At 37.0% G+C, this 230,686-nt stretch carries 252 protein-coding genes, 6 tRNA genes, 3 rRNA genes, 1 pseudogene, 1 riboswitch and 1 other annotated feature (2 of these 264 cut by a window edge); of the genes and pseudogenes, 189 read left to right on the top strand and 73 right to left on the bottom strand.

What is annotated here, in order from left to right; translation table 11 throughout:
• From rpoC to KD050_RS09735, 49 genes are all read left to right on the top strand, one after another.
• Positions 1 to 587, top strand: the final stretch of a protein-coding gene (rpoC, locus tag KD050_RS09975; protein ID WP_211895980.1) for a DNA-directed RNA polymerase subunit beta'. Its footprint begins 3,016 nt before the window's first position; only the last 587 of its 3,603 coding nucleotides appear in the window; the start codon falls outside the window, past its left edge; its stop codon occupies positions 585 to 587.
• Positions 588 to 720: 133 nt separating this feature from the next.
• Positions 721 to 969, top strand: coding sequence for a ribosomal L7Ae/L30e/S12e/Gadd45 family protein (locus tag KD050_RS09970; RefSeq protein WP_211895979.1), 249 nt, complete (start codon positions 721 to 723; stop codon positions 967 to 969).
• 98 nt (positions 970 to 1,067) lie between these two features.
• The gene (gene rpsL, locus KD050_RS09965) at positions 1,068 to 1,487 is read left to right on the top strand and encodes a 30S ribosomal protein S12 (protein WP_211895978.1); all 420 of its coding nucleotides are present in this window, start codon (positions 1,068 to 1,070) and stop codon (positions 1,485 to 1,487) included.
• A 41-nt stretch (positions 1,488 to 1,528) separates the two neighbouring features.
• Positions 1,529 to 1,999: a 30S ribosomal protein S7 gene (rpsG, locus tag KD050_RS09960; RefSeq protein ID WP_090567783.1), complete on the top strand. Its 471-nt coding sequence runs from the start codon at positions 1,529 to 1,531 to the stop codon at positions 1,997 to 1,999.
• Between the two features lie 62 nt (positions 2,000 to 2,061).
• On the top strand, positions 2,062 to 4,140 hold the full coding sequence (fusA, locus tag KD050_RS09955) for an elongation factor G (RefSeq protein WP_211895977.1): 2,079 nt from the start codon (positions 2,062 to 2,064) through the stop codon (positions 4,138 to 4,140).
• A gap of 116 nt (positions 4,141 to 4,256) precedes the next feature.
• Positions 4,257 to 5,444 carry an elongation factor Tu gene (tuf, locus tag KD050_RS09950; protein WP_211895976.1) on the top strand — a complete coding sequence of 396 codons (1,188 nt, stop codon included), beginning with the start codon at positions 4,257 to 4,259 and terminating at the stop codon, positions 5,442 to 5,444.
• A 103-nt stretch (positions 5,445 to 5,547) separates the two neighbouring features.
• On the top strand, positions 5,548 to 6,231 hold the full coding sequence (locus KD050_RS09945; RefSeq protein WP_211896261.1) for a response regulator transcription factor: 684 nt from the start codon (positions 5,548 to 5,550) through the stop codon (positions 6,229 to 6,231).
• A gap of 104 nt (positions 6,232 to 6,335) precedes the next feature.
• Positions 6,336 to 7,262 carry a sensor histidine kinase gene (locus tag KD050_RS09940; protein WP_211895975.1) on the top strand — a complete coding sequence of 309 codons (927 nt, stop codon included), beginning with the start codon at positions 6,336 to 6,338 and terminating at the stop codon, positions 7,260 to 7,262.
• A gap of 99 nt (positions 7,263 to 7,361) precedes the next feature.
• Positions 7,362 to 8,123, top strand: a complete 762-nt coding sequence (locus tag KD050_RS09935; RefSeq protein ID WP_211895974.1) for an ABC transporter ATP-binding protein — start codon at positions 7,362 to 7,364, stop codon at positions 8,121 to 8,123.
• A complete protein-coding gene (locus KD050_RS09930) occupies positions 8,107 to 10,101 on the top strand; it encodes an FtsX-like permease family protein (RefSeq protein WP_370627227.1) in 1,995 nt (664 codons plus the stop codon). Before KD050_RS09935 ends, KD050_RS09930 begins: the two co-directional genes overlap by 17 nt.
• Before the next feature lie 111 nt (positions 10,102 to 10,212).
• Positions 10,213 to 11,529, top strand: coding sequence for a Na+/H+ antiporter family protein (locus KD050_RS09925; protein WP_211895972.1), 1,317 nt, complete (start codon positions 10,213 to 10,215; stop codon positions 11,527 to 11,529).
• A 393-nt stretch (positions 11,530 to 11,922) separates the two neighbouring features.
• On the top strand, positions 11,923 to 12,231 hold the full coding sequence (gene rpsJ, locus KD050_RS09920; protein ID WP_042478628.1) for a 30S ribosomal protein S10: 309 nt from the start codon (positions 11,923 to 11,925) through the stop codon (positions 12,229 to 12,231).
• A gap of 45 nt (positions 12,232 to 12,276) precedes the next feature.
• Positions 12,277 to 12,906 carry a 50S ribosomal protein L3 gene (gene rplC, locus KD050_RS09915; RefSeq protein WP_093062488.1) on the top strand — a complete coding sequence of 210 codons (630 nt, stop codon included), beginning with the start codon at positions 12,277 to 12,279 and terminating at the stop codon, positions 12,904 to 12,906.
• Positions 12,907 to 12,932: 26 nt separating this feature from the next.
• Positions 12,933 to 13,556, top strand: coding sequence for a 50S ribosomal protein L4 (gene rplD / locus KD050_RS09910; protein WP_211895971.1), 624 nt, complete (start codon positions 12,933 to 12,935; stop codon positions 13,554 to 13,556).
• Positions 13,556 to 13,840, top strand: a complete 285-nt coding sequence (gene rplW, locus KD050_RS09905; protein WP_090567820.1) for a 50S ribosomal protein L23 — start codon at positions 13,556 to 13,558, stop codon at positions 13,838 to 13,840. Before rplD ends, rplW begins: the two co-directional genes overlap by 1 nt.
• A gap of 42 nt (positions 13,841 to 13,882) precedes the next feature.
• Complete coding sequence (gene rplB / locus KD050_RS09900) at positions 13,883 to 14,713, top strand: 50S ribosomal protein L2 (RefSeq protein WP_090567824.1); 831 nt, start codon at positions 13,883 to 13,885, stop codon at positions 14,711 to 14,713.
• Between the two features lie 60 nt (positions 14,714 to 14,773).
• The gene (gene rpsS, locus KD050_RS09895; RefSeq protein ID WP_090567829.1) at positions 14,774 to 15,052 is read left to right on the top strand and encodes a 30S ribosomal protein S19; all 279 of its coding nucleotides are present in this window, start codon (positions 14,774 to 14,776) and stop codon (positions 15,050 to 15,052) included.
• 20 nt (positions 15,053 to 15,072) lie between these two features.
• Positions 15,073 to 15,417: a 50S ribosomal protein L22 gene (gene rplV / locus KD050_RS09890; RefSeq protein WP_093062492.1), complete on the top strand. Its 345-nt coding sequence runs from the start codon at positions 15,073 to 15,075 to the stop codon at positions 15,415 to 15,417.
• A gap of 3 nt (positions 15,418 to 15,420) precedes the next feature.
• Positions 15,421 to 16,077, top strand: a complete 657-nt coding sequence (rpsC, locus tag KD050_RS09885; RefSeq protein WP_090567835.1) for a 30S ribosomal protein S3 — start codon at positions 15,421 to 15,423, stop codon at positions 16,075 to 16,077.
• A 1-nt stretch (position 16,078) separates the two neighbouring features.
• Entirely contained in the window at positions 16,079 to 16,513 is a 435-nt protein-coding gene (rplP, locus tag KD050_RS09880) for a 50S ribosomal protein L16 (RefSeq protein WP_090567838.1), read from the top strand.
• Positions 16,503 to 16,703, top strand: coding sequence for a 50S ribosomal protein L29 (gene rpmC / locus KD050_RS09875; protein WP_090567840.1), 201 nt, complete (start codon positions 16,503 to 16,505; stop codon positions 16,701 to 16,703). The genes rplP and rpmC overlap by 11 nt, the downstream gene beginning before the upstream one ends.
• 18 nt (positions 16,704 to 16,721) lie before the next feature.
• On the top strand, positions 16,722 to 16,985 hold the full coding sequence (gene rpsQ, locus KD050_RS09870; protein WP_090567844.1) for a 30S ribosomal protein S17: 264 nt from the start codon (positions 16,722 to 16,724) through the stop codon (positions 16,983 to 16,985).
• Between the two features lie 43 nt (positions 16,986 to 17,028).
• Positions 17,029 to 17,397 (top strand): 50S ribosomal protein L14, encoded by a 369-nt coding sequence (rplN, locus tag KD050_RS09865; protein WP_053591327.1) that lies wholly within the window; start codon positions 17,029 to 17,031, stop codon positions 17,395 to 17,397.
• A gap of 36 nt (positions 17,398 to 17,433) precedes the next feature.
• Entirely contained in the window at positions 17,434 to 17,742 is a 309-nt protein-coding gene (gene rplX, locus KD050_RS09860; RefSeq protein ID WP_090567845.1) for a 50S ribosomal protein L24, read from the top strand.
• A 23-nt stretch (positions 17,743 to 17,765) separates the two neighbouring features.
• Positions 17,766 to 18,305, top strand: coding sequence for a 50S ribosomal protein L5 (rplE, locus tag KD050_RS09855; RefSeq protein ID WP_090567848.1), 540 nt, complete (start codon positions 17,766 to 17,768; stop codon positions 18,303 to 18,305).
• Between the two features lie 18 nt (positions 18,306 to 18,323).
• The gene (locus tag KD050_RS09850) at positions 18,324 to 18,509 is read left to right on the top strand and encodes a type Z 30S ribosomal protein S14 (RefSeq protein WP_093537852.1); all 186 of its coding nucleotides are present in this window, start codon (positions 18,324 to 18,326) and stop codon (positions 18,507 to 18,509) included.
• Between the two features lie 30 nt (positions 18,510 to 18,539).
• Complete coding sequence (rpsH, locus tag KD050_RS09845) at positions 18,540 to 18,938, top strand: 30S ribosomal protein S8 (protein ID WP_090567854.1); 399 nt, start codon at positions 18,540 to 18,542, stop codon at positions 18,936 to 18,938.
• A 30-nt stretch (positions 18,939 to 18,968) separates the two neighbouring features.
• Positions 18,969 to 19,508, top strand: a complete 540-nt coding sequence (gene rplF, locus KD050_RS09840) for a 50S ribosomal protein L6 (protein WP_211895970.1) — start codon at positions 18,969 to 18,971, stop codon at positions 19,506 to 19,508.
• 30 nt (positions 19,509 to 19,538) lie between these two features.
• Entirely contained in the window at positions 19,539 to 19,898 is a 360-nt protein-coding gene (gene rplR / locus KD050_RS09835) for a 50S ribosomal protein L18 (RefSeq protein WP_169359354.1), read from the top strand.
• A gap of 21 nt (positions 19,899 to 19,919) precedes the next feature.
• Entirely contained in the window at positions 19,920 to 20,420 is a 501-nt protein-coding gene (gene rpsE / locus KD050_RS09830) for a 30S ribosomal protein S5 (RefSeq protein WP_090567863.1), read from the top strand.
• Positions 20,421 to 20,435: 15 nt separating this feature from the next.
• The gene (gene rpmD, locus KD050_RS09825; RefSeq protein ID WP_090567866.1) at positions 20,436 to 20,618 is read left to right on the top strand and encodes a 50S ribosomal protein L30; all 183 of its coding nucleotides are present in this window, start codon (positions 20,436 to 20,438) and stop codon (positions 20,616 to 20,618) included.
• A gap of 32 nt (positions 20,619 to 20,650) precedes the next feature.
• Positions 20,651 to 21,091: a 50S ribosomal protein L15 gene (gene rplO / locus KD050_RS09820; RefSeq protein ID WP_093062500.1), complete on the top strand. Its 441-nt coding sequence runs from the start codon at positions 20,651 to 20,653 to the stop codon at positions 21,089 to 21,091.
• Positions 21,091 to 22,383, top strand: coding sequence for a preprotein translocase subunit SecY (secY, locus tag KD050_RS09815; RefSeq protein WP_211895969.1), 1,293 nt, complete (start codon positions 21,091 to 21,093; stop codon positions 22,381 to 22,383). The genes rplO and secY overlap by 1 nt, the downstream gene beginning before the upstream one ends.
• 65 nt (positions 22,384 to 22,448) lie before the next feature.
• The gene (locus KD050_RS09810) at positions 22,449 to 23,102 is read left to right on the top strand and encodes an adenylate kinase (RefSeq protein WP_211895968.1); all 654 of its coding nucleotides are present in this window, start codon (positions 22,449 to 22,451) and stop codon (positions 23,100 to 23,102) included.
• 437 nt (positions 23,103 to 23,539) lie between these two features.
• Positions 23,540 to 23,758, top strand: a complete 219-nt coding sequence (gene infA, locus KD050_RS09805; RefSeq protein WP_016429904.1) for a translation initiation factor IF-1 — start codon at positions 23,540 to 23,542, stop codon at positions 23,756 to 23,758.
• 40 nt (positions 23,759 to 23,798) lie between these two features.
• Positions 23,799 to 23,912, top strand: coding sequence for a 50S ribosomal protein L36 (rpmJ, locus tag KD050_RS09800; RefSeq protein WP_003247619.1), 114 nt, complete (start codon positions 23,799 to 23,801; stop codon positions 23,910 to 23,912).
• A 23-nt stretch (positions 23,913 to 23,935) separates the two neighbouring features.
• Complete coding sequence (gene rpsM / locus KD050_RS09795) at positions 23,936 to 24,301, top strand: 30S ribosomal protein S13 (protein WP_093537844.1); 366 nt, start codon at positions 23,936 to 23,938, stop codon at positions 24,299 to 24,301.
• A 25-nt stretch (positions 24,302 to 24,326) separates the two neighbouring features.
• On the top strand, positions 24,327 to 24,716 hold the full coding sequence (gene rpsK / locus KD050_RS09790) for a 30S ribosomal protein S11 (protein ID WP_090567882.1): 390 nt from the start codon (positions 24,327 to 24,329) through the stop codon (positions 24,714 to 24,716).
• Positions 24,717 to 24,850: 134 nt separating this feature from the next.
• Positions 24,851 to 25,795, top strand: a complete 945-nt coding sequence (locus KD050_RS09785) for a DNA-directed RNA polymerase subunit alpha (protein WP_211895967.1) — start codon at positions 24,851 to 24,853, stop codon at positions 25,793 to 25,795.
• Positions 25,796 to 25,848: 53 nt separating this feature from the next.
• Positions 25,849 to 26,229, top strand: a complete 381-nt coding sequence (gene rplQ, locus KD050_RS09780) for a 50S ribosomal protein L17 (RefSeq protein WP_090567888.1) — start codon at positions 25,849 to 25,851, stop codon at positions 26,227 to 26,229.
• A gap of 337 nt (positions 26,230 to 26,566) precedes the next feature.
• Complete coding sequence (locus KD050_RS09775) at positions 26,567 to 27,415, top strand: energy-coupling factor ABC transporter ATP-binding protein (protein WP_211895966.1); 849 nt, start codon at positions 26,567 to 26,569, stop codon at positions 27,413 to 27,415.
• Positions 27,391 to 28,260, top strand: a complete 870-nt coding sequence (locus KD050_RS09770; protein ID WP_211895965.1) for an energy-coupling factor ABC transporter ATP-binding protein — start codon at positions 27,391 to 27,393, stop codon at positions 28,258 to 28,260. Before KD050_RS09775 ends, KD050_RS09770 begins: the two co-directional genes overlap by 25 nt.
• The gene (locus KD050_RS09765) at positions 28,260 to 29,057 is read left to right on the top strand and encodes an energy-coupling factor transporter transmembrane component T family protein (protein ID WP_211895964.1); all 798 of its coding nucleotides are present in this window, start codon (positions 28,260 to 28,262) and stop codon (positions 29,055 to 29,057) included. The genes KD050_RS09770 and KD050_RS09765 overlap by 1 nt, the downstream gene beginning before the upstream one ends.
• Before the next feature lie 15 nt (positions 29,058 to 29,072).
• A complete protein-coding gene (gene truA, locus KD050_RS09760; protein WP_211895963.1) occupies positions 29,073 to 29,822 on the top strand; it encodes a tRNA pseudouridine(38-40) synthase TruA in 750 nt (249 codons plus the stop codon).
• Between the two features lie 166 nt (positions 29,823 to 29,988).
• Positions 29,989 to 30,426: a 50S ribosomal protein L13 gene (gene rplM / locus KD050_RS09755; protein ID WP_211895962.1), complete on the top strand. Its 438-nt coding sequence runs from the start codon at positions 29,989 to 29,991 to the stop codon at positions 30,424 to 30,426.
• A 22-nt stretch (positions 30,427 to 30,448) separates the two neighbouring features.
• On the top strand, positions 30,449 to 30,841 hold the full coding sequence (gene rpsI, locus KD050_RS09750; protein WP_144512714.1) for a 30S ribosomal protein S9: 393 nt from the start codon (positions 30,449 to 30,451) through the stop codon (positions 30,839 to 30,841).
• 175 nt (positions 30,842 to 31,016) lie between these two features.
• Complete coding sequence (locus KD050_RS09745; RefSeq protein WP_211895961.1) at positions 31,017 to 32,201, top strand: MFS transporter; 1,185 nt, start codon at positions 31,017 to 31,019, stop codon at positions 32,199 to 32,201.
• Positions 32,202 to 32,252: 51 nt separating this feature from the next.
• Positions 32,253 to 32,966 (top strand): N-acetylmuramoyl-L-alanine amidase, encoded by a 714-nt coding sequence (locus KD050_RS09740; protein ID WP_211896260.1) that lies wholly within the window; start codon positions 32,253 to 32,255, stop codon positions 32,964 to 32,966.
• A gap of 78 nt (positions 32,967 to 33,044) precedes the next feature.
• Positions 33,045 to 34,097, top strand: coding sequence for an Mrp/NBP35 family ATP-binding protein (locus KD050_RS09735; protein ID WP_211895960.1), 1,053 nt, complete (start codon positions 33,045 to 33,047; stop codon positions 34,095 to 34,097).
• Positions 34,098 to 34,127: 30 nt separating this feature from the next.
• On the opposite strand, the gene gerD is transcribed toward KD050_RS09735, so the two are convergent.
• Positions 34,128 to 34,721 carry a spore germination lipoprotein GerD gene (gerD, locus tag KD050_RS09730; protein ID WP_211895959.1) on the bottom strand — a complete coding sequence of 198 codons (594 nt, stop codon included), beginning with the start codon at positions 34,719 to 34,721 and terminating at the stop codon, positions 34,128 to 34,130.
• Between the two features lie 134 nt (positions 34,722 to 34,855).
• On the opposite strand from gerD, the gene KD050_RS09725 reads away from it, so the two are divergent.
• Positions 34,856 to 35,533, top strand: a complete 678-nt coding sequence (locus KD050_RS09725) for a KinB-signaling pathway activation protein (protein ID WP_211895958.1) — start codon at positions 34,856 to 34,858, stop codon at positions 35,531 to 35,533.
• Positions 35,534 to 35,582: 49 nt separating this feature from the next.
• On the opposite strand, the gene KD050_RS09720 is transcribed toward KD050_RS09725, so the two are convergent.
• Positions 35,583 to 36,242 (bottom strand): hypothetical protein, encoded by a 660-nt coding sequence (locus KD050_RS09720; protein WP_211895957.1) that lies wholly within the window; start codon positions 36,240 to 36,242, stop codon positions 35,583 to 35,585.
• 252 nt (positions 36,243 to 36,494) lie between these two features.
• On the opposite strand from KD050_RS09720, the gene KD050_RS09715 reads away from it, so the two are divergent.
• The 19 genes from KD050_RS09715 (at position 36,495) to glmS (ending at position 53,624) form a co-directional block, all read left to right on the top strand.
• Positions 36,495 to 38,048, top strand: a 16S ribosomal RNA gene (locus KD050_RS09715).
• Positions 38,049 to 38,245: 197 nt separating this feature from the next.
• A 23S ribosomal RNA gene (locus tag KD050_RS09710) occupies positions 38,246 to 41,174 on the top strand.
• Between the two features lie 186 nt (positions 41,175 to 41,360).
• Positions 41,361 to 41,476 (top strand): 5S ribosomal RNA (gene rrf / locus KD050_RS09705).
• The 16S, 23S and 5S rRNA genes sit together here with 2 tRNA genes alongside, the layout of an rRNA operon.
• A gap of 327 nt (positions 41,477 to 41,803) precedes the next feature.
• Positions 41,804 to 41,878, top strand: a tRNA-Asn gene (locus KD050_RS09700).
• A 13-nt stretch (positions 41,879 to 41,891) separates the two neighbouring features.
• Positions 41,892 to 41,964 (top strand) — tRNA-Thr (locus KD050_RS09695).
• Between the two features lie 591 nt (positions 41,965 to 42,555).
• On the top strand, positions 42,556 to 42,987 hold the full coding sequence (locus tag KD050_RS09690; protein ID WP_211895956.1) for a GNAT family N-acetyltransferase: 432 nt from the start codon (positions 42,556 to 42,558) through the stop codon (positions 42,985 to 42,987).
• A 523-nt stretch (positions 42,988 to 43,510) separates the two neighbouring features.
• Positions 43,511 to 43,586: transfer RNA gene (locus KD050_RS09685), tRNA-Val, on the top strand.
• A 20-nt stretch (positions 43,587 to 43,606) separates the two neighbouring features.
• A tRNA-Tyr gene (locus tag KD050_RS09680) sits at positions 43,607 to 43,690 on the top strand.
• Positions 43,691 to 43,696: 6 nt separating this feature from the next.
• Positions 43,697 to 43,771, top strand: a tRNA-Gln gene (locus tag KD050_RS09675).
• Positions 43,772 to 43,797: 26 nt separating this feature from the next.
• A tRNA-Ala gene (locus tag KD050_RS09670) sits at positions 43,798 to 43,870 on the top strand.
• Between the two features lie 120 nt (positions 43,871 to 43,990).
• Complete coding sequence (locus KD050_RS09665) at positions 43,991 to 44,572, top strand: GNAT family N-acetyltransferase (protein WP_211895955.1); 582 nt, start codon at positions 43,991 to 43,993, stop codon at positions 44,570 to 44,572.
• Between the two features lie 70 nt (positions 44,573 to 44,642).
• Entirely contained in the window at positions 44,643 to 45,542 is a 900-nt protein-coding gene (rocF, locus tag KD050_RS09660; protein ID WP_211895954.1) for an arginase, read from the top strand.
• 210 nt (positions 45,543 to 45,752) lie between these two features.
• On the top strand, positions 45,753 to 46,325 hold the full coding sequence (gene sigW / locus KD050_RS09655) for an RNA polymerase sigma factor SigW (protein ID WP_211895953.1): 573 nt from the start codon (positions 45,753 to 45,755) through the stop codon (positions 46,323 to 46,325).
• Positions 46,326 to 46,342: 17 nt separating this feature from the next.
• Positions 46,343 to 46,972 (top strand): zf-HC2 domain-containing protein, encoded by a 630-nt coding sequence (locus KD050_RS09650; protein ID WP_211895952.1) that lies wholly within the window; start codon positions 46,343 to 46,345, stop codon positions 46,970 to 46,972.
• A 119-nt stretch (positions 46,973 to 47,091) separates the two neighbouring features.
• Positions 47,092 to 47,925: a diadenylate cyclase CdaA gene (gene cdaA, locus KD050_RS09645; RefSeq protein WP_211895951.1), complete on the top strand. Its 834-nt coding sequence runs from the start codon at positions 47,092 to 47,094 to the stop codon at positions 47,923 to 47,925.
• On the top strand, positions 47,918 to 49,189 hold the full coding sequence (locus KD050_RS09640) for a CdaR family protein (RefSeq protein ID WP_211895950.1): 1,272 nt from the start codon (positions 47,918 to 47,920) through the stop codon (positions 49,187 to 49,189). Before cdaA ends, KD050_RS09640 begins: the two co-directional genes overlap by 8 nt.
• Before the next feature lie 37 nt (positions 49,190 to 49,226).
• On the top strand, positions 49,227 to 50,579 hold the full coding sequence (gene glmM, locus KD050_RS09635) for a phosphoglucosamine mutase (protein WP_211895949.1): 1,353 nt from the start codon (positions 49,227 to 49,229) through the stop codon (positions 50,577 to 50,579).
• Positions 50,580 to 50,811: 232 nt separating this feature from the next.
• On the top strand, positions 50,812 to 51,324 hold the full coding sequence (locus KD050_RS09630; RefSeq protein ID WP_211895948.1) for a type 1 glutamine amidotransferase domain-containing protein: 513 nt from the start codon (positions 50,812 to 50,814) through the stop codon (positions 51,322 to 51,324).
• Positions 51,325 to 51,821: 497 nt separating this feature from the next.
• A complete protein-coding gene (gene glmS, locus KD050_RS09625; RefSeq protein WP_211895947.1) occupies positions 51,822 to 53,624 on the top strand; it encodes a glutamine--fructose-6-phosphate transaminase (isomerizing) in 1,803 nt (600 codons plus the stop codon).
• A gap of 730 nt (positions 53,625 to 54,354) precedes the next feature.
• On the opposite strand, the gene KD050_RS09620 is transcribed toward glmS, so the two are convergent.
• From KD050_RS09620 to KD050_RS09600, 5 genes are all read right to left on the bottom strand, one after another.
• Complete coding sequence (locus tag KD050_RS09620) at positions 54,355 to 54,636, bottom strand: hypothetical protein (protein ID WP_211895946.1); 282 nt, start codon at positions 54,634 to 54,636, stop codon at positions 54,355 to 54,357.
• 256 nt (positions 54,637 to 54,892) lie between these two features.
• Positions 54,893 to 55,285, bottom strand: a complete 393-nt coding sequence (locus KD050_RS09615) for a hypothetical protein (RefSeq protein ID WP_211895945.1) — start codon at positions 55,283 to 55,285, stop codon at positions 54,893 to 54,895.
• A 1,304-nt stretch (positions 55,286 to 56,589) separates the two neighbouring features.
• Positions 56,590 to 58,389, bottom strand: coding sequence for an ABC transporter ATP-binding protein/permease (locus KD050_RS09610; RefSeq protein WP_211895944.1), 1,800 nt, complete (start codon positions 58,387 to 58,389; stop codon positions 56,590 to 56,592).
• Positions 58,389 to 60,332 carry an ABC transporter ATP-binding protein/permease gene (locus KD050_RS09605; RefSeq protein ID WP_211895943.1) on the bottom strand — a complete coding sequence of 648 codons (1,944 nt, stop codon included), beginning with the start codon at positions 60,330 to 60,332 and terminating at the stop codon, positions 58,389 to 58,391. The genes KD050_RS09610 and KD050_RS09605 overlap by 1 nt, the downstream gene beginning before the upstream one ends.
• 372 nt (positions 60,333 to 60,704) lie before the next feature.
• Positions 60,705 to 60,974 (bottom strand): hypothetical protein, encoded by a 270-nt coding sequence (locus KD050_RS09600; protein ID WP_211895942.1) that lies wholly within the window; start codon positions 60,972 to 60,974, stop codon positions 60,705 to 60,707.
• 143 nt (positions 60,975 to 61,117) lie between these two features.
• Between KD050_RS09600 and KD050_RS09595 the strand changes: the two genes are divergently transcribed.
• Both KD050_RS09595 and KD050_RS09590 read left to right on the top strand, forming a co-directional pair.
• Complete coding sequence (locus KD050_RS09595; RefSeq protein WP_211895941.1) at positions 61,118 to 61,795, top strand: response regulator transcription factor; 678 nt, start codon at positions 61,118 to 61,120, stop codon at positions 61,793 to 61,795.
• Positions 61,785 to 63,275 carry a HAMP domain-containing sensor histidine kinase gene (locus KD050_RS09590; protein WP_235753959.1) on the top strand — a complete coding sequence of 497 codons (1,491 nt, stop codon included), beginning with the start codon at positions 61,785 to 61,787 and terminating at the stop codon, positions 63,273 to 63,275. The genes KD050_RS09595 and KD050_RS09590 overlap by 11 nt, the downstream gene beginning before the upstream one ends.
• Positions 63,276 to 63,672: 397 nt before the next feature.
• Here the strand turns inward: KD050_RS09590 and KD050_RS09585 are convergent, their stop codons facing one another.
• From KD050_RS09585 to KD050_RS09570, 4 genes are read right to left on the bottom strand one after another with little or no spacing between them, the layout of a single operon-like run.
• The gene (locus tag KD050_RS09585) at positions 63,673 to 63,861 is read right to left on the bottom strand and encodes a twin-arginine translocase TatA/TatE family subunit (protein WP_211895940.1); all 189 of its coding nucleotides are present in this window, start codon (positions 63,859 to 63,861) and stop codon (positions 63,673 to 63,675) included.
• A gap of 54 nt (positions 63,862 to 63,915) precedes the next feature.
• Positions 63,916 to 64,146 carry a helix-turn-helix domain-containing protein gene (locus KD050_RS09580; RefSeq protein ID WP_211895939.1) on the bottom strand — a complete coding sequence of 77 codons (231 nt, stop codon included), beginning with the start codon at positions 64,144 to 64,146 and terminating at the stop codon, positions 63,916 to 63,918.
• A 21-nt stretch (positions 64,147 to 64,167) separates the two neighbouring features.
• Positions 64,168 to 65,337 (bottom strand): ZIP family metal transporter, encoded by a 1,170-nt coding sequence (locus KD050_RS09575; protein ID WP_211895938.1) that lies wholly within the window; start codon positions 65,335 to 65,337, stop codon positions 64,168 to 64,170.
• 13 nt (positions 65,338 to 65,350) lie between these two features.
• Complete coding sequence (locus tag KD050_RS09570) at positions 65,351 to 66,367, bottom strand: multicopper oxidase domain-containing protein (RefSeq protein ID WP_370627207.1); 1,017 nt, start codon at positions 66,365 to 66,367, stop codon at positions 65,351 to 65,353.
• 293 nt (positions 66,368 to 66,660) lie between these two features.
• Here KD050_RS09570 and KD050_RS09565 point away from each other — a divergent pair, with 293 nt between their 5' ends.
• The 10 genes from KD050_RS09565 (at position 66,661) to KD050_RS09520 (ending at position 72,199) form a co-directional block, all read left to right on the top strand.
• The gene (locus KD050_RS09565; protein WP_211895937.1) at positions 66,661 to 66,921 is read left to right on the top strand and encodes a metal-sensitive transcriptional regulator; all 261 of its coding nucleotides are present in this window, start codon (positions 66,661 to 66,663) and stop codon (positions 66,919 to 66,921) included.
• A 141-nt stretch (positions 66,922 to 67,062) separates the two neighbouring features.
• On the top strand, positions 67,063 to 67,542 hold the full coding sequence (locus KD050_RS09560) for a DsrE/DsrF/DrsH-like family protein (RefSeq protein ID WP_211895936.1): 480 nt from the start codon (positions 67,063 to 67,065) through the stop codon (positions 67,540 to 67,542).
• Between the two features lie 41 nt (positions 67,543 to 67,583).
• A complete protein-coding gene (locus KD050_RS09555) occupies positions 67,584 to 67,949 on the top strand; it encodes a rhodanese-like domain-containing protein (RefSeq protein ID WP_211895935.1) in 366 nt (121 codons plus the stop codon).
• 20 nt (positions 67,950 to 67,969) lie between these two features.
• The gene (locus KD050_RS09550) at positions 67,970 to 68,266 is read left to right on the top strand and encodes a rhodanese-like domain-containing protein (RefSeq protein ID WP_211895934.1); all 297 of its coding nucleotides are present in this window, start codon (positions 67,970 to 67,972) and stop codon (positions 68,264 to 68,266) included.
• A gap of 56 nt (positions 68,267 to 68,322) precedes the next feature.
• On the top strand, positions 68,323 to 68,892 hold the full coding sequence (locus tag KD050_RS09545) for a sulfurtransferase TusA family protein (protein ID WP_211895933.1): 570 nt from the start codon (positions 68,323 to 68,325) through the stop codon (positions 68,890 to 68,892).
• Positions 68,893 to 68,923: 31 nt separating this feature from the next.
• A complete protein-coding gene (locus KD050_RS09540) occupies positions 68,924 to 69,322 on the top strand; it encodes a DsrE/DsrF/DrsH-like family protein (protein ID WP_211895932.1) in 399 nt (132 codons plus the stop codon).
• 31 nt (positions 69,323 to 69,353) lie between these two features.
• Positions 69,354 to 70,481, top strand: a complete 1,128-nt coding sequence (locus KD050_RS09535; protein ID WP_211895931.1) for an MBL fold metallo-hydrolase — start codon at positions 69,354 to 69,356, stop codon at positions 70,479 to 70,481.
• 44 nt (positions 70,482 to 70,525) lie between these two features.
• Complete coding sequence (locus KD050_RS09530) at positions 70,526 to 70,753, top strand: sulfurtransferase TusA family protein (RefSeq protein WP_211895930.1); 228 nt, start codon at positions 70,526 to 70,528, stop codon at positions 70,751 to 70,753.
• Positions 70,754 to 70,805: 52 nt separating this feature from the next.
• Entirely contained in the window at positions 70,806 to 71,585 is a 780-nt protein-coding gene (locus KD050_RS09525) for a sulfite exporter TauE/SafE family protein (protein WP_211895929.1), read from the top strand.
• A 161-nt stretch (positions 71,586 to 71,746) separates the two neighbouring features.
• Positions 71,747 to 72,199, top strand: coding sequence for a GNAT family N-acetyltransferase (locus KD050_RS09520; RefSeq protein WP_211895928.1), 453 nt, complete (start codon positions 71,747 to 71,749; stop codon positions 72,197 to 72,199).
• Between the two features lie 202 nt (positions 72,200 to 72,401).
• On the opposite strand, the gene KD050_RS09515 is transcribed toward KD050_RS09520, so the two are convergent.
• Positions 72,402 to 73,358 carry a PLP-dependent cysteine synthase family protein gene (locus KD050_RS09515; RefSeq protein ID WP_211895927.1) on the bottom strand — a complete coding sequence of 319 codons (957 nt, stop codon included), beginning with the start codon at positions 73,356 to 73,358 and terminating at the stop codon, positions 72,402 to 72,404.
• Between the two features lie 124 nt (positions 73,359 to 73,482).
• Between KD050_RS09515 and KD050_RS09510 the strand changes: the two genes are divergently transcribed.
• The gene (locus tag KD050_RS09510; protein ID WP_211895926.1) at positions 73,483 to 74,037 is read left to right on the top strand and encodes a helix-turn-helix domain-containing protein; all 555 of its coding nucleotides are present in this window, start codon (positions 73,483 to 73,485) and stop codon (positions 74,035 to 74,037) included.
• Positions 74,038 to 74,426: 389 nt separating this feature from the next.
• Here the strand turns inward: KD050_RS09510 and KD050_RS21270 are convergent, their stop codons facing one another.
• From KD050_RS21270 to KD050_RS09500, 3 genes are read right to left on the bottom strand one after another with little or no spacing between them, the layout of a single operon-like run.
• Positions 74,427 to 74,708 carry a hypothetical protein gene (locus KD050_RS21270; protein WP_235753958.1) on the bottom strand — a complete coding sequence of 94 codons (282 nt, stop codon included), beginning with the start codon at positions 74,706 to 74,708 and terminating at the stop codon, positions 74,427 to 74,429.
• Between the two features lie 10 nt (positions 74,709 to 74,718).
• Positions 74,719 to 75,108, bottom strand: coding sequence for an SHOCT-like domain-containing protein (locus tag KD050_RS09505; RefSeq protein ID WP_211895925.1), 390 nt, complete (start codon positions 75,106 to 75,108; stop codon positions 74,719 to 74,721).
• A 13-nt stretch (positions 75,109 to 75,121) separates the two neighbouring features.
• On the bottom strand, positions 75,122 to 75,487 hold the full coding sequence (locus KD050_RS09500; protein WP_053485903.1) for a DUF2089 domain-containing protein: 366 nt from the start codon (positions 75,485 to 75,487) through the stop codon (positions 75,122 to 75,124).
• A 593-nt stretch (positions 75,488 to 76,080) separates the two neighbouring features.
• Here KD050_RS09500 and KD050_RS09495 point away from each other — a divergent pair.
• The 6 genes from KD050_RS09495 to KD050_RS09470 all read left to right on the top strand — a co-directional run bounded on the left by KD050_RS09495 (position 76,081) and on the right by KD050_RS09470 (position 81,355).
• Positions 76,081 to 77,028, top strand: coding sequence for a cation diffusion facilitator family transporter (locus KD050_RS09495; protein WP_211895924.1), 948 nt, complete (start codon positions 76,081 to 76,083; stop codon positions 77,026 to 77,028).
• A 52-nt stretch (positions 77,029 to 77,080) separates the two neighbouring features.
• The gene (locus KD050_RS09490) at positions 77,081 to 77,395 is read left to right on the top strand and encodes an ArsR/SmtB family transcription factor (RefSeq protein WP_211895923.1); all 315 of its coding nucleotides are present in this window, start codon (positions 77,081 to 77,083) and stop codon (positions 77,393 to 77,395) included.
• 321 nt (positions 77,396 to 77,716) lie between these two features.
• Complete coding sequence (locus tag KD050_RS09485; RefSeq protein WP_211896257.1) at positions 77,717 to 78,031, top strand: metal-sensing transcriptional repressor; 315 nt, start codon at positions 77,717 to 77,719, stop codon at positions 78,029 to 78,031.
• Between the two features lie 15 nt (positions 78,032 to 78,046).
• A complete protein-coding gene (gene copZ, locus KD050_RS09480) occupies positions 78,047 to 78,256 on the top strand; it encodes a copper chaperone CopZ (RefSeq protein ID WP_211895922.1) in 210 nt (69 codons plus the stop codon).
• 84 nt (positions 78,257 to 78,340) lie between these two features.
• Entirely contained in the window at positions 78,341 to 80,770 is a 2,430-nt protein-coding gene (locus KD050_RS09475; protein WP_211895921.1) for a heavy metal translocating P-type ATPase, read from the top strand.
• 27 nt (positions 80,771 to 80,797) lie between these two features.
• Positions 80,798 to 81,355 (top strand): YdhK family protein, encoded by a 558-nt coding sequence (locus KD050_RS09470; protein WP_211895920.1) that lies wholly within the window; start codon positions 80,798 to 80,800, stop codon positions 81,353 to 81,355.
• A 62-nt stretch (positions 81,356 to 81,417) separates the two neighbouring features.
• Here the strand turns inward: KD050_RS09470 and KD050_RS09465 are convergent, their stop codons facing one another.
• Positions 81,418 to 82,779, bottom strand: coding sequence for a sodium-dependent transporter (locus KD050_RS09465; protein WP_211895919.1), 1,362 nt, complete (start codon positions 82,777 to 82,779; stop codon positions 81,418 to 81,420).
• Between the two features lie 79 nt (positions 82,780 to 82,858).
• Positions 82,859 to 83,085 (bottom strand) — a binding site (T-box leader).
• 241 nt (positions 83,086 to 83,326) lie between these two features.
• Complete coding sequence (locus KD050_RS09460) at positions 83,327 to 84,280, bottom strand: D-alanyl-D-alanine carboxypeptidase family protein (RefSeq protein ID WP_211895918.1); 954 nt, start codon at positions 84,278 to 84,280, stop codon at positions 83,327 to 83,329.
• Between the two features lie 181 nt (positions 84,281 to 84,461).
• On the opposite strand from KD050_RS09460, the gene KD050_RS09455 reads away from it, so the two are divergent.
• The 5 genes from KD050_RS09455 to KD050_RS09435 all read left to right on the top strand — a co-directional run bounded on the left by KD050_RS09455 (position 84,462) and on the right by KD050_RS09435 (position 89,837).
• Entirely contained in the window at positions 84,462 to 85,157 is a 696-nt protein-coding gene (locus KD050_RS09455) for a response regulator transcription factor (RefSeq protein ID WP_211895917.1), read from the top strand.
• A complete protein-coding gene (locus tag KD050_RS09450) occupies positions 85,147 to 86,319 on the top strand; it encodes a sensor histidine kinase (protein WP_211895916.1) in 1,173 nt (390 codons plus the stop codon). Before KD050_RS09455 ends, KD050_RS09450 begins: the two co-directional genes overlap by 11 nt.
• Positions 86,320 to 86,804: 485 nt before the next feature.
• The gene (locus tag KD050_RS09445; RefSeq protein WP_211895915.1) at positions 86,805 to 87,572 is read left to right on the top strand and encodes an ABC transporter ATP-binding protein; all 768 of its coding nucleotides are present in this window, start codon (positions 86,805 to 86,807) and stop codon (positions 87,570 to 87,572) included.
• Positions 87,559 to 89,472 (top strand): ABC transporter permease, encoded by a 1,914-nt coding sequence (locus KD050_RS09440; protein ID WP_211895914.1) that lies wholly within the window; start codon positions 87,559 to 87,561, stop codon positions 89,470 to 89,472. Before KD050_RS09445 ends, KD050_RS09440 begins: the two co-directional genes overlap by 14 nt.
• Positions 89,473 to 89,477: 5 nt before the next feature.
• Positions 89,478 to 89,837 (top strand): YxeA family protein, encoded by a 360-nt coding sequence (locus KD050_RS09435; protein WP_211895913.1) that lies wholly within the window; start codon positions 89,478 to 89,480, stop codon positions 89,835 to 89,837.
• 44 nt (positions 89,838 to 89,881) lie between these two features.
• On the opposite strand, the gene KD050_RS09430 is transcribed toward KD050_RS09435, so the two are convergent.
• From KD050_RS09430 to KD050_RS09415, 4 genes are all read right to left on the bottom strand, one after another.
• Positions 89,882 to 91,324 (bottom strand): sensor histidine kinase, encoded by a 1,443-nt coding sequence (locus tag KD050_RS09430; RefSeq protein ID WP_211895912.1) that lies wholly within the window; start codon positions 91,322 to 91,324, stop codon positions 89,882 to 89,884.
• Positions 91,325 to 91,330: 6 nt separating this feature from the next.
• Positions 91,331 to 92,032, bottom strand: coding sequence for a response regulator transcription factor (locus tag KD050_RS09425; protein WP_211895911.1), 702 nt, complete (start codon positions 92,030 to 92,032; stop codon positions 91,331 to 91,333).
• Between the two features lie 101 nt (positions 92,033 to 92,133).
• A complete protein-coding gene (locus KD050_RS09420) occupies positions 92,134 to 92,241 on the bottom strand; it encodes an Ada metal-binding domain-containing protein (RefSeq protein WP_211895910.1) in 108 nt (35 codons plus the stop codon).
• A gap of 16 nt (positions 92,242 to 92,257) precedes the next feature.
• Complete coding sequence (locus KD050_RS09415) at positions 92,258 to 93,685, bottom strand: aminotransferase-like domain-containing protein (protein WP_211895909.1); 1,428 nt, start codon at positions 93,683 to 93,685, stop codon at positions 92,258 to 92,260.
• 100 nt (positions 93,686 to 93,785) lie between these two features.
• On the opposite strand from KD050_RS09415, the gene KD050_RS09410 reads away from it, so the two are divergent.
• On the top strand, positions 93,786 to 94,385 hold the full coding sequence (locus KD050_RS09410) for a LysE/ArgO family amino acid transporter (RefSeq protein ID WP_211895908.1): 600 nt from the start codon (positions 93,786 to 93,788) through the stop codon (positions 94,383 to 94,385).
• Positions 94,386 to 94,484: 99 nt separating this feature from the next.
• On the opposite strand, the gene KD050_RS09405 is transcribed toward KD050_RS09410, so the two are convergent.
• Positions 94,485 to 95,669 carry an MFS transporter gene (locus KD050_RS09405; RefSeq protein ID WP_211895907.1) on the bottom strand — a complete coding sequence of 395 codons (1,185 nt, stop codon included), beginning with the start codon at positions 95,667 to 95,669 and terminating at the stop codon, positions 94,485 to 94,487.
• A gap of 129 nt (positions 95,670 to 95,798) precedes the next feature.
• On the opposite strand from KD050_RS09405, the gene KD050_RS09400 reads away from it, so the two are divergent.
• From KD050_RS09400 to KD050_RS09385, 4 genes are read left to right on the top strand one after another with little or no spacing between them, the layout of a single operon-like run.
• Positions 95,799 to 96,254 carry a GNAT family N-acetyltransferase gene (locus KD050_RS09400; protein ID WP_211895906.1) on the top strand — a complete coding sequence of 152 codons (456 nt, stop codon included), beginning with the start codon at positions 95,799 to 95,801 and terminating at the stop codon, positions 96,252 to 96,254.
• 43 nt (positions 96,255 to 96,297) lie between these two features.
• Positions 96,298 to 96,966 (top strand): alpha/beta hydrolase, encoded by a 669-nt coding sequence (locus KD050_RS09395; RefSeq protein WP_211895905.1) that lies wholly within the window; start codon positions 96,298 to 96,300, stop codon positions 96,964 to 96,966.
• Positions 96,959 to 97,153 (top strand): hypothetical protein, encoded by a 195-nt coding sequence (locus KD050_RS09390; protein WP_211895904.1) that lies wholly within the window; start codon positions 96,959 to 96,961, stop codon positions 97,151 to 97,153. The genes KD050_RS09395 and KD050_RS09390 overlap by 8 nt, the downstream gene beginning before the upstream one ends.
• Before the next feature lie 27 nt (positions 97,154 to 97,180).
• Positions 97,181 to 97,624, top strand: a complete 444-nt coding sequence (locus KD050_RS09385) for a GNAT family N-acetyltransferase (RefSeq protein ID WP_211895903.1) — start codon at positions 97,181 to 97,183, stop codon at positions 97,622 to 97,624.
• Positions 97,625 to 97,733: 109 nt separating this feature from the next.
• On the opposite strand, the gene KD050_RS09380 is transcribed toward KD050_RS09385, so the two are convergent.
• The gene (locus tag KD050_RS09380) at positions 97,734 to 98,081 is read right to left on the bottom strand and encodes a winged helix-turn-helix transcriptional regulator (protein WP_211895902.1); all 348 of its coding nucleotides are present in this window, start codon (positions 98,079 to 98,081) and stop codon (positions 97,734 to 97,736) included.
• A 143-nt stretch (positions 98,082 to 98,224) separates the two neighbouring features.
• Here KD050_RS09380 and KD050_RS09375 point away from each other — a divergent pair, with 143 nt between their 5' ends.
• Complete coding sequence (locus tag KD050_RS09375) at positions 98,225 to 99,280, top strand: LLM class flavin-dependent oxidoreductase (RefSeq protein WP_211895901.1); 1,056 nt, start codon at positions 98,225 to 98,227, stop codon at positions 99,278 to 99,280.
• A gap of 327 nt (positions 99,281 to 99,607) precedes the next feature.
• Positions 99,608 to 100,858 (top strand): MFS transporter, encoded by a 1,251-nt coding sequence (locus KD050_RS09370; RefSeq protein WP_211895900.1) that lies wholly within the window; start codon positions 99,608 to 99,610, stop codon positions 100,856 to 100,858.
• Positions 100,859 to 101,200: 342 nt separating this feature from the next.
• Here the strand turns inward: KD050_RS09370 and yeiL are convergent, their stop codons facing one another.
• Positions 101,201 to 101,866 (bottom strand): transcriptional regulator YeiL, encoded by a 666-nt coding sequence (gene yeiL, locus KD050_RS09365; protein ID WP_211895899.1) that lies wholly within the window; start codon positions 101,864 to 101,866, stop codon positions 101,201 to 101,203.
• A gap of 99 nt (positions 101,867 to 101,965) precedes the next feature.
• On the opposite strand from yeiL, the gene KD050_RS09360 reads away from it, so the two are divergent.
• From KD050_RS09360 to KD050_RS09350, 3 genes are all read left to right on the top strand, one after another.
• Positions 101,966 to 103,117 (top strand): MFS transporter, encoded by a 1,152-nt coding sequence (locus KD050_RS09360; protein WP_211896256.1) that lies wholly within the window; start codon positions 101,966 to 101,968, stop codon positions 103,115 to 103,117.
• A gap of 129 nt (positions 103,118 to 103,246) precedes the next feature.
• Positions 103,247 to 103,879, top strand: a complete 633-nt coding sequence (locus KD050_RS09355) for an FMN-dependent NADH-azoreductase (RefSeq protein ID WP_211895898.1) — start codon at positions 103,247 to 103,249, stop codon at positions 103,877 to 103,879.
• Between the two features lie 430 nt (positions 103,880 to 104,309).
• The gene (locus KD050_RS09350; protein WP_211895897.1) at positions 104,310 to 105,917 is read left to right on the top strand and encodes a thiamine pyrophosphate-binding protein; all 1,608 of its coding nucleotides are present in this window, start codon (positions 104,310 to 104,312) and stop codon (positions 105,915 to 105,917) included.
• An 81-nt stretch (positions 105,918 to 105,998) separates the two neighbouring features.
• Here the strand turns inward: KD050_RS09350 and KD050_RS09345 are convergent, their stop codons facing one another.
• Entirely contained in the window at positions 105,999 to 106,148 is a 150-nt protein-coding gene (locus KD050_RS09345) for a hypothetical protein (RefSeq protein ID WP_175454042.1), read from the bottom strand.
• A gap of 151 nt (positions 106,149 to 106,299) precedes the next feature.
• On the opposite strand from KD050_RS09345, the gene KD050_RS09340 reads away from it, so the two are divergent.
• Both KD050_RS09340 and KD050_RS09335 read left to right on the top strand, forming a co-directional pair.
• Positions 106,300 to 106,641 carry a zinc ribbon domain-containing protein YjdM gene (locus KD050_RS09340; RefSeq protein ID WP_211895896.1) on the top strand — a complete coding sequence of 114 codons (342 nt, stop codon included), beginning with the start codon at positions 106,300 to 106,302 and terminating at the stop codon, positions 106,639 to 106,641.
• A 26-nt stretch (positions 106,642 to 106,667) separates the two neighbouring features.
• Positions 106,668 to 106,973, top strand: a complete 306-nt coding sequence (locus tag KD050_RS09335) for a DUF3817 domain-containing protein (protein ID WP_211895895.1) — start codon at positions 106,668 to 106,670, stop codon at positions 106,971 to 106,973.
• A 334-nt stretch (positions 106,974 to 107,307) separates the two neighbouring features.
• On the opposite strand, the gene KD050_RS09330 is transcribed toward KD050_RS09335, so the two are convergent.
• From KD050_RS09330 to KD050_RS09315, 4 genes are all read right to left on the bottom strand, one after another.
• Positions 107,308 to 107,934, bottom strand: coding sequence for a class I SAM-dependent methyltransferase (locus tag KD050_RS09330; protein WP_211895894.1), 627 nt, complete (start codon positions 107,932 to 107,934; stop codon positions 107,308 to 107,310).
• A 114-nt stretch (positions 107,935 to 108,048) separates the two neighbouring features.
• Entirely contained in the window at positions 108,049 to 108,831 is a 783-nt protein-coding gene (locus KD050_RS09325) for an ABC transporter substrate-binding protein (RefSeq protein ID WP_211895893.1), read from the bottom strand.
• Between the two features lie 108 nt (positions 108,832 to 108,939).
• On the bottom strand, positions 108,940 to 109,323 hold the full coding sequence (locus KD050_RS09320; protein ID WP_211895892.1) for a potassium channel family protein: 384 nt from the start codon (positions 109,321 to 109,323) through the stop codon (positions 108,940 to 108,942).
• 117 nt (positions 109,324 to 109,440) lie between these two features.
• Entirely contained in the window at positions 109,441 to 109,986 is a 546-nt protein-coding gene (locus KD050_RS09315; protein ID WP_211895891.1) for a GNAT family N-acetyltransferase, read from the bottom strand.
• A 218-nt stretch (positions 109,987 to 110,204) separates the two neighbouring features.
• On the opposite strand from KD050_RS09315, the gene KD050_RS09310 reads away from it, so the two are divergent.
• Positions 110,205 to 110,753, top strand: coding sequence for a histidine phosphatase family protein (locus KD050_RS09310; protein ID WP_211895890.1), 549 nt, complete (start codon positions 110,205 to 110,207; stop codon positions 110,751 to 110,753).
• A gap of 40 nt (positions 110,754 to 110,793) precedes the next feature.
• Here the strand turns inward: KD050_RS09310 and KD050_RS09305 are convergent, their stop codons facing one another.
• On the bottom strand, positions 110,794 to 111,081 hold the full coding sequence (locus KD050_RS09305) for a YiaA/YiaB family inner membrane protein (protein WP_211895889.1): 288 nt from the start codon (positions 111,079 to 111,081) through the stop codon (positions 110,794 to 110,796).
• 476 nt (positions 111,082 to 111,557) lie between these two features.
• Between KD050_RS09305 and KD050_RS09300 the strand changes: the two genes are divergently transcribed.
• The 7 genes from KD050_RS09300 (at position 111,558) to clpP (ending at position 116,256) form a co-directional block, all read left to right on the top strand.
• Entirely contained in the window at positions 111,558 to 112,064 is a 507-nt protein-coding gene (locus tag KD050_RS09300; protein WP_211895888.1) for a GNAT family N-acetyltransferase, read from the top strand.
• Positions 112,061 to 112,636, top strand: a complete 576-nt coding sequence (locus KD050_RS09295) for a tetratricopeptide repeat protein (RefSeq protein ID WP_211895887.1) — start codon at positions 112,061 to 112,063, stop codon at positions 112,634 to 112,636. Before KD050_RS09300 ends, KD050_RS09295 begins: the two co-directional genes overlap by 4 nt.
• Positions 112,633 to 113,421: a GNAT family N-acetyltransferase gene (locus KD050_RS09290; protein ID WP_211895886.1), complete on the top strand. Its 789-nt coding sequence runs from the start codon at positions 112,633 to 112,635 to the stop codon at positions 113,419 to 113,421. Before KD050_RS09295 ends, KD050_RS09290 begins: the two co-directional genes overlap by 4 nt.
• Before the next feature lie 17 nt (positions 113,422 to 113,438).
• A complete protein-coding gene (locus KD050_RS09285; protein ID WP_211895885.1) occupies positions 113,439 to 114,179 on the top strand; it encodes a hypothetical protein in 741 nt (246 codons plus the stop codon).
• A gap of 21 nt (positions 114,180 to 114,200) precedes the next feature.
• Positions 114,201 to 114,758 (top strand): isochorismatase family protein, encoded by a 558-nt coding sequence (locus KD050_RS09280; RefSeq protein ID WP_211895884.1) that lies wholly within the window; start codon positions 114,201 to 114,203, stop codon positions 114,756 to 114,758.
• Positions 114,759 to 114,850: 92 nt separating this feature from the next.
• A complete protein-coding gene (locus KD050_RS09275) occupies positions 114,851 to 115,666 on the top strand; it encodes an RNA polymerase sigma factor (protein WP_211895883.1) in 816 nt (271 codons plus the stop codon).
• Positions 115,667 to 115,680: 14 nt separating this feature from the next.
• Positions 115,681 to 116,256: an ATP-dependent Clp endopeptidase proteolytic subunit ClpP gene (clpP, locus tag KD050_RS09270; RefSeq protein ID WP_211895882.1), complete on the top strand. Its 576-nt coding sequence runs from the start codon at positions 115,681 to 115,683 to the stop codon at positions 116,254 to 116,256.
• A 127-nt stretch (positions 116,257 to 116,383) separates the two neighbouring features.
• On the opposite strand, the gene KD050_RS09265 is transcribed toward clpP, so the two are convergent.
• Positions 116,384 to 117,079: a CPBP family intramembrane glutamic endopeptidase gene (locus KD050_RS09265; RefSeq protein ID WP_211895881.1), complete on the bottom strand. Its 696-nt coding sequence runs from the start codon at positions 117,077 to 117,079 to the stop codon at positions 116,384 to 116,386.
• A gap of 91 nt (positions 117,080 to 117,170) precedes the next feature.
• Between KD050_RS09265 and KD050_RS09260 the strand changes: the two genes are divergently transcribed.
• From KD050_RS09260 to KD050_RS09175, 19 genes and pseudogenes are all read left to right on the top strand, one after another.
• Positions 117,171 to 117,917, top strand: coding sequence for a MerR family transcriptional regulator (locus KD050_RS09260; protein ID WP_370627205.1), 747 nt, complete (start codon positions 117,171 to 117,173; stop codon positions 117,915 to 117,917).
• 32 nt (positions 117,918 to 117,949) lie between these two features.
• The gene (locus KD050_RS09255; protein WP_211895879.1) at positions 117,950 to 118,465 is read left to right on the top strand and encodes a GNAT family N-acetyltransferase; all 516 of its coding nucleotides are present in this window, start codon (positions 117,950 to 117,952) and stop codon (positions 118,463 to 118,465) included.
• 417 nt (positions 118,466 to 118,882) lie between these two features.
• The gene (locus KD050_RS09250) at positions 118,883 to 119,929 is read left to right on the top strand and encodes a P-loop NTPase family protein (RefSeq protein WP_211895878.1); all 1,047 of its coding nucleotides are present in this window, start codon (positions 118,883 to 118,885) and stop codon (positions 119,927 to 119,929) included.
• A gap of 272 nt (positions 119,930 to 120,201) precedes the next feature.
• Complete coding sequence (locus KD050_RS09245; RefSeq protein WP_235753986.1) at positions 120,202 to 120,609, top strand: DUF2243 domain-containing protein; 408 nt, start codon at positions 120,202 to 120,204, stop codon at positions 120,607 to 120,609.
• On the top strand, positions 120,606 to 121,565 hold the full coding sequence (locus KD050_RS09240) for a cytochrome c oxidase assembly protein (protein ID WP_370627204.1): 960 nt from the start codon (positions 120,606 to 120,608) through the stop codon (positions 121,563 to 121,565). The genes KD050_RS09245 and KD050_RS09240 overlap by 4 nt, the downstream gene beginning before the upstream one ends.
• A gap of 32 nt (positions 121,566 to 121,597) precedes the next feature.
• Positions 121,598 to 122,065, top strand: a complete 468-nt coding sequence (locus KD050_RS09235; RefSeq protein ID WP_235753985.1) for a YndM family protein — start codon at positions 121,598 to 121,600, stop codon at positions 122,063 to 122,065.
• Between the two features lie 56 nt (positions 122,066 to 122,121).
• Entirely contained in the window at positions 122,122 to 122,313 is a 192-nt protein-coding gene (locus tag KD050_RS09230) for a histidinol-phosphatase (protein WP_211895875.1), read from the top strand.
• Between the two features lie 117 nt (positions 122,314 to 122,430).
• Positions 122,431 to 123,876 carry a magnesium transporter CorA family protein gene (locus tag KD050_RS09225; RefSeq protein ID WP_211895874.1) on the top strand — a complete coding sequence of 482 codons (1,446 nt, stop codon included), beginning with the start codon at positions 122,431 to 122,433 and terminating at the stop codon, positions 123,874 to 123,876.
• Positions 123,877 to 123,980: 104 nt separating this feature from the next.
• On the top strand, positions 123,981 to 124,892 hold the full coding sequence (locus tag KD050_RS09220; RefSeq protein WP_211895873.1) for a DMT family transporter: 912 nt from the start codon (positions 123,981 to 123,983) through the stop codon (positions 124,890 to 124,892).
• Positions 124,893 to 125,081: 189 nt separating this feature from the next.
• Positions 125,082 to 125,960 carry a DMT family transporter gene (locus KD050_RS09215; protein ID WP_211895872.1) on the top strand — a complete coding sequence of 293 codons (879 nt, stop codon included), beginning with the start codon at positions 125,082 to 125,084 and terminating at the stop codon, positions 125,958 to 125,960.
• 56 nt (positions 125,961 to 126,016) lie between these two features.
• Complete coding sequence (locus KD050_RS09210; protein WP_211895871.1) at positions 126,017 to 126,538, top strand: tubby C-terminal domain-like protein; 522 nt, start codon at positions 126,017 to 126,019, stop codon at positions 126,536 to 126,538.
• 133 nt (positions 126,539 to 126,671) lie between these two features.
• Complete coding sequence (locus KD050_RS09205) at positions 126,672 to 127,091, top strand: organic hydroperoxide resistance protein (protein WP_211895870.1); 420 nt, start codon at positions 126,672 to 126,674, stop codon at positions 127,089 to 127,091.
• A gap of 19 nt (positions 127,092 to 127,110) precedes the next feature.
• Positions 127,111 to 127,548: a MarR family winged helix-turn-helix transcriptional regulator gene (locus KD050_RS09200; protein ID WP_211895869.1), complete on the top strand. Its 438-nt coding sequence runs from the start codon at positions 127,111 to 127,113 to the stop codon at positions 127,546 to 127,548.
• A 5-nt stretch (positions 127,549 to 127,553) separates the two neighbouring features.
• Positions 127,554 to 128,030 carry a glutathione peroxidase gene (locus tag KD050_RS09195; RefSeq protein WP_211895868.1) on the top strand — a complete coding sequence of 159 codons (477 nt, stop codon included), beginning with the start codon at positions 127,554 to 127,556 and terminating at the stop codon, positions 128,028 to 128,030.
• Positions 128,031 to 128,178: 148 nt separating this feature from the next.
• On the top strand, positions 128,179 to 128,529 hold the full coding sequence (locus tag KD050_RS09190) for a hypothetical protein (RefSeq protein ID WP_211895867.1): 351 nt from the start codon (positions 128,179 to 128,181) through the stop codon (positions 128,527 to 128,529).
• Between the two features lie 275 nt (positions 128,530 to 128,804).
• A pseudogene (locus tag KD050_RS21515) lies at positions 128,805 to 128,909 on the top strand (IS1595 family transposase); the annotation flags it as partial.
• Positions 128,910 to 129,011: 102 nt separating this feature from the next.
• A complete protein-coding gene (locus tag KD050_RS21385) occupies positions 129,012 to 129,134 on the top strand; it encodes a hypothetical protein (protein WP_255553769.1) in 123 nt (40 codons plus the stop codon).
• 593 nt (positions 129,135 to 129,727) lie between these two features.
• A complete protein-coding gene (locus tag KD050_RS09180) occupies positions 129,728 to 131,113 on the top strand; it encodes an MATE family efflux transporter (RefSeq protein WP_235753957.1) in 1,386 nt (461 codons plus the stop codon).
• A 104-nt stretch (positions 131,114 to 131,217) separates the two neighbouring features.
• Positions 131,218 to 132,888: a diguanylate cyclase domain-containing protein gene (locus tag KD050_RS09175; protein WP_211895866.1), complete on the top strand. Its 1,671-nt coding sequence runs from the start codon at positions 131,218 to 131,220 to the stop codon at positions 132,886 to 132,888.
• A 97-nt stretch (positions 132,889 to 132,985) separates the two neighbouring features.
• Here KD050_RS09175 and KD050_RS09170 read toward each other — a convergent pair whose 3' ends face one another.
• The 4 genes from KD050_RS09170 to KD050_RS09155 form a co-directional block, all read right to left on the bottom strand.
• Positions 132,986 to 134,161, bottom strand: coding sequence for an aminotransferase class I/II-fold pyridoxal phosphate-dependent enzyme (locus tag KD050_RS09170; RefSeq protein WP_211895865.1), 1,176 nt, complete (start codon positions 134,159 to 134,161; stop codon positions 132,986 to 132,988).
• A gap of 160 nt (positions 134,162 to 134,321) precedes the next feature.
• Positions 134,322 to 134,999 carry an ABC transporter ATP-binding protein gene (locus KD050_RS09165; protein ID WP_211895864.1) on the bottom strand — a complete coding sequence of 226 codons (678 nt, stop codon included), beginning with the start codon at positions 134,997 to 134,999 and terminating at the stop codon, positions 134,322 to 134,324.
• A 4-nt stretch (positions 135,000 to 135,003) separates the two neighbouring features.
• Positions 135,004 to 136,074, bottom strand: coding sequence for an ABC transporter permease (locus tag KD050_RS09160; protein ID WP_211895863.1), 1,071 nt, complete (start codon positions 136,072 to 136,074; stop codon positions 135,004 to 135,006).
• Positions 136,075 to 136,204: 130 nt separating this feature from the next.
• Positions 136,205 to 136,660 carry a hypothetical protein gene (locus tag KD050_RS09155; protein ID WP_211895862.1) on the bottom strand — a complete coding sequence of 152 codons (456 nt, stop codon included), beginning with the start codon at positions 136,658 to 136,660 and terminating at the stop codon, positions 136,205 to 136,207.
• Between the two features lie 153 nt (positions 136,661 to 136,813).
• Between KD050_RS09155 and KD050_RS09150 the strand changes: the two genes are divergently transcribed.
• The 4 genes from KD050_RS09150 (at position 136,814) to fabI (ending at position 141,701) form a co-directional block, all read left to right on the top strand.
• On the top strand, positions 136,814 to 137,713 hold the full coding sequence (locus tag KD050_RS09150; RefSeq protein WP_211895861.1) for a MerR family transcriptional regulator: 900 nt from the start codon (positions 136,814 to 136,816) through the stop codon (positions 137,711 to 137,713).
• Positions 137,714 to 137,957: 244 nt separating this feature from the next.
• On the top strand, positions 137,958 to 138,695 hold the full coding sequence (locus KD050_RS09145; protein WP_211895860.1) for a gluconate 2-dehydrogenase subunit 3 family protein: 738 nt from the start codon (positions 137,958 to 137,960) through the stop codon (positions 138,693 to 138,695).
• Between the two features lie 23 nt (positions 138,696 to 138,718).
• On the top strand, positions 138,719 to 140,431 hold the full coding sequence (locus KD050_RS09140; RefSeq protein ID WP_211895859.1) for a GMC family oxidoreductase: 1,713 nt from the start codon (positions 138,719 to 138,721) through the stop codon (positions 140,429 to 140,431).
• Positions 140,432 to 140,921: 490 nt separating this feature from the next.
• The gene (gene fabI / locus KD050_RS09135; protein ID WP_211895858.1) at positions 140,922 to 141,701 is read left to right on the top strand and encodes an enoyl-ACP reductase FabI; all 780 of its coding nucleotides are present in this window, start codon (positions 140,922 to 140,924) and stop codon (positions 141,699 to 141,701) included.
• Between the two features lie 94 nt (positions 141,702 to 141,795).
• Here the strand turns inward: fabI and KD050_RS09130 are convergent, their stop codons facing one another.
• From KD050_RS09130 to KD050_RS09110, 5 genes are all read right to left on the bottom strand, one after another.
• Positions 141,796 to 142,551 (bottom strand): amino acid ABC transporter ATP-binding protein, encoded by a 756-nt coding sequence (locus tag KD050_RS09130; protein WP_211895857.1) that lies wholly within the window; start codon positions 142,549 to 142,551, stop codon positions 141,796 to 141,798.
• 12 nt (positions 142,552 to 142,563) lie between these two features.
• Positions 142,564 to 143,277, bottom strand: a complete 714-nt coding sequence (locus KD050_RS09125) for an amino acid ABC transporter permease (RefSeq protein ID WP_235753956.1) — start codon at positions 143,275 to 143,277, stop codon at positions 142,564 to 142,566.
• Between the two features lie 12 nt (positions 143,278 to 143,289).
• A complete protein-coding gene (locus tag KD050_RS09120; protein WP_211895856.1) occupies positions 143,290 to 143,997 on the bottom strand; it encodes an amino acid ABC transporter permease in 708 nt (235 codons plus the stop codon).
• 80 nt (positions 143,998 to 144,077) lie between these two features.
• Positions 144,078 to 144,929, bottom strand: coding sequence for a transporter substrate-binding domain-containing protein (locus KD050_RS09115; protein ID WP_235753955.1), 852 nt, complete (start codon positions 144,927 to 144,929; stop codon positions 144,078 to 144,080).
• Between the two features lie 11 nt (positions 144,930 to 144,940).
• Positions 144,941 to 146,116: an acyl-CoA dehydrogenase family protein gene (locus KD050_RS09110; protein WP_211895854.1), complete on the bottom strand. Its 1,176-nt coding sequence runs from the start codon at positions 146,114 to 146,116 to the stop codon at positions 144,941 to 144,943.
• A gap of 104 nt (positions 146,117 to 146,220) precedes the next feature.
• A riboswitch (SAM riboswitch) is annotated at positions 146,221 to 146,321 on the bottom strand.
• A 161-nt stretch (positions 146,322 to 146,482) separates the two neighbouring features.
• Here KD050_RS09110 and KD050_RS09105 point away from each other — a divergent pair.
• From KD050_RS09105 to KD050_RS09090, 4 genes are all read left to right on the top strand, one after another.
• Positions 146,483 to 148,519: a catalase gene (locus tag KD050_RS09105; protein ID WP_235753954.1), complete on the top strand. Its 2,037-nt coding sequence runs from the start codon at positions 146,483 to 146,485 to the stop codon at positions 148,517 to 148,519.
• A gap of 159 nt (positions 148,520 to 148,678) precedes the next feature.
• On the top strand, positions 148,679 to 150,016 hold the full coding sequence (locus KD050_RS09100) for an FAD-dependent oxidoreductase (RefSeq protein ID WP_211895853.1): 1,338 nt from the start codon (positions 148,679 to 148,681) through the stop codon (positions 150,014 to 150,016).
• A 774-nt stretch (positions 150,017 to 150,790) separates the two neighbouring features.
• The gene (gene thrS, locus KD050_RS09095) at positions 150,791 to 151,993 is read left to right on the top strand and encodes a threonine--tRNA ligase (protein WP_211895852.1); all 1,203 of its coding nucleotides are present in this window, start codon (positions 150,791 to 150,793) and stop codon (positions 151,991 to 151,993) included.
• A gap of 74 nt (positions 151,994 to 152,067) precedes the next feature.
• Positions 152,068 to 152,832, top strand: a complete 765-nt coding sequence (locus KD050_RS09090; RefSeq protein ID WP_235753953.1) for a GNAT family N-acetyltransferase — start codon at positions 152,068 to 152,070, stop codon at positions 152,830 to 152,832.
• Here the strand turns inward: KD050_RS09090 and KD050_RS09085 are convergent.
• Positions 152,829 to 153,677: a DegV family protein gene (locus tag KD050_RS09085; protein WP_211895851.1), complete on the bottom strand. Its 849-nt coding sequence runs from the start codon at positions 153,675 to 153,677 to the stop codon at positions 152,829 to 152,831. The two genes, KD050_RS09090 and KD050_RS09085, sit on opposite strands and share 4 nt — an antisense overlap.
• 139 nt (positions 153,678 to 153,816) lie before the next feature.
• On the opposite strand from KD050_RS09085, the gene KD050_RS09080 reads away from it, so the two are divergent.
• From KD050_RS09080 to KD050_RS09070, 3 genes are all read left to right on the top strand, one after another.
• On the top strand, positions 153,817 to 154,614 hold the full coding sequence (locus tag KD050_RS09080) for an aminoglycoside adenylyltransferase domain-containing protein (RefSeq protein ID WP_211895850.1): 798 nt from the start codon (positions 153,817 to 153,819) through the stop codon (positions 154,612 to 154,614).
• Between the two features lie 2 nt (positions 154,615 to 154,616).
• On the top strand, positions 154,617 to 155,123 hold the full coding sequence (locus tag KD050_RS09075; RefSeq protein ID WP_211895849.1) for a GNAT family N-acetyltransferase: 507 nt from the start codon (positions 154,617 to 154,619) through the stop codon (positions 155,121 to 155,123).
• 161 nt (positions 155,124 to 155,284) lie between these two features.
• Positions 155,285 to 155,587, top strand: a complete 303-nt coding sequence (locus KD050_RS09070; protein ID WP_211895848.1) for a nucleotide pyrophosphohydrolase — start codon at positions 155,285 to 155,287, stop codon at positions 155,585 to 155,587.
• Between the two features lie 164 nt (positions 155,588 to 155,751).
• On the opposite strand, the gene KD050_RS09065 is transcribed toward KD050_RS09070, so the two are convergent.
• The 3 genes from KD050_RS09065 to KD050_RS09055 all read right to left on the bottom strand — a co-directional run bounded on the left by KD050_RS09065 (position 155,752) and on the right by KD050_RS09055 (position 157,914).
• A complete protein-coding gene (locus tag KD050_RS09065; RefSeq protein WP_211895847.1) occupies positions 155,752 to 156,225 on the bottom strand; it encodes a VanZ family protein in 474 nt (157 codons plus the stop codon).
• Between the two features lie 360 nt (positions 156,226 to 156,585).
• On the bottom strand, positions 156,586 to 157,449 hold the full coding sequence (locus tag KD050_RS09060) for an AraC family transcriptional regulator (protein WP_211895846.1): 864 nt from the start codon (positions 157,447 to 157,449) through the stop codon (positions 156,586 to 156,588).
• Positions 157,450 to 157,524: 75 nt separating this feature from the next.
• Positions 157,525 to 157,914 carry an NUDIX hydrolase gene (locus KD050_RS09055; protein ID WP_211895845.1) on the bottom strand — a complete coding sequence of 130 codons (390 nt, stop codon included), beginning with the start codon at positions 157,912 to 157,914 and terminating at the stop codon, positions 157,525 to 157,527.
• Between the two features lie 84 nt (positions 157,915 to 157,998).
• On the opposite strand from KD050_RS09055, the gene KD050_RS09050 reads away from it, so the two are divergent.
• The 7 genes from KD050_RS09050 (at position 157,999) to KD050_RS09020 (ending at position 162,819) form a co-directional block, all read left to right on the top strand.
• Entirely contained in the window at positions 157,999 to 158,463 is a 465-nt protein-coding gene (locus tag KD050_RS09050; RefSeq protein WP_211895844.1) for a GNAT family N-acetyltransferase, read from the top strand.
• A 128-nt stretch (positions 158,464 to 158,591) separates the two neighbouring features.
• Positions 158,592 to 160,175 (top strand): DUF2339 domain-containing protein, encoded by a 1,584-nt coding sequence (locus KD050_RS09045; protein ID WP_211895843.1) that lies wholly within the window; start codon positions 158,592 to 158,594, stop codon positions 160,173 to 160,175.
• A gap of 23 nt (positions 160,176 to 160,198) precedes the next feature.
• Complete coding sequence (locus KD050_RS09040; RefSeq protein WP_211895842.1) at positions 160,199 to 160,627, top strand: DUF1801 domain-containing protein; 429 nt, start codon at positions 160,199 to 160,201, stop codon at positions 160,625 to 160,627.
• 100 nt (positions 160,628 to 160,727) lie between these two features.
• Positions 160,728 to 161,447, top strand: a complete 720-nt coding sequence (locus KD050_RS09035; RefSeq protein WP_211895841.1) for a YebC/PmpR family DNA-binding transcriptional regulator — start codon at positions 160,728 to 160,730, stop codon at positions 161,445 to 161,447.
• 119 nt (positions 161,448 to 161,566) lie between these two features.
• Positions 161,567 to 162,022 (top strand): hypothetical protein, encoded by a 456-nt coding sequence (locus KD050_RS09030; protein WP_211895840.1) that lies wholly within the window; start codon positions 161,567 to 161,569, stop codon positions 162,020 to 162,022.
• Positions 162,019 to 162,393: a DUF5412 domain-containing protein gene (locus KD050_RS09025; protein ID WP_211895839.1), complete on the top strand. Its 375-nt coding sequence runs from the start codon at positions 162,019 to 162,021 to the stop codon at positions 162,391 to 162,393. Before KD050_RS09030 ends, KD050_RS09025 begins: the two co-directional genes overlap by 4 nt.
• 12 nt (positions 162,394 to 162,405) lie before the next feature.
• On the top strand, positions 162,406 to 162,819 hold the full coding sequence (locus KD050_RS09020) for a hypothetical protein (protein ID WP_211895838.1): 414 nt from the start codon (positions 162,406 to 162,408) through the stop codon (positions 162,817 to 162,819).
• A gap of 38 nt (positions 162,820 to 162,857) precedes the next feature.
• Here the strand turns inward: KD050_RS09020 and KD050_RS09015 are convergent, their stop codons facing one another.
• A complete protein-coding gene (locus KD050_RS09015; RefSeq protein WP_211895837.1) occupies positions 162,858 to 163,277 on the bottom strand; it encodes a DUF4395 domain-containing protein in 420 nt (139 codons plus the stop codon).
• Positions 163,278 to 163,436: 159 nt separating this feature from the next.
• The gene (gene abc-f, locus KD050_RS09010; protein ID WP_211895836.1) at positions 163,437 to 165,092 is read right to left on the bottom strand and encodes a ribosomal protection-like ABC-F family protein; all 1,656 of its coding nucleotides are present in this window, start codon (positions 165,090 to 165,092) and stop codon (positions 163,437 to 163,439) included.
• A gap of 439 nt (positions 165,093 to 165,531) precedes the next feature.
• Between abc-f and dapD the strand changes: the two genes are divergently transcribed.
• Entirely contained in the window at positions 165,532 to 166,245 is a 714-nt protein-coding gene (dapD, locus tag KD050_RS09005; protein WP_211895835.1) for a 2,3,4,5-tetrahydropyridine-2,6-dicarboxylate N-acetyltransferase, read from the top strand.
• A gap of 11 nt (positions 166,246 to 166,256) precedes the next feature.
• Positions 166,257 to 167,381, top strand: a complete 1,125-nt coding sequence (locus tag KD050_RS09000; protein ID WP_211895834.1) for an N-acetyldiaminopimelate deacetylase — start codon at positions 166,257 to 166,259, stop codon at positions 167,379 to 167,381.
• A gap of 201 nt (positions 167,382 to 167,582) precedes the next feature.
• Here KD050_RS09000 and asnB read toward each other — a convergent pair whose 3' ends face one another.
• The 3 genes from asnB to KD050_RS08985 form a co-directional block, all read right to left on the bottom strand.
• Entirely contained in the window at positions 167,583 to 169,427 is a 1,845-nt protein-coding gene (asnB, locus tag KD050_RS08995; protein WP_211895833.1) for an asparagine synthase (glutamine-hydrolyzing), read from the bottom strand.
• Positions 169,428 to 169,531: 104 nt separating this feature from the next.
• Positions 169,532 to 170,770 (bottom strand): ABC transporter permease, encoded by a 1,239-nt coding sequence (locus KD050_RS08990; protein ID WP_211895832.1) that lies wholly within the window; start codon positions 170,768 to 170,770, stop codon positions 169,532 to 169,534.
• Complete coding sequence (locus KD050_RS08985) at positions 170,763 to 171,662, bottom strand: ABC transporter ATP-binding protein (protein ID WP_211895831.1); 900 nt, start codon at positions 171,660 to 171,662, stop codon at positions 170,763 to 170,765. Before KD050_RS08985 ends, KD050_RS08990 begins: the two co-directional genes overlap by 8 nt.
• A 129-nt stretch (positions 171,663 to 171,791) precedes the next feature.
• Between KD050_RS08985 and KD050_RS08980 the strand changes: the two genes are divergently transcribed.
• The gene (locus tag KD050_RS08980; protein ID WP_211895830.1) at positions 171,792 to 173,198 is read left to right on the top strand and encodes a stalk domain-containing protein; all 1,407 of its coding nucleotides are present in this window, start codon (positions 171,792 to 171,794) and stop codon (positions 173,196 to 173,198) included.
• Between the two features lie 612 nt (positions 173,199 to 173,810).
• On the opposite strand, the gene KD050_RS08975 is transcribed toward KD050_RS08980, so the two are convergent.
• The gene (locus KD050_RS08975) at positions 173,811 to 174,725 is read right to left on the bottom strand and encodes a DNA-3-methyladenine glycosylase family protein (RefSeq protein WP_211895829.1); all 915 of its coding nucleotides are present in this window, start codon (positions 174,723 to 174,725) and stop codon (positions 173,811 to 173,813) included.
• 126 nt (positions 174,726 to 174,851) lie between these two features.
• On the opposite strand from KD050_RS08975, the gene KD050_RS08970 reads away from it, so the two are divergent.
• On the top strand, positions 174,852 to 175,298 hold the full coding sequence (locus KD050_RS08970; protein ID WP_211895828.1) for a GNAT family N-acetyltransferase: 447 nt from the start codon (positions 174,852 to 174,854) through the stop codon (positions 175,296 to 175,298).
• 259 nt (positions 175,299 to 175,557) lie between these two features.
• Here KD050_RS08970 and aroD read toward each other — a convergent pair whose 3' ends face one another.
• A complete protein-coding gene (aroD, locus tag KD050_RS08965; RefSeq protein ID WP_211895827.1) occupies positions 175,558 to 176,310 on the bottom strand; it encodes a type I 3-dehydroquinate dehydratase in 753 nt (250 codons plus the stop codon).
• A 66-nt stretch (positions 176,311 to 176,376) separates the two neighbouring features.
• On the opposite strand from aroD, the gene KD050_RS08960 reads away from it, so the two are divergent.
• The gene (locus KD050_RS08960; protein WP_211895826.1) at positions 176,377 to 177,228 is read left to right on the top strand and encodes a GNAT family N-acetyltransferase; all 852 of its coding nucleotides are present in this window, start codon (positions 176,377 to 176,379) and stop codon (positions 177,226 to 177,228) included.
• 124 nt (positions 177,229 to 177,352) lie between these two features.
• Here KD050_RS08960 and KD050_RS08955 read toward each other — a convergent pair whose 3' ends face one another.
• Positions 177,353 to 177,925 (bottom strand): hypothetical protein, encoded by a 573-nt coding sequence (locus tag KD050_RS08955; protein WP_211895825.1) that lies wholly within the window; start codon positions 177,923 to 177,925, stop codon positions 177,353 to 177,355.
• Between the two features lie 272 nt (positions 177,926 to 178,197).
• Positions 178,198 to 179,049 (bottom strand): TetR/AcrR family transcriptional regulator, encoded by an 852-nt coding sequence (locus KD050_RS08950; RefSeq protein ID WP_211895824.1) that lies wholly within the window; start codon positions 179,047 to 179,049, stop codon positions 178,198 to 178,200.
• Between the two features lie 99 nt (positions 179,050 to 179,148).
• Here KD050_RS08950 and KD050_RS08945 point away from each other — a divergent pair, with 99 nt between their 5' ends.
• A complete protein-coding gene (locus KD050_RS08945; protein ID WP_211895823.1) occupies positions 179,149 to 182,238 on the top strand; it encodes an efflux RND transporter permease subunit in 3,090 nt (1,029 codons plus the stop codon).
• 597 nt (positions 182,239 to 182,835) lie between these two features.
• On the opposite strand, the gene KD050_RS08940 is transcribed toward KD050_RS08945, so the two are convergent.
• The gene (locus tag KD050_RS08940; protein WP_211895822.1) at positions 182,836 to 183,882 is read right to left on the bottom strand and encodes a DUF4097 family beta strand repeat-containing protein; all 1,047 of its coding nucleotides are present in this window, start codon (positions 183,880 to 183,882) and stop codon (positions 182,836 to 182,838) included.
• Positions 183,875 to 184,198, bottom strand: coding sequence for a PadR family transcriptional regulator (locus KD050_RS08935; protein ID WP_211895821.1), 324 nt, complete (start codon positions 184,196 to 184,198; stop codon positions 183,875 to 183,877). Before KD050_RS08935 ends, KD050_RS08940 begins: the two co-directional genes overlap by 8 nt.
• 152 nt (positions 184,199 to 184,350) lie before the next feature.
• Here KD050_RS08935 and KD050_RS08930 point away from each other — a divergent pair, with 152 nt between their 5' ends.
• Positions 184,351 to 184,680: an MGMT family protein gene (locus KD050_RS08930; RefSeq protein ID WP_211895820.1), complete on the top strand. Its 330-nt coding sequence runs from the start codon at positions 184,351 to 184,353 to the stop codon at positions 184,678 to 184,680.
• Positions 184,681 to 184,698: 18 nt separating this feature from the next.
• Entirely contained in the window at positions 184,699 to 185,106 is a 408-nt protein-coding gene (locus KD050_RS08925; RefSeq protein ID WP_211895819.1) for an NUDIX hydrolase, read from the top strand.
• A gap of 231 nt (positions 185,107 to 185,337) precedes the next feature.
• Here KD050_RS08925 and KD050_RS08920 read toward each other — a convergent pair whose 3' ends face one another.
• Positions 185,338 to 186,093, bottom strand: a complete 756-nt coding sequence (locus KD050_RS08920) for a MerR family transcriptional regulator (RefSeq protein WP_211895818.1) — start codon at positions 186,091 to 186,093, stop codon at positions 185,338 to 185,340.
• Between the two features lie 115 nt (positions 186,094 to 186,208).
• On the opposite strand from KD050_RS08920, the gene KD050_RS08915 reads away from it, so the two are divergent.
• The gene (locus tag KD050_RS08915; protein WP_211895817.1) at positions 186,209 to 186,799 is read left to right on the top strand and encodes a histidine phosphatase family protein; all 591 of its coding nucleotides are present in this window, start codon (positions 186,209 to 186,211) and stop codon (positions 186,797 to 186,799) included.
• Positions 186,796 to 187,290 carry a cupin domain-containing protein gene (locus KD050_RS08910; protein ID WP_211895816.1) on the top strand — a complete coding sequence of 165 codons (495 nt, stop codon included), beginning with the start codon at positions 186,796 to 186,798 and terminating at the stop codon, positions 187,288 to 187,290. The genes KD050_RS08915 and KD050_RS08910 overlap by 4 nt, the downstream gene beginning before the upstream one ends.
• Before the next feature lie 273 nt (positions 187,291 to 187,563).
• On the opposite strand, the gene KD050_RS08905 is transcribed toward KD050_RS08910, so the two are convergent.
• Positions 187,564 to 187,740: a hypothetical protein gene (locus KD050_RS08905; RefSeq protein ID WP_211895815.1), complete on the bottom strand. Its 177-nt coding sequence runs from the start codon at positions 187,738 to 187,740 to the stop codon at positions 187,564 to 187,566.
• Positions 187,741 to 187,909: 169 nt separating this feature from the next.
• Here KD050_RS08905 and nagZ point away from each other — a divergent pair, with 169 nt between their 5' ends.
• Together nagZ and KD050_RS08895 are read left to right on the top strand one after the other, a co-directional pair.
• Positions 187,910 to 189,544, top strand: coding sequence for a beta-N-acetylhexosaminidase (gene nagZ, locus KD050_RS08900; RefSeq protein ID WP_211895814.1), 1,635 nt, complete (start codon positions 187,910 to 187,912; stop codon positions 189,542 to 189,544).
• 4 nt (positions 189,545 to 189,548) lie between these two features.
• Positions 189,549 to 190,325, top strand: a complete 777-nt coding sequence (locus KD050_RS08895) for an alpha/beta fold hydrolase (RefSeq protein ID WP_211895813.1) — start codon at positions 189,549 to 189,551, stop codon at positions 190,323 to 190,325.
• Between the two features lie 67 nt (positions 190,326 to 190,392).
• On the opposite strand, the gene KD050_RS08890 is transcribed toward KD050_RS08895, so the two are convergent.
• On the bottom strand, positions 190,393 to 191,100 hold the full coding sequence (locus tag KD050_RS08890; RefSeq protein WP_211895812.1) for a YetF domain-containing protein: 708 nt from the start codon (positions 191,098 to 191,100) through the stop codon (positions 190,393 to 190,395).
• Between the two features lie 145 nt (positions 191,101 to 191,245).
• On the opposite strand from KD050_RS08890, the gene KD050_RS08885 reads away from it, so the two are divergent.
• Complete coding sequence (locus KD050_RS08885; RefSeq protein ID WP_211895811.1) at positions 191,246 to 192,460, top strand: MFS transporter; 1,215 nt, start codon at positions 191,246 to 191,248, stop codon at positions 192,458 to 192,460.
• Positions 192,461 to 192,601: 141 nt separating this feature from the next.
• On the top strand, positions 192,602 to 192,889 hold the full coding sequence (locus KD050_RS08880; RefSeq protein WP_211895810.1) for an AbrB/MazE/SpoVT family DNA-binding domain-containing protein: 288 nt from the start codon (positions 192,602 to 192,604) through the stop codon (positions 192,887 to 192,889).
• Between the two features lie 342 nt (positions 192,890 to 193,231).
• Here KD050_RS08880 and KD050_RS08875 read toward each other — a convergent pair whose 3' ends face one another.
• A complete protein-coding gene (locus tag KD050_RS08875) occupies positions 193,232 to 193,915 on the bottom strand; it encodes a universal stress protein (protein WP_211895809.1) in 684 nt (227 codons plus the stop codon).
• Between the two features lie 345 nt (positions 193,916 to 194,260).
• Here KD050_RS08875 and KD050_RS08870 point away from each other — a divergent pair, with 345 nt between their 5' ends.
• The 8 genes from KD050_RS08870 (at position 194,261) to brnQ (ending at position 202,123) form a co-directional block, all read left to right on the top strand.
• Positions 194,261 to 196,672 carry a Na+/H+ antiporter subunit A gene (locus KD050_RS08870; protein ID WP_211895808.1) on the top strand — a complete coding sequence of 804 codons (2,412 nt, stop codon included), beginning with the start codon at positions 194,261 to 194,263 and terminating at the stop codon, positions 196,670 to 196,672.
• Entirely contained in the window at positions 196,659 to 197,084 is a 426-nt protein-coding gene (locus KD050_RS08865; RefSeq protein ID WP_211895807.1) for a Na(+)/H(+) antiporter subunit B, read from the top strand. The genes KD050_RS08870 and KD050_RS08865 overlap by 14 nt, the downstream gene beginning before the upstream one ends.
• Positions 197,085 to 197,087: 3 nt before the next feature.
• The gene (locus tag KD050_RS08860; RefSeq protein ID WP_211895806.1) at positions 197,088 to 197,426 is read left to right on the top strand and encodes a Na(+)/H(+) antiporter subunit C; all 339 of its coding nucleotides are present in this window, start codon (positions 197,088 to 197,090) and stop codon (positions 197,424 to 197,426) included.
• Complete coding sequence (locus tag KD050_RS08855; RefSeq protein WP_211895805.1) at positions 197,419 to 198,903, top strand: Na+/H+ antiporter subunit D; 1,485 nt, start codon at positions 197,419 to 197,421, stop codon at positions 198,901 to 198,903. The genes KD050_RS08860 and KD050_RS08855 overlap by 8 nt, the downstream gene beginning before the upstream one ends.
• Before the next feature lie 16 nt (positions 198,904 to 198,919).
• Positions 198,920 to 199,402 (top strand): Na+/H+ antiporter subunit E, encoded by a 483-nt coding sequence (locus KD050_RS08850; RefSeq protein ID WP_211895804.1) that lies wholly within the window; start codon positions 198,920 to 198,922, stop codon positions 199,400 to 199,402.
• On the top strand, positions 199,402 to 199,686 hold the full coding sequence (locus tag KD050_RS08845; RefSeq protein WP_211895803.1) for a Na(+)/H(+) antiporter subunit F1: 285 nt from the start codon (positions 199,402 to 199,404) through the stop codon (positions 199,684 to 199,686). The genes KD050_RS08850 and KD050_RS08845 overlap by 1 nt, the downstream gene beginning before the upstream one ends.
• A complete protein-coding gene (locus KD050_RS08840) occupies positions 199,679 to 200,023 on the top strand; it encodes a Na+/H+ antiporter subunit G (RefSeq protein ID WP_370627226.1) in 345 nt (114 codons plus the stop codon). The genes KD050_RS08845 and KD050_RS08840 overlap by 8 nt, the downstream gene beginning before the upstream one ends.
• A 744-nt stretch (positions 200,024 to 200,767) precedes the next feature.
• Positions 200,768 to 202,123: a branched-chain amino acid transport system II carrier protein gene (gene brnQ / locus KD050_RS08835; RefSeq protein ID WP_211895801.1), complete on the top strand. Its 1,356-nt coding sequence runs from the start codon at positions 200,768 to 200,770 to the stop codon at positions 202,121 to 202,123.
• Between the two features lie 105 nt (positions 202,124 to 202,228).
• On the opposite strand, the gene KD050_RS08830 is transcribed toward brnQ, so the two are convergent.
• The 7 genes from KD050_RS08830 to KD050_RS08800 all read right to left on the bottom strand — a co-directional run bounded on the left by KD050_RS08830 (position 202,229) and on the right by KD050_RS08800 (position 208,420).
• The gene (locus KD050_RS08830; RefSeq protein ID WP_370627225.1) at positions 202,229 to 202,672 is read right to left on the bottom strand and encodes a GNAT family N-acetyltransferase; all 444 of its coding nucleotides are present in this window, start codon (positions 202,670 to 202,672) and stop codon (positions 202,229 to 202,231) included.
• Between the two features lie 305 nt (positions 202,673 to 202,977).
• On the bottom strand, positions 202,978 to 203,343 hold the full coding sequence (locus KD050_RS08825; RefSeq protein WP_211895799.1) for a hypothetical protein: 366 nt from the start codon (positions 203,341 to 203,343) through the stop codon (positions 202,978 to 202,980).
• A 672-nt stretch (positions 203,344 to 204,015) separates the two neighbouring features.
• On the bottom strand, positions 204,016 to 204,450 hold the full coding sequence (locus KD050_RS08820) for a universal stress protein (protein WP_211895798.1): 435 nt from the start codon (positions 204,448 to 204,450) through the stop codon (positions 204,016 to 204,018).
• Between the two features lie 33 nt (positions 204,451 to 204,483).
• Positions 204,484 to 205,725, bottom strand: a complete 1,242-nt coding sequence (locus KD050_RS08815) for a CynX/NimT family MFS transporter (RefSeq protein WP_211895797.1) — start codon at positions 205,723 to 205,725, stop codon at positions 204,484 to 204,486.
• Positions 205,726 to 206,005: 280 nt separating this feature from the next.
• Entirely contained in the window at positions 206,006 to 206,575 is a 570-nt protein-coding gene (locus KD050_RS08810; protein ID WP_211895796.1) for a helix-turn-helix domain-containing protein, read from the bottom strand.
• A gap of 486 nt (positions 206,576 to 207,061) precedes the next feature.
• A complete protein-coding gene (locus KD050_RS08805) occupies positions 207,062 to 207,706 on the bottom strand; it encodes a GntR family transcriptional regulator (RefSeq protein ID WP_211895795.1) in 645 nt (214 codons plus the stop codon).
• A gap of 87 nt (positions 207,707 to 207,793) precedes the next feature.
• Entirely contained in the window at positions 207,794 to 208,420 is a 627-nt protein-coding gene (locus KD050_RS08800) for a YfbR-like 5'-deoxynucleotidase (protein ID WP_211895794.1), read from the bottom strand.
• Positions 208,421 to 208,504: 84 nt separating this feature from the next.
• Between KD050_RS08800 and KD050_RS08795 the strand changes: the two genes are divergently transcribed.
• The 4 genes from KD050_RS08795 to KD050_RS08780 all read left to right on the top strand — a co-directional run bounded on the left by KD050_RS08795 (position 208,505) and on the right by KD050_RS08780 (position 211,094).
• Positions 208,505 to 208,963: a DinB family protein gene (locus KD050_RS08795; protein ID WP_211895793.1), complete on the top strand. Its 459-nt coding sequence runs from the start codon at positions 208,505 to 208,507 to the stop codon at positions 208,961 to 208,963.
• A 39-nt stretch (positions 208,964 to 209,002) separates the two neighbouring features.
• Entirely contained in the window at positions 209,003 to 209,488 is a 486-nt protein-coding gene (locus KD050_RS08790) for a TraR/DksA C4-type zinc finger protein (protein WP_211895792.1), read from the top strand.
• A gap of 160 nt (positions 209,489 to 209,648) precedes the next feature.
• Positions 209,649 to 210,038 (top strand): thiol-disulfide oxidoreductase DCC family protein, encoded by a 390-nt coding sequence (locus KD050_RS08785; protein ID WP_211895791.1) that lies wholly within the window; start codon positions 209,649 to 209,651, stop codon positions 210,036 to 210,038.
• A gap of 63 nt (positions 210,039 to 210,101) precedes the next feature.
• Complete coding sequence (locus KD050_RS08780; RefSeq protein ID WP_211895790.1) at positions 210,102 to 211,094, top strand: NAD(P)/FAD-dependent oxidoreductase; 993 nt, start codon at positions 210,102 to 210,104, stop codon at positions 211,092 to 211,094.
• A 42-nt stretch (positions 211,095 to 211,136) separates the two neighbouring features.
• Here the strand turns inward: KD050_RS08780 and KD050_RS08775 are convergent, their stop codons facing one another.
• The gene (locus KD050_RS08775; RefSeq protein WP_090566171.1) at positions 211,137 to 211,511 is read right to left on the bottom strand and encodes a nucleotide excision repair endonuclease; all 375 of its coding nucleotides are present in this window, start codon (positions 211,509 to 211,511) and stop codon (positions 211,137 to 211,139) included.
• A gap of 141 nt (positions 211,512 to 211,652) precedes the next feature.
• On the opposite strand from KD050_RS08775, the gene KD050_RS08770 reads away from it, so the two are divergent.
• From KD050_RS08770 to KD050_RS08750, 5 genes are all read left to right on the top strand, one after another.
• Positions 211,653 to 212,153: a DinB family protein gene (locus KD050_RS08770; RefSeq protein ID WP_211895789.1), complete on the top strand. Its 501-nt coding sequence runs from the start codon at positions 211,653 to 211,655 to the stop codon at positions 212,151 to 212,153.
• A gap of 33 nt (positions 212,154 to 212,186) precedes the next feature.
• Positions 212,187 to 213,131, top strand: a complete 945-nt coding sequence (locus KD050_RS08765) for a dipeptidase (protein WP_211895788.1) — start codon at positions 212,187 to 212,189, stop codon at positions 213,129 to 213,131.
• Between the two features lie 145 nt (positions 213,132 to 213,276).
• Positions 213,277 to 213,750 (top strand): hypothetical protein, encoded by a 474-nt coding sequence (locus KD050_RS08760; protein WP_211895787.1) that lies wholly within the window; start codon positions 213,277 to 213,279, stop codon positions 213,748 to 213,750.
• A 13-nt stretch (positions 213,751 to 213,763) separates the two neighbouring features.
• Entirely contained in the window at positions 213,764 to 214,141 is a 378-nt protein-coding gene (locus tag KD050_RS08755; RefSeq protein WP_211895786.1) for a DUF3221 domain-containing protein, read from the top strand.
• Positions 214,142 to 214,268: 127 nt separating this feature from the next.
• Entirely contained in the window at positions 214,269 to 215,441 is a 1,173-nt protein-coding gene (locus tag KD050_RS08750; protein ID WP_211895785.1) for an MFS transporter, read from the top strand.
• Positions 215,442 to 215,868: 427 nt separating this feature from the next.
• Here KD050_RS08750 and ade read toward each other — a convergent pair whose 3' ends face one another.
• Complete coding sequence (gene ade, locus KD050_RS08745) at positions 215,869 to 217,620, bottom strand: adenine deaminase (protein ID WP_211895784.1); 1,752 nt, start codon at positions 217,618 to 217,620, stop codon at positions 215,869 to 215,871.
• A gap of 100 nt (positions 217,621 to 217,720) precedes the next feature.
• Between ade and KD050_RS08740 the strand changes: the two genes are divergently transcribed.
• The gene (locus KD050_RS08740; protein WP_211895783.1) at positions 217,721 to 218,761 is read left to right on the top strand and encodes a beta-carotene 15,15'-monooxygenase; all 1,041 of its coding nucleotides are present in this window, start codon (positions 217,721 to 217,723) and stop codon (positions 218,759 to 218,761) included.
• Positions 218,762 to 218,818: 57 nt separating this feature from the next.
• Positions 218,819 to 219,424, top strand: coding sequence for an alpha/beta hydrolase (locus tag KD050_RS08735; RefSeq protein ID WP_211895782.1), 606 nt, complete (start codon positions 218,819 to 218,821; stop codon positions 219,422 to 219,424).
• A 160-nt stretch (positions 219,425 to 219,584) separates the two neighbouring features.
• On the opposite strand, the gene KD050_RS08730 is transcribed toward KD050_RS08735, so the two are convergent.
• Complete coding sequence (locus KD050_RS08730) at positions 219,585 to 221,714, bottom strand: MMPL family transporter (RefSeq protein ID WP_211895781.1); 2,130 nt, start codon at positions 221,712 to 221,714, stop codon at positions 219,585 to 219,587.
• 105 nt (positions 221,715 to 221,819) lie between these two features.
• Here KD050_RS08730 and KD050_RS08725 point away from each other — a divergent pair, with 105 nt between their 5' ends.
• Positions 221,820 to 222,452 carry a pentapeptide repeat-containing protein gene (locus tag KD050_RS08725; protein ID WP_211895780.1) on the top strand — a complete coding sequence of 211 codons (633 nt, stop codon included), beginning with the start codon at positions 221,820 to 221,822 and terminating at the stop codon, positions 222,450 to 222,452.
• Positions 222,453 to 222,565: 113 nt separating this feature from the next.
• On the opposite strand, the gene KD050_RS08720 is transcribed toward KD050_RS08725, so the two are convergent.
• Together KD050_RS08720 and KD050_RS08715 are read right to left on the bottom strand one after the other, a co-directional pair.
• A complete protein-coding gene (locus KD050_RS08720; RefSeq protein WP_211895779.1) occupies positions 222,566 to 223,564 on the bottom strand; it encodes an inorganic phosphate transporter in 999 nt (332 codons plus the stop codon).
• A gap of 12 nt (positions 223,565 to 223,576) precedes the next feature.
• A complete protein-coding gene (locus tag KD050_RS08715) occupies positions 223,577 to 224,197 on the bottom strand; it encodes a DUF47 domain-containing protein (protein ID WP_211895778.1) in 621 nt (206 codons plus the stop codon).
• Between the two features lie 242 nt (positions 224,198 to 224,439).
• Between KD050_RS08715 and KD050_RS08710 the strand changes: the two genes are divergently transcribed.
• From KD050_RS08710 to KD050_RS08690, 5 genes are all read left to right on the top strand, one after another.
• Positions 224,440 to 225,009, top strand: coding sequence for an NfeD family protein (locus KD050_RS08710; RefSeq protein WP_211895777.1), 570 nt, complete (start codon positions 224,440 to 224,442; stop codon positions 225,007 to 225,009).
• 19 nt (positions 225,010 to 225,028) lie between these two features.
• Positions 225,029 to 226,546: a flotillin lipid rafts scaffold protein FloT gene (locus KD050_RS08705; protein WP_211895776.1), complete on the top strand. Its 1,518-nt coding sequence runs from the start codon at positions 225,029 to 225,031 to the stop codon at positions 226,544 to 226,546.
• Positions 226,547 to 226,672: 126 nt separating this feature from the next.
• Positions 226,673 to 227,608 (top strand): HD-GYP domain-containing protein, encoded by a 936-nt coding sequence (locus KD050_RS08700; RefSeq protein WP_211895775.1) that lies wholly within the window; start codon positions 226,673 to 226,675, stop codon positions 227,606 to 227,608.
• Positions 227,609 to 227,622: 14 nt separating this feature from the next.
• Positions 227,623 to 228,999, top strand: coding sequence for a class II fumarate hydratase (gene fumC / locus KD050_RS08695; RefSeq protein ID WP_211895774.1), 1,377 nt, complete (start codon positions 227,623 to 227,625; stop codon positions 228,997 to 228,999).
• Between the two features lie 9 nt (positions 229,000 to 229,008).
• Positions 229,009 to 229,500: a PCYCGC motif-containing (lipo)protein gene (locus tag KD050_RS08690; RefSeq protein WP_211895773.1), complete on the top strand. Its 492-nt coding sequence runs from the start codon at positions 229,009 to 229,011 to the stop codon at positions 229,498 to 229,500.
• 148 nt (positions 229,501 to 229,648) lie between these two features.
• On the opposite strand, the gene KD050_RS08685 is transcribed toward KD050_RS08690, so the two are convergent.
• Positions 229,649 to 230,533 carry an anti-sigma-V factor RsiV gene (locus KD050_RS08685; protein WP_211895772.1) on the bottom strand — a complete coding sequence of 295 codons (885 nt, stop codon included), beginning with the start codon at positions 230,531 to 230,533 and terminating at the stop codon, positions 229,649 to 229,651.
• Positions 230,530 to 230,686, bottom strand: partial view of an RNA polymerase sigma factor SigV gene (locus KD050_RS08680; RefSeq protein ID WP_211895771.1) — the end only. It continues 341 nt past the right edge of the window; only the last 157 of its 498 coding nucleotides appear in the window; its start codon lies off the right edge, out of view; the stop codon is at positions 230,530 to 230,532. The genes KD050_RS08685 and KD050_RS08680 overlap by 4 nt, the downstream gene beginning before the upstream one ends.

The raw sequence follows: 230,686 nt of genomic DNA, 5'->3' as shown, positions 1-230,686 counted from the left end.
ACAATGCACGCTTAAAAGTTCAACTAAACGATTCAATGCAACGTGGTCAAGTATTAACAGAGGGTTCTGTGGATCCTAAGGAATTGTTGAGAGTTAAAGATGTTTCAACTGTACAAGAGTACTTATTAAAAGAAGTACAAAAAGTTTACCGTATGCAAGGGGTAGAAATTGGAGATAAACATATCGAAGTAATGGTACGCCAAATGCTTCGTAAAGTACGTGTGATTGAAGCTGGAGAAACAGACCTGCTTCCAGGATCACTACTAGATATCCATCAATTTGCTGAAGCGAACAAAGAAGCAGTTTTACAAAGTAAAATTCCTGCGACTTGTCGACCAGTTATCCTTGGTATTACAAAAGCTTCTCTTGAAACTGAATCATTCTTGTCTGCTGCATCGTTCCAAGAAACGACTCGTGTCTTAACAGACGCAGCGATTAAAGGAAAACGTGATGAATTATTAGGCTTGAAAGAAAACGTAATTATCGGTAAACTAGTTCCGGCAGGTACAGGTATGCAACGTTATCGCCAAATTAAAATCACAGACAACGAAGCAGATGCTGATAAAGAATTAGTAAACGCAGAGTAATAATTGAATATTAGGGAGGACTAATTTTATTTCTCCCTAATATTTTCATGATTATTGTTGACACCTTTTTCAATGAATGATAATATATTTAAGGTTGATAGTTATTTGACTTGTACCTTTGGAGGATATGAAAATGTCTTATGAAAAAGTGAAACAAGCGAAAGAAACAATCATAGGTACAAAGCAAGCAGTAAAAGCAATGAAAAAAGGGCTTGTCAACGAAGTTTATATTGCACTAGATGTAGAAGAGAGAATCATTGAACTAGCACGCCTAACAGCTGAAGAAAACAATGTTTCGATTAACTATGTTGAGTCTAAAGTAGATCTTGGTAAGGCTTGTGGACTGCGCTTAGCGGCGTCAGTTGTAGCTATTACTGTGTAACAGTTTTTGTGTAAAGCACAAAGACTTTGTTTTTACCCAAAAAATGAACCACCTGGATGTGTGGTATTAACAAGAACAAATGAAGGGAGGAATAATCGATGCCTACAATTAACCAATTGGTACGTAAGCCTCGTCAATCCAAAATTACGAAATCAAAGTCTCCTGCACTAGGAAAAGGTTATAACAGCTTCAAAAAGGCTGGTACTAATCTTAACTCTCCACAAAAACGTGGGGTTTGTACTCGTGTTGGTACTATGACGCCGAAAAAACCTAACTCAGCACTTCGTAAATATGCGCGTGTACGTTTAACTAATACGTTAGAGGTTACTGCTTATATTCCAGGAGAAGGACACAACCTACAAGAACATAGTGTTGTACTTATCCGCGGAGGAAAAGTAAAAGATTTACCAGGAGTACGTTACCATATCGTACGTGGTGCTCTTGATACAGCTGGTGTTACTGGTCGTATGCAAAGTCGTTCACTTTATGGTGCTAAACGCCCTAAAGAAAAGAAATAATCTAATTAATAATTTGACATTCGTCGAAAGGAGGAAAACACATGCCTCGTAAAGGTCCTGTTTCCAAACGTGACGTGTTACCAGATCCAATTTATAATTCAAAACTAGTAACTCGTTTAATCAATAAAATGATGGTTGACGGTAAAAGAGGTACTTCTCAAAAAATTCTATACGGAGCGTTTGAACTTGTAAAAGAACGTTCTGGTAAAGATGCATTAGAAGTATTTGAAGCTGCCCTAAACAATGTAATGCCAGTTCTAGAAGTTCGTGCTCGTCGTGTTGGTGGTGCTAACTACCAAGTACCGGTTGAAGTACGTCCTGACCGTCGTTCAACACTAGGTCTTCGTTACTTAGTAAACTATTCACGTCTTCGTGGAGAAAAAACGATGGAAGAGCGTTTAGCTAACGAAATTCTTGATGCATCTAACAACACTGGTGCTTCAGTTAAAAAACGTGAAGATATGCACAAAATGGCAGAAGCTAACAAAGCGTTCGCTCACTATCGTTGGTAAAATCTTTTTTAAAATTAATATAAAATCATACTCTAATCCGAATATGGAAGGAGAAATACAATATGGCTAGAGAGTTCTCCTTAGAAAAAACACGTAATATCGGGATCATGGCTCACATCGATGCTGGTAAAACGACTACTACGGAGCGTATTCTTTATTACACTGGTAAAATCCACAAAATCGGGGAAACTCATGAAGGTGCATCACAGATGGACTGGATGGAGCAAGAACAAGAACGTGGGATCACTATTACTTCAGCTGCAACAACAGCTGCTTGGGATAATCACCGTGTAAATATCATTGATACACCTGGACACGTAGACTTCACTGTTGAAGTTGAACGTTCACTTCGTGTACTTGATGGTGCGGTTACAGTACTAGATGCTCAATCTGGTGTTGAACCACAAACTGAAACAGTATGGCGTCAAGCTACAACTTATGGCGTACCACGTATTGTTTTTATTAACAAAATGGATAAAACGGGTGCAGACTTCTTATATTCTGTAGGAACTCTACACGATCGTTTACAAGCTAACGCTCATCCAATTCAATTACCAATCGGTGCAGAAGATCAGTTCACTGGAATCATTGACTTAGTAACAATGACTGCTACTATGTATGCAAATGATTTAGGAACTGATATGACTGAAGGAGAAATTCCTGAAGAGTATAAAGATCAAGCACAAGAATACCGTGAAAAATTAGTAGAAGCGGTTGCTGAACTTGACGAAGATTTAATGGACAAATATCTAAATGGTGAAGAAATCACGAACGAAGAATTAGTTAACGGTATCCGTAAAGGTACCCTAAACGTAGAATTCTATCCAGTAGTATGTGGTACTGCATTTAAAAACAAAGGTGTTCAAAAAGTTCTTGACGCAGTTGTTGCATACCTACCATCACCACTTGATATTCCAGCAATGAAAGGAATCGATCCTAATTCTGATGAAGAAATTGAACGTCATTCTGACGATTCAGAGCCATTCTCAGCATTAGCATTTAAAGTTATGACTGACCCTTACGTTGGTAAATTAACATTCTTCCGTGTATATTCTGGTACATTACAAGCTGGATCTTATGTTCAAAACTCAACTAAAGGTAAGCGTGAGCGCGTAGGACGTATCCTACAAATGCATGCTAACTCTCGTGAAGAGATTTCAGAAGTACATGCTGGAGATATCGCTGCAGCAGTAGGACTGAAAGATACAACAACTGGAGATACTCTGTGTGATGAAAAAGCTTTAGTAATTCTAGAGTCTATGGAATTCCCAGAACCAGTTATTTCTTTATCAGTTGAGCCAAAATCTAAAGCTGACCAAGATAAAATGGGTGCTGCTCTTGTAAAATTAGCAGAAGAAGATCCTACATTCCGCGTTCATACAGACCAAGAAACTGGTCAAGTTATTATCGCTGGTATGGGTGAACTTCACCTTGATATCTTAGTTGACCGTATGCGTCGCGAATTTAAAGTAGAAGCTAACGTAGGTGCTCCTCAAGTATCTTACCGTGAAACTTTCCGTTCTTCAGCAAAAGTTGAAGGTAAATTCGTACGTCAATCAGGTGGACGTGGTCAATTCGGACACGTTTGGATTGAATTCTCTCCAAACGAAGAAGGAAAAGGCTTTGAATTTGAAAATGCTGTTGTCGGTGGGGTAGTTCCACGTGAATACATTCCAGCTGTTGAGGCAGGTCTTCGTGACTCACTTAACAATGGTGTACTTGCTGGTTATCCGTTAATCGATATTAAAGCAAAATTATACGACGGATCATATCATGACGTTGACTCGAATGAGATGGCCTTCAAAGTTGCTGCTTCTATGGCATTGAAAAATGCTGTATCTAAAGTAAATCCAGTAATTCTTGAGCCAATCATGAAAGTTGAAGTTGTTATTCCTGAAGAATATTTAGGAGACATCATGGGTGATATCACTTCACGTCGTGGACGCGTTGAAGGTATGGACGCTCGCGGTAACGCACAAGTTGTACGTTCAATGGTTCCGCTTGCTGAAATGTTTGGATATGCAACGTCTTTACGTTCTAATACGCAAGGACGCGGAGTCTTCTCAATGACATTTGATCATTATGAAGATGTTCCAAAATCAATTTCTGAAGAAATTATCAAAAAAAATAAAGGTGAATAATTGAATTTTCACCAAAATTAAAGTATAACTAATTTGTAGTCTATGAAAGGCAGGGGGCTTTTAGTCCCTTACTTTTATAATAAAAAATCATACAATTACTGAGGAGGACTTCTCTAATGGCTAAAGAAAAATTTGATCGCTCCAAAACACATGCTAACATTGGTACAATCGGACACGTTGACCATGGTAAAACAACTCTAACTGCTGCTATCGCAACAGTTCTTTCTAAAAAAATGGGTGGTACAGCTAAATCATACGCTGACATCGATAACGCTCCTGAAGAAAAAGAACGTGGAATCACTATCAATACTTCACACGTTGAGTATGAAACTGAAACTCGTCACTACGCACACGTTGACTGCCCAGGACATGCTGACTATGTTAAAAACATGATCACAGGTGCAGCACAAATGGACGGTGGGATCCTAGTAGTATCTGCTGCTGATGGCCCGATGCCACAAACTCGTGAGCATATCCTTCTTTCACGTCAAGTAGGTGTTCCATACCTAGTTGTATTCATGAACAAATGTGATATGGTTGATGACGAAGAACTTCTTGAATTAGTTGAAATGGAAATTCGTGACCTTCTTTCTGAATACGACTTCCCAGGCGACGACATTCCTGTAATCAAAGGTTCTGCTCTTAAAGCTCTTGAAGGAGAAGCAGATTGGGAAGAAAAAATCGTTGAATTAATGGACGCTGTAGATAGCTATATCCCAACTCCAGAACGTCAAACTGACAAACCATTCATGATGCCAGTTGAGGATGTATTCTCAATCACTGGTCGTGGTACAGTTGCTACTGGACGTGTTGAGCGTGGCCAAGTTAAAATCGGTGACGTTGTAGACATTATCGGTATTACTGAAGAAGCAAAATCAACTACTGTAACTGGTGTTGAAATGTTCCGTAAACTTCTTGACTATGCTGAAGCTGGAGACAACATTGGTGCTCTTCTTCGTGGGGTTTCTCGTGAAGAGATCCAACGTGGTCAAGTATTAGCTAAACCAGGTTCAATTACACCACACACAGACTTCAAAGCTGAAGTTTATGTTCTTTCAAAAGAAGAGGGTGGACGTCATACTCCATTCTTCTCAAACTACCGTCCACAGTTCTACTTCCGTACAACTGATGTAACTGGTGTTTGTAACTTGCCTGAAGGTGTAGAAATGGTTATGCCTGGAGATAACATCGAAATGACTGTATCTCTAATCTCACCTATCGCTCTTGAAGAAGGTACTAAATTCTCTATCCGTGAGGGTGGACGTACTGTAGGCGCTGGTGTAGTTGCTACTATCACTAAGTAATCTATAATTCTTTAATATAAAACCATCTCGTGACGACGAGATGGTTTTTTTTGTATGAAGAAATAGTGTACACTAGTCAAAAGAGGTGAATTAGTCGATGACGATGAAAGTATTTGTAATAGAAGATGATAACGCCATATATGAAATGATTAAAGAAAGATTTGCGCAATGGTCATTTGACGTTAGTAGACCAGAAGATTTTCAAAAAGTAATGTCTACTTTTATCAATAAAAAACCACATTTTGTTCTTATAGATATTCAATTGCCAGCATATGATGGGTTTCATTGGTGTAGAGAAATACGTCGTATATCTAAGGTTCCAATTATTTTCTTATCATCGAGAGATCACCCAATGGATATGATCATGGCTATGCAGATGGGTGCGGATGATTTTGTGCAAAAACCATTTCATCTCGATGTATTGGTTGCCAAAGTCCAAGCACTTCTTAGAAGAACAAATGATTACCAAGAAGAGTCTATGGATATAAGTAATTGGAATGGGGCTATTATTGATTTTGCAAAAAGTGAGATTACATATATCGATAAAATGATAGATTTAACGAAAAATGAGTTATTTATATTGCGGATACTGCTGCAATCTGTAGAAAAAATAGTTTCAAGAGATGAATTAATGAGAAAACTTTGGGATGATGAACGTTTTGTTAATGATAATACATTGTCCGTAAACGTTAATCGCCTTCGCTCCAAACTAGAGGAAATTGGACTTGCAGATGTGATTATAACAAAAAAAGGTTTAGGATATATGGCGGTTACTAGGGAGGGATAAAAATTTTGTTCATTTTGTACATCAAAGAAAGAAAGTCATGGATTCTCTTTTTTTTCACTCTACAGATTTGGTTGAATTTCATACTTACTTTGGATGTAGCCTTTATGGAAATCTCCATACTATATATTAACTTTATCAATATCACTGCATTTGTATTCTTTTTTATATGGCGATATTTTCAAGAAACTAAGTATATTAAAGCGTTAGTAAGTACTTTGGCTAACGAAAAAGATTTAGATTTCATATTAGAATCTTTTCCAGATGGATATTCTAGCTTTGAGAAGACACTATCTACTACAATAGATGATCTTGTTTTAGTAGCAAAAGAAGAGCTTAATGGGTTAAAAGTAGAGCATTTAGAAGAAAATGATTATACACTTGCATGGATTCATGAGGTAAAAACTCCGCTTACTAGCATGAAACTGATGATAGATTCGTTAGATGATAGAAATGCTCAAAAAAAGCTAGAAGTAGAATGGCTCCGAATCCACCTATTATTAGATCAGCAATTACATAACACAAGACTTTCTACTATAGAAAAAGATTATATGATTGAAGAAGTAGACATTCAAAAGGTATTACACATGGAAATAAAAGAGTTTCAAGCTTGGTGTATACAGAAAAACATTGGATTTGACTTAGAAAATTTAGAAGTAAAAGTGTTATCCGATCCAAAATGGCTAGCCTTTATTGTGAGGCAAGTAATATCCAATGCGGTAAAGTATAGCCATGCAGACAGTGAAATTCATATTCGAACTGATAGAGATGACACAGGTCATATCATTTTAATGATTAGAGACTCCGGAACAGGGATTTCTCAAGCAGATTTACCTAGAATTTTTGAAAAAGCTTTCACGGGAACAAATGGTCGACAAACTACCGCATCTACTGGAATGGGGCTTTACTTGGCTAAAAACGTCGCTGAACAGATAGGTATCCACGTATTAGCCTCCTCTAATATTGGCGTAGGTTCGACATTTTCTCTTCGATTTCCTTTAAAAAATGAGATAGTGAAGATTTTAGGTAGGTGACAAAATTGTCATCTACTTTATTTGTTTGTAACGTAAATCAAACGATTAATGAAAAGAAAAGCCGTACAATTAGGTTACTAAGTTGTAGGAGGAACATACATGACTATTTTGAGCGGTCGCAAAATAAAGAAAATATATGGCAAGAAGGCAACATCGCAGGAAGTGTTGAAAGGGATTGACTTAGAGGTAGCTGAAGGAGAATTCGTAGGGATAATGGGTCCGTCTGGATCTGGAAAGACAACTCTATTGAATGTACTTGCTTCTATAGATAAAGCAACAGAAGGGGTTATCGAAATAAGTGGACATAACCTACGTACAATGAAGGAAAAAGCATTATCTAATTTTCGAAGAGAACAATTGGGGTTTATCTTTCAGGATTACAATTTGTTAGATACATTGACGGTAAAAGAAAATATCTTACTGCCGCTTTCTATTAGTAAAATCTCTAAACAGGAAGCTGAACAACGTTTTCAGGAAATAACACGAATATTAGACATTCAGGACCTGGCTAATAAATATCCGAATGAAATATCAGGCGGGCAAAAGCAAAGGACCTCTGCAGCGAGAGCATTAATAAGTAAACCTACTATTGTTTTTGCTGATGAACCGACGGGGGCGCTGGATTCTAAAGCTGCTACAACTCTATTGAGTAATTTAGAAAAAATTAATAAAGACAAACAAGTAACTATTATGATGGTAACGCATGATGCTGTGGCAGCTAGTTTCTGCTCTAGAGTATTATTTTTAAAAGATGGTCAGTTATATACCGAGTTATATAAAGGGGAGAAGAACCGTAAGCAGTTCTTCCAGGAAATAATAAATACACAAGGTGTGCTTGGCGGTGATGGTTATGACGCTTAGTCAATTAGTACTCCGAAGTATGAAGAAAAACATTAGGCATTACTATTTGTATTTCTTCGCATTAATCTTTAGTGTGTCACTGTATTTTTCCTTTGTGACACTACAGTATAATCCAAGTGTTCTCGAAATATCTTCAGGAGTGAAAGCTTCTGCAGGGTTAAAATCTGCTTCCTTTATTCTGCTGTTTGTAGTTGTATTTTTCGTATTATACGCTAATCATTTATTTATGAAGAGGAGAAGCAAGGAGATCGGATTGTACCAGCTAATTGGTATGTCTAAAGGATTAGTGACTAGATTATTAGCCTTGGAAAATATTATTTTATGGATTGGTGCGATTGGAATCGGTGTCGGAATTGGATTTTTGACATCTCGATTATTTGCGATGATTTTGCTACGTATTTTAGAAAAAGAAGCAAGTGTAGATTTGCTTTTTTCAGTAGATGCTTTGCAAATGACGATCGTAGTGTTTGTAGCTCTTCTTATTGTAGTACTGATACAGACGATGATTCAAATTCGCCGTGTGTCCTTGCTGACGCTTTTTACTGCGACGGCTATTGCGGATACGAAGGTCAAGAGATTTAGTGGTCTACAAATGGTTTTAGGATTAATCGGGCTTCTATTGATCAGTTATGGCTACTATTCTTCAACTAAATTATTCGATATAGAAACTGATAGTGTCAGTGCCTTGTTCCTTAGAATGATAATTATTTTAGTAAGTACTATTAGTGGAACGTATTTTGTATTTCGTTTTTCAGTATCTTTTGTTTTGAATGTAATACGTAAACAAAAAAGTGGTCACTTATCGATTGTAGACGTATTGTCCTTGTCCCCTATCATGCATCGGATGAAATCTAATGCAATGTCTCTGACGACAATAACTATTATATCAGCGACTGCATTAGGTATTCTGTGTTTGTCATACATCTCTTATTATTCTGCAGGATCAGTAGCAAAACAGAATATACCATTTGATTATGTAATACCGAACAATGGCAGTGAAGCATTTATAGCTGCATTAGACGATGGAAATATTCGATATACACAAACAACTATTGAATTGCTGAATTTGGAAGTTGAAACTGCGGAGTTATATACCAGTAAAATTCCTGAGGGTATAAATGTTATGACGAAGAGTCTTATGCCAGTTGCTAAGCTTAGTGATGCGCAACAGGTGATGACTGGACTTGAGTTAAAGGATGGTGAAGGTTATATAGTAGGATATAGTAATATAATGGCTGAACTAATAAAGCTGGAAGCAAATAATCCTGTTCAAATGACAACCTCTAGTGAAAAACTTGAAATCACAATAAAAGAAATAACAGAGGATTCTTTTCTTGCGTATTATCTAACAGGTGGAGGCATGACAATCGTTGTAACTGATGAATTATTTGAAACACTTTCTGAAGATAAGCTGATACAACAACAAACAGTTTGGAACAAACAAGTAGGTATTGACTTAGAGGATCGCTCTCAATTATCAGAAGCTCAGTCCATATTCGAAGAAACAACTAATAATGGAATGTTTGAGGTAATGACAAATAACGGTGGAAGAGAGATCGTGAAGCTAGAAAGCCGAGAGAATTATCGGCAAGATACGTTGGAGATGATGGGATTAGTAATCTTTATTACAGGATTTTTAGGATTAGCATTTTTAATCGCTACGGGTAGCATTTTGTACTTTAAACAAATGAGTGAAGCCGACGAAGAACGGTCGTCTTATACAAATCTACGCAAGATAGGATTTACGACAAATGAATTAATGAAAGGAATTTATATTAAGCAATTGTTTAACTTTGGAGTACCGTTAATAATAGGACTAGCGCATAGTTATTTTGCGGTTAAGTCCGGATGGATGTTCTTTGGTACCGAACTATTAGCCCCATTATTAATAACGATGGGCGTGTATGTGATTTTATATTCTACTTTTGCATTTTTATCTATCGGGTACTACCGTAAGGTAGTGAACGAATCATTGTAAAAAATGAGCCTCTTTGCGACTTTGCAAAGGGGTTTTTATATTGACACAAAACTTAATAAGAAGTAAACTTCTATGTGTTAGTAATCTAGTGTGTGAAAGTGAGTGTTTTATATGAATGCAGTATTGATAGCAGTAATAGTCATGTTAGTATTGAGTTTACTTCGCATCAACGTAGTGTTCTCATTAATTATAGGAGCTCTTGTAGGAGGGCTTACAGCTGGTCTGTCGGTCGCAGAAACGATTGATGCATTTACAGGTGGGTTAGGTGCTGGAGCGACGATAGCGTTAAGTTATGGGCTACTAGGGGGCTTTGCCGTTGCTATATCTAAGACTGGTATTCCTGAGTTATTAGTATTGGCAATTTTAAAGTTAGTAAAGAGTAAGGGAGATTCGGATAAAACAGGACTTGTGAAAGCTCTAGTCTTTTTATTACTTTTGGTAATGGCTGTGTTCTCGCAGAACTTAATCCCGATTCATATTGCTTTTATACCATTGTTGGTACCGCCAATCTTAAAAGTTTTGAACATGTTACAAGTGGACCGAAGATTGATAGCTTGCATTTTAGCATTCGGGCTAATTACACCATATATGTTTCTTCCGTACGGCTTCGGTGCAATCTATCAAGAGATCGTTGCTACTCAGATGGGTCTATCAGGTTTAGAAATAGCATTAAGTGATATTCCAAAGGCGATGGCTGTTCCAGCTTTGGGAATGGTATTTGGACTAATTATGGCATTTGTTTTATACCGGAAGCCGAGAAACTATAAACAGGAAGTAGTAGAAGTAAATGAATTAGATGTAGAAGTGAAGAAAAGTAGTATAATCTTTACTATTGTTTCTTTAATAGCTGCACTAGTTGTTCAGGTTGAAACAGATTCTATGATTGCAGGAGCACTAGCTGGTATCGTTGTACTTTATATTAGTGGTGCTTTAAAAAGGAAAGAGGCAGATGTGCTTCTAACAGAAGGTATGCGAATGATGGCATTCGTTGGTTTCGTGATGATTACAGCTAATGGATTTGCAGCGGTCATTAATGCTACAGGGCATGTGAAAAGCCTTGTGGAAGCATCCTCTGAGCTTTTAGCGGGTAACGTGAGTATGGCAGTGTTAATCATGCTGATCATCGGATTGGTCGTCACGATGGGAATAGGTTCGTCGTTTGCTACTATCCCTATTATCGCTGCTATCTTTGTACCGCTTGCTATCGAGTTAGGTTTAAGTCCTTTAGCGACAATTGCTTTAATAGGAACGGCAGGCGCTTTAGGAGACGCTGGTTCACCAGCATCTGACTCAACGCTTGGACCAACAGCAGGATTAAATGTAGATGGACAGCATAATCATATTTGGGATACTTGTGTCCCGACTTTTCTTTGTTATAATATTCCGCTCGTTCTTTTCGGATGGATAGCAGTAGTGTTTGTTCTATAGTATTAGAAAGAAAGGACATCTCTATTAAAGAGATGTCCTTTCTTTCTTGAAATAGTTTCATCGTAAAACATAGTCGCAAATGTAATAGAAGAAAATGAGTAATTCATAAAATTTCATTACCCTTATCAGTTGCTATTCTCATTGGAATTTTATATACTAGACAACGGCTTAGAAAAACATATGTATTATAAAAAGTAATGCGGTTATAACATTTAAAAAGAATTTCGTAAAAACACTTGCGAAATCTTTTTTTATTGTATATAATGTTGAATGTTGGTCTTTGACTGCGATGAAGCGAGAGGTTACCGACACACCCGGCCGCTTTGCCATGGCGAGTGTACGGAAAATTTTCGTGGAGAATGTCTAGAAAATAGGCGAAAAGGAGGGAAAGTAATGGCAAAACAAAAAATTCGTATCCGTTTAAAAGCGTATGATCACAGAATTCTTGATCAATCTGCTGAGAAAATTGTGGAAACTGCTAAACGTTCAGGTGCAAGTGTATCGGGTCCGATTCCACTTCCGACTGAAAGATCTGTTTATACGATTCTTCGTGCTGTTCATAAGTATAAAGATTCTCGTGAGCAATTCGAAATGCGTACGCATAAACGTCTTATCGATATCGTTAACCCAACACCACAAACTGTTGATGCGTTAATGAAGCTTGATTTACCATCTGGCGTTGATATTGAAATCAAACTTTAATGGTAAAAAAATAAAAAACACAAATTATTATAGGAGGTGTGACGGATGACCAAAGGAATCTTAGGTAGAAAAATCGGTATGACGCAAGTATTTGCTGAGAACGGTGACTTAATCCCTGTAACTGTTATTGAAGCTACTCCAAACGTAGTACTTCAAAAGAAAACAGCTGAAACAGACGGTTACGAAGCTATTCAGTTAGGTTTTGAAGACAAGCGCGAAAAGCTTTCTAATAAACCTGCGAAAGGGCACGTAGCTAAAGCAAGCACTGCTCCTAAGCGCTTCATCCGCGAATTCCGCGGCTTGGATACAGCTAATTACGAAGTTGGTCAAGAAGTCAAGGTAGAAAGTTTTGCAGAAGGCGATGTAATTGATGTAACAGGTACTACTAAAGGTAAAGGTTTCCAAGGTGTTATTAAACGCCACGGACAATCTCGTGGACCAATGGCCCATGGATCTCGTTACCACCGTCGTCCAGGTTCAATGGGGCCAGTTGCTCCGAACCGTGTATTCAAACAAAAGAAATTACCTGGTCAAATGGGTGGACATACAGTAACTATCCAAAACTTAGAAATCGTAAGAGTGGATGCTGAACGTAACCTATTATTAGTAAAAGGTAATGTTCCTGGTTCTCGTAAATCATTAGTAGTTGTTAAAGCTGCTATTAAATCGAAATAATTCTCTTAAGAAAGGAGGAAACAGGAATGGCAAAAGTATCATTATTCAATCAAGCAGGTTCTTCAGTTGGTGAAATCGAATTAAACGATAAAGTTTTCGGTATTGAACCAAATGAAGCTGTTTTATTTGAAGCTATCATTTCTCAACGTGCTTCACTTCGTCAAGGTAATCACAAAGTGAAAAACCGTTCTGAAGTTGCTGGTGGTGGACGTAAACCATGGAAACAAAAAGGAACTGGACGTGCTCGTCAAGGTTCTATCCGCTCTCCACAATGGCGTGGTGGTGGTGTTGTTTTCGGACCAACTCCGCGTAGTTACAGCTTTAAATTACCTAAAAAAGTACGTCGTTTAGCTCTTCTTTCAGCACTTTCAACAAAAGCTCGCGAAGAAAGCATTGTAGTACTTGAAGGTTTAGCATTTGATGCACCAAAAACAAAAGAATTCGTGAAAGTGTTATCTAACCTTTCAATCGATAAAAAAGCGTTATTCGTAACTGCTGATTTAGATGAAACAGTAGCATTAGCTGCTCGTAACATCCCTGGAATCACAGTTGTGTCTGCAACAGGCATTAACGTTTTAGATTTAATCGGTCATAACAAACTTGTAATGACTAAAGCTGCAGTAGAAAAAGTAGAGGAGGTGCTTGGATAATGGAAGCACGTGATATTATTAAACGTCCGGTCATTACTGAGCGTTCTTCTGAAGTAATGGCAGATAAAAAGTACACTTTCGAAGTGGACACTCGCGCCAACAAAACTCAAGTTAAATACGCTGTTGAAGAAATTTTCGGAGTAGATGTTGAAAAAGTTAACATCATGAACTACAAAGGGAAATACAAACGCGTAGGTAAATTTGGTGGGTATACGAACAAACGTCGTAAAGCGATTGTTACGTTAACTCTAGAAAGCAAAGAAATCGAGTTATTCGAAATCTAATCCTTTTAATAAGGAATTAATACTCAAGAAGGAGGGAATAACATGGCGATTAGAAAGTATAAACCAACGACAAACGGACGTCGTAACATGACTTCATTAGATTACGCTGAAATCACAACTGACAAGCCAGAGAAATCTCTACTTGCTCCTGTGAAACGTAAAGGCGGCCGTAACAATCAAGGTAAAATTACTGTTCGTCATCATGGTGGTGGACACAAACGTCAATACCGTATCATTGATTTCAAACGAAACAAAGATGGTATACCAGGACGCGTTGCTACTATTGAATATGATCCAAACCGATCTGCGAATATCGCATTAATTAATTATGCGGATGGGGAAAAACGTTACATCCTAGCTCCTAAAGGCTTAGAAGTGGGAATGACAATCGTGTCAGGACCTGAAGCTGATATTAAAGCAGGAAACGCTCTTCCATTACAAAACATCCCTATGGGTACTACTATCCATAATATCGAAATGAAACCTGGTAAAGGTGGTCAGTTAGTTCGCTCTGCTGGTACATCTGCTCAATTACTTGGTAAAGAAGGTAAATACGTAATCGTACGTTTACAATCTGGTGAAGTTCGTTTAATCCTAGGTGTTTGCCGTGCTACAATCGGTGAAGTAGGAAACGAACAACACGAACTTGTTAACATTGGTAAAGCTGGTCGTAATCGTTGGTTAGGCAAACGCCCAACTGTACGTGGATCTGTAATGAACCCTAACGATCACCCACACGGTGGTGGTGAAGGTAAAACACCAATCGGTCGTAAATCACCTATGTCTCCATGGGGTAAACCAACTCTTGGATACAAAACTCGTAACAAGAAAAACAAATCCGACAAACTTATCATTCGTCGTCGTAAAAAATAAAGTGGTTTTACTACGGTTCACAGAGAGAACCGTGGTGTCATCACGGAGGGAGGTTTCAGCATGGGTCGTAGCTTGAAAAAAGGACCTTTCGCAGACGATCATTTATTGAAAAAGGTCGATGCACAAAAGGACTCTGAGAAAAAACAAGTGATTAAGACTTGGTCACGCCGTTCAACAATTTTCCCTACTTTTATCGGATTAACTATCGCGGTATATGACGGACGTAAACATGTTCCTGTATACGTGACTGAGGATATGGTAGGTCATAAACTAGGCGAGTTTGCACCAACACGCGCTTATAAAAGTCATGGTGCAGATGATAAGAAAACTAGACGCTAATTTGAGAGGAGGTCATTCAAATGTCACAAGCAAAAGCTATTGCTAAAACAGTGCGCATTGCCCCTCGTAAGGTAAGATTAGTCGTTGATTTAATCAGAGGTAAGCAAATCGGTGAAGCAGTTGCAATTTTACAACTTACTCCAAAAGCAGCATCACCTGTTGTTGAGAAAGTATTGAAATCTGCAGTTGCAAACGCTGAGCACAATTATGATTTAGATGTTAATAACCTAGTTGTTTCTGAAGTCTTCGTTGATGAAGGTCCAACATTAAAACGTTTCCGCCCACGTGCTATGGGACGTGCAAGTGCTATTAACAAACGTACTAGCCACATCACAATCGTGGTATCAGAGAAGAAGGAGGGATAATTCGTGGGTCAAAAAGTACATCCTATAGGATTACGAGTAGGCATCATTCGTGACTGGGAGTCAAAATGGTACGCTGGTAAAGACTATGCAACTCTACTACACGAAGACTTGAAAATCCGTAAGTACATCGAAACTCGTTTAAAAGAAGCTTCTGTTTCTACTGTAGAAATCGAACGCGCTGCAAAACGTGTTAACGTTACAATTCACACTGCTAAACCAGGTATGGTAATCGGTAAAGGTGGTACGGAAGTGGAAGCACTTCGTAAGCACTTGAACGATTTAACTGGTAAACGTGTACACATAAATATTGTTGAAATTAAAAGAGCTGACTTAGATGCTAAATTAGTAGCAGAAAGTATTGCACGCCAATTAGAAGGCCGCGTATCTTTCCGTCGTGCTCAAAAACAAGCAATTCAACGCACAATGCGTTCTGGCGCTAAAGGTATTAAAACTCAAGTATCTGGACGCTTAGGCGGCGCTGACATTGCGCGTGCTGAACATTACAGTGAAGGAACTGTACCACTTCATACATTACGTGCTGACATCGATTATGCACATGCTGAAGCTGACACAACTTATGGTAAGCTAGGCGTTAAAGTATGGATCTATCGTGGTGAAGTCCTTCCAGTTAAGAAGAACTCTGAGGAAGGAGGCAAATAATATGTTAATGCCTAAACGCGTTAAATATCGTCGTGAACACCGTGGTAAAATGCGTGGTGAAGCAAAAGGCGGCAAAGAAATAGCATTCGGTGAATTCGGTTTACAAGCAACTGAAGCAAGCTGGATCACAAGTCGTCAAATTGAATCAGCTCGTATTGCAATGACACGTTACATGAAACGTGGCGGTAAAGTATGGATTAAAATATTCCCTCATAAACCATATACGAAAAAGCCTCTTGAGGTACGTATGGGTTCAGGTAAAGGTGCTCCTGAAGGATGGGTAGCAGTTGTAAAACCTGGAAAAATTATGTTTGAAATAGCTGGCGTTTCTGAAGAAGTTGCTCGTGAAGCATTACGTTTAGCATCACATAAGCTTCCGATTAAATGTAAAATAATCAAACGTCAAGAAATTGGTGGTGAATCTAATGAAAGCTAATGACATCCGTGAACTTACTACTGCAGAAATAGAACAAAAGGTAAAATCACTGAAAGAAGAGCTTTTCAACCTTCGCTTCCAATTGGCGACTGGTCAATTAGAAAACACAGCTCGTATTCGCGAAGTTCGTAAAGCTATCGCGCGTATGAAAACTGTGGTTCGTGAAAGAGAAATCAGTGCAAACAACTGATAAAGGAGGTTTTCTGGCATGACTGAGCGTAATCAACGCAAAGTATACACTGGCCGTGTAGTATCAGATAAAATGGATAAAACAATTTCTGTTTTAATTGAAACTCATAAAAAACACAAGTTATACGGTAAACGTGTTAAGTATTCTAAGAAATTTAAAGCTCATGATGAGCAAAACGAAGCCCAAATCGGAGATATCGTCCGTATCATGGAAACTCGTCCGCTATCAGCTACTAAACGCTTCCGCCTATTGGAAGTTGTAGAAAAAGCGGTTATTATCTAATAATAAGTTCGGAACTAATAAATTCCGAAGGGAGGTTACCTAAGTGATCCAACAAGAAACTCGTATGAAAGTTGCAGACAACTCAGGTGCACGTGAAGTTTTAACTATTAAAGTACTTGGTGGTACTGGTCGTAAAACTGCTAATATCGGCGATATCGTCGTATGTACAGTTAAGAAAGCAACACCAGGTGGCGTTGTCAAGAAGGGTGACGTCGTTAAAGCTGTAATCGTTCGCACTAAGAGCGGCGTACGCCGTAAAGACGGAACTTATATCAAGTTTGATGAAAATGCTTGCGTTATTATCAAAGACGATAAAGGACCGCGTGGAACTCGTATTTTCGGACCAGTTGCTCGTGAATTACGCGACAGCAACTTCATGAAAATCGTATCTTTAGCTCCAGAAGTTCTTTAATTTACATGAAAGTGCCAATCAAGGAGGTGCGACAGAATGCATGTTAAAAAAGGCGACAAAGTAATGGTAATCTCAGGTAAAGACAAAGGTAAAACAGGTGTTGTTCTTACTGCTTTTCCTAAGAAAGACCGTGTGTTAGTTGAAGGTGTAAACATCATCAAAAAACATATGAAGCCAAACCAAGCTAATCCGCAAGGAGGAATTGTAAGCCACGAGGCTGCAATCCACGTATCGAATGTTATGTTAATCGACCCAAAAACTGGCGAGCCGACTCGCGTAGGTTCTAAAGTGGAAGATGGCAAAAAAGTTCGTGTTGCGAAAAAATCCGGTGAAATTATTAAATAAGTAAAGAGAAGGGAGGTACACACATGAACCGCCTAAAAGAAAAGTATCTTAAGGAAGTTTCTCCTGCTCTAATGAGCAAGTTTGAATATAACTCAGTAATGCAAGTACCTAAAGTTGATAAAATCGTTATCAATATGGGTGTTGGTGATGCTGTATCTAATACAAAAGCGCTTGACGCTGCTGTAGAAGAATTACAAATCATTTCAGGTCAAAAACCTGTAGTTACGAAAGCTAAAAAATCGATCGCTGGTTTCCGTCTTCGTGAGGGTATGCCAATCGGTGCAAAAGTCACTCTACGTGGAGAGCGTATGTATGACTTCTTGGATAAATTGATCGCTATTTCTCTTCCGCGTGTACGTGACTTCCGTGGTGTTTCTAAAAAAGCATTCGACGGTCGCGGTAACTACACTCTTGGAGTTAAAGAGCAATTAATCTTCCCTGAAATCGATTATGATAAAGTTTCGAAAGTACGCGGTATGGACATCGTAATTGTAACAACTGCGAACTCTGACGAAGAAGCTCGTGAGTTATTAACACAATTCGGTATGCCATTCCAAAAGTAAAATAAGGGAGGCGAAAACGTGGCTAAAAAATCAATGATCGTTAAACAACAACGTACGCCAAAGTTCCAAGTGCAAGCATACACACGCTGTGAGCGTTGTGGACGTCCGCACTCTGTATATCGTAAATTCAAGCTTTGCCGTATTTGTTTCCGTGAACTTGCATACAAGGGACAAATTCCTGGCGTTAAAAAAGCAAGCTGGTAATCCCCTATAACTGGGAAGGAGGTAAATGTAATGACAATGTCAGATCCAATTGCAGATATGCTTACACGCATTCGTAATGCTAACATGGTTCGTCACGAGAAATTAGAAGTTCCTGCTTCAAACCTGAAAAAGGAAATCGCGGAGATTTTAAAACGCGAAGGTTTCATCCGTGATGTTGAATATGTAGAAGATAGCAAACAAGGTATTATCCGTATCTTCTTAAAATATGGTCAAAATGACGAGCGTGTTATCACTGGTTTGAAACGTATTTCAAAACCTGGTCTACGCGTTTACGCTAAAACAAACGAAGTACCTAAAGTATTGAACGGTTTAGGAATTGCTTTAGTTTCTACTTCAAATGGTTTATTAACAGATAAAGAAGCTCGCGCTAAACAAGTTGGCGGAGAAATCGTAGCTTACGTTTGGTAATAATCAACAAACGAATGGAGGTGCAACAAAATGTCTCGAGTAGGTAAAAAACCAATAGAGGTTCCTGCAGAAGTTACTGTAACAGTTAACGCTGAAAACACAGTAGTTGTAAAAGGACCAAAAGGTGAATTAACAAAATCTTTTAACCAAGATATTAAAATTGAGCAAGAAGGTACTGTAATAACATTAGTACGTCCTTCAGATTCAAAAGAACACCGTACGATTCATGGAACAACTCGCGCTTTGCTAGCTAACATGATCACGGGTGTATCTGCTGGATTCGAACGTGGACTTGAATTAGTTGGGGTAGGTTACCGTGCACAATTACAAGGTACTAAACTTGTACTTAATGTAGGGTACTCACATCCAGTTGAGTTCACTCCTGAAGATGGACTTGTAGTTGAAGTTCCTTCTAATACAAAAGTTATCGTTCGCGGTATTGATAAAGAACGCGTTGGTGCTTTAGCATCTAACATTCGTCAAGTTCGTCCACCAGAGCCGTATAAAGGTAAAGGTATTCGTTATGAAGGCGAAGTTGTACGCCGCAAAGAAGGTAAAACAGGTAAATAATGCATCTCGCATTAGAAAGGAGTGACCACTGTGATTACGAAACAAGACAAAAATCAAGTTCGTAAGAAACGTCATGCACGTGTTCGTACAAAAATCACGGGTACTACTGAACGTCCACGTTTAAATGTATTCCGTTCTAATAAACATTTATACGCACAACTGATTGATGATACTCAAGGTGTTACAATCGTAAGTGCATCCACTATGGATAAAGATTTCAATGGAACAGCTGGAAATGTTGAAGCTGCTAAATTGATCGGTGAAACAATCGCAAAACGCGCTACAGAAAAAAACATCAAATCTGTTGTATTTGACCGTGGCGGTTACTTATATCATGGACGTGTTAAAGCGTTAGCTGAAGCTGCACGTGAAAACGGCTTAGAATTTTAAGAAGAAGGAGGGACATATTTCATGCGTGGTATTGACCCAAACAAACTTGAACTTGAAGAACGCGTAGTAACGATCAACCGTGTTGCTAAAGTTGTAAAAGGTGGACGTCGTTTCCGTTTTACTGCATTAGTAGTTGTTGGTGACAAAGATGGTCATGTAGGATTTGGTACTGGAAAAGCACAAGAAGTTCCAGACGCTATCCGTAAAGCAGTTGAAGACGCGAAGAAAAACTTAATAGAAGTACCAAGAGTTAAAGGTACTACTCCTCACCTAGTTGTTGGACACTTTGGTGCTGGATCTATTCTAGTTAAACCTGCAGCACCTGGTACAGGAGTTATTGCTGGTGGACCGGTTCGTGCGGTACTTGAATTGGCTGGTATTACAGATATACTTTCTAAATCACTTGGATCTAACACACCAATCAACATGGTACGTGCTACAATAGAAGGTTTAACTCAATTAAAACGTGCTGAGGACGTTGCTAAATTACGTGGTAAATCAGTAGAAGAACTGTTAGGATAAGGGAGGGAAATTACAATGGCAACTAAATTAGAAATTACCCTTACTAGAAGCTTGATTGGTACTAAACCAGCTCAACGCAAAACAGTAGAAGCTCTTGGATTACGTAAAATGCATCAAACAGTTGAGCATCAAGACAATGCAGCTATCCGCGGGATGGTTGGCAAAGTAGCTCACTTAGTAACAACTAAAGAAATTTAAGGTTTATTTTAAGAATAAGGAGGTGCCACCATATGAAACTTCATGAGTTAAAACCATCAGAAGGTTCTCGTTCATCGCGTAAGCGTATCGGACGCGGAATCGGTTCTGGAACTGGTAAAACATCAGGTAAAGGTCATAAAGGTCAAAACGCTCGTTCAGGCGGAGGCGTTCGTCCAGGATTTGAGGGCGGTCAAAACCCGTTATTCCGTCGTTTACCAAAACGTGGATTTACGAATATTAATCGTAAAGAATTCGCAATTGTGAACCTTGACACATTAAATCGTTTCGAAGAAGGCACAGAAGTTACACCTGCTTTATTAATCGAAACAGGTGTTGTGAGCAGTGAGAAATCTGGTATCAAGATTCTAGGTAATGGAACACTTGACAAGAAGTTAACTGTAAGAGCTCATAAATTCTCTGCATCAGCAAAAGAAGCAATTGAGAACGCTGGCGGATCAACAGAGGTGGTTTAATGTTTCAAACAATCTCCAACTTTATGCGTGTGAGAGATATTCGAAATAAAATCATTTTTACTTTATTGATGTTAATCGTCTTCCGTATTGGGACATTTGTCCCGGTACCTTACGTCGATGCCGATGTTTTAAAACAAACTGACCAATTAGGTTTGATTGGTTTCCTTAATACATTTGGTGGTGGAGCCCTTGCTAATTTTTCTATTTTAGCGATGGGTATCATGCCTTACATCACTGCATCCATCATAGTACAATTACTGCAAATGGATGTTGTTCCGAAGTTTACTGAGTGGGCTAAACAAGGTGAAGTTGGAAGACGTAAACTTGCACAATTCACTCGTTACTTCACAATTGTGTTAGCTTTTATTCAAGCAATCGCTATGTCATACGGCTTCAACCGCATGTATGGTGGTTCTTTAATAAAAGAAGACGGTATATTGACATACTTAGTTATTGCTGTTGTTTTGACAGCCGGAACTGCATTTTTAATGTGGTTAGGAGAGCAAATTACCTCTAAAGGTGTTGGTAATGGTATTTCTATTATTATCTTCGCTGGTATTGCTGCTGCCATTCCAAACGCAGTTAACCAAGTGTACGCACAACAAATTGAAGGTGCAGGCGATGCACTGTTTATCAATATTGTAATAGTACTTTTACTTTTATTAGCAATTATTGCGGTAACAGTTGGAGTAATTTACGTTCAACAAGCGTTGCGTAAAATTCCAATTCAATACGCAAAGCGTGTTTCTGGAACTTCCCAAACAGGTGGTCAACAGACTCACTTGCCTTTAAAAGTTAATGCTGCGGGAGTAATTCCGGTAATCTTTGCATCAGCGTTTCTTATGGCGCCTCAGTCAATCGTATTATTCTTCGGTCAAAATAGTACTACCGATGCTATTACGAGAGCATTAGATTATACACAACCTATTGGTATGACAATTTATATTGCTTTAATCATTGCGTTTACTTACTTCTATGCGTTCATTCAAGTGAACCCAGAGAACGTAGCAGACAATTTGAAAAAACAAGGTGCGTATATTCCAGGGATTCGTCCAGGGATCAATACACAAAACTATTTAACTAGCGTTTTGTATCGTTTAACATTTGTTGGAGCTATATTCTTAGCTATCATTTCAATCATGCCGATGCTATTTGTGAAATATGCGGATCTTCCGCAGTCAGCACAAATTGGCGGAACAAGTTTGTTAATCGTAGTTGGGGTTGCACTCGAAACGATGAAACAGCTAGAATCCCAACTAGTTAAACGTCATTATAAAGGCTTTATGAAATAAGGTAGGTTTTTAGGAACGTTGATGTTCCTAAAAATCGACTATATAGTCCTGGGGGGCATTTTCGTATGAATATCGTTTTAATGGGTTTACCTGGTGCTGGTAAAGGTACTCAGGCAGATAAAATTGTTGAGAAGTACGCAATCCCTCATATTTCTACAGGCGATATGTTTCGTGCAGCAATTAAAGATGGTACGGAACTAGGTTTGAAAGCAAAATCGTTTATGGATCAAGGTGCCTTGGTACCAGATGAAGTAACGATTGGTATTGTCCGCGAAAGATTAAGTAAACCAGACTGTGAAAAAGGATTCCTACTTGATGGTTTCCCTCGTACAGTTCCTCAAGCAGAAGCACTTGATGCTTTACTTTCGGAACTTGATAAATCTATTGAGCATGTGCTTAATATTCAAGTAGAACAAGAAGAATTGATCAAACGTCTAACAGGTCGACGCATTTGTAAAGAATGTGGAACTGCTTATCATTTAGTCTTTAACCCACCTGCTAAAGATGGAGTATGTGACAAAGATGGTGGCGAGCTTTATCAACGTGCTGATGATAATCCGGAAACGGTAACTAACCGTCTGGAAGTAAATATGAAGCAAACACAACCTTTGCTTGATTTTTATGAAGACAAAGGTGTTTTATCTAATATAGATGGACAGCAGGATATTAAAATAGTATTCGCTGATCTTGATGCTCTGTTACAGGGCAACCGCATATAATTGCCCGGTGCCTGTCGCAGACGACTGAATACCCGGGTAGTATGCAAAGAACGAAAATGTTTTTTTCGAGAGCTGCAAAAGCATATTGCGCCCGGTATACGTTCGGAGGAAAAGAAATGCATCAAAAGCGGGGACTCCCTTGTCCACGTGCATTTAAACTACTTACGGGGTATAATGGGTTTCGTGGAAGCATCTGTGTAACGAACGGGTACTATGGAACTCATCCAACACATTCGTACGAACATGTTGACATGAGGGAGAGTCTACTCCGTGGATTGCTAAAAGCGAAACCTTACGAGTGTCTTTCGAACATCTCTCATGATTTCCAAACATATGCTTGAACGAATAGTTTCGTTCCTATTGAGGCTATACTAACAGCAAATTACGTTTGAGTATTGTTGAGAACCTGATTTGTATATAGAAGGGAGACAGGGTTGATGGCGAAAGATGATGTAATTGAAGTCGAAGGAACAGTTGTTGAGACTTTGCCAAACGCGATGTTTAAGGTAGAATTAGAAAACGGTCATACGATACTTGCGCATGTATCGGGTAAAATTCGTATGCATTTCATCCGTATTTTACCTGGAGATAAAGTCACAATTGAACTTTCTCCTTACGATTTAACTCGCGGTCGTATTACGTACCGTTTTAAATAATAATCTTTTGCACTCCGGACTACTAAGGAGGTTAGGTTAGATGAAAGTGAGACCATCTGTGAAACCGATCTGCGAAAAATGTAAGGTAATTCGCCGACGCGGTAAAGTAATGGTAATCTGTGAAAATCCTAAACACAAACAAAGACAAGGATAATAAGAAGGAGGTGCACGACACATATGGCACGTATTGCTGGTGTTGACATTCCACGCGACAAACGCGTTGTTATTGCATTAACATACATTTTCGGAATTGGTAAAACGACTTCTCAAAAAGTATTGGCAGGAGCTGGTATTTCAGAAGAGACACGTGTACGTGATCTTACAGAAGACGAACTAAACAAAATCCGTGAACAAATCGGTGTATATAAAGTAGAAGGTGACCTTCGTCGCGAAGTATCACTAAACATTAAACGATTGATGGAAATCGGTTCATTCCGTGGTATCCGTCACCGTAGAGGCTTACCAGTACGCGGACAAAATACGAAGAACAATGCACGTACTCGTAAAGGTCCACGTAAAACAGTAGCTAACAAGAAAAAATAATCGGTAAAGGAGGTTTCTTCTTAACATGGCACGTAAACAACAAACACGTAAGCGTCGTGTGAAAAAGAATATCGAATCCGGTATTGCTCACATTCGCTCAACATTTAATAACACTATTGTGACTATCACAGACATGCAAGGAAATGCACTTTCTTGGTCAAGTGCTGGAGCTCTTGGATTTAGAGGTTCTCGTAAATCTACTCCATTTGCTGCACAAATGGCTGCAGAAACTGCTGCAAAGACTTCAATGGAACATGGTATTAAAACTTTAGAAGTAACTGTTAAAGGACCAGGTGCTGGTCGTGAAGCGGCAATCCGCGCACTTCAAGCTGCAGGTCTAGAAGTTACAGCAATTAAAGACGTAACACCAGTACCACATAATGGTTGCCGTCCACCAAAACGTCGTCGCGTTTAATAGGTGATACTCAACTTGTTTGAGAACATCATTTATTGTACAGACTGAGGATGTATTAACAGCAATCAGTTAACGATCGAATTCATGATGGAAAGAACCTATACATTCGATGTTTTGAGGGAGGGTAAATTGGAATGATCGAAATCGAAAAACCAAAGATTGAAAGTGTAGAAATCAACGAAAGTACCAAGTTTGGTAAATTTGTTGTAGAACCGCTAGAACGTGGCTATGGAAATACTTTGGGAAATTCTTTACGACGCATCCTTCTGTCTTCTTTACCAGGAGCTGCAGTTACTTCTATTCAAATTGATGGCGTTTTACACGAGTTTTCAACTATTGAAGGCGTAGTGGAAGATGTAGCATCAATTATAATGAATGTGAAAAAACTAGCTTTGAAAATCTACTCTGACGAGGAAAAGGTCATTGAGATTGATGTTAAAGGTGAGGGAACGATTACTGCTGCTGACATTACACATGACAGTGACGTAGAAATTTTAAACCCGGAACTCTATATTGCTACAATCGGCAAAAATGGTCATTTCCGTATGCGTATGTACGCAGGTCGAGGCCGTGGCTACACTCCTGCTGTTCAAAACAAACGTGAGGATCTTCCTATCGGCGTAATCCCGATCGACTCTATTTATACTCCAGTTTCACGCGTGAATTTCCAAGTGGAAAATACTCGTGTTGGACAATTGTCCAACTTCGATAAACTTACACTTGATGTGTGGACAGATGGCAGCACAGGTCCTAAAGAGGCGATTTCTCTTGGAGCAAAAATTTTAACAGAGCACTTGAATATTTTTGTAGGGATGACTGATGAGGCTCAGACTGCTGAAATCATGGTCGAAAAAGAAGAAGATCAAAAAGAAAAAGTTTTAGAGATGACTATTGAAGAACTTGATCTTTCTGTTCGTTCTTATAATTGCTTAAAACGCGCAGGTATTAATACAGTACTTGAGCTTGCAAGCAAATCAGAAGACGATATGATGAAAGTACGAAACCTTGGACGTAAATCTTTAGAAGAAGTAAGAGCGAAGTTAGATGAGCTTGGTTTAGGATTACGTAAAGAAGACTAAACGGGTTTTGATATAGCAAGACTTGAATTATTCACCAAAGGAGGGAAACATCCATGGGTTACAGAAAACTTGGACGTACAAGTTCTCAACGTAAAGCGATGTTACGTGACTTAACAACGGACCTAATTATCAATGAGCGTATTCAAACTACTGAAGCACGTGCAAAAGAATTACGTTCGGTTGTTGAAAAAATGATCACTTTAGGTAAACGCGGAGATTTACACGCTCGTCGTCAAGCTGCGGCTTATATTCGTCGTGAGGTCGTTGCTTCTACTGATGAAGAAGGAAACGAATCAACAATCTATGCTTTACAAAAATTGTTTGATGATGTAGCACCACGCTATGCTGATCGTCAAGGCGGTTACACTCGTATTATGAAAGCTGGACCTCGTCGCGGAGACGGAGCACCGGTAGTAGTAATTGAGTTAGTTTAATTTCTATTTACAGGCGTTCATACGTCTGATGAATTATCTGAAAATCTGAAGAGGGTATTTGGTGGGATTCTACCGCCCTCTTCTTTTTTCAAACAGATTTATACGACAATTTAAAAGCAGAGTGTTATGATGAGCGGACTTCTCAAGTTCTTTGAATTTAAAGAAGTAGCGTCTCGTCTAGCTCTACGCACCTCATTTTTCGGATTGGTCTTGAGCAACCAATCTAGAAATAAGTTATAGAAGAGCGCATTTCTCAAAATGAGGTGCGCGCTTTTTTAATTTCCTGTAGAATGATGTAAAATATTAGCACAGCTGAGTTGAGCAGAGGAGGTAAAGGATGAAACGCGAAATTATTTCTTTACAGGAAGTTACATTTACATATGCCGAGGAAGATACAGGTATGCGAAAAGCGATTCAGAATGTGTCCTATACAATTAATGAAGGTGAATGGGTGGCGATTGTAGGCCATAATGGCTCTGGCAAATCGACATTAGCACGATTAATGAATGGTCTTCTATTTCCTCAGACGGGAACGGTACGAATTTTTGGAGAACCATTAAATGAACATAATTTATGGGACACTCGCTCTAAAATGGGGATGGTTTTTCAAAATCCAGATAACCAATTTGTAGGAGCAACCGTACAGGATGATGTTGCATTTGCATTAGAAAATAACGGAATCCCTTTTGAGGAAATGGTAGAACGAGTACAAGCCTCTTTAGCAAAAGTGAAAATGAGTGACTTTATGAATAGTGAGCCACATCATTTATCAGGTGGGCAGAAACAAAGGGTTGCCATAGCTGGAGCAATTGCACTTCAACCGAGGATTTTATTGTTAGATGAGGCAACTTCCATGTTAGATCCACAGGGGAGAGAAGAGGTACTGCAAACGGTGCGCCAGTTGAGAGCAGAAACTGACTTAACAGTTATCTCTATTACGCACGATTTAGAAGAAGCACTTCTTGCTGATCAAGTAATTGTTATGAATCAAGGGGAAAAGTATGCAGAGGGATCCCCACACGAGATATTCGAGCGAGGACAAGAGTTAATCGATTTAGGGTTAGATCTTCCTTTTGCGATGAATATGTCAAGACTACTGCGAGCGCAAGGTGTGCAGGTTGTAGCAGACCACATGACAGAAGAAGAGTTGGTGAATGATTTATGGACATCTCACTTCAACAAGTGAGTTACGCATATGCAAAGGATACACCATTTGAAAAAAGAGCTTTATATGATGTAGATTTACATATTCCTTCAGGTTCTTATCAAGCGATCATTGGTCATACAGGTTCAGGAAAGTCTACAGTACTTCAGCATCTAAATGCGTTGCTAAAGCCCACAGAAGGTGTTATTCGAATTGGTAGTACAGAGGTAGCAGCAGCAAAAAAGAACAAGAAGTTACGAGAGATTAGACAAAAAGTAGGAATCGTTTTTCAATTTCCAGAGCATCAATTGTTTGATGAAACAGTTCTAAAGGATATTATGTTTGGACCTATGAACTTTGGGGTGCCTGAAGCGGAAGCAAGGCAACGTGCTATAGATTTAGTACGATTACTTGGGTTACCAGAAGAAGTTATGGAAAAGTCGCCGTTTGACCTGTCTGGAGGACAAATGCGCAGAGTTGCCATAGCTGGAGTTCTTGCGATGAATCCAGAGGTATTAGTACTGGATGAGCCAACAGCTGGGCTTGATCCAAGAGGTCGCAAAGAAATAATGGAGCTATTTTATCGACTCCATCAAGAAAAAGGCTTAACGACAGTTCTTGTAACGCATAGCATGGAAGATGCTGCTAGATATGCAGATCGGATTGCAATTATGCATGGTGGGCAATGTGTGCTGCAAGGGATACCGCAGGAGATATTCTCGGATGAGGACCGTTTAATGGATTATCGTTTAGAATTACCTCAGTCTATTAAGTTTCAAAAGAAACTAGAAGAGATGATGGGCAAAAAGTTGCCGATACTTTGTTTGACAGAAGAAGCTTTAGCTGAAGAACTAGCGCGCTTGGTGAAAAAGGAGCGTGAAATCTGATGCTTGAAAAAATGATATTCGGGCGTTATATTCCGGGAGATTCTTTTATTCATCGTTTGGATGCTCGTGCAAAGCTGATATTCGTGTTCTTATTTATTATGGTTGTCTTCATTGCAAATGACTGGATTACTTATGGAATATTACTAGTATTTACTTTCTTAATTATACGATTATCAAAAATTAGGCTATATTTTTTGATCAACGGATTAAAGCCTGTTGTGTTTTTAATCATATTTACGTTTTTATTGCATCTGATTTTCACTCGAGAAGGTTCAATTATCTTTGAATGGAGGTTTATCAAGATATACGAGGAAGGGTTGAAGCAAGGTATTTTCATATCTATCCGCTTTACCGTACTCGTTGTTTTGACGTCTATTCTTACATTAACTACAACACCTATTTCGATTACAGATGCATTAGAAATTTTGTTAAATCCATTAAAAAAATGGAAACTGCCTGTTCATGAATTGGCTCTTATGATGTCTATTTCGTTGAGATTTATACCGACACTGATGGATGAGACAGATAAGATTATGAAAGCGCAGATGGCCAGAGGATCTGATATGACAACAGGCAGTATGAAGGAGAGAATGAATGCAATTGTGCCACTTCTCATTCCTTTGTTTGTTAGTGCATTTAAACGTGCGGAGGATTTAGCTACTGCAATGGAAGTAAGAGGCTATAAAGGCGGCGAGGGTCGTACAAGGTACAGAAAGTTAGAATGGGCAACGAGAGACACGCTAATCATCCTTTCGCTTGTGGTACTAGCTGCAATACTGATTTACTTTAGAAAATAATTAGGAGGTGTTAGTGTGAGACTTCGAGCGATTATTAGTTATGATGGCAGTCAGTTTTCCGGTTATCAGGTTCAACCGGGAAAAAGGACTGTACAATTGGAAATAGAACGTGTCTTAGAAACAATTCATAAAGGTGTCGTTGTGAAAGTTGTTGCGAGTGGTAGAACAGACGCTGGAGTTCATGCAACAGGACAAGTCATTCACTTTGATAGTCCGCTAACATTTCCTTTAGATCGTTGGCGCACAGCTTTAAATGTTCAACTGCCTAGAGATATTCGTATTTTATCGGTAGAACAGGTATCGGATGATTTTCACGCTAGATACCATGCTGTTGGAAAGACATATCGTTATATTTGGTCACTTAGTGAAATTCATAGTCCATTTGAGCGCGATTTTTCCGTACATGGAGAACGATATAAACCAGATGTCGCATTGATGCAAGAAGCAGCTCAACATTTATTGGGGACCCATGATTATTCAAGTTTTTGTGCAGCTAAAACAAACGTAAATGATTTTGTGAGAACTATTTATTCTATTAACTTTGAAGTGAAGAAAGAATCGCACCAGCTTCATATGGTCATTAGTGGAAGTGGATTTTTATATAATATGGTGCGTATTATTGCGGGAACATTATGGGAAGTAGGTATTCGAAAAAAAAGTGTAGATAGTATTCCGGAAATTCTCTCATCGTGTGCTCGAAAGGAAGCAGGGAAAACCGCGCCAGCACACGGTTTATACCTAGAAAAAGTAGCTTATGATGGATGAAACAACATCACCAGGTGTTTTACGAAAAATACTTGACTAATTGATCCATTCGAGGTATGATGATGTATGGTATTTCTTAACCCCACAATATAAGCCCCGAAACTTATTGGTATGAGGATATAGAAAATTTTAGATCGATTATGATTGAATTAGGAGGACAAAATACATGCGTACAACATTCATGGCTAAAGGTCACGAAGTAGAACGTAAATGGTTAGTAGTAGACGCTGAAGGCCAAACTCTTGGTCGTCTAGCTTCAGAAGTTGCAGCTATTTTACGTGGTAAAAACAAACCAACATTCACACCGAACGTTGACACAGGTGATCACGTGATCATTCTTAATGCAGAAAAAATTCATTTAACTGGGAACAAGCTAAATGACAAAATTTACTACCGTCACACTCAATTCTCTGGTGGACTTAAACAACGTACAGCTTTAGAAATGCGTACTAAGTACCCAACGAAAATGCTTGAGTTAGCGATTAAAGGAATGCTTCCTAAAAACTCTTTAGGACGTCAAATGTTCGGTAAGCTTCACGTATACACTGGAGCAGAACACCCACATGCAGCACAGAAACCAGAAGCATACGAGCTTCGCGGATAATAATTAAGAGGAGGACATTCACTTGGCACAAGTTCAATATATCGGCACTGGTCGCCGTAAAAGTTCAGTAGCACGTGTACGTTTAGTACCGGGCGAAGGAAAAATCGTTATCAACAAACGTGACGTAGAAGATTACGTACCGTACGAAACTTTACGTGAAATCATTAAACAACCATTAGTAACTACTCAAACTTTAGGTAGCTACGATGTACACGTAAACGTTAATGGTGGTGGATTCACAGGACAAGCAGGAGCAATCCGTCATGGTATTGCACGTGCACTACTTACAGTAGATCCTGATTTCCGTCCAGCATTGAAATCAGCAGGATTCTTAACACGTGACCCACGTATGAAAGAACGTAAAAAACCAGGACTTAAAGGCGCTCGTCGTGCACCTCAGTTCTCAAAACGTTAATATTATATTTTCAGTTCAAAGCACTTCTCGAGACTTCTCGGGGAGTGTTTTTTTGTGCTATAAAAATATTGTCAAAATGTTAAAAAAGAATTGTATGAATAATTGGAGAGGTGTATATTTAGAAAATCATTGGTTTGTATATGGTAATTGATTTATAGAGAAGAAGAGGGAATATATGAGAAGTAAATTTAATGTTGTGACGAGCACAATTCTTGTTAGTATTTTTATTGCGCGTTTTGGAACGTTTTTAGTGTTGCCTTATTTAACACTTTTTTTGCTCGAGGAGTTTCATTATTCGGGCGTGCAAATTGGAGCAATCATATCGACATTGGCTCTATCCAATTTAGTGATGAGCTTTTTTGTAGGACCATATATTGATAAGTATCCTAAGAATAAAGTCATCATTGTAGGACTCCTTGGATATTTAGGGTGCTATTTCTATTTCCCTTTCATCGAGCATTATGCAGGTTTTATCTTATTTGCAGCTTTGCTTGGAGCGAGTCAGGCGATAGTGGAACCAACATACCGAGTATTGCTGAGTTTATATACAGAGCCAGAGAATCGTCGGTTAATATTTAATATCCGCTATTTTTTGATTAATATATCTGCAGCCATTGCCCCACTGACTTCTGTGTATTTCCAACAGTATGGAATGGAGAACTTATTCTTTATTGTAGGTCTTATTTTCTTGTTTAATATATGGACGTTTGTCATTATATTTAAAAAGTATCCTTTAAAGCAGGAATCTATCAGCACAACGAAGACATCAATCTTTCATTCTTTTCATGTCTTTAAAATGGATACGGGTTTTTCCCTTTTTGTGTTGGCATTAATCTTTATTAGTTTTGGCTACAGTCAGTTCGACTCCACTTTCAGTCAATACTTAGGAAAGTCCTTTGACCATGAACTAGCGATACAATATTTCGCTTGGCTTATAACTACAAATGCTATTACCGTCTTGGTCATTCAATACTTTGTCTATAAGCTTGGAGAATTAATCAGCACAACTACTTCTTTAATCATTGGAAGTGGGTTATTGTCTATTGGATTATTTTCCTTTGGGCAGAGTGACTCGATCTTATGGCTGATAGTTGCGATGGTTATTTTTACAGCAGGTGAAGTCTTAGTGTTTACAATGGTGGATATCCATTTGGATGGAATGTGTGAGGATCATGAGAAGGGTACCTACTTTGCTCTTTCAGGTGTAAAGTCTATCGGTCGAATAGCTGGTCCGAGCCTAGGTGGTTTTCTGCTAGATACGATGAGCAGTGGTGCGATGGTCTTTTTCATCATTTCATTTGTCACTTTACTAGCAATCCCTTCGTTCTATTATAGTTCAAAAATACGAGGACAATTCTAATCATACTCTTTGTCCCTTGTACGTATAATGAGTGAAAAAGGAGCGATGAACCTGAAAAAGTGGCTAATTATCTTGGTTTTGTTTTTGATTTCCCTTCTTGTAGTTGTGTATGGAACAAAAGCGAGTGATATTGGTTTCTTCTTACCCGAACCAATGAGTGGAGTGAAAATTGTCCTTGATCCAGGGCATGGAGGAATTGATGGTGGAGCTAGTAGTGGAGATACCGTTGAGCGAGATATTACGCTTGCCATGTCTCTAATGTTAGAGAAAAAGTTAAAGGCGCAGGGTGCTACTGTGGTCATGACACGTAGTAAAGAAGGAGATGCTATTGCAGAGCATAGACCGGATGAGGATTTTCCGACTACAAGAGCTAGAAAACGTGCCGATTTATTGTTACGTGAGGAAATTATGAATAACTCGGAGGCGGACTTAGTCATTAGCCTGCATGTGAATGCAGTTCCAGAGGAAAGATGGAGAGGGGCTCAGGTTTTCTATCATGCAGAAGGACACGCGGGTGGAGAACTATTAGCTAAATCTATTCAAGGATCTATTCGAGAAAATATCGGTAACACAGAGCGAGAGGCACTGGCGATTAAACAGGTATATATATTGAAGAAAGCAAATGCTCCAGCAGTGTTAGTAGAAACAGGCTTTTTAAGTAATAATGAAGAGCGAGAATTACTAAAGTCTGAAAAGTATCAAAAACAAATGGTAGAAGCTATTTCAGAAGGTGTAGTTAAATTTGTAGAGGATAATATTTACTAAGTCTATCTAACGTATTGTAGACACTCGATTATGGTATACTATAAGGCGAATAGTTAAACTTAAGGGGAGTGTCTACAAATGATTAATGAGCAACAAGTTCGTGCTTTGATAGGAGCATTAAACGACCCATTTTTACATAGAACACTAGAGGAAACAAATGGGATTTCGGAAGTGTCTATTAAAGAAGAAAAAAATCATGTGAGCGTAAAACTAGCTATAGCTAAGATAAATTCAGCAGAACAAATGCAACTACAAGGGAAAGTCGTAGAAGTATTGAAAGAAGCTGGAGCAGCAACAGTAGGTATTCGTTTTGAAGAGCTACCAAAAGAAGTACTGGAGCAATTCCGAGGAAAAGCAAAAGAAAGTGATAACGAAAACCTTCTATCACCAAATAGTAAGGTGAAAATTATTTCGATTGCGTCTGGTAAAGGTGGCGTTGGTAAATCTACTGTATCCGTTAACTTAGCGGTGGCACTTGCTCGTTTAGGTAAAAAAGTAGGACTTGTAGATGCAGATATTTATGGATTTAGTGTACCAGATATGATGGGCGTAAAAGACATTCCGCAAATCATAGAGGACCGCATAATCCCTGTAGAACGCAAAGGCGTTAAAGTTATCTCAATGGGCTTCTTTGTAGAGAACAACACACCAGTTGTATGGCGTGGACCAATGCTTGGAAAAGTATTGGACCAGTTTTTCAAGGATGTTGAATGGGGAGAATTAGACTTTTTACTCCTAGATTTACCACCAGGTACTGGAGATGTGGCTTTAGACATTCACCAAATGCTACCTGCATCTAAAGAAATCGTCGTAACAACCCCGCATCCTACAGCTGCATTCGTTGCTGCTAGAGCAGGGGCGATGGCACTTCAAACAGATCATGAAATAATTGGAGTAATCGAAAATATGTCGTGGTACGAATCAAAATCTACAGGTGAAAAAGAATTTGTATTTGGTAAAGGTGGCGGACCAAAGCTTGCCGAAGAACTTCGCACAGAATTACTTGGGCAATTACCATTAGGACAGCCGGACTGGAATGACATCGATTTCGCTCCATCAGTTTATGAGGATACACATAAAACTGGAAAAATTTATTTGGAAATTGCACAAAAAATCATCGAAAAAGCATAAGAAAGAGGCCGTTTCCATAGAGGAGCGGCCTTATTTTTCTTCTGCCTTCTTATCTTCTTCAGCAGACCCCGAGTCTCCTCCATCCTCTCCAGATTTTTCTGTTTTGCCTCCAGCTTCCTCCACTAATTTCTGCCACTTAGTCTGCAATAAAGGACTCTGAATAGTTTCTTCTACGACCTTTTGCATTTCTTTTCGCATATCGCTGGATTCCAATACTTTAGCTAATTCTTTTTTCATCTCGGCTGAACCAAAAAAGGTCTCTAAATCCTTTAAATAAGTAGGATCCTTCATTAGGGCTTTCATCAATTCCTCTTGTTGCTTTACCATACTCTTGGCCATTGTCTCTGAAAATTTTGGATCCGAATAAACTTCCTTCCAAAAATCCTCAGCTTCTTTTGAAAGCATTGTCTCTTCAACAGATGTCTTCACTTGTTCACTGTCTAATACTAGGAGTTCCTTGAATTGAGGGTCTGACAATAATGTTCGAATTGCTTTTTTTCCATCCTCTGTCTGCAGAGCATCGATGAACATTTTCTTATTTTCCTCATAAGTTGGCTGAGTTGCGGGAGAACTACAACTAGCGAGAAGTCCGAGACTCATTAACAAAAGTGCAAAGTATTTCATATCCGTCACCGTCCTTTCGTTTATTGTTCACATTTGGTTTGGAAATATGTATAGTCAGTAAGAAGAAATAGATTTTTCTTAAAAGGCTTGTTACAATTTATAAAAGAAATAGAAAAGATGGAGGAAATCTCGCAGTGACTATTCGAAATTGGTTTAAATTCTTTCTAAATGCCTTGTTCATCGGTGGTTTAGTAACAGGTATTTTTGGTTTATTTATACGTTGGGACGATGCTTTTTCTACATATTTTGAAGCAGGACAATGGAGTGAATTTCTTGCGGCATTTGCTTTTATGGTAGTAATGGGTTTTACGATTAGTGTAATTGCACAAATGGGTTATTTCGCCTATTTAACGATTCACCAAATGGGAGTGAATATTTTTAGAACTCTTACTTTGTGGAACTGGGTGCAGTTATTGATTATTGCATTTGTTATTTTTGATTTAATTATGTTCCGTTTTCGACCAAATGCTGAAACCACTGGACAAATATGGTTATATGTTATCTTGCTTGCGGCCTTAATCATTACCTCAGTAGTGGTGGCAATTATTAAAGCGAATCTTACGAAAAAGCACGCACTTATATCAGCTTTGTTCTTCATGATTGTTGTCTCTACTCTAGAGTGGCTTCCAGTATTAATGGTTCGAGCAGACAATGTAGATAGTTGGGTTACGCTGTTATTATTCCCTATCCTAGCGGTTAATGCATACCAATTATTGGCGCTGCCAAAATATAATGCGAAGTCAGAAGTTGATCGTTTGAAATTAGAGGAACGTAGAAAAAAAAGAAGAGAAGTGGCATCGGCTAAGAACTAATAAAAGTTGCTCTGACTAATAGTCAGAGCAACTTTTGTATTTACATAAATTATTCTGGATAAGTTTTAGTTTTTACTTTTAAACCAAAGATATTTTGTTCAATGCTGATAATTTCTTTAGACTGAACATATTTTGTCAGTTGTTGTATATCTATCCGTTCTTCTTGATGTAGAGGAATAGTGAGAATATCTCCTTTTTCAAGCGTAGGAACTTTATCGGTCCAGTACTTACTAGAGCTGAGTAAATTAACTTCCTGTTCCCAAGCCTTTTTTTGCAACTCAATAGGAAATTCATAATCCATTGTTCTAAACCAAAGTGGTCTTTCACCAATTGCTCGTTCAAATCGTTCAACTTCTTTTTCAAACAAAATCGGATTTTCTATATAAGTTGCTCCACTTGTACCCAAAAGGCTAATAGGTACATTTTTTTCTTTCATGACCTCTATAATTTCCTCAGAACGTTCAATCCAATCAATACTTATAAAAAAATGAGGATAAGGAGCTTGCAGATTATTTACAAGTTTTTCTATATCATCCTTTCCAAAAGTTAAATCTATCGTAATTGTATTCCCATACGATCCTTTCGAAATAACAGTAGGCTTTTCTGTAAGCTGAAAAACAGGGAGCAGCGAAGAAAAGTTTTTTGGTACATTAAACAAAAACAATCCCAAAACCATCAATAAACCAACTAATAAAGCCTTTGTTTTCAAAGAAACACACACCTTTTCAAATCGTTTTAATTAATTTTATGATTTAGTGTTGACATTAATGTTAAAAAGATGTTAAGATACAAAGGTCGCTGAAACAAGACGACAACTTAAACAACATGAACATTGAAAACTGAACATGCAAAACGTTAAGACATACAGCTTATCAACTAACATTGTTAGTTTGATAGCAAAACAATTTTGACATCATTTAATGATGATGCCAGCAAAACAAATGAGCTTTTTAAGTTCTCTATTATGGAGAGTTTGATCCTGGCTCAGGACGAACGCTGGCGGCATGCCTAATACATGCAAGTCGAGCGAATGACGAAGAAGCTTGCTTCTTCTGATTTAGCGGCGGACGGGTGAGTAACACGTGGGCAACCTGCCCTGTAGATTGGGATAACTCCGGGAAACCGGGGCTAATACCGAATAATCCATTTCCTCACATGGGGAGATGTTAAAAGACGGTTTCGGCTGTCACTACAGGATGGGCCCGCGGCGCATTAGCTAGTTGGTGAGGTAACGGCTCACCAAGGCGACGATGCGTAGCCGACCTGAGAGGGTGATCGGCCACACTGGGACTGAGACACGGCCCAGACTCCTACGGGAGGCAGCAGTAGGGAATCTTCCACAATGGACGAAAGTCTGATGGAGCAATGCCGCGTGAGTGAAGAAGGTTTTCGGATCGTAAAACTCTGTTGTGAGGGAAGAACAAGTACGAGAGTAACTGCTCGTACCTTGACGGTACCTCATTAGAAAGCCACGGCTAACTACGTGCCAGCAGCCGCGGTAATACGTAGGTGGCAAGCGTTGTCCGGAATTATTGGGCGTAAAGCGCGCGCAGGCGGTCCTTTAAGTCTGATGTGAAATCCCACGGCTCAACCGTGGAAGGTCATTGGAAACTGGGGGACTTGAGTACAGAAGAGGAAAGCGGAATTCCAAGTGTAGCGGTGAAATGCGTAGAGATTTGGAGGAACACCAGTGGCGAAGGCGGCTTTCTGGTCTGTAACTGACGCTGAGGCGCGAAAGCGTGGGGAGCAAACAGGATTAGATACCCTGGTAGTCCACGCCGTAAACGATGAGTGCTAAGTGTTAGGGGGTTTCCGCCCCTTAGTGCTGCAGCTAACGCATTAAGCACTCCGCCTGGGGAGTACGGTCGCAAGACTGAAACTCAAAGGAATTGACGGGGGCCCGCACAAGCGGTGGAGCATGTGGTTTAATTCGAAGCAACGCGAAGAACCTTACCAGGTCTTGACATCCCGCTGACCGGTCTAGAGATAGGCTTTTCCCTTCGGGGACAGCGGTGACAGGTGGTGCATGGTTGTCGTCAGCTCGTGTCGTGAGATGTTGGGTTAAGTCCCGCAACGAGCGCAACCCTTGATCTTAGTTGCCAGCATTCAGTTGGGCACTCTAAGGTGACTGCCGGTGATAAACCGGAGGAAGGTGGGGATGACGTCAAATCATCATGCCCCTTATGACCTGGGCTACACACGTGCTACAATGGACGGTACAGAGGGTCGCAACCCCGCGAGGGTGAGCAAATCCCATAAAACCGTTCTCAGTTCGGATTGTAGGCTGCAACTCGCCTACATGAAGCCGGAATCGCTAGTAATCGTGGATCAGCATGCCACGGTGAATACGTTCCCGGGCCTTGTACACACCGCCCGTCACACCACGAGAGTTTGTAACACCCGAAGTCGGTGGGGTAACCCTTACGGGAGCCAGCCGCCGAAGGTGGGACAGATGATTGGGGTGAAGTCGTAACAAGGTAGCCGTATCGGAAGGTGCGGCTGGATCACCTCCTTTCTAAGGATAATATCGGAATACAGATTTTTATCTGTATCTTAACGTTTTGCAGTTCAGTTTTGAATGTTCATTTTTATATGAAGATTCGATACTTGTTCTTTGAAAACTGGATAAAACGACATTGAAACAATAAACAACAAGAAATTCAAGTTGTGGTTACTTCGGTAATCATAATGTGTAAGACTTTTTAACTTTTAGGTTAAGTTAATAAGGGCGCACGGTGAATGCCTTGGCACTAGGAGTCGACGAAGGACGGCACTAACACCGATATGCTTCGGGGAGCTGTAAGTGAGCTTTGATCCGGAGATTTCCGAATGGGGAAACCCACTGTTCGTAATGGAGCAGTACATTTGCGTGAATACATAGCGCATCTGAGACACACCCAGGGAACTGAAACATCTAAGTACCTGGAGGAAGAGAAAGAAAAATCGATTCCCTGAGTAGCGGCGAGCGAAACGGGAATAGCCCAAACCAAGAGGCTTGCCTCTTGGGGTTGTAGGACACTCTACATAGAGTTACAAAGGAATGAGTTAGACGAAGCGATCTGGAAAGGTCCGCAGGATAGGGTAAAAGCCCCGTAGTCCAAAATTCATTCTCTCTTGAGTGTATCCTGAGTACGGCGGAACACGTGAAATTCCGTCGGAATCTGGGAGGACCATCTCCCAAGGCTAAATACTACCTAGTGACCGATAGTGAACCAGTACCGTGAGGGAAAGGTGAAAAGCACCCCGGAAGGGGAGTGAAATAGATCCTGAAACCGTGTGCCTACAAGTAGTTAGAGCCCGTTAATGGGTGATAGCGTGCCTTTTGTAGAATGAACCGGCGAGTTACGATTACATGCAAGGTTAAGTTGAGAAGACGGAGCCGCAGCGAAAGCGAGTCTGAATAGGGCGAATGAGTATGTGGTCGTAGACCCGAAACCAGGTGATCTACCCATGTCCAGGATGAAGGTAAGGTAACACTTACTGGAGGTCCGAACCCACGCACGTTGAAAAGTGCGGGGATGAGGTGTGGGTAGCGGAGAAATTCCAATCGAACCTGGAGATAGCTGGTTCTCTCCGAAATAGCTTTAGGGCTAGCCTCAAACGTTAGAATCTTGGAGGTAGAGCACTGTTTGGACTAGGGGCCCATCCCGGGTTACCGAATTCAGACAAACTCCGAATGCCAATGATTTATGTTTGGGAGTCAGACTGCGAGTGATAAGATCCGTAGTCAAGAGGGAAACAGCCCAGACCACCAGCTAAGGTCCCAAAGTATTTGTTAAGTGGAAAAGGATGTGGCGTTGCTTAGACAACCAGGATGTTGGCTTAGAAGCAGCCATCATTTAAAGAGTGCGTAATAGCTCACTGGTCGAGTGACGCTGCGCCGAAAATGTATCGGGGCTAAACAAATCACCGAAGCTGTGGATTGATACCTTTGGTATCAGTGGTAGGAGAGCGTTCTAAGGGCGTTGAAGTCAGACCGGAAGGACTGGTGGAGCGCTTAGAAGTGAGAATGCCGGTATGAGTAGCGAAAGACGGGTGAGAATCCCGTCCACCGTATGACTAAGGTTTCCTGAGGAAGGCTCGTCCGCTCAGGGTTAGTCGGGACCTAAGCCGAGGCCGATAGGCGTAGGCGATGGATAACAGGTTGATATTCCTGTACCACCAAACCACCGTTTGAGTAATGGGGGGACGCAGAAGGATAGGGTAAGCATGCTGTTGGTTATGCATGTCCAAGCAGTAAGGTGTGAATGTAGGCAAATCCGCATTCTGTAACATTGAGCTGTGATGGCGAGGACGTATGTCCGGAGTTCCTGATTTCACACTGCCAAGAAAAGCCTCTAGCGAGGTGATAGGTGCCCGTACCGCAAACCGACACAGGTAGTCGAGGAGAGAATCCTAAGGTGAGCGAGAGAACTCTCGTTAAGGAACTCGGCAAAATGACCCCGTAACTTCGGGAGAAGGGGTGCTCTTTTGGGTGCATAGCCTAGAAGAGCCGCAGTGAATAGGCCCAGGCGACTGTTTAGCAAAAACACAGGTCTCTGCAAAACCGTAAGGTGAAGTATAGGGGCTGACGCCTGCCCGGTGCTGGAAGGTTAAGAGGAGTGCTTAGCGCAAGCGAAGGTGCGAATTGAAGCCCCAGTAAACGGCGGCCGTAACTATAACGGTCCTAAGGTAGCGAAATTCCTTGTCGGGTAAGTTCCGACCCGCACGAAAGGCGTAACGATCTGGGCACTGTCTCAACGAGAGACTCGGTGAAATTATAGTACCTGTGAAGATGCAGGTTACCCGCGACAGGACGGAAAGACCCCGTGGAGCTTTACTATAGCTTGATATTGAATTTTGGTGCAACTTGTACAGGATAGGCAGGAGCCTTAGAGCCCGGAGCGCCAGCTTCGGAGGAGGCGTCGGTGGGATACTGCCCTGGTTGTATTGAAATTCTAACCCATACCCGTAACCCGGGTAGGAGACAGTGTCAGGCGGGTAGTTTGACTGGGGCGGTCGCCTCCTAAAGTGTAACGGAGGCGCCCAAAGGTTCCCTCAGAATGGTTGGAAATCATTCGAAGAGTGTAAAGGCAGAAGGGAGCTTGACTGCGAGACCTACAAGTCGAGCAGGGTCGAAAGACGGGCTTAGTGATCCGGTGGTTCCGCATGGAAGGGCCATCGCTCAACGGATAAAAGCTACCCCGGGGATAACAGGCTTATCTCCCCCAAGAGTCCACATCGACGGGGAGGTTTGGCACCTCGATGTCGGCTCATCGCATCCTGGGGCTGTAGTCGGTCCCAAGGGTTGGGCTGTTCGCCCATTAAAGCGGTACGCGAGCTGGGTTCAGAACGTCGTGAGACAGTTCGGTCCCTATCCGTCGTGGGCGTAGGAAATTTGAGAGGAGCTGTCCTTAGTACGAGAGGACCGGGATGGACACACCGCTGGTGTACCAGTTGTTCTGCCAAGAGCATCGCTGGGTAGCTATGTGTGGACGGGATAAGTGCTGAAAGCATCTAAGCACGAAGCCCCCCTCAAGATGAGATTTCCCATTACGCAAGTAAGTAAGATCCCTCAAAGACGATGAGGTAGATAGGTTCGGGGTGGAAGCGTGGCGACACGTGCAGCTGACGAATACTAATCGATCGAGGACTTAACCAAATTTGTTTAACGTAACAATGTCGTTTATCCAGTTTTGAGTGAACAAGCACTCTATTTATATGAGGGTTTCAAGACACGAGTAATTCGAGGAAACAATTGAGAGAGGAAAGGAACGTACTAACGTACGTGACTGACCGAACGAATGAAGTTGACGAAGAAGTACGATGTGTATTGGAAGCCGTAGAGTCTAGTGATGATGGCGAAGAGGTCACACCCGTTCCCATACCGAACACGGAAGTTAAGCTCTTCAGCGCCGATGGTAGTTGGGGGTCTCCCCCTGTGAGAGTAGGACGTCGCTGGGCACCAAAGAAAAAGTCGTTACCGAGTAATCGGTAACGGCTTTTTTTTATCTATACTAAAACAGAATAAATAAAGCCGTAGGTAGTCTTTTTCTATAAGATAGTGTGGGAGAAAGTAGGGGTAAAGAGTTCAAAGAAACAATCACAACTTGGGCTCGTTAGTGCAAATCCTAGTCCCGTTTATATATCAATTTCATGTATATCAATAGTAGAATTCTTATTTTCTGGAAGATGAACCTAGAGAATACTTTTTATTAATTCTTTACATACAGACTTGAAATTTTATGAAGAGTTGCTATAATTATATTTGTACTTTAAATAGATAAACGTTCCGAAGTAGCTCAGTGGTAGAGCAATCGACTGTTAATCGATCGGTCGTAGGTTCGAGTCCTACCTTCGGAGCCATTTTTTTGCCTTTGCTTCCATAGCTCAGTAGGTAGAGTGCTTCCATGGTAAGGAAGAGGTCACCGGTTCAAATCCGGTTGGAAGCTTTCTAATAAACGTTGATATGATGCTATTCTTCACAGTTGTGGAGGATGGCTTTTTTTATTTAAAGATAAGAAAGTATATGAAAATGTACTGTGAACATTGGTTCATGGTACTTTAACCGATGATTAATACTTTTTGGACGGACGGGTTCTTCGGGGTGAGCGATGAAGCATCACCGTCGCTCATACGTCGTCTGTCTCCCTCATCCCGCTGGAGTCGGCCGCCCTTCAATGCAAACAAGTGAGTAGTACTTATTGTAAGATTTAGTACAGCCTCCTGTAGGTTCCCTATCTCTTCTTTAAGCAGTCAATTAAGCTATTACTAAAAGGATAAATAAAAAAAATTTTCGAAGTTGCTAAAACTTTGCGTATTGCTTTGCTAAGTGAATGAAATGGTAACAATATACGCCGCTTTAATTGAAATTAGGTAAAGAGTAATAGAAAACGCAGGAGAAGGGAAAGAACAGGATTAGTGAAGTATAGTGTTATTTACATGGTATAAGCTAGCTTCATTATTGTTATATACTTCAGAGATTTAAACAATGATACAATTAAATTTGGACATTTATCCATGAGTTTGAGGAGGTAGAAATTATGAAGGATTTAACGCTTCATGTTGGATTTGAAAAAGACGAGGCTCTGTATGTTAGAGAAAACTTAATTAATTACAACAAGAAACAAGTAGCTTATACAGAGGAAGAAAAAATAAATATTATTTTAAAAGATGACGAACAAAGAATCCTTGGAGGAATATTAGGATATATAGATTGGAAATGTTATCATATTGAAATTCTTTGGGTTGATGACGAATTACGTGGACAGGGGCAAGGCAAGGTGTTAATGAATCATGCGGAAACTATTGCTAAAGAAAAAGGGTGTAATTTAATTCGTCTTGAGACATTTAGTTTTCAAGCGCCTGACTTTTATAAAAAACTTGGTTATAAGGTTTTAGGAAAACTTGAAAATTACCCTGAAGGCTTTGACCATTATTATCTATACAAGCGACTAAACAACCTCGAAATATAGAGGGCACTGAAAAAAGTCCAATATTTTAAGGTTAGGCAGTTGAAAGTTCCTTTAAATTGAACTTTCAACTACCTTTTTACTTTATAATAATGATAGGAAGGTAAAATTTCTCCAGAAGTCGACTTCTAACGAAGTAAGTTATGAATATGGATTTCTTTTTCTTCAGCTTCAAAACTAGTATAGAACCAACTCAAAATGTCCAAAGTGACCGATTTGTGATCAAAGAAAATAATAGACGAATAATGAAAATTAAAACGCTAATAAGTATTGTCAAATAAGACATTTGAAAGTAGAATAAATGATATGAAATATAGGAAGTATACTATATAAGGAAGAGGTCACCAGTTCAAATCGGGTTGGAATCTTCAATACAAATTATTTTAGGAAAAAACTTGTCCTAATGTCAGATATATGATATTATAATTCTTGTCTGGTTTTGGCAAAGTTAAGGTATAGTTTCATCTGAATGAATAAGTGTAGTTCTAGATGGAAAACTATAAGGTATTATTATTTTTTGAACCCAGGAGGATTAGCTCAGCTGGGAGAGCATCTGCCTTACAAGCAGAGGGTCGGCGGTTCGAGCCCGTCATCCTCCACCATTATATTTAAACTTAGCTTTGGAGGGGTAGCGAAGTGGCTAAACGCGGCGGACTGTAAATCCGCTCCTTAGGGTTCGGCGGTTCGAATCCGTCCCCCTCCACCAGTTTATTGGGGTATAGCCAAGCGGTAAGGCAATGGATTTTGATTCCATCATGCCCTGGTTCGAATCCAGGTACCCCAGCCAATCGTTTTCTAATTTAAAAATTACATGGGGCCTTAGCTCAGCTGGGAGAGCGCCTGCCTTGCACGCAGGAGGTCAGCGGTTCGATCCCGCTAGGCTCCATAAATATTATAGTAAAACTCTTTCAACCAAAAGTTGAAAGAGTTTTTTTATGTAAGAAAAAATACTTTTCAATATAGCGTAGTTTCCTTTATGATGAAATAAAAAAGTGAGGTGGCCGATATGGGTGAGATATTAACTTATGGGGGTGTGACCTTACGTCCGCTACTAGTTTCGGATCGTGGGCTATTGTGGGAACTGTATGAACCGGAAATATTTGAATATATGTTAAATAAGATTGAAAGCAAAGAGCAGCTTGAACAATGGTTGGATGCTGGAATTTATCAAATGAATGTGGCAAAAACTGCTTTGGCATTTGTAGTAGAAAATACAGATACGAAAGAAATTATGGGTACCACTCGTATATATGGGTTGGATCATACAAATTATAGCTGCGAGATAGGCTCTACTTTCTATGGGAAACAATATCAGCGTACTCACGTAAATACAACATCTAAGTATTTACTGTTAAAGTATTGCTTTGAGGAAATAGGTATGATTCGAGTTCAGTTTAAAACAGATGAATTGAATCTGTCTTCTCAACGGGCAATCGAACGAATTGGCGGTAAAAAAGAGGGTATACTGCGTAATGAACGAATACGATCTAACGGTTTTGTTCGAAATGCGGTTGTGTACTCTATCATAGATAGCGAATGGTCGGAAGTGAAATACAAGCTTGTTCAATTAATGAATAAATATTCGTAATTATGCTTGGTTGAGCCAAATACCCTTTAACATTTACAATAGGTGTAACAACTAAAGGGGGTATAAAATAATGAATAAATTAAATATATCAATTATAGGGGTTCCAATGGACCTTGGTCAAAATAGACGAGGCGTCGATATGGGGCCAAGTGCTATACGGTATGCGGGCGTAGTAGAAAGACTTCAGGAGCTTGGTCACTCTGTTGAGGATGCAGGGGACATTGCAATAGGAAGAAGAGAGGTATCTCAAAATTCTAAATTACGTAACCTGGAAGAAGTAGTTGCTGCGAATACAATACTTGCTAATCGAGTTCATGACATTATTGGTGAAGGTAATTTTCCGATAGTACTTGGTGGAGATCACAGTATTGCTATAGGAACACTTGCAGGCTTAGCTGATCGTTATGACAACCTGGGAGTCATTTGGTATGACGCACATGCTGATTTAAATACTGCTGAAACATCCCCTTCTGGAAATATCCATGGGATGCCACTTGCAGTAAGTATTGGATTAGGACATGAGGAGCTTGTGAATATCCGAGATTTTGCACCAAAGATTAAACCAGAAAATGTTGTGATTATTGGCGCTCGTTCAGTAGATCCTGGGGAACGTGAACTGATCAAAGAAAAAGGGATTAAAGTATTCTCCATGCATGAAATTGATAAACTTGGGATGTCAGAAGTGATGACCCAAACAATCCAGTATTTCCAAGATCGCAAGGTGGATGGGGTTCATCTTTCGCTCGATTTAGACGGTTTAGATCCATTATATACACCTGGGGTAGGAACTCCAGTGGCTGGAGGTATTTCTTACCGAGAAAGTCATTTAGCGATGGAAATGCTGTATGCTTCAAGTTTAATAACTTCAGCTGAATTCGTAGAAGTAAATCCAATTCTCGATGAAAAAAATAAAACAGCTGATGTAGCGGTAGGACTAATGGGGTCACTATTTGGGGAAAGTCTTGTATAATTTTGAATTAGTAAATTTGAAATAGACAAATAACATGCGGGGTAAATCCCTGATAAGAAAAAGCGGACACGTAGTCTGCTTTTTTCTTTTTGATAATCCACACAAAGATGGAAATGTTTGATAATATTAAGGTATAAAAAAAATGAAACCTGTTGATACCTTCATACGTATAGGTAAGACAGCCGCATGGAGCGGGGGCGAAATTACACGATGGATGCGTTAGTGAACAAACGTATAAAACAAATATTAAAGGGCGATAAAGACGCATTCGCGGAGATTGTCGACCTGTATCAGCATAGGTTATATCAAGTATGCTATAGGATGCTTGGTAACCGACATGAGGCAGAGGATATCGCTCAAGAAGCGTTTGTCCGTGCTTTTATTAATATTCATACATTTGATCAAAAAAGAAAGTTTTCAACTTGGCTGTATCGAATTGCAACAAATTTATGTATTGATCGTATACGGAAAAAGAAGCCGGATTACTATTTAGATGCGGAAGTAAGAGGTACAGAAGGACTTGATATGTATTCGCAAATAGCAGCGTCAGATGAACTTCCAGAAGAAGAACTCATGAAGCTTGAACTACAGGAGCGCATACAGTATGAAATTAGTAGACTTCCTGATAAATATAGATCAGCTATCGTTTTAAAATATATGGAAGAATTATCTCTGCAAGAAATAAGTGAGATATTAGATTTACCACTTGGAACAGTTAAAACAAGAATTCATAGAGGACGAGAAGCGCTTAGAAAACAGCTAAGCAGACAGCCTCATATCTAATATAGGAGGGAATCACGATGAATGCGTGTCCAGAACGAATTGTTCACTTTATGCACGAATATTTAGATGGTGAAATCAGCCGTGAACATGAGCTGGAACTTAAATCTCATTTGCAATCATGCAAGGTTTGTCAAGCTCATATGCATGAGTTAAGCAATGTTGTTGCTTTCGTCAAAGGAGCTGCTCATATAGAAGCGCCAAATGATTTCAATCATTCTGTTATAGCTAGGTTACCAAAAGAAAAGTCCCATGCAGGAGTAAGTAAATGGTTGCGACGCCATCCAGTTCTTGCAGCTGCTGCAATGTTCTTATTATTGATGAGTAGTGCACTTTTTACGAATTTTAATGATGAGAAGCAGTTCTCCTTTACTAAACAAGAAAATGTTATTGTGGAGGGAGAAACGGTTATTATACCCGAAGGACAAGTCGTTAAAGGCGATCTAATCGTTCGTAACGGGGATGTTCAGATTGATGGAGAATTAGATGGAAACTTAACCATTATCAATGGTTCTAAATATATGGCTTCTACTGCAGTAATTACCGGAACTAGTGAGGAAATCAATGAAGCGTTTGATTGGCTATGGTACAACATTAAAGATGGCGCGAAGGAAGTCGTCTCGTTCTTTGAAAAAGATGAGACAAAATAACGAAAAAGTCTATCCATATATATTTTGGATAGACTTTTTTGGTTCCAAAAGCGAGGGATTTTCGTAATTATGTTATACTTATTAAGAATGGATTAGTGATGAAAAGTGGGGGATGCCACATGTCGTTTATGGAGCAATTTACAGATCTAATGCCAGTAAACGTTATTGTAAATATTTTGGATGTTTTATTTGTATGGTTTGTTATTTATAAAGTTATTACCTTAATAAAAGGAACTAAAGCAGTCCAATTGTTAAAAGGAATTTTTGTCATTGTCATTGCCCGAGTTGTGACGGACTTTTTTGGCTTAAATACGCTTGATTGGTTATTGGATCGTGTAATTGAGTTTGGATTCTTAGCTATTATAATTATTTTTCAGCCAGAAATAAGAAGAGCCCTGGAACAGATTGGGAGAGGGAAGTTATTCTCTAGAAGCACAATGCAAGTCGAAGAAGAGCAAAGTCGACTTATTACAGCGATGACGAAATCGATTAGTTATATGGCTAAAAGACGAATCGGAGCACTCATCTCTATAGAGAGAGAAACTGGTTTGACAGATTATATTGAAACGGGTATCCCGTTAAACTCCTATATCACATCAGAGCTTCTTATTAATATATTCATACCGAATACTCCACTTCATGATGGGGCAGTTATTATACAAAAAGATACAATTGCTTCAGCAGCTTCCTACTTACCTTTGTCTGAAAGTCCTTTCATATCGAAAGAGCTAGGTACGAGGCATCGAGCTGCAATTGGCTTGAGTGAAGTGACGGATGCTATAACAATTGTTGTTTCAGAAGAAACTGGCGCAATTAGCTTAACCTCCAATGGTGATTTACGAAGAGATTTATCGATAGAGGAATTTGAGTCCCATTTAACTCGCCTTTGGTTCCCAACAGAGGAGCAAGTAACTTCTTCTAAATGGTTGTGGAGGGGGAAACAAAATGGATAAGATGATGAATAATCCATGGTTCTTGCGGATAATTGCACTAGTATTAGCAATTGCACTTTTTATAAGTGTGAAAAGTGAATTAGAAAGCGATAATACAAATGCAAGTAGCAAGGATGTTGATGTCATTCGTGATATACCTCTCGAGGTTTATTATGACGATGATAACCTGGTAGTTACCGGTCCACCAAAAACAGTTAACGTCAATGTAGAAGGTCCTAGACAATTGGTGTTATCGGCTAAGTTGATGAAAGATTTTAAAGTATTTGTGGATCTTCGAGAACTGGCTATAGGTACTCATCGAGTCCCGATTGCAACGGAAAATTTCCCGGAAAATTTAAATGTTCGAACAGATCCTGTATATGTGGATGTTGTGATTGAAGAGCGTATATCTCGAGAATTTAGCGTAGAAACAGACATGAATGAAAGCCTGTTAGCTGAAAACTATGTGGTGAAGTCCTATGAGGTGAAACCACAAAAAGTAATGATTACAGGAGCCAAAAGTGTTATTAATAGCATAGGTTATGTAAAAGCTACTATAGCAGGAGATCAAGGTATCAATAAGTCCTTTGAACAAGAAACAACTGTTAAGGTACTTGATCTAGACTTAAATAAGCTAGACGTTGTCGTTGAACCAAATTCTGTTCAAGTAAGTGTGAAAATAGAAGAGTATAGCAAAGAGGTACCGATAGCTCTAGTGAAACAAGGTAAACCCAAAGAAGGGGTCACCATAAATGGACTTACTACAAAGACAGAAAAAATTCGATTATATGGACCAAAATCAGTCCTTGATAAAATAGATCAGTTAAATGTCGATGTAGATATTAGTAAAATAGAAAAGTCTGGTAGCTTTGATATGAAATTAGCTGTACCAGAAGGGGTTACGAAATTATCAAAAGAAGCAATAGAGATTACAGGAGACGTTACAATTGCTTCTGACCCTGACGCGGAAGAAACGGATGAACAGGAAGAACCTGTTTCGACAATCACAGAAAAGTCATTTGACCAAGTAGCCATCACTGTAAGAGGACTACCAGATAATCTGGTAAGTAATTTCGAAAAACCAGCAGATGGCATCGTCTCGGTTGTTGCTAAAGGAACAGCAGAGGCTTTAGACAAGGTTCAATTGAACAATTTTTCTGTATACGTAGAAGCAACTAATTCCGTGGTGGGAGAAAGCGTGCTTTCTATCCAAGTAGAGGGTTCATCTGATATAAAGTGGGAAACTTCTGAACAGGAAGCAGTCCTCACGGTTAAAGAAGCTTAATAGATTGAACAACAGGTTTTTAAGGAGAGAAGAATAAATGGGAAAATATTTTGGTACAGATGGAGTTAGAGGCGTTGCAAACTCAGAGCTAACACCAGAACTTGCATTTAAATTAGGTAGAATTGGTGGATATATACTAACGAAGGAAGTAGCAGAACGTCCGAAAGTATTGATAGGTCGGGATACTCGTATATCCGGTCACATGCTTGAGGGCGCACTTGTGGCGGGTCTATTATCCGTTGGAGTTGAAGTAATGCGTTTAGGAGTTATTAGTACACCAGCTGTGGCCTATTTAACGAGAGCGATGAGTGCTAGTGCCGGTGTGATGATTTCTGCTTCTCACAATCCTGTGGCAGATAACGGCATTAAATTCTTTGGCTCGGACGGGTTTAAATTATCTGATGGACAAGAGGAAGAAATTGAACAGCTTTTAGATAGAGATATAGATGAATTACCACGTCCAATTGGAGCAGGTGTTGGATCGGTATCTGATTACTTCGAAGGCGGTCAAAAATATCTTCAATACTTGAAACAAACAATAGATGAAGAATTTGTAGGGATTCATGTGGCTCTCGACTGTGCAAATGGTTCAACATCGTCTCTTGGAACGCATGTATTTGCTGATTTAGATGCTGATCTATCCACAATGGGATCTTCACCAAATGGCTTGAATATTAATGATGGGGTAGGCTCTACACATCCAGAAAACTTAGCGAAGTTTGTTCTAGAAAAAGGAGCAGATGTTGGGCTTGCTTTTGATGGAGATGGAGATCGTCTGATTGCAGTAGATGAAAAGGGACAAATTGTAGATGGTGACCAAATTATGTATATTTGTGCCAAACATCTTCATGCAAATGGCCGTCTAAATAACGGGACAGTTGTTTCCACTGTGATGAGTAATATGGGCTTCTATAAAGCATTAGAAACACATGATATGGCAAGTGTTAAAACTGCGGTTGGAGATCGATACGTTGTAGAAGAGATGAAAAAGAATGGCTATAACCTAGGCGGGGAGCAGTCCGGCCATATCGTTTTTCTTGATTATAATACAACGGGTGATGGTCTATTAACTGGTTTACAGCTCGTGAATATTATGAAAATAACTGGGAAAAAACTTTCCGAGCTTGCTGCCGAAATGACGATTTACCCACAAAAGCTTATTAATGTTCGCGTAACGGATAAGCATGCTGTAACGGAAAATGAAAAAGTTGCAGCTATTATTAGTGAAGTAGAAAGTGAAATGGCTGGAAATGGTCGTGTGCTTGTCCGTCCATCTGGCACAGAGCCGTTAGTTCGCGTAATGGTAGAAGCAGCAACCGAAGAGGAATGCGAAAATTACGTAAACCGAATCGTAGAAGTTGTCAAAGCAGAGATGGGTCTAGAAGAATAAGTGTAGAAATCCGGCATACATGGTATGTCGGATTTTTTTATAGCTGTCCAGCTCTAGAACCTAGCCCTCGAGTCGTTTCAGAAAGTTGTATAAAGGCAAAAAAGGACGCCTTTACCGCCATGCCCCAACTCTTTTTCGTGCTGACACGTAGGCACTTGAGCATTTCTAATGTTTACAAGGGTAGTTTTAGTGGAATAGTAAGAGGGAACCAAACAACCTGAGGAGTGAGGAAATGGCTAAAGTAGCAACATTAATCACAAATATGTTTGAAGACGTAGAATACACAGGTCCAGCACAGGCACTAAACGATGCAGGGCATGAGGTATTTGCAATTGAAAAAGAAGCAGGTAAAGAGGTAACAGGTAAAAACGGCGAGACCACGGTGAAAATCGATTATGGCATTGACGAAGTGAAACCTGAAGACTTTGACGCATTATTTATACCTGGAGGATTTTCACCAGATATTTTACGAGCAGATGATCGATTTGTTCAATTTGCTAAGTATTTTATGGATGAAAAAAAACCAGTGTTCGCCATTTGTCATGGTCCACAATTACTCATCACGGCGAAAACATTGGATGGTCGAGACGCGACAGGATATAAGTCGATTAAAGTGGACTTAGAAAATGCCGGTGCAAAATTCCATGATGAAGAAGTATTTGTTTGCCAAAATCAATTAGTAACAAGCCGGAATCCCGATGATATTCCAGCGTTTAATAGAGAAATTGTTAAACTTTTAGGTTAATAAATTTATAATGCACCAAAAGGAGCATTGTCAGTTTATAGGAATATGCCCTTAAATTGTTGGGGAGAAATTGATTTGTAGGTCATTTGTAAGTAGAGAGCCATTACTTTTGTAATGGCTCTCTAAGTTGATTAAAACCTCCTGCACCCATTAAATTGACGAGCATACTATGAACATATATAATGTAGAAGTTGCTAATCTAGTATTGGTAACCGCGTAGAAATGGAGGAAAGGTAACGCGTAAAATATAGAAAACAATTATAGCGCCAGAGCTGAAGAAATTGGACGGAAAATCATCTTCAGCAGACGAGGTGGAGGTTATCGAAATTTCGGCGGATGCCTCCCGACCGTATTTGCCCGGTTGTTATTCTTTTTCATAAAACATTCGAGTGATCGAATGACAGGTGGAATAGAAGGCATTCTTAGCTTAATTGGCTACTACACGCCTTGTGTAGGGAGCTTATTTTGACATGAATGTAAACGGAGGAATTTAAATTATGTGTGGAATTGTGGGATATATTGGAGAAACTGATGCAAAAGAAATTTTATTAAAAGGGTTAGAGAAATTAGAATACCGAGGCTATGATTCAGCGGGTATTGCTGTCATAAACGAAGATGGAGTTATGGTGTTCAAAGAAAAAGGTCGCATTGCAGATTTACGCGATGTAGTAGATACAGAAGTTGGGGCTACTGTTGGAATTGGTCATACTCGTTGGGCAACGCATGGTGTTCCAAACCATGAAAATGCACATCCTCATCAAAGTACTACAAGACGTTTCACATTAGTGCATAATGGAGTAATTGAAAACTACCATTTGATGAAAAAAGCATATTTATCAGACGTAGAAATGGCTTCTGAAACAGATACGGAAGTAATTGTACAACTTATAGAGCGTTTTTCTAAAGATGGACTATCTACAATTGATGCACTTCGCAAAACATTGCATTTAATACATGGTTCGTATGCACTTGCTTTACTGGATAATGAAGACGAAGATACTATTTATGTGGCGAAAAACAAATCACCATTACTAGTAGGTGTTGGAGAAGGATTCAATGTTGTAGCTTCGGATGCAATGGCGATGCTTCAAGTAACAGAGCAGTATGTTGAGCTTCATGACCAAGAAATAGTGATCGTTCGCAAAGATTCTGTAGAAATTCAAACATTGGAAGGCACAAAAGTTGAACGTGCTCCATACAAAGCAGAGCTAGATATGAGCGATATTGAAAAAGGAACATATCCTCACTATATGTTAAAAGAAATCGATGAGCAGCCAGCTGTTATTCGTAAAATTATACAATCTTACCAAAATGAGCAAGGAGACCTTACAATAGATCCTGCCATTTTAAAAGCACTGCAAGATGCTGACCGCCTGTACATCATTGCAGCTGGAACAAGCTACCATGGTGGACTAATAGGGAAAGAATACTTTGAAAAAATTGCTGGTATCCCTGTAGAAGTGCATATTTCTAGTGAATTTGGCTACAATATGCCACTACTATCAGAAAAGCCAATCTTCATGTTCCTAACACAATCAGGAGAAACTGCAGATAGCAGACAAGTTCTTGTGAAGATAAAACAATTAGGGTACCCAACCATCACGATGACAAACGTACCGGGTTCTACTCTTTCCCGTGAAGCAGATCACACACTTTTACTTCATGCAGGTCCAGAGATTGCTGTTGCTTCTACTAAAGCATATGTAGCACAGGTTGCAGTATTAATGGTAACTGCTTCTGTATACGCACAATCTCAAGGGAAAACATTAGACTTTGATGTTGTGAAAGAATTAGGAATTGTAGCAAATGCTGTTCAAGCAATTGTAGATTCTAAAGAAGAGATGGAAGAAATCGCAAAAGAGTTTTTAGCAACTACTAGAAATGCGTTTTTCATTGGACGTAACGTAGACTTCTACGTCAGCCAAGAAGGTGCATTAAAGCTAAAAGAGATTTCGTATATCCAAGCAGAAGGTTTTGCTGGTGGAGAGCTAAAACACGGTACTATCGCTCTTATCGAAGAAGGTACACCAATCATTGCTTTAGCTACTCAACAAGCAGTAAGCCTAAATATTCGTGGTAACGTGAAAGAAGTAGTTGCTCGTGGCGCTAACCCATGTATCATAGCAATGGAAGGTCATGAGGAAGAAGGAGATCGCTACGTACTTCCAAAAGTAAACGAGCTCTTCGCTCCACTAGTAGCGGTAATTCCATTACAACTAATCAGCTATTTCGCAGCATTACACAGAGACTGTGACGTAGATAAGCCTAGAAATCTCGCGAAATCAGTGACTGTAGAATAATTTGGTTGTAGATTTAGGATAGATTTGTTGCTTTGAAATAAAGATTGATCATTTGTAATTAAGATTGATCATTCGTAATAAAGTTTGATTAAAATAACCTCTTCGGATATGATATCTGAAAGAGGTTATTTTTTGTTTTTTCAGTATATTTACTTTTAGAAATATTAGTTTAATTATTAATTTGGAGAAATTAACAAAGAATTTATGCAAAATGGAAATGTCGTTGAAAAAAATAAAAGAGATTGAATTAGAACTTAGAAAAATAACGTTATGTAAATAAAAAAGTAGAGGTGAATTATGTCCAAACGTAAACGTTCATCGTCGATTGATAAAAAGTTGAAAGACGGTCGCGGACAAGGATTAGGAACGGATTATAAGCCGTGGTACCGCTAAAGGAAGTTTCAGTAAGAAAGGTGACTTAATGTTAGAAAACAGGGTTTTTTATTGTCTACTAAATAAGAAAATAAAAAAGCCTTTAAAAGGCTTTTTTTAATGAGGTTATTAAGAGGTATATTCTTCTTATTGTTAAAGTAATTACTCATGCTAGTTTATATTCAAGACTAAAGTCTTGTAAATATGAACAATAAAATGAATATACTGAGATACATAAGCAAACGTTCACCTTTTTTGCCTTTTCGCTCAATTAATACCCCAAGACAAAATACAATTACTAAACTTACAAAAAGTGGATAGAATATATCACTCAATGTGAAACCTCCTAACTAATTACTTATTGATTTCTTATACTTTGATTAATCTCATATGCTTTTTCGATACTATTATGACCACCCGTAGACAAAGAGTACATACGTGCTGCGACGGCTGCTGCTGCTGTTCCTCCTCCAATTGCACCAACTATCGTAGGAACCGTAAGTACTGCTACTCCTAATGCCGCAAGTAATGCAGTAGCTTCAATAGCAATTTCAACTCTTGCACTAGCAATTGAGTCAGCTCTATTAATAAATGAAGATACTAACCCGCCTTGATCCGATACTAAATAATTATGTTTCATAAATACACTGCCAGCTACCGCTGCTCTAGGGTCTAAGCCGAAAGATTCAATTCCACCTGCTATATAACCTTTTATTTTACCAGAGTAAAGATAATATCCACCTCTTGAACTTTTATCATAATGCGTTATGTTATAAACTCCACCTGATGAAGCTAATGGAGTAATAACTTGTTGGTTACCATCTTCAGCAATGATCTTAGAATTCCTTATTTCCTCTTTATATTCATCATAACTTATTGTACCATTATTAAATTTATCAGCTAATGGTTTTAGAAATTTTAATTCTTAGTGAAAATGAATCACTTGTAGGAAATTCTGATTTAACTCCATCTATATATTCTAATACACCATTCTTGTAGGTAAATGTTGTAGTGTTTTTTTCTGTTTCTACTTCTTTACTGTCATAGAACTTAGTAGTGTTGATAGTATTCAATACAATTTCAGTAATTCCATTATCTTTTACTGTTTTAATTGTCTCATTTTGAATTGTTTCTAACCCTACTTCTTCGCCCGTTTCGACACTATTGATAGGGTAGTCAAATGTTTGTGTATCAGTAGTTACTTCGCCTTTAGATAATTGTTGTGCACTTACGCTACTAACACTAGTGAAAAACAAAACTGAGACAATAATCATAATAATCTTTTTCATCTTTTATAAACTCTCCTTTAGTTGTATATCTATTTTTATAAAATAATAGATAACGATTGATTTTTGCACTCTTTTACTCTTCAACATTTTTCTTCCTGCTAAAGTTCCTTCTTTTTCAATGGCTTAACTTCAATATAAAGTAAACTAATGTTAATATATACAGGATGATTCGCAAAATTGTGACAGATACAGTTCCTTGCTTCTAAAGTGTGATAATTATAGTAGATCCCCCCTAATTTATAATTAGGGGGGATCTACATGTTAATAATTATGGGATTAATAAATTTATTTTTTTCTTATTTCTCAAGTACAGTGAAGATACCACCTGGCGATTAAAAATCTAGATGGGAAAATAACAGAGTCATTAGTAAAATAGGATCTCTCCGAAAGAAATGTAAGCTATCAACATCTTGACCCATAATAAACACAAATATCTAGAAGAAAAACCGATTTTGTTAACTCTGTCTTAGCAAAAATATAATATTTATACCGCAATCGGTCGCGATTGTTTTAGAATTACTAGGTAGAAAATGATCAAACTTTATTATGAAAATCGCATAGTATTTCACAAAGAATTAACCCGTTTTGATCAATCATTTTTCAAAACGAGTTCTTATCATTTAACTTAAAATATGGATTTTGGGGATATTTTAGATCAAACTTTATTCCAAACCAACAAGATTTGTTCTTAGACAACTCACTCGTGATGTAAAACTGGTTAGGTATACTAACCAGTTTTTTTATTTGGTCATCTAAAATAATAAATATATCCCTCTCTATTTAGCAAAATCATTTGAACTAAGAATAATTAGCAAACTATGATATTAAAAAATGAAGATAAAATAATTTTCTACTACCACTGTCGTAAAAGATCCTAGGGATTTGCACAATAACAATGGTGTAGAAAGCCATTGTAGTGAATGTTCAAATGTTTGGTTTGAGGGGCATAATAGAGCCGTAGAACGAGAAAAAGAAAAGTGGTTTGAATATAACGAATTATCATTCTAATTGGATATGTTAATAACACGAAAAAACGCTTAGAGAATATTTCTCTGAGCGTTTATTTCTTTTCTTATTCAATTAAAGCATCCGTTAGCCATTATGCCACAGAGAATGAAAATGTTTGAGGAGTCAATACTAGTAGTCCACCGAAACCAAAAGTCGTATTGGTGTACGCTCTCATCTACGTTCTGTTCCCAGAACGGGGTAAAAAAATACCACAACCAGTAAGGCTGTGGCATTCCAAAATATAGAATTGCAAGAAGGTAGTTTGAAAACAATTAGTTTTGATTAAGTAAGATGCATTATTTTCTCAACGCTACAGCAGGCTCTGTACGAATTAAATTGTAGCTGGCTATTATGCTAATTACAATAACGACAACACCTGTGGAAAGTATTGATAATAAGATTTGTACTGGAGTAATGATAATCGCTAAATTGAATACCATGCCTACTAAATGAGTACAGCCAATGAGGGCAGCTTGAAAAATAACGGACATTACTGCTAAAAGTACGTTTTCACTGACAATTATTTTCCGTACTGTTGCTTTATTATATCCTAAAGCAGACAGCAGCCCGATTTCCCTGTATCTTGAATTTTGTAGTTTGATAAGTAGTACAGTACTGATAAACAAACCAATTGCTAAAATTAAAATGGAAACAATTGAGAACAAACGGCTAAGATTGTTAAATGTACTTTGCAAAGTTTCTACTTCTTTTGCTGAATTTTTACTGTCAATTTTTTTGTCAGCAAGCATTTGACTTACGGATACAATATCTTCAAAGTCTTTTACATCATAATTAATGGAGTAGCGTTTTTCACCTTCTACATTTTCATAAAACGCTTGTTCAATATCGGAGCTTACAAAGAAATCATCATAACCTGCGTTATAAATACCGCTGATAGTAAGCGTATATTCTTTGTCACCATAATTTAGAGTGAGTTCTTTCCCAAGCATATTACTAATATCATTTTCAAACTTTTTAGCTAGGCTCGGACTAAGTGCTATTTCATTTTCACCTGTTTTTGGCATAGCACCGTATGACATATGTTCAGTAGCCTTTGCCATAGGATATTTTTCTAACAAAGCTTCCGTTTTATCGCCTAACCTTAAAGAAACATCCTTGATTTTGTATTGATAATAAACATTTCCTATCCGTTCATCAGCATTCAATATGTCAAAAACTGTTCCATCATCATCCTCCCCTTTAATATACCCATTGTTATAGGCGGTGTTATTATCCTGAAAATCCGAAATAGCCTTGTCTATACTATTCCCCGAGGATAATGACAACATAAATGCAAGGATACCGATGGAGATTGCCAAACTGATAGCAATATAGCGTGTGATATGCACTTTAAAGTTCTTAAGTCCTCGCTTGAACGCCGATACTTTGACGGCCTTTTTTAAACTAAGTGTATGATTACTAGTAATATCAGTTCGAGTATCGATATTACTAGTAATCAGTTTTCCATTTTCGATATGAACAACTTCATCCGCAAGGCTACAAATCTTTTGATCATGCGTAATAACAATAACTAAACGATCTTTTGAAATCTCTTTTAAAAGTGCCATAATTTCATTGGAGTTATTACGATCTAATGCTCCTGTCGGTTCATCTGCCAATATAATATGAGGATTACTAATGATCGCTCTTGCAATAGCAACCCTTTGCTTTTGACCGCCCGAAAGATTTTCGATTTTTTCATCTATCTTTTGTGATAATCCTAGTTTATCTAGAAGTTCTTTAGCATTTTCTCTATTTTCCGCTTCACTTGAAGTATTTAGTGCACAAGAAAGCAAAATGTTTTCAAATACAGTATATCCGCTTAAAAGATGATAGTTTTGAAAGATAAACCCGATATTATCTCTGCGATAGTTACACAATTCATCTGCGTTCATATTGCTGATCGAAGTACCACAAACCGTAATATCACCGCTGTAATCGCTATCGAAGCCTGCTACCATGTTAAGTAAAGTGCTTTTACCGGAACCCGATGGACCTAAGAGGCAAACAAGTCCTTCGCTCGGAAAGTTCAAACTTGTATCATCCAGAATAAGTGAATCATCATATTTTTTTGTAAGTTTTTTTATTTCGATCACTATTTGTCACCTGTCTTTAAAGCTGTAGTTATATTCGTCTTTAGAATGGCAACAGCAGTTGTAAAGTAAGCAAATACTCCCACTAAAGCAATCAATAGCGCGCCAGACAGCAACATTTTTGAATTTAGAATACTTGCGTTAAACAAGGACTCGGTCGCCATATTGATAAGAGGTGATGTAACAAGCATGATTAGAATTGCTGTAAAGACTTCTGTTAACTTTTCAATCAAGTTGAGTAAACTCAGATGGGCATTTTTAAAGCCGCTAACTTTATAAATTGCATATTCTCTTTTTCTCATAAAACCTGTGATCAGGGAAATAGCAATAACCATAACGACAGCCAAAATCCCTATGAATATACTTGCTGATCCTGACTGTTCGGTTGTTTGCTCATTTAATCTAACAATATCCTCAACAAGTTCAAATTGTCCAAGAGGTACAATGCCTTTTTCGTTAAGCTCGTCTTTAATGGCAATCATATCAGTTGGCGTCTTTGCTCGAATAAGAAAATCCATTGCTTCATTTTCAATTCCTGCTTGTCTTCTCAAATGATCAAGTGCAGCTTTGCTGAAGAAGAAAGAGTCATCAACGTTAAACTCCATCATTTCCCCTTCAATTTCATAGTAGGCAGTATTATCAGCAACACCTACTATTTTTGCGGTAATGGATGCGTCTTTTAAAACAGGAGCACTTGTGTCCCAATTGTAAATAGCGCTGCTAAAATCAATTTCTTTGCCGATTGCTTGATCGTTTGATATGCCCAAAGTTTTAACAAAACTTTCTGGAACAACAACCTCATTTTCTTTACCTGTCGGCATATTTCCTGCTACCAACTTATTTATTGTAGGTACATTACCTGTTCCTTGTATTTGATATTCTTTTCCACTAACAGTTACTTTTATATTATCAAACGCTTGTAAAAAAACAGTAAAATCAACGCGCTCATCGCTTACATATTGATCATATAAACCACCAATATCCTGTGATACATCTGCGTTCGGCTTTTCTTCTTGATTATCGCCGGTTCCTGCTCCACTGGTAAAACTGTCAATTATACTAATATCTGTAAGTCGTTCACCATAAGTATCAATCAGTTTGTCAAAATCACCTTGACTGCTGCCCTTGATTGTCCCGCTTAAAGTTGTAAGCAAAAGAATACCTGCAATCATTAGAGAAAGGGCTGATACTAGGAATCGACCAAATTTACTTTTAACAGTCGATTTAGTCATTGCAAAAGCGTTATTAATCGATAAGCGATGACTTTCACCGTATGTGATTTTTTCTGTTTTCGTTACATTTTTTTGTGGGAATGCAGTCGTTTCTTCCTCATCTAAGTCTATAACGTTTGATTTATGATCAATTAAATTGGTATCGTGGGTTACAACTATAACAGTCCTGTCTTTAGAAATAGCTTTCAGAATATCCATTGTTGTTTTTGCGTTTTTTTCGTCCAAGGCACTTGTTGGCTCGTCCGCAATAATAACCCGCGGATTTTTCATTAGTTCTCTAGCGATGGCAACACGCTGTTTTTGTCCACCGGAAAGATTTTTCACTTTTAGATGTGCAAAGTTAAAAATTCCAAGGTCTTTTAAAATCTTTTCAGCGTTCTTATGATTTTGTTTATCCTTTAGATACTGTGGTAACAACACATTGTCTAAAACGGATAAGTCTTCGAGCAAATTAAAATCCTGCCAAACAAATCCGAAAATGTTGTTGTAAAAATAGCTTTTTTCATTAGAGGTTAATGCTTTCATATTCTTTCCACAATAGTAAACTTCGCCACCGAAATCTTGTTCCATACCACTGATGATTTTCAATAGAGTTGTTTTACCACTACCCGAAGCACCAACTATAAAATTCAATCCTTTTCCCATTGTAAAGGAAATATTATTCAAAGCGAATTCGCCGTTATATTGTTTGGATACATTTTTAATTTCAAACATTTATTTACTCCTATCTACTATTTGAGTTTTTCTTCATTTAAATAAATACTTATTGTATAAGACGAGCTAAATTTGCAATAAGCGATTGCAGAGAGGCTTTGTATAGATGATTATTAAATAGATAGCTGACTCAACGGGGAAGCTACTTACGAGCTTTTATATGAAGTAAATAGCAGATTGTTTGTTGTTCAGATGAGGTCATAAAAAAATTCTAACGAATGACTGCACTAGGATAATCACGTAGCACAGATTTCGTTAGAAGATTTTTTGCTTTGACACTTACACAGAATTTTACTAATAACATGTTTGTATTAGCATTATTCGAATGGTCAACCAAAATATAGCCTGTAGTCTCATGCAGAAGTAATTAGATTATTTTTTTGACGCTTCTACTGATGGTGTAGATTCTACTACTGGTGTTGATTTTGTTTCAAGTCCTGCTTGTTTTTCATGTGCAGCTATTTCTTCAGGCGTTGCTTTTGTAGCCTCTGTTGCTTTTACTGCTGGTGTCGATTTCACTGAATCTGTCATTTCTACTGCTGGTGTCGATACCTCTTTTGAATCATTTGAAGAAGCTAAAGCTGATCCTGCCATTACTGAAACTCCTAATGTTACTGCACCTATTAATAATACTTTTTTCATTTCTAATTCCTCCTAATTATTATTCGATATGGGATGTTGTTTCCCACATACTTAATTTAACTAATGAATGTGACCGCAATATGACGACTTAGAACTTATTGTGGTAAGTTAATTACAAAGTAATGTAGAAAGGGTGTGTTATAGTGAAGCGCATCTTACTTATTGAGGATGAATTGCCAATTGCGCAGTTATTAAAAGTATATTTGGAGAGAAATGATTTTTCGGTTTTGTACGACCTAGGTGATGGTGATGTAATTCAAAATTTTTTAAATTATAACCCTTCATTGGTACTTTTGGATTTGATGTTGCCTCAAAATGATGGGCTAGAAATTTTAAAGCAAATCCGTCAATATGGTAGTTGTCCAGTTATTATCCTAACGGCTAGAGGAAGTGTCCCCGAACGATTAGCAGGGCTTGGACAAGGGGCTGATGATTATATCACAAAGCCATTTGATCCTGAGGAAGTTGTTGCTCGAGTACAAGCCGTATTACGCCGCTCCTCGCATTTAGAAGATAATGAAATTATCAGATTAGGGCATCTTGTCATAAATTTTACTACTCGTACAGCTTCTTTTTTTGATGAGTTAATTCCTTTGTCACCACGTGATTGGGGACTGCTTGCCTTTCTAGGACAACATCCTAATCAGTGCTTTACTCGCGAACAACTATTGGATTCAGTATGGGGTATGAATTATGATGGTGCAGATAGAGCAGTAGATGCTTCCATTAAAAGAATCCGTCAACACTTACGTGATTGGTCAACTAATGAAGGAGAAATTAAGACAGTACGCGGAATGGGGTATATGCTATATGTCAACTAACTTACCTTCTGGCAATAGTATCCCTTTACTGCGTTTTTGGACCCGTAGATATGCAGGAGTACTAATAGCGATTCTTATATTTTTAGGGATTATCGCTGGTGTATGGATAAAGGTAAACGAAAATCAACAAAGTTTTCAATTACTACAGACTAGAGCGGAACAACTAAGCGTTTCGTATATACGCTCTACGGAAGTATTACAATCACAACCAAGTTCTAGCCAGGATGAATTACATATTCCACCTTCTACACCAGCCGTACCTGTTACACCCGCTACGCTAGCTACACCGGCGGAAATAGTGCGCCCAGTTGCGCAAGATTTTATGCAAATTTTTACTGAAGAAGGACATAATCTTATTAACTTTTCTAGTCTAGATATATCATTATCCGAGACTCTTGCTGAAACACCTACTACTATAGAAAGTGTGCTAGGCGGTAATTCAACTAAAGAAAAAGTCAAAATCAAGGAGAGTACATGGCTACGTGTAGGCATCCCTCTAAGTAAAGAGGGCGAAGTGATAGGAGCTTTATATTTAAGTACCCCTTCACCGGAAATATTTTTAGATAATATCGAAACTTATGGCTTTCTCGTACTAATTATCTTAGGAATCGCATTTGGAGGTTGGCTTGTAATTTATCACCTTTCAAGAAAATTAATTCTTCCATTACATCAATTAACTGAAGCTGCGAGACAAGTCTCAGAAGGAGATTACTCTCCGAACCTACCATCCACAACGAAAGTAAAAGAAGCCGAACTACAACAACTATTTTCTTCTTTTGAAGTGATGACAAAGCGTCTGCAACAACTTGAACAAATGAGAACAGATTTACTTGCGGGAGTTTCTCACGAATTAAGAACCCCTATTACTTCGATACGTGGTATGTTACAAGCCGTCCAAGGAGGCATTGTCATAGGAGAAACAGCAGATCAATTTTTAGTAACAACATTGGAAGAAGCTAAGCGAATGCAAAAAATGGTGGAAGACTTATTAGATTTTGCATCATTAGAATCTAGTGCAATTCATGGAGAATTCGTATTATTATCCCTATCAGAGGTAGTAGAAGAGGCAATTCAACAAGTTCATGCCATAGAAAATTTTAAAAATATAGACATAGATGTCTCTCCTTCGATCAAACCACTGAAAATAGTAGCTGATCGGGGGCAGCTTAAGCAGGTTTTGCTTAATCTTTTAATGAATAGTGCAGGAGCAGAGGCAAATAAAATCACTTTAAACATTACAATTGAAGACAAAAAGCTGAACCTTGATATTTTAGATAATGGTAAAGGGATTGCAACGCCGGAAATTCCGTATATTTTTGAACGCTATTATAGAGGAGACAGTAAACGAAAGAAGAAGCAAGGATTAGGACTCGGGTTACCTTTAAGTCGACTACTTGCTGAAGCTAATAATTGTGAATTGCTCTTAGTATCAACCACCCCACATGAAACTATATTTCGTCTCATTATACCTATTGAATAATCTATTAAGTGTGAATTAATTGCCTACAATATCTTGATGTTGTCAGTACAAAAAAAGGAATTTTCATTTCACTAATTGCAGACAACTCAGTGTTGAAGTAAAAATAGGTAGTATAAACAAAAGTAAAACCTCTCTAACTTAGGAAAATTTAGAGGGGTTCTTTATGCTAAGTAAAATTCTTCTCTTAATAGATGGCTAGGTCATATAAGGTTAATCATCTATTAACCAAGGGTAATAAAGATAAAACAATTATGTTTAGAGAGTATTTACCTATATTCTGAAGTCCCCCAACTAGTAAAAAAAACCACATGCTGAATTCAGATATTATGGATACAACATGTGGTTTATTTCTTTGGAACAGGAGTGACTATTCAATAGTTATCTTTTAATTAGTGTTTTAAATTTCTTTGTCTTGTTTTTTTACAATTTTATCGTCATCTGATAAAAGATCCCTAGTTGAGTTTTTAAACTCTCTTAATGTTGAGCCAAATGCTTTCCCTATTTCTGGTAACTTTGATGGGCCAAAAACTATTAGAGCTATTATCAAAACCAATATCAACCCTGGAATCCCTAAGTTTTGAATCATGATATCCTCCAATCATCTTATTAATTTTACATGGACAATGGTATTACTACTAAGTTATTTATCGAAATAGTCGATTAATACAACGCTTTTCCCAAGCTCTTTTAAACCTTTATTTATTTTAGCAATCGTTGAAAAATTGGGAAAGTAATTTGGGTTGTTGCATAATTTAGCAATTGTTGTATAACTGATGCCAGAAGCTTTTGCTAGAACATAGATATTTATATCTTCTTGATCATCTAGCCAAACCCCAAAATTACTCTTTTTTTTATGGATATTTCTTTTCAAATTTCTTCACTCCAGGGTGATTTAATATTTAACAAAAAAAGCTGTAAGATACATAATCAGTAAACCTATCGTAAAGCCACATAAATTTAACAAAGAAGCAACTGGTTCCAAATGTTTCTTGTGTTCGTTTATCAACATTTTAGTTATCACAAATATTACTTGTAAAATGGCACCGGCACCAATCCCTAAGAATAGAGCTCCTAGAATTGGTGAAAAAATAAAACCACCAAACCAAGTTCCTAAGATTGCAGGGGTGCCCGCTATTATGCCAAGTAATACAAAGTCTCGAATTCGTGGACTAGTTTTTAGTAAAGGGGCAGCTATTCCTATACCTTCTGTAATATTATGAAGGGTAAATCCAATGATTAAAAATGTTCCTAAGGCAGCTTCACCTAGAGAAAAAGATGTTCCTATGGCCAAACCTTCGCCAAAGTTATGAAGCCCAATACCTATAGCCATTAACAAAGAAATATTAAGAGGTGAAGAAACGTGCTTATCTTGCTTCTTTTGCTGATACTGATCAAATCCAATTAAAAACAGGAAAGTTAGCAATGCTCCTAGAATAACCACCATATTTCCTTGTAAAACTACAGGGGCTGCGGCGCCAATCTCAAAGCCATCCACCAAAGTTCCGATAAATAAAAACAGAAGTAATCCAACGGTAAGAGCAAGAATTGCGTTAATCCATTTTCGGGAGAAACGTTTCATAAATGGGTACCACAATAATCCTAAAGTAATTGGAACAACCCCTACATAAAAACCGATGAACCCATAATTAAGGAAATTACTCAAACTTCTTTCAGGTGTACGTGTAGCAGCTGCAATTTGAGCCTCTGTAATAATCCCATTTTCGGTTATTAGCTTTATTGTATGTGGATCTCCATATACCCAAGGATAATTGATGGTTACTGTTCCTTCCTCAAAACGTTTAAATGTTTCAGAAGGAGTAACACTAAAATTCCACAATGAATCATTAACTATGACTTGAGATATCGTAATAGCTTCTGGACCTGTATTACTAATGGATAACTCGAATCCGTTATTAGTTGTTTTTATACGTTCAATATTTAATACCTCTATTGGTGCAGCAGGATCTTTTTCAATACCAGCCCCATTTATCATCACCCATGCTACTACTGCGATAAGTAGCAATAGAGGTATTAATCCTGAAATTAACCATTTAACCTTCATTTTAGAACCTCCTTTACTCTACTTCGAAAAATCCCATCCAGCCCAATTCCGCGAATTCACTTACATGAGCATGAAACATATACTTCCCTGTATATGGAAAGCGAACTTCTATTATTCCGCGTTCACCCTGACATTGCATAATTGTATCTGTAAATTGTGAAGGGTTATCGTTTCTACCTGTTGGATAGTACGTAAAATAGTTAGCATGTAAATGAAAAGAGTTTAATAAGTCAAATTCAGTTAGGTTACTCAGGTAAATTCGAACAAGCTGATTTTTTTCGATTTTAATAGGGTGATTCATAAATGCATTTGCATATCCATTTACTGTATAAAATTCATTTTCACCATCTAAATCTAAGTCAAATCCATTCATGACCATATTTAATTCCAATGCCGGTTCTCTTGGCTTTTTTGGATCAATAATAAAGTTACCGTATAGTCCTTTATGAATATGTCGTGCTAATGGGAGAACATGGCAATGGTAAACTTGTAATCCGTATGGATTTGCGACAAATTCATACGTGAATTTTTGTCCGGGATAAATTGAATCAAGCCCATCCATTTCAGGTGGATGGATTCCGTGAAAATGGATGGAGTGAGGATGACTTCCAACATTGGTAAAGTGAAACCGAAGAAGATCCCCCTCTGTACAACGAAATGTCGGTCCAGGAATTGTTCCGTTATATGTCCATCCTGGAAATTTAATTCCTTTTGCAATTTCAATTTCTTTATCAATGGCTATGACGTCGTATTCCCTTAAGGTTTGCCCATTCGGAAGAGTACTCACTTTTCCATAATCAAAAGTAGTAAGTAACTTTTCAGCCATTAAATAGCCTTCAGTTTTTGATAAATCTCCACTGTTATTGCTGTGATTCATATTATGGTGATTTTGGCTACTGTTGGTTGCCGCTTTTACAGCAGGTGAAAGTCCAGTAATTGTATTTAAAAAATAACTCCCCGCTAATCCAATAACTCCTGCAGAACCCATTTTTAAAATGTCTCTCCTTGATACATTTCTTTTGTCCATCATTTTTCGTCCCTCCCAAAAAAGTTTCCTTAAGGAAAATTTAAAGTGTTTAACATTACTTTATTCGTCAGGAGAACTTTTTGTCAATACATTTACTTATTTAATTATTTATTTAGTGCAATTAGTATTGAAAATAAATATATGGTATAGCTCAGTTCATTAAACTGGACTATTCCTTTTATGTTTACTGAGTTGTGGTGCGATTATTAAATGTAATGCGCTTGACATTATACGTATGGGGGTATAATATGGGCTTATAAATAAAGAAGATTGATAAGTACTGAGGAGGGGTTAATATGGAATACGATAAAAGTGTAATTAATCGTTTAAAAAGAATTGAAGGACAAATAAAAGGGGTACTCGGCATGATGGAACAAGGGAAAGACTGTAGAGATATCGTCACGCAATTATCAGCTGCACGCACTGCAATTGATCGTACAATGGGTGTTATAGTAAGTACTAATCTTGAGGAATGTGTTCGAAAAAACATTGAGAATGGTGAAGACACTGATTACCTTGTAAAAGAGGCAGTTGAACTACTAATTAAGAGTAGATAAAAAATGTTCTTTAATTCTTTATCATAAGAGTTGACGAATATTTCTTTTTATCATAATATATACCCTTACCGGTATTGGTATATTTTTTTATCATAACATATACCCCGGTGGGTATAAAATAGTTAGAGGAGGACAAGGAATATGACAGAAAAGAAAAAGACTACGATTATTTTGTTTAGTGGAGATTATGATAAGGCTATGGCTGCTTATATTATTGCAAATGGTGCTGCAGCTTATGATCACGAAGTCACCATTTTCCATACTTTTTGGGGATTGAATGCACTGCGTAAAGACGAACCATTAACTTTGAAAAAAGGCTTCCTTGAAAAAATGTTTGGCAAAATGATGCCAAGAGGGGCAGACAATATGGGGCTATCTAATATGAATTTTGCGGGAATGGGCCCTAAAATGATAAAGCATGTAATAAAAAAACATAACGCAATGACACTTCCGAGTTTAATAGAAATGGCTCAAGAACAAGATATTAAACTAATCGCATGTACAATGACGATGGATTTATTGGGATTACAAGAACAAGAGTTACTGGAAGGCATTGAATATGCAGGTGTGGCAGCTTATCTGGCAGATGCAGAAGAAGGTAATGTAAATCTATTTATTTAGAACATAATATAGTTTCCATACAGAAAGGTGTTTTTCTCACAATGATAGATATATTAATAAATCTATTATTAATTAGTGCTGTTGCCTTGTTTATATATAAACGACTTGCTCCAGCAAAAGGAATTCGTACTATTAGTACAGCAGAATTAATAACTGAGTTGAAAAATAAGGATAAACAGTTTCTTGATGTCAGAACGCCAAATGAATTTAAAGGGAATCACATTAAAGGTTTTAAAAATATTCCATTACACGATCTTCAGAAAAAAGCGAACGGGCTTTCTAAGGACAAAGAAGTAATTGTAATATGCCAAAGTGGAATGAGAAGTAGCAATGCCACTAAAGTATTGAAAAAAATGGGATTTGAAAATATCACCAATGTAAAAGGTGGAATGGGCGCTTGGCGCTAGTTAAAGGAGGAAATAATATTATGAAACAGATAAACCCAAATGAAGTAGAAGCTTTACTAATAGAAAATTCATCTATCAACATAATTGATGTACGTGAGACTAACGAAGTGAAGGCAGGTAAAATTCCCACTGCTATGCATATTCCGTTAGGATTGGTGGAATTTAAGATGCAAGAATTGGATAAATCGAAAGAATATATCATGGTTTGTCGATCAGGCGGTAGAAGTTCTAAAGCGGCAACGTTACTTGAAGATCATGGATTTAAAGTGATTAACATGACTGGTGGAATGCTTGAATGGAATGGTCCGACTGAATAATTTTTTAGATATTTATATACCCGTGGAGGTATTAATGACTAGGAGGAAAACACAAAATGATTAAAACGAATTCTATACTAGATGCAAAAGGTTTAGCTTGTCCAATGCCGATTGTGAAAACCAAAAAGGCCATAAACGGGTTGGAGCCTGGAGAAGTATTGGAAATTCAAGCAACTGATAAAGGATCGACGGCCGACTTGAAAGCATGGGCACAGAGTACAGGCCACCAATATCTTGGAACAGTTGAAGAAGGGACAGTCTTAAAACACTACCTTCGTAAATCAAGTGAAGAAGAAACAGGAGAAAAGAAGCATCCAAACGTCATGAAAAATGAAGAGTTGCAACAAAAAATAGATGTAAACCAAGATACAGTGGTACTGGATGTACGTGAGGCAGCAGAATATGCATTTTGCCATATCCCGAATGCAAAGTCAGTTCCCCTAGGTGAATTGGATGAACACTTGAATGAATTTGATAAAGAAACTGAAATTCATGTGGTTTGCCGTACGGGAAACCGCAGTGATCTTGCTGCCCAACAATTGACAGCTGCAGGTTTCAAACAAGTCATCAATATCGTACCTGGGATGAGTGAATGGTCCGGACCAACTGAAAAATCAGTAAATTAATATATATCAACATCAAGGTGGAGGAATAAATATGACAAATAATAGAGTAGCAATTATCGCAAGTAACGGTGGATTATTTGATGCATACAAAGTATTTAATATTGCCACTGCGGCAGCAGCCACCGATCAAGAAGTAGCCATTTTCTTTACATTCGAAGGATTGAACTTAATCCATAAAGAAGTAAATCAAGTACTTGTAATGCCAGAAGGAAAAGAACATTTTTCCGAAGGATTTGTAAAAGCAACTGTACCGAGTATCCCTGAGTTGATAGCAATGGCGCAAGAAATGGACGTGAAATTCATTGGTTGTCAAATGACAATGGATGTCATGGGATTTGAAATAGAAGATTTTGTTGATGGAATCGAAGTTGGTGGCGCTGTAACTTTCCTAGAATTTGCAAAAGACGCAGACGTGACCCTAACATTCTGATTTAATAATTTTAACAATAGGAGGTATAGTGATGTCAGTAAAAGAAATGACAGCTAAAGAAGTTGCTAAAAAAGTAATCAATAAAGACGAACTGTTTATTTTGGATGTTCGTAATGTAAGTGATTTTAATGATTGGAAAATAGAAGGACAAAATATTGAAATTTTGAACATACCATATTTCGATTTACTTGAAGGCGTAGAAGAAATTATGGATTCAGTTCCTACAAATAAAGACGTACTAGTAGTCTGTGCAAAAGAAGGTTCATCGGTTTTTGTAGCTGAAATGTTATCAGAGGCAGGGCTTTCAGTTTCATATTTAAAAGGCGGTATGAAAGCATGGAGCGAATACTTAGAGCCTGTAAAAATAGGGGATTTGACAAATGGTGGATATATTTACCAATTTGTGCGTCTAGGAAAAGGTTGCTTGTCTTACATGATCGTTTCTAATGGAGAGGCTGCTATCGTTGACTCGACAAGAAATCCAGATGTTTATGTTGAATTTGCATCAAATATAGGTGCGAAAATCACCCATGTTTTTGATACACATTTACACGCTGACCACATTTCAGGTGGAAGAAAAATCGCTGAGATCACAAATGCAACATACTGGTTACCACCAAAAGATGCGGAGGAAGTTACATTTGAGTACTCATCATTGGAAGGTGGTAATGTGGTGACAATTGGTAATACGGATATTGATATCCTTGCCTTATACTCACCAGGGCATACAATTGGTTCCACTTCATTTGTGATTGATGAAAAATATTTACTTTCTGGTGATATTTTGTTCATAGATTCTATTGGTAGACCGGACCTTGCTGGTTTGGCGGAGGATTGGGTTGGAGATTTAAGAGAAACTCTTTATAACCGCTATAGGGGGCTTTCAGCTGATTTAGTAGTACTACCTGCTCACTATATGATTATTGAGGAAATGAATGACGACGGTAGTGTGGCTAAACCGTTAGGAACTTTATTAGCAGAAAATCATGGTTTGAACATCGCGGATGAAGCAGAATTCAGACAAATGGTAACCGGAAACCTGCCTCCGCAGCCAAACTCATACCAAGAAATTCGTGAAACTAATATGGGGAAAATCACTCCAGATGACGACAAGCAACGTGAAATGGAAATTGGTCCAAATCGTTGTGCAGTTCGCTAATCAAAAAAGAAACTAAAAAAATACCTAAATAGGAGAGATGACATATGAATGCAGATAAATTATTGGATGCAAAGGGACTAGCTTGCCCAATGCCAATCGTTAAGACAAAAAAATCCATGAATGATATGGAAACGGGTCAAGTTCTAGAAATTCATGCAACGGATAAAGGAGCCCAAGCAGATCTGGCCGCTTGGTCTAGATCGGGTGGACACGAACTGGTACAATCCATTGAAGAAAACGGTGTATTTAAATTCTGGATTAAAAAAGGTTGATAAAAAATAGGGAACCGAATGAAGGTTCCCTTCTTTTATAGGGGGTATTACAATGGATATAACATTTATCATTACCATTTTTTTAATTGGATTTGTGGGTTCATATATTTCTGGAATGGTGGGTATTGGCGGTTCAATTATTAAATACCCAATGCTTTTGTTTATCCCACCATTGTTCGGTTTGGCAGCATTCAGTGCACATGAGGTATCCGGGATAAGCGCTGTGCAGGTACTTTTCGCTTCAATAGGAGGAGTATGGGCATATCGCAAAGGAGGATATTTAAATAAGACGCTGATAATTTACATGGGTGTTAGTGTGTTGCTTGGAAGCGTTATCGGGAGTTTTGGGTCTCAATCCATGTCGGAAAACGGCATTAATATTGTTTATGGCGTTCTCGCTTTAATAGCCGCTATCATGATGTTTATTCCGAAGAAGGGAATAGATGATATTCCTTTGGATCAAGTTACATTTAACAAATGGCTAGCCGCAATATTAGCGTTAATTGTTGGGGTAGGATCAGGTATTGTAGGTGCCGCGGGTGGATTCTTATTAGTGCCAATTATGTTGGTTGTATTAAAAATACCGACAAGAGTAACTATTGCATCTTCCCTTGCAATTACATTCATTTCATCCATTGGCGCAATAGTTGGGAAAGTCGCAACAGGACAGGTTGATTACATCCCGGCTTTAATTATGGTAATCGCAAGTATAATAGCTGCCCCACTTGGTGCTATGGCGGGCAAAAAAATGAATACCAAAATTCTACAAGTCATTTTAGCGTTACTGATCTTAGCCACAGCAATAAAAATTTGGACAGATATCTTATTTTAAAAAAAGAACTACCCTGCAATATTTAAAACATCCGTAAGCACCCGTTAGAGAGCATTTCTAAAATGCTCTCTAACGGGTGCTTGAATTAATAATAAATATGTGCTATTTTTTACTTCGTTTATTAGTCGTTGAAATTAGAATTTTGGGATGGAGGTTATTTAATGGAACTAAGAATATATCAGCCGAATGATGGCAAAGAAATGGCAGAATTATTCTATCAAACTGTTCATACAATCAATGCAAAAGATTATACAAAGGAACAAGTAAATGTATGGGCGACAGGAAATATTGATTTAGAAGCGTGGAACGAGTCTCTTATGGATAATTACACCATAGTAGCTACACATAATGGTGTAATTACAGGATTTGGAGATATTGCTCCTACGGGGTATTTAAACCGTCTATTTGTTCATAAAGATTATCAAGGTGTGGGGATTGCCAGTACAATATACAATGAGTTGGAGAAACATTTTTGTGGAAAATATGTATTTACACACGCCTCTATTACAGCTACTCCTTTTTTTGAAAAGCGAGGGTTTAGAATAGTTAAAGAACAGGAAGTTGAGAAGGGCGGAATAAAATTAACGAATTATGTTATGGAAAAGTATTTATAATCTAATTCAGCTTTCACTTTAAATATGTAACGGCTTTATTGAGCTAACGGGTGCTTTAGTTCAAGATCATGGGGTTACTTAGGCAACTCTTTTTTCTTATTGAACTAACGCAGCAGGTTAGTTTAATATATATAAAGCAAAAACCACCAACAAATTGGTGGTTAATTACTCTATTATAAGAATTATTTTATAAACATTACATCTAAAACAAATCTGTACTCAAATATTTTAAACCTGAATCGTTAATAGTTAAAACAATTTTTGCTCCCTTTTCTGTGGTTTGCAGTAATTTTAACGCTGCTGCTATGTTGGCACCTGAAGAAAAACCTGCAAAAATGCCTTCTTTTTTAGCAAGTTCACGAGCAGTTTGAGTGGCTTCTTCATCTGTAATAAGAATCGTTTCAGTAATCAGCTTTTTATCCAACAAAGGTAAGTTCATTTGATATCCACCACCTTGAATCTTGTGGTTCGGATTAGAAATTGCTTTACTTGTATAAAAGGATGCAGAATCAGGCTCTACTAAATAGCATCGAATATTCTCGTTGTGTTTTTTTAATGCTTTTGCACAACCTGCAAATGTACCACCAGAACCTGCAAAATCAAGGAAAACATCTATATTCCCATCTGCTTGCTCCCACATTTCTTCACCAGTACGGAATTCATGTGCATGCACATTACCGATATGATTGAATTGATCCGCCCGAAAAGCATTACGCTCTTTTGTAATTTGTTGTGCAACTTCCTCAACTTTTTGTAAATCTTCTCCTGAAACTTGACCAATTGGTGAGCCAGGAGCTTGATCAACTAATACTACTTCAGCACCCAGTGCCTTCATCATACGTGCACGCTCTAAAGAATTACCTTTTGACATTACGGCAACAAATTTATATCCTTTGACACCACAGACTATTGCTAATCCTGTCCCTGTGTTCCCGCTTGTTAACTCTACAACAGTCTGCCCTGGTGTAAGCAATCCATCCTTTTCGGCTTCATTGATAATCTCTAATCCAATGCGATCCTTTTTACTGAAACCAGGATTTAAATATTCTAACTTTGCATAGATCGTACCTTCTAAATTTGCTGTAATACGAGATAATTCAACCATTGGTGTATTACCAATTACTTGTACTACACTTTTAAAGATATCTTTGCTTACCATAGACAAACTCCCCTTTTTCGTATAAATTTGAACTATATTGCGTATGAATGAACGCTATATAACTAATAATATATGATATAACGTCAATAATTACAATATAACGACTTATAAAGGAGTAATAATATTGCATCATTTAAACAAAACGATTGGTAGTAACATTAAACGAATTCGTCAGGAACGTGGATTAAGTCTAGAAAAATTAGGTGAATTGACAGGTGTTAGTAAAACCATGCTTGGGCAAATAGAACGTGGGGAATCAAATCCGACTGTCACAACGATTTGGAAAATTGCTAATGGAGTTCAGTTGTCCTTTTCTTCATTGATTACAGAAAAAGAACCAACCGTATCGCTTATATATAAAGGAAAAATAGAACCCATTGTGGGGGATAATGGAAATTATCGAGTATATCCACTTGTTCCATTTCAACCTGAAAGGCAATTTGAACTATTCTCAATAGAATTAGACATTGGGTTTACTCATTACTCAGAGGCACATAATACAGGCGTAGAAGAGTATGTGATTATTAACGAGGGTAAACTCGATCTACAATTAAACAATGAAACTTATACCGTAGAAAAAGACGATTCAATTCGTTTCAAAGCCAATCAGCCACATTCCTATTCAAATAATGGGGATAGTCTTTTGAAATGTACAGTATTGATTCATTATTCAAGATAAAATGTACGTTTGTAGAAAAACATTAAAGGTAATATCAGTATACTTCTAAAGGAAATAAGAAATTTGGGATTAAAACGGAGAGGTATTTTCTTCGCTTATTTAACTAACGGGTGCTTTAGTGGGATAAGGGGCATTAAATAATCAATCTTAAAAAAACAGTTCTTAAAAACTCAGAAAAGCTATCGTTTTGATTAATCTTTATTCAAAACGATGGCTTTTTATATACAGTAAAATCTAGGATTTATAATCAAGCTTATTCTAAACCAATAATTTTTCTGCGAGAGGGGTTATACTAAAGTAATCAAAGCCCAATTTTCTCGGTATTGTAAGCGGGAAATTAGGCTTTTTCTTCAAAATGCTAGTCAGTGGTTGATGTATTCTATAATAAATTATAGTCTAATCTTAACCTCAGTACCGTCCTTAGCTTTGACATCTACTAGCACGATCCCCTTATAATTTTTCAGTTCCTTGATGATAGGCTTTAACATTTTTTTGTCTATTAGTGGAAAGGTAAAGTCCAGTTTTTTTCTTTCGAAGTGCTCTTTTGTCCATTTGTTTGCATTTTGCTGAATAAATTTTGAAGACAAAATTGAACTAAGAATGTTTAAAATAGTATATGGAATTGGGATGGTAAACCGAACGTCTTTTGCTTTCACTTTTATATGCATCATAAGCAAATCACTAATCAATGATGATCGAAACGGTATCCCCGTTTGCCGATTTAATATCAACAATTTGGCCATCTAATTCGTTTTCAATTGCTTCAATAATAAGGCTTATGTCTATATCTTTAACGTATTTTTCCGATTGAGGAATACTTGCTGCGATGCTGTGACCAGCCATTAATACTGCCTTTACAAGTTTTATAGGCAAATTGACCGTGACGTTATCATTTTCAGCTGATACAACACGAATTTTTAATGTTTTATCTAAATATTTTGTCGGTTTTTCAAAAAGCTTATTACCTGTTTCTTCTTTTTCTTTTAATATTTGAATCAGTTCAGCTCCCTTGTCTGCATCAATTTTTCCATCTTGAACCATTGTTAACACTCTTGAAATTTCCTCTTTCATGATAAATTCCTCCCTATTCCTCTTTTAAGAGCTTAATTGCTTCTTCTGGTGTAATTTCGCCATTTTCCAACATAGTGACAACTTTTTTCTCGTCTACTTCATTTTTCTTCTTCTGCACATATCCAAGGGATGAAATGATGTCTGTTAGTTTGCCTCGAACCGTTGGATAGGAAATCCCCAGTTCCTTTTCAACTTCTTTGATATTCCCTCTGCATGTTAAAAATACTTCGACAAAATGAAGCTGATCCTTTGATAAGGATGCTAGTTTAGATAATTCAAATTCATTTTCAATCGTAGTGTGACAATGAGAGCACTGCAACTTTGTAATTTTCAATGTTTTACTGCAGACAGGACAATTTGTAATTACTTGATAAGCCATAATAAAATCATTCCTTTTTGTTAATTCAATTATATTATATAACAAAGGAATGAAAAAAAGAATAATAAAGTTAATTTTTTAAGTTAAAAAATTAAATAATGTTAATTTGTTATTTAATATTATTGATTTTCTGATTTAGTTATTCATTCGAGTACAATATTTTCTATAATGGTTAAAATCGTAGATATTCTTCATGGTTAAAATTCCTAGATACATATTGAGTACGATTTCTTAGACTTTGAGATGCTGATTAATAATCCATGGATATTTGATATTAATATTCCAACTGATGATAATTCAGCAGTCGTTAGCATTGACAAAACGGTGTTTTACATGAGACGAAAACAAATTACCGATTGTGGGCTATGTCTATTGGCAATCAATTTATAAAATATCAAAAAATCAAGTAGCTTTTTCCTACTAATACATATTGAATCATCAACATCATTTGGTCGGCGATCAGGAAATAATTAAAAAATCTATCAGTTTTAATTATTGACAATAGACAAAAGAGAATATAATGTGTATATATGAATATATAATCATATATTAACTTTAGGTGTTGTTAATATTAATTAGATGGAGGGATTGTAATGTCGGATAATCATGACCATGCAAACAGTGCAAATAAAAAAGTATTACTAATTTCATTTTTCATTATTACCATCTATATGGTTGTAGAAGCGATAGGGGGGTATATGACTAACAGTTTGGCTCTTCTTTCAGATGCTGGACATATGCTCAGCGATGCTGTATCACTTGGGATTGCCCTACTGGCATTTACATTTAGTGCAAAAGCAGCCAATGCTAGTAAAACCTATGGCTATAAGCGTTTTGAAATATTAGCGGCAGTCTTAAACGGAGTAACGCTAATATTGATTGCACTTTTTATCTTTTATGAGGCAATTAAACGTTTTGCTAATCCCCCTGAAGTAGCCACAAGCGGAATGCTTATTATTAGTAGCATAGGGTTAGGTGTAAATATCCTTGTGGCTTGGATTATGATGCGGGGTAGTGATACGCAAGACAATTTAAATATGCGTGGGGCTTTCCTTCACGTAATCAGCGATATGCTAGGCTCGGTAGGCGCTATTATTGCTGCCTTATTAATCATGTTCTTTGGTTGGGGGTGGGCCGATCCGTTAGCTAGTGTGATTGTCGCTGCACTAGTTTTACGCGGTGGTTACTATGTAACGAAAGCTTCACTAAATGTATTAATGGAGGGAACACCTCAAAATGTAAATGTAGACGAAATCGCTGAAACAATTAAGCGGGAAAAGGAAGTTCTAGGTGTTCATGATTTACACATTTGGTCTATTACAAGTGGTTTAAATGCACTTTCCTGCCATGTGGTGGTTGAGGAACAAATGACGATTGCAGAAAGCGAAAAACTACTTCGTAAAATCGAACACGATCTAGAGCATAAAAATATTCAACATGTGACCATTCAATTAGAAACAGCTGCTCATAAACATGATAATTCCATTTTATGTACAGTAAAGGCAAAGGCACCAGATGCACATGCACACCACAATCATTAACATGATGTAAAAGGGATCCAATACTTAAACTTTTAACAGGGGGCATAATGGAATGGAGAAAGAAGTAAAAGCTAACACACATGAATTAGATGAAGAAACCCTTTTTGTCGTATCCCAGACGTTTAAAGCGTTAGGTGATCCAACACGTATACGTATATTAAATCTGCTATGCTGCGAGGAGTATTCTGTGAATGATATTGCGGAGGCACTAAATTTAGGTCAGTCCACAGTGTCTCACCAGCTCCGCTTTTTGAAAAATTTACGTTTAGTAAAGTTTCGACGTGAAGGAACAACCTTGTATTATTCAAGCGATGATGACCATATTATGAATCTGTTGCATCAGGCGATTGATCATGCAAAACATTAGCACCAATAGAGCTGTGAATTAAGATTAAAATGTAAGTACAGCTGAAATGGATGAAATTCAATGGATAAATTAGAAAGCTGGTTGTTAAAATTGTTAGCATTTAAAAGGACTTAAGATTAGGTCCTTTTTCTTTGCCCATGAAATATCATCAATATTATTTAAGTGAGCATTTTTGAAAGGTGTAATTATCATGAAATAGAGGACACCCCAAAATGAAATGTAGAACTTTCTTTTAAAAACAAAACATTATACTTTACATACCCCCCACAGGTACTGTATGATGTGAACAAGAGATAGGAGGTTGATTAGTTGGACAGTATTATGGAAGAGAATACAATCACATCTGATAATTCTTGTAGAAAAAGTCATCATCCTGAACATGTAAAAAAGGATCTAACGAATCGGTTAAATCGCATTGAAGGTCAGATCCGAGGGATAAAAGGCATGGTAGATAAAGACGTCTATTGTGATGATATAATCACGCAACTTTCTGCAACTCAGTCAGCTCTAAACAGTGTAGCCAAAGTACTTTTACAAGGACATTTAAAAGGCTGTGTAGTAGACAGATTAGCTGAGGGTGACGACGAAGTACTTGATGAATTATTAGTTACGATTCAAAAATTAATGAAAAAATAAGAGGAGGAATTTTAAATGGTCAACCAAGTAACGTTAAACGTACAAGGAATGTCATGTGGTCACTGTGTTAGTTCTGTTGAAAGCAGCGTAGGAAAGTTAGATGGAGTAAATGAAGTGAAAGTTCATTTAGAGTCAGGAAAAGTGGACGTTTCATTTGAGGAGGATAAAGTATCACTAGATGTTATTAAAGAAACAATTGATGATCAAGGATACGATGTAGTTTAAGTCGAAAAGAGTGCTATGAAGGCACTCTCTTTATTTCATAAATTTATACCCCCCAGTAGTATATAAAGGAGAGGTGAAAACAAAATGAGTAGTGAAGTAAAAGAAACCAGTCTTCAAATTACAGGAATGACCTGTGCAGCCTGTGCAACAAGAATTGAAAAAGGTCTAAACAAAATGGATGGTGTAGAAGAAGCCAATGTTAACTTGGCACTGGAAAAGTCATTGATAAAATACGATCCTAAAAAATTGAGTAATCAAGACCTTGAAAAGAAAATTCAGGATTTAGGTTATGGTGTTGCCAAGGAGAATAAGGAATTTACCATTACAGGAATGACCTGTGCTGCCTGTGCTACGAGAATTGAAAAAGGTCTTAACAAGCTAGATGGTGTATCCTTTGCAAACGTTAATTTGGCGCTTGAAAATGCAACTATAGAGTATAATCCCTCTCAGATTTCTGTTGCAGATATTATAGGTAGAGTAGAGAAGTTAGGGTACGGGGCAATTAACAAAGAGGATGCAAAGGAAGCTGTTGATTACCGCGAGCAAGCTATTCAAAAACAAAAGAGAAAATTCATCATCTCTGCGATTTTGTCACTTCCATTATTGTGGACTATGGTCGGTCATTTTTCATTCACATCGTTTATCTATATGCCTGATTTTCTCATGAATCCTTGGGTGCAAATGGCTTTGGCGACACCTGTTCAATTTATCATCGGGAAACAGTTTTATGTAAGTGCATATAAAGCGTTGCGAAATAAAAGCGCCAATATGGATGTCCTAGTAGTAATGGGCACATCTGCTGCCTATTTTTATAGTGTTTATCAAGCCATCATTACTACGGGTGAACACCATACAGCAAATTTATATTTTGAAACTAGCGCTGTACTAATCACCCTAATTATATTAGGGAAACTGTTTGAAGCAAAAGCAAAAGGACGTTCCTCTGAAGCCATTAAAAAGCTTATGGGACTTCAAGCTAAAACAGCTTTAGTTATTAGAGATCAAACTGAAATGGAAATCCCACTTGAAGAAGTTGTAACTGGAGACACGATATTAGTAAAGCCTGGTGAAAAAATACCAGTGGATGGAGAGGTCATAGAAGGTAACACAGCAGTCGACGAATCTATGCTAACTGGAGAAAGTATTCCAGTAGATAAAACTATTGGCGATTCATTGTTTGGTTCAACGATCAATAAAAACGGTTTTCTTAAAATGAAAGCTACAAAAATCGGAAGAGATACTGCGCTTGCACAAATTATTAAAGTAGTAGAAGATGCGCAAGGATCGAAAGCCCCAATTCAAAGACTGGCAGACAAAATTTCCGGTGTGTTCGTGCCAATTGTAATTGGTATTGCGATTATCACTTTTTTAGTATGGATAATATGGGTGAACCCAGGTGAAATCACTCCTGCCTTGGAAGCTCTGATTGCTGTACTTGTAATTGCTTGTCCATGTGCATTGGGACTTGCGACGCCTACTTCTATAATGGCCGGCTCTGGTCGCGCAGCTGAATTTGGCATTCTGTTTAAAGGCGGCGAACATCTGGAAACGACACACCATATTGATACAGTGATAGTAGATAAAACAGGAACTGTTACAAACGGTAAACCAGTGTTAACCGATGTAATCGTGGCGAATGGTGTAAACGAAGAGGAGTTCCTATCTCTAATCGGTGCAGCTGAGAAACAATCGGAACATCCACTTGCGGAAGCGATTGTACAAGGAATTCAGGAAAGAGGAATAATACTTGAGGCAGTTCAGGAGTTTGAAGCAATTCCTGGGTATGGAGTGAAAACAATTGTTGGTGATAAAGAAATTCTTGTAGGTACTCGAAAGCTGATGAATAGCTACAATGTGGATATTTCGAACATACTAACAATAATGGAAGAGCTAGAGGCTAATGGGAAAACAGCGATGCTAGCCAGTATTAATGGTCATTATGCGGGGCTAATTGCGGTTGCAGATACCATCAAGGAAACTTCTAAGAAAGCAATCCTTCGTTTACATGAGATGAATATCGAAGTAATTATGATGACAGGTGATAACCAACGTACAGCAGCTGCAATCGGTAAAGAGGTTGGAATCGACCAGGTTATTGCCGAAGTACTTCCTGAAGGTAAAGCAGAAGAAGTGAAAAAGCTTCAGGCATCTGGAAAGAAAGTAGCAATGGTTGGAGATGGTATTAATGATGCTCCGGCTCTAGCAGTTGCGGATATCGGAATGGCCATTGGAACAGGTACCGACGTTGCGATGGAAGCCGCAGATATTACATTAATTCGAGGAGATTTAAATAGCATAGCCGATGCTATTATTATGAGTCATAAAACGATGAGGAACATAAAGCAAAATCTATTTTGGGCATTTGCCTATAACACGTTAGGTATACCGATTGCGGCGGTGGGATTACTTGCACCTTGGGTAGCAGGAGCAGCTATGGCATTTAGTTCTGTATCGGTTGTATTGAATGCATTACGACTTCAAAAAGTAAAACTGGAAAAGAATGTACGTGATTGAGAGAAAAAAAAGTTTCGATTGAGGAGGATGACGATGAAAAAAATAGTAATAGGAATTGTTACATTAGCTACAGCATTCACGTTGTCGGCATGTGCTAGCGATGAAAAGGAAACAAGTGAGCATGAAAACATGGAAATGGATCATTCAGATATGAATCATACTGGCACAGGTGAAGTTTCAGAAGACTTGAAAGTAGCTGATAATCCTACTTATGAAGTTGGAAGCCAAGCTATTATTGAAACAGATCACATGGAAGGTATGAAGGGTGCAGAAGCAACTATTGTGGGTGCTTATGAAACAACTGCCTATGTCATTTCTTATAAGCCAACATCTGGTGGAGAAAGAGTGGAAAATCATAAATGGGTCATTCAAGAAGAGATTAAAGATGCTGGGGATAAAACTTTAGAACCAGGAACAGAAGTTACCATTGACGCTGATCACATGTCTGGGATGGAAGGTGCTACTGCTGAAATTGATTCGGCAGAACTAACAACAGTATATATGGTAGATTACACTCCAACTTCAGGTGGAGAGCCAGTGAAAAACCATAAATGGGTAACGGAAAGTGAATTAACTGCTAAATAAAAAAGTATTCTTGAGAACAAAAAGAGCTTATTCCTTCATAGGAATAAGCTCTTTAATATATACTAAAAAATCGAAATTATTTTATCTAGTAAGCCAGTAGCGTCAAGGAATACGAGGATAATTACTAATGGAATGATGAATTTCATTATAAAAAACCAAATATTAAATGCAGTAGCACCTAAACGAGAATGCTGTAATAGTTCCTCTCGTAAAGTGCTTTTCTCTATCTTATGTGAGACAAAAATGGAGATTAAAAGTACTCCTAGTGGCATTAAAATATTACTAACTAAATAATCGGCAGAATCAAATATGCTTTTCGAGAAAATTAGAACATCAGAAAAAATACTATAGGATAATGCGGAAGGGATTCCTACTAAAAATATTAGTAACCCAATAACATACGCATATTTTGTTCGCTTTTCTGCTTTTCCTTTCACTATAGATGCCACAATTATTTCTAACATTGAAAAGGCCGAAGTTAATGTGGCAAATAAAAATAATGCTAAAAAGCCTATTAAGAAGACTTCTCCAAAAACAATTTGATCAAATACAGCAGGCAATACAACAAATAGCAAACCTGGTCCTTCAGCTGGTTCTAAGCCTAGTGAAAATACAGCTGGGAAAATTGCTAAACCTGCCAACAAAGCGATTAATAAATTCATTGAAACAATTGAAATAGCTGGTTGTATTAAGCTTTCTTTTTTAGAAAGATAAGAACTATAAGTAACCATTACTGACACGCCGACACTTAAAGAGAAGAAAGCTTGGCCCATCGCAAAAAGTACACTTTGAGATGTGATATTCGAGAAATCGGGTGCTAGAAAGAATTTCACACCCTCCATAGCGTTATCTAGTGTAAGGGAGCGAATTATTAGAACGATAAATAGTCCAAACAAAGCCGGCATCAAAATTTTATTTACTTTTTCGATTCCATTTTGAATCCCCTTAGCTACCACTAAAACTGTAACAGCTAAGAAAACAAATTGAGCAGCAATAACCAAAAGAGGATTTCCAATTGTTGTGTTAAAGACAGACCCATAATCTGCACCCTCAGTAATTATTCCGCCAAACAGACCTTTTGCAAAATATATAAGAATCCATCCACCTATTACACTATAAAATGACAATAAAAGAAAACTGGTGAATACCCCTAACCTCCCAATCCAATGCCAGTTACTATTAGGGACAAGACTGCGATACGCACTAATTGCTTCTTTTTGCGTGCTTCTACCAATAACAAACTCAGCCAATAATAACGGAAAACCCATAAACAAAGAAAATAAGATAAACAGAAGAAAGAATGCACCCCCTCCACTTATGCCAGTTACGTAAGGGAGCTTCCATATTGCACCTACTCCAATCGCTGATCCTGCAGCAGATAAAATAAAACCAATCTTTGATGACCATTGCTCTGATGTTTGCAAACTAACCAATCCAATCCATTTTTATTACGCCTTCTAATCAATTGATAAAAGACAAAAAAGCCACGTCTCTATCTTTTACGATAGGGACGTGGCTGTTCACGCGGTACCACCCTAATTGGAAACAAATCTATGTTTCCCACTTGGTAAAATAACGGTTTAATCCGTTTTTATACTACGTGTTCAAATTGTAGTATAAAAAAAGCTCCAAGAATGAAATTCACCTAATCTTTGTATCAGTTTTCACCAACCACTGATTCTCTACTAACAGGGAGACCGGCTTAATAAAGTTCTTTTCGTCGCTCATTTAATATAAATAATAATAAACGAAATTATAGTATGATAAAACCTATAGGTCAACCCTTTTATTTAGAAGTAAATACTCTACCACCAGATTATTACTCTCCAATCAGTACATACCACCGCAATCAGAGCTACTTCCAAAATTTCGAAATTTTTCTGAAAAGACGTTTATGAAATAGAATTATGGCTGTGAACTACTAACGAGCTCGACTAGAAAGTTCTCCTGTAACATTGAACGAATAACTTGTTAAAAATTTTCAAATCCAAATGAGAGTAGCTTGTGAGTCTCACGAAAACGAGCATCATCACTTTTAGTACCCATTACTACTGAAATAAATCGTTTATCTCCCTGCTTGGCAGTTCCTGCAAAGCAATATCCTGCAGTTTCTGTATAGCCTGTTTTTAAGCCATCTACCAGATTAAAATATAGATCTCTATTTTCGGGATATAGCATAGAATTTGAATTTTTTAAGTTTGTATTATCGTATGCTAATTCATATTCAAGCAGGTTGGTTGTTTCGACTACATCAGGGAAATTACGTAATAATTGATAGGCTAATCCTGCAACGTCTGCTGCTGTCATGACATTTTCAGAACCATCTATATTTAGTAATCCAGTTGAGTTTACAAAGTTTGTTTTGGAAGAAAGGCCCATTTCTTTAGCCTTATTATTCATTAGCTTTGCAAATTTTTTCTCTGTGCCTGCTATATGCTCTGCTAAAGCTCTTGTAGCATTATTTGCTGAGGAAATGACCATTGCATTATATAAATCACGAACAGTTAAAGAATCATTGTCTTTAACGTAAATTTTCACCGCTTGCGGATCCATATTATTAGCACTTTGTGAAATTTGGACCAGATCATCCCATTCCATATCTTTATTTTGAATTTGCTCCTGTACTATATACTCTGTCATTAATTTAGACATGCTTGCAACAGGAAAAGCAATATCTGCATCTTGTTTCATTAATATCTCTCCCGAAGAAGCATCCATTAAGATTGCTGCTTGACCCTTTATGGTTGGTGCTTCTAATGAAGAATCTATGAAGGTTGTTGAGGGTCCAGAAACCTCTATTATCTCGTTTATAAAGCCTTGAACTTGACCACTTTGACTGAACTTATATGCCCCTAAATAGCACACGGAAAAAATGATAAGAATAATTAGCAATTGACTTTTTCTTTTTTGCTTCCTGCGTTTCATCTTCTTTCCTCTCTCTCTTTTCCTAAGTTTCTTATTAATATATCCTGATTATAGTCAGTGGATATTAATATAAAGGAAAGAAAGGTTAAAGAATTTCTTAAGATTAAGGTGTAGATAGTTTTTCGAAAGTATCTATGTTTATAATATAAGAAGAATTTAGAAAAATAGGTGGTGATGTCTTATGGGAGCGACTATTTTGATAATAGATGACGATAAAGATATTACAAATTTATTGCGGATTTATTTAGAGGCAGAACACTACAAGGTTCACATAGCCCATGATGGGGAAGAAGGCATAAAAATGCTGGCAAGGCATTCAACCGATCTAATTATTCTAGATGTGATGATGCCTAAAAAAGATGGTATTCTTGTTTGTCGTGAAATTCGACAAGATAATCAAACTGTACTGATTTTAATGTTAAGCGCAAAAGCAGAAGACATGGATAAAATATACGGACTTGCGACGGGGGCGGATGATTACCTTATTAAACCCTTTAATCCATTGGAGCTGGTAGCCCGAGTGAAAGCATTGTTAAGACGATCGGGGTATTTACAAACAAATACAGAATCCTCTAAGGAAGGTTTAGTCTGTGGTCCTTTAGAAATAAATAAACAGAATCATACTGTGCATATTGACGATAACCTATTGAAATTGACCGCAATTGAATTCGATATTTTATGCCTACTTTGCAGTAAGCCTGGCCGTGTATTTAGTTCTGAAGATATATTTCATTTGGTATGGAATGAGCAGGAAATCTATTCAAGCAAAACGGTTATGGTTCATATAAGTAATTTAAGAGCAAAACTTGATCGCGCATTAAAAGGAGAAAAAATGATTGTAACTGTTTGGGGAGTTGGTTATAAAATTGACTATTAAATCGTTATTAATAGAAATTGGACACTTCTCGAAATGGCGTCTTGTCATGGGGATAATCCTGTCTGCTATTTTGTCAGCAGTTTCTTTATTCATTATTAAAAATGCGGTGGTAGGCTATGTTAATACCTCAGTAGTTGGTAGTGGAATGGTTACCGAATTTATTACTTTATTTGGTAAGAGGAGAGTCTATAATATCATGTACTCTCCTTGGCCTTTCCTTCTTAAACAGTCAAGTTTTTTTATAGTCTTCATATTTTATTTTTTCTTATTTTACCGACATGAAAAGAGAAGACAATTTTTTAAATCTCTCAATCAGCTTGTTACTGAAACTAAGAAGTATGTAAGCAATCCAGATATAGTGTTTGAACCTGTTTATCAAGACAGGAATTTGTTGCAGTTAACTGAAAGTATAAAAATGATCATCAATAAAATGGATACGCTGGTTGAGGAAGAACGGTATGCTCAGCGAACAAAAAACGATCTCATTACGAATGTCTCCCATGACCTTCGTACTCCCCTGACTTCCATCCTTGGTTACTTATCACTTATTACGGAAGACAAATATAGAGATGAAGTAGAACTAAGATATTACATTGATACTGCCTATGAGAAAACAACCTTATTGCATCGGCTAATTCAGGATTTGTTTGAATATACAAGAGTACAAAATCATCAGCTTAAAGGAATAAAGGAGCCTCTAGACGTAAAGGAAATGCTTGGACAGCTTGTCGAACATTATCGTATTGAGTTTGAGGAGATGCAGTATATTTGTACTGAGACGTACAGCTCTGAACCACTTATTACCGAGGCGGATGGTAATCTTCTTATTCGTGTTTTTCAGAACCTATTGTCAAACGCTTTAAAATACGGGATAAGGAAAAAACAAATTGATATCTCTGCTACTTCAGACGACAATAACATTTTAGTAAAAGTAACAAGTTACGGGAATCCGATCCCAACTACGGATTTACCTCATATATTCGAAAGGTTTTATCAGGTTGATAAATCACGCGGTATGCATTCTGAAAGCTCAGGATTGGGACTTGCTATTGCTAAAAGCATTGTTGAAATACACGAGGGCGAAATACAGGTGGTAAGCGACGAAGAAAAAACTGTTTTTTCCGTTTATCTGAAGCAGTTTATTCATGTGGACAAAATTTAAAAATGAAATACCACTTTGGTTTATTAGTTTCATCGATTTACCTATAGGATGGGAAGAATCGGTTATAAGCAGCTTTTTTGAAATGGATGAAGTTAAGGCCCATTTGTATTTTCAAATACAAATGGGCCTTTTAAGCATATTATGCTAATACTCGCTCAATTTTGTGAAAGAGTATTTTAAAGTCACCACTATTTTTTCGCGTACTTCTTTCCATATGTCATATACCGTCACGCTTTTTCTAATGGTCCCATAGGAAAAATTAACGATTGTGCTATTCATTCATATTTTGAAGGAAAACGTCGTTTCTATTTCGATGAAGCATCTGATTTATATTCAACCAGAAAAAAATAATGTAAAACCCGACTTCTAGTTAATAGAAGTCGGTTTTTTTCGGATTTAAGCTTGCTGTAAGGTTGTCATAAAATTGCTGTAAGGATGAGCATTTATAGTATAAATATCGACAAAATTGAAGAGGTGAAACAAAAATGGAACCGTTATTAAAAGTAGAAAATGTAAAAAAAATATATGGAAAATCCAATGCAGCTTATACAGCTTTAGAGAATATATCATTCGATATTCATGAAGGAGAGTTTGTAGGTATTATGGGACCTTCTGGAGCAGGGAAGTCCACTTTGCTTAATTTGTTAGCGACAATTGATTCCCCGACTGAAGGGAAAATTTATATGGATAACACGAGTATTCACAATATGAAGGAAGATGCGCTAGCAGATTTCAGGCGTGATAATCTCGGCTTTATCTTCCAAGACTATAATTTATTAGACTCTCTTACTGTGAAGGAAAATATATTATTACCTCTGGCGATTGCGAAAGTTCCAGCGAGAAAAATTAATAGCTTAGTGACTCGTATTGCTAAAGTATTTGGTATTGAAGACTTACTAGCTAAATATCCATACCAAATTTCTGGAGGCCAAGAGCAAAGAACTGCAGCAGCAAGAGCACTTGTGACGGAGCCTGTAATGATTCTGGCAGACGAGCCAACGGGTGCACTGGATTCAAAATCAGCGACAGATCTATTAGAAAGCTTAAGTAAATTAAATGAAAATAATAATTCTACCATCATGATGGTGACACATGATGCATATGCCGCAAGTTTCTGCCGTCGTATTATTTTCATCAAGGATGGTACGCTTTCAACAGAAATTTATCGTCGTGACCAAACGCGAAAAACTTTCTTTCAAGAGATTTTGGACGTCCTTGCAACAATTGGGGGTGAGGTAGATGACGTTATTTAGTCTAGCGAGGAAAAATATTGCACGAAATTTCTCCCAATATTTTTTATACATTGCATCTATGGTTTTTAGTATTGTTATCTACTTTACATTTGTGACATTAAAATATAGCAATACGATTGCGGAAAAAACAGCCTCATCACAAAAATTAGATTCACTAATGAGTGGGGCGGCAGTCATTCTCATATTCTTCGTAGCTATATTTATTGCCTACTCGAATTCATTCTTTATGAAAAGACGAAAAAAAGAAGTGGCTTTGTATGCATTGCTAGGCGTACGTAATCGTCAAATTGGATTTATGCTCTTTTTTGAAAACTTATTATTAGGTTTAGTTTCATTGATAGTGGGGGTTGTTTTTGGATTCCTTTGTTCAAAAGGATTTATGACAATTTTGATCCATTTAATGGGCTATGATGTCATCGCACCATTTACATTTTCGGAATCGGCGGCTTTGAATACCTCGATTGTGTTTCTAACTATTTTCCTGGTGACATCATTCCAAGGTTATCGTTTAATTTATCAGTTTAAACTAATCGATTTATTCCATGCATCGAAAAAAGGGGAAGCGGTTCCGAAGCCTTCGATGATAGTAGCCATTCTTGGATTATTACTAGTAGCTACTGGGTATTGGTTGGCGCTTCAAGATATTTTTACTTCAAAAGTGTGGCAAGCGGTCGGCTTTTTAATAATAGCGCTAATCATTTTAACAACCGTCATTGTCGGTACATTTCTATTGTTCCATAGTGTTACCGGTTTTGTTTTAACTGTGATGAAGAAAAATGAAAAATGGCTGTGGAAAGGGCTTCATTTAATGACAATTTCCCAACTGTTATATCGTATCCGAGGGAATGCACGTACATTGACCGTCATCGCAGTGTTAAGTGCTACAACCGTAACAGCAGGAGGAGCAGTGTACGGTCTTTACTACAACATAAACGACCAAGTTACGATCGCTAATCCGAATACTTTTATGTATGAGCAAACGGATGAAAAAATCGATCAAAAGGTAAGCGCTGCACTAACAGATTTGACGTACGATGAAAATATCGAGGCCTTATCTGTCACATTTAATACGAAACAATTAAACTCAGCGGTCAATGACTCAGATAAAAGAATTTATACGGTTATCAATGAAAAAACATATAACAAAATAGCGGCAATTCAACAAAAGGAAAAACTACATGTTGATAAGGACAATGCTGTTATTTTAGATACTGGATATGATGAAAGATTCTCACCGAAGTACAAAGGTAAAACAATTTCAACAGAAAACAGCACTACAATTACTTTTCAAAGCTTTAAAAAACAAACAGTTTTAAATACCGGGACAGCCGGTATTGCAGTGGTAGTATCAAACGATCAATTTAATACGTTACAAAAAGAAGGAGAAGCACTAAAATACCGAGTCATCGGTACGGACCAAGCTTCTACAGATTTATCCAAAAAGATTGCGAAATATTTACCTGAAGAAGCACAATTTTCTAGTGCTCCCCAAGACTTTCAAACAGGCATTGAAAGTGTAGGCTCCTTGCTCTTTATCGGGAGTTTCCTTGGCCTAGTATTTTTAGCGGCAACAGGAAGTATTATTTACTTTAAAGTTTTAACGGAAGCTGAGGAAGATAAATCTCAATACAATATGCTTCATAAAATGGGTGTTAGTGCAAAGGATATGCGTAAATCCATCGCATCTCAGGTATTTGTCATCTTTTTTGTGCCATTAGCAATAGGGTTATTACACAGTGCTATCGCTTTAAAAGCCTTCTCTAGTTTACTGATGATGGATCTAGGAAAGCCAGTATTGATCTGGATGATTGCTTATACGTTTATCTATGGACTGTATTATATCTTAACAGTAGCTTCTTACAATCGAATTATCACACAAAATAATAAAACAGAAGGATGATAAAAATGAAGAAATTTCTAATAGTAGTGGGTATTTTGTTTGCACTAGGGATAGTAGGGGTTTTTGCAATTACAAAAATAGACTTCAACCGCATGAATGCTGACAATTATTATTTGCAAATTACAGAGGATGGCGTACCACATGAGAACAAACTAGATGATGGTTCCATTATGACTTCCTATTCATATCAACTAGATGCTACAAATGCGGATGGTAAAACAATTCCGTTAGAATTCACAGCAATTAAAAATCTTCGAAAAGATGCCTACTTGAAAATGTACGTTAAGAAGGGTGATCAGGTATCATCGTATGATGAAGTGAAGCTAGAAGAAATACCGCAAAAAGCACAAAAAAAATTAAAATAGAAGAAGGGCTGTCTCCAATAAAAAGTGGAGTCCAGCCCTTTTTTCTATAGAAGTATAGTAATGGTTGTTCCTTTGTTTTCAGAGCTTTTCAAGTCGACTTTTCCGTTATGAGCTAAGATAATATCACGTGCAATCGCCATTCCTAAACCCGTCCCATGTGTGCTAGTAGTATTTGTACCTCGATAGTAGCGATCAAAAACTTGATCTAAATCTTTAGAAGGAATACCTCTGCCATTATCAGCAATGGTAATTTGAGTATGGAATGCTGGAACTGTGGATATGTTGCTTGATTTTTGCTCCTCTTGTCCACAATGTGGATAAACATTATCAATTTGGATTCTTACTAAGACATTTTCATTGTTATGCACAAGTGCGTTGTATGTAAAGTTATTTATTGCTCGTTTCAGTAGTTTTTTATCCACTTTATGCACTGCTTTGTCCACATTAGCCACAAATTCAACTTTTCTATTACCAAACTGGGGATCATTTAACAGATTGATCGTCATTTCACGTAAAAATCCAACAATATTCGCGTCTTCCAATAACAATGGGAGTTTTTGATTGCGCAATCGCATCGTTAAATTTAAATCATCTAATAGATCACTCATGTACTTGGACTGTCTATTAATAATAGAAGTATATTCATACAATTCTTCTTCTGTTAAATCTTTGGCACTATCTTGCATCAATTCTGCATATCCATGAATAGAAGCGAGTGGTGTCTTCATATCATGCGAAACGTTGCTAATCCATTCTTCACGCATTTGGTCAAGTTGATTACGTTCTTTCTCATATTGATCTAGCTTTAGCGAGAGTTCATTCATATTGCGAAATACATCTTCATACACACCATGTGGTATCGGCATTTTTTTAAAGCGTCTTTCACGTAGCTGTTGGATTCCATCTATTAAAACGTGAAGAGGTCCTGTTAATCTTTTGCCAAATATAGATCCAACTATTAATGCAATGACAATATCGACGATTAGAATTAGTAATAGTAAGATGTTAATATTTTTAAAAACCTTTCCATAATCGTAGGTTAATACATATCGTCCTATTTTCTGATTTTTAACTCCTATTAAATAGGTAAAGTTATGGGCTTCTCCTATAAAAACTGTCGTATTTGCATCTACTTCTTTATATTTATACGTTTGAACAATTTCAATTGGAGAATATTCTTTTTGCAGACTTTCAGGGGTATAGAGAGCCGCTACTTGTTCACCCTTGTTATTCAGAAATTGTACCCAAGCATTCATTTCCCGTAATTTTTCTAATCCTTCTTCATTAACCACAGGGTTATCGTTTCGTAGATCTATATATTGTGCAAAAGTGCGGCTAAAGTTTTCTGCAGACACTTCTTCCGTCTCAAAATTATATATGGAACGATACAAGAGTAAGGAAAGCAGTAAAATTGTATTCACAATTCCTACAATCACAACAATAATCACAACGGATCCTAAAAAGCGCCGTGTCAATTTCCACTTCATATTCCTTCACCCCTTGGTATGTAGTTTATACCCAAGTCCTTTAACAGTTAATATAAATGAAGGGTTGGAAGGCTCTGGCTCAATTTTTTCACGTAATCGACGTATATGTACCATCACTGTATTATCAGAGCCAAAAAAGTCATCACCCCATACATGTTCAAACAAGGTTTCTTTGCTTAGAATCTGATTTGGATGATGCATAAAACAGCTCATTAGTCCGATTTCTTTCGCCGTAAGTTCAAGCGTTTTTCCATCTTTCTTCAATTCTGTTTCATTGGCACTAAGCTCGAAAGCTCCAATTTGCAAACTTTTCGGAGTCGCTTTTTCCTCAGAAAAACCAGCCCGTCTTAACTGTGCCTTCACTCGATATGCAACTTCCTTCGGACTAAATGGTTTTGTGATATAATCATCTCCGCCTATCGCTAGTCCTAAAAGCTTATCAATCTCCTCGTCCTTCGCCGACATAAATAAAATAGGTACATTGGAAACTTCACGAATTTGTTTGCATAAATCATAGCCTTCTCCATCTGGTAGCATAATATCTAACAATACAAGTGCGGTGGTATACTGCTGAAACTTTGCCCAGCCATCTGCAACCGTACCTGCAGTTATAGTATTGGTAATACCTTCTTTATGTAGAACTTTCTCCAGGAGACGTGCCAGGTCTTCCTCATCTTCAATGATTAAAATCCACTGCTCACTAGCCATTTTTCCACCCCTGTGACTATAATCTTTATTTATAGTATAACAATGTTCCTGCTATACGAAACCGTTGTGCCGACATTCTCCTTTTTAGGATTTCTCGATTTTCAAGATGGCTGACAACAGATACCTGTTGATTTTACTACGTAAATGAAAATATCATCATACGACTGGTCATTATGCGTAATCGCTTGCCATCGTTCATCAACTCGCATGACGTCTTGAGAATATTTACTGAGTCCGAGTCGTTTCCTGATAGAGTATTTCGATTCCACTTTTTAGCTCCTCATCAGAACAATAAGCGAATGACAAACGTATATGTTGTGCATCATTTGGCGCATAAATATATCCAGGGTTAATGAGCACCTTTTTCTTTAGTAAATTCATGAATAAATCTGTTGTTATAATCGGCTCTTTAAATTTTAACCAAATATAAAACCCGCCTCTAGGAGATTCCCAAGAAGCGATGTTTCTAAAGTATTGGTTTAATAAGTGATCCATAAGATTCGCACGACGTTTCAATTCTTCTCTTAAATAATTTATATGTCTTTCGTATAATCCTGTACGTAACCAATATTCAACAATTTGTTGGGAAAAGGCACTTGAACCGTAATCCATTTGCATTTTAATATCTGCTAATCGTTTAATAACAGGTGTTGAGGCAATCACCCAACCAATCCGGAGTCCGGGACTCAAGGTTTTTGATACACTTCCAATATAAAGTACTTGCCCTGTTCTATCAAAGGACTTTATGGCTGAGGTCGGTGAGTCAAAAAGTAATTCAAAATATACATCATCTTCAATTATGGGTAATTGTCCCGATTCACATAAATCATATAATCTTTTTTTATCTTCTAAAGTCATACAGATACCTGTTGGATTATGAAGTGTTGGAATTGTATATAAAATAGCCTGTCTTTTTTTACTAATTCGTCTAATCATTTCAACAGTATATTGATTTTCCGAAAGGCTAAATAAATTCATACCAAAAGATTGGAAAGTATGAATAGAATTTAAATAAGAAAATTGGTTTTGAAAAACGAAAGAACCTGTTTCTAGTAAACCAAGAGCAATTAGTTGAAGTGCCTGAAGACCACCGGAGACGATGCAAATATTTTCAGGCGTTGTCATAATTCCTCGTTTTTTTACATATTCGCTAATCGCTTGCCGCAAAGCCAAACTACCTTGAGGAGAAGAATAGCCAATTTCCTTACCATCAAAATTTAGATGACTGAGAGAGGAATGGATATCAGTAGTAGGTAATAATGATGGGCTCAGTTCTCCTGTACCTAATCGAATAAAGGAATCATCCTGCTCAAATTCATTAATCAGTTGAATCGCTTGATAGTTGGATTTATGTATACTAGTTTCAATATATTGCTGCCAATTTGGCTGTTTTTGTTTTACAAGAATATTCCACGAATCATTCGTCACAAACGTAGCAGAGCCAGCTCTAGAAGATAACAATCCATCCGCCTTTAGGTCCTCTATAGCTTCTTGTAGCGTACTGCGATTGACACCAAGTGATAGTGCCAGTTGACGTTGTGGTGGCAATTTTGTTTCGATTGGCCACTCACCACTTTGAATTTGTTTTATCATCCACTCACTTATTTGTTTAGATAAACTGATTGGTAACGATCGATTTGGTTGCCAATGCATTTAAATTCCTCCATAAAATTGGATGGAAATTTAACCATCCAATTGGACCTTTTTCTATATTTATATCATAGGTATGATAGAGAAGAAAGGAGTTGAAAAGATGGAACCTATTGTTCATGGTGTCCTCTTGGCATTTGGGCTCATACTGCCTTTAGGTGTACAAAATGTATTTGTCTTTACGCAAGGTGTAACTCAACCAAGTTTGCTTAGATCACTCCCTGCTGTGGTAACCGCAGCATTTTGTGACACAGTATTAATCGTACTCGCCATTTTAGGATTATCATTAATCGTTTTGCAATTTGAATGGCTAAGGATTATTTTGCTAGTTGCAGGAATTCTATTTCTTTTATATATGGGGAAAGTGATTTGGTCTTCGAAAGCAATGAACATATCAGGAAAAGAAGCGTTACCTTTGAAGAAACAAATTGTTTTTGCACTTTCTGTGTCCTTCCTTAATCCACATGCATTATTAGATACAATCGGTGTAATTGGGACAAGTGCTGTAAAGTATAATGGACAACAACTACTTTTCTTTACCATTGCTTGTATCTTTATATCTTGGATTTGGTTTTTCGGTCTAGCGGTTTTAGGTGCAACATTGAAAAAAATTAACATACGTAGTCAAATATTCATTTTATTTAATAAATGTTCAGCAATCTTTATTTGGGGAACAGCTATTTATTTACTAATAAGCCTATGATCGAAGCGGAATACCACAAATAAAAGGTGTACCACTATGAAAAATATGAAAAGAGCCTTTCTACTTTGAAAATAGTAGGGAGGCTCTTTCTGTGAATTATTATTTAATCTCTTCTTTACTTTTCAAAAAAGCATATCCAATTAAAGAAGTAACGCAGATGATTGCTCCAATGATTAAATATAGGCTTCGTATAGCGAAAAACTGAACACTGATGGTGGCAAATAGAATACCAAGTGGAAGCATAAGTCTCATGATCAATAGACGCACTGAAGTAACTTTTCCCATGAGTTGATTTGGGATTCGCTGTTGAATCAGTGTGATGTTATAAATATTGAAAACAGCAATAACAATTCCTGCGATGGCCTCTGTTACTAGGGCTAAGGAATACCATGGAGTAAACGATAGCGATAAATAAGTACAGCCACCGATAAAGAGGGCACTAAATAATACCCCAACCCCACTCCACCGCTTCAGTTTAGAGCTAAGTAAAGCTCCAATTATATAGCCAACCGGGAAACCAGCCATAAAGAATCCATAAGCAATAGTGGGTTGCTCTAACACCGTTGTAATATAAGGAAGTGTTGTCACGATCGTTACCCCAACTCCGAATTGAACAAAGCCGAAGAAAATACCCAGCCAAACAATTAATGGCTGCTCAAAATAAGAATTCAATCCTTCCTTAAACTCCTGGATCCAAGGCTTTCGTACCTCACGCTTTATATGCCTTTCGTTTATTTGTAACAAATTATATGTACTTAATAAAAATGCTACCGAGATAATAACTAACAGCCAGTTCACTTCTATAAAGTCAACAAAGACTCCTGCGCTGATTGGTCCCATTACTGCCATCACTTGACGAATGCTCTCAAGAGATGCATTTGCTTTTCCAAGTTGTTCTTTCTCGACAATCGTCGGTAAAATGGATTGATTGGCAGGGGTGAATATAGGCATTATCAATCCAACAATAATCTGAACAACATAAATGAGTGAAACTGAGAACCAATCGGAGAACAAGGTAATCGCTAATACCATCGCGAGAATAGCTCGGATTAGTTGGCAGCAAATCATCGTATACTTACGACTCCAGCGATCAATATATGGCCCTATAAATAGCTGCATAAAAAAAGATGGTATGTAATAGATTAACCACACTAAACCAAGTGCAGTTGCAGAACCAGTATATTTATAGATTAGTATAGAGTTGCAGAAGGTAAAAAATGCACCACCAAGTTCAGAGGTGGCACTACTTAACCAGATAGATCGAAAGCTTTTGTTTAACTTCACATCGTCACATCCTTTAACTCCTACTATCTTCTACAGGCTTTATCTATTTTCCTTTTTGTTTATATTTAAAAAGGGAAAATCTCCCTGGTTGTAGTATATATACTAATAACTATAAAGGGGGAGTTACGTATGTATCATTATTTTGAAGGGCTCGTTATTAGAGAGGGGACAAAGGGTATTCCCGCTGAATATGTCGAGGAACTCTTTAAGGATGCGGGTTGGAGTAAGCATACGCCGGATTGGCAGAAAGAAAAGTTTACTCTTATATTCGAAAATTCCACTTGGGCATATACTGTTTGGGATGATGAAAAAATGATTGGAATGGTCAGAGTCATTTCTGATCAAATAATGGCAGCAAATATCATGGATTTAGTAGTGCAATCGGAATATCGAGGGAAAGGTATTGGCCAAAAGCTTGTGGAATTATGTGTTCAAAAGCTTCCTCACGGAGATTGGTTCGCTCATACATCTGCAAATAATTTTAGTTTTTATGAGAAATGTGGTTTTGAAGTAAAGGACTTATTCCAGCATGGAACTTGTACTTATTATGGGTATATACAGGCAAGAAAAGATGGGCATAGATAATGGAAGAAAGAGTTCGTTTTTTATAAAGATTAGGAGTGTTTAGATGAAACATATAAATTCAAGCGTTATAGGATTCAAAGGTAGGGAGATTCCATATACGATATATGGGAAGACAGACAACGCAAAGGATTTAGTAATCTTACTTCCAGGTGCAAATTATACGGTTAATAGCCCTATCTTTCATTTTTTGGGTGAGCTCATATTCAATCAGTCCCTACATATTTTAGAGGTCAATTTTCCATACAAAGATGAATTTTATGATGAATTAAGTCAGGAAGATTTATACAAAGCCGTGGTAACGGATGCAAAATTAGTAATAGATAAGGTTCTTGAATCTCACTCCTATGAAAACTATTTGTTTATTGGTAAATCAATCGGAACAATAGCGATGAGTTCCGAGTTAAATAGAGATATTTTTAAACAGGCAAAGGGAATATGGTTAACTCCGTTAATAAATAGAACCGAAGTATTAAATGCGATAAGTGAAACTCCAAATAAAGGACTATGTATACTTGGAGATAAAGATAAAATTTATTCTGAGGAAGTTTGGCAGATAGTAAAGCAGAATGAGCATATTACAACGAGACTGATACCAAATGCCAATCATAGATTAGAACATCTTGAAGATTTTTATAAATCCTTTGATATATTAAAAAATATTATATCTGATATAGAAGATTTTTTACTGAGGGAAGTGGTAAGTAATGAGTAAGCGTTGGGAAACTAAGAAGGAAATTAGGGATAACCGTAGAAAATATAGTGATCGTTATACTTTTGGTGATTTTGTTTTTGATGTTTTCTTTTGGATACCAGAATTGCTTTTCCTTCCTTTCCGAATGATTTTCTGGTTAATTAGAGGTGTAGGGAGAGTTATCGGTAGTCTGTTTGATGGTATATAATAGGGTTTAATGTAAGGAGTGATATGTATGTGGAATTATATGGCGTTTGAAGAGTTAAGTGTTTTGGAATTACAACGTATATATAAAGAAAGAGTGGCAGTTTTTGTAGTGGAGCAGAATTGCCCATATCCAGAAGTAGACGATGTAGATCTTATTAGCACGCATATTTTTAAAGAAGAAAATAATGAACTATGTGCATATATGCGTGTGATTCCAAAAGAGGATAATATTCATATTGGGAGAGTCTTAGTAGCTCAAAATCATCGTAAATCTGGATTAGGTAGAGAGCTTGTAGCTAGGGGATTGGAGTATATCGAAACTATTTATCCAGGAATGCCTATCTATGCACAGGCTCAAGCTCACTTAGAGGATTTCTATCGGTCTTTTGGTTTTGAAACAGTGTCAGAAGTATATTTGGAGGACAATATTCCTCATATAGATATGGTAGTCCCAGCTGGCGAAGTGGACTAAGTATTGTACATAAACAAAATCGGCTCCTTCTTGTAAGGAGCCGATTTTTTTATGGTATTTAGAGGAATGGCAAGATCATGATGATCAATACAAATTAAAGCGCTAGAAGTTAACTTGTTTGTTGTTGTGCTTTTTTTGTTTTATGAAGCGTGTGTGCAGTTCCCCATTCATGCATAGCTACCAAAATGGGTTCTAAGCTTTTACCATACTCACTAATCGAATATTCCACTTTCGGCGGTACCTGAGGGTAGACATTACGTGTAATAATATCCTCTTCCTCTAACTCCCGAAGCTGTTTTGTTAGCATTTTTTGAGTTATGCCAGGTACACTACGTTTTAAATCACTGAATCTTTTTGTACCTTCTTGCAAAAGGATCAATAAAATAATCGGTTTCCATTTTCCTACTAAGATACCTAAAGCATCATCCACTTTACAAAGCTCTGGTTGCATATCCATAGTGCAGTCTCCTCTAACTAGTATCATTTTGTATACTATACCACTTTTTTGTGCGTACTTACTAAAGCTGAATTTCAATACTATACTACTATATGAGAAGTAATAATTTTAGGAGAATCTTTTTAAGTAGAAGGGTGAGGTAATTGAAAAAATATCGTATTGATCAAAGCAAAGGATTGGAATTTGGGCTATATACTTTAGGCGATCATATGCCGAATCCACACACTGGAGAACGTATTTCTGCCGCTCAGCGCATTCAAGAAATTATTGAATTGGCAAAGCTGGCAGAGCAGGCAGGAATTGATTTTTTCAGCGTTGGGGAAAGTCATCAGGAGTATTTTGCAACACAAGCTCACACAGTAGTTTTAGCAGCAATTGCACAAGCAACAAATACGATAAAGATTGCGAGTTCATCGTCGATTATAAGTACGTCTGATCCAGTTCGCGTCTATGAAGACTTTGCAACAATAGATTTGCTGTCTAAAGGTCGTGCAGAAATTGTAGCCGGGCGTGCTTCTAGAATTGGGCTTTTTGAATTATTAGGATACGATGTTCGATATTACGAGGAGTTATTCGAAGAAAAGTTCGAGTTATTATTGAAGATCAATAAAGAAAATGTCGTCAATTGGAATGGACAATTCCGTGCACCATTGAAAGATGCAAGCGTCATTCCACGTCCTCAGGATGGGGCGTTACCTATATGGCGTGCAGTAGGTGGACATCCTGCAAGTGCGACCAAGGCAGGTCATGCTGGCGTGCCAATGTTTTTGGCTACTTTAGGAGGACCTGCATCCTCTTTCAAACGCTCGATTGATGCATATCGAGATGCTGCTAAAAGCAGTGGCTATAATCCTTCCGAGCTTCCAGTTGCTACTGCGGGGTTCTTCTATGCAGCGGAAACGACGCAACAGGCACAAAACGAATACTATCCTTATATCAATGAAGGAATGAAATTATCGAATGGCAGTGGTTATCCAAAAGATGCATTTGCTCTAGGAGCAGACCCTCATAATGTTATGAATATCGGTAGTCCGCAACAGATTATCGAAAAAATTCTTTATCAGCATGAAGTATTTGGCCATCAACGATATATCGGACAAATGGATTTTGGTGGTGTACCATTTGAAAAACTGATGAAAAATATAGAAATTATTGGCAATGAAATTTTACCTGCTATTAAAAAATACACAGCTAAATAGTATTTATTGAATAGTAAAAAAACCTATGGTAAAATGAAATTCACTTAAAAGAAATGGAGGTTTTCCTTTTGACAGCATCTATGAGACTTAGAATCCAAACTTTGAACCGTTAATTGAATAGGGTCAAGGGCTCTGCTTTAGTGTGGAGTAAATGGGATTAGTCTGTCTTTTAGGAAAACTTTATTATATGTTTATCAAAAAGGGGGGGAATCTACCCCCTTTTTTGTTGTCTAAAAATAGTTATATCCTTAACCTTTTTCGATTAGCAAAAAAGAGCTTACCATTTACTTTTCAAAAGCAAATATAAGAAAAAAGGTCGTGAAGAAGATGAAAATGGAATATGAAAATTGGAAAAGGAATATTATTATCTTTTTAAGCAGCCAAACGATATCGCTTTTTGGTTCCTCGCTGGTACAATATGCGATTATGTGGCATGTAACACTTACAACTAAATCAGGAATGATGATGACACTGTTTATACTATGTGGATTCATCCCTACCTTTATTTTATCGCCTTTTGCAGGAGTATGGGCAGATCGCTACAATCGAAAGATGCTCATTATCTTATCGGATGGTCTAATTGCTACTGCAACTCTTGTAATGGCAATTGTCTTTTTAATGGGATACGATGCTATTTGGCTCCTGTTTGCTATGGCAGCTGTTCGAGCGATAGGAACAGGTATTCAAGGTCCAGCAGTTGGGGCTATTTTGCCACAAATTGTTCCAGAGGATAAACTTACAAAGGTAAGCGGAACTAACGGTAGTATACAAGCGATTATTATGTTTGTGTCTCCTATGGTGAGTGCAGCATTGCTGACAATGACTACATTAGAAATGATTTTCTTTGTAGATGTTGTCACTGCAGCTATAGCAATTGCAACTTTGCTCGTGTTCTTGAAAATTCCAGCACATGCGAAGGCATCAATGCAACAAACGACTAGTTATCTCGCTGATTTTAAAGAAGGGTTAACATATATTAATAACCATGCCTTTCTAAAAAAATTCTTTTTGTTTTTTTCATTATTTTTCATTTTGATGGCACCAGCCGCATTTTTAACTCCACTACAAGTGACACGTAGCTTTGGAGATGATGTATGGCGATTAACTGCCATTGAAATTGCCTTCTCTATTGGAATGATGGCAGGAGGGGCTATTATCGCTTCATGGGGTGGTTTTGCCAACAAGGTGCATACAATGACGCTTGCTAGTATTGTAATGGGTATTTGTACGATCGCACTAGGAATTTTGCCTATCTTTTGGGCTTACTTACTATTCATGGCGATATTCGGAGTATCCATGCCAGTGTTCAATACACCGACGACAGTTTTAATCCAGGAGCGAGTTGAGGGTGATTACCTTGGTAGAATATTTGGTGTGTTTGGAATGATTGCTACTTCCATGATGCCGATAGGAATGCTCATCTTTGGACCTATGGCAGATATCATTAGAGTAGAATGGATTTTACTAGGTACAGGAATACTAATGTTAATATTGGGACTGTTATTAGGAAAAAATAAAGTTCTATTAAAAGCAGGAGAACCTGTTGTTGTTCAAGAGCCAGCCGATTTAAATTTATAAAAAATACAAACACCTTGGGACGGTTAGCAAATCGGTTCAAGGTGTTTTTTTAGGCTGACAAGTTTTAAAAAGATAAATCAGTAGATAAATTTAGTACCCTGGGTAGCTTCTCGTTATATCATGTATTCACGCTTTTGTAGCCTGTGAAGGAACTACTACAAAAGTTCGAACAACCACCACATAAGATATAGCAGCCACCACATAACCCGATCTAACCACCACATTAAATCTAGCTATTCACAACATAAACCCATCGAACTACCACATACCGCAGTTTTTTCTGCCAGAATTCAATTTTCAATCAAATGGGATAAAGAAAATCCATCTAATTGAAGATACAATTTATTTTATTTCGTCCGCTAATGCCTGAAGCTTTTCTCTATTTAATATTTTGTAGCTCATTTTCATTTTTTCTAAAATTCCAGCTTCAGATAATTGAGCAAATGTATGAAGTAAGTGGCGGTATGATACGCCAAAGTATTCACTAATTTCCGTATGTTTTTCCTTGTACACGTTCTGGTGTGAGGACAAAAGTATAAATTCTGCTAGTTTGTTTTCTAATGGATACGCTTGATGCTTTGTATATTTGGCAGAATGGACCGTTGATTTATTGCTTAAAAATACACATAAATACCTTAGAAAGTGAGCATCTGCTAGTAATTTTTCTTTACATTTTTCTATTGCAATCCCTATGCAAATGGATTTTGAGCTAGTTTGAATGCTTTTCGAATATTTTTCTTCATTCAACAACTCAATTTCTCCCATAAATATAGGAGAAGTTAAAAAGTTTATCAACGAAACCTTTCCGTTTTTGTGGGTTACATATAGCTTTGCTTTGCCTTCCACCATATAAAAGAGGTATTCAGGCTCTGCCCCCTCTTGAATGATAAAATCACCTTTCTCAAATTCAAATACCTGTACAAAGGGAGAAATATCAAAAGAAAAAAGGGACTGAATTGCAGAGTTTTCTATGTAATATGCCCGTTCTACACCATCTAGCGTATTCATATTTGGTCTCGCTCCTTTCAAATATATGAGATATCTCCTATTATTATAATTTGACTCATGCTATCATTCAATCTAGCGAATGGAGGTATTTGTAAAATGATTAACAATCAACGCTGGCTTTCCCAAAGCTTTTTTACTTTCTTTTTCACTTGGGGAATCTTTTTACCTTACTGGACTGGCTGGTTAGTTCATGATAAAAATTTAACCGTAGCGGATGCGAGCATGATTATGGCTTTTGGTTTAATCGCCCGTGCAGCCTCCACCATGTTTGTTTTTCCATTTATGTCCAAATATATGAGTAATAAAAAAATAATACTCAGTTTAACTATACTGTCCCTATTTGCAACAATTTTGTATATTCCTGCAAAATCTAGCGTAGCGCTACTTATTATTACTTTATTATTCAGTTTAGTGTATCCGACCTTACTTCCTGCCATTGAAAGTAGTGCCTCTGCACTTGTACAACAGGCAAAGATTCATTATGGGAAAAGTCGTTCCTATGGATCAATCGGATTTGTTATTGCGGTTTTAATTATTAGTATTTTAACTGGATTTTGGGGAGAGCAAGCGATTCTATGGAGTATGCTTGTTGGATTAGTTATTTTATTGACGAAGCTATGTATGCCAACTCCGGCTATTTTGCTTACGAAACCAACTGTAGAAGATAGAAAAGAAAAGCTATCGATGAAGGAACTTTGGAAGGTCAAAACATTTCCGGTTGTATTGGTTATCGTATTTTTACTGCAGGGTGCTCATGCGGCTTATTACAATTATGGATATATCTATTTACAAGAATTGCAAGTGAATTCGTTTTATATTGGAATGATTATTAACATTGCCGTAATTTTTGAGGTTTTGTATTTTTTGAAAGCAGATAGCTTTTTGGCTAATTGGAGACCTTCCTCGTTACTCTTACTAGCTGGGGGTGGGTCTACACTTCGCTGGGTCTTAATCTTTCTGTTCCCAAATGTTGGTGTTTTTATTGTTTCACAGGCATTGCACGCTCTGTCTTTTGGGATGGCGCATATTGCATTCATCCGTTATTTGAACTCATCCTTACCGAAAGAACAAATTGCCAATGCGCAAGGTATTTATTCGGGGTTGGCTTTAAGTTTAAGCACAGCTATTTTAACATTTGCCGGGGGATATCTATATGAAATCCAACCAGGTTTATCTTTCCTAGGAATGGTTTTATGTACTATTCCGGCAATCATTATTATTCTTGCCACACGTAGAAGGTTAAACTACTAAACTAATGAAATTGTGAAAAATGGGTGAACTAATATAATTATTTCATTCGTTTTGAATTCAAAATAATTGAAAGTAGCATAATATATTGATATCATAACCAATGTAATAAAAACATTGGAGGAATTAATAGTGAATATTTTAGTAGTTAAAGCAAACAACCGTCCTTCTGCAGAAGGTATTTCTAGCAGAATGTATGATACATTTATGGAAAATTTAGAAGGTGCAAACGTAACAACTTACGATGTGTTTGCAGAAGACATGCCTTTTATCGGACAAGACCTTTTTAATGCATTCGGTAAATTATCAGATGGAGTAGAGTTAACAGAATTAGAAGCTCGTTTAATCGCTGCTAAACAAAAAGCAATGGACGCTGTAACTGCTGCTGATGTAGTAGTATTTGCATTCCCGTTATGGAACTTAACAATTCCAGCACCATTACAAGTGTTTATCGACTATATTTACCAAGCTGGCTTCTCTTTCAAATATGACGAAAATGGTCAAGCGGTACAATTATTAACTGACAAAAAAGCAGTTATCTTAAATGCTCGTGGTGGTATTTATTCTTCACCAGAAGCAGCACCAATGGAAATGGCAGTTAACTACATGAAAAATGTATTAGGTGGCGTTTTCGGTATGCAAATCGTGGATGAAGTAGTAATTGAAGGACATAATGCGATGCCTGCACAAGCAGATGCAATCGTTGCAGAGGGCCTAGAAAAAGTTAAAGCTGCTGCTACAAAACTTTCAAAACAATTAGTATAAAAATATTATTAATAGGCGTTCATGGAGTCTTTTACGAGACTTTATGAACGCTTTTTCTATTTAGATTTTGGGCGCAGGGCGGCGGCTCCAGTAGGAAAAAAAACAAACTCCACTTCGTGTGGCAATGCCTTCGTGACCAACATCCTGTTTGCCCGAGGAGTTCGAAGCCGTGCCCACGGAAAACGTCCGCCTGTTTCTGCATCGCTACGCTAGCTTCAAAACATGAAGGTACGTTGGAGTGAAACCAACTTTGTTCGGATATTACTGCTAATTATTTCTTTATGAAATTGACTAAGATACCTAAAAAGTCATGTAAAACTATCGTAGGAAACTGAATATCCATACTTACCAATTCCTTATAAAAAAGTTTATTTAATAAGGATTAAGGGCATCTTTTAAATATATGCAAATATAAAGGAGAGGTTAGTATATGAGAAAAACAGTTGCTGAAGTGATATTGGATCAGTTGTCTTACTATGGAGTGAAGCGTATTTATGGTGTTACGGGAGATACAATTATTGGACTATTAGATGCATTAGCAAAGCAGGATGAGATTGAATTCATTGCAGTAAAACATGAATCAGTTGCAGCCTTTATGGCTTCTGCCGAAGCAAAGCTAACTGGAAAACTTGCTGTTTGTACTTCTACAATGGGACCGGGAGCAACCAATCTTCTCAATGGGTTAGGAGATGCCTATGCAGACAGGGCCCCAGTACTAGCGCTCACGGGTCAAGCACCATTAAATAAAATTGGGACCAACTTTCAGCAATATGTAGACCAGCAAGAGTTATTCAAACCATTTGCTACTTACTCAGCAAATTTAGCAAGTGAAGATGCAATTGTAGAGCTACTACAAAAAGCTACTCAAATTTCATTGCAACAACGAGCGGTTACTCATATATCTATTCCAAAAGATTTATTTGAAAAAGAAACCTCAGTTGTAGCACGACCACTTCCTAAAGTAATCGAGGGAGCAGAGACGTTCCAAAGTGATGACTTGACTGAAGTAGCATCTCTGATGAAAACTGCAAAATCTCCAATTATTTTAGCTGGTGCAGGAGCTCAGAAAGCCACTGAGGCAATCGAAAGCTTATCTAAGGTATGGGGAGCTGGAATTATTACGAGCTTCGGTGGGAAAGGACTCTTTGAGGAAGCGACTCCATATCTTCTCCAAGGAATTGGTGAAGGAGGAAACCCTTATGCATCTGAAGTTTTTAAAGAGGCTGATGTTGTACTTCTTGCAGGTGTTTCCTGGTGGCCAGAAGGTTATGTTCCTGAGAAAGCTCGAATCATTCAAATTGATACACATATTGAGAGTGCTACAAGTGGTATTCCTGTAGAACTAGCTATTAAAGGTAAAACAGAGCAAGTTGTCCCACTTCTTCAGGAATCTATCGACGGATATGAGCCGAATAACGAATGGCTTAATCGCATTGAACAAATAAAAACGAAATGGGCCAACGAGAACGAACAGGAAGGAAAAAATAACGATTACCCATTACATCCTTCACGTATTGTTCGGGCGATAGAGAAATCGGTTGCAGAAGACGCCATACTAACAATAGACACTGGAGATGTAACTGTCTGGATGAATCGTAATTTCCGACAAAGTAAGCAGACCATACTTTTTTCAGGATATTGGCGTTCAATGGGCTTTGGGCTACCGGCAGCAATCGCAGCGAAAATGGAGAAACCAGAGAAACAAGTAGTTAGTATTGTAGGAGATGGTGGTCTTGAGATGGTGCTTGCAGACCTTTTGACTGCTACTCGCTACAATTTAGACATTACAGTTATTGTATTCAATAATGGCTCTTTGCAGATGGAAAGCGATAAAATTCAAGCAGCGAATTTAAAGGAAATAGGAACTAAACTAACGAATCCAGACTTTATAAAGTTAGCTGAGGCATGTGGTTGGACAGCCTTTGGAGTACAAGCAGAGGAAGAGTTAGAATCTACTATCCAAAACGCAGTTGGAACAGTGGGACCAAGTTTAGTGAATGTATTAACTGCTCAGGCGTTCTTTCCGGAAACGGAATAAAAGCAATAGGTTAGGAATAACTATTCCATATACAAAAGCGATATCTCCATTGAAATTTGAATGGGGATATCGCTTTTCTTATTAAAACATTGGGAATACATATGAGATTAAGAACCAAAGGACACCAAAGAATATGATTAGATATGCAGCGTATTTGATGAAAGTAGCGCCAACCATTCCGGAATCGGTTCTTTCCTCGCGATGTACTTCTACACGTTTTTCTTCCTCCATTTTAGTTCACTCCTACCGTTATTGTCTTATAGATTAGTTACCCATCGGAAGAATGTGGTAAACATCTAGACACAAATGGAGCAAGTAAGTGGTTGAATGGAGAATAGCAATACATTAGAATGGAGAATAATAGTGAATGGAGGAATAATATATGGAGGCTTTACCAAATTGTCCAAAATGTAATTCAGAATATACATATGAAGATGGAAATAACCTTGTCTGCCCAGAATGTGCACACGAATGGTCACAGCAGGCAGCAAGTGAAAGCAATGAAGAACAACAAATCATTAAAGATTCAAATGGAAATGTCTTAAAAGACGGAGATGCAGTAACGGTCATTAAAGACTTGAAGGTAAAAGGAAGTTCTTCTACGTTAAAACAAGGTACAAAAGTTAAAAGTATCCGTTTGGTAGATGGAGATCACAATATCGACTGCAAAATTGATGGATTCGGTGCGATGAAACTAAAATCGGAATTCGTGAAAAAGATATAGATTAAGAATTGTGGGTGTAATATTATATGATTAAAACGACACTTGGACAATTAAGAATTGCTGGCATTTTAGATGGAATATCCTTAGTGATCCTCTTATGTATTGCAATGCCCCTAAAGTATTGGATGGATATACCAATGGCAGTTACGATAGCTGGCTTTGTGCATGGTTTTATCTTTGTGGCGTATGTGCTTGTTATTTTAAATGCTCAAATTCGATTAAGGTGGAATATTATTTGGTCTATGTTAGCTTTGGCAGTAGCATTTATTCCTTTCGGTAATTTTGTCTATGACTGGAAATTAAAAAAGATGGAACCACGTTTCCAAAACTAAAATACCTCCTTCACAATAGTGAAGGAGGTATTTTTAAAAAAGTTAAAACGATGGTTAGTAATTTTCGTTTTATATTGTCTTATCCCCCTTTAGATACATAAACACTTGGTTTCACAAATGTATAGTTCTATTTGTTTAACTAAAGCCCCCGTTAACTTAAGTAGATTTATTCACAAATAGGGAATGCTGTCCGATTGTTGCATAAAAAAAACCGGGCAAAAAAAGATGCCCAGTCCTTAAAGTTCAAATCCTGTTTCTACCGTTTTCAGTAGGTTTTGAACAGAACTTGTTGCTATATTATTATCGATTTATTTTAGTGAAGCTAAATTATTTTTTATAATTCTTTCTTACATTTTACAACTATAAAATTTATTGAAGGTTTGTTTTTCATATCTTTACTCGGCTCATCAATTTCTGTAAAATCTACCAGTCCATGTTTTCCAAATTCTTGTTTTATGGAGTCAGAATCATAAAAAAACATTTTTACGCCTTCCATAATCTCGAAATAGTCTTCATCCAATTGTTTTCCCTTACCGAACATTGGGGCTTTTTGAGAAACAGTTGTAAAAATCATATAACCATTTGGCTTTAACTGATTATAGCAACCATTAATAAATTTTTCTCTTTCATTCTTATTCAATAAGTGAAGAAGCGCATGACAAAATATACCGTCATAGAGTTTATTATCAAATGGCATATCAGATACTGAACCATGAAAAATGCTTATATCAAGCCCATTTTGCCTTGCCAAATCAATCGCTGTTTTTGAAATCTCAATACCTGTAACATTGATTCCATTGTCAATAAAAACCTTTGCATTTCTACCGTATCCAATACCTGGTACCAGTATATCCTTAATATTTTTTTCGAGGAAAAAATCCTTTGTTAAGATTGCGGAGTCTGTAGGTTCAAATCCCCACATAGTTTGTTTTTCTATAAAACTGGATTCCCAAAATTCCAATGTCTCTATCTCCTTTATGCTTTATTTTAATTTGGTTCAGTTCAAAGCACTCCAGAAACAGTAAAAACAGGTTTTACTTTTAAGGAGTGCGTGCCCTTTTCTAAATAAAAGTATCTACATGTTATTCACTAATTTAGTTAAATACTCTCCAGCTACTAGCATTCTGGAGCCATACCAAAACATTTCGCCATCAACTAATATTATTTCAGTATTTGGGAGAAATAATTGGAACTCAGCTAGATGCTTTTCTTGAAATGGAAATGGTTCAGATGCAAGAAAAAGTTTATTCAGTCTCGCATTTGCAAGCTGTTCTCTTGTTACAACAGGATATCTAGATTCTTCATTAGTAAAAGGATTTTGAAAGCCCATAACATGTAACACATCATTTATATAAGTTGTACCACCGACAACCATATAAGGTTTTCGCCAAATAACATATGCAGCTTTTCCATTCTCTTTACTTTCTATGGATTGAAAAGATTTTTGACAGGAAGCTAACAGAGGACGAGCATTCTCTGTTGTTTCTGTAACCTCTCCTAGTGTAGTGATAAACCTAAATGCATCCTGGATTGTTTTTACCTCCAACACAAAAACGGGTGCTATTTTTTCGAGTTCCAGCACCATTTCTTCTGTATTTTCCTCTTTCTCTGCGAATATAAGATCTGGTTGAAGCTCTCTTACTTTAGATAGATTTACTTCTTTTGTGCCTCCAACAATTGGTACAGTTTCTATAATATCTTGTGGAAATATACAATATTTTGTTCGGCCAACTACTTCCTTTTCTAACCCTAGAGAGAAAAGTGTTTCTGTAATGGCAGGGCATACGGAAATAATACGCTTAGGTGATTTAGGGAGAACTACTTTTCTCCCAAGATGATCTATTACTTCGTGCGTCATCATGTTCCTCCTTTAATTATTCCTCTATGGAATTAGTTAGTTAAATATCTAAAAAGCAAAAAAACGAGGAGTTCCATTGAACATCCTCACTTTTTTAAGCTCAAATAATTATTTTTTCTTTTTATAATCATTCAGTTTCTTTTGTCCCACTGTTTTTCTTTCTTCTAAAGCATTAGTACTGATCATAGTTTTCCCTAAGGTAAGTAGTGTAATAAACATGACTCCTGTACCTACAACCAGGTAAAACATTGTGAAAATTTTACCTAGATTTGTAACAGGTGATAAGTTTGTATTAACCCCAGTTGGGATTAGACTTACAACACAGAAGTATATGGCATCTAGGACACCCCATCCTTCTTTTTTCGTGTAGAAGAGGGTACCAGAAAGAATTATAAGAAATAACGTAGTAAAGAGGGATAAGAACATAGGATTCTTAAAAGCCTTAACTAAAGCTTCTAGAAACCTTTTTACGGTTAACACAAAGGACAACATACTGATTTCACCTACATATTAGATTGTTATTTAAGTAGTATATCAATAAATGTCCCACTCTACTTAGAATAAGTATGAAGATCCCGTATTATATTGTACTATACGACACAATTTGGATTAACTGTTGTGTGTAATACTTTCCCATTCTTCTCGTAATATCCCCATCCGAATCGAATCATAGTAATGCCCATTATAATAACGTACTTTTCGAATACGAGCTTCCATTGTCATTCCTAGTTTTTCGCCGACCCGAATCATACGGTGGTTACCTGACCAAGTTGTATAGCCAACTCGAACAAGAGGTAAAGTAGTAAATAAGTGATTCATCCAAAGGCTTAGTGCGCGGGTACCTAATCCTTTTCCCCAGCTACCAGCTTCATGAAATCCAATGCCCATTTCCAACCATCTGGAAGGTTCATGCTCCCAATAATAAGAAACAATTCCTCTTAGCACACCATCTACTTCAATTCCCCAGAAATCTTCACGATCAATATATGAATCGGCTTTCTCCATAAACGTGTCATATGGTACTGATTTGTATTCATAGTAGGGAGCATCCCATTTTTTCCACTCTGGCTTTTCATCCTTGCACATTAATTCCCATAGTCTAGTTAAATCCTTACTCTTAATAGGTCTGATAACTAATTCATAGTCTTGATACAAAATTATTCCTCTTTTCATTCCGTAGTATTGTTTAGTTTTATTGGATTGAAAAGAGAGGGAGAATTCCCTTTTACTTCTCAATCACCTGTAGAACGTTTTTCATATTAATCACTCCTCTTTAATTACTTAAAACTAAGTATATACAATGGTTCCGAAAATTCATATATTTAACAGGAATAAAAGTAGAAATGGCGAATTTAAAGTAGAGAGGTGAGAGGATGACTGGAAAGAAAATCTATTTAATCAGACATTGTAAGGCAACAGGACAAGAACCTTTGGCAGAGTTAACTAACGAAGGAAAAGAAAAAGCTTTAGAGCTGGTTCCCATTTTAGAGAAATTCCACATCGATCATATTATTTCGAGTCCATATAAAAGAACAATACAAACTATTAAACCGTTTTCGGAAAGTATAGGAATTCCAATTATCATAGAAGACAAATTACAAGAACGAGTGCTTAGTGCTGATCCTATGGAGGATTGGTTAGAAAAACTGGAAAGAACATTTATAGAGAGAGATTTAATATTTTCGGGTGGAGAGTCTAGTAATTACGCATTAACACGTATAAGAAAAGTATTAGATGAGGTTTTAGAAAGTAAGCAAATGCATCATGTAGCGATCGCTTCTCATGGAAACATTTTGTCTCTGCTCATTAATCACTATGATTCGACATTTGGATATGCCCAATGGCAAGAGATGAAAAACCCAGATATTTTTGTACTAGAGCAAGTTAATGGCATTATAACCATCAACAGAATTGAACAATAAAAATCCTGTGTATATAACGACAGGATTTAAGATTTTTTTATCATTCTTTTGTGCTAGGTGAAATTCGGTTACTGCTCATTTGTCGCTCTTGTTCTTGCTCGGCAATAATGTCGTTATCTTCTGCATTGTCTCGTGTAACTTTTTGGGTAAGGATCGCCCCAACTGCTACTAGAATCATGACTGCAATATAATATCCCTTTTCATTAAGCTGCAAGTTGTCTGCATTATAAAGACCAATGCTGAACATGAACACACCGGCAAATAACGTAAAGTAAGCGAGTACCGTAAATGCCATCGTATTTCTTCTGCGGTACCTTTTTTGATTCATGTCATACTCCCCTTTGGATTGGTTGTCACTACTATTGTATGTATATTATTTCAATAGAAATGAATGAAAATATGAAATATTTTAAAATATAATAGTGGGGGCATCAAAGTGTCTTTATCCAAAAAGATGTTTTATTTTTTTGCTTACTGATTTTACTTGTGCTCGTTTCATGTAGTAATTGCAATCCACTAATTACAGAAGAGTTGGAAAGTGCGACAATCCAATGTAAGGATTCAGAAGAATTACTTGAAGTAACTGATGAGAAAACGCTTAAGTAAATTTTAAAGGAAATAAATAATAGTAGAAGAGAAGGTACAGAAGAAGTGGAATTTCCGGAAGGTCACTATGTCACATTGGAAACGGTATTAGGAGAAACGTGTGATATGTCCTTGTTTGATGATGGACAATCGTTAATGAAGGGTTTTTATATCCATTCCCATATTCCAAATTTTTGTGGCAAATAAAGGTGGAGTAATATGATTCAAACAAATGAGTTGAACATTAGAGCTATGAGCGAAAGTGACTATCCGTACATGGTAAAATGGCTGAATGATGATTTAGTCATAGAAAATTACGGTCCAAGGCTAACATTAGAAGAGGTCATTTCTAAATATGGTCCGAGAATCAACAACGATCATTATGTGGTGCCTTGTATCGTGGAATATAAAGATGAACTGGTAGGATATATACAATATTATAAAACCCCAAAAGAGCAGCTAAAGATATACGGCTATCCTTTGGAAGAGTCTATCTACGGGATTGACCAATTTATCGGAGAGCCCGAATTATGGGGTAAAGGTATAGGGACTCAGATGATTAATACTTTGCTAGAGTGCTTAAGCTCAAATCTTGGTGTTTCTAAGGTGGTTCTGGATGTCAAAAGCACTAATTTACAGGCTATAAAATGCTATGAAAAATGCGGGTTTCTAATTGTAAAAGGTTTAGAAGATAATCACCTATTAATGGAATGGGTGAAGTCTTGAAAATAGAAGATTTAAAGAAAAAACTAGGGACGCTACAGTCATTCATTTATTTTGACGAAAACAATTTTCTTCGAGAGAAATGTTCAGATGAAGATGTTATACAAAATGTAATTAGCGAATTTGAAAGTGCAATTTTAAAGTGGAGTAATCCGTTTCCATTAGAGGATTTGTTGTTTTTTTATGGAACGATAGGAAACCTGTATCGTATAAAAGGAGAAGTGAAACCTGCGATTGAAGCTCTTTCTAAAGCAGTAGAATTAAGTGAAGGAAATAACCAGATAAGTAATCTTATTCGCCTAGGGGAAGCTTTGAAATATGCTGGTAAACACCAACAGGCTCTGAGTAAATTTAATGCCGCGATAGATCAATGTGCTAAGCAGGAGAATTCACAGCTTTTAGATTTTGCTTATCAGCATAAAGGGAAATGCCTTTTAGAGATAGAAGAAATAGGTGAGGCAGATGAATGTTTCCGAAAAGCAATGGATTTAAGGGTGCAAAAAGGAGATGAATCACTTATCGATTCGACACAAAGGGCTTTAAATTTTATTAAACGTTATGGGGGATTAGAATGAACTTAAACACACTAGAGCAGGCAGAAATACAAACATTAGCCTCTAGGTTAAATGCAATTCAATCCATCCGGGGCAATCCAATGGGGGTCCACCAATTAGTAAAGGGCACAACACGTGCTTTTGCTGTTAAACATATTCCGGGTCCAGCCTTTAATACGGTTCGGGGATTGAATGAACAGGATATCTCACATATAGAAGAAATCTTTCGTTTCTACGAGAATCTTTCGATTAATTTTCGAGTCGAGATTGCTCCTCAGAACAGTTCAGAAATGTTATTTAGAAAACTAGCTGAAATGGGGTTGTATCAATCTGGCTTTCATGCATCTTTTATAGGAGAAGTAAAAGGCTTAAGGAGCCAGAGTGTAATACCTGCTCTAGAAATTCGTTCACTAAAGAAAGATGAATTTGATTTATTTGCTTCGATTTACGTGGCTGCATTCCGGCTTCCGCCCTTTATTCAAGATGGGATTAAGCAAAACAATGAAGTTCTATTTGAAGTTCCGGGTTGGGAATTTTACGTTGCATACAAGCAGGAGGTTCCAGTAGGAATTGCGGTTCTAAATGTGCAAGGGGAGCTCGCAACTTTAGCAGCAGCTGCTACTTTACCTGAATATCGGAATATGGGAGTACAGTCTGAATTGCTGCAAAAGCGGATTGAAATCGCAATAGAAAAAGGAGCTAGGTACATAACTAGCGAGGCTACATATGGAAGTGGGAGTCATCGAAATATGGAACGTGCAGGACTTAAACTGGCCTATACAAAAGCGATATGGAGTAAATTTTAAGAGGTGAAGATAGTAACATGAAGAGTATTTTAGCATTTGAGACACCCAAAGAAGCGGTAGAATATGAAATTATTACAAAAGAATTGATGGCAAAACTAAAGGATTATCAGCAAGTATTGGAGCAACATTATCAATTGACGACTATTCCTAAAGGAGTACTTTGGACAACAGCAGAGCTTGTGACTACTACCTTCTCGTCTATACCAATACCAGCATTCACAAGAGAAGATATTATTTATATATCTCCGATTTTAAAAGAATGGCAAAACTTGTTGGTCTCTCAATTGGATGGTAAGGCCATACCCCATATTAAAAGTTTTTATGAAAACTTCAGTACTGACCAATTATTTGTCATTCTGGCACATGAACTGACGCATCATATTGATTTGTTCGTAGATGAATTTGAGGATGAACGACATGATAGTATTTGGTTTGAAGAAGGAATGTGCTTTTATTTGCCGAGAAAGTATTGTTTAACTGAAGAACAATTTAAAGAAATAACGGCTATTGAACAGGAGCTAGTGAACACTTTTACAGAAGATTATGGTCAGAATGATTTGAATGATTTTGGTTCTATGTCTTACCAGGGCTCTCTTTCTAGCATTATGTTTGATTATTGGAGAAGTTATTTAAAAGTTAAATCCTTGCTAGAAAAGTTGGATGGGGATATCCACGGGGTTTTTATATTATATAAAAAGTGGCATGAGCAAGGAAGGGAAACTTCATTAGTCCAGTACTTTGAAGATATTATAAAATAAATAAAAAGAGGTGTTGTTGTTATGAAACAAGCATTATTAGTCATTGATGCGCAGCAGGAGTTAATAGAAGGAAATAACCAAGAGGGTAGTGTTTTTCAAAAAGAACAGCTAATTGAAAATATCAATGTAGTAATTAAAAAAGCCGCAGAGTCAGATGCTTTAATCGTTTTTGTAAGAGATACAGATGTGGCAGAAGGAAAAGGTGAAGGTTTCCAGGTCCATAAGGATATTGCTATACCAACACACTCAAAGACATTCGATAAAGCTGCAACAAACTCATTTTATGGAACGGGGTTAAAAGAATTTTTAGAGGAGCAGGAGGTTAAACATGTTGTGATTATGGGCTGCCAAACGGAGCATTGCATAGATACAGCAGTACGAACTGCAACCGTATCACAATTGGATGTAACGTTAGTTGGTGATGGACATTCAACAAAAGGTTCCTCAGTTCTTACCGCAGAGCAAATCATAAATCATCACAATAAAATACTACATGGACATTATAATGTAGATAATTTTTCAATGGTAAGAAACGCTGCAGAAGATCTATTTGAACCATTACATGATACACATCGATAAGTGGTAAGTTTAAAATATTTTTTTTGACCGTACCTTTTCAGTCTATTTTTCCGTTTATATAAGTGAAAGACAAATTTAAAGGAGGGGTAAACATGCGGCCGCTTGTTGAAAAAACTCCGTTTGAATTGAAAGAGGAATTTGAGCTGGCTATTAAGCCTTTTATGCACAGTTTAAGGAAGTATTGTTTATCCCTAACACGCACAAAATGGGATGGCGAAGATTTGATGCAGGAGACATTAGAAAAAGCATATATAAGTTGGATGAAAATGCCTAAGCAAATGACAAAGTCCTATTTGTTTCGGATTGCCTCTAATGCCTGGATCGACAAACATCGTAAAGGAAAAATAGAAGAAAATTTGCATCAAGATATGTCCAATTATAACTATCAAGAGGGACCTTCGGAAGAGCTATTTCCAAAAATCTTTGCATTACTATATGAACTGTCTGCAAAGCAAAGGGTAGTGGTTTTACTTGTCATGGGTTTTGGCTACTCATCGAAAGAGACCGCAAGCTTACTTTCGGTTAGTGAAGGTTCTATCAAAGCGGCTCTAAACAGGGCTAGGAAAAATGCAAGGCATAGATGCAATGAATCCTATCAATATGACGTTGAAGACGAAACAACCATGTCTTATTTACAGGCATGGGGGAGTGGCAATCCGTATGAGGTTATTCGCGTTTACCAGAATGATCAACAACAACCGTGTATGCGAAGCGGAAAAAGAGGTCCTGTTTCCCAAAGTCACTCTATCGTCCATTCCTACGTGCAGGGCAACTCTTCTTACGTGCTAATTTCGTTCCTCAAGAAAAATGGCGAAGTGCTAATTGTTCCGTTCTATCAAACAGAAGTAGCCAGAGTACTATCTCTGATTACTTTTTGGAAAGAAGAGGAGCTTTTAGCTATAGCATAGAAAGGGGAAAGAAAATGTCTAACCTAATTCCATATGTTGTAGAGCAAACGGGACATGGCGAGCGTTCATATGATATTTACTCAAGATTGTTGAAGGATCGTATTATTTTCCTTGGGTCAGAAATCAATGACGTCGTTGCTAATAATATCGTGGCGCAGCTATTATTTTTAGAAGCAGATGATCCCGAAAAGGATATTTCTTTATATATCAATAGTCCAGGAGGCTCAGTAAGCTCTGGGTTTGCGATTTATGATACGATGCAAATTATTAAACCAGATGTCCGTACGATTTGTACGGGAATGGCTGCTTCATTTGGTGCAACCATATTAGTTGCAGGTGCAAAAGGAAAACGTTTTGCCTTACCGAATAGTGAAATTATGATTCACCAACCACTTGGAGGAGCACAAGGTCAGGCGAGTGACATTGAAATCAGTGCCAGACGTATTCTTCTGATGAAAGAAAGGATTAATCGTATTTTTTCAGAACGAACAGGTCAAACCATTGAAAAAATAGCCAAAGACTCCGACCGTGATTATTTCATGACAGCAGAAGAAGCAAAAAGTTATGGTATTATCGATCAAATTGTATAACGAAAAACTCCTCACTCTACTTAGTGAGGAGTTTTTAAAAAATAGAAAGTATATGCTTTTACTCATTATCTGTTCAGTCACAGACTTCAGCAGCTCGATTGTTACATGGCGTCGTCTGCTGCTTTTCTTAGCCTAGGGCAGTTAAGGCTACAGCAATGCCATTAAAAACACCATGTATTATTATGCCTGGATATATGGATCCAGTTTTTTCATAAGTCCAAGAAAATACAACACCCGTAAGGAAATTGATAGGCAAGGTATTATAGGTAGGAATGTGTACAAGCATGAATATGATGGAACTAAGTAATATCCCAGCTGACACTCCCCACTTCACTCTAAACCATCTATAAAGAAAGCCCCGATAGAAAATCTCCTCATAAATAGGAGAAATGATAGCAGCTGATGCGAAAGCGATCAGAATTGACCAGATTCCCATATTATTTTGTAGGCTTTCTGTCTTTGTATTTTCTGTAGTCCCACCGAGGAGCTCCATTAATATAACGATTACGACACTAATTACTATTAAAAAACCCGTCCAAAATATAATAGTCTTCCAATATGTACTTTGGAAAGTGTTGAAGCCGACAGCTCGCCAGGCGAGGTTATGTGGTTTCAATGCGATGAAATAAACTCCTGCAGTAAAAATAATAGCCATCAAGAGTCCTGTTAATGTGCCTGAATAGAGACTGTCTTCAAAAAATACATACAAAGCCTTCTGTAACAGGTTTTCAATAGCAATAGGAACAAATAAAAAGGTCATAAATAACAGCAGTATTAGTTCCTTCCAAGACCAATACATAAATTTAAATGAAAATTCTTTCATTTTATAATTCCTCCAATAACTAATTATGTTATTTTTAGAATAAGTGGTGACGCAACGTTACCTGCAAGACATTTTATCTGGAGGGATGAATTTGGTTCACTACACAACAGGAGAGGTATCAAAAAAGCTTCACATCTCGGTTCGTACTATCCGGTATTACGACCAAATAAATTTACTTAAACCAACGATGATTCACGAAAGCGGTAAACGACTTTATTCTGAAGAAGACCTACTATTGCTCGAAAAGATTACTTTGTTAAAAGCAGCTTCGTTACCGCTAAAGGATATAAAGCAGATTATCGAGCGAGTCTCCATTGCTGACATACTAAAGATACACCAAGAAAGACTAAAGGCAGATATGCAGCAATTACAGAAATCCCTTGAGCATACGAACACTTTACTCAATATTATGAAGCTAGAAGGGACGCTAAGGTGGGAAGAATTAGTGCCGCTTTTCCAACAACACCAAACGTATAACAAGGAAGATGTGTGGAAGGAAATTTTTTCGAATGAGGAAAGAGCAACCTTAACAACTAGCTTGCCAAAATTAGAAGAGGATTCAGATACTATAGTAAAATGGATCAATCTGATGAAAAGGATTGAACTTTGTCTAGCTGAAGGTAAATCACCAAATTCTCCAGAAGGAAAAATTATAGCAGAAGATATCCACATCTTATCCAGTACTACATTTGCTAATGAAGACCTAGCCGATAAATTCTGGGAAGTTCGGAAATCTGAAAATGCATCCGAAGCGTTAGGTCTCTATCCGATTAGCCAGGAAATACTTCAGTTTATAGAAGAAGCAAGTAAAGGTATTTCTGTTTCTACATCGATATAATTTGGTAATAAATAAATTAAGGGGTGATAGTTGTGTTTAATGAGTTAGAAATTGAGCAGTTAATTTCTATAGGTGAACATACTGAGGAACTTTCAGAACTCCTCATTCAGGTGGTAGAAGATGGGGGTTCTATTGGATTCTTACCACCATTGGAATTAGTGGATGCTATGAACTACTGGGAGGAAGTGTTGAGTCCAAATGTTCATCTATTTGTTGCTAAACGAAATAATCGAATCATCGGTAGTATCCAGTTGCATATGTGCACTAAGCTGAATGGACTTCACCGGGCAGAAATAGTCAAGCTGATGACCAACCCACATTACCGTCGAAATGGTATAGGCCGTCTTCTGATGGAAAAAGCAGAAGAGGTTGCCGTCAAAGAGAAAAAGTCGTTATTAATTCTAGATACAAGAGAGGGCGATCCTTCTAATCTTTTATATAATTCACTAGGATATATAAAAGCTGGGAAAATTCCTAACTATGTAAAATCAGTAAACGGGGAATTACATGGAACTAATATATATTATAAGGAAATAAACATCTTCTAATGTGGAATCTATAGAATATAGGTATAATCTTGATAAAACAATTGATAGAGTAAACAGAAACTTTACCGAAGCAGGAAGATGATACTTCAGCACCTCCTGTGCGAGAAGAACCTGTCGTAAATCAACCTGTGGAGGAGGAAGACATTTGCTTCTGGACGGATTATTTTGTTGTTCACAACACTGCAAAAGTACAAGAAACATTATCTATTACTGATGAATCATACTGCTTTCTCAGATAAATTTATTAAATAAATCTTTAAGTACAATTAAAAGAATAAAATACCAGGTAAATCAACAACTAACATTGTTGATTTACCTGGTGTTTTTTTCGGAGTAAAAATAATTACTCTTAAAATAAAATAAATTGTTTTTTAAAGTAATTTATTTTACTATTAAGAGTAACTAAGGAGGGGTAGTGTGGAAGATATACGATTGAATGTTGCTTTATTAAGAAGGAAGGTACCCAATTTGACGTCAGCAGCTAAATCTATAGGAATTAGACCAGCCACTGTTTCAAATTTATGCACTGGGAAGATCGATTTAGGGAAGGCGGAGGTTAGGACCCTTGTAGGTCTAGCTTCTTTAGCGAATTGTACGTTAGATGAATTAATCATACGGGGTGAGAAGTTGAATATGATTGAAACAAAAATTAAAGCATTAGACTTTTTTGCGCCATTAGTGAAAGAGGGGACAACTGGTTTAGTTGCACGGCCTGGAATGGGGCAGCTAGTTATTCTTGGAGAACTTATGCACAGGTTTCAGGACAGTGAGTATACGACGATATTTTTATTGCCTCAAGGACAGCAAGATGAACTTGAAACAGAGGGTATTACTGGGTTAGCAAATTATTTGACTAAATCCATTGAAGAGACAATTTTGAAATTATCAGAAATTTCTGGGGATATCCTGTTGATAACCGATAGGAGTTATGTGATTTCAGGTCAGTTATTAGAGCTGCAAGAAAAAATGGTCACAGAGGGAATAAAAAATGTTACAACGATTCTTTTGGACCTTTCTGGAGAAGTTGTCGATGAGGATATTCCTTTTGGACCGTTAGAAACAGTATGGCAATTGGATGCTGACCTTGCAGCGCGTCATCTTTTTCCTGCTATTCAACCTATTATTTCCACTTCTTCTCTTGTGGAAGGAGTGGACGTGGATCAACGTCATTTTAACTTAAGGCAGAGAGCGCAGAAATTACTTAGACGTTATAAAGAGCTTCGGTCATTAGTTGTTGTTCATGGATTGGATAAAATAAGGAGTAATGAATTGGAGATATATGAGCGTGGTGAACGATTGGAGGCCTATTTCACACAACCCTTTTATGTTGCAGAGTCCTTTACTGGTCAAGCAGGACTAGAAGTTTCACTGTCCCAAACATTGCAAGATGTCGAATCTATTTTAGATGGCAAGGCAGATGAGGAATCGGTAGATAACTTGAAATATGTTGGAAGCTTAAAGTAAAAAAGTTAACTTTAAAACAGCAGTTGGAACTTTTTCAGCTGCTGTTTTGCTGTTGATGAGAAATATCAAGTGCTCTTGAATGGAACTAATGCTATCACGAGAAACTTACTTAGCCCAATAGTATCCCCTAAATAATCAAGGGAGTAAAAGTTTAAATTCTTATAGAAAAGGAAAAGCTAATCTAAAAAAGGATGTTAAAAATGACTACTTCCCTAAGTACCTCTTCCAATCATAAACAAAACCCACATAAAGGAGCATATGCCAAGCAGAATATGTGGACAGGTATTTTATTTGGACTTGGGATTGTGGCGTTTATAGATGAGGTAGTTTTTCATCAGCTTCTTCATTGGCATCATTTCTATGATAAATCTACTACGGATATTGGTCTAGTGTCGGATGGGCTTTTTCATGCTTTTAGCTTTATGGCTACGATAGGGGCATCTTTTCTACTAGCAGATCTGCATAGACGTCATGCATTTTGGTTGAAGAGATGGATTGGTGGAATCCTTTTAGGTGCAGGTGTTTTTCAACTATATGACGGAATCGTACAACATAAATGGATGGCTTTACATCAAATCCGTTACGATGTTGACATTCTTCCGTATGATTTAGTGTGGAATATTTTGGCTGCTTTAATGATTCTGATTGGAGTAATTCTTATCTATCGGACGAAGTCATGAATGGAGGAACTGATTTTCAGATGCATACTCACGAACAGTATCCAGTAGCTGATCTTCAAATTTTATTGGCATTTCCATTCACATTGTTATTCGTTTTTTATATTGTGGCAGTATGTCTGTCCAATCGAAAGAAAAAAACATGGCCAGTCTACCGAGTTGTTGCATGGAGCTTTGGTGTATTATGTGCAACTCTAGCTGTAATTGGTCCCATTGCAGATCTGGGGCACACAGATTTTTCTGCCCATATGATTGGCCACCTATTACTTGGTATGTTAGCGCCACTTTTGATGGCGTTAGGAGCCCCCATAACGCTTCTACTACGAACGATTAATGTACCTACAGCAAGGAATCTAACTGCAATTCTACGTAGTCAACCTCTCCATTTTGTACAGCATCCAATTATTGCATCCTTCTTAAATATTGGTGGCTTGTGGGTGCTTTACACAACTGATTTGTTTCTTATGATGCACGAAAATACGCTCCTATATGTAATTATTCATGTACACATTTTTCTGGCTGGATATGTATTTACGATTTCCATCATTTACGTTGATTTGACACCCTTAAGAAAAAGCTATGTATACCGGACAGTCGTATTTCTTTTTGCTTTAGCAGGTCATTCCGTCTTAGCTAAATATATTTATGCGAATCCTCCAAGTGATGTACCAAAAGATCAAGCGGAATTAGGTAGCATGATTATGTACTACGGTGGGGATACTGTGGAAGTAGGGCTAATTTCTATACTGTTTTATCAATGGTACAAAAAAAATCGCCCTATATTCAGTAATAGAAAGGATGGGTTTACTATAAGTAATAATAAGAAATTTACAGTAGCAGGAACCGATATAGAGGAAGTTAAAAGATTAAATGCAAATGCAGGAATGAGTTATCGTGAAATAAATGAATGGTTTGCAAAGCAACAATCTAAAGCACATACATCAACTAAAAAAAGATAAATACTTAAAAAAGGGGATGGAAATACGTGTACATGAAAGCTTTTTTTATGAAGTTTATCATGATAACTGCTGTGTTATGGGTTGTTTTAAGTATTTTTTATGATGTATCTATACCAGACGTCCTCATTACTAGTGTGGTTCTTTCGGTAGTAGGATATGTAGGAGACGTCTTTATATTACCTAAAATAGGTAATGTGTGGGCTGCTATAAGTGATTTTGTCATTGCTTATTTGGTTATTTTCTTTTTGGGGTCCTATATATATGAGCAGCCTTTAGCTCTAGGGGCAGCGTCTTTTATTACTGCATTGTTATTAATGGTAGGAGAACTCTTTTTACATCAATATATGCACTCAAATATCTTCGAATCGAGGAAATCTAACCCCGTTGAAAAAGTCGGATATTACCAGCGGACGAACCTACTAACTGAATTTGCGGAGGAAATAGATACCGATTCTATTTCTAATCAGACAAGAAAAGACACTGATAAAAAAATAAAATAACAAGTATATAAATCACACTTCAGACCATTCTAATATGGTCAGGGAGGTGAGCAGCCATGGGAAACAATAATAACCGCAATAATAACAACAATAACCGTAAAAACAACAACCAAAATAATCCAGCTGAGTTCGGTGAGGATTTCAACTTTGACAATTTAAACGAGCAAAACCAAAATGAACAAAACAAGAACAACAACCAAAATGAACGTAATAACAACCGTAACAACAATAAAAATAACTTTAAGTAATAATTAGCTTTTAAATACAGTCATTCCTAAAGGAAATTTTAGGAATGACTGTATTTTTGGTTTATGAACAGAACAAGTAAGGTAAAGAAGAATAATAACAAAAAGTAGGTGAATGAAATGGATAGTTTAGAGCTTCGACCTTTGGATATTACAGATGCATACATGACTTATCTATTTCCATTCTCTTTTCGAGAGAAAGATAGACAAAAGTTAATGGAGCAGCTCGAAAAGCATCATTTCACCTTTTTCACTTTAGGCAAACAAGAACTACAAGACAAATATTATGGAGATAATATAAGAATTGTACATGAGGAATTGGATCAGTTCTTTTTACCATTCATTGAAGATAAATTATTCCCTGCTAAGACAGATAATAGGGGCTTTTTGCGTTATTCAAAAGTAATAGAAGAATCTTTTATATATGAAGTGAATGACAACAAAACCATTATTATCATTAACAGTGTGGATATTATTTTATGTCCTTTTGGTATTGGTATAATCACCATACGGGCTGCTATGGATCAAGATCAGGAGACGTTGACGAATATATTAGACCATATCGCTCATTTTCGTGTACTAGAGCCTAAGCTTGCTTTCGATAAAGGTTCTAAGATTCACCACAAAAACAAAGTGTTCCAAACTACAAACAAGCTTGTTTTTGATTATATATGTCAGCCTTTAAAACCATTTATCATCCACGATGAAAAGTTAGCAGGTTATTATGGTAGTCTCCCTTATTTTGAAGATGAGAGAATGCATAGTTCTGTATTTTTAATCGCGAACGATAAATCCGAAATTTCAGAAGATCAGTTGTTTCGTTTGGCGCACTTAGATGGAAAGGATATAAATGGAAATGAGTTTATCTCTAGCTCCAATTCAGATTATGTGAAACGCTATGTCCACGAACGTATACATGACCGCTGGGCACCGCATACATATACAATTACTTCCGAGCATACTCAAGCTACTCTTTCTGTTAAGAAAAAAGAGCAATTAGAGCAAAAGATTTCTCAATTTATGAGTGTGAATTATTATAATTTAATGCTTCATTACTATTATAAAATTATGCTGTTGAAAGTTTCTTTTGAGCATAGTGAAGTTAGTTGGGCAAAGGACAAAAAATATGTGGAGGAGTTAATCGAACTCATATCTAAATTCGATTCACGTTATTATTTTGAGGAGGTTTCTACTAGAACGGAAGGGAAAGAGATAACGCAGAAGTTACGAGAAGTATTCCGTTTACAGAATCTTTTCAATGAAGTGAAACAAACCTTAGATGATCTATACCGTGCTCAAGACAATCAATCGGACAAACGGCATAATTCGTTATTATTTATGTTAACTATTTTTACAGTCGTTTCCGGTATTTATGGGATGAACCTAGTTATTGAGGATTGGAAGGGGAAAACAGATTGGGCCAAGGTGCCGGGTTATTCCTTTTTTGAATGGATAGCACTTATTACATCGTTATCAGGAATTGGCTTAGCTGTCGCCTTAATAGGTTACACCGGGGGAAAAAGAATTTATGATAGATACAGAAAATGGAAAAGAGATAGATTCTAAAGCTTCTTATCAAAGGATAAGAAGTTTTTTGTATTTCCTATTTCAAGCTATATCCAGTATATTAGTTTATATGATATAGAAAAATAAAAGAACGGGGTAAAGAAGTGGATCATGCAAATACATCTAAATCAATTGTGTTACCATTAATCATTTCCATTATAGCGATTTCGTTTGCGGCCATTTTTGTCAAGTGGTCTCATGCGCCCGCTACTATATTAAGTATGTATCGAATGATTTTAGCGGCCCTTTTGTTACTGCCAGTCGTTTGGTTTAAAAGGGAAGAGTTTAAAAAACTAACAAACAAAGAATGGCTACTGCTGTTTGTTGCCGGTATGTTCTTAGCTTTACATTTTGCCTTGTGGTTCGGATCTTTAAAACTGACAACAGTTGCAAGTTCAACTATTATTCTTGCACTACAGCCTATTATCGCTTTGATTGGTGGTGTCATATTATTTAAAGAGAGAACGACGAAATCGGCACTTATGACCATGGGTATTGCGGTAATTGGAGCAGTGATGGTTGGTTGGGGAGATTTTGGTCTGAGTAGGAATGCCATTCTTGGAGATATTCTTTCTTTTCTAAGTGTTATTGCTGTTGTAGGATATTTATTAATTGGTCAAAAAGCGGTGAAAAAAGTTTCTCATTGGATTTATAGTTTCACTGTTTTTGGATTTGCCGCCATTGCACTCGTTGTCTATAACTTACTGACAGGCGTTGTAATGGGAGGTTATGATTTAAAAGAATGGGGAATTTTCGTATTGTTGGCAGTTGTACCGACAATCTCTCACTTGATAAACAACTGGCTAATGAATTATGTAACTGCCACAACAATATCTATGAGTATTTTAGGAGAGCCAGTAGGGGCAACCATCCTCGCTGCAATTTTCCTAGGAGAGAGACTAGTAGGCTGGCAAATTGTTGGTGGTGTATTAGTGCTCATTGGTGTGTTTTTATTTATCTTGCAGCAGATGAATCGGTATCCGAAAAGTAAAAATGTAAAAACTAGACAATCTTAACGAGTCTAGTTTTTTTGCAAATTTAGTTTGTTTTCGGTTGCAATATGAGTTAATTCGCTATGCATTTTTTACTTCAGAATGGTGTAGCTAGTTTTGTTAGCGATGCTTATGAACTTTTATGATTCGTGAGCATTGCTTTGTGGTATGTGTACGATTGCACATGATAATTAGATGAAAAAGGTGATATTCATGAATATATCGGCAATGCTCCAAATGGCACTTTCTATGGCTATATTTGGTTCTATCGGATTTTTTGCAGGAAATACTGGTATTTCAGCAGCAGAATTGGTCTTTGTTCGTTGTATTTGCGCTACAGTTTTTTTAGTCTTTTGTTGGTTGATCACCGGTCAGTATAAGGTGGAAGTTTGGAGGACGGCAGAAATTTTACAGACACTAGTTTGTGGAGTGTTTTTAGTGCTGAACTGGGTATTTCTATTCATAGCTTTCGAAAAAATGTCAATTACGATAGCTATCTCTATATATAATCTTGCACCAATCATTGTGTTAATATTAGGAACTATATTTTTGAAGGAAAAGATGACAATACGATCATTGCTAGCGATAATTGTCTGCTTCCTCGGTAGTGTTTGTATTATAGGGTATGACGGTATTGGGACATTCTCAGACTTTATAGGGTCAGGGTTTGTATGGGCTATATTTTCTGCATTCTGTTATGCAATGACCATGTTGCTTGGTAAAGGGATTAGCGGATTAAGTGCCTTTGCAATGACGTTTATCCAGACGGGAATCGGTATTGTGATGCTATTTCCTTTTATGGACTTTGATGTCTTTCAAGGTTTGACCAAATCCAATTGGTTGTACATATTAGGAACGGGGTTAATACATACAGGTTTTGTATATTATTTATTTTTTAATAGTTTAAGAAAGTTATCGACAATTGTCATCTCTGCTTTAGTTTTTGTTGACCCGATTGTTGCAATTTTATTAGATACAATTCTATTAGATTTCCGCCCTTCCGTATTGCAAACCATCGGAATATTGCTCGTATTTGGAGGAATTATTTATACTTTAATTGGACCGAAGCCACTTATTCATAAGGAAGCTTAACGGAAAATTGTTTCCTGGGAAATAGTTATGTTATATTTTTTACAGGAGGGATGGACGTGGCTAACTATACGTACGAACAACCTATTAATATTGAGGAGACTCCAAAAACCTCTGTTTATAATGAAAAGGGAGAAATCGTTTATACATTTCAACGATATTATTCGAATAGTTTAAAGAAAAGACTAGATAAAGTAATGGATTACCGCTACTTTCTTTGGTATAACGTTTACGATACAAAAGGTCAGTTAATATTTATGTGCAAGAAAGTATCTCGTAAAGGAAAGGTCTATTTTGAAGCATTTGACAAAATCGAGCATAAGAAATATATAGTTGCGTATGACAAGTGGAAAGAGCTCGTGCCAGATTTACTAATCACGGATGGAAATTTACAAATTAGATTAGATAAGGAAATGGAAGATTGGTCTAAGTTTGTCTATAATGACAATGAGATTGCAAGGTGGAAAGCAAATCTTGATGAGGTATTTAAAATTCAACTTGAAGTGAATGACAATTCTCCTGTAAATAATGCGGCATTCTTTATCGCAATTTGTCAGTGTGCTTTGTTTATAGGTTCCTAAGTAAAAGTGTATGAAGTTTTCTATTTGAAGACTTTATACACTTTTTTATAATGCTTATTATTTTACATCGTACACGATATAGTTTATTATGAAGAATATATCGTACACGATTCAATTTGAAGGAGGATATAATATGAAAACATTATACGAAACAACTATTGTAAATACGGGTGGTCGACAAGGCGAGGTACATTCATTAGATAATATATTTTATTTGGACATTGCTAAACCACAAGCTCTAGGTGGAGAAGCGACTACTGCATCAAACCCAGAACAACTTTTCGCTGCAGGCTACAGTTCTTGCTTCAACAGTGCTTTGGAACTGGTGCTAGAACATGATAAAGTAAAAGTAGAAAAGAGTGAAGTTACTGCTACTATTTCATTAATTACCGATAACGAAAATGGTGGAGTGAAATTAGCTGCCAAGCTAGAAGTGGAGATTTTTGGATTAGACGATGAGCTAAAAGAAAAATATGTACAAAAAGCGCATGAATATTGCCCATATTCTAAAGCAGTTAAAAACTCAATTGATGTAGAAATAATCGTAAAATAAATCTTTAGGTGTGATCTTTATGAACAATTCTTCCAAATTGGAACAACAGCTATGCTTCGAGGTATACAAAGCATCTAGCAATTTTTCCAAATTATATGCACGAACTTTGGAGCCATTCCATTTAACATTCTCGCAATATCTTGTACTACTCACACTCTGGGAACAGAATAACTTGTTAGTAAAGGATATCGGAAATCAATTAGGGCTTGGGATTGGAACATTAAATCCTATTATTAACCGGATGATCGGAAATGGATGGCTTAACAAACAGCAGTCTGATAAGGATATGAGAGCATTCGTCATTTCGTTGACTGAAAAGGCTATAGAGCAAGAGAAACCAATCGAACAGGCTATCATCAGTAAAATTACTAGCTGCAATTATTTAAATCTTAACGCAGAGACTTTAATGACCAATCTAAAAGAGTTAAATGCTTTTCTAAATCAACTTAAGGAGTGAGTAGTATGAGTATTTACGATATTAAAGTAAAAAAATCGGATGGCGAAGAGTACGAGTTAAATGAGTACAAGGGAAAACCAATGCTCATCGTTAACACAGCTACTAAATGTGGACTAAGTGGTCAGTTTGATGGACTTGAAAAAATATATAACAAGTTTAAGGATGATGGACTCGTTGTACTAGGCTTCCCTTCGAACCAATTTAAACAAGAGTTAGGTAACGCAGAAGAAGCGGAGCAGGCATGCCGAATGAGCTATGGCGTCACTTTTCCTATGCATGAAATGATCAAGCTTAATGGAAAAGATGCGCACCCTCTTTTTCAACATTTAACTACTAATAGTAAGGGGATTTTATCGAATAATATCAAATGGAATTTCACTAAGTTTCTTGTCGATAAAAATGGAGATATTATTAAAAGATACGCACCAACTGATAAGCCAGAATCGATAAAAACAGACATTGAAAAAATAATTTCTACATAAATCGTAAAACCTGAATAGGGGATGTTCAGGTTTTTAAAAAGAGAAGAAGTATATAAAAATGTCCGGGCGTCTTTTTGCCCGTTTTTTTATGTTTAGAAATAGATGTCAAAGGGAATAACAGGTAAAAAGATGGGATGGGGGAGATCTAATGGGGGAACTAGTAGAAAAAGAACAAACACTTTTAGCTTATTATGTATGTAACTTCATAGAAAAAAACGAAAAAAATGCGGATGAACTAGGTGAAGTTTTAACTAAAGCATTAGGGAGTAAATTGATTGAAATTCAAGGAGAACTGAATGACAAAGGTTTATTGAGTGATCATGATAGAATGATTACAAATGAGGGAATACTATATATAGATAATATATTACACATTCAATCCGATGCGGTAGAGCGCAACAAATTAGCGTATGTGAGGGATAACCTTTTGACATATGAAATGGAGTTATCTGTTCCAGAAATCAGGGAATATATTCATAAACATGTAGGAATTGAATAATATATAGTGCACGATTGACTTCTTTTATATATCGGGTATTTTGAAGAATTGGGTCTATCCAATAATACTGCTGATTTCCGTTACAGGCAGACGCGTTCCGCGGGGTGAGCGATTAGCCATCACCGTAGCTACGCGTCCGTTGTGATGTCTCATCTGTCTCACTCATCCCGCTGGAGTCGCCGCCTTTCACTACAATCAATTATGTGTGTAAGTACCTAACAAGAAGTTTCAGCGCAACCTATCGCTAAGATGATAGAATCATACATGGAACTATCAAAAATTGCGAACGTCCTAAAATCTACATTTCCAGAGCTTTCTATTGGAGGCACAAAATCTTGAACGCTTTAGGAAGTCTTAGCTTTAATCAACTACAAGGAATAGACAGTTGAAATGCTTCGGGTTGTATAAATTTATGAAACATGAAGTAATTCTCAACCTTTATAAAGAAGTATTACCTATTACGAAAATAGGTAGGTGAGAAAATGAAAGCACTTTTAGTCATTGATGTGCAAAATGGTATTGTTAATTTTGGTGATTTCAAAGAAGAACTTTCATTGATAGAAAATGTGATTAAGAATTTCAAAGATAGTAACAGTTCTGCCTAGATATTAAAGACTTTTTTGGAACTGTTTTACATTTGGTCAAACGCAATTGAAGTATTGGATTATGAAGAATATGATGAAGAATACAAAACAGAAAACGCCATTTAAAAAGGAATGCTCAGGCATTCCTTTTTAAATGCAAAAAATTATAAAAAACAACAAAAAACAAGAAAGTTTGCGAAAGTATCCTTTCTCTTAAAAGACGCATGCTTTTTTCTTATAGACGTGAGTCAATTTCATAATTACTCATTTCAATATTAAAAGCGAACATTTATATAATTTTTCTTTCAAATATCCGTTTATTAAAAGTGGATTTCGTTGATTGGAGCGCAAGGCGGCGGCTCCAGAGAGAACAGCAAACGTTTTCTGCACCGAAAGCGAAGCGACAGGTGCACGATCTGAAAGCCCCGCAGGAACTCAGTGACGAGGAGATTGAAGCCGTGCCCTCGGAAAGCGTCCGCCTGGAGTGGAAATCAACTTTGTGCGGATTTTACTACTAATTACTTTATTATGAAATTGACTAACCTATAGGATAAATGCGTTTTCTATGGTAAGATTCTTCTTACTAAAAATTACAGGATAAAGAAGGAGTTACATTGGTAATCACTAAAAAGAACAATTTAGGCGAAAGGTTAAGCTTATTCACTTTGACTTGGCCTATTTTTTTAGAAGTATTTCTGTTTATGTTAATGGGTATCGCGGATACGTTTATGCTCAGTGCACTTTCTGATGATGCCGTATCAGGAGTAGGAGCAGCGAACCAGTATATTCATATAGCTATCTTAGTATTAGAGGTTGTCGGAAATGGTGCGGCAATTGTTGTTTCTCAATATTTAGGCTCAAAGCGATTTGTTGAAGCATCTAAGATTTCAGGCTTGGCAGTAACCCTTAACTTATGTGTAGGGATTCTCCTTAGTATTGGTTTTATTATTTTTTCAAAGAGTATGATGACTGCGATGAATCTGCAAGGGGATGTGTTAGTCCATGCTCAACAATATTTGACGATTGTTGGAGGAGCCATTTTTTTACAGGCTATTATTAATGCGCTTGCTGCTATTATTCGTGTGCATGGTTATACGAAGCAGACAATGTTTGTCTCCCTTGGGATGAATATTATCCACGTTATAGGAAACTATGTACTCATATTTGGGAAATTTGGTTTTCCAGAACTAGGTGTACAAGGTGCAGCTATTTCGTCTGTCCTTAGTCGTTTTATAGCATTACTTGTGTTTTTCTGGCTACTATACAGAGTGATGGAGTATCGAGTAAAGGTTCATTACTACTTCACGATGTCAAAAGAGTATATTAAAAAGATTTTAAGAATTGGTCTTCCATCTGCATTTGAACAGATTTTATACCAAGGTTGTCAAATTGTATTCTTATACTATGTTACCTATTTAGGAGCAGAATCATTGGCGGCAAGACAATATGCTGTGAATATATCGATGTTCACGTATTTATTTGCTATCGCAATTGGAATGGGAACAGCTATTATTGTCGGACGATTTGTAGGAGCAAATGAAAAAGATGAAGCATATAAATCGGTATGGTTTAGTGTGAAATGGGCCATCATTTTTACCATAACAATGGTAACGATCGTCATAATTCTGCGTTATCCATTAATGGGGTTATTCACTGACAATGAACAAATTATTCAAATAGGGGCATCTGTTTTGCTGCTAAGTTTTGTATTAGAAACCGGGCGAACGATAAATATAGTGATTATCAATTCCTTGCGTGCTGCAGGCGATGCAACCTTCCCAGTAATGATGGGAGCATTGTCTATGGTAATGATGAGTTTACCGTTAGGATATTTTTTGATTTTTGTACTGGATTTAGGTTTAGTTGGAGTTTGGTTAGCAATAGCGGCAGATGAATGGACGCGTGCCACAATTATGTATTTCAGATGGAAAAGCAGGCGCTGGGAAAGGTTTGCACTAGTACATCCTACCGTAGAAGAAGAGGGACTAAAAGATAGCTAGGCAGATTCCTGTCTATGCCTCTTTTGGTCTTTTTTTCCACTCGCTAAGCTTATTGGTGTATGTTTAAATTAATATAATAAGTCAACTAAGAGAGGTGAATGAACATGGTGAAAGAACAGCTATCATTGATTAAAGCGCTTGTGGATGGAATTCCAGAAATGGTGTTTATAATCAGAGTAGAAAAAAATAGTCAATTTTCATTTGAGTTTTTAAATAACTCATTAATAAATTACATGAATCTAACTCATGAAGCTGTCGGTAAACCGGTACATGTCATTCTCTCTGAAGAACTTGCAAATAAATTACAAAATGAATGTATGGAAGTTGTAAAAACGATAGAACCTCATTATTTAGAGGACTATATTAGAATTGATACGGGTGACCTAATATATACGGAGACCACTTTAAAACCTATCCTTAACGTAGATAGAGACTGTACGCATATAGTTGGTGTTACAAAGGATATAACAAGTAAAAAAATTGCTGAAATCGAAAAGGGAAAAAGTAAAAATCAGTTAGCGGGAACAGAATCCGAGTATAGGTCGCTATACGATAATAACCCTGATGCTATATTTAAGATAGATTTGGAAGGATTTATTACTAGTGGTAATTTCGCGTTGGAACAATTGAGTGGTTATTCAGTGGAGGAACTTATAGGCAAAACCTTTATCGACTTTGTAGAACCGAAGGACCAAGGAGAAGCAAAGGAATGTCTTGCGCTAGCTTTGAATGGTGAACTAAGAGATTATCGTTTAAATTTTTTGGACAAATTAGGAACTCCAATTGGATGCCTAGTGAAACTAGCTCCTATTATGTTAAAAGGACGACAAACAGGCATTTTCGTTGTAGTAAAAGATATGAGAGAACTAGATAAACTTGCGAGTAACTATATTGATAGTGAAGAAAAATTTCGAATTATAGCAGAAAATGTACAAGACGTAATTATTTTAATGAATGATAAGCAAGAATACTTATATATATCGCCCTCTAGTAAAGAAATATTTGAATATGATAATCAACAAATTGAAGAGCAGCATTCTTTTTTTAATATACATCAAGATGATTTGGTATTTTTGGAGGAACATTTCAACAAATCGATTAAAAACAAAAAACCATATAAAGTCCAACTGAAAGCGATGCATAAAAAGAAAGGATGGATATGGACTGAACTAAATGGCACTCCTGTATTTGATGAAAGCGGCGAGTTTACATACATGCTGTTAATTGTACGTGATATTTCGTTAGAAAAAGCGAATGTAGAACAATTGGAATATTTTGCCTACCACGATTCTTTAACAGGCTTACCTAACAGACGTTTTTTCACAAGTAGACTCCAGGAACTTTTAGAGCAAGAAGAAAATACAGGAGAAAGCTTAGCGGTTCTTCTTATTGACATTGATGACTTTAAACAAATCAACGATAATTTTGGACATGAAACTGGAGATAATGTTATTCAGGAATTCGGTAAAAGGTTGAGTGGAGCTTTAGATTCTAATGATGTTGTTGCAAGACTAGGTGGAGATGAATTTATCGCTTTAATGGTCAATATTCATAAGGAAGATCAAATTGTAAAAAAAGCAGAAAATATTCAGCAAGCTATCAATGCTCCTTGGTCAATTAATGGTCACCTATTGAATATCACAGCGAGTGTTGGTATTACGCTATCTCCTATAGACGGTTCTTCGACTACATCTGTTTTTAGAGAAGCTGACAAGGCTATGTATGATGCTAAAAATGCTGGTAAAAATCTAGTCCGTTTTAATCACACCAACTAAAAAACAATCTTTAGTCGAAAATCAGACTAAAGATTGTTTTTTTTATACCCTTGATAGAAGCATGACTGCAACTCTTAGAAATCAAAGAACTTTATTGCTAACAAGTTGAAAGTACTTTTAATTTCTTTAATTGTTCCACTGCTTGTTTGAGTACTTCAATATCCTGTACTAATGCAACGCGAACATAGCCTGCTCCAGCGGAACCAAAAACGGTTCCTGGTACTATTACGACACCGGTTTGATCAATTACTTCAAAGGCGAAATCCCTGTCATTCATCTCATACGGATATTTTGCCCAAACGAACATCCCCCCAGTAGAAGGTGCGACTTTCCAGCCAAGATTAGTTAGTGCAGTTGTGAGAAAATGATGTCTCTCTGCAAATATTTTACGCAAACGTTCTGTTATTTCCTCTGCATGATTTAAAACAACAATACCGGCTTCCTGAATAGGTCCATAAATTCCGAAGTCTAAATTGGATTTCAGCTGCTTCATAATATCGATCATCTCTTTATTTCCTGCGATATAAGCAATTCGTGTACCTGCAAGGCTAAAGCTTTTCGATAAAGAGTTGATCTCCATCCCTACGTCTAACGCTCCTGGTGTAGAAAGGAAGCTGCTTGGTGAATCACCAGTAAAATAGAATTCCGAATAAGCCGCATCGTGCAGAATAATCACGTTGTATTTATTGGCAAAGGCAACGACTTTTTCAAAGAAAATCGGATCAGGCATTGCTGGAACCGGATTTCCAGGTAAATTTAATATCATTAGTTTTGCCTTCATCGCAATTTCCTCGGGTATTGCATCTAAATCAGGTAAAAACTTGTTCTCTTCTAATAGCTCCATATAATAGGGTGCAGCACCAGCAAGTTTAATGCCAGCATCATATGCTACATAACCTGGATTTGTTGTAAGTATGATATCTCCTTCATCACAAAAGGCGATTGGGAGATGTACCAGTCCTTCTTGTGAACCCATCGTTTGAACAATCTGCGTTTCTGGATCCAATAGAACATTGGAACGACGTTTATAATAATCTGCAACGGCCTCATTAAAACGCTTAGTGCCGGTAAGAGTATAACCATATGAGTTTGTTGCATAGCTAAGGTCTGACAATACTTTTCTAGCACGTTCATCTGGTGGAAGGTCAGGACTACCTAAGCTTAAATCATATAAGTCAAAGCCTTGAGCTTGCTTGGCAGCTGCTGCGGCTTTCAAATCTCCAAAAATTGCTTTTTCAAATAATGACATTTTAGTAGATGGTTGAACCTTCAATATAAGCACTCCTAACGCTTTATAAAATTTTATGTTTTATCATATCACAAATTTCAATAATATTGTGAGAAATGTGAATGTAATATATTACAATTGATAAAAGTTAAAAAAGAGACTATCCCCGAATTTATACTTAGGGGATAGCCTCTGATCATGTTTTTTAAGATGTTTCCTTCAACCTTAGTACTCCATCAGTCATTTCATAAACTTTGTCACAATACTCAATAAGGCGAGTATCATGAGTTACAACAATTGTAGTAGTTTTATTTTGTTTTGTTTCTTTTTTCAGTAGCTCCATAACTTCATAAGCTTTCTCAGAATCTAGAGATGCCGTAGGTTCATCAGCAAGAAGAATCGAAGGTTTACTATATAACGCTTTAGCGATAGCAACGCGCTGACGTTCTCCACCAGATAAATCGGCAGGATATTTTTTACGTAAGTCCTTAATACCAAGGCTATCATATAAAGCATTCAATTCCTCTGGCGTCATATTATCCTTTTTAACATTATCTAATAGCTTCATTTGGTTATCGATATTTAAAAATGGTACTAGATTAGATGCTTGCAATATAAATCCGATTTCTTTTAAACGAACTTTTGAGCGTTGTTTCTCATTTAATCGACCAAGATCTTGATTGTTGACTAAAATACCACCACTTGTAGGAGTTTGTAGTCCTCCAGCTAACGTTAAAAAAGTACTTTTTCCTGAACCTGAGGGGCCAATAACTGCTATTAACTCTCCTGGTTCGGCAGAAAAGTTTGTTTCTTTTAAAGCATCGACTTGTTTATGTCCACTGCCAAATGATTTTTTTACTTTTCTTAGCTCTAAAATAGCCAAATTATTAACCTCCTATCGCTTTAAGCGGATCAATTTTTACAATTGTTAACACAGAGAATACTGCTCCAAGTATTGCTACAATTATTAGTATCACACCATAAATGATCATAGTTGGGATATCAAACGAAACTGGAACCGCACTTGGCAAAAATGCTCCGGAAATTAGTGTCAAAGCAAAGCCTACGACTACACCTATGAATGCCAATAAAAACGTTTGAGCAATTACTGAACGAGACAAATAGCCGTTTGAAATACCCTGTGCTTTCATAACTCCGAACATACTAATCTTTTGAACTGTTAGTACGTAGAGGAAGATTGCCACAATGACAGAGGAAATAGCAAATAAGAAATAAATCATAAAGTTCAAAGTTAAAGATTGTTCCGTGTATCCGGGTAGATTTTCTATAAATGTTTCTACTTCAATTACCTCTAGATCTTCGTTAGAAGTAGAAATAGAAGAAAAATCACTTCCGCGAACAACAAGACCATTTATTTGTGTTTCATTTTCTGTGGCTCTTTCACCGAACTTCACCTTTTGGAAAGTAGCAACTTCCCCGTAAAGTACTGGAGCGGCATTGAAGCGTGCACTATCTGTAAAACCTACTATCGTTAACTTTTCATCAGTAGAAGAAAGTTCTAACTCGTCTCCTAGTTGGAATCCATCCTCTTTAAGCGTATCACTAGCGATTACTTCGTTGACTTTTTCAAATGTTTCTCCTTCTGTTACGTCAGGCATTATAAATTCTTCTGGATCTATTCCAAAAAGGGAAATATTTTGTTTGGCATTACCATTTGTTGCGATTGAATTTAATTGTCCGAGAATTGCTGTTTCTTCACCATCTATACTATCTGTTTCATCGGTAGTAAGAGAGGATTGGGGCAAACTTTTATCCGATTCTTCGGTTAGAACAATTGCTGTTGCATCCCATTTATCTACTGCTTCTCTATTTAAGCTCGCTAACCCTGTAGCTAGCCCAGATAAGAAAAATACTAAGTAGGATACTAGCATTAGTACTCCTACGATTAATGTGAAACGAAGCTTATTTTTTTTTATTTCATTCCATGCTAAAAACATTTGGTCACATCCTATTGGTAAATTTAATAACAGAATCATACCATATAATTTCTAGTTTGTATAACGTTTGTATAATGTTATTTTTAATTTGTTATACAATAAAACCTGATCGTCTCGCTATACAACGTGATTATCTGGTCGAGTGTCTGTCCGTCAATAAAATTCCTAAGATATAACCATACAAAACATGCCCTAGCATCCAATACCCTAATGATGGAAGGCTAGTAATAGCGGGAGTTCTTTCTGATAAAAATGTTGTTGGAAAGTATAGAGCCCCAATAACGAAACTGCAAGAGATACAAAAGGCTATCATTCTAGTGACAGACTTTTTCTTGAACTGCCGAATTAAAAAAAATAATATTAGCGAAACTACTATTGAAATAATTAAATGAAATGCAACTTCTACTACTTCAGGAAACTTAAACTGGTTCAATACGGGGATGTAATCAATATTTAATAATAATGTATAGACTTTATACTCTGTAATAAACTGAATTACTTTGAAAAAAAGGGTTAATACCAGACCAGCTATGGTTCCGTCTAGCACAACTTTTAGTAGAAGTTTTTTCTTTAATTTCATTAGCATTCATTTCCTTTCTGTAAAGTTACTTAGTCATTCCATCCTCGTCAAATGATTGTACAATGTTGTATATTGAATGTTATACCGATTTTATTTATACTGTAGCATACATACAATACAAATTACTCCAAATTAGTAGTAAGAGAGGGGATGACGTTTATGAACCAAACAGGAAGAAATGGTATATATACAATTCAGCAGGTTTCTGATGTCACTGGTTTATCTAAACAAGTTATCCGTAAATGGGAAGAACGTTATGAACTTGTACAACCTGAGCGATTAGAAAATGGATATAGAACATACAAGGAAAAGGATGTAAATACTTTATTAAGAGTTAAGGTTCTTTCAGAAAAAGGATACTCTATCAAACAAGCTGTAGATATGTTAGAAAAAGAACCTGAAAGTGTCGAATCTTTTTTTAAAGCCAAACAACTTAAGTTTGAAAAATTTAATGATTCAGTGATCCAGTTACTTGAAAAAGGAACTTATTGTGATGATCTTGAGCTAAACCTTATTTTGCAACAGTCCTACCATAAATTAGGACTAGAAGAATTTATCAGTAAAGTGATTATCCCTTTTCTTAAAGAAGTAGGAGACAGATGGGAAAGAGATGAGTGGGGTGAGTATCAAGAGGCAGTTTCTAGCATGAGTGTTCGGGACTTTTTGATACAAATAAGAAAAACCTTTCAGCTAAGGGATGACGCACCATTAGTCATTGGAGCATGTTTGCCAGAGGAGCATCACGAGTTGCCAATTCATATTATATTGCTGCAATTTATGCTTCGAGGTTGGAAAACTGTTTTAATCGGTGCATCACCAGCGCCAGGAGCAATAGAATCGTTAGTCCAAAAGCTAAAACCAAGTATTGTTATATTATCTGCTTCGACTACATTGCCTTTTGAAAAAGACCCTAAATTACTCCGAGGGCTCGACAAATTTGCAAGTGAACAGGAACAGGTAGAATTTTATATAGGTGGTAGTGGAGCACTAAATTATTTAGAAGGTAAAGAGTTAAATGCTATACAAGTAACTAATGATATAGAACAAATTTTAGTATGAATTGAAAAAGCTACTAGCTCTCTTATGATGAGCTGGTAGCTTTTTTTGCTAACTTGATATTTACGGTAATGTTATGAATTGAGAACTGCATCCTATACCATTTTGGACAAGTTTATAGCAACAATCATTAATAAAGAACAAATTACGTTAATAAAACAGATCGAATGATTAAAAATGTATAGATTTGTATATCCTTTTTTAAGAAGTTCCGAGTAAGATCATTTTCTTTAAGGAGACAATGTATATGACAGAAAAACCAAAAAACTATTCAAGAAGAGACTTTCTAAAAACTACAGGGATTGCTACTGGAGCTTTAATAGGAGGCGGGTTAATAGGCGGTTTAGTTGGGTTAAATGCAAATAAGACAGATCAAGAAGTATCAGAAGGCACTATAAATCATGAAATGGCAACTAACCAGGGATTTCAATTCTTTCAAAACCAGAGAGAGTTTGATGTACTCTCGAATGCTACCGAACGCATCTTTCCGAAGGATGATTTGGGACCAGGGGCAATTGATTTGGGGGTACCTTATTTTATTGATCGCCAACTAGCAGCGCAATATGGGAGTAATACGAAGGAGTATATGCACGGCCCGTTTGCTGTAGGGGCTAAAACCCAAGGCTATCAAAGTCGATTGACACGAGCATCTATCTTTAGGCAGGGAATTGCTCAATTGGAGGAAGAGGCAAGCAAAAGATTTGAAAAAGGATTTTCCAGTTTAGAAGCTGAGCAAATGGATGAAATATTAACAGCTTTTCAAAACGATGAAGTTCCTATGACGGGAGTTACTTCAGCATTTTTCTTCCGACTACTTCGAACGGCGACGTTAGAGGGGGCTTATGCAGATCCAATGTATGGTGGAAATCGAAATATGGATGGCTGGAAAATGAAAGAGTTTCCTGGTCATCAAATGGCTTATATCAATGTAATTGAAGAGGAAAAGTTCCAAAAAATTGAGCCAAAATCACTTAGTGGAATGTAAAGGAAAGTAGAGGGATAAAATTTATGGCTACAACATTACCAAAAGTAGACGTGGTTGTCGTTGGTTTAGGATGGACTGGGGGAATCATTGCGGCTGAATGTGCAAAAGCCGGGTTAAAGGTTATTGGTTTAGAAAGAGGAAGAAAACGAGGAACTGAGGACTATCAGAAAATACATGATGAATATCGTTATGCAGTTCGTTATGAATTAATGCAAGACTTATCTAAAGAGACTATTACCATTCGAAATAATCGAAAGATGCCAGCATTGCCAATGAGACAGTTGAGCTCATTCTTATTAGGAGATGGACTAGGAGGTTCCGGGACCCACTGGAATGGGCATACATGGAGATTTTATCCATATGATTTTCAAATTAAAACGATGACAGATGAAAAATATGGTCCCAATAAATTATCTAGTGATTATTTGCTGCAAGACTGGGGCGTTACCTATGATGAGCTAGAACCTTATTTTTATAAATATGATCAGACCGCTGGAATCTCTGGAGAAGATAAAAATCCTTTTTGGGGGAAGAGAGCACAGGATTTTCCTACTCCTCCTATGAAAAGAACTCCCATTTTGAAAAAGTTTGAAGGAGCGACCAAATCACTAGGATATTCTCCTTTTATGCTACCTTCTGCTAATTTATCGGAAGCATATACAAATCCAGATGGAGAAGTCATAACTGCTTGTCAATACTGTGGTTTCTGTGAGCGATTTGGTTGCGAATACGGAGCCAAAACATCACCTGAAATAACAGTTATACCTACCGCTATAAAAACTGGGAATTTTGAAGCAAGGTTTCATGCAAATGTAATGGAAGTCATAAAAAGTGGAAATAAGGTGACTGGTGTAAGGTATTTAGATACTCAGTCCGGAGAAGAGTTTATCCAAGAGGCCGAAGTAGTTGTTCTAGCAAGTTACGTTATGAATAACGCCAAATTACTTATGGTATCAAATATTGGTGAACAATATGACCCTGAAACTGGAAAGGGGACGCTTGGTAAAAATTATTGCTACCAAATATTACCGGGTGCAACTGGATACTTTGAAGAACAAATGAACACATTTATGGGGGCGGGAGCCCTTGGTATGTCTATTGATGATTATAATGCGGACAACTTTGATCATAGTGATTTAGACTTTATTCATGGTGGCAGTATTTCCATCACCCAAACCGGATATAGACCTATCGAAACAAATCCAATACAACAAGGAACACCAACCTGGGGAGCAGAGTTTAAGAAAAATTCTATCTACAATTATACTCGCACATTATCGATTGGAGCTCAAGGTGCCTCGATGCCACATAAGGAAAATTACTTGTCACTAGATAGTAAATACAAGGATGTTTACGGGTTACCGCTACTCCAAATGACTTATAATTTTACGGATCAGGATAGAGCCTTGCATAAGTATATTACAGAAATATCAACAAATATTATGAAGGAAATGGGAGCGAAAACGATAGAAGGTAAGGTAGCAATTACAGATTACGATATTGTTGGCTATCAAACAACTCATAATACGGGAGGGACTATTATGGGGGCTAATCCTGAAAATAGTGTAGTAAATCCGTTTTTGCAACACTGGGATGCAGAGAATTTGTTTGTAGTAGGTGCAGGAAACTTCCCGCATAACGGAGGGTATAATCCGACTGGAACAGTGGCAGCACTAGCCTATAAAAGCGCGGAAGGAATCATTAAATATAGTAAATCGGGTGGTTCGCTTGTTTAATGAATAGTAAAAGAATTGAAAAAGCTACGGGCCCTTATACAAGATAGGGTGCTGGTAGTTTTTTTTTTGGAATAAAATGATAGACATCTTAGAGAAAACATCCCTTCACCTTTTGTATATAAAAAAGTAGCATGAACACTGGTTTCATGCTACTTTAAAAAATGAATAATACTCCTGATTTCCGTTTCAGGCGTTTGTTGGTATGGCTTCTTCCTCACTCAATCCTACAGCTAAGATGATAGAATTAGATTTACTAAATGTAGTGATCTGCATATCAAAAAATCAATCGCCAACAATTCTGTTCAAAGCCTACTGAAAATGGCAGAAACAGGTTTTGACCTTAAAGTACCCAACGTCTTTTGTTCGGTTTTTCTGAGGTCAAAAAACTCAAATGATTTAGTACAAACAGATGAAATTATGGTATGATTAAACTAATAACCAGGTACTAATAACAGGTATAATATATGTGAATAATAAATCGGAGGTATTTATGAGAGACTTAATTCAATTAAAAGATAAAAATATTGTTGTTATGGGTGTTGCGAATGAGCGTAGTCTAGCGTGGGGAGTAGCAAAATCATTATTTGAAGTAGGTGCGAATGTTATCTTTACATATCGTAAAGAACGTTCCCTTGGAAAAATAGAAAAGTTATTGAAAGATAATAATTTAGAGGCAAAACTAGTAGTAGAATGTGATGTAAATAGTGATGATAGTATTAAAACTGCGTTCCAACAAATTGGACAGGAAGTTGAAGTAATCCATGGTGTAGTTCACTCTGTTGCCTTTGCGCATGCGGAAGATTTAAAAGGGGACTTTATACAAACTTCGAGAGAGGGCTATGCTTTTGCGCAAGATACAAGTGCTTATTCGCTTATTGCTGCAGCTAGAGAAGCAACGCCTTTTATGACTGAAGGTGGATCTATCGTAACAATGACATATTTAGGAGCTGAACGTGTACTAGAAGGCTACAATGTAATGGGGATTGCTAAAGCATCTCTAGAAGCATCTGTTAAGTACTTGGCTTTGGACTTAGGGAAAAACAATGTACGTATAAATGCTGTTTCCGCTGGGGCAGTTCGAACACTAGCAGCAAAAGGGATTTCTTCTTTCAATACAATCTTGCACCAAATTGAAGAAAAGTCACCATTAAAACGAAACGTGACTCAACAAGAAGTAGGCGATATGACCGTTGCGCTATTAAGCAATTTATCAAGTGGTGTAACAGGTGAGGTCATCTTCGTAGATTCTGGATATAATATTATGGGCTAAATTGGTATTGATTAATAAAAGCGGTGGAAGATGATCTAGTCATTTTCTACCGCTTTTAATCTTGAACTCGGAATATTAACGAAGTGATCGTAGTCTAAATATAAAACGTGTAATCCTCTGGTAACACGCGTTTTAAGAATTTCTTCGTGCGTTCTTCTTTTGGACTAACGAAAATATCGTGAGGGGTGCCTTCTTCAACTACTACTCCACCATCCATAAAGATAACTCGGTTAGCGACATCCTTTGCAAAGGACATTTCATGTGTAACGACTAACATAGTAGTACCTTCATTGGCAATATTTTTCATGACCGTTAGCACTTCTCCGACTAATTCTGGGTCTAATGCGGAGGTTGGTTCATCAAATAGAATAATATCGGGGTTTAACGCTACTGCTCGTGCAATTCCTACACGCTGCTGCTGACCACCGGAAAGCTGACTCGGATAGGAATCATATTTATCCGATAAACCTACTTTATCAAGAGCCCTTTTGCCAATATCATTTGCTTGATCTTTAGGTATTTTACGGCCGATGATTAGTCCCTCTGTTACATTTTCGAGAGCTGTTTTATTGTTGAATAAATTATAATTTTGAAATACGAAAGCTGTTTTTTGTCGGATGGTATGGATATCTTTTTTAGAGGCATCATGCAAATTTACTTGTAAATCACCAAAAGTTGCCTTACCGCTATCGGCTTTTTCTAAAAAGTTAATGCAGCGTAGTAAAGTCGTTTTTCCGGAACCACTAGGACCGAGAATTACTACTACGTCTCCTTTATCAATGGATAGGTCGACTCCCTTTAATATTTCATTCTTCCCGAATGATTTATGAATATCATTGATTTTTAACATAAGTAACCCTCCTTAAGCGCTCACATATTTGTATCTGCGAAGGCGTTTTTCATATAATTTAAATCCGTATTCGACAAGGCTACACAAAATAATATATACAAGGAAAATATCTATATATGCTTCCACATAGTTATAACCTACGTTTGCCGCTACTTTCGCCTTCAATGTAATTTCCTGTAAGGACATTGCATATCCAAGTGATGTAGCTTTTATTAGATTCACGGTAGCTGTACAAATATTAGGTAATGCTACGACTAGTGCTTGGGGTATTACGATTCGACGATATGCTTGGAAATTCGAAAGACCGACTGATTGAGCGGCCTCTAGCTGTCCTTTATTGACAGTACTTAGAGCCGATCTAAATACTTCTATCAAGATAGCGGTAGTGCTGAAAGAGAATACGATAAAAGCGTACCAAATAGGATTGATATCGTAGACGTTTATGTTAATGTTGTACCTCTCAAAAAACAGAGAAAGTATTAAGGGAACACTAGCATAAACGATAAATATTTGAATAATAATCGGCGTACCTCTTACGAAGGATACATATATTTGTGAAAATCTATTTAAAACAGGTATCTGATTGATGCGTGTTAAAGCCAATAAAAAACCTAAAGGTAGGGCAATAAGCAAAGCTACAATTGTAACAAGAAGCGTAATTGGCACACCGGATAATGCGATAAAGAACGTATCTATTAAAAATGTATAATTCAGACCTTCCGACATTATTTACACTCCTTAATTTGTGTTAATTGTATGTTTTCCTTTGCTAAATACTTTTTCAAGCTTGTCAAAGAATTTTTCGATAAGTATGGATAAAACCCAGTAAACAATCGCAAGTGCGATAAATATTTCTAATGCATGTGTATTGTAGTTTGCTGCAATGATTAAATTTGCTTTACCAACGATATCGATTAACCCGATTGTATAAGCAAGAGATCCTTCTTGAAGCAATGCTATAAGTCCATTTCCAAAGTTAGGAAGTGCAACAACTAATGCCTGTGGGAAAATGATACGTCTATATGCTTGAAAGGGGCTTAAACCTACGCTAACAGCGGCTTCAAATTGTCCCTTTTCGATGGACTCATAGGCAGACCTAATAACCTCCGACATTATAGCTGCGAATTGTAAGGTGAAGGTAATGACTACAAATACTGCTGTATTTAAATCATGTAAATATAACCCGAAATTATCGGCTAAGGCAGGTACACCGTAATACACTAAAAACAGTAGTACGATAGATGGAGTACATCTTAAAATGGTTGTATAGAAATTTGCCGTTTTTTTAGCAATTTTACTCTTGCCAAGCTTCATCACAGCAAGGATCAAACCGAAAAAAGTCCCGAAAATAATGGATAATCCCGCAACCATAAAAGTTACTTGTAAAAATGGAAGCAATACCGGAAGTGAGTTCCATATGTACGATATATCAAAATATTTTTCCATATTATGCATTATTCCCCCTGTGATATTTTGAAAGGCTGCCTGCGCATCCTACGCTAGGCAGCCCTTATAGGAATCCGATATTATCTTTCTACTTGGTCTAACACTTCAAAAAGATCTCGGCCGTAGAACTCAGTGCTAAGTTCATTTGTTTTCTTTTCTTCTTGTAATTGTTTTATAGCTTTATCATATGCATCTGCAAATTCTTGTTCTTTTTTGTTGAATAATGGCCATGTCTTGATAACAGCAAACTCATTGTAAACAACTTCATCTTTTAGGTTGTAATAAGGACCACTTTCATCTAAAACTTGTTTTTGGAATGGTCCTTCAATAATTACTCCCCCGTCAACGCGACCTTCATTGACCCATTGCACTACATCCACTGTAAATGCATCTCCAGCATCTAGTTTAACCGGATTATCAGGGTTTGCTTTGTTGTATTCGTCAATTACTGTATACTGCGCATTATTTGCAGCAATCGGTGCCAAAGAGTATCCAGCAGATGCAAAATCCTCTAAGGACTTAATATCTTCATTTTCTTTTTTCAAGACGAGACCTGCACTACTTAATCCAAGGAATTTTTGTGGAAATATAAATTTTTCTGTACGTTCCTCTGTCCAAAACGCATTTTTCACCCCAACTTGGAATTTGCCTTGTTCTACTCCGATTAATAGATCATCACTTGTAGTTCCTACATATTCAAATTCATATTCAGGTAGCAGTTCATCTACTAGTTTCATTACCTCTACGTCGTATCCAGTTGCATTTCCGTTGTCGTCTAACCAAGAAATAGGTTTAGAGGCCATGTCATATGCTACTTTTACTTTGCGAACATCTCCACCTTCTGAGGAAGTAGAAGCTTCTCCAGAACTACAAGCTGCTAAAATTGAAATAGACGCAAATCCAACTGCTGCTAATTTAAAATACTTATTCATGTTCATTCTCCTTATCTTTTCACTAAGTTTTTATTTTTTACCTCTTCTAACGCTGAAAGTGCCAGTTTTTTAATAGTCATATCATCCATAGGAGGATTATGAAGTCCTGCTCGGACATCTCGATAATAACGTTGTAGCGGATTAGTTCGCTGTAAGCTTTTAGCCCCAACTAAACGCATCGCTTTATCGACAATAGTGATGGCTGAATTAGTAACAATATGCTTCGCTACGCTTACTTCGTTTGAAAGTAAATCTTTTGTAGACTCATTGTCATAGGCAGTAGCAACTCCATAAATGACTAATCTAGCCTTCGTAAGCTCCAAATCTATTTCTCCGATGAGTTGCTGAACATTTGGTAGCTGTGCTATAGGTCCATTCAAGCTATTTGGTGAATGGGTATTGGCAAAATGTACTGCGTAGTCTCTTGCTGCCTGTGCAATTCCTAAATAGGTCGCTGGTATATGTAATAGCCAACCATTTATCTTCCCGCCACTAGCGAATTCAGGGAGTTCTACCAAATGCGATTCATGAACGAATACGTTATTTAGTACTAAGTCATTACTACTCGTTCCGCGCATGGATATAACATCCCAGGTTTCTTCAATGGAAAGACCTTCTGTATTACGAGGAATAAGGAAGAAGCCGACTCTTTCTTTTTCCTCAATCCAAGCAGATGTTAAAAAATAGGAAAGTACAGGGGAAGCGGTCGTGAATATTTTACGTCCATTTAATACCCAAGAATCTCCGTTTTTTATGGCAGTAGTTCCAGGTCTACCCCCACGCGTTGGACTTCCGGTTTGTGCTTCACTAACGGAACGATTTACGAGTGCACCATTTAATACTTCTGCTGCGAAAAAGTCTAGTTTCTCCTTCGTCCAGAGTTTGTTTTCGAATAGTTCACCAACAACACCTAAGCTCCAACCTACAGATAAAGCCGTATTGGCATCAAAGCTAGCAAGTGTTTCTTGTAAAAGAACCATATCGTAGACAGAAAATCCATTGCCTCCATATGATTCGGGTAGAGTAAGGCTTGCATATCCAAGCTTGATCAAATCCTCCACATTTTCTTTTGGGAAAATAGATTGCTCATCAATTTCGGCGGATTTACTTTTAAATTTATCTTCTAACACATATAAACGATCGATCCATAGTTGCTGTTTTTCCGTTTTGATGTACAAATTATTCAAAGTTGTCGTCTCCTTTAATATAAATTATTCCAATTAGTTAAGTTGGTATTTAAAGAAAATAAAAAACCCTTCCCAGAAATGAAAAGAGTAAGTAGTTTTGTGTACACTTATCTCTCAAGTTTCTTGCTGGAAGTAGCACCATACCACAGCTGTGGCGGTTGCTGAAGCATCATCGGACCAGTCCCTCAGCTTCTCTTAATAAGCAGTATGGAGTTGTTGAAATAATCGTACTACTTCAACTAGATGAAGTCAATAGTAATTCCTATAAATTTAATCGGAATTGATATTGAATTTTTTTAAAGGGTTTTTGAAAGTTCATACAGGGTAATAAAAAATAGAGAAGAGAAAAATAGAGGAGGAGATAGCTTGAATAAGAAAGTAAATGTAAGCAGCAAAAATGAACAATTAGAAGAATTCCGAGTGGATGATCAAGGTCAAGCTATGACTACAAATCAGGGTCTAAAACTATCAGAGGATGAATTTTCTTTAAAAGTGGGAGAACGGGGACCCACTTTGATAGAAGATTTTCACTTCCGTGAAAAAATGACGCATTTTGACCATGAGCGTATTCCTGAACGTGTAGTGCATGCTAGAGGATATGCGGCTCATGGAGAGTTTGAGCTATACGAATCAGCGAGCGAATTTACAAAAGCGAAATTCTTACAAACACCTGGCACAAAGACCCCAGTATTCGTAAGGTTTTCTACTGTGGCGGGATCACGCGGTTCTGGTGAGTTAGCACGGGATGCTAGAGGATTTGCGACGAAGTTTTATACGGAAGAAGGGAATTATGATTTAGTAGGAAATAATATTCCAGTCTTTTTCATTCAAGATGCTATTAAATTCCCGGATCTGGTCCATGCTTTGAAACCAGAGCCGCACAATGAAATTCCACAAGCAGCTACTGCTCATGATACATTTTGGGACTTTGTTGCCAACAATCAGGAGACGGCACATATGATAATGTGGGCAATGTCGGATCGTGCCATTCCACGTAGCTTTCGTATGATGGAAGGGTTCGGTGTAAATACATACCGTTTCATTAATGAGGCAGGTAAATCCCATTTTGTGAAATTTCATTGGAAACCGTTACTTGGCATCCATTCTGTTGTCTGGGATGAAGCACAAAAGCTAAATGGGAAAGATCCAGATTTCCATCGTCGTGACCTATATGATTCGATTGATAATGGCGATTATCCCGAGTATGAATTTGGAGTCCAACTAATTGCAGAGGAAGATGAATTTAAATTTGATTTCGATATTTTAGATCCTACTAAACTATGGCCTGAGGAAGAGATACCAGTAAAAATTTTAGGGAAGATGACATTAAATCGTAACGTAGATAATGTATTTGCCGAAACGGAGCAAGTTGCATTTCATCCAGGAAGTGTTGTACCAGGAATAGATTTCTCAAATGATCCACTACTTCAGGGACGATTGTTCTCCTATACAGATACACAATTAATCCGTCTAGGTGGACCTAATTTTCATGAGCTGCCGATAAACAGACCTGTTTGCCCATTCCATAACAATCAACGTGATGGATATGGAAGACAAACGATTAATGTAGGAAGAGTGAGTTACCATAAAAACTCTCTTGCTGGAAATACTCCAACACCTGTTAGTGAAGTGGAAGGTGGGTATACACATTATCAGGAGAAGATAGATGCTCGTAAAGTTCGAGCTAGAAGTGAGAGTTTTAAAGACCATTTCTCACAGGCTACGTTATTTTGGAATAGCATGAGTGATCCAGAAAAAGAGCATATTATTAGTGCATTCAGCTTCGAGCTTGGTAAATGTAAAGAATTGACCGTTCGTCAACAAGTACTAGAAATGTTTTCACATGTAGATTTGGACTTAGCGAGTAAGGTGGCAGAAAATTTAGGGCTCGTGGTGCAAGGTGTAAGTACTCCCACTAATACAAAATCTTCACCAGCACTTAGTCAGTTGAATACTATTATGAGACCACAAACACGAAAAATTGCTGTTCTAGTTGGAGAAGGATTTGACGAGGATTTAGCTAAGATTCTTGCTGACTTAAAAGCAGGAGGAACAATGCCAGAAATAGTGAGTGATCACCATGGATCAATCGCTGGAGCGGATGGGACGCTACTACCGGTAGACCATACATTCCTAACTGCTGATTCTGTATTGTTTGATGCAGTGTATGTAGCAAGCTCGCATGGTAAAACGGCCATGTTTGAAAAAGAGGCTTCATATTTCATCAAGGAAGCCTATGCGCATTTCAAACCGATCGGTGCTACATTTAGCGGAGAGCAACTAGTCGATAACCTTCACTTTACTGGTCAAGAGGGAGTTCTCTCCAAAGAAACTGGCAAGAGCTTTGTAGATAGTTTTTTAAATGCTATAGCTGCACATCGCTTCTGGAACCGAGCAGTTTAAACATCAGGTGGGCATGTCCAACTATTAGGGCATCCCCATTTTACATAGAATATAAATGGTATAGTGTTAGTGAGAAACCCTAAGAGTATTTTTCTTTGTGTATAATATACACAAAGGTTTACTAATACTGAAAAGAAGCAAAGCAGAGGGGGAAATTTCATGCACTATGTAATAATTGGCGGGGATGCAGCGGGGATGAGTGCGGCAATGGAAATTGTACGCAACGATCCAGGAGCTCAGATTACAACGCTGGAAAAAGGGCATATCTATTCCTATGGGCAGTGTGGGTTACCCTATGTAGTTGGACAGCATGTGCCTTCTTCAACAGACGTTATAGCTCGAAGTGTAGAAATGTTCCGAAGTAAATATGGTATTGATGCAAAGACAGGATATGAAGTGACTCAGGTGGATCCCATAAATAAAACTGTGTCAGGAGACATCCTACAAACGAGAGATAATTTCATCTTAAAATATGATCGTTTACTTATTGCAACGGGGGCTACCCCAGTAGTTCCGGAATGGGATGGTAGTCATTTGTTAGGGATTCATACGATTAAGACGATTCCAAATACAGAGGCCATTATCGCAGATTTAGAAAATGTTCAACAGGTTACGATAATTGGAGGAGGATATATCGGATTAGAAATGGCTGAAAACTTTGTAAGTATTGGAAAAAAGGTACGCATTATTCAAAGAGGGAATCAGCTTGCTGGCATATTTGATAACGATGTAGCATGTTTAATACATGAACATGCAAAGGCTAATGGCGTGGAAGTGTTATTAAATGAGGAAGTTCAATCGTTAACGGGAGATACTCGAGTAAATAAGATAATAACGGACAAAGGTGGCTATCCAACAGACTTAGTTTTAGTAGCTGTTGGAGTTAAACCAACAACGGAATTTTTAGAAGGTACTGGCGTTCAAATGCACCCGAACGGAGCAATTGTAGTAAATAATCATTTAGAAACGAATGTGGAAAATATTTATGCAGCAGGAGATTGTGCAACTCATTTTCATCGTATTAAACAACTGAATGATTATATCCCTCTAGGAACTACTGCAAATAAACAAGGTAGAATGGCTGGATTAAATATGATTGGTCAAATGACTGAGTTTAAAGGGGTTGTCGGCACTTCCATCATGAAGTTTTTTGATTTGACGCTAGGAAAAACTGGACTGACTGAGAATGAAGCAAAGCAGCTTGGTATTTCATATGATGTGCATGTTCAGGAAGCTACGGACATTGCAGGTTACTATCCTGGCAAGGAAACAATGCATATGAAATTGATTTATCGTAAGGATGATCAACAGCTATTAGGTGGTCAAATTGTTGGAGGAAATGGTGTAGATAAAAGGATTGATGTATTAGCAACAGCCCTTTATCATCGAATGAGCTTTTCTGAGTTATTGGATCTTGATCTTGCATATGCTCCTCCGTTTAATGGCGTTTGGGATCCGTTACAGCAAATGGCGAAGCGAAACATTAAGAAAAAATAATAAAGTAGTGTTGACTATTTAAATTTTGTTGCATATACTACTAACAATAATAATTTTAATAAGTAAATAGCGAAGAAAAGGACATGAATCATTTAATATTTTCTTATCAGAGAATGGGGTCACCGACTGAAAGCCCTTAAAGAAAAGCGAATGATTTACCACCTTGGAGCAATTATGGGGAAAGCATTTATGTAATTATCCATGATCGGGAAACCGTTATCTTGTATGAGCGCAACAGATTTTTTTATGTTGCAAATTAGGGTGGAACCACGACCACACTCGTCCCTTTACCGGGATGGGTGTGGTCTTTTTGTATTTAGCTTCTTTCAGCATTCATCCCCCACTTCTATAAGTAGGGGATGAATGCTGTATATATTACAATCTGAGGAAGTTCAAACTACCAGCTCTTGCCAAGCTCGTCGCAATAATTATGGCTGATTCAAGTTGAATACCTGAAGTCACTGAATCAAGACAAAGCTAAACTTAATATTCAAGCGAAGAAAAGGACATGAATCATTTAATATTTTCTTATCAGAGAATGGGGTCACCGACTGAAAGCCCCTAAAGAAAAACAAATGATTTACCACCTTGGAGCTATTGTGGGGAAAGCATTTATGCGATTATCCATATTCGGGAAACCGTTATCTTGTATGAGAGCAACAGATTTACGTGTTGCAAATTTAGGGTGGAACCACGACCACACTCGTCCCTTTACCGGGATGGGTGTGGTCTTTTTTGTTAGACAAAATTTAAATGTAAAATGGAGGAATTAACATGTCAGTGAAAGCAGAAGAAAGAGTAAGTCATCAAAATTTAGGGCAACAATTGGAACTGTTTATGTCGATGGAGGAAGCGCCAGGAATGCCGTTTTATCTACCAAAAGGGATGATATTGCGGAATGTACTTGAAGATTTGTGGAGAGAAAAGCATCAACGAGCAGGTTATCAAGAGATTAAAACTCCCATTATGATGAAGCAGGAGCTTTGGGAAAAATCAGGACATTGGGATCACTACCATGAAAATATGTATTTTGCAGATGTAGATGATCAAAAATATGCGATTAAACCAATGAATTGTCCAGGAGCAGTATTAATTTTTAATAGTAAGCGAAGAAGCTACCGAGAGCTGCCGATTAGATATGCAGAACTTGGATTAGTACATCGTCATGAGCTTTCTGGATCGTTGAATGGATTATTACGTGTTCGAGCATTCACTCAGGATGATGCTCACCTATTTGTTTTGGAGGAGCAAATTGAAAGTGAAATAGCTAAGGTGATAGACCTTGTAGATGAATTTTACTCAGAATTTGGCTTTAGTTATAAGGTAGAGCTATCCACTCGACCAGAAAATTATATGGGGTCAGTAGAGGCTTGGGATCAAGCAGAGCATGCGCTTGAAACAGTTCTTCAGCATAAGCAGGTAGAATATCAAGTAAATGAGGGCGATGGAGCATTTTATGGTCCCAAAATTGATTTTCATATATTAGATGCCCTAGGACGTAGCTGGCAATGTGGCACTGTTCAGCTCGACTTTCAAATGCCTGAGAAGTTTGGCTGCAGGTATATCGACGAAGACAATCAATTACGCCAACCGATTATGATTCATCGGGCAATTTACGGTTCCATTGAACGCTTTATAGCTATTCTTTTAGAGCATTTTCAAGGTAGTTTTCCACTGTGGTTATCGCCGATTCAAGTTAAAGTACTGCCAATTTCCGACGCACATAGCGTGTATGCAGAGGAAATAAAACAACAACTTGTGAAGATGGGGTATCGAGTGGAGATAGACAATCGGGTAGAAAAAATTGGCTTGAAAATTCGGGAAGCAGCTATGCAAAAGCATCCTTATATGCTCATTATAGGAGATCAAGAAAAGGAAAAAAATGTAGTTTCTGTTCGAAAACACAAAGTAGGTGTTTTAGGTGAAATGAGTATTTCAGAATTTATCGAGAGATTAAACGAGGAGAAGAAAATATAAATACAAAATGCATCTCATTTCAACAAGGATTTTCGGTAGTATATAACGAATGAAACTATTACGGAGGTCGTTGAATGGGAAAGTGGATATTATTATTGGGAGGTCTCGCTATTCTATCTGGTAATGCCTGGGGAATCTATTCTATGTATCAGCCGAGAGTAGGGCCTATTGGAAACGGAGAAATTGCGAACCATATTTGGGTCAGTATCTTTATAAGTATTTTAGCGGGGTTAATAGCTATTGCTCAATTTGTAGTTTTACTTCTTTATGATAATCATAAAAAGAGATTTCCAAGATTGGAAACAGAACGATTTTTTTTGCGACCGATTGAAGCTAGTGATGCAAAAGAAGTATTTCATTATTTTTCAAAAGACGAGGTCACAAAGTATTATGATTTGAATACGTTTAAGGACATAAAGGAAGCAAAAGTATTAATAGGAAATTGGCAAAAGCGATACCATAAAAAAGAGGGGTTTCGCTGGGGAATTGCTACGAAGGAAGATAATAAGATTATTGGTAGCTGTGGTTATCACAATTGGGAGAAGGAACATTTTAAAGCGGAGGTTGGTTTTGAAGTGACTCCAGAGTTTTGGCGAAAAGGGATTATGACAGAGGTTTTACAGCCTGTTCTAAGTTACGGTTTCGAGACAATGGAGTTAAATCGAATTGAAGCACTCTTTGATCCTGAAAATTTAGCATCAAAAAAAACATTAGAAAAAGCAGGCTTCGTATATGAAGGAATTTTAAGGCAATCGGCGTTTGAAAAAGGACATTTTTGTGATGCGGCAATTTGTTCCTTATTAAAAGAAGAGCATGTGCGAAAAGCGCAGGCTCTTTAATATCTAATCCAGCTAAGTCCAGTTGTTCCTTCTCCAGCATGTACTCCAACACAAGCACTAAGAGGAAGGACAATTACTTTTAGTTTAGGGAATTCTTGTAGCAATTCTTCTTTCCATGTTTTTGCGTCAGTCGTGTTATTGCAGTTAATAACTGCAACCTCTGGAACTTTGGATATTTTCATATCATTACGTAGCAAGTTCATGACATATTTTTTAGCTCTCTTATCTGCACGAACCTTTTCTTTCATCACTACTTTTCCGTTATCAAAGGAAATGACAACTTTTATATTTAGAAGATTACTTAGAAAGGCTTTGGTTCCAGATACGCGACCGCTTTTATGAAGTTGCGTTAAGCTCGATGGTATAAAGGATAGTTCGGAGTTTTTCGTCATATTTTCAATACGAGCAACAACCTCCTCTATGTCGTGATTTGCTTCCATCATACGCTTACCGACTTCCAGCATTTTGACCATTGGATATGATCCTATTTTAGAGTCAATTGAATACACTTGAAAATTTGCCATTTTCGAAGCAGTTTGTGAGCTATTATAGGTTCCTGACAACTCACTGGATGTGTGAACAGCAACGGCACAGTCGTACCCTTTTGCTTTTAAATCTTCATATAATTGCACCATCTCACCGATTGGAGGCTGTGAAGTTTTTGGGTGAACCTTTGCTTTGCGTAACTTGTCATAAAATTCGTCATGCGTCATTTCAATTGTTTCTTTAAAAGCACCATCTTCAAATACGATATTTAAGGGAAGGACATAAATATTATGTTTTTCAATGAAAGTTGGGTCTAATAAAGCAGCAGTATCAGTAATCCAAGCAACTTTTTTCTTCATAATTTTAAGGGCTCCTTTTAATTCTATTAGCGCTAATTTACATCAGACTTAATATTAGCAATAGTGTTATATGTCATGTTTTGTAGGTATTTCGGAGCCTAGTACATATTTTGAACATAATTACAAAGGGGAGTGAATCATGAAGCAATCATTACCACAGGAGGTACATCAATTGATGCAAGCATTTTTGCATTTATTGAATACATATTTCTCAAAGGATTTAATTGAAGGGGTCTATATTTATGGATCTACTGCATTAGGGGCTTTTGAACAGGAAAAGAGCGATATTGACTTTATTGTTTTATTGAAGCGAACAGCAAACAAACAAGAAACAGAAATTCTAAAGAATATTCATATTCAATTAACTAATGAAAACCGCGGAGCAAGTTTGGATGGAATGTATATATTAAAAGACGAAATAGGGAAGACAAATGATACTCTAGCTCCTTATCCTTACTGCTCGGATGGGAATCTAGAGGTTGGTCATTGGGATATTAATCATGTAACCTGGTGGGTACTAAAGGAGTACGGAATTGTACTACAAGGAACACCAATTATAGAGTTAGATATTGCAACTAAATGGGAAGATGTCTTCAATACATTAAAATATAATATAAATGAATATTGGTACAGCAAAGCGAAAGAAGTAAGGGTTTCAGTTTCGGATGAAATGGTGGAATCCACCACTACAACTATTTGTAGGATTCTTTACTCTTTAGAGAATGGCCAAATTATTTCCAAGAAAAGAGCGCTGGAAACTGGCTTGAAGACCTTGCCTGAACGTTGGCATTTATTATTGAAAGAAGGATGGAGAATCCGTACGTCTGGGCATTCACAATCACTGTTTGAAACAGAAATTCTTCGTGCAGAAGCTTGTCGAGACTTTGTTTTATATGCGCATAAATTATGTGAGGAAAGATATTTTTCGGAGGTATAAGGATGGAATATAGACAATTAGTAGCTGAAGATGCGAGTGCATATTGGGAGTTAAGATTAGAAGCATTGCAAAGTAGCCCAGAAGCATTTGGCACGAGCTATGAAGAAGCAATTCAACGGGACAACCCAATTGAACGAGTAAAGGATAACTTAAAAATAAAAGGAAATTATACGTTTGGAGCGTTCGATCAGTATAAACTAATCGGAATGGTCACTCTTTTACAGGAGAGTAGCTTGAAGATGAAGCATCGTGCTAATATTTTCGCTATGTATGTAAGTCCAATTGGCAGAGGAAAAGGTATAGGTAAAGCCTTAATGGAATTGGCGATTGCACAAGCAAAAGAAAGCAGGGAAATTGAAAAGATAAACCTATCCGTAGTTTCAAGTAATGAGGCAGCAAAGAATCTGTATCTTCAATTAGGCTTTAAAGTATTTGGGACAGAAGAGATGGCATTAAAGGTTGGGGATGCTTATTTCGAAGAACAGCATATGTCGTTAATCTTAAAATGAAAGTAAGTGGGAAAAAGATTCAATTGAATCAGCTGACTATTTACCAGCTAAATTTAAAGCTTTAATACAATCTGAAATGCATCTATTAGAAGCTGCAAGAAAACAAAACAAAGTCACATCGATGAACACTTATGCATTTATAGCAAAGTAAGGAGAATTATATGAAAGAACTAACAGAAGAAATAAGAAAGTTCCGGTATGAACGAGGTTGGGGAGGAAATCCTGATGCTCGTAGCCTTGCTATTTCAGTATCATTAGAAGCAAGTGAACTATTAGAGCATTTCCAATGGGTTAGTGCGGAGGATGCGATAAAAAAAGACAAACAGGCAATTGCTGACGAAGCAGCGGATGTATTCATTTATCTTTTACAATTTGCTGATGTTCTTGGAATTGATTTAAAGGATGCTGCTCAGCAAAAAATGAAGAAAAATGCATTGAAATATCCCGCACCTCAAGTAGATTAACATAACCTCACCCTTGCGCTAGCTACACGGCAATAAGGAGTGGTCTTCAAACATTTGAAGGAGTGATTGAAGAACAGATACACATCGTGCGGCAAGTGAACATTCATGTAGTATACGTATTATTTTAATGACAACGTAGCTCAAAGATAAAACGTTGACCCTTTCTATCGGTCAACGTTTTTTGTGGATTTAAACCATTGAATAAATGACATTAATAATAGCGCGGCAATTGCCCCAGATGTATCTAACATGACATCTTGGAAAGAAGCCGTGCGACCACTTGTAAACGATTGTCGGAATTCATCAGTAATAGCAAGAAGAAAAGTGATCACAACCACTGTAACCTTACGATACTTAAATCTTGGTAATGCAATATATATAGCTAAAGCAATTATTCCAAAATAAATGAAATGTGTTCCTTTTCGTATTAAAAACTCTACAAAAGCATAGTATCCACGCTCATCCACCGAAACGAGAATACCCCAGTATGGAATTTGGAAAAGACTTAGAAAATACTCCAGTGGTTTGTTGGGGAGCCATGCCTTTAAGATATCCTGCATAGATTGCTGTTCAGCTGATTGCCCTGATGCTAAAAATACAACAACAAGTAATAGTAAAAGAGGTATAAGTTTTTTCATATACTGACATTAGCATAAAAGTGACGGATTTTCATGTGTGAAAATTATTGTCCGTGTTATAACGAAATTTATCATTCTTGAAAGAAGACTCCCATCAGCATGAGTAGGAGGGAGATGAATTTCGGTTGGCGTTAGCCGAAGCTGTTTCGCGCAGCTTTTCAATTTCGACTCTATCCTAACAAGGGACTGCAAAGTTACTTGAAGGAGGACAAGCGTTAATGTCTGTAGATAGTTTGGCTTTAGTAAAAAGTTTGGTTGAGTTTAGGATAAGTTTGGAGTTTCGAGGTAGCTTAATTTGAAATAATATCCAGGTTAAATATGAAAACCCAAGGGACACTAGTGCTCCTTGGGTCTTTGTTGTTATTTAATCGGTATCCAAATTTCTGAATAACAATTTGCGCTTGAAGGATCGTCATCGGAATACACTTCTAGCTCTGGTGTCCCAGCAGGCTCATACGGATTGGATGGAAACCACTCAGAATATATTTGTTTCCATGTATTCTGCATGGCATCTGGCATAGGGCCGTGTACTTCGAATACAACCCACTTGGATGAAGGGATTGTAATAGTTGATAGGTTTTCTGGTACTTCTCCTACATGATCTGTTGCAATCCAATAATCAATTAAGCTATTCTCTTGATATGCTTCATCTGCAACGCAAACACCAAGTATACCTTCAATTCCTCCGTTGTTTAATTGCAACAACAAATCATTTGTACCATCTACATGTACATCATCCCAAAATACAGGAATACCTTGTGTGTTTTCCCCATTTTTGCAGTTATACGTTCTTTTCACTCCGACGGCTTGAAAGCTTTCTTTTTCTACAATTTTATACTTCATCGGTTCTGCCCCCTTTAAATTTACCTGAATCATCAGGCGGTTGTAGGAATTTATTTTCCCAATATTTTTTCTCGCTTCACTAGGCGTTATGCCATGTTGCTTACGGAATGCTTTTGTGAAGGATTCAGGAGTGTCATAGCCGTATTTGTAGGAGACATCGATTACTTTATTGTCTGTATTCAGCAATTCTTGAGCAGCTAAAGTTAGTCGTCTTCTTCGAATATAGTCTCCGAGCGACATATCCGTTAGGATAGAAAAAGTACGCTGAAAATGAAAAACAGAAGAATTAGCTTCCTTTGCAATTTGTTCCATTGATAAATCCTCTAGTAAATGATCCTCCATATAGCTTATTGCTTGTTGAATCGACTCTACCCATCCCACTGGCTTCACTCCTTATATGTATCTTAATAGAAAGTCTGAAAGTCATCCTGTCATTTTGTGCGAACGTTGGACGGTTTAATACTTCGTAATTAGTTCGATAATTTCTTTAGGACGTACATCCAGTGATGACAGATCTTTAATATTTAACCAAATTGGTTCATAGCTACCTCTTTGGGAAGATGGATCAGTATATTCTTCGCCGATTCCGGGTCCAAATTTCCCACCTATTATATCTGCTAGAAAAAAGTGTTGAGTGCCACTTTGTTCAAGAATTTTAAAAGGCCTCTGGATTCTTACATGTACGCCAATCTCTTCATATGTTTCGCGAATCGCTGCTTGTTCTGGAGTCTCACCTTTTTCTAATCCTCCACCTGGAAACACGTAATACGTCATATGAGGTTTCGTTCGTTTGATGAGTGCTACTTGGCCATTTTCAATAATGATAGTTGCTCCACGATCTCTCATTTTTTCTCACCATCCTATGGAAATAAAGGTATCTTTTATTATATAGTGAAAGAGGACAAAGAAGATATAAAAAGGGGTGCTAATATGGAAATTTTGAATATCCAAAAGCGATCTGATTTGTTTGAGGAATCAGTGAAAATATTTTGGGAGCAGTGGGGAAATGAAACGAACTATGATTTTTACAAAGACTGTATGAGACATTCAAGTATGGAAAAGGATGCTATACCAAGATTTTATATTGCTATAGAGGACAATGAAATTATTGGTACGTATGCATTACTTAGAAATGACATTAATAGCAGACAAGATTTATATCCTTGGTTAGGCTGCTTATATGTGAAACCGTCATATAGGGGAAGGTCAATTGGTAAAATTCTTTTAGAGCACGGGTTGAACGTGACTGCACGACTAGGGTATGAAAAGCTATATTTATCTAGTGATTTAGAAGAATACTATGAAAACTATGGTTGGGTGAATTCAACAATTACGTACGGTCCCTTTGGTGGCTCTATTAAGGTTTATGAAAAAGAGACAGAGTTAAAGATTTAAACAACAGGAGGGGCTATCTAGATGATAGATCCTCCTGTTGTTTATGATCAATTTATATGAGTTTTAAAGGATATTTTCAATATTTGTCTAATATTATGAGTAGAACATATTGAAGAAGGTGAGATTGAATGGAGAAGAGTGAACTTCTTGAAAAGAGAATAGAGCAATTAGAAGAACGGGTTCGATTTTTAGAAGAGCAAATACATACTAAACCAAATATCTCTCAACCCGAGCGACCTATCATACAGGATCAACAACAAGTGAGACAGCCTGTTGAATGGGATATACTAATCTTTCAGAAAATATTGCCTCCCTTATTTATTGTCGTATTTATAATAGGAGTAATTTGGGGTTTCAAAGCGGTGTCGGATTACGGTTTTTTACAACCAACAGTAAAAGTAATTATAGGTTATGTCGTTGGCTTTGCATTAATCGCGTTAGGTATTTGGCAAATTAAAAGTCGCAAGAATTTAGGGCATATGCTCCTTGGTGGGTCTATTCCAATCCTAATGTTGACCACTTTTGCAATGCATCAGCTGTATAATATATCTGGACCAACAGTAGCTTTTATCTTCAATGTTGTTTGGATTTCATTGGGAGTATTTCTAACCAATAAGTACCGCTCACAAGGAATTGGGATTGTTGCTACAGTAGGAGGGGTATTTGTCCCGTTTTTGATAAACAGTACTTCACCAAATATTCCGTTGTTTTCTTTTTACGAAACGGTTCTTTTTACAGTATTTCTATGGATTGCCCTAAAATATTCCTACAAGGCTTTATATTATATTACGGTCATTTTCTTACAGGTAGCAATATTGGTTTTCTTTATTTTTGCAAATGTACCTGATGCTTATAAATGGATAGCAATGCTTCCCATATTCGTACAACATTTTGCGTTATTGGTTAGTCTTTTGAAGACGAAGCAGATGTTAAAGGAACAAGCGTATACGCTATTTACAATTATGCTATTAACTGCTTTATGGATTCGTGTATTATTCACGGATAATGAAGCAACTGTTTTAATGATAATTATTACGCTCGTCTATGGGATTTGTTATTATGCATATCAAAAGGATTCGATACGTGCTCCTATTTTTATTGCGGGTGGATCCATTGCTTTGCTAAATATAATGCAGCTCCAAATAGACAATTTACTATTTGAAGGAATAATTGGATTAAGCTTTATATACCTATTCGTATATAAGAAATATAAGCATATGTTACACATGATTCTTATGTGTATTAGTTATTTCATAGCTGTCTACTATGTGCTATCTATTTCGATTATGAACTGGGTATCATGGGAAATGTTACACTGGACGGTATTTATAGTAGGTACAGTTTACGGGGTTTATTTGCTAGCGAGTATTTTTATAGAGAAAACTATTTTAAATATCGGAGTACCATATGCTGCAGTTATGATTTTATACTTTTTGCATATGATTGCTGTCTTAGTTTCAGGAGATACCGGAAGCAATATGGAGCGAGTCATTACTAGTTCATTATGGATTATCGTGGCTATACTATTTATGGTATTAAGTCGTTTTTCGTTGCCACAAGGTAAGTACGTCGGTGTTGGTATTCTTTTTGTGACGTTAGCGAAAATCATATTGTTCGATATTTCATTTGTATCTGTAGCTATTAAGGCTTCATTATTTATAGCTCTAGGAGTGGTTGGACTACTCGTGTCACGGGCTTATTATAAAAAGTAGTATCGGAAAGGGGATAAGAAAAAATGGCTAAATACGAAGCAAAGATGAAAGAAACAGATGCTAATGTAGTTGAATTTATAGAAACAGTTGATCATCCAAAGAAACGTGAGGACGCATACAAGCTTTTAGAAATTTTTGAGCAGACCTCCGGTTATGAAGCTAAAATGTGGGGACCGAGCATTATTGGTTTTGGGACTTATCATTATAAATACGCTTCCGGTCACGAAGGCGATGCTCCTTTAGTGGGCTTCTCTCCAAGAAAGGCAAAGATTAGTTTATACATTACGACGGGAGACACGACAAGAGATGAAACGCTCAAACGCTTCGGAAAATATACAGCAGGAAAATCATGCGTATATATAAACAAAGTGGATGATGTAGATGTGGATGTTTTAAAGGAAATGATTACACAATCTATTGCGTTCCTACAAGAATTATATCCAAATCAGTAGTATGTTAATGGAAGTTAATGTATTTATTTTGCTAGTTTATCAGACTTTCGTGTATAATGTTACAGTATAAAATTTAGCTTAGCGAAAGAGAGTGGGACTTATGGGTCGTAAGTGGAATAATATTAAAGAAAAGAAAGCTTCCAAAGACGCTAATACTAGCCGTATTTATGCGAAATTTGGTCGTGAAATATATGTTGCTGCAAGACAAGGTGAGCCTGATCCTACTTCTAACCAAGCATTAAAGGTAGTACTAGAACGTGCAAAAACATACAGTGTGCCTAAGCATATTATTGATAAAGCGATTGAAAAAGCAAAAGGTGGATCAGAAGAAAGCTTCGATGAGCTTCGTTATGAAGGTTTCGGACCAAGCGGTTCTATGGTAATCGTTGATGCACTTACAAATAACGTTAACCGTACTGCATCTGATGTACGTGCTGCATTTGGCAAAAATGGCGGTAATATGGGTGTTAGTGGATCAGTTGCTTATATGTTTGATGCAACTGCAGTTATTGGGTTAGAAGGAAAAACTGCTGATGAAGTGTTAGAAATCTTGATGGAAGCAGACGTTGACGCACGCGATATTTTAGAAGAGGAAGATGCGGTTATCGTCTATGCAGAGCCAGATCAATTCCATGCTGTACAGGAAGCATTAAGAGCTGCAGGTGTAACTGACTTCACAGTAGCGGAACTAACAATGCTTGCGCAAAACGATATTGCATTAGATGCAGACGCTCAAGCACAATTTGAGAAAATGATCGACGCAATTGAAGATTTAGAAGATGTTCAACAAGTCTACCATAATGTAGATTTAGGAGAATAATAGGGAATTAGGCTGTTTCAAAGTAGTTTTCTGCTTTGGAGCAGCCTTTTTGTTTATCATTTAGATAGTGGAACTGAAAGGCGAATGAAACGTCAACTTACTTAAGGGGGTTGTATTGTTTGAATAGTAAAAATATTTTCCGCTTTGGAGTTGTCTTTATATTATCTGTCTCTATATTATTTCCAATTAAATCATTTGCAAATTGGGCATATGAATTTGTCGTATGGGATGACTACGTATATGTAATCACGACTGAAAAGGTCGGTGAGGTTGATAAAAAAATTGGTCATGTGACGAAGTATTCGGATAGGGAAGGAACCTACTCTGGTAATTTCTCAAATGCCTATCCGAAAGGGACTAAGTATTATTCTATCCAAGGGATAAGCACAGATGAAGCAATTGCTGTTCAAGAGGAAGGTGGAACATATATTAAGGCGACCAGGGATGGGGAGTACGCCGGTAATAAGTATGGTCTAGGCAATCTAGGTTCTCCAGTTTTTGTTGGAGCAATTATTCTGTTGATTCTTATTATGATTATAGGAAGAAACTATTATAGAAAAAGGAGAGAAGGATGAAAAGGAACCTAAAAATAATTCTCCTTGTAGTAAGTATACCGATTACTTTGATCGTGGTTCTACTGGGTATCTTTGTGTATACATTTTTCGTTAGCATGGAAAGTCTTCCAAAGGGAGAATTTCTTACGGAGGAATCATCACCAGATGGTAAATATACGTTAAAAGCTTATATTACAAATGGGGGAGCCACGACTTCTTATGCAATTCGTGGCGAACTTGTTTTTAATGAAAAAAATGGGAAGACCAAAAATATTTACTGGGATTACAGAGAAGAAGTTGCAGAAATTTCTTGGGTGGATAATGATACAGTAATTATCAATAAGCGTACTTTAAACGTTCCTAAGGAAAAATATGATTTTAGATTTCATTAGCGGAGGGATTAGATGAAAAAAGTAATTTGTCTATTCATGATGCTGGTCGTCGTATTGTTAGTAGGTTGTACTGAAAATGAAACAATCGAAAAACTGACAAGAGTGGATGTTTTTCATGTAACTGTAGACGGTAATTATGCAGATGAAATAATTATTGCTGATCCGAGTTCAGTTGATGAATTAAACCAAGTATTCGACCGGATTGAATGGGAACGAAATGTTAAAGCAGAAATGTCGAGAAAAGAGGATGTAAAAGCAGTTCTTTTTTTGGAGGATGACGTAAATATGCCTGAACGTTTAGTGGAATATAAAATATGGTTTGAAGGAAACGGCACTTCTACGATTAAAGAGAGTGATTCTTACGGCAGATTGGACGAAGTTGGAACAAAAATATTAAAAGATGTCTTCGAATTTGAAGACAAATAAATAGCCTTTCCAGTTTCAATGGAAAGGCTATTTTCTCATTATATAGCTGACTTTTTTCTGCGATAGTTCCATTGTTGAAATTGGAATCGTATGAAACAACCGATACAAAATCCTGCGATCGCAATAGATGCAGCGAGACCGACCATAATTGTTGCGAGATTAAATAATAATGACCAGTTCAATAAAAAACTGATGCTAGCTACTAACAAAAAGCCAACTGCAAGCCATTGATTGAATCTAAGCTGCGTATAGTCTTCTTGTATATATTGATTGGCAGGTTTAGATAAAAACCTTTTTGCCACAACTAGTATCGGATGAAAACCTGTTAATAAACTTGATAAATTTGCAACTAACGGTATAAGCAATATCCATGCTGATTGAGTTAGAAGTGCAATGATTACAGATAGAACAATCGTCCATTGATTGACCATTACGAGAGGTTTCGGAATTGTTTTCACCTTAAAACCTACTTTTCTTATTGGATTTACTTTATTATATGGTGATAGCCATAAAAAGTAAATAGGAGAACCCATACTGACATATTTCCCGGGAAATTGGCAAAGTCTGATCTGAAACGACAGACCGTGGAATATACACAATAAAAGCAACCTACTAAATTATTGCTTTCTTAATTTATTTATTTTCTTAGTTAATTCATTAAACTGTATATCTAGCGTGCTATATTTAGGGTCATTTCTCTTTAAAAAACTAAGTTCTCCAAGTACTGCCTGTCGTTCTGTTTCTAATGTTAAAAGTTCTTTTTCAAGTAACGATTCATTGTTTTTATGCATCCACTCGTTATAGTTCATTTCCAACTTTCGGATCGATTTATTTTCGAATACAAGCAATTTGTTCGTTAGCTTTTCTAAGAAATATCGATCATGAGTTACGAGTAAAATGGTCCCTGGATAAGTGGAAAGTGTCTTTTCTAATTGCTCACGAGAAGGAAGATCTAAGTGGTTCGTCGGTTCATCTAAAAGTAAGACATCCTTTTGGTCAAGCATAAAATCCATTAGCTTCAGCTTCACTCGTTCTCCCATGCTCATTGTTGATATAGGACGAGACCATTGTTCTTTCGAAAAGCCTAAATTTGTCATGAGTGTTTGGATGTGTCCTCTTGTTTTAAAGTTGGATGGTCCAAAAAATTCAAATGGTGTTTGATCTTCTGGTAAGTCGAAAACAGTTTGGCGTAAATAGCCAATATTCATAGACTCAGATTTCCAAAGGTCTCCTTGAAAGTTTTCTTCTCCTAATAGCATACGCAAAAATGTCGATTTACCGCTACCATTTGAACCTAATAACCCTACACGTTCTTGAGCCTGTATGGTGAAAGACGCGTTCTGAAAGAGTGTTCTCTTTTCAAAGTCTTTTCTCATGTTTTTTGCTTCTATAACACGTTTACCTTTTTTCTTGTTTCCTTCAATGGAAAACGACACTTCTTTTTCTTCGTTTGGTTTATCTATAGTATTTTTGGTAAGTTCCAGTTCTAGTCTTTTCTTTTTGGAACGTATCTGTACGTCCATTTTTTTCGCTTTCACACGATAATATTCTTTGTTAAATTCTTGCTTGGTGGATTCTGCATGTGCTTTGGTTGACCAGTTTTTTAGCTCCGTAATTTGTTTCTCAACATGCTGGATTTTTGATTGCTGGGCATCATATAGCCTTTGTTGTGTCAGAAGTTTCTCTGATTTTTTATCTCTATATGTTGAATAGTTTCCTGCGTATACCGTCAATTTTTTATTTTCAACTTCCCAGATATAATCGGCCACCTCATCTAAGAAATAACGATCATGTGAAACTAAAATGATTGTGCCATTGTAGGAGAGAATCTGTTTTTTTAAGTAGGATAAGCTGTCTTGATCTAAATGATTAGTAGGCTCATCTAGCAATAACACTTGCGAATTCTCTGCAAATACACGTGATAACCTTCTTTTCATCTTTTCCCCGCCACTCAGATGAGCATATTCTCTTCCTTCTGGAACAGTCCATTTACTGAAGTAGACAAATTCATCGTGTTCATATTCTATTTGGCTAAAGTGCTCATCTTCTTGCTGAAAGTAGCTTATAGAAGGGGAATTTCCAATCCATTCCACCTTCCCGCTAGCAGGAAGTATTTCATTAGATAGAACGGAAAGCAAGGAAGATTTACCTTGTCCGTTACCACCAACAATTCCAATCACGACATCTGACGGAATATCTCCTTTTACGTTCTGTAATACCTCATCATCACCAAATGTAATGCTTATATCATTTAGTTTTCCTAATAATGTCATACAAACAACTCCTCTTTGGAGGGATAAAAAAAATCCCTCCGAATAATACGGAAGGATTTTGCTGACCATGAAGAAAATACGAAAAAACGCTACACATTCATTGCTGTGTAGAGAATACCGTTCGTATCATATTGAATAATGGGCAGACTAATCCTATTTCCGTTTGCGTTTAAAATATTTTGTTCTGCACGTAGCAGTAAATATTATGCAAGAAATAAGATTAAATAATCATAGTCCACCCATCGTCCCTTCAAAATTGTTAATAGAATTATAACATATTTTTTATATAACTGTCTTCAAAAATGGAAAGAAGTGAGTAACGTATAGAAAGTTATGAGAAAATATGAATTTTCAATTATATTTCTGAAAATGTATTTAAATTCGTGATTTTTAATAAAAATTCCTGTAGAATGAATACATATTTGAGGAGGTATGGAGAATGAAACAACTAGATGCAAACGAGATTATTTCATATATTCAACACGCTAAAAAATCAACACAGGTAAAAGTATACATAAAAGGAAACGGTATAGATCAAATTTCTTTCGGGGAACATACAAAAGTGTTTGGCCAAGGAAATTCGCTAGTATTATTTGGAGAATGGTCTGAAATCGAATCTGTTTTAAATAAATATAAAAATCAAATTGAAGATGTAGTAGTAGAAAATGAAAGTCGTAACTCTGCTATTCCACTCTTAGATTTGAAGGGAATAAATGCTCGTATCGAACCAGGTGCTGTTATTCGCGATCAAGTTAGTATCGGAGATAATAGTGTTATTATGATGGGCGCACTTATTAATATTGGTGCAGTTATTGGAGAAGGCACAATGATTGATATGGGTGCAGTTCTTGGTGGACGTGCGACTGTAGGGAAAAACTGTCATATTGGTGCTGGTGCAGTGCTAGCAGGAGTAATTGAACCACCTTCTGCAACTCCGGTAATTATTGAAGATGATGTACTAATTGGTGCAAATGTTGTAGTTCTTGAAGGTTGTAGAGTTGGTAAGGGTGCAGTTGTAGCTGCGGGTGCAATTGTAACTAAGGATATCCCCCCGTATACGGTAGCTGTTGGAGCACCTGCCAAAGTGATTAAAGAAATAGATGATCAAACAAGATCGAAAACGGAAATCATGCAAGAATTGCGTCAGTTATAAGTTGGTGGACGATGAAAACCTTACAAGATATTCGGAGAGACTTACATCGTATACCTGAATTAGGTTTTGAAGAGGTAAAAACACAAAGCTATTTATTGGAACAAATACGTGCACTACCACAGGATAGACTGACAATCACTACATGGAAAACAGGGATTGTAGTGAAAATAGAGGGAACCAATCCTGCACAGACAATCGGTTGGAGAACGGACATAGATGGTCTTCCGATAACAGAAGTTACTGGGCTTCCATTCGAATCTAGCCATCCCGGGAAAATGCATGCCTGTGGACATGATGTGCATATGACAGTGGCATTGGGTTTACTAAGAAAACTAGTAGAAAATCCTATAAAGGATCATGTAGTTATTCTATTTCAACCGGCAGAGGAAAGTCCTGGTGGTGCTCTTCCAATGCGTGAATGGTTGAAAAAAGAGCAACCAGCTTTGATGCCCGATAAAATATTTGCCTTTCATGTAGCGCCAGAGTACCCTGTAGGGACGGTAGCTACTCGTCCAGGCTTATTGTTTGCCAATACATCTGAATTGTTTATCGACGTAATTGGTAAGGAAGGACATGCGGCATTTCCACATCAAGCAAGAGATATGTCTGTTGCAGCCGCAACACTATTATTGCAACTGCAGACAATTGTAAGTCGTTCTGTTAATCCAATGGATCCCGCAGTTCTTACTATTGGGAAGTTCACCTCTGGAACAGTGCAGAATATTATTTCTGGTCATGCTCGTCTTGAGGGTACTATTCGGACAATGGATGCAGGAACGATGACGATTATTAAAGAAAAAATCGAATCATTTTGTCGAGCAGCAGAAATTGCTTTTGAATGTGAAATTCATATAGACTACGGTTCGTCCTACTATCAGGTTAAAAATGATGATGTGCTTGCGAACGAGTTTTTGGCATTTGCGGAAGCAAATCCAGCAACTAACGCCGTTTTATGTGATGCAGCTATGACTGGCGAAGACTTTGGTTATTTTCTACAAGAAATACCGGGGCTGTTATTTTGGGCTGGGGTTAACTCATCGTATGGACTGCATCATCCGAAGCTAAGCCCTGATGAAGCAGTAATTGACTATCTTGTGCCATTTATAGATTCTTATTTTCGTGAAGTTTCAAGCTAATAAAAAGGATTTACTCTGTCTAGAACAGAGTAAATCCTTTTATTCAGTTATTTGCTTACTCTATAAGTTACTTGCGCTCGCTGTTTGTTTACTTCCTATTAATGATGATTAACTTACGACTCATGAAATTTATCCATCTTTTATTACAATTCTTTATAAGATCTTACCTTCAACATGCAGGGGTAGTATGTGAAAGTGAATTTAATCTACAAGTTGAACATTATATTCCTTAAACCAAATATGCAATTGCACTAGGTATGCAAGAAGCTGTGGACCAGACATTAACTGACCAAACCATGGTACTTTAAATGCTTCTCCATTCGATTCGACTAAATCAGCCAACCGCTGCTTTTGAAATAGCTCATGCAGAATAGAGTTTTTATCTTGCAATTGTTCCTTTAACATACTATTCACAATCCCTGTATAAACAGGATTATGCGTTTTGGGATATGGACTTTTTTTGCGATAAAGTACATCATATGGCAGACTACCTTGAAATGCCTTTCGTAGAATACCTTTCTCCTGATTGCCAACCATTTTGTATTCCCAAGGAATATTCCATGCATACTCTACCAACCGATGATCCGCAAATGGCACGCGCACCTCTAAACTAGCACCCATACTCATACGATCTTTTCTATCTAAAAGAGTAGTCATAAACCAGGTCATATTCATATAAAACAGTTCACGTCTTTTTGCTTCTACACTCGTTTCACCATCTAATAGTGGAGTTTCAGCTAAAGTTGTATCATATGCGTTTTGTACATATTCTTCTATCTTTAATTTGCCCTGCCAACTATCATTCAATAACTGAAAACGTTCCTTAGTAGATCGTATCCAAGGAAATCCTTTTTCTGCGTTTCCTATCTGATGAAACCAGGGATAGCCGCCAAATATTTCGTCTGCACATTCTCCAGATAGACCGACCGTAAAGTCCTGTTTAATTTCCCTACAAAACCATAATAATGAAGAATCGATATCTGCCATCCCAGGAAGGTCTCGTACGTGAACAGCCTCTTTTAGATATTCCGCTAGTTTTTGTTGGGTAATAATAGAGAAATGATGTTTTGTATCTAGATGATTTGTCACCTTTTGAATCCAAGGGAGGTCGTTTGAAGGCTGAAAGGTATTGCCTTGAAAATGGTGATCATTATCTTGGTAGTCGATGGAGTAAGTGTGCAGAGGGGACTTCGAATTCTGTGAATAGGATTTGGCGGCAATTGACGTAATAATACTAGAATCCAAACCACCAGAAAGGAATGTGCTTAGAGGTACGTCTGATACAAGCTGTCTTTCTACAGCATCAGTTACTAAGTAGCGAATTTTTTCTGTTGTTTCGTCTAATGAATCTGTATGTTCCTTGCTTTCTACATTCCAGTAACGCCAAGTCCGAACCCCGTTACGAGTTAAGCTTAGTGCATGGGCAGGGCGTAATTCATTTATGTCCTTGTATACTCCAGAACCAGGGGTACGTGATGGACCTAATCCAATAATTTCTGCAAGGCCATGACTATTGATGATTGGAGATATAGAAGGATGTGCAAAGAGCGACTTTTGTTCAGAACCAAATAGGAAACCCCCATTTTTTTCGGTATAAAAAAGTGGTTTAACTCCCAGACGATCTCGTGCCATAAACACTTTTTGTTCGGTTTCATCCCAAATGGCAAAAGCAAATATACCGTTAAAATAGTCAACACATTTTTCCTTCCATTCAATATAGGAGGTCAACAAAACCTCGGTATCCGAATGACCAGAGAAGGAATGCCCACGTTTCAATAATTCCTTTCTGAGATCCTCTGTATTGTATAATTCTCCATTATACGTAAGTGTATATTCATTTGATTGATAGTTTTTGGTCATTGGTTGTTTTCCACCAACAGGATCTACTACTGTTAGACGGCGATGCCCAAACATGGCGTGCGGAGAACTCCAAATATTATCGTCATCTGGGCCACGCTTCTTTAAGGTTTCCGTCATCTTTGCAACTGCCGACAATTCGTTTCTCAAATCCCTTTGAAAATGAATCCATCCTGTAATTCCACACATATATGCATCCCTTCTTTCATCCATTATTTTATGCAAAAAATCAGAGATTGTATCAAAAAAATCGCAAAGGTGGATACCTTCGCGATTATTTCGATGTAATAATATTAAGTTGTTACCTTTAGCACGGTTTTTATTTTTTGAATTATACCTCCACTACTATAAGTTAAAACACTTCGTTTGTAGAAGGATAAGCTTATTGCGAACAAAAGAATTACAGTGACGATTAATATAGCCATGGACAGGATTGGTTCGAATGTGGATATATCTGTTGCCCCAATTCGCAGTGGCATGACCATACCTGATGTGAAAGGAATATAAGAGAACACCTTGATCAGCAACGTATCAGGACTTGCCATTCCAGAGATTAATACGTAGAATCCAATAATTCCAACCATCATCGCTGGCATCATAGCCTGACTTGATTCCTCTACCTTGGAGACTAAAGACCCCAATAATGCACCTAGTATTAAGTACAAAATGATAGTTATCAATAAAAATGCTACTGAGTATCCGATAAATACAAGGGATAATTCGTTGGCAATATCTTTGACAACATCCCATTTAGAGCCTCCGTCAATCAGTGCAAACAACAATCCTTGAACGAGTAATAATCCTGCAATTTGTGTCAATGCTAGCAGAAACGTTCCGGTTAATTTCGCCATAAAGTGTGTGGCAGGCTTTACGCTAGCAAGTAAAACCTCTAAAACACGTGAACCTTTTTCGGAAGCTACATCAGTTGTAATCATGGATAAAAATGTCATAACAAATGAATAAATTAAAAATCCTACTAAAAATGAAGCACCAATTCCTGCAGCTTTTTCATCCTCACTTTTGCCTGAGGCAGATTGCTCATCAAGATTTTTCATCGTGATTGTAGTTTCGGATTGAAGAATTTTATCTGCTTGCTCTGCTGTTAAATTTAGCTGCTGTACTTCATATATTTTCCCGGCATATTGCAAAGTTGAAGAAAGACTTTGCTGATCATTAAATGTCAGTGGTTCAAAGGTGGCGATTTCTGCTGTCAATGAATTGTCCTGATCCTCAACGTAAATTACAGCTGCAAAGTCCCCATTGATTACTTGTTCTTCTACCTTTTCAACCTCACCTTTAGGGAAGGTAAATTGTATATCACTAGTAGATTCAAATAATGCTTCAATTTCCACATCTGTTTCGTTGATTAGAGCAATTTGTAAAGCTTCTTCCTGGAAAAAAGCTTCTTTAATGTCAGACCAGAACATAACACCACTGATAACAGCTACGTATAGTACGATAGAAAATATAAATGATTTCGCTTTTACTTTTTGAACATATAACTGCTTAACTAATAACCAAAACTTAGACATGCGTACCACCTACCTTATCCTTGAAAATTTCATCTAATGATAAATAATCTAAACTGAATTTCTCTATATATTTTCCATTAGATACATAGTCAAAGATAGACTGCGCGTACGATTCATCCTCAAGTGTTAATGTATAATGATCTTTCCCTACTTGAATATCCCTTACACCATGTAGTCCTGCTAGAGCTTCTTTTGGAATTTCTGTGCGAATGGTTAACTTGGTTTTTCCGTATTGTTTCTTTAAATCCAATAAATTTCCGGAAAACAAAGACACTCCACGCTTTAGTAAGCATAAATGATCACAAAGCTCTTCGACATTATCCATTTGGTGACTAGAAAATAATATAGTCGTTCCTTTATGCTTAAGGTCTAGAATTGCTTGCTTTAGTAAATCCATATTCACGGGATCCAAGCCACTAAACGGCTCATCTAATATAAGGAACTCAGGTTGGTGTATAAAGCTCGCGATTAGTTGTACCTTTTGCTGGTTTCCTTTAGATAAGGTTTCCGCTTTTGCTTTTCTCTTATCCTCCAACTCAAAACGATTAATCCAATAATCTACTTCTTTTTTTAGTTCTTTTCTATGCTTCCCTCTTAGCTCACCGAAAAAGTATAATTGATCTTCCACTGTCATAGCAGGGAAGATGCCGCGCTCCTCAGGTAAATAGCCTAGAATATCTCTATTAATCGAATTAATATGCTGCCCATTCCACGTAATACTTCCTTCAGTCGTCTCCTGTAAGTCTAAAATCATGCGAAATGTCGTTGTTTTACCAGCACCATTCTGCCCGATCAATCCAAAAATTTCTCCTTTTTCAATTGTAAAGGACAGACTATTAACAGCGACGAAGTCTTGATATCTCTTAGTTACTTGGTTGATTGATAACGTCATATTCAAACTCCTATCTCTTTTCTCTTTTCATTCTATACGAATAAGAATTAAGAATGTTTCATTATTATTGTAACTTTTTTGTAAATAAGCCCGTCAAATGGAAAGAGAAGTAAAAAAAGGAGAGATTCGATGAAGAAAATTTGTGGAGCTATCGTAATGATTTTAATGTTAGAGCTTATAGGGAGCCAAGGAGTGTATGCACAAAGTGGGGATGCAAAAGTAGAAGCAACTAACTTTGTAAAAGCATCTGGAGTTATAACAAAAGTGGAGAAAAAAGAGGACACTGTCACATTAACTGTAGAGACAGCTGACAAAGAGCCGCAGATAACTTTTTACAACGTAACAGACGAAACGCTTGTTTACAATAGTGGATCAACGAAAAAAATGGAGCAATCAGCATTCCAAAAAGGCCAGCAAATAGATGCCTATTTTGACAAAGATAAACCGATGCTCACGATATATCCACCGCAGATTTCACCTGAATTAGTGATTGTACATGATGATAAAGCATTCGGTTCCGTTAAAGTAGGGAAATTTGATGAAGAACTACGTAGTTTAGATAATGAATTGAACTTGAATGTGGATAATGAAACTGTTCTAGAAAATACTGCAGGAGAAAAAATAGAAAGAAAAGACTTAAGAGGAGAAGAGCTTATTGTATTCTATACGATGTCTACAAGAAGTATCCCAGCTCAAACTACTCCAAGTAAAATAGTGGCACTTTCTTCTGTGGAAGTAGAGGACACTTCAAACTTCATGAAATTTTCAGGTGTCATAACAGAAATAACAAACGATAACAATCAGCTAGCACTAACAGTTGTGTCAGAAGAGGATGAACCAAGTACGACTATCTTCACACTAGATAAAAATGTCCTGTTCTTTAAAGATACAAATGCAGAGCCAGTTAAAAAAGAATCCTTTAAAAAAGGCCAGAAAATAGAAGCTTACTACGATAAAAATAAGCCAATGATTTTGATTTATCCAGCAAGAATAACTCCGGAGATTCTCGTTGTTCATGATAAAGAAAAATTCAATTTTGTGAAAGTGGCAAAGTTTGACCAAAACTTGATTAGTTTAGATCGAGAGCTTCAATTGAACATTTCCAAAGAGACTGACATTCGTAATGAAAAAGGAGAAGCAATAACTCAGGAGGTTTTAGAGGGAAAAGAGCTAATTATATTTTATAATACTGCTACAAAAAGTATTCCAGCTCAAACAGTTCCAACGAAAATTGTCGCTGTAAATTACCTTTCACCCGAACTGAAACAAATTATTAATGATGATCATTTTATACAAAATGGGATAAAAATGATTCCGCTCCGTAAAGTAGCCGAACAACTTGGATATGAAGTGGAAAATAACGCTAACTCAACGCAAAAGAAAGTAACCCTTACAAAAGGGAACAGTTCTATCCAAATTATTCGTGATACGAAATCTTACAGCTACAATAAAAGCCTGCGATTATTTTTAGAACAACCGGTGTTAAAAAATAAGAAAACATATGTATCAGAAGAGATTCTAGAAATATTAAAATAAACATAAAACCCATCTTTCTCTAGTTGAGAGTGATGGGTTTTATGTTCAAGAATAAGAAAGTATATAAAAATGAAACGTGAATACTGGGTTCATGGTACTTTAAAAAATTAATAAAACTGCTGATTTCCGTTTCAGGTTGACGCGTTCCGCAGGGTGAGAGATTAGCCATCACCGCCGCTTCGCGTATGTTGTGATGGCTAATCTGTCTCACTCATCCTGCTGGAGTCGCCACCTTCCACTACAATCAATTAAATTAGTGGTACTCAACAAGAAGATTGAGCACAGCCTATCGCTAAGACGATTGGATTATTTTAAGTTAATGTAGGGACAATACCAACCTGTAATTTGTTGCCATCCATACTAGTTGATTGAAGCGCAGGCGGCGACTTCTGAGGGAATAGAAAAGGCTAAGCGCGCCAAATCGTGTGGCAACGCCTTCGTGACCAACATCCTGTTGGCCCGAGGAGACTGAAGCCGTGCTAAGCGAAAAGCGTCCACTGTAGCGGAAATCAACGGTGTTGCTAAGGTTAGTCTTCTTAAAAGGGCCGGGCGTCTTTTTGCCCGGTTTTTCTTAGATTGAGAGTAAGACAGGCTGTGGGGCATTCATAATCATCAGTAAAGCAATCTCCATAAATAAAACGTTGCATATGCTTCCCAACCGGTCCAGTGCTGAGCCAGTTGCATAATTTCGCTCTTAGTGGGCTTGGTTTGTGCTCCATTTACCTGTTTAATAGCATTATGTAGTCCTACATCATCGATAGGAAAAGCGGAAGGAAATCTTAAACAGCGCATTAATACGTAATTAGCGGTCCACGGCCCTATCCCACGAATTTGAGTAAGAATCTTTTCAGCTTTTTTTACATCATTTTCTACAAGGAGCATTTCTTTTGTCAGTACACCTTTATAGATTAAATTAGCCACTTCTATTAAATACTCACATTTTTTTACGGTCATTTTTAATCCACTTAAATCCTGTACAGTCAGATATGCAATAGTATCAGGTGTTGGGAATAACCAATAGTCGTGCCCTTCAAAATGAATAGAATGACCATAAGTTTCCACTAAACGACGCTTTAATGTATAGGCATAAGTTAGGTTGATCTGCTGACCGAGTATACCCCATGTCATTGCTTCAAATAAATCAGGAATGCCCATAATACGTAGCCCACTAAATTGTTTTGAAGCCTGCGACAATATAGGGTCTGTGGAAGCCAAAATATAAAATTGCTGCAAATCCACTTTTAGATCAAACCACTCAATTATATAAGCTATTACCTCTTCGCGACTGCTTTTACTTTCAGGTCGTGTGTGATTTAAAAATTCGATTGTTAGAATTTGATCTTCCAATTTGCTTATTTCTATTAATGTGGTGCAGGTTTCTAGTGATATCGCTTTTCGAATTTTATTGTCCCGAATAAGAAATAAGCATTCATTAGTTGATCTGTCGAGATATTGAAGATTCTTAGAAAAGCTAAATCCAGACGGAGTATGTAATAGTATTTTGTCGTCTATTTCTTCCCAAAACAAATTGTGCCACCTCTTTTATACGTTCTTATTATTCTGAAGATGAGTTATGCTAAAAGTATACAAGAAGAAAGGTAGATATGATACCGAGTGTATTAGAGATTTACAAAAGAAAGTGGAGGGTATTCCATGGAAATACAAAGAATAAATAAAGCATATCCAATAGAATTATTATTATTGGCAGATCCTTCTGAAAAGCTTATCAAGCAATACCTAGAACGGGGAAAATGCTACATCGGCGAAGAAGACGGAGAAATAGTGGGCGTATTTGTATTACTTTCAACTAGACCAGAAACCGTAGAACTCATTAATATTGCGATAGTGGAGCAGCATCAAGGTAAGGGCTTTGGAAAAGCACTCGTAATAGATGCTATTAAGAAGGCAAAGGAACAAGGGTATAAAGTAATTGAAGTTGGAACCGGCAATTCGAGTATTGATCAGCTAGCCCTCTATCAAAAATGTGGATTTCGAATTATCGGAGTGGACATAGATTTCTTCACTATCCACTATGAAGAGGAAATTATTGAAAATGGCATACCATGTGTAGATATGATTCGACTAGCGCAATTATTATAAAGTCCAATAAAGAAGGAGAGGTGCGCCCGAAATTGTATCTTCGGGCTCTTTTTCTATGTGTAGGAAAGAATCTCTTCCCTTCTTCCTAAAAATATTTCTAACCTGTTTCCAAAAGTTGTAGGAGGGCGACGGACAGGCAAACGTCATAAGATCATCCTCTCTAAAAAGCCAGTCGGTAATAATATAGCGACAAGCCTGTCCAAAGCCCTCCGAAAGAGGTGGAAACAGGTTTTGACTCTGAATGATGCTTTCACCTTTCCTAATTGGTACGCAGTAATTCTAAAATATGTTTAAGGTCACTCGCTGGAATTTGCCCAGGAGCAGATGATGCTACACCAGCACCGAATGTTGCGGCAGAGCCGAAGACCTCACCAGCTAATCGACTTATTACCCCGGTTGAAGCCATGGACATGGTGATAATTGGTCGGTCTGCAAATAATGAGTACATCGTATGCGTCGCATCTAGTAGTGTCAGAACATCTGATGGGTTGCTAGGCATTACGGCAATTTTGACTATGTGCGCGCCCAGCTCCTGCATCTCTCTAAGTCTCCACACGATTTCTTCCTTTGCCGGGGTCTTCTCAAAATCATGATTAGACATAATAATCTTAATGTCATTTTCTTTTGCGCTTTCCATAATTTCAGTCACATTAGGTGAAAATAACTCTACATCTATTAAATCTATTTCCTTCGTTTTCATCATTTCCACAAGAAGAGTTTCGTAGTATGAATCCTCGATGGTTTTATTGCCACCCTCACGATGCGTCCTAAAAGTGAATAAGAGCGGGATAGGGTATAGCTCTTTACGAATGATAGAAAGGGCTTGCTTTACTTTAGTTAAATCTTCGATATCCCCTAACAAATCTGCACGCCATTCGACAATATCTAGTTTTATTTGTTTAATTGTGTTTATTTCCAAAAGGAGCTCTTCTAGAGTTGTTCCTATTAGTGGAACAATGACTTTTGGTATACCTTTTCCTATATGAATATCTCTGATTGTAACAACTTTCATAAAAGTATCCCCTCCAGCAGTGTTTTAGGTTATATTAACATACAAAGATAAAAGGAGGGCAATTATATGAATTTTCAGCATTATGGAAACGTAGAGGCATTCGCAAATAGAGTCACACCTTTTTTGGAGGAAAATGAAGATAAGTTTAGCTTGTTTTTAGGTGTTTTAGAGAGAATAAAAGCTGGGGCATATGAAAATCCATACTTGGCAACTATTGAAGAAAATGATCAATTATTAGCGATTTTTCAAATGACTCCTCCACATCCATTTAATATAATATTTGTTGATGAAAAACAAATATCTAAGTGCACTGACTTATGTATAAATGAAATAATCAATCATTCCATACCGGTAGAATCAATTATCAGTGTGAAGGAATGGGCTTTTCAGTTTGCGCAAAAGTGGCAAGAAAAAACGGGTGGGAAATACTCTTTGATGATGGATCAAGGGCTCTATAGACTGGATCAAGTAGAGCAATTGCTAGAAATGAGCCCCGGCACATGGCGGTATGCAACAGCTAACGACGCACTGCTTTTAGAGAAATGGTATAGTCAGTTTGAACATGATACTGGGCTATCAAAAACAGCTCCAGTAGAAATAAAAAAACGTGTGAAAACTATGTTAGATGGAAAGGAAGTCTTCTTATGGGAAGACCAAGGGGAAGTTGTATCCATGATGAAAAAGGCAAGACCAACAACAAATGGGATTACAGTCTCTCTTGTTTTTACACCTGCAGAAAAACGAAGAAAAGGGTACGCACGAACAATGGTTGCTGCAGTGAGTAAAGAGTTATTGAAGGAATTTAAGTTTTGTGTTCTATATACAGATATGCTCAATCCAACATCGAACAAAATCTATCAAGAAATAGGCTATCAGAAGCTCGTAGATTCTGTTCATTTGAATTTGGAAACAATATAGTAATGCTCTTATACGTTAAGGCAATGTTAAGAAAGATACTTTAAGCCTAGGATTCAATATTAAAGAGGGTAGACGAAGGACGGGGCATAGCTGCCCTCTTCATCTACCCTTTAGAATTTCTCTATCATCTTTTTTCTTTTTTGTTATCCTCTAACTCTTCCAGAGTTTCTTGGTATTCCTCTTCAATATCAGTTGTTTTGTATATAAAAGGTTCATGGTTGTAATCAGTCCGTTTGCCGTAACGAAGCATTTCATAAATAATCAGTCCGTTGTTCGGCATGCCATTTACTGTTCTCATCGGAATAATATCAAACAAAACATAATAAAATCCATAAAATACAAAGCGATTCCAAAACGTTTTATGTTCTTCTAACATACCGTTTGCTAATAATGCATTTAATAGTAGAGCCACCGAAAGATTCATGAAGATTGGACCTGCGTAAATACATATATATGCTAGTTTACTTTTCCTTCTTAAAGAATCATATGAAAACCAACTAAATAGATGATAATATTTTCGAACATCAATTATCCAAAACTTAAAAACTCTTGGCCCAGAGCCAATAGTCAATCTTGGATTTTTCACTCCGAAAATCTCACTTGCTATCAAGTAACCTGTTTCCCGTAGAAATATAACAATAGGTAATATGATAAATGCTGAAATTACCAAAGACAGAAAATCCGAAAATCCAAACATTTTATCACAACTCTCCAGAAATAATGATGTTGTGAATAAAATACCCGATTTGTGTAAGAATGAATCTTGAAATAATCTCCAACTAATTATTAATATTTTGGAAGTTAATAAATGAACGAAGTGACTTTAACTTTGCAGATTTCTATTCTTCATTAACATACACTCCTATAAAAAACTACACAACAGATAAAATTCTACAGGTGAAAGTAGCACCATTCTATTCCGAGGAGGCTCGACTCGCTCAGCTAGAAAACGTCCGTCTGAAAAGGAAATCAACCGTTTTCTTTAACAGAGCTTAACTCTAAATAATTCCGAAGTAAGAAGGCAACCCATTTGCAATTAGGATAGCTTTGAATATTTTTTAAAAGACCTTCTACAAGAGCTGGACTTAGAGAGGGATCTAGTAAGTGTTTTTTTAACAAGGTAAGCGATTCTTGTTCAAGTGGCTCCTCTGCTTCCTTTAAACTCTGTTCTAAAATTTCAAGCAGTTGATCGCTCGTTACTTCCGTATGAGTCAACCGTTTAAGCTGGAAAATTTCTTCGGTGATAAACGGAATTGTAGCATGTGTTGCGAGCAGGTTTGTTTTTTCTACTAATGATTGTGCCAGCTGATCCAAATTTACCGGGACATTATTGAATAAAATTAATTCCGAATAAATACTTATGAAACCTTTAATACAGTAGACTAAATCATGTTTCGTATTTTCGATCTTTTCCCCAAATATCCTTTCCATCATAGAAAGGATAGTTTTCTCTAGTAATCGATCGTAATAATGAAATTTAATAACAAGCTCCTTATTAAATGATTGGGACTGTTCTTTCATCAAAATCTTAGCAAAATTAGAATGCTTTTGAGAGGATTGGAACATGGTAAAGTAAAATTCATATAATGTTTTCTCATCATTTTGTGTGTTTGTGACCTGATAGTCAGTATCTGAAATCATTTGAGTCATAAATTGGTCGATTAATGCTAATATCAATTCATCTTTAGATTTGAAAGACAAATAGAAAGCACCTTTAGAAATTCCGCAGTGTTCGGTGATCTGTTGAACAGAAGTTAGTTCAAATCCTTGTTGTGCAAAAAGCTCTAATGCTTTTTCCATTATTAATTGTTTTTTACCCATCTGAAACTATCGCTCCTAGTTCATATTATTGACAACTGACTAATTAGTCATTATTATAAATAATTGAGAAGTCAAAGTCAATAAGGGGTAGGTGTAAGAGTGAAGGGTTTAGTCAATTTTGTTCTTCATAATAAATTAGCGGTATGGTTGCTTACAATTATTATTACTGTGTCCGGTATTTATTCGGGAACACGTATGAACATGGAAACAATTCCGGATATTTCAATCCCGTATTTAATGGTAATGGATGTCTATCCGGGTGCAACACCTGAGCAAGTTATGGAAGAAGTATCCATGCCTTTAGAGAAAGTGGTAGAAAATCTTGAAGGTGTGAAATCCGTTTATTCTAATTCCAATTCGAATATGGCAAGTATTCAAGTGGAATATGAATATGGTGAAGATATGGCAGAGGCAAATCGTGCATTAAAATCTGCATTAGAGAGTGTTAAATTACCAGAGGGAGCACAGGAACCAATTGTCACTGCTATTAGCATGAACATGATGCCTGTTGTGGCATTAAGTGTTAGTAGTACGACAGAAGACATTGTAGAGTTAACATCTACAGTTTCAGATATATTAGTTCCTAAAATTGAGAAAATAGATGGCGTAGCTTCTGCAACTATTGCAGGACAGCACATTGAAGAAGTTAACCTTACGTATAACGAAGAAAAAATGACCGAGCTTGGATTAACAGAAGATGATGTAAAACAAATGATTCAAGCAAGTGACTTAGCAGTTTCATTAGGTCTTTACGAATTTGAAGAAGGCGAAGAGGCAGTTTCAGTAGATGGCAAGTTCATGACTTCAGATGAATTAAAGGAAATGCTTATTCCGGTAACACCATCTGCAACAAATCCGTCCCCGTTTGTGAAACTTAGCGATATTGCTTCTATTGAAGAAGTAGGTAGAGTACAATCTGTTTCACGTACAAATGGTGAGGACGCAATTTCTATTCAAATTGTTAAAGGACAGCAAGCAAATACTGTTGATGTTGTTAATAGTGTGAAAGAATTGATCGAAGAAGAACAGAAAAATATTGATGGTCTTGTTATTGATGTATCTCTTGACCAAGGTGAACCAATTGAAGAGTCAGTTAATACGATGATTGAAAAAGCCTTATTCGGTGGTTTAATTGCCGTTTTAATCATATTACTTTTCCTACGTGATTTTAAATCAACGGTAATTTCAATAGTATCTATTCCAGTGTCCATTTTTATGGCGTTACTATTATTGAACTGGATGGATATCACGTTGAATATTATGACCCTCGGAGCTATTACAGTAGCCATAGGAAGGGTAATAGATGACTCCATTGTAGTAGTGGAAAATATTTATCGTCGTATTCATTTAAAAGATGAAAAATTATCAGGACGTGCGCTTGTTCGTGAAGCAACTATTGAAATGTTCAAACCTATTCTGTCATCTACACTAGTTACGGTTGCAGTATTTGCACCATTATTATTTGTAGGTGGTATGGTCGGAGAATTGTTTATGCCATTTGCATTAACAATGACATTTGCACTTGGTGCATCATTGATCGTGGCTGTTACAATTGTTCCAGCATTGTCCCACTACTTATTTAAGAAGAAATTATATGGAGAAAAGAAAGAAAGTAATCATAAAGAAGTTGGTAAGCTAGCTAATGGCTATAAGCGAATATTGGAATGGACGCTTAATCACAAAGTCATTACTTCTATCGTTTCTATTGTTTTATTAGTTGGTAGTTTAGCTTTAACTCCATTAATAGGCTTCAGCTTCTTAGGAAGTGAAGAAGAAAAAGTTATGTATTTAACGTATACGCCAGAAGCTGGTGAGTTAACGGAGGATACGTTAGCTAACGTTGCAGTAGTAGAAGAAGAGTTACTAAAAAGAGACGATATTGATATTCTTCAATTGTCAGTAACGGACAGCGATAGTGCCGATCCAACAGCTGCGATGATGGGTGGTGGAGCAGGCGGTGCATTAATGTACCTTATCTTCGATCCAGAAATGGAAAACTTCCCAGAAGTACGTGAAGAAATTGAAGAGTATGCATTTAATATTGGGCAAACAGGCGAGTGGAAGAGCCAAAACTTCTCCGCTATGTCGATGTCTTCAAACGAAGTTAGCTACACATTCTACAGTGAAGATTTAAATAAATTAAATGAAGCTGTAAAAATGGTAGAAGATGTAATGAATGAAAATGACGGCCTAGAAGATATTTCTTCAAGTACAGAAGATGCTTATGTAGAATATACATTCAAAGTAGAACAAGATGAATTACTTCAGTATGGTCTAACAACTGGTCAGATTGTTATGATGTTAAGTCCTACAGCTACACAGGATGTATTGACTACTGTTGAAAAAGATGGCAATTCACTAGATGTGATTGTTCAGCAAGAAAAAGCAGAACAACCGAAATCTGTAGATGATATTTTAGCTACAGAAGTACCTACAGCACTGGGTACGACAATGCCTCTTTCTGAGCTGGTAACAGTAGAAGAAGGAACAACACTTAATACTCTTGCACGTAGTAAAGGGGAGTATTATGCAACTGTTTCTGGAACAATCCTTGGAGATGATATTTCAGTCGCAACATCTGAGGTAGATGAAGCAATTGATAAATTAGACTTACCTAAAGGAGTGACTGTTGGTGTAGCCGGTGTAGCTGCTGATATGACAGAAACATTTACGCAGCTTGGTTTAGCAATGCTTGCAGCTATAGCAATCGTGTACTTTATCTTAGTTGTAACATTCCGTGAGGGTGTAGCACCATTTGCTATACTGTTCTCTTTACCATTTGCAGTAATAGGTTCATTCGTTGGTTTATTGATCGCAGGAGAAACTATTTCTGTATCGGTTATGATGGGTATGCTCATGTTAATCGGTATCGTAGTCACAAATGCAATTGTACTTGTGGATCGAATTATTCATATGGAACGTGATGGTATGAGTATGCGTGAAGCAATTCTAGAAGCTGGGGCAACTCGTCTCCGTCCAATTTTAATGACAGCAATCGCAACGATTGGTGCATTAATACCGTTAGCTGTTGGATCAGGTGGCGGTGGTTTAATCTCGAAAGGTCTTGGTATTACTGTAATCGGTGGTTTAACAAGTTCAACGTTATTAACGTTAATTGCTGTGCCAATCGTTTATGAAATCCTATCAAAATTATTCAAGAAAAACCGTAAAGAAGTAGAAGAGAACTAACAAGAAAAGCGTAAACACCTATAGTAAGCCCTTCAAGACATTTATTGTCTTGAAGGGCTTTTGTGTATGCTAAGGTATGAAAAAAAGCCATTCATTTTAATAAAAGAGTTCAATAAAGCTAAAGAAAAAAAGACAAGAAAGTATTTAAAAGTGTTTCGTGAATACTAGGTTCATGACACTTTAAAGAATGAATAATACAACCGATTTCCGTTTCAGGTGGACGCGTTCCGCAGGGTGAGCGATGAACCATCACCGAAATAAAGAGAAGTAGTAAGTGTTTGCCCTATAAAGAAGTGAAGTAGCGAACGAAATAGCATTTTCGAGAGCTTCTATTAAGAATAGTAAAATATCTTTTTTCTAGTTTTCCCAAAACGGACTTACCTGTTTCTAAGAGTTGTAGAAGGGCGATGGACAGACAAACGTCATAAGATTATCGAGAAAGAGAGGCTGGTCGTGACATCAGTCACGGCCAGCCTCTCAAAAAAATTAACCGGTAATAATAAGTGAAGAGTCTGTTCAAAGCCTATTAAAAATGGAAGAAACAGGTTTTGAACTAAAAGGACTGGGCATCTTTTTGCACGGTTTTTTTTTATTTGTTTAAAAAGCAGGAGTTTTGCTTTTATTTTCTACAGTTATTTTTCCATTATCTGAGGAAAGGATAACTTTGTTCGTTCCATTTCCAAATACAGTACGAGAATTTTTTTCGCCGAACACACTTATTTTTCCGAAATCTACTTTTGTATGAATTGAAACGTCCGTTGGGGCATTTTCAGTTTCTACCAATATGCTCCCGTTGTCTGTCTCTAATTCAATCATTCGATCCAAACTGGCAGTTAGCAGTTCGATTCTGCCGTTATCTGTTTTTCCAACAATTTTCCCGTTTACGTGCTGCATAATAATTCTCCCGTTATCGGTCTCCGTGTGAACTTGCTCAGCATCAATATTTCGAAGTTCAATTCTGCCGTTATCGGTTTCAGCGGTAAGCTTATCTGCTTGAATTTTCTCTATTTCGATACGTCCATTATCTGTTTTTACTTCTAGAATGGTTGCAGCAAATTCTTTTAACCCAATACTCCCGTTATCTGATGTTGCTTTAATATTCTTTCCGAGTATTTTTTCAGCTCGAATTCTTCCATTTTGAGTTTTCATAATGATGGTTGTATATAGCTTTTTAGGCAGGGCAATGTTTACTCGAATCTCTTTTATTAGAAATAGGAAGCTAAAAAGTTTAAACTTTTTGGTTTTTAATCTTATGGATAATGTGTCGTTTACTACATCTGCTGTCAATTCTAATTTATCGTGCTCTCCAATTAACTCAATAATGGTTTCGTCTGTTTCAGAAGGAACTACGTATAAAGAGCCGAAGTCGATATCCATCCTTACATTTGAAAAATTCGCATGAGGAACATTAATGATTTGATTGCTCGAGGTAATTTTTTCTGGAATTTGGGCTTGGTTTTCGGAAAGCTCCTCTGCAATTTCTTTAGGTGATCCTAAGGAGGCTGCAATTTCACTATCTGATTTTCCATCTTCTCGCCCATTTGAGAAATACTCTTTAATGTCAGAAAGAATATCATTTCTCTCTTCAACTGGAAGCCTACTTAAAGCAAGTTCTAATTCATTTAAAAATTGTTGTTCAGTCATTTTTTACACCCTCTTCGATTAGATTATTTACGCCAGTTGTAAAGCTTTCCCATTCTTTTAGTTGTTCATGTAAGTAGGAGCGGCCTAAATCAGTTAGCTTGTAGTATTTACGAGGAGGTCCTTCTGTGGACTCCTGTAAATAGGTAGTAAAATAGCCTTCCTTCGTCAACCGCCTTAATAATGGGTATACGGATCCTTCCGAAATCGAGATTTGATCGGATATTTTTTGGACTAGCTCATACCCGTATCGATCCTGCTTATCCAATAAAACAAGCACGCATAAATTTAAAACTCCTTTTTTAAATTGAATATTCATCTTTTATTTCCTCCTTTCGCTACTAATCAATGAACAGTACCTTGGATAGAATATATCATACAGTATTACCTTATGCAAGGTACTAGATTAAATACAATTATAATTTTAAAAATTGTCAGTTATAATTAAAGAGAATGAAAGGAAGTTGTAGGATGAACCCTTTTACTGAAAAAGTAATTCATATTATAAAATCTATTCCACCAGGAAAAGTGATGACGTATGGACAAATTGCAAAAGTTGCAGGAAGCCCTAGAGGAGCAAGACAAGTTGTTCGAGTTTTACATACCATGAGTTCAAAATATAATCTTCCTTGGCATCGTGTGATTAATGTGAAGGGAGAAATTGTTATAGCAGATGAAGAATCGGCGTACTCACAAAAAGCAATGCTAGAAGCGGAAGGGGTCTCCTTTTTTGCAGATGGACGTGTAGATTTGAAAAAATCACGTTATGATTATAAAGTTGTGGAGGAAGATTGGGTATAAAGAGAGGAAGTGAAGGTTATGTTTAGCTGGAAAGGTGCAGCAGGTATTTGTGTAAATGGCCAGAAGGACGTGTTAATGGTACTTCAAGCAGCTCCAGGAGAAGATAAGAAATGGACAGTTCCATCTGGTACGCTTGAAGAAGACGAAACATTAGAGGAATGCTGTATAAGAGAATTCAGCGAGGAAACTGGATTCATAGTGAAAACGTTGGACAAGGTACATAATAAAAGTGGAATTATTAGTGAACATGGCATCTCTTACTATGTAGACTACTTTTTAGTAGAAATAATAAGTGGAGAAATTACGCTTCAGGACCCAGATGAATTTATATATGAAATTGCTTGGAAGTCATTCGAGGAAATCCAGGTCTTGGATTTAGCTTATCCAGAGGATATCCACATAATCGAGAAAGTATTAAAAAACTAGAAGACATGAGCCTTCTAGTTTTTTGTCCCGCATTAACGGGCAGGCCGATTAAAGTCGCCACGTCCTGTGGCAACATCGGCACTAGCACGGCCAGTGCGTCGTAATACTCCCGTTTCAAGGCTTGGTCCAAGAAGTAACAAAACATAAAGTGGGAGACAACTGCCCGTAGAAGCCCGACTGGTTCAACTAACAATCAGTGGTGGTTGAAGAAAACCCCCACTGATTGAAGTTTCACTTTGTGTAAATAACAATCGCATCCCGTAAAAATATAGTTGCACCTGTTTGGACTTTATCGTAATAAGCGGTAAAGCGTTCGTCAGCCACGTACATTTCTGCAAGACCAACATGAGCCTCTTTAGAGTATTGATCCCAGTAAAAGCAAAGCCATTGTTTATGCAAGTCTGCTGCTTTTTGAGCCAGTTCACCGGCAGGATCTCCAGTATCCATAGCAGATTTTAAATTGTTAAATAGTTGCTCTTCTAATTTTTGTATTTCCTCATATTGCTCGTTTGTCATACCCTTTACTTTTGCATTGGACTTATTTATAGCGTCTTCCCCGTATTTTTCTCGAATTTCTTTTCCGTATTTCTTCTCATTGTCATCGACAAGTTTTTGTTTGAAGCCTTCAAATTTTTCTTTATCCGTCATGCTTATCTTCCTTTCTGTTTGTTGAATTGATTTATCCACATTGTTAATAAGTGCATCTAGTTGCGCCCTTTTTTCAAGCAGTTTTTCACGATGTTCTTTAAGTGCGGTTGTTCCATCGAATGTAGGGGAAGTCATGATTTCTTTAATACTATCTAAATTTACCCCAAGTTCGCGGTAAAACAGTATTTGCTGCAGCCGATTTACTTCAGTAGCACCGTAAATACGATATCCAGATGAATTGATACGTGCAGGTTTAAGTAACCCAATCTCATCGTAATATCGTAGAGTCCTTGTACTGATACCTGCAAGTAACCCAAGCTTTTGTACGGTGTATTCCACTTTATCACCTCCTAATATGTTCAGTTTAAACCTTTACGTTGCGTTAAGGTCAAGTGGTAATTGTTCAATTATTTTACTTTGATTATAATGAGAGAATAAGTAAGGAGGAAATCACATGACAACGATAGGATTTGTAAGACATGGTGTCACTGCTTGGAATAAAGAAGGTAGAGCACAGGGCAAAACAGATGTGCCTTTAGATGAAGAAGGAATTCAAATGGCAGAGCAAGCAGCACAAAGAGTGCAGTTTGAGGAATGGGACGTTATTTATACAAGTCCACTCATCCGTGCAAAGAAAACAGCTGAAATAATTGCAAAGAAACTTCCGGGTATCGACTTTATTCAAGATGAACGTCTAGGAGAAATTGGTGGGGGCATAATTGAAGGATCGACTGAAGCCGAACGGATTGCTAAATGGGGACTGGATTGGAGAAATCAGGATATTGGCTTTGAGCCGGAAGATGTTATTATTTCTCGTGGAATGTCCTTTGTAGAAGAAATAAAACAAAATTATCCGGGTAAACGAGTACTCGTAGTTAGTCATGGTGGCTTCATAAGTAGATTATTATATGCACTTGTTCCAGACGGTGAATTTTCTCGTGATATCGGCAACACTTCTGTTACAATTGTGGAACTCAAGAATCATGAAAACGTTTGTCATTTATATAACTGTATGAAACATTTAGAAGTGAAAGAGGTGCAATGATGAGAGATGCTTCCTACTATATAAAGAATTTAGGGTTAGAGCCACATCCAGAAGGAGGGTATTTTCAAAGTAGTTATTCTTCCGAGAACCCTAACGGTAATCGGAAATTGTATACAAGTATCTATTTTCTATTAGGTGCTGGGGATGTGTCCCATTTTCATCGATTAAAGTCGGATGAGTTATGGTACTTCCATGATGGTAGCTCACTTTTGGTACATGTAATTGATGAGGAAGGTAACTATGTGGCACATAAGCTTGGCTTAGATATAGAAAATGGGGAGGTTCCTCAGGTGTTGGTGCCCAAAAATACTATTTTTGGATCATCCGTTATGGAGGGTGGTACATTTTCAATCGTCGGATGCATGGTAGCACCGGGATTTGAATACGAGGATTTTGAACTTTTTACGCAAAAGGAACTGTTGCATGACTATCCTCAACATAAAGAAGTTATTTATAAAATGGCTTATGAAACATTGCCAGAGTCTGAATAAGGTTCTCAGCAGCATTGTCAATTGAGAAGCGGTTCATCTATTCACATATTAATAAGTAGGGATAAGCTCGATAAAATAGGTAATATACGCTAAATAAAGCTTAGAAATAGCTCCCGAAATTGCAACTTCGGGAGCTTCCTGTATTTATTGGAAAGCATTTTTCAATCATTACCCAAAAAAGAGAGGCTGGTCGTGACGTCAGTCATGACCAGCCTCTCTTAAAAATCAATCGGTAATGTTTGTTCATAGCCAATTAAAATAAGGTTTTTGTCTTTATAGGAGGCTTTCGTTGTTCTTATTATCTTTTTCTGGTTGCTCATCTGTTGAATCGGAAACCTTTTTAGGAGATAGGCTAGTTAAGTCGATTAGCTCTATAACAGAATTACCTTCTCCAGCAGGTCCGCAAATTCCAGTGTCTATATCGCATATCATCGCATCTTTTTTAGACATAACTTTTCCTCTTTTCATTCGTTTTTATAATATCAAAGTTTAACTAGTACTATATTTGAGAAGTAAAAATATATCAAATATAACGCTTTATATTTTAGTTAAATTAAAGGAATATTGGTTAGGCTTATGGAAGTAGGAATAAGCTCATCATTTGTTTGGAGGTTTTATGATGACGAAGAAAGTAGTAATACTTCTTCTATTATTTTTAGTAATTGCCATAATTGTAATGCTCAAAGAACCTAAGGAAGATGGAAATGTACGGGAGGGAGTGCCGATAGAAGTGTCTTCCGATACGGAACCCTTTGTATCTCTCTTGTTTGAACTAGCGGAGAAAGGACAAACGATTAATTCACCTTTTATCGTAGGAGAAACCACCATTCAAAAAGTACATGAGTTATGGGGTGCTCCAGAGCGAAAAAGTGAGAATGCTAGTGCCATTTATGAAGAGTTTCTATCAAACAATGCTTCAGTAGGCCACCAATCTAAAATTGTTTTTGATATACGCTCCAGTTCACCTGAAATCCAGCAAATCCATCTCGAGGATATTAAATCCATTAAAGGGGAACCGGATAAAATTAGAAGCTATCAGGATGACCAAGTAGATCAAACGATACTTATATATGACGTCACAAAGGACTTTCAGTTGAAATGGATATTGCCAAAGCCAACGGAGGAAAATCCAAATCCGACGGTTCATCATATTTCCGTTTTCACGGAATTTGAAGAAGCAGTCAACCTATCCGATTTAAGCTTAGAAGAAAAGGTCGGGCAAATGATATTTGCGGGTATAAAAGGAACCACCATTACAAATGAAACAAAGAAAATCATATCTACACATCAAGTTGGCGGCATTATTTTGTTCAAGGATAATTTAAAGAACGCCAACCAATCGGTTTCCTTATTAAATTCGATAAAACAAGAAAATATTAAGAATAAAGTTCCGTTATTTTTAGGTGTTGACGAAGAAGGTGGGAGAATTTCAAGGCTGCCGGAGTTAACTAAGCTACCGACAAGCGAAAATCTAGGGAAGCTAAATGACGCTTCTCTTTCTTATAATATCGGAAAACTATTAGGAAAAGAATTAAGTGCATTTGGCTTTAACTTAGACTTTGCTCCTGTCCTTGATATAAATAGTAATCCGGACAATCCGATTATTGGAGACCGATCATTTGGAACTGATGCGGAGATAGTGAGTAAGCTTGGGCTACAGCTTATGAAAGGTATTCAAAGTGAGCAGGTCATTTCGGTTGTAAAGCATTTTCCGGGCCATGGCGACACTGCAGTAGACTCTCACAAAGAGCTACCAATAATTCAAAAAAGTTTAGCGGATTTACATGTACTTGAATTAATACCTTTTACACGAGCGGTAGAGCAAGGTGCGGAGGTCATTATGATCGGTCATATTTTGCTGCCGAAAATAGATTCTGCATACCCAGCTTCCATATCTAAGGAAATTATTACCGATGTATTGAGGGAACAACTAGGTTTTGAAGGTATTATCATTACAGATGATATGACGATGAAAGCAATCTTAAATACATTTGAAATTAGTGAAGCAGCCGTATCTGCAGTAAAAGCAGGAAATGACATTGTGTTAGTAGCCCATGACTACGCTAATGTAAAAAAAGCGAAAGAGGCAATACTCCAAGCGATAGAGGCTGGAGAAATTACGGAACAAAGAATTGATGAAAGCGTAAAACGAATTCTCTCTATTAAAAAGAAATATAATTTGAGTAATAAACAACTAGATGGGGTAAACATACAGGAGTTGAACCAATCAATTAATGAAACATTGAGGAGATGACAGAGTGAAAACTAACCATTCTAAAATTGTTTATAAAGACGAAGGTCAAGGAGAAACGCTTATACTTATTCACGGATTTTGTGGAAGCTCCGAATATTGGAATAAAGTAATACCTAAGCTTTCTAAAAGCTATAGAGTAATTGCGATTGATCTCCCTGGACATGGAGAATCTAAAGGGCACGATAGTGTGCAGGAAATAGACCAATACGCGTTAGTTATAAAGGACTTTTTAGAAGAACTAAAAATAGAGAAAGTGACGATGTTCGGCCATTCACTAGGAGGTTATATCACATTGGCCTTCGCAGAGAGCTATAGTAAATATTTAAATGGTTTCTCTTTAATTCACTCCACAGGATTGCCTGATTCTTCAGAAGCAAAGGAAGGAAGAACTGCGTCTGCTGAAAAAATAGACAAAGATGGAATCGACTCCTTCATAGATGGGCTAGTTCCAAAGCTGTTTGCACCAGATAATGTGGAAACCTACAAACAATCGGTGGAGGACGTGAAGAAGGTTGGGTATGGAACTACTCCACAGGGAGCAAAAAATGCTCTTAATGCGATGAAAGTAAGAAAGGATCGTACCGAAGTTTTGGCAAATACTAAGCTACCTGTACTATTAATAGCTGGCGAAAGTGACCAACTTATTCCAGCTGACAAGACATTTACAGCAAGTGGAGAAAACATCAAACAAGTAGTTGTAAAGGGAGCAGGTCATATGAGTATGTATGAGGCACCAGAAGAGCTGGGTAATACCATTCTAACTTATTTAAAACAAGCATAGAAAGAAGGAGCGACAAAAAGTGATTATGTCACCTTTTGTCGCTCTTTTAGTTTGTGATATATACTTCTTAAATCCCATTTTTTCTTAAGCTAATATACAACGAGCCGTTTGTTTGTAATTGTGCATAAAACACCTCACTAACCGAATCAACACCATGTTTTCTCAGCTTTTTCATGACCCATTCTTCGGTTAAATCTAATTCGTCTAAATTCTTTTTGACAATTTTGCCATCAGCTATTATTTCAGAGGGCATAAACAAAGGAAGTGTAAGAGGTACTTTAATATCCTGTTTTGTAGCCTCCTGGAATCCAACCTTTTTCATGACGCTTAACTCCCCGTTTGTTTCAAGAACAGCATAATGTACATCCTGGATAGAAAAGATAGATTGCTCTCTAAGCATCATTAATACATCATCCATATGCAAACGTGCTGATTTTAAAGACTTCGTACTGATTTCTCCGTCTTTTATGATAATGGTTGGCTCGTCATCAATCCATGTTCGGAATGTAGGGAATTTCAATGAAATATAACTCATTAATAAAGTGAGGGCCGTCCACCAAATAAGTGCAATCAATCCATCGAGAAAGGGTGTTTCATGTTGAGAGGCAATTTCTGCGGCAATAGACCCGACTGTTATGCCGGTAATGTAGTGGAAAAAAGTGAGCTGGCTCAGTTGTTTCTTTCCTAATAATCTTGCTAATACAAGTAACACTATAAAGGAAATTGTGGTTCTCAACATCATTTCCCAAAAGTTCATTTCGAAAAAGGTCTCCATATTTTTCGTATAACCTCTTTTCATTTCGACATAATGCTTAGTGTTGCCATTAATTTTGACACTATTCCATTTATCATGAAATAATTTTGTCGAATTTGAGCTATAATAATTATAATTGTTTATTCATTAGAAAGAATGTGAAAATATGGTCAAAGAGAATTCCACCCATAAAATGGGGAATCCTGTATACCCTATTATGTTTGCAATAGGTGTTTGTCATCTATTTAATGACACGTTGCAGGCGGTAATTCCTGCTATGTTTCCTGTATTAGAATCGGAACTAGGTCTTACATTTACCCAACTGGGACTAATCTCATTTGTATTAAATATTGTTGCATCGGTTCTACAGCCGATTGTAGGATTTATTAGCGATAAAAAACCTATGCCTTATGCATTACCGCTTGGAATGTTGAGTTCCTTTGTTGGAATGGCAGGATTAGCCCTTGCTCCAGAGTATTGGATGATCCTCGTTTCGGTAATATTTTTAGGATTGGGTTCAGCAGTATTTCATCCAGAAGGCTCGCGGGTTTCCTTTATGGCAGCGGGATCTAAACGAGGTCTCTCACAATCTGTTTATCAAGTGGGAGGAAATTCTGGACAAGCACTTGCTCCGCTTATAAGTGCATTTATATTAGTACCTATGGGTCAAAAAGGAGCAGCTCTTTTTTTAGTTGTAGCTGCAGTGGGGATATTCCTATTATCGAAGATTTCTGCTTGGTATAAAAAGCAGTTGGAGGCGGAGAAGCTTTCTAAAAGAAAAAGAACGCTTCTTTCTTCACTCCCAGCTTTAACTAAAAAACAAGTTGGTGTTGCCTTAACTCTTTTGATGGTATTAATATTCGCCCGATCTTTTTATGTTACCAATATGACCAATTTTTATATTTTTCATTTGATGGAGAACTATGGAATGACTATTAAAGAAGGACAGTTAATTATTTTTATCTTTCTGGCATTAGGGGCAGTAGGGACATTTTTCGGTGGACCTATGGCGGATCGAATGGGAAGAAGGAATGTTATTGTATTGTCGATTGCGGTTCCGATTCCATTAAGTCTCTTACTGCCGTACGTACCTGTTTGGGCGATTATATTGTTGCTCATTGCGATAGGATTTTTCATCATGCTAAGCTTCTCGGTAACTGTCGTTTATGCGCAGGAGCTCGTACCGAGTAAAATTGGAACGATGGCTGGGTTAACAGTAGGTTTAGCTTTTGGAATGGGAGCAATTGGAGCAGTGGTAATCGGAATATTAATGGATTACGTAGGAGTTTATACGACCATGATTGTCGTGTCGACGTTACCAATAATAGGATTAGTAGCCTTGGCATTACCCAAGGATCGAAAAATAACGATGTCAAATTAATGAAAAGCGAGTGATCATTTTGATTGCTCGCTTTTTATCTCCTTAAACACTTTAATAAGACTAAATATATTTAGTCTTATTAAAGTAAATTATTTTATAATTCGTTTCTAATAATAAATTTAAGGAAATGAGGACTTTCAAATGACTGACTTAAAAAAAGTAAAACTTTCAAAGCAGCGACAGATCATAATTCCGAAAGTTTACTTTGACGAACTGCAGTTGCAGGAAGAAGTCACCATCGAAATGATGGACAGTGGACTATTAATTAAACCTGTTCGTAAATTGCCTGATGGTTTTGCCGAGCAATTATTGGAAAGCCTAATGACAAAAGGGTTAAGTGGACAGGAATTGTTGGAGAAGTATAAAGAAGCATCGAGTAACTTCGGTTGGACAACTTTTCAAGCTGAAAATAAAGACGATACGATCTAATGGAAAAAATTCAAAAGTAATGGAAGTGATCCGAGTTATGGCCGAAGTTCCTGCCTCACTTCTTAGAATGATAGCTAAATAATTTCTAAAACAAAATATGTAACGTACTTAATCTGCCAAATTGAGCTACTAAACCTAAGAAAAGAGTTTACTATCCAAATAACGATTCTGAGGAAAGAAGTACAAATTGAATTAATACAAGGGTAGCTTAGCTGATGAATCAGGATGTTTTTCCCATCCATTGCCTGCCTTGTAGGTTCATGCATAGCGTACATTCATGTAGTATAGGTACTAATGCCCAATAAAAAAAGGAAACTCTAAGAGTCTCCCTTATTTCTATCCCTATGCTTTTTTTAAGCTACACCCATCTGGAACTTGAGATGAATCAGTAACTAGATTATCTTGAATATGAACTTGATGCATTTTATTGTTATGCATAAATTTGAATATACCATTATCAAAATCAGTTCCAATTTCTTTGAAGAATATACCTTCTTGGCACATGTTCTTTGCACAAGTGAAGGAAACTTTATAGGAGTCTCCGTCTGTCACTAAATAAGCACGGACACCTTTTTCGAAAATGCCGTCTTCTTCATCTTTAATGTAACGAGCAACCGAAACAACGTGGAAGTCTACGAAAGGAATTTCTTTTAATAAGACATTCATGAAGGATCCTTTTGTTATTTCTTCCCATCTACTTTGTGCAGTTTGTCCTATAATAATTTGGGTTATATTTAAACCGTGGGCTACTTCTTTAATAACTTTTGGAGAAGGACGTTTTTCGCTATCACGAATGATAAACTCCTCAACCTCCAGCTCTTCTGCTAAAGCTTTCCATTCTTCAATATACCCAGATTTCTCAGCATCGAATGCATCATATGGTAGTGGATCAACTGTTAGTATATAAAGTGGACAATCTAACATGCTTGCCATTTTATGTCCTCTTCTAATTAGTCGCTCTCCATTTGGTCCGTAGTATACGCAGACAAGTATACTCTCATCCATTCGACCTTTTACGCGTTTCACGGTTGTACACACCTCTTTTTTTGTTTTCATCTATTATTTTTCGTGTAATTTTCTGTTGGATAACTATATACTTCAATACACTAAAAGTGCGTTGAACCTTACTTTCATGTATAATTATTAAATGCATGCATAGTAGTACAACTACTACCATTCCATACATAATATGCACTTGCTCTTAACCCAAGCAAGTTATATATCCTAAATTCAATTTTATTTTGAAGGGTCTCATATGGAATCCTATTATGATACTAGTTGCTAGGATAGTCAAGTCTATAGTTTAAAAAAGTATTATTACCCTCATGCTACCCAATCCTAATTCTTACTTAACCAATAGGAGGTTAAAATTTGTTCTCCATAAATTTAGTGATATTAATCCCATTTATTGCAGCTGCACTCTTGCCTTTTTCATACAGGCGATTTAACAAGACTCACCTCGGTTGGTTTGTGTTAATTGTACCTATTGTTTTGTTTGTCTTACTTGCTAGGCTAATTCCCTCGGTAGCAAGTGGTAAAACTTATGTCCATACATACGAATGGATTCCCACATTAGATTTTAACTTCACAACATATTTAGATGGTCTAAGTATGATCTTTGCTCTATTAATCACAGGCGTTGGAAGTTTAGTTATTTTATATTCCATTTTTTATCTTTCATCTAAAGAATCCTTGCAGCATTTTTATTGTTATTTATTATTATTTATGGGTGCCATGCTTGGAGTTGTTTTCTCTGATAATTTAATGGTGTTATATGTTTTTTGGGAATTAACGAGTGTTTCTTCATTCCTGTTAATCGCCTTTTGGAATCATCGTCAAGCCTCCAGACACGGTGCACAAAAAGCTATGCTAATCACTGTAAGTGGTGGAATTGCTATGTTAGTTGGCTTTATCATGTTGCATACGATGACTGGTTCTTTCAGTATTCGAGAAATAATTGCAAGTATAAGTGAGTTTAGTGACCACGCTTTGTTTATACCTGCGATGATTTTAATATTGCTCGGAGCATTTACGAAGTCAGCACAATTTCCTTTCCATATTTGGCTACCAGACGCTATGGAGGCACCAACCCCTGTTAGTGCTTATTTACACTCAGCGACGATGGTGAAGGCAGGTATTTATTTGGTGGCGCGTTTCACGCCAGTTTTTGGTGCTGATGAAGTTTGGTTTTGGGTGGTAAGTATAGTTGGTATGATTACTCTATTTTGGGGTTCCTTTAATGCTGTTCGACAAACAGATTTGAAAGCATTACTGGCTTTTTCGACTATTAGTCAGCTAGGGCTTATCATGAGCTTGCTTGGTTTAGGATCGATAGCATTGCAATTTGGCTATTCAGCTGACTCAGTTATGTATACTCAAGCAACATTTGCTGCTTTATTTCACTTGATTAATCATTCAACCTTTAAAGGTGCATTGTTTATGGTCGTTGGAATTCTCGATCACGAGTTAGGAACAAGGGACGTTCGAAGACTTGGTGGATTAATGACATTCATGCCATTTACATTTACCGTCGCTTTAATAGGAAGTTTATCGATGGCCGGTTTACCACCGTTCAATGGATTTCTAAGTAAGGAAATGTTCTTTGCAGCGACTGTTCATATTATGGAAGTAGATATTTTTTCTTTACCCTCGTTCGGAATTGTCTTTCCAGTTATAGCTTGGATCGCTAGTGTCTTTACATTTATTTACTGTATGATTATCGTTTTTAAAGCATTTCTTGGCAAACCACAGCCTGAAAAATTGGATAAACCTATTCATGAAGCTCCTATTGGAATGTTAATAGCTCCAATGATTCTTGCAGCTTTAGTTGTGGGTATATTCTTCTTTCCAAATCTATTAGGTCAATATATATTACAACCAGCAATGAGTAGTATTTATCCAAATTTCGGAGATACGGCGGATTTAACTCCAAAAATTTCGGCTTGGCATGGAGTAAAACCTGAATTGCTCATGACTATAGGGGTTATTTTAGTAGGTGCTATTCTATTTAAATTCCTTAAATTGTGGAAACCAATCTATGGATTGTTTTCTTCTCGCTTCACATTGAATGCACTTTATAATAATTTATTGGCGTCCTCGGTTAGCAAATCCAATATAGTTACTAATCGCTATATGAACGGACTATTACGACATTATTTAATATATATTTTTGTATTCTTTGTATTGGCTGTAGGTGGATACTTGTTCTATTCGAGAGCGTTTTCGTTTGATATTTCAACAAATGCACCTTTCAGAGTTTATGAAGTGTGTTTAGTTGCTATTATGGCGGTTGCAGCGTTATCCATGCTATTTGCGAAGTCACGCATGACAGCGACATTGTTGAATGGAGTGTTAGGCTACTCAATTGCTATCTTTTTTGTCATTTTCCGGGCTCCAGATTTAGCCTTAACCCAGTTAGTCGTAGAATCTGTAACCACTGCATTATTCCTATTAGCTTTTTCTCATTTACCGGATTGGAAAAAGGAAAAGCTTCCAACACGAACAAAAGTAGTCAATGGAATAATATCGATTATGGTCGGATTAGTAGTTGTTTTAGTTGGATTATCAGTAGTAGATTTCACTCAATTCGAAACTATTTCTAGTTACTTTGAAGATGCTTATGAACTAGCTGGAGGAGCAAATATTGTAAATGCTATCTTGGGAGATTTCCGCGGTTTTGATACGATGCTTGAGGTGGTCGTACTATTTATAGCTGGTTTAGGTGTGTACTCGATGATTAAGCTAAGAGCAAAAAAGGAGGATGAAAACATTGAAGATCAATGATGTCATACTCCGAACAATTAGTAGGATTGTTGTATTTATCATTTTGACATTTGGTGTGTATTTATTTCTTTCGGGTCATAATACACCCGGTGGGGGATTTATCGGTGGATTAGTTCTGGCAAGTGCAATTGTATTGCTATATTTGTCTACAGATATTGAAACGGTCAAAAAGAGTCTTCCGCTAGATTTTAAATATGTTGCAGCGCTTGGCGTATTATTAGCTACATCCACAGGCTTTGGATCCATTTTGTTTGGCGTTCCATTTATGTCTCAAACATTTGCCTATTTTGATTTGCCGGTTTTCGGGTTAACAGAACTAACGACGGTGACTATATTTGAAGCGGGTGTAGCCTTAACGGTTGTAGGTGTACTAGTAACGATTATTTTAAGCATTAGTGAGGATGGTGGATAACGAATGGAAACATTGATCATCATGTTAATAGGGATTTTAGTTGCTGTTGCCACGTATCTAATCCTCTCTAGAAATATAATTCGAATAATTTTAGGAACTGCTGTATTTTCACATGCAGTACATTTGCTCATATTAACAATGGGGAACTTAAAGCAAGGGAATGTTCCTTTATTAAAGGAAGCAGATGCACCTTATACAGATGCACTACCACAAGCACTAATATTAACTGCTATCGTGATTAGCTTCGCAGTAACAGCTTTCATACTTGTACTAGCCTACCGTACTTATCAGGATGTTGGTACGGATGATCTCGATGAATTGAGAGGGGCAAAAGATGAATAATTTAATTGTTTTACCGTTGATCCTTCCTATTATGGTTGGTATTGTATTGGTATTTTTACGACCATATGTGAAGTTACAGCGTGCCATTAGCTTAATAACAATGATTGGTATAGCGGGGATAAGCGTAATTATTTTAAATAGAGTTCAGACAGATGGGATTATACGATTGGACTTCGGAGGATGGGAGCCTCCATTCGGAATTCTGTTTGTCGCAGATTCCTTTGCGATGTTACTTGTCCTTACGGCAAGTTTAGTTACTGCTATCTGTCTAATTCATGCATTTTCTTCGATTGGAGAAAGACATGAGAAAATGTACTTCTACCCTTTTGTGTTATTTTTAGTTGCGGGAGTTAATGGGTCTTTTTTGACGGGAGATCTATTTAACCTGTTTGTCTGTTTTGAAGTAATGTTATTAGCCTCTTATGTATTAGTCACGTTAGGGGGGACCAAGCCCCAACTGAGAGAAGCGATAAAATACGTTGTCATTAATATTCTTGCTTCTTGGTTCTTCTTAGTAGCACTTGCCTATTTGTATGGTACTGTAGGTACTTTAAATATGGCTCATATTTCAGAAAGAGTAGCGGAGGAAGGACAAGGACCTTTACTCACCACAATAAGTATTTTGTTTTTAATAGTATTTAGTTTAAAAGCCGGATTGTTGCTATTCTATTGGCTTCCTGGATCCTATTCTGTGCCACCAACTGCGGTTGCCGCATTATTTGGTGCTTTACTAACAAAGGTTGGAATATATGCACTTTTCCGGACATTTACGCTCATATTCTACCACGAGCTACTAATATCCCACACATTAATCGGGATAATGGCGGGAATCACGCTAATTGTCGGATGTATGGGGGCCATTGCTTTTAAGGATATTCGGTTAATCGTTTCTTATAATGTCGTAATAGCTGTTGGCTTTATATTAATCGGTCTGGCTGTTGGAACTGAAACGTCTATTGCTGGTTCTATATACTACTTAATTCATGACATGTTTGCAAAAGCTATGTTATTTTTACTAGCTGGTACGATGATTTACTTAACTGGTAAATCAAAAATAGATGAAATGAGTGGACTAATTAGAAATTATCCTCTATTTGGATGGATGTTCTTCCTGGTCACCTGTTCATTGGCAGGTATCCCACCGTTAAGTGGATTTGTAGGGAAAATATTAGTTGGACAAGGTGCTATAGAATCAGGTTCTTACGTATTACTAGCATTGGCTTTTATCTCCAGTATTGTTGTGCTATATTCGCTTCTTCGGATTTTCTTAAATACTATATTTGGGGAAACTATTATTAGTTTTGAAGAAGAAAAACCTATGAAAATGGGAATGATTATACCAATTGTTTTGTTGGGAATTGCAACGGTTTCATTAGGACTTGGAGCAGAGTTTATATCCGACTATGTTACGGACGCAGCTCATACTCTTTCTAATCCATCGGTGTATATTGATGCAGTAATGGGAGGAAATAAGTGATGGGAGAGGTGAGAATATGCCAGCACAGTTTTTACTAAACCTATTTATCGCATTTTTGTGGACAACATTACAGGACGAAGATGAACTAAAGATGACGACATTTTTTAGTGGCTTCATCGTAGGGATCTTCATAATTTTCTTAATGCATCGCTTTTTTGGAACTCAGTTTTATTTGAGAAGATTATTCTCCCTTATTAAGTTAATTTTCATATTTATATCAGAATTAGCTCAGTCGAGTCTACTTATAAGTAAACAAATATTAAATCCACGTTGGGACCTAAAGCCTGGAATTTTCACTTATAAAACAGAGCTAAAAGGAGACTGGGAAATTACGACTCTAGCAATGTTGTTAACGTTGACTCCTGGTTCAGTCGTGATGGAAGTAAACCCAGAAGGGGATATGTTTTATATCCATGCGATGGATATAGAACAGTCTAAAGCAGATGTATTGCGATCCATTACTAAATTTGAGAAAGCAATTATGGAGGTGACCCGCTAATGATTGAAAAAATACTGTTGGTTTCCCTAACATTATTTGCTATATCTATTGCAATTGCTCTTTTTCGTATCATTAAAGGTCCTTCTATGCCGGATCGAGCAGTAGCTTTAGACATGATTGGTGTAAATCTCATATCAATGATTGCTATTATTTCGATTGTCTTAAAAACAAAGGCATTTTTAGAAGCTATTCTTATACTTGGTATACTTGCTTTTATCAGTACAATTGCCATTTCCAAGTATATTGAAAGGGGGGCTATTATTGAGCATAAGTCAGATGATTGAGCTCGTTGCTGTTGTTATCATTTTTTTAGGAAGTGTTATGAGTGTGATTAGTGCCTTCGGGATCATCCGTCTTCCAGATGTTTATACACGCTCACACGCCGCTACAAAAAGCTCAACCGTAGCAGTACTGTTGTCCCTATCTGGAGCCTTTATATATTTTTGGGTAAGTGAAAATTTTATAAGCGTACGTCTTATACTAGGTATATTATTTGTATTCTTGACTGCCCCTGTCGCAGGCCACTTGTTAACGCGAGCAGCGTATCGCTCGAGAGTCGAACTTACTGAAAATTCCTCAGATGATGCTTTAAAGGAAGTATTATTTCCAGAAGATAAATAATAAAAAAAGCTATACGATTGGAGAGTTCTCCGATTGTATAGCTTTTTTACTTAAAGGGGATCTGTTAAACAATATCGCTGAATTCCGTTCCAGACAGATTCTTTCTAACTAAGCGAGGGTCAAGCCGCCTTCCACTTCAAATCAATAACAAAGGTAGGGTGCTTTGAACGATAGGGAAACACAGTGGATAGCATACAACGTAGAGGAAATGGATCTGTTAACAAGAATCTTTTAGAATGTCATATCTCCTGAATTTCTTCTAGTAAAGATAGTATCTATAGTATCGATTAGCTATAGAGCGCCTGAAAACAAAATAAAACAGATTTTGCACTTGAAAGCCACTTATGATTTTCTTAGCTTTATATAAAAGGAGATATTGGATTAATGTTTAAGGGTTTAATGTATAAGTTCTAGTTATTTAAGAAGGAAATTTTTGTTAAACTTTTGCTAGGAAGATAGACTCATTAATGGGATGGAATATGGGTATCCTTAAAGGATAAGGCGCTTGAAGACTAAAAATATTAGTTGGAAATATGACAATTTAACTAAATCTATTTGTGAAAATAAAAGAAATGTTCAATTAATTTCGTCTAATATATTGCATTCTGCTGATTTCCATAGTATTATCAACTTTGATATATTGCATACGGGCGTGGTTAGAAAAAATCATTTGTATAGCATTCATACTAACATCTAGAAAACACAAGAAATGATTATTTCTTAAATCACAGGAGGAACAACAAAATGAAGACTAAATTATCATTCTCTAATCATTTAGTGATTGGAGTTATGCTATTTGCATTATTTTTTGGTGCTGGGAATTTAATCTTTCCAGCGAGTTTAGGACAAAATGCAGGGACACAAGTTTGGATAGCGGTCATTGGTTTTTTACTAACAGGAATTGGGTTGCCGTTTTTAGGTACTCTTGCGATGGGATTCTCAGGTAGTAAAAATTTACAAGAGCTTTCTAGTAGAGTACATCCTGTCTTTGCGGTAATCTTTACTTCTGTGCTTTACTTAACAATAGGACCATTTTTTGCTTTACCAAGAACAGGAGCCGTTTCATTTGAAATTGGAATTCTGCCATTTATGAATCAAGACTATGCACAACTTGGTTTGTTAGTATTTACAATTGTTTTCTTCGGAATCACGTTATTGCTATCATTGAATCCATCTAAAATTGTAGATAATGTTGGGAAATACCTTTCTCCCGGAATTATAATAGGATTATTTTTCTTATTACTCTTTGTAATTATTAAGCCAATGGGTGATTTTCAAGAACCGCAAGGTAACTATGTAACGAATGCTTTTATGACTGGATTTACGGAAGGTTATAATACGATGGATGCATTGGCATCCTTAGTATTTGGTATTATCGTTATTCAAGCAATTCGTTCCATGGGAGTAACATCTACTAAAGGAATTCTAGTTGCTACAGCGAAATCAGGTGGGATAGCAATCTTGTTTTTAGGTATAATTTATGCTGGGATTGCTTACTTAGGCGCGACTAGTGTGAACCTATTTGGTCTATTTGACAATGGGGGACCTGTATTAAGTGCTGCATCGGGGCATTATTTCGGATCATTTGGAGCAATTCTTCTATCTGTTATCATTTTCTTGGCGTGTCTAACGACGAGTATTGGTTTAACTACTGCATGTGGTGAGTACTTCCACACGTTAATGCCAAAGATTAGTTATAAAGCATTTGTCATTTTCTTTAGTGTATTCACATGTATCATTGCAAACTTTGGATTGTCTAATATTATTACATATTCCATTCCAGTATTAATGTTATTATACCCATTAGCGATTGTATTGATATTCTTAACCTTCTTATCACCATTGTTTAATCACGCAAGAATAGTTTACGTTAGTGTAATGTTCGTAACGTTCTTAATAAGTATTGTGGATGGATTAAAAGCTCTTTGTGGATCGTTAGAAATTGAGTATTTTAGCTGGCTAAAGCCAATCGTAAGTTTTTATGAGAACGTATTGCCGTTTTATAGTGTAGGTTTAGGATGGTTAATGCCTTTCGTAATAGTAACGCTAGTGACAGGAATCATTGCGAGATTTGAAAAAACGGACATAAAGTCAGTGTAATTAAAAGGTGACCATGGAGGTTGTGAAAACAACTCTTACATGGTCACCTTTTTTATTATTCAAGCCACTGTTTATACTCTGCTGGACATTCTTGCTCTATATGTCTTAATAATTAATTTTTTTTACGAGGTAATACTGCTGATTGTTCTTGTTAGGGTGATCTTCTATTACGCCAATTACATCATAACCGTACTTTTGATAGAAATTTGGGGCTTGAAAACTAAATGTATCCAGTTGAATGAGGTTACAATTATTCTCTCTTGCTATTTGCTCTATATTATCTAATAACTGTTTGCCATATCCATTTCCTCTTAAAGATTCATCAACCCATAAGAAATCTATATGTAAGTGATACCAAAAAATTGTACCTGTGATACCTCCTAATATTAACTCGTCTTCATTTCTAAGTATAAAACTAATATTTTTGATAGGGTGTTTAACTTCCTCTGGTAGTTTCCCGAGATTGTGTTCAATTACCTTTTTCCGAATATAATCACTGTCCTCTTGATTCCATTGCTGAGTTATTTTCATATGATTTCTCCTAACTATTTTATTATTATTTTTGCACTGTTAATAATAATAGCTTTCTGGGTTGCTTTTAGAGTAATCAGGAGCAGTGAAGTTTTGGCAGCCTACAAGAAATAGACAGGCTAGACAAATGATTGGTTTTTTCAATAAAATTCCTCCTATAGCAAAAAAAGCACGCATATCTCTAAGAGATATGCGTGCTTCGCGTTTGCAATTATTATAACATATTGTAAATGATATTTAATACCGTTTGATAAAATAACTATTAATTCTTTTGTTCACTAGACGTATCAACCTTTACTTATGATAATCTCGAATTTCTACCTTCATTTTCCGGTCGGAAAACTTACAATGTCAAATAGTTTATAGATTAAGTATAAACCACATAGCACCATAAATAAGGCTCCTATACCTTGGTTACGTTTTTGAATATTTCCATTAACAGCAGACAATTTTATTTTAGCAATAGCTAGCCAAATTATGCTCCAAAATGCTCCTGCAGCTATAAAAGCTATAAAGATTACATTAAGAACTTCGTCGAACCCTGAAAGCACACCTATTTCCTTAATACCTACTTTTTCGAATGCATCTTTAATACTTGCTGGGCCTGCTAATGTTTTCTTCGTCCCTACTATTACACTAAACAAAAACACTGCCGTAGCTGTAAACACACCTCTAATTTTCCTTTGCATGTATCTTCCTCCTAAATTTAATGGAAGCTTTTCCAATAAAACGAAAAAACCCCACACTATACACGAAAACATACACGCCAAAGACGTGTGTTCATGTAAGTGTGGGGTATTCCCATTCGGTCTGTTATTGAATTACTTTTATATTAGCGAATATATGGAAAAGATGCAAGACAACTTTACTCATAGTCCTTAATAAAGCGTGCTATTTCATTTTAAATTATTGAGTTAAACTAGGGAAATCTCTTGATTCAAGCATAAAATTTCCATAAAGAAATTTTATGCTAACGTCACACATCAATTGTGCAAGTTCCGTAGTCTACACTGCATCCGCACCCAGCTTTATCGAGTACATCCCAAATATTCAACAGCAGTTTGTGAAAACTCTTCGAGTGTTAGGTTTTTCATAAAGCTAAAAGGCCGATTAATTGGTCTTTTCTCTCTTTTGGTATTACCAAAATTATAGTTTTTTGATTATTTGTGAGTATCTATTAAATGTTGAATTTTTTCAGTTTTTTTTACCTGAAGATACAAACTCGTATACTTGTCAGCCAGTGATAACCTGGCTAACCTTATATTGCGAATAGGTACTTTAATGGAGGAATAGCTCCCGAAAACAATTCTACTTTGAATCTAGGGGATCTCCTAGATAGAAATTATCTAATCATTTTTTCATCAATGTACAATTAAGGCGGGACATTTTGATAACTGAGCGACCTTATGGCTGACACTACCAAGCATTAATTCCTTCATTCCACTAAGTCCACGGCTGCCAATGATAATAAGTTCCTGTTCATGTTCTTTGGCATATTCTAAAATTTGATGGGAAGGGTCTCCTTTAAGATGGATTGTTTTTATGGACATTCCCCCAGCAGATATTAGTTTGGTTTTGGCCATTTCCAGTATTCTTATACTCGACTTTTCCAATTCATTCAATACTTCCTCCAGATAATCCTCTGGGACATAGGTTAAACCCGTTGTTACATTTTCCTTACTAACATTCACTAGTGTTACATTAGATTTCTCGTTATTGGTAATATTCAACGTTGCTTCTAGTACTTTGCTATTCATATCGGATTCATCTATAGCGACAAGAATTTTATTAAACATATTCATTATCCTTTCATTCCAAAATTATATGTTTTACTGTTGGGCAGGACCTATATATCGCTCTCTGGCTGCACCAAGACCAAATATAAAGAGTAGGATCGATGCACCAACTAGTATTAAAAGTGGAATCGTCCAGCTATTAGTTGCATCATGTATAAAACCAAATAGGGTTGGGCCAACAGCCGCAAGCAGGTATCCAATCGATTGGGCCATACCGGATAATTCCGCAGCCTGTTGCGCATTCCTTGTGCGTAAGCCAAAAAACATCATGGATAGGCTAAATGCGAAGCCTCCTCCTATGCCTAGAGCGATGATCCACAAAACGATTAATTTCGAGCTACCGTATAGTAACCCAAACGTCCCGATTAAAAGTAAAATCGATGTAATAGTCACTAACGAACGTTGACCGGACATGCGTCCTGCAATGACCGGGACGATGAAAGTAAAAGGAAGAAGAGCTAACAGCATAACGGAAAGCATCAAGCCAGACTGACTCGAATTCAATCCCTGCTGCTTAAGAATTTCTGGCAGCCATGCAACAAGTACATAAAAGATCATGGATTGCAGTCCCATAAACAGGGTTACTTGCCACGCTAGTGCCGAACCCCACAAATTCACATGACTGTCAGCCGTTTTATTATGAATGGTATCCCTTTTCCCGTTACGATGTTTCATCTGTGGTAACCAAAATAAAATAGATATAAAGCTTAAAACGCCCCAAATTCCCAATGCACCTTTCCAGCCAAATCCCATTCCAAGAGCAATAGGAACACTTAAACCAGACGCTATTGCTCCAAATAAATTCATAGAAATGGAATACACACCCGTCATTAAGCCAATGCGTTCAGGAAATTCACGTTTGATCAGGCCAGGTAACAATACATTACCGACGGAGATAGCCAAACCAAGAACAGCCGTACCGATATATAAAGCAACAACCCCTGAAAGGGAACGTATAATAATACCAACAGTCAGAAAGACAATGGAACCAAAAATAATTCGTTCCACCCCAAGTTTTTGTCCCAATTTAGGTACAATAGGTGAAAGAAGCGCAAAAGCTAATAATGGCAGCGTGGTAACCATTCCTGCCAGTGTATTTGAAATATTCATATCATCCTTGATAAGACCAACTATTGGTCCTACTGAGGTCAAAGGGGCCCGTAAGTTAGCAGCAATAAATACAATACCAACAATCATTATCCAAACGGCAGATTTGCCAACAGTTGAAATGGCTCCTTTATTCTCCTTTTTAATTTCTTGGTCCATTGAACTCATCCTATTTCCTCCTAGCTTTTTGAAAAACTCATATATTGTAGTTTGTTCATTATGATTTACTGTAAAGATGAATGATATAAGAAAGAACAATATTATCATAACAAACCATATTCGGTATATTATAATATATCATTAACTAAGTAATGAATACTATAATATATTTATTTGAGTTTGTCTATCCTTAAATAGAGAACTGTTTTAAACAAAGTAAAAAAATGCCCCAATCCATTAGGTGGATTGAAGCATTCCCTGTATCAGGATAAGCTAGGAGAAAAGAAATTTAGATTCCGTATTTCAATATGATATGGAGAACAACAACATCGTTGGTATGATTAGCATATGAATGTGTGCCATCTGTAGAAAAACTAATCGAATCATATTGATTCAAGATATATGACTCATTATTAACATTAATTGTAATTGTTCCGGACATGATAGTTGCAAGTTCAGTTGTATTATGATGATGTTTTTCCGGATGGTAGGAGCTATTTGGCTGTAAATAAGCACGGTACATTTCCATATCATTATTTGTATTTTGAAAAATTGGCTCAATTGCCCAGTTATTTCCGTCCCCAACAATTCTTAGCCCTTCCCCGGCCCGAGACAGATTCACATTATTTTCAGTTGAGAATAAAGCCATAAGTGGTATGGATAAGCTTTTTGAGATTTTCCATAACATCCCTATTGTTGGATTTGTTTCTCCGCGTTCTATATTTCCTAGCGTAAGCTTACTCACACCCGATAATTCTGATAAATCTTCAAGACTTAAACGCTTTTCTTTACGAAGTTTTTTTAGTACTGCTCCTACTTGTAAAACAACTTGTTTTGGATCCTCAGTTTCTAAATTCATTTTAAGCCACCCTTTGCAATATCATGGGAAAATATAAAGTAAAATAATTTTTTTTCATATTATAGTGGATAAAATAATAATAAACAAACCAACTTATATATTATAATATACAAAAAGGATAATTACATCTAATAAAGTATGCCCCCTGCAACGCTTTTCTTACTATTCTACTGTATGGGTACTGTTAAGAAATTGAAATTCTCAACAATAGACCCTAACCCAATGAATCAACGGCTTATGATAATTAGATTTATTTTATCCAAATAAGTATTTTCTTGTGGGCAGGCAAAAGCTTTACCTTGTAAAGTTTAACTTCTCGTAATGAAACAATGGAGAATGGATGTGATGATATGCCTCAGGTCAAGATTGTGATGATTGACGATGTCATTTATGTAAAAAAGGGAGATACTATCCGTCATTTACTTAAGGTGTTTATGGATCATCGGATTGGCAGTTCCATTCCTCTTAGTCTACTTTTCTTCTTTTTTAAAATTCTTCGATTGTATAGATCCAATTTGCGCGCATTACTTCTGCTAGTTCCTTGGTGTTTTTTTCGCGGAATGCACGAATTAGATTCTGGTGTTGCTCAACAGAATATTCTCGTAAGACAATTTTTTCATAATAAAACAGTCTACGTACATGTGCTTGAAGCATTTCTACCATGGAATGTATGTATGGATTATTGGCAGTATCAACAATGAGTTGATGAAATTCTTCATCTACTCTTAGGGCTGTAGTAAATTCCTTTGCTTGTAGAGCCTCGGAGAATTCTCTATTCTTGTCTTCTAATAGACTAAGAACTTCTTCATCCATATTAGGACTCGCAAGCTCTGCTGCAAGCGCTTGCAATACTGCTAATGGTGGCAAGAGATTATTAATATCCTCTTTTTCTACTGGTGTGACTTGGGTTGCTCTCCCTGGTTGCATCGTTACAAAGCCTTGAGACTCCAAAAGTTGTAAGGATTCTCGAATTGGCGTTCTACTTACCCCTAAAGCTTGTGCAAGTTCGATATCGTTTAACTTCTCATCTGGTTGTAAAGTACCGTCGATAATCCACTGTTGTAGCTGGTTGAAAGCATGTAGCTTAGCGGTTGTACGAACAGGTTTAGTGTGATTTACTGGAATAGGCATAAAACGATTCCCCCCTTTCAATTATCTTAATAATTCAACAATATTATACAGTAATTATACAATATATCGCACAGAATTGGAAAAAATTTATTCTACTAGTAATTGTACGGTAATAGATTTCACATCAATGACGGATTGCTCTTTCATAATTTCTTGCATAATAACTTCTTTAAAATAGTTTATACTAGTTTCTAATGGGATATGAAGAATCTTTCTTAAAGCTGTTTCATACATATTCACAAATTCAATATCGGTATTTCCACGTTGTAATTCAGCAAAAGCTTCATATACTTGATCCAATTTATCAGCTAACTCAAGTAAACGGCCCTCAATAGTATCGTCTTTTCCTTCTTTCATTCGGTCAAAAAATACAGGTTGAAATTCTTTTGGAATCTCATCCAATATGAATTTCTCCATCATCTTTTCTTCTACATGAGTTAGCATTTGTTTAAGCTCAGGAGATGCATGCTTAACTGGTGTTTTAATGTCGCCAATAAAAATTTCTGCGAAGTCATGATTGATCGTTTTTTCGTAAAGTGATTTCCAATTAATCGTTGCGCCATTATTCTCTTCAAGTGTTGCAAAAAACATAGCGTATTGAGAAACTTTCCATGAATGAGCGGCTACATTATGCTCTTCAAATTTAAAACGTCCAGGACATCGGATAATTCTTTCTAAATCGTTCATGCTCATAAAAAATTTATGTATACCCATTAACAACCACTCCCTTAATATTAATCATACTGGAAAAACAAAAAAATACCATACTAAAACACTCTGAATGGAAGGTGAGATAAAATGATTCCCTCTATGATAAACCAATTAGCTTATATCTCAGATACAATAACCCAGTTATTTGATTATATAGACGAAAAGGTACTTTCTAAACATCCTATTGAAAATAAAATGTCTGTTTGGGAGGTTTGTATGCACATTGCACAAATTCCTCAGGCAGATTTACTTATTTGCAAAGGATATAACGCAGATCAAATGCAACTATATTATGAAGAAAGTAAACCAGTCAATATACAGGCAGCTAAAGAACAATTTTTGGAAGGTATTCAAAGGGTTATGAAGCATATAGAGCAACTTACGGAAGACACACTCTCGAAGGAATTTACAACCTATTGGGGGAGTGAGTATCGTACTGGAGAGTGGTTCCTTCAAATCATGAATCACTTAGTTCATCATCGTATGCAGTTATATTCGTATTTAGTTATATTAAACAGAGATGTGCAAGTTGTTTTATTTCGCTGATTTTTGGGTAATCCTTAAGTAACCCAAGGAGGAATTTAAATGACAAAATACGATAAATTAAAAAATACATTAGAAAAGCGTTTTGAAGAGTTAGAACACCAAAAACAAAATGAAGAAGAGTTTGAAACTACTGAGTTATCCAACTATGACAATCATCCTGCGGATAATGCGACGGATTTAACTGATAAGCATACTCGTCTAGCATTAAATAGACATTTTGATGAGGAAATGGAAGATATTGAAAAAGCGTTGGCGGCTATTAAGGACGGTACATACGGAAAATGTGCAGAATGTGGGGAAGAAATTCCGCTTGCTCGTTTACAAGCTGTTCCTACTGCACTGACATGTGTAGAACATGCTCATCAAGAGGTCAATGAAGATATTCGTCCGGTAGAAGAATCGCTCTTAAATTCTACTACAGATCAGCCGGTGGAAGATGAAGACGATAGACTTCGTGATTATTCCAACAGCTTTGAGGTACTAGAAGAAGTTGGTTCTTCTGATACACCACAAGACAAACAATGAATAAGGGATGTCCGATAAGTTCTTATGGACTTTAGGGCATCTTTTTTGTTTTAAGAGTGAAATAATAAGTTCATTCAACTAAAAAGATAAAATAATTAGAAAACTGATTAAGCGCTTTTCAGAAGTGATTATAGTACACTAGGGGAAAGGAGTGGATCCTATGCCAGCTATCATTTTGTTTGATGGAGAATGCAATTTTTGTGATGCAAGTGTGCAGTTTATTATTAAACGAGATCCCAAAGGCTACTTCCAGTTTGCAGCACAGCAAAGTGATATCGGGTTAACGCTCAAACGTCAATATGCTGTACATGACACTTTGGATAGTATATTAGTTATTGACCAACATAAGGTGTATAACTCATCGGATGCTGCACTCCATATTAGCAAACATTTAAATGGGCTTTGGAGCTTTTTATATATGCTAAGAGTAATTCCTAAGTCTATTCGTGATGTGGTATATAAATTTATAGCAAAAAATCGTTATGCATGGTTTGGGAAAAAAGATAGCTGTATGATTCCATCTCCTGAAATACGAAATCGTTTCCTGTAACAATGTATCATTGTATGTTGTGCATCAGATAATATAGATATAAATAGTATGAGGTGAAATGGTATGGATAGTGAATTATACGATGTGACGATTATTGGTGGTGGTCCAACAGGGCTGTTCGCTTCGTTTTATGGAGGATTACGTGATTTAAAAGTGAAGATTATCGATAGCCTTCCACAGCTAGGCGGACAATTGATGGAGCTCTATCCTGATAAATATATTTATGATATTGGTGGTCTTCCGAAAATTTTAGCAAAAGATTTAGTAGCGAATTTAGAAGAGCAGGCTGCCTATAGTAATCCGACCATTTGCTTAGAGGAAACAGCAATATCGCTCGAGAAACTGCCGGATTATTTTGCGCTAACAACGGATAAGAATGTGCATTATTCCAAAACAATTCTACTTACTTCTGGGATTGGCTCCTTTCAACCGCGTAAGTTAAATGTTCCAGGAGCTACTGATTATGAAGGGAAAAAACTTCATTATAAAGTAAAAAGTTTGGAGGATTTCAGAAATTCAGATGTACTTGTATTAGGTGGAGGAGATTCTGCACTCGACTGGTCCTTAATGTTAGAGGATGTTGCTTCGAACGTGACCATTTGTCATCGAAAAGAGCAGTTTACAGCCCATGAAATGACCATTCAACAGCTTCAAAACTCTGCTGTAAAGATAAAAACACCATATGGAATAAAAGAAGTAATAGGTGATGGTGAAAAAATTCAAGAAGTCGTGATTGTCGGTAAAGATAAAACAGAAGAAAGAATCGCAGTAGACCATATTTTAGTGAACTACGGAAACGTTGCCTCTCTTGGACCTTTAAAGGAATGGGGTCTGGAAATGGAGAAAAACTCAGTTGTAGTCAATGAAAAAATGGAAACAAGTGTAGAAGGAATATATGCTGCTGGTGATGTATGTACGCATGCTGGGAAAGTAAAATTGATAGCAGTAGGATTTGGAGAGGTTCCAATTGCTATCAGCCATATTAAAGCATTCATAGATCCAAAAGCACGTGTACAACCAAAGCACAGTACAAGTATTTTTGAAGAAGTAAAATAAAAAAATCCCATGTCCTCTTTTAGGAGAGCATGGGATTTCATCTTATCTAAAAAATGCTTTGTCGATATTATATTTTGCTTTTTGTGTGTTGATTGCATATGTTTCGTAAATTTCACGATCCATTGCCTCTTCAACAATACAAACGCTGATTTTGTACACTTCATCACGATGTTTAATCATCGGTGAGACATTGTCTTCAAAGTGTTTTTTAATACGTTGTCTAATTTTACGAGCTTTACCAACGAATAAAAGTTCATCATTCTTATTGTAGAAAAAGAAAATGCCACCTTTATCACGAGGGATTTGATGAAAGTCGATAAATCCATGAATTGCTGGAATTTCTATTTCGCCTTCTTTTAGTACTTGTTCACGTTGTGTGATGGTTACTGTTGGTTTAGGTAATTCAATTTTAATCATTCGCTCACGTCCTCTTATTGTCTATTCTTTACTATATCAGAACTGGTCAGCAATATCTATTCGAAAGGTATTTTGTTGATAGCAGGATTATTTAAAACAAATGACGAAATTAATGACATAATACAATTTGGAGGAATGAACATGATTAGAAACCTAGAAGATTTTTTAACTGATTGGCAGCACGAAAGTGATTCAACTCTTAAAATTTTAGAAGCATTGACAGATGAGTCATTACAGCAAAGAGTGTCAGAAGAAGGTCGCACCCTTGGTAAACTTGCATGGCATCTCGTTACAAGTATAGATGAAATGATAGGGAGAACTGGATTGCAATTTTCCGCAACACCACATGAAGCTACTCAGCCATTAAAGACGAAAGAAATGGTGGAATCCTATAAACAGTCTAGTGATTCTATTGTTAAGGCCATGAAAGAACAATGGACGGATGAAAGCCTTTTAGAAGAAAAAGATATGTACGGAGAACTATGGACAGTTGCGACCGTATTGCAAACCTTAATCTATCATCAAATACATCACCGTGGGCAGATGACGATACTTATGCGACAAGCCGGATTACCGGTTCCGGGAGTGTATGGACCGTCAAAGGACGAATGGTTGGCATTTGGTGAAGAAGCACCGGAGTGATTCTAGAACCGGACAAGATTTTAGGAGGATAAGATGAAAGTTTATGATTTACACTGTGATGTACTTTACAAATTAGCGAAGGCGGAGAATACTATTTCATTTGACAATTCTCCAAAACTTCAAGCAAGTAAAAAAGCATTGGAGACTGGAGAAATAGCACTTCAAGTGTTCGCTGTATTTGTTTCAGAAGGTTTTCCTAAAGAACAGTTATTCTTGGAGGCAATTCGTCAGATTGAGTTTTTCCACACGGTAATTGTGGGGAAGGATGACAATATTATCCCTATATATGAATGGGAGCAACTTGGATCACTAAAAAAAGGACAAATTGGAGCCGTCTTATCACTGGAAGGGCTTGATATGATAGATGGAGATATGCATAAGCTGAAGCTATTACTTTCTCATGGAGTGAAATTAGTCGGTCTTACTTGGAATGGAGCAAACAAAGTAGCAGATGGGTCTTCAGAAGAATCTGGTACTGGGTTAACGCCATTTGGAGAAGAGGTCGTCTCTTTGTTGAACGAGCAAAATATAATTGTTGATGTGTCTCATTTGAGTGAACAATCTTTTTGGGATGTTCTTCCTAAAGCAAAATGGCTGATGGCAAGCCATTCCAATGCAAAGGCTCTATGCGGATCTGCAAGAAACTTAACCGACAATCAGATTAAAGCATTAATCGCTAAAAATAGTCCTATCCATGTTGTATATTATCCACCATTCATAGATGATACAAAACAGTCAGTAGAGATACAGGACCTGGTAAAACATATTGAGCATATCTTTTCTCTTGGTGGTAAGCACCTAATAGGTTTAGGTTCTGACTTTGATGGGATTAGTGAATTTGTATTAGGTTTGGAGGATGCATCCAAAACACAAAATATAGTAAGAGAATTATTAGAAAGCTATACAATGGAAGAAGTTGAAGGGTTCACATCACAAAATTTTGAACGATTCGTGATGCGAATTAGTAAGGAGGCATAAATTTGGGGAGCTTACCAGATTGGTTTTTTGCAGTAGCTATTGCAGTTGTTATTTGTTTCATTATTTTAGCGGAATGGTGGACGCGAAGAGGGTAAAGAGTGTGCTATACTAGGTAAATGAAAAAACGTATAGAAAGAGGAATTACATGCTAACATTTGAAGAAAAAGAAACAATTATTCAAGAATTTACGGAGCTTACTCGTAAAGAAGTATCGATGAAACGAGTAAATTATCATTACGAAAAGAGTTTATATGAAAAAACAACTGTTATTTATCACCTCCATCCGAATGGAAATGGCTTTGTTTATGTAGGAGATCTTCCTCAATATGAAGCAGCTGACGATAAAGGACTATTGAATATTCGTGAAACTTCTGCTGATGAACTTAGAACGATTATAAAAGACTCAATTGCTTATCTTTCAACAGAGGAAGAAGAGCTACAGGATGAAGAAGTAGAAGAAGTTTGGAAAAACAAAGAAGACTCTAAGTTAACACTTTTACAAGAAGATACACTATGGAATATCTATCACGGGTATAACTTAGAAGAAAGCTTTGGGTCTTATAGTGAAGCAAAAACTTATCTTTTAGAAGAAGGCTTTCGCCTAGATAGCAAAAGATAAGGAGGTTCCTATTATGAAGGGGAAGTATACGGTAGGAGTATTGATCTCTATTGTATTAATTGCAATTGGAGCGAGCTTTTATTTTATAATGCAGTTTTTTGAAGATAATCCTACTCAACCGCAACAACCAACAGGTTACATAGAGGGAGTTATTATTGACACCAAAGATACATCTATTTTAGTAATTGGTGGTTTATCGGTTGATGAGGTAAAAAATATGTCGGTGGAAGAAGCGTTAGAAGCTGGTAAAGATGCTGCTTGGTTTTCCTTGACCATGGATCAGCGTAATCGATTAAAGTTACATGATGAAGTGAAGGTTGGGTATACCACACTTGAAGAATCATATCCTGCTCAAGGAATAGCTAAGACGGTTGAAAAGATAAATGAATAAATAAGTAAAAAGAAGCTATCTGCCACCAGTTTCCAAAGGTGTAAGGTAGCTTTGTTGTTTACTTCCGCAGATAAAACATGTTAACCTATTGCTTATGTATTAGTATTGTGGAAGAAAGAGGTTTGAGATGACGAAGGATCAACGAAAGAAATTATTTATATTAATGATTAATATGTTTATTGCTATTGCGAGTTTTGGGATTATTATTCCTATTTTACCTGCCTATTTAAAATCTATTGATCAGGGTGGAGTAGCAGCAGGTCTAATAATATCTATATTTGCTGGAGCACAGCTAGTGATGTCTCCGATTGCAGGGAAATGGGCAGATAAATACGGGAGAAGAATTATGATTATCGCTGGTCTTAGCGGTCTTGCTTTATCCATGTTTGTATTTTATTTCTCGGATTCTATCGGAATCTTGTATGTTTCTCGTGCCATTGGCGGAGTCGGTGCGGCGTTATTAGTGCCAGCCATTTTTGCGTATGTGGCAGATATCACTTCAATGGATCAGCGTGCAAAAGGAAATAGTTTAATATCTGCTGCAATGTCCTTAGGTATAGTAGTAGGACCTGGAATTGGTGGATTTTTGGCGGAAATCAGTTTGAAAATGCCTCTTCTAGTTTCTGCTTTAGTTGGAGTTGTTGCAGTTGTCTTTTCCACTCTGGTACTGAAGGAAAGCAAGCCAGCAGACGTAAATACACCTGAGAGTAAATCAGAACCTATGGTAAAAGAGATAGCGCAATCATTTAAAAAGCCTTACTTCATCCCACTTGTTATTACATTAGTGATGAGCTTTGGATTACTTGCTTACGAATCGGTGCTTGGACTTTTTGTTGACGATCAGTTCGGCGCATCTCCACAGGATATTGCCTGGATGATCACGGCAACAGGAATTGTGAGTGTAATTATCCAATTGTTTGTGGTTGATAAAGTTGTTCGACGTTTCGGTGAAGCGAATGTGTTGAGAATCTTTTTAGGTGTAGCCGCTTTTGGTTTCCTTCTTTCAATCTTAATATCAAGCTATGCATTTTTCTTTGTCATTACGATGATTATTTTCCTGTCGACTTCTATTTTACGTCCAGTGCTGACAACATTAATCTCTAAATTAGCTGGAAATGAGCAAGGATTTGCGATGGGTATGAACAATGCCTATATGAGTATAGGAAATGTTTTGGGACCTTTGCTTGCCGGGGTATTATATGATGTAAATATTATTTATCCGTTCATTTTAGGCCTAGTTGTATTAGTGATTACAACAGTTGGTTCTATCATTTGGAGGGGTACAAAGAAAATAGCTTAAGAAAAGCTGCTCCAGGATATGGAGCAGCTTTTTTATGTTTAAGAAAGTATATTTAATAATACTGCTGATTTCGGTTTCAGGTGGACGCTTTCCGCGGGGTGAACGATGAGCCATCACCGCCGCTCCGCGTTCGTTGTGATGGCTCATCTGTCTCACTCATCCCGCTGGAGTCGCCACCTTCCACTACAATCAATATGGGGGAGCGCAGAGCGGCGACTCCAGTGGGAATAGCGCGAGCTGAAGATCTTGGACTGAGCGTAGCGAAAATCTTTTTTGCTACGAGCTTGCGCAGGAGCAAAGGAAGCGGCTGAAGCCATGCCCACGGAAAGCGTCCGCTCTAAGCGGAAATAAACGGCATATCTAAGTTTCTGTTCTTAGAGGACCGGGTGTTTTTTGCCCGGTTTTTTTTATGTTTAATTGGTAAACATTAATCTACTTGAATCGGGATATGTTTGAACTCGACGACATCGAAAAGTCCGCTATCAGTCAGCTTTAGTTCAGGTATTACCGGAAGACTTACGAAAGATAATGTTAAGAATAAGTGGAAATCCAAATCTGGATGAAGTATATGAAGAGCTTCATGCAGTTTCTTTAATTCCAGTGCTGTTTCTTTAGCTGGAAGATCTGTCATTAAGCCAGCAATAGGTAAAGCAAGGGAGGCCAGAATCTTTCCTTCATGAACGATAACGAATCCGCCTTGAATTCGTTCTAATTCCTGGCTGGCTATTAACATATCCTCATCATTCGTGCCTAAGACGATGAGATTATGTGAATCATGTGCGATGGTAGTCGCAATGGCACCTTGCTTCAAACCGAAGCCGTGTACAATTCCAAGTCCTATTGTTCCGAGAGAGTGATGGCGTTCAATAACAGCAAGCTTAAGTAAATCCTGCTTCACACTTGTTGTGAATAGCCCGTTTACCATTGGGACTTTCATTACTTTTTTCTTTGTAGTAATTTGGTTTGGCATAACCTCCATAACATTAGCCGTTCCGTCATTGGTAAAAGGAATGGCAAAAGAATCTGTCGATAAATTAGGCAGTTTTACTGTATTAGTTAGGTCAGTGGATGGCTCCTGTCTATCGTATACCTTCATAAGCATTTCTTGATGTTGTGCTACTTTGACCCCATTTTTCCAAACGGCAATAGCTTTTAAATCTTCTAAGCTTTCAACTAGTAAGAAATCGGCTATAAAGCCAGGTGCAAGAGCTCCTCTATCGGTTAGCTGGTAACATTCAGCTGCGTTAAGTGTCGCTAACTGAATAGCTTGGAGAGGCTCCATTCCTTCCTTTATAGCTAGGTGGATAGCGTGATTGATACTTCCTTCCTCAAGAAGTTCATCTAAATGCTTGTCATCTGTACAAAATAAGAATCGGCGAGCGTTATGAGTATTAACTGCAGGTAGTAAGTCCCGTACATTTTTCGCTGCAGAGCCTTCTCTCATCAAGACATACATTCCTTGAGAAACTCTGTCTAATGCCTCGTCGGATGTAACGCATTCATGATCTGTTTGAATACCTGCTGCTCGGTATCCTCTAATTTGCTCCGAGTTAAGTCCAGAGCCATGACCATCAATTATTACCTTCGCATCCATGGCCATTTTTAGTTTGTCCATCATATTAGACTCCGCAAATAGTACAGCGGGGAAGTCCATTACTTCTGCAAGCCCTAGAACTGCATCATTTTCAAGGAAGGGGTGCAAGTCACTTGCCTGAAGAATGGCACCTGCATGCTCCATAGGAGTTGCGGGGACGCTGGATGGAAGCATCACATGAATATCCATTTCACTATTTGATGCATCATCAAGCATAAATTGAATCCCTTCCGATCCAGCTACATTTGCTATCTCATGCGGGTCCGTAATAACTGTTGTAATACCGTGTGGGAGTAATATACGACTGAATTCGGCAGGAGTTACCATGGAAGACTCTATATGAATATGTCCGTCTATTAATCCGGGAATGACATACTTTCCTTCTGCATCTTCTTCGAGCACTGCTTCATAATTTCCTGTAGCATCAATTGCAACAATCATGCCATCCGAAACTACTATGTCTGCCTTTACCCATCTCAGTGAAAACACATCTGCAACAGTAGCATTTCGAAGGATAAAATCTGCAGATTGTTTTTGTTGTGAAACAAGAATCCTTTTCTCAAGTTGCTCTTTTTCTATAGTCATTAAATTGTACTCCTTTTTTGAATAGTTCTACATATTATACTGGTGTTCAGTAAAAACAGGAAGTTATAATATGGTTAGGACAAATAAAGGAGGAAATTTTATGGTTTATCGTAAAACCAAGTATGCAAATATAGCGATTGCTTTACTTTTCCTAGTTCTTTCCACCAACTTTTTAATCTATCAATCCTCTGTACAGGATTATTTATCGCTGCAACTAAATAATGGTGCTGTAGTAGGCTCGCTAATCGATTTAGCTATTATCGTTCCACTTTTAATGTATGTAGCCTTTAAATTATCTATCAAGCAAACAATTGGAATAATCGTGGCAGGTCTAGTAATAGCGAGAATATTCATACCTAACGAATTGTTCTCTCCATTTACTGGAATATTTTACGCGGGCATCGTATTAGAGATGCTATTAATAGTCGCAGAAATTACATTAATCTTTTTAGTCATTTGGAAAATACCCAAAATTCGATTACAAATGAAACAAGTGAATGAGGGAGCATTATTCAGTTTACTCCCATCGGTTGAAAAAGTAGTGACTAAAAATATATTAATTCGGGTTGTGATGTCCGAATTTCTAATGATGTATTATGCATTTTTTTCATGGAATAAGAAAGCTCCTAATCATGAAGGTGTTGTAACAATGCATAAAAAAACAAGTGCAATTGCCATCCATATGATGCTTATTCATGCAATTCTCATCGAAACAATTGGGCTACATTGGTGGTTGCATGATAAATCCCTTGTCCTATCAATAATATTATTAATATTAAATATATACTCGGTGTTCTTCTTTATGGCAGAAATTCAAATTATGAAATTACATCCAATGGAAGTTAAAAACGGAAAGTTGTATATTTCACAGGGTCTTAGCACCAGAATTATTGTTCCGCTTAACTTGATTAATGAAGTAAACTGGGGAGCAAAAGTTCCAAATAAGAATACGGTACAATTTGTATATAAAGATTTTGAACCTGTTGAACCGCAGGCAATTATACACCTTAGTAGACCAGTTGAGGCGACAATGTTTATGGGGATGAAAAAAAGTATAACCGAATTTGCTATTCGTGTGGATGAGCCGGAGCGATTAAAACTCATTCTCTCAAATGAAGGAGATACTAAACATTTGACCTAGAAATAAGCATCCGTTATAATTATCTCAAATTCAAGATAATTGAAAGGGAGTTATAGCATGAACCATGTTTTTTATAAAGGTGAGGATTCTTCGAGACCGACACTATTACTTTTACACGGAACAGGTGGAAATGAGCATGACTTAGTAGGTCTCGGAAAAGAAATAGATGCAGCCGCTAATATTTTGAGTGTGCGCGGAAATGTTTTAGAAAATGGAATGCCACGATTCTTTAAACGTTTAGCAGAAGGGGTCTTTGATCTAGAAGATTTACAGCTTAGAACCGAGGAATTGAAAAGTTTCATCGATGAAGCTGCAGGAAAATATGAATTTGACCGAGATAATGTAGTAGCTATTGGTTACTCGAATGGTGCTAATATTGCAGGAAATCTTTTATTTGAATATGAAAATGTACTGAAGGGTGCAGTTTTACATCACCCAATGGTTCCAAGACGGGGTGTAGATTTACCGGATATGCCAAAAACTCCTGTATTCATCGGAGCTGGTAAAAATGATCAGATGTGTCCAGCTGTAGAATCAGAGGATCTACAGGACTTGCTGCAAGGAGCGGGAGCAGAGGTAGAGCTTTACTGGCATGCATATGGTCACCAATTAACTCAAGATGAAGTGCAAGCAGCAAAACAATGGTACCAGTCGAAATTCTAAAAAACAAAGCCAAGCAGACTCGCTCTGCTTGGCTTGTTGCATGTTTGGAGAGATATTAGACCTTTTGTCCTTCAAAATTTATGGAGAAATTGTCCGTATAGCAAGTAATAGACAGTTGAAAGCAATTAAAAATCTCTCTTCACCTCTTGCGCATGACAAATTAATGTAGCTTTTTCGCTTTATAAGGCCCCTTTCTAAAAGGAAGCCACCAGTTCCATTTACCGAAAAGCTTCATCAAACTTGGAACGAGCAATAATCTAATGATAGATGCATCAATTGCTACGGCAATCGCAATACCAACACCAATCTGTTTAACAGGCATTACCTCCGTAAACGCAAAGGCTCCCGTAATAACAATCATGATTAAGGCTGCTGATGTAATGATTTTACTTGTTGAAGTTAAACCATCAACAGTTGCTAATGTATTATTTTGGTGTTTTAAATATTCCTCTTGTATACGAGATATTAAAAATACCTCATAGTCCATACTTAACCCAAATACGAGACTAAACACAATAACGGGAATGATTAATGCAATCGTAGTTTCTTCAATTCCAAAATGTCCATATTGGAATATATATACGAGAATTCCAAAAGTGGAAGCTAGACCGATAATGTTCATAATAATTGCTTTCAATGGTATTAGTATAGAACGGAACGCAATCATTAAAATGATAAAAGTAGAGCCTAAAATAATTGCTAATAACCACCCTACTTTGTTGAATATTTCATCAAAAATTTCTTGATTGAATTTAGGTTGGCCACCTAGCTTAAAGTCGACGCCTAAATCTTTTTCTGACCATTCTCGTACCCAGTCTTGTGCCTCATCGGAAGAGCCGTTTAAATTTAGGGTTACTGGTACTAGTAATTTATTGTCTTGAACAAATGTATCAAATAAAGGTGATAGTTGAGCTTCGACTTCTGGCATTATTAAGCTTTGTTCCCATTGCTCTACGGTTGGAATCTCACTTGCTGTGAATATTGTATCAACCGACATGACATCATCATCTGCGAGTAACTTATCTTCTATGTTTTTTATGTCTTCTAAGCCAGCGGTGTTATCCCAGCCATCTGAACGCTCTGCAATCATATATACAGTAGATTGCTCCCCTAGGCCAAACTGTTGATCCATCAGTTCATACGCTTGTCTAGAATCATAAGATTCTGGTAGGGAATCCACCTGGGGAATAGTCAATTCCATATTTTTTACTGGTATTATCCCAATTCCTAAAATAATTAATGCAACAAGGACCAATGTCACAGGACGTTTCATAACAAATGAGGCAAAGTTTCGCCATCTAGTTGTAGCACCTGGTTTTACACGAATGATAGTCCATTTGTTTATACGATCCTTTAAAAGCATTAATAGAGCGGGGAGTAAAGTAATAGACGAAAGTACTGCAATCGTCACGACGAGCATTCCACCTAGTGCAATGTTTTGGAATATCTCGACTTGCATAACAAGCATTGCCCCTAGACCTATAAATACACATATTGCAGAGAATATGATGGATCGTCCGGCTGTTTGAATAGCAGTTTGTACAGATTCTACTATCGAATGCTTTGCAAGCTCTTCTTTATAGCGATTGATGAGTAACAGAGCAAAATCGATACTTAATGCCAATCCAAGCATCGGAATAATGTTCATAACAAAAATCGACAAATCCATCGTCTCACTGAATAAAGTCATCACTCCGAAAGCGGAAACCACGGTTACAATTCCTATGGCAAGTGGGATAAACGCTGCAACGACACTACCAAATGCAAGTAGTAATACGATAATAGCTATCGGTAAGCCAATTGCTTCTGCACTAGCTAAGTCCTTTTGACTCGCACTATTAATGTCTTTGTTAATAGCCGCACCACCGGTTAACGTAACTCCTTGCTCTCCATCAATAGCCTCTCTGATGTCATCAACTGCACCTGTCATATCAGCATCGGAGTCGAAGTGGAGCATGGCATAGGCTACATGATCTTTATATAAAGAGTCATCCTCTAAAGGAGATTGAATAGACTCTGCAAGATTTAGCTGTTCTATCTCATTTAATGTGTCTTTGATCGTACTATTGGAGGTTTGATCAAAAACAACAAATAGGGACTCCGCTGGAAAATCAAATGTTTTCGTTAATTCCTCCATAACCTCTGCATGTTCCCCGTCTGTACTAAACCCGTCACCTTCTAATAGACCGGGTAAACGAATAGCCAATACAGCTAAAGCTGCAAACAAAAGTAACCAAATACCCAATATTACCTTATAGTGACGTGTCACTATTTTGGACAAGCCTGTCATGAAATTCCTCCTCAAATAAAACCTAGTTACATTGTAAAGCAAACAGAGACTAAAATACTAATATAATGATAGAATATGAAGAGCAATTCCACAGGAGGGATTTCATTGAAGGTAGCAGCACCGAAAATATCAAAATCATTGCAAGAGCTTGATGTACGAAAAGCACTTTTAGAAGATTATTATGTATCAGATGGACTGGTTACTAAGCTAGAGTTAGATGAGGAGCAAGAAGATAAAATCATTTTTGATCAAATACATTTTCAAGATATCTCCATGGAAGGTGTCCGTTTTCACCAAGTAGAATTTGTTGACTGTATTTTTGAAAAATGTGACCTATCCAATGTCGATTTTGGGAATGCGGTATTCCATCGCGTAGAAATTCAGAGTTCGAAGCTAGTAGGAGCAAATATATCCCAAAGTCGGATGACTGATGTGAAAATAGTCGATACTGTTGCGAACTATGTGAGTTTAAGCTTTTCTAAATTGAAAAAGGTCACTTTCACTAAAACTGCATTCAACCGTGGGGATATTATAGATGCCACATTTGATAAAGTGAATTTTGAAGGCTGTGAATTAAATGAAGCGAATTTCACAGGAACAGCTTTAAATGGAGTAGACTTAAGCACGAATACGTATGAACAACTAACCGTATCATTAGATAAAATGCAAGATTGCACGGTATCTACAGAACAAGCGATTGGCTTTGCAAAATCACTTGGTTTAAAGATAAAAGAATAGGGTGCATACGAGAGAGATTCGCTGCTCTACGAGAGAGCCACATCACTGTAAAAACATAGGTACCCATCAAAAAAAGATCCCTTGTCCTAAAAGACAAGGGATCAATCATTTTATTAAAAGAATAAATTTAGTACTTGGAATATAATACCCGCCATAACAGCAGAAATTGGTAAAGTGATAATCCACGTTAAGACAATTTTCTTAGCGACTCCCCATTTAACACCTTTAACACGTTGCGCTGATCCAACCCCCATAATAGCGGAAGAAATAACATGTGTAGTGGAAACCGGTAAATGAATAGTAGTAGCACCGAAAATAATCATTGCAGAAGACAAGTCAGCAGCTGCCCCGTTAATAGGACGTATTTTCATAATTTTACCACCAACGGTTTTTATGATTTTATACCCACCAATAGAAGTACCTAGACCCATAGCAGTAGCTGCAGCTATACGAACCCATAATTGAATATCGTCATTTGTTTGCCATTCTGCTGCGATTAAAGCCATTGTAATAATACCCATCGCTTTTTGCGCGTCGTTTGTACCATGCGTAAAGGATTGAAGGGCGGCTGTACCAATTTGGAATATACGAAACCTCTTGTTTGTCCCATATAAACTTCCGTTTTTAAATATAACTTTAAATAATGACATCATTAAGAAGCCGACAGCAAGCGCTAAAAATGGTGAAATAAGTAACGCTTGAATGATTTTAATGAAACCTTGCCAGTTTAAAATTGCAAAACCTGCCGATGACACTGCTGCTCCAGCAATAGAGCCGATCAACGTGTGAGATGAACTGGAAGGAATACCAAAGTACCATGTGACTAAGTTCCAAATAATCGCGGAGAGTAATGCAGCTAAAATGATTAGCGATCCATTTTGCAAGGCAAAAGGATCTACAATATCTTTTGTAATTGTTTTAGCTACCCCGGTAAATGTTAAGGCACCAACAAAGTTCATTATTGCTGCCATTAGTACAGCCACTCTAGGCTTTAGAGCTCTTGTTGAAACGGATGTAGCAATGGCATTCGCTGTATCATGAAACCCATTGATAAAGTCAAATGCAAGAGCAAAGACTACTACTAGAATGGTTAATATAAATACTGTTTCCATAAGCGTATACTCCTACGCGTTTCGCATAATAATTGTTTCCAACGTATTTGCTACGTTTTGGCAATAATCAGCGATTTCTTCTAATTGTTCATATATATCTTTAAATTGAATAATGCGAATTGGGTCTTTTTCATTCAAAAACAACTGTTTGATAGATGAACGAAGCACCTCATCACATTTTCTTTCGTAATCTTTAATAAGTATAGAATGTTCATGCATTTTCAGAAGCTTTTTGCTTGCTAGAAGCTCCATTGCTTTAACAATCTCATCTGTGCTTTTCACAATATAACCTAAGAATGTGCGCATCGATTCATCAATTTCGACCAATGAAAACATTTCCAGGTGAGCCGTAAAATTATCAATACCATCCAAAATGTCATCCATACGAATGGCAAGTTCAAGGATATCTTCACGTTCAATTGGAGTCATAAAGGATTTATTTAACATAACGATCAATTCATGTATTAATGTATCTCCTGCTGTTTCGTAATTTTTTAAATGCACGCTGATTTCCTTTAAATCTGCAACTGTATTAATACGGAAATCATCTGCATAATGAGCGCTATCACGGACGTTTTCGGCAATTTTTAATAGAGATACGAAAAATGGATCTGGTTTTTTTGAACTAATCATAAAAGCCTCCTGGACTTAATTAATATGTTTACTTTTTCCTCAAATAGCATACCAAAAAATTTACTAAATCAACACACTTTTTACTCTAGATTCGCCAAATTTACAATACTGTAACATTATAGCTCAAAAATAGAACAAATAAGCGCGTTTTTTGTCGAAAAAAGGCGATTTTTGTCAGAATTTATAGAATTTAAATGTAATTAAAGCGATGAATTATATTGTCTTTGGAAAAAAGGAAATATATGAAACTTTCTGAAAGTATTTCCGTATATACTACTAAGATTACTTTTTCGTGGGAAGGGGTGAGTGAAATAGAACAGGTCTTTTTATATGGATTAATCGGTATAGGTTTAATCACTATTTTGTATGTGTTATTTGCTGATGCGATCGATGGGATGGATAGTGGGATTTTCAACCCGACAACGATTCTTTCCTTCTTACTATTTATATGTGCATCCGGTTTTATCCTATTAAAACTAACAGAATGGGACGAGAAAATTGTCATTATGGCAGCTCTCATTATTTCTAGCATATTAACTTTTTTACTGTACTTCTTTATATTAGTTCCGCTAGCATCAGCAGAGGTTTCCACAGCATATACAAACGAGTCTCTACAAGGCCAAGTTGGAAGAGTCATAGTTCCGATACCATCGGATGGGTTTGGAGAAATAGTAATAGAAACGGTAAGTGGAGTAATTTCTAAAAGAGCAGCAGGCTATGACAATGAAGAAATTGAGTACGATAAACAGGTACTCATCATAGATTTTGATAATGGAACTTTTTTAGTAAAAGAATACTTACCATTAGTATAGATAAAAGGGGGAAATAGAAATGCAGATGGAAATGTTGATAGTTATTGGAATAGTAGTGTTTGTTATAGTTGCAATTTTAGCTGTTTTTATTACGAAATATCGTACGGTAGGACCAGATGAGGCATTGATTGTAACAGGGAGCTATTTAGGCTCTAAGAATGTACACACAGACGAATCTGGTAACCGTATTAAAATTATTCGTGGTGGCGGTACATTCATATTTCCAGTGTTCCAACAAGCTGAACCGCTTAGTCTACTTTCTAGTAAATTAGAAGTTACTACACCTGAAGTATATACTGAACAAGGTGTTCCTGTAATGGCGGACGGAACGGCAATTATTAAAATTGGCGGTTCTATATCGGAAATTGCTACTGCAGCCGAACAATTTTTAGGTAAATCAAAGGCGGATCGTGAAAACGAAGCGAAGGAAGTATTAGAAGGTCATCTACGTTCTATCTTAGGCTCCATGACCGTAGAGGAAATTTACAAAAATCGAGACAAATTCTCGCAGGAAGTACAACGTGTAGCATCTCAGGATTTAGCGAAAATGGGATTAATCATTGTATCTTTTACTATTAAAGATGTACGTGATAAAAACGGATATTTGGACTCACTAGGGAAGCCGAGAATTGCACAGGTTAAGCGTGATGCGGATATCGCAACTGCAGAGGCAGAAAAAGAAACACGTATCAAACGTGCAGAAGCCTCTAAAGATGCACAGAGAGCTGAAATCGAAAGAGCTACAGAAATTGCTGAAGCGGAAAAAGATAACCAGCTGAAGGTTGCGGAATATCGCCGTGAGCAAGACATTGCTAAAGCTCGTGCCGACCAAGCGTATGAACTAGAAACTGCACGGTCAAAGCAAGAAGTAACCGAGCAAGAAATGCAAATTCAAATTATTGAACGTCAAAAACAAATAGAGCTAGAAGAAAAAGAGATTCTACGTCGCGAGAAGCAATATGACTCAGAGGTGAAGAAAAAAGCCGATGCAGATCGTTATGCAATTGAACAAAATGCAGAAGCTTCTAAGTCACGTGAGATAGCAGAGGCAGATGCAGAGAAGTATCGGATTGAAGCTAAAGCAAAAGCTGATGCAGAGAAGGTTCGTTTAGATGGTCAAGCAAAAGCAGATTCACAACGAGCACAAGGGGAATCAGAGGCAGATGTTATTCGACTTAAAGGTCTTGCAGAAGCAGAAGCAAAACGTAAGATAGCTGAAGCTTTTGAAATGTATGGTCAAGCGGCTGTTCTTGATATGATTGTTCAGATGCTTCCTGAATACGCTAAACAAATTGCAAGTCCACTTTCAAATATCGACAAAATTACGGTTGTTGACACTGGTAGCGGAGAAGGTGGAGGGGCCAATAAAGTCACCTCTTATGCAACGAACTTGATGTCTACACTTCAAGAAACGTTAAAGGCATCCTCCGGTATCGATGTGAAGGAAATGCTAGAAAGCTATGCTGGTAAAGGGAATATACGCCCAAGTATTGAGCGATTAACGGAAGAGATAATAAGTGTAAATGAAACTCCATAATGTTATAAGGCAAAAAACCTATGAAAATGTTCATAGGTTCTTTTTATTATGTTTCATTTAAGTTAATTGAATTGTATAATAAAAGCAAATAAAGCTGAATGTTGTCATAGGTATGGGGGATGAAATATGCTAACAGTTGAACAGATAAAGGATATACGTATGAAAGCATATCTACCAAGAGTATTTACAGATCAATCAGTTACTACATACCTTGGAAGTGCAGAAAATATTTCTTACTCTTTATACACATTGTTTCCTAATACAACTACTTGGGTCTATTATAACTCAATTAATTCTGCTGATTTTGTGGAGCGTTATACTATTTTAAATGGTGTCTTAGAAATAGATTCGGATGGCCAAAAGTTGACACTGCATCGAGGTGATGTAATTGATGTAAATGAGTGCAGTGGGATCATCACTTGTAATACAGAATCTCACGTGGAGATTTTATTTGAAATGACTTCTTCGAAATTTGAGGAAAACTTTTTAGAGCGTGAGATAATTCAACGAGATTCTAAGCGAATTCAAGAAGTGGACGGGTATACTTATCATCATTGCTCGCGAATCCGTGATTATTCTATAGAATTATGGAAAAGAATGAGACCAGGTGGTCAAGGAGTTGCTATTCTTTCGATGGGTTCTTATTTTCATGATATCGGTAAACTAGCAATACCTATAGAAATATTGAACAAAACGGGTAAACTAACTGACGATGAATGGAAAGTCATTAAAATGCATACAACTTTAGGTGCAGAGATGATGCGTAATCATGAAATAGAACGAATACGCAAAGCCGCTTTTATTGTAGAAGAACATCATGAAAGGTATGATGGAAAAGGATATCCTTATGGCTTAAATGGAAATGAAATTTCTATAGAAGCTTCAATTGTCTCAGTAGTGGATGCGTTCGATGCAATGACTACGAATCGAGTCTACCGTAAGGCGATGACAATTGAGGAGGCCATTCAAGAGATGAAAGATGGAAAAGGCACTCAATTTCACCCGGAGGTAGTGGATGAATTTTTGGCCATGCTAGAAGAGAAACAAAATAAATGGATTTAAAAGGAGCGAGGTTAATGTCTTATCGTATTGAGCACGACTCTATGGGGGAAATTAAAGTTCCAGAAAATAGTCTTTGGGGAGCACAAACTCAAAGATCCAAACAAAACTTTAAAATTGGTACGGAAAAGATGCCAATTGGGGTAGTTCATGGTTTGGCCCTTTTAAAAAAATCTGCAGCAATCGTTAGCCATTCACTAGGAAATCTATCAGAAGCGAAAAAAGATGCTATCTCAGAGGCAGCAGATGAAATACTAGCTGGAAAACTAGATGCGCATTTTCCGTTAGTTGTTTGGCAAACAGGTAGTGGTACTCAATCTAATATGAATGTAAATGAAGTTATTGCTTATAGAGGAAATCAGTTACTCGAGGAAAAGGGAAGCGAAGAGCGTCTTCACCCTAATGACGATGTAAATAAATCACAAAGCTCGAATGACACTTTCCCCACAGCCCTTCATATCGCAGGAGTACTTGCAGTAGAGAACCAACTACTACCAGCAATTGATGTATTGAAGGAAACACTCGGCAAAAAATCCGAGAAATTTATGGATATTGTCAAAATAGGTCGTACACATTTACAGGATGCAACACCTCTTTCACTTGGACAAGAGTTTAGTGGCTGGCATAGAATGCTAGAAAAATCTGCAAAAATGATTACACAAAGCATAGAAGATATGAAGGAGCTTGCAATTGGTGGAACAGCTGTTGGTACAGGGTTAAATGCACCAAAAGGATTTGGGGACCAAGTGGCAGCAGAAATTTCTAAAGCACTAGGAATCGAATTTACATCTGCAAAAAACAAATTCCATTCTTTAACAAGCTATGATGATGTTGTTTATGTCCACGGGGCAGTAAAAGCATTAGCAGCTGACTTGATGAAAATTGCGAATGATGTTCGCTTACTAGCAAGTGGTCCACGTTCGGGAATTGGTGAAATCTCAATACCAGAAAATGAACCAGGAAGCTCCATTATGCCAGGTAAAGTAAATCCAACCCAAAGTGAAGCGATGACAATGGTTGTTGCACAAGTAATGGGTAATGACACAACCATCAGCTTTGCAGCAAGCCAAGGGAATTATCAATTGAACGTATTTAAACCAGTTATTATTCACAATTTCTTACAATCAGTTGGATTATTAAGTGATGCAATTTTAAGCTTCAATAATAATTGTGCGGTTGGAATTGAACCTAACCTTGATACGATTAAGCATCACGTAGATAACTCACTAATGCTTGTTACTGCATTAAATCCATACATCGGATATGAAAATGCTGCTAAAATCGCAAAACATGCCCATAAAAACGGTACAACATTAAAAGAGGCGGCAATCGAATTAGATCTTCTGACTGCTGATAAATTCGATGAAATTGTCCGACCAGAAAATATGATTTAAGAGGTAATTATGAAAAAAATATTATTTATTCTATTCAGCTGTATATTAGTGCTATCGGCATGTGGTAAGGAAAATGAGAAAGAAAATCATGAAGAGCACGAGGATCACGTAGGTCATTTAGAAAATGGTGATTTGCAAGAAACAACAGCATCAACAGATGTTTTGCCAGCTTTCTTAGAAACACAGTCCGAGGACATGAAGCTTGTCTATCAAGCCGCTGCAAAGGCAAATGATGTACTAAAGTGGATGCCTTGCTATTGTGGCTGCGGAGATAGTGCAGGTCACGAAAGTAATTTCAACTGCTTCGTCCATGAAATAAAAGAAAATGGGGAAGTCGTTTGGGATGATCATGGAACTCGTTGTGCAGCCTGTCTAGAAACGGCTATCACATCCATCCAAATGATCCAAGAAGGAAAGTCATTAGTAGAAATTCGCAATACCATTGATGAAACATATAAAGAAGGTTATGCGGCACCAACCAAAACACCGATGCCTTCATAAATAAAAACTGCTCCTTTTCACAAATTTGTGAGAAGGAGCGTTTTTTTGTGAGTGTTGTTTTAGAAAAATAAGTCCGATTATTGGTTGGATAAGCTAGTAACCAGTAACCGGTTGAATATCAATGATAATCGGTCGAATATCATTAGAATCACTTAATATAATAATCACTAATTAGCTCTTCCTTTATAACATCCGTTGGTATTTCAAATGTAATAACGCCCATACTACCTGGCGCCACTTCATATTTATCGAAGGAAATGGTTAGCTTATGATCTGAAGTAATAGAGAATGTTTGGTCTGGTCGAATGGTATCAAAACCATCAAAAACTTCTTCTTCACCGGCAATCCAGTACATGTTCATTTCATCAGCAGCCATCTCTTTTTTCATTTCCCCCTTAATATACGTGGAGATTGTCTCGATGTATCCTTTGTCGTCTTTAAATAGACTAGGTAATGTTATTAAAACTTCATTTTTTTTATCAATCGTATCTGTTCTCATAGTAGTAGATGAAGAACCTACTATGTTCACTGCGTAGCGGCTAATCGAGAGAATCTCATCTGTATCCGTCACTACTTCATACGTAGATGCGACACCAAGATGACCACCGCCAACTTCCTTCAAAGCCTCCATTTCTTTTTGGAATCCTTCATAAAGTTCTTTGTTTTCTGCAATATATTTTTCATTTAGGCTATTTTCTAATTCTTTATTAGTCAATCCGGTTACATTTGGTGTTTTCAAGTCTGCGTTATATGTGTCCTCTTCTATAGTTATTTCTTGTATCGAAACGACTTGAATGATGGATCCAAGAATAGGAACTGTGGAAAGAGATTGTGCAAGGGTGGGATTCACATTAACACCTGCTACAAAGATTGCAGCGGCTGCAGCAACTCCAAGTCCAAACTTTTTGAAAGAGGGCTTTTTTTTCAATTGTTCTCTTTTAACAGTTTGAACGGATTTACTTACTACTTGCTTCAGCTCTGTCGGTATTTCAATATCATTATATTGTTTTTTAGAATCATTTAATTTACTCATACTTTCACCTTCTCTTCCATATTGGTGCGTAATTTTCTTAAAGTCGCATATAATCTTGTTTTGATTGTGTTTTGGTTTACACCAAGCATCTTTGCAATATCCTCTATTTTTATATCCTCAAAAAAACGAAGAATAATTAGGGTTTTCTGTTCG

Origin of the sequence: Psychrobacillus sp. INOP01, assembly GCF_018140925.1 — a bacterium.
GTDB lineage: Bacteria > Bacillota > Bacilli > Bacillales_A > Planococcaceae > Psychrobacillus.
This window is presented reverse-complemented; position numbering and strand designations above follow the sequence as displayed.

Bases quoted from the DNA above. Each gene is read 5' to 3' on its own strand.
- KD050_RS09970 (WP_211895979.1), top strand. From the start codon at position 721: ATGTCTTATGAAAAAGTGAAACAAGCGAAAGAAACAATCATAGGTACA.
- rpsL (WP_211895978.1), top strand. From the start codon at position 1,068: ATGCCTACAATTAACCAATTGGTACGTAAGCCTCGTCAATCCAAAATT.
- rpsG (WP_090567783.1), top strand. From the start codon at position 1,529: ATGCCTCGTAAAGGTCCTGTTTCCAAACGTGACGTGTTACCAGATCCA.
- fusA (WP_211895977.1), top strand. From the start codon at position 2,062: ATGGCTAGAGAGTTCTCCTTAGAAAAAACACGTAATATCGGGATCATG.
- tuf (WP_211895976.1), top strand. From the start codon at position 4,257: ATGGCTAAAGAAAAATTTGATCGCTCCAAAACACATGCTAACATTGGT.
- KD050_RS09945 (WP_211896261.1), top strand. From the start codon at position 5,548: ATGAAAGTATTTGTAATAGAAGATGATAACGCCATATATGAAATGATT.
- KD050_RS09940 (WP_211895975.1), top strand. From the start codon at position 6,336: ATGGAAATCTCCATACTATATATTAACTTTATCAATATCACTGCATTT.
- KD050_RS09935 (WP_211895974.1), top strand. From the start codon at position 7,362: ATGACTATTTTGAGCGGTCGCAAAATAAAGAAAATATATGGCAAGAAG.
- KD050_RS09930 (WP_370627227.1), top strand. From the start codon at position 8,107: ATGGTTATGACGCTTAGTCAATTAGTACTCCGAAGTATGAAGAAAAAC.
- KD050_RS09925 (WP_211895972.1), top strand. From the start codon at position 10,213: ATGAATGCAGTATTGATAGCAGTAATAGTCATGTTAGTATTGAGTTTA.
- rpsJ (WP_042478628.1), top strand. From the start codon at position 11,923: ATGGCAAAACAAAAAATTCGTATCCGTTTAAAAGCGTATGATCACAGA.
- rplC (WP_093062488.1), top strand. From the start codon at position 12,277: ATGACCAAAGGAATCTTAGGTAGAAAAATCGGTATGACGCAAGTATTT.
- rplD (WP_211895971.1), top strand. From the start codon at position 12,933: ATGGCAAAAGTATCATTATTCAATCAAGCAGGTTCTTCAGTTGGTGAA.
- rplW (WP_090567820.1), top strand. From the start codon at position 13,556: ATGGAAGCACGTGATATTATTAAACGTCCGGTCATTACTGAGCGTTCT.
- rplB (WP_090567824.1), top strand. From the start codon at position 13,883: ATGGCGATTAGAAAGTATAAACCAACGACAAACGGACGTCGTAACATG.
- rpsS (WP_090567829.1), top strand. From the start codon at position 14,774: ATGGGTCGTAGCTTGAAAAAAGGACCTTTCGCAGACGATCATTTATTG.
- rplV (WP_093062492.1), top strand. From the start codon at position 15,073: ATGTCACAAGCAAAAGCTATTGCTAAAACAGTGCGCATTGCCCCTCGT.
- rplP (WP_090567838.1), top strand. From the start codon at position 16,079: ATGTTAATGCCTAAACGCGTTAAATATCGTCGTGAACACCGTGGTAAA.
- rpmC (WP_090567840.1), top strand. From the start codon at position 16,503: ATGAAAGCTAATGACATCCGTGAACTTACTACTGCAGAAATAGAACAA.
- rpsQ (WP_090567844.1), top strand. From the start codon at position 16,722: ATGACTGAGCGTAATCAACGCAAAGTATACACTGGCCGTGTAGTATCA.
- rplX (WP_090567845.1), top strand. From the start codon at position 17,434: ATGCATGTTAAAAAAGGCGACAAAGTAATGGTAATCTCAGGTAAAGAC.
- rplE (WP_090567848.1), top strand. From the start codon at position 17,766: ATGAACCGCCTAAAAGAAAAGTATCTTAAGGAAGTTTCTCCTGCTCTA.
- rpsH (WP_090567854.1), top strand. From the start codon at position 18,540: ATGACAATGTCAGATCCAATTGCAGATATGCTTACACGCATTCGTAAT.
- rplF (WP_211895970.1), top strand. From the start codon at position 18,969: ATGTCTCGAGTAGGTAAAAAACCAATAGAGGTTCCTGCAGAAGTTACT.
- rpsE (WP_090567863.1), top strand. From the start codon at position 19,920: ATGCGTGGTATTGACCCAAACAAACTTGAACTTGAAGAACGCGTAGTA.
- rpmD (WP_090567866.1), top strand. From the start codon at position 20,436: ATGGCAACTAAATTAGAAATTACCCTTACTAGAAGCTTGATTGGTACT.
- rplO (WP_093062500.1), top strand. From the start codon at position 20,651: ATGAAACTTCATGAGTTAAAACCATCAGAAGGTTCTCGTTCATCGCGT.
- secY (WP_211895969.1), top strand. From the start codon at position 21,091: ATGTTTCAAACAATCTCCAACTTTATGCGTGTGAGAGATATTCGAAAT.
- KD050_RS09810 (WP_211895968.1), top strand. From the start codon at position 22,449: ATGAATATCGTTTTAATGGGTTTACCTGGTGCTGGTAAAGGTACTCAG.
- infA (WP_016429904.1), top strand. From the start codon at position 23,540: ATGGCGAAAGATGATGTAATTGAAGTCGAAGGAACAGTTGTTGAGACT.
- rpmJ (WP_003247619.1), top strand. From the start codon at position 23,799: ATGAAAGTGAGACCATCTGTGAAACCGATCTGCGAAAAATGTAAGGTA.
- rpsM (WP_093537844.1), top strand. From the start codon at position 23,936: ATGGCACGTATTGCTGGTGTTGACATTCCACGCGACAAACGCGTTGTT.
- rpsK (WP_090567882.1), top strand. From the start codon at position 24,327: ATGGCACGTAAACAACAAACACGTAAGCGTCGTGTGAAAAAGAATATC.
- KD050_RS09785 (WP_211895967.1), top strand. From the start codon at position 24,851: ATGATCGAAATCGAAAAACCAAAGATTGAAAGTGTAGAAATCAACGAA.
- rplQ (WP_090567888.1), top strand. From the start codon at position 25,849: ATGGGTTACAGAAAACTTGGACGTACAAGTTCTCAACGTAAAGCGATG.
- KD050_RS09775 (WP_211895966.1), top strand. From the start codon at position 26,567: ATGAAACGCGAAATTATTTCTTTACAGGAAGTTACATTTACATATGCC.
- KD050_RS09770 (WP_211895965.1), top strand. From the start codon at position 27,391: ATGGACATCTCACTTCAACAAGTGAGTTACGCATATGCAAAGGATACA.
- KD050_RS09765 (WP_211895964.1), top strand. From the start codon at position 28,260: ATGCTTGAAAAAATGATATTCGGGCGTTATATTCCGGGAGATTCTTTT.
- rplM (WP_211895962.1), top strand. From the start codon at position 29,989: ATGCGTACAACATTCATGGCTAAAGGTCACGAAGTAGAACGTAAATGG.
- KD050_RS09745 (WP_211895961.1), top strand. From the start codon at position 31,017: ATGAGAAGTAAATTTAATGTTGTGACGAGCACAATTCTTGTTAGTATT.
- KD050_RS09735 (WP_211895960.1), top strand. From the start codon at position 33,045: ATGATTAATGAGCAACAAGTTCGTGCTTTGATAGGAGCATTAAACGAC.
- gerD (WP_211895959.1), bottom strand. From the start codon at position 34,721: ATGAAATACTTTGCACTTTTGTTAATGAGTCTCGGACTTCTCGCTAGT.
- KD050_RS09690 (WP_211895956.1), top strand. From the start codon at position 42,556: ATGAAGGATTTAACGCTTCATGTTGGATTTGAAAAAGACGAGGCTCTG.
- KD050_RS09665 (WP_211895955.1), top strand. From the start codon at position 43,991: ATGGGTGAGATATTAACTTATGGGGGTGTGACCTTACGTCCGCTACTA.
- rocF (WP_211895954.1), top strand. From the start codon at position 44,643: ATGAATAAATTAAATATATCAATTATAGGGGTTCCAATGGACCTTGGT.
- sigW (WP_211895953.1), top strand. From the start codon at position 45,753: ATGGATGCGTTAGTGAACAAACGTATAAAACAAATATTAAAGGGCGAT.
- KD050_RS09650 (WP_211895952.1), top strand. From the start codon at position 46,343: ATGAATGCGTGTCCAGAACGAATTGTTCACTTTATGCACGAATATTTA.
- cdaA (WP_211895951.1), top strand. From the start codon at position 47,092: ATGTCGTTTATGGAGCAATTTACAGATCTAATGCCAGTAAACGTTATT.
- KD050_RS09640 (WP_211895950.1), top strand. From the start codon at position 47,918: ATGGATAAGATGATGAATAATCCATGGTTCTTGCGGATAATTGCACTA.
- glmM (WP_211895949.1), top strand. From the start codon at position 49,227: ATGGGAAAATATTTTGGTACAGATGGAGTTAGAGGCGTTGCAAACTCA.
- KD050_RS09630 (WP_211895948.1), top strand. From the start codon at position 50,812: ATGGCTAAAGTAGCAACATTAATCACAAATATGTTTGAAGACGTAGAA.
- glmS (WP_211895947.1), top strand. From the start codon at position 51,822: ATGTGTGGAATTGTGGGATATATTGGAGAAACTGATGCAAAAGAAATT.
- KD050_RS09620 (WP_211895946.1), bottom strand. From the start codon at position 54,636: ATGAAACATAATTATTTAGTATCGGATCAAGGCGGGTTAGTATCTTCA.
- KD050_RS09615 (WP_211895945.1), bottom strand. From the start codon at position 55,285: ATGAAAAAGATTATTATGATTATTGTCTCAGTTTTGTTTTTCACTAGT.
- KD050_RS09605 (WP_211895943.1), bottom strand. From the start codon at position 60,332: ATGTTTGAAATTAAAAATGTATCCAAACAATATAACGGCGAATTCGCT.
- KD050_RS09600 (WP_211895942.1), bottom strand. From the start codon at position 60,974: ATGAAAAAAGTATTATTAATAGGTGCAGTAACATTAGGAGTTTCAGTA.
- KD050_RS09590 (WP_235753959.1), top strand. From the start codon at position 61,785: ATGTCAACTAACTTACCTTCTGGCAATAGTATCCCTTTACTGCGTTTT.
- KD050_RS09585 (WP_211895940.1), bottom strand. From the start codon at position 63,861: ATGATTCAAAACTTAGGGATTCCAGGGTTGATATTGGTTTTGATAATA.
- KD050_RS09575 (WP_211895938.1), bottom strand. From the start codon at position 65,337: ATGAAGGTTAAATGGTTAATTTCAGGATTAATACCTCTATTGCTACTT.
- KD050_RS09570 (WP_370627207.1), bottom strand. From the start codon at position 66,367: ATGATGGACAAAAGAAATGTATCAAGGAGAGACATTTTAAAAATGGGT.
- KD050_RS09565 (WP_211895937.1), top strand. From the start codon at position 66,661: ATGGAATACGATAAAAGTGTAATTAATCGTTTAAAAAGAATTGAAGGA.
- KD050_RS09560 (WP_211895936.1), top strand. From the start codon at position 67,063: ATGACAGAAAAGAAAAAGACTACGATTATTTTGTTTAGTGGAGATTAT.
- KD050_RS09555 (WP_211895935.1), top strand. From the start codon at position 67,584: ATGATAGATATATTAATAAATCTATTATTAATTAGTGCTGTTGCCTTG.
- KD050_RS09550 (WP_211895934.1), top strand. From the start codon at position 67,970: ATGAAACAGATAAACCCAAATGAAGTAGAAGCTTTACTAATAGAAAAT.
- KD050_RS09545 (WP_211895933.1), top strand. From the start codon at position 68,323: ATGATTAAAACGAATTCTATACTAGATGCAAAAGGTTTAGCTTGTCCA.
- KD050_RS09540 (WP_211895932.1), top strand. From the start codon at position 68,924: ATGACAAATAATAGAGTAGCAATTATCGCAAGTAACGGTGGATTATTT.
- KD050_RS09535 (WP_211895931.1), top strand. From the start codon at position 69,354: ATGTCAGTAAAAGAAATGACAGCTAAAGAAGTTGCTAAAAAAGTAATC.
- KD050_RS09530 (WP_211895930.1), top strand. From the start codon at position 70,526: ATGAATGCAGATAAATTATTGGATGCAAAGGGACTAGCTTGCCCAATG.
- KD050_RS09525 (WP_211895929.1), top strand. From the start codon at position 70,806: ATGGATATAACATTTATCATTACCATTTTTTTAATTGGATTTGTGGGT.
- KD050_RS09520 (WP_211895928.1), top strand. From the start codon at position 71,747: ATGGAACTAAGAATATATCAGCCGAATGATGGCAAAGAAATGGCAGAA.
- KD050_RS09515 (WP_211895927.1), bottom strand. From the start codon at position 73,358: ATGGTAAGCAAAGATATCTTTAAAAGTGTAGTACAAGTAATTGGTAAT.
- KD050_RS21270 (WP_235753958.1), bottom strand. From the start codon at position 74,708: ATGATGCATATAAAAGTGAAAGCAAAAGACGTTCGGTTTACCATCCCA.
- KD050_RS09505 (WP_211895925.1), bottom strand. From the start codon at position 75,108: ATGAAAGAGGAAATTTCAAGAGTGTTAACAATGGTTCAAGATGGAAAA.
- KD050_RS09500 (WP_053485903.1), bottom strand. From the start codon at position 75,487: ATGGCTTATCAAGTAATTACAAATTGTCCTGTCTGCAGTAAAACATTG.
- KD050_RS09495 (WP_211895924.1), top strand. From the start codon at position 76,081: ATGTCGGATAATCATGACCATGCAAACAGTGCAAATAAAAAAGTATTA.
- KD050_RS09490 (WP_211895923.1), top strand. From the start codon at position 77,081: ATGGAGAAAGAAGTAAAAGCTAACACACATGAATTAGATGAAGAAACC.
- KD050_RS09485 (WP_211896257.1), top strand. From the start codon at position 77,717: ATGGAAGAGAATACAATCACATCTGATAATTCTTGTAGAAAAAGTCAT.
- copZ (WP_211895922.1), top strand. From the start codon at position 78,047: ATGGTCAACCAAGTAACGTTAAACGTACAAGGAATGTCATGTGGTCAC.
- KD050_RS09475 (WP_211895921.1), top strand. From the start codon at position 78,341: ATGAGTAGTGAAGTAAAAGAAACCAGTCTTCAAATTACAGGAATGACC.
- KD050_RS09470 (WP_211895920.1), top strand. From the start codon at position 80,798: ATGACGATGAAAAAAATAGTAATAGGAATTGTTACATTAGCTACAGCA.
- KD050_RS09460 (WP_211895918.1), bottom strand. From the start codon at position 84,280: ATGAAACGCAGGAAGCAAAAAAGAAAAAGTCAATTGCTAATTATTCTT.
- KD050_RS09455 (WP_211895917.1), top strand. From the start codon at position 84,462: ATGGGAGCGACTATTTTGATAATAGATGACGATAAAGATATTACAAAT.
- KD050_RS09445 (WP_211895915.1), top strand. From the start codon at position 86,805: ATGGAACCGTTATTAAAAGTAGAAAATGTAAAAAAAATATATGGAAAA.
- KD050_RS09440 (WP_211895914.1), top strand. From the start codon at position 87,559: ATGACGTTATTTAGTCTAGCGAGGAAAAATATTGCACGAAATTTCTCC.
- KD050_RS09435 (WP_211895913.1), top strand. From the start codon at position 89,478: ATGAAGAAATTTCTAATAGTAGTGGGTATTTTGTTTGCACTAGGGATA.
- KD050_RS09430 (WP_211895912.1), bottom strand. From the start codon at position 91,324: ATGAAGTGGAAATTGACACGGCGCTTTTTAGGATCCGTTGTGATTATT.
- KD050_RS09425 (WP_211895911.1), bottom strand. From the start codon at position 92,032: ATGGCTAGTGAGCAGTGGATTTTAATCATTGAAGATGAGGAAGACCTG.
- KD050_RS09420 (WP_211895910.1), bottom strand. From the start codon at position 92,241: ATGCGAGTTGATGAACGATGGCAAGCGATTACGCATAATGACCAGTCG.
- KD050_RS09415 (WP_211895909.1), bottom strand. From the start codon at position 93,685: ATGCATTGGCAACCAAATCGATCGTTACCAATCAGTTTATCTAAACAA.
- KD050_RS09410 (WP_211895908.1), top strand. From the start codon at position 93,786: ATGGAACCTATTGTTCATGGTGTCCTCTTGGCATTTGGGCTCATACTG.
- KD050_RS09400 (WP_211895906.1), top strand. From the start codon at position 95,799: ATGTATCATTATTTTGAAGGGCTCGTTATTAGAGAGGGGACAAAGGGT.
- KD050_RS09395 (WP_211895905.1), top strand. From the start codon at position 96,298: ATGAAACATATAAATTCAAGCGTTATAGGATTCAAAGGTAGGGAGATT.
- KD050_RS09390 (WP_211895904.1), top strand. From the start codon at position 96,959: ATGAGTAAGCGTTGGGAAACTAAGAAGGAAATTAGGGATAACCGTAGA.
- KD050_RS09385 (WP_211895903.1), top strand. From the start codon at position 97,181: ATGTGGAATTATATGGCGTTTGAAGAGTTAAGTGTTTTGGAATTACAA.
- KD050_RS09380 (WP_211895902.1), bottom strand. From the start codon at position 98,081: ATGGATATGCAACCAGAGCTTTGTAAAGTGGATGATGCTTTAGGTATC.
- KD050_RS09370 (WP_211895900.1), top strand. From the start codon at position 99,608: ATGAAAATGGAATATGAAAATTGGAAAAGGAATATTATTATCTTTTTA.
- yeiL (WP_211895899.1), bottom strand. From the start codon at position 101,866: ATGAATACGCTAGATGGTGTAGAACGGGCATATTACATAGAAAACTCT.
- KD050_RS09350 (WP_211895897.1), top strand. From the start codon at position 104,310: ATGAGAAAAACAGTTGCTGAAGTGATATTGGATCAGTTGTCTTACTAT.
- KD050_RS09345 (WP_175454042.1), bottom strand. From the start codon at position 106,148: ATGGAGGAAGAAAAACGTGTAGAAGTACATCGCGAGGAAAGAACCGAT.
- KD050_RS09340 (WP_211895896.1), top strand. From the start codon at position 106,300: ATGGAGGCTTTACCAAATTGTCCAAAATGTAATTCAGAATATACATAT.
- KD050_RS09335 (WP_211895895.1), top strand. From the start codon at position 106,668: ATGATTAAAACGACACTTGGACAATTAAGAATTGCTGGCATTTTAGAT.
- KD050_RS09325 (WP_211895893.1), bottom strand. From the start codon at position 108,831: ATGACGCACGAAGTAATAGATCATCTTGGGAGAAAAGTAGTTCTCCCT.
- KD050_RS09320 (WP_211895892.1), bottom strand. From the start codon at position 109,323: ATGTTGTCCTTTGTGTTAACCGTAAAAAGGTTTCTAGAAGCTTTAGTT.
- KD050_RS09310 (WP_211895890.1), top strand. From the start codon at position 110,205: ATGACTGGAAAGAAAATCTATTTAATCAGACATTGTAAGGCAACAGGA.
- KD050_RS09305 (WP_211895889.1), bottom strand. From the start codon at position 111,081: ATGAATCAAAAAAGGTACCGCAGAAGAAATACGATGGCATTTACGGTA.
- KD050_RS09300 (WP_211895888.1), top strand. From the start codon at position 111,558: ATGATTCAAACAAATGAGTTGAACATTAGAGCTATGAGCGAAAGTGAC.
- KD050_RS09290 (WP_211895886.1), top strand. From the start codon at position 112,633: ATGAACTTAAACACACTAGAGCAGGCAGAAATACAAACATTAGCCTCT.
- KD050_RS09285 (WP_211895885.1), top strand. From the start codon at position 113,439: ATGAAGAGTATTTTAGCATTTGAGACACCCAAAGAAGCGGTAGAATAT.
- KD050_RS09280 (WP_211895884.1), top strand. From the start codon at position 114,201: ATGAAACAAGCATTATTAGTCATTGATGCGCAGCAGGAGTTAATAGAA.
- KD050_RS09275 (WP_211895883.1), top strand. From the start codon at position 114,851: ATGCGGCCGCTTGTTGAAAAAACTCCGTTTGAATTGAAAGAGGAATTT.
- clpP (WP_211895882.1), top strand. From the start codon at position 115,681: ATGTCTAACCTAATTCCATATGTTGTAGAGCAAACGGGACATGGCGAG.
- KD050_RS09265 (WP_211895881.1), bottom strand. From the start codon at position 117,079: ATGAAAGAATTTTCATTTAAATTTATGTATTGGTCTTGGAAGGAACTA.
- KD050_RS09245 (WP_235753986.1), top strand. From the start codon at position 120,202: ATGTGGACAGGTATTTTATTTGGACTTGGGATTGTGGCGTTTATAGAT.
- KD050_RS09240 (WP_370627204.1), top strand. From the start codon at position 120,606: ATGAATGGAGGAACTGATTTTCAGATGCATACTCACGAACAGTATCCA.
- KD050_RS09235 (WP_235753985.1), top strand. From the start codon at position 121,598: ATGAAAGCTTTTTTTATGAAGTTTATCATGATAACTGCTGTGTTATGG.
- KD050_RS09230 (WP_211895875.1), top strand. From the start codon at position 122,122: ATGGGAAACAATAATAACCGCAATAATAACAACAATAACCGTAAAAAC.
- KD050_RS09225 (WP_211895874.1), top strand. From the start codon at position 122,431: ATGGATAGTTTAGAGCTTCGACCTTTGGATATTACAGATGCATACATG.
- KD050_RS09215 (WP_211895872.1), top strand. From the start codon at position 125,082: ATGAATATATCGGCAATGCTCCAAATGGCACTTTCTATGGCTATATTT.
- KD050_RS09205 (WP_211895870.1), top strand. From the start codon at position 126,672: ATGAAAACATTATACGAAACAACTATTGTAAATACGGGTGGTCGACAA.
- KD050_RS09200 (WP_211895869.1), top strand. From the start codon at position 127,111: ATGAACAATTCTTCCAAATTGGAACAACAGCTATGCTTCGAGGTATAC.
- KD050_RS09195 (WP_211895868.1), top strand. From the start codon at position 127,554: ATGAGTATTTACGATATTAAAGTAAAAAAATCGGATGGCGAAGAGTAC.
- KD050_RS09190 (WP_211895867.1), top strand. From the start codon at position 128,179: ATGGGGGAACTAGTAGAAAAAGAACAAACACTTTTAGCTTATTATGTA.
- KD050_RS21385 (WP_255553769.1), top strand. From the start codon at position 129,012: ATGAAAGCACTTTTAGTCATTGATGTGCAAAATGGTATTGTTAATTTT.
- KD050_RS09175 (WP_211895866.1), top strand. From the start codon at position 131,218: ATGGTGAAAGAACAGCTATCATTGATTAAAGCGCTTGTGGATGGAATT.
- KD050_RS09160 (WP_211895863.1), bottom strand. From the start codon at position 136,074: ATGTTTTTAGCATGGAATGAAATAAAAAAAAATAAGCTTCGTTTCACA.
- KD050_RS09155 (WP_211895862.1), bottom strand. From the start codon at position 136,660: ATGCTAATGAAATTAAAGAAAAAACTTCTACTAAAAGTTGTGCTAGAC.
- KD050_RS09150 (WP_211895861.1), top strand. From the start codon at position 136,814: ATGAACCAAACAGGAAGAAATGGTATATATACAATTCAGCAGGTTTCT.
- KD050_RS09145 (WP_211895860.1), top strand. From the start codon at position 137,958: ATGACAGAAAAACCAAAAAACTATTCAAGAAGAGACTTTCTAAAAACT.
- KD050_RS09140 (WP_211895859.1), top strand. From the start codon at position 138,719: ATGGCTACAACATTACCAAAAGTAGACGTGGTTGTCGTTGGTTTAGGA.
- fabI (WP_211895858.1), top strand. From the start codon at position 140,922: ATGAGAGACTTAATTCAATTAAAAGATAAAAATATTGTTGTTATGGGT.
- KD050_RS09130 (WP_211895857.1), bottom strand. From the start codon at position 142,551: ATGTTAAAAATCAATGATATTCATAAATCATTCGGGAAGAATGAAATA.
- KD050_RS09125 (WP_235753956.1), bottom strand. From the start codon at position 143,277: ATGTCGGAAGGTCTGAATTATACATTTTTAATAGATACGTTCTTTATC.
- KD050_RS09120 (WP_211895856.1), bottom strand. From the start codon at position 143,997: ATGGAAAAATATTTTGATATATCGTACATATGGAACTCACTTCCGGTA.
- KD050_RS09115 (WP_235753955.1), bottom strand. From the start codon at position 144,929: ATGAATAAGTATTTTAAATTAGCAGCAGTTGGATTTGCGTCTATTTCA.
- KD050_RS09100 (WP_211895853.1), top strand. From the start codon at position 148,679: ATGCACTATGTAATAATTGGCGGGGATGCAGCGGGGATGAGTGCGGCA.
- thrS (WP_211895852.1), top strand. From the start codon at position 150,791: ATGTCAGTGAAAGCAGAAGAAAGAGTAAGTCATCAAAATTTAGGGCAA.
- KD050_RS09090 (WP_235753953.1), top strand. From the start codon at position 152,068: ATGGGAAAGTGGATATTATTATTGGGAGGTCTCGCTATTCTATCTGGT.
- KD050_RS09085 (WP_211895851.1), bottom strand. From the start codon at position 153,677: ATGAAGAAAAAAGTTGCTTGGATTACTGATACTGCTGCTTTATTAGAC.
- KD050_RS09080 (WP_211895850.1), top strand. From the start codon at position 153,817: ATGAAGCAATCATTACCACAGGAGGTACATCAATTGATGCAAGCATTT.
- KD050_RS09075 (WP_211895849.1), top strand. From the start codon at position 154,617: ATGGAATATAGACAATTAGTAGCTGAAGATGCGAGTGCATATTGGGAG.
- KD050_RS09070 (WP_211895848.1), top strand. From the start codon at position 155,285: ATGAAAGAACTAACAGAAGAAATAAGAAAGTTCCGGTATGAACGAGGT.
- KD050_RS09065 (WP_211895847.1), bottom strand. From the start codon at position 156,225: ATGAAAAAACTTATACCTCTTTTACTATTACTTGTTGTTGTATTTTTA.
- KD050_RS09055 (WP_211895845.1), bottom strand. From the start codon at position 157,914: ATGAGAGATCGTGGAGCAACTATCATTATTGAAAATGGCCAAGTAGCA.
- KD050_RS09050 (WP_211895844.1), top strand. From the start codon at position 157,999: ATGGAAATTTTGAATATCCAAAAGCGATCTGATTTGTTTGAGGAATCA.
- KD050_RS09045 (WP_211895843.1), top strand. From the start codon at position 158,592: ATGGAGAAGAGTGAACTTCTTGAAAAGAGAATAGAGCAATTAGAAGAA.
- KD050_RS09040 (WP_211895842.1), top strand. From the start codon at position 160,199: ATGGCTAAATACGAAGCAAAGATGAAAGAAACAGATGCTAATGTAGTT.
- KD050_RS09035 (WP_211895841.1), top strand. From the start codon at position 160,728: ATGGGTCGTAAGTGGAATAATATTAAAGAAAAGAAAGCTTCCAAAGAC.
- KD050_RS09025 (WP_211895839.1), top strand. From the start codon at position 162,019: ATGAAAAGGAACCTAAAAATAATTCTCCTTGTAGTAAGTATACCGATT.
- KD050_RS09020 (WP_211895838.1), top strand. From the start codon at position 162,406: ATGAAAAAAGTAATTTGTCTATTCATGATGCTGGTCGTCGTATTGTTA.
- abc-f (WP_211895836.1), bottom strand. From the start codon at position 165,092: ATGACATTATTAGGAAAACTAAATGATATAAGCATTACATTTGGTGAT.
- dapD (WP_211895835.1), top strand. From the start codon at position 165,532: ATGAAACAACTAGATGCAAACGAGATTATTTCATATATTCAACACGCT.
- KD050_RS09000 (WP_211895834.1), top strand. From the start codon at position 166,257: ATGAAAACCTTACAAGATATTCGGAGAGACTTACATCGTATACCTGAA.
- asnB (WP_211895833.1), bottom strand. From the start codon at position 169,427: ATGTGTGGAATTACAGGATGGATTCATTTTCAAAGGGATTTGAGAAAC.
- KD050_RS08990 (WP_211895832.1), bottom strand. From the start codon at position 170,770: ATGTCTAAGTTTTGGTTATTAGTTAAGCAGTTATATGTTCAAAAAGTA.
- KD050_RS08985 (WP_211895831.1), bottom strand. From the start codon at position 171,662: ATGACGTTATCAATCAACCAAGTAACTAAGAGATATCAAGACTTCGTC.
- KD050_RS08980 (WP_211895830.1), top strand. From the start codon at position 171,792: ATGAAGAAAATTTGTGGAGCTATCGTAATGATTTTAATGTTAGAGCTT.
- KD050_RS08970 (WP_211895828.1), top strand. From the start codon at position 174,852: ATGGAAATACAAAGAATAAATAAAGCATATCCAATAGAATTATTATTA.
- aroD (WP_211895827.1), bottom strand. From the start codon at position 176,310: ATGAAAGTTGTTACAATCAGAGATATTCATATAGGAAAAGGTATACCA.
- KD050_RS08960 (WP_211895826.1), top strand. From the start codon at position 176,377: ATGAATTTTCAGCATTATGGAAACGTAGAGGCATTCGCAAATAGAGTC.
- KD050_RS08955 (WP_211895825.1), bottom strand. From the start codon at position 177,925: ATGTTTGGATTTTCGGATTTTCTGTCTTTGGTAATTTCAGCATTTATC.
- KD050_RS08950 (WP_211895824.1), bottom strand. From the start codon at position 179,049: ATGGGTAAAAAACAATTAATAATGGAAAAAGCATTAGAGCTTTTTGCA.
- KD050_RS08940 (WP_211895822.1), bottom strand. From the start codon at position 183,882: ATGACTGAACAACAATTTTTAAATGAATTAGAACTTGCTTTAAGTAGG.
- KD050_RS08935 (WP_211895821.1), bottom strand. From the start codon at position 184,198: ATGAATATTCAATTTAAAAAAGGAGTTTTAAATTTATGCGTGCTTGTT.
- KD050_RS08930 (WP_211895820.1), top strand. From the start codon at position 184,351: ATGAACCCTTTTACTGAAAAAGTAATTCATATTATAAAATCTATTCCA.
- KD050_RS08925 (WP_211895819.1), top strand. From the start codon at position 184,699: ATGTTTAGCTGGAAAGGTGCAGCAGGTATTTGTGTAAATGGCCAGAAG.
- KD050_RS08915 (WP_211895817.1), top strand. From the start codon at position 186,209: ATGACAACGATAGGATTTGTAAGACATGGTGTCACTGCTTGGAATAAA.
- KD050_RS08910 (WP_211895816.1), top strand. From the start codon at position 186,796: ATGATGAGAGATGCTTCCTACTATATAAAGAATTTAGGGTTAGAGCCA.
- KD050_RS08905 (WP_211895815.1), bottom strand. From the start codon at position 187,740: ATGTCTAAAAAAGATGCGATGATATGCGATATAGACACTGGAATTTGC.
- nagZ (WP_211895814.1), top strand. From the start codon at position 187,910: ATGACGAAGAAAGTAGTAATACTTCTTCTATTATTTTTAGTAATTGCC.
- KD050_RS08890 (WP_211895812.1), bottom strand. From the start codon at position 191,100: ATGGAGACCTTTTTCGAAATGAACTTTTGGGAAATGATGTTGAGAACC.
- KD050_RS08885 (WP_211895811.1), top strand. From the start codon at position 191,246: ATGGTCAAAGAGAATTCCACCCATAAAATGGGGAATCCTGTATACCCT.
- KD050_RS08880 (WP_211895810.1), top strand. From the start codon at position 192,602: ATGACTGACTTAAAAAAAGTAAAACTTTCAAAGCAGCGACAGATCATA.
- KD050_RS08860 (WP_211895806.1), top strand. From the start codon at position 197,088: ATGGAAACATTGATCATCATGTTAATAGGGATTTTAGTTGCTGTTGCC.
- KD050_RS08855 (WP_211895805.1), top strand. From the start codon at position 197,419: ATGAATAATTTAATTGTTTTACCGTTGATCCTTCCTATTATGGTTGGT.
- KD050_RS08850 (WP_211895804.1), top strand. From the start codon at position 198,920: ATGCCAGCACAGTTTTTACTAAACCTATTTATCGCATTTTTGTGGACA.
- KD050_RS08845 (WP_211895803.1), top strand. From the start codon at position 199,402: ATGATTGAAAAAATACTGTTGGTTTCCCTAACATTATTTGCTATATCT.
- KD050_RS08840 (WP_370627226.1), top strand. From the start codon at position 199,679: ATGATTGAGCTCGTTGCTGTTGTTATCATTTTTTTAGGAAGTGTTATG.
- brnQ (WP_211895801.1), top strand. From the start codon at position 200,768: ATGAAGACTAAATTATCATTCTCTAATCATTTAGTGATTGGAGTTATG.
- KD050_RS08825 (WP_211895799.1), bottom strand. From the start codon at position 203,343: ATGCAAAGGAAAATTAGAGGTGTGTTTACAGCTACGGCAGTGTTTTTG.
- KD050_RS08820 (WP_211895798.1), bottom strand. From the start codon at position 204,450: ATGTTTAATAAAATTCTTGTCGCTATAGATGAATCCGATATGAATAGC.
- KD050_RS08815 (WP_211895797.1), bottom strand. From the start codon at position 205,725: ATGAGTTCAATGGACCAAGAAATTAAAAAGGAGAATAAAGGAGCCATT.
- KD050_RS08810 (WP_211895796.1), bottom strand. From the start codon at position 206,575: ATGAATTTAGAAACTGAGGATCCAAAACAAGTTGTTTTACAAGTAGGA.
- KD050_RS08805 (WP_211895795.1), bottom strand. From the start codon at position 207,706: ATGCCTATTCCAGTAAATCACACTAAACCTGTTCGTACAACCGCTAAG.
- KD050_RS08800 (WP_211895794.1), bottom strand. From the start codon at position 208,420: ATGGGTATACATAAATTTTTTATGAGCATGAACGATTTAGAAAGAATT.
- KD050_RS08795 (WP_211895793.1), top strand. From the start codon at position 208,505: ATGATTCCCTCTATGATAAACCAATTAGCTTATATCTCAGATACAATA.
- KD050_RS08790 (WP_211895792.1), top strand. From the start codon at position 209,003: ATGACAAAATACGATAAATTAAAAAATACATTAGAAAAGCGTTTTGAA.
- KD050_RS08785 (WP_211895791.1), top strand. From the start codon at position 209,649: ATGCCAGCTATCATTTTGTTTGATGGAGAATGCAATTTTTGTGATGCA.
- KD050_RS08780 (WP_211895790.1), top strand. From the start codon at position 210,102: ATGGATAGTGAATTATACGATGTGACGATTATTGGTGGTGGTCCAACA.
- KD050_RS08775 (WP_090566171.1), bottom strand. From the start codon at position 211,511: ATGATTAAAATTGAATTACCTAAACCAACAGTAACCATCACACAACGT.
- KD050_RS08770 (WP_211895789.1), top strand. From the start codon at position 211,653: ATGATTAGAAACCTAGAAGATTTTTTAACTGATTGGCAGCACGAAAGT.
- KD050_RS08765 (WP_211895788.1), top strand. From the start codon at position 212,187: ATGAAAGTTTATGATTTACACTGTGATGTACTTTACAAATTAGCGAAG.
- KD050_RS08760 (WP_211895787.1), top strand. From the start codon at position 213,277: ATGCTAACATTTGAAGAAAAAGAAACAATTATTCAAGAATTTACGGAG.
- KD050_RS08755 (WP_211895786.1), top strand. From the start codon at position 213,764: ATGAAGGGGAAGTATACGGTAGGAGTATTGATCTCTATTGTATTAATT.
- KD050_RS08750 (WP_211895785.1), top strand. From the start codon at position 214,269: ATGACGAAGGATCAACGAAAGAAATTATTTATATTAATGATTAATATG.
- ade (WP_211895784.1), bottom strand. From the start codon at position 217,620: ATGACTATAGAAAAAGAGCAACTTGAGAAAAGGATTCTTGTTTCACAA.
- KD050_RS08740 (WP_211895783.1), top strand. From the start codon at position 217,721: ATGGTTTATCGTAAAACCAAGTATGCAAATATAGCGATTGCTTTACTT.
- KD050_RS08735 (WP_211895782.1), top strand. From the start codon at position 218,819: ATGAACCATGTTTTTTATAAAGGTGAGGATTCTTCGAGACCGACACTA.
- KD050_RS08730 (WP_211895781.1), bottom strand. From the start codon at position 221,714: ATGACAGGCTTGTCCAAAATAGTGACACGTCACTATAAGGTAATATTG.
- KD050_RS08720 (WP_211895779.1), bottom strand. From the start codon at position 223,564: ATGGAAACAGTATTTATATTAACCATTCTAGTAGTAGTCTTTGCTCTT.
- KD050_RS08715 (WP_211895778.1), bottom strand. From the start codon at position 224,197: ATGATTAGTTCAAAAAAACCAGATCCATTTTTCGTATCTCTATTAAAA.
- KD050_RS08710 (WP_211895777.1), top strand. From the start codon at position 224,440: ATGAAACTTTCTGAAAGTATTTCCGTATATACTACTAAGATTACTTTT.
- KD050_RS08705 (WP_211895776.1), top strand. From the start codon at position 225,029: ATGCAGATGGAAATGTTGATAGTTATTGGAATAGTAGTGTTTGTTATA.
- KD050_RS08700 (WP_211895775.1), top strand. From the start codon at position 226,673: ATGCTAACAGTTGAACAGATAAAGGATATACGTATGAAAGCATATCTA.
- fumC (WP_211895774.1), top strand. From the start codon at position 227,623: ATGTCTTATCGTATTGAGCACGACTCTATGGGGGAAATTAAAGTTCCA.
- KD050_RS08690 (WP_211895773.1), top strand. From the start codon at position 229,009: ATGAAAAAAATATTATTTATTCTATTCAGCTGTATATTAGTGCTATCG.
- KD050_RS08685 (WP_211895772.1), bottom strand. From the start codon at position 230,533: ATGAGTAAATTAAATGATTCTAAAAAACAATATAATGATATTGAAATA.